Below are 230686 nucleotides of genomic sequence, written 5' to 3'. Positions count from 1 at the left end.
TCAATGCCGTCCAGCATAGGTTGCAGAGCTTGTCCGAGCGGTCTTCTTACGATTAATCGTATAATTCCGTAGAGAATCAAACCTACAATCAATGACCAGACTACCGTATTTAATTTGCGTCCGGCGTTAACTCCGTTCATCCAGGATGGCGTCTCAAGTAGAGGTTCCTTCATCCCAAGAAACGGTGTCATGCTCTCCACTTCACTCTGATAAGGTGCAAAAATTGGAGGCATGCGATAAATCACTTTCTCTATTGTACTATCTTCCTGTACCTCTGTGTCAATGCTGGCCGTTTTCTGGACGAAAACCGTCTCGTACCCCGTGGCACGAAAAGCAAATACGGTTCCAATAAACCCGATTACAACGACAATCGTAATGAGTGTGAACTCCACCCAGCCGCGCTCACGTCTGGACGATTTATCTTTCCCACTGAAATCGACGGTACGGAGCAAATACATGAAGCCTGCTGCAAAGCCAACCGCAAAGAATGCTTCTCCAAGGGCAGCAAGGGTTACATGGATTTTAAGCCAAATCGACTGCAATGCAGGGATTAAAGGCTGTACTTCCTGTGGGAATACGGCGGCATATGCCATAATAATAATGGTAAGCGGTAATGCAAACAGTCCAAGCAATGATTTTCGATAGATGGCATATACCACAATAAATGCGACCATGATCATCATGGATAAAAAAGTCATGAATTCATACATGTTACTGACCGGGATGTGACCTGCTCCAGCCCAGCGTGTAAAAAAGAACACTAAATGTGCGGCGAGTGCAACGATCGAAGCGATAAATGCTCTTTTCCCCCATCTGTCTACATGAGCCTGAGGATCCCGATTACTCCACTTCTTGCCCATAACAGCAACAGCGTATAACAAAAATGCAGCACAATAGAGAAAAAAAGATACAATAAATGCGTCGCTGCTGAAATCCAATAAACTCATCCTTGGTTCCCCCCGTTATCCAACGACTTCTCATCCACTTCCAGATTCATCTGTTTTAACACCGCTGATACTTCACGCCTGAAGCCAAACCAGTTTTTGTTAGTATGTCCTCCCAACGTGAGCTGACCATCATCGATTCGGATCCAGATACGACGGTGATGCCAGTAAAAGCCCATAACTAACCCCAGCATAACAATTCCAGCTCCAATCCAGACAAAAGGCATTGCCTTATCTACACGTATATTCAGATAACTTACGGATTGGATGATATCAACTTTATCCATACTGTCGACTTCAAGCTGCAGAGGAATATCTCCTCCTACCAGCTGCTGGTTAATTGAATCCTGTCTAAAACGCTCTTTATCCACCTGCTTTGCAAAATAAAGATATTGAATTCCTTCTTCAGGCAACTCCGGTCCTTTGATGACGAATAAAAAGGCTGGTGCATTAGGTGAAGGCGACAAGGATTTAGGCTGACCGTTTTCATCAAGTCCGAAATCCATAAACTTGTCTTTTACAGTAAGCGAATATGGACCTGCCTCGAAGGAGCGCTCTGTATCGACCATGTCAATCTGAATTGAACCGTACTTCTCACCCGTTCTGGCATCAACCAAATCAGGAGTTACAGAGCGAATGGTAGGTGTAAGGTCGTAATCAAACTGATACGCTTTCAACCCATGATAGTTCAATGGATGATTCACCCTTACATCATGCCGGGCAACCTCATTTAATTGAGGTTTCTTCGACAGATCCGAGCAATCGGCGGTGCATTCATACAACACGACTTTGGTTTCGAACAGTTTTGGAACAATTTTGTTCAAATTTCGAAACTGTTCGGGTACTTCCTCTTCACTATAAAATTCAACATTAAACTGTTCGTTTTTCAAATACATAGAGGTATTTGGGATCTTCTTAATCTCACCTTCCGGAAAGGCAACATGTTCGTCCAGATTCAGTCCGGGAAGGCCACGGGCCAACACAGCCAGAAGAAAGATAATTAAACCAATGTGGATAACATAGGGTCCCCACCGGGCGAATCGTTGCTTCTCGGCCAGCAGCGCATCTCCCTCTGTATGCACTCGATATCCTTTCTTCTTAAGCGGCGTAACCGCTTTCGTAATCCAGTCTTTTGTCCCCTCTTCAATGGGACCTTGGTATACCAGACGCTGCCTCGTTAGAAACTGCATATGTTTACGGATTTTCTGCTTGTTGAGTGCCTTGTAGAGCGGAAGCACCCTGTCTAAACTGCATATGACGAGTGAAGCCCCGATCATGACGAGCAATAGGATGAACCACCAGGATTCGTATGTATGGGACAGACCCAACAGGTAATAGATATGGCCCAACTGTCCATAGGTTTCTTTGTAATACACAGATGGATCAATGTTGAGAAACGTACTCTCTTGAGGATAAATGGTTCCCAACATGGACCCTACAAGGGTAAATACAATCAGATAGACCGCAATCTTCACGGATGAAAAAAAGTTCCACACACGATCAATGATATTCGGGTTGCTGCGCTGCGAGCGACGGGCCCTGCCATCATAGCGCATTTCCAAAACTTCTTCGGATTTAGCCTCAGCTTCCAACAGCGGCTTACCGCATGCTTCACAGAGTACGGTACCGACCGGGTTCTGATGTCCACATTCACATTTGGTATTCTGGAACACGACTAGACCTCCTGTCAGGGCTGCTTCGCCAGTTGTGAAATTTGAGCGTCAAGCGTATCCAAATCAAGTTGGCCGATATGAATAGTAGAGATTTTGCCCGTATTCGATACGAAGAATGTGGTAGGCATCGGAGAGATTCCGAAATCCCGAATCGAAGTTTTGTCCCGGTCGAGCATAATCGGAAAATTAACTCCCACCGAACGAACAAAATTATCCACGGTCATTTGATCTTCTCCAGCATTAATGCCGATAAATTGAACACCCTGATCTTTCCACTTGTCTGCTTGAGCTTGAAGCGCTGGCATCTCTTTTACACAGGGCTCACACCATGTGCCCCAAAAATTGATCACCATGGCCTTACCTTCGTATTCTTCAGACGTATGCACTTGACCATCCAGGCCCAGCAATTCAAAAGAAGGAGCCTTGTCCCCTTCTTTCGGCTTGCCGTTCGAGCCGGATACCGATGTGGTGATCGCATATCCGCCCAACACCAGGATCAATAACAAAATGACGATTTGCACCGTTCTTCTTGATTTCCCCATGTGCTGCTCCCCTTTGCAGTGACTGACTCTTAATTGTTCATGGTCTCTCCCAACTGTGAACATCCTATGAACAATTATAGCGAATTTCGTCACAAAACTGCGGCGGTTTTATGAAAATTATGTGTCCTCAGATTACCTTTTTTTCATTTTTTTGGCGGGTTCCGATTTGGCGAGTGTAATCAGGTTGTTGACTTCCTCTTTGGTCAGATTACGAGTCAGTCCCCGTTTCAGGTTTTGCAGCAAAATGCCGCCAAACGAAATCCGTTTCAAGCGCGTTACCGGATGGTTAATCGCTTCAAACATACGTCTTACCTGGCGGTTACGACCTTCGTAAATGGTAATGGAAATGACAGCTTCATTGTTAGCTGTGTCCACATCCTTGTACTCCACCTCTGCCGGAGCTGTCATCCCGTCATCCAGCATAATGCCTGTCTTTAATTTCTCCAGAGCAGTACCATGCGGAACGCCCTTGACCGTTGCCAAGTACGTTTTGGGTACATGGTGTTTCGGGTGCGTCAGCAAGTGAGCGAACTCACCATCATTGGTCAAAATGAGCAGCCCCTCCGTGTCATAGTCCAGTCGTCCCACCGGATATACACGTTCTTTGACACCTTTAAGATAGTCGGATACAATTTTCCGTCCTTCCGGGTCAGATGCACTCGTGATAACACCTTTGGGCTTGTTCAACATCAAATACACTTTCTTTTCACTGCGAATCGGTTTTCCATTAACCGTAATCATATCCTCTTCGGGGTTCGCTTTTGTACCCAGTTCGGTTACGACCTCCCCGTTAACTTCCACTTTGCCGGACAGGATCAGTTCCTCGCTCTTACGGCGAGATGCAATACCTGCCTGTGCGATAATTTTTTGTAATCTTTCCATGTTTGTCATGTCACCTCACACTAATGATACCCATCAAGGCGGGAAATCACAAGGATAATCCAAGGAAAATGTAAACAGGGAGCGATAATACCCTTTTTCAGCCGCTATCTCGTGCATTTTCAAGTAAAAAAAGCCCATCTTCCCATTTCCTGCACCGTGACAGGAACTACGAAGATGAGCATGTTTAGTTTTGTGAATATGTATATTCACTTGACGATAACGACACGGATTAACTGGTTACCTTGCCTGCGACAGCGACCTGTTCCTTGGCAGGTGATGAGGTGTCTTTGATAAAAGACTGCAATGTTTTCGACGTAATATAATAGGTTTTCCCACCATATACAAACGTCATCATACCAATAACCCGATTATTCTGATCGAGAACAGGACCCCCGGAGTTGCCTTGTGCCATGGCTTTCACAATACTCCCAATACCCTTTTTACCTGGCACATCCGAAGCTTGATTGCTGTATACCCGGCTTTTGGCAATCGTATTATAGGTTGAAGGAAACTCTTCATCCAGCAGCACTAAATCACCAGCAGGATTTTTCGGAAATCCAATCGTATATACAATCTGGTTATCCCTCGCGCTTGCAAACGTAACCGGCTCTGCATCCAATTCTTTGTCCAGCTTCAGCAAAGCCATATCTGTTACGGGATCTGTCTTGATGATCTTTGCTTTAATAGGACGTTCCAAGTGACCTGGACTCGCTACGGTTAACGTACCTTCATCGCCATCCTTCAGTTCAGCAAACTCCTGAACGACATGGTAGTTGGTAAGGACCTCATCCTTGGAGATCAGTATGGACGTTCCCACGTCATAGTACACCATATCCGGCTCATCCTGCTTGACCAGACGGACGTTCACCACAGGAAATGAATCCGCAGTAACCGCCATTTGTGCACGAAGTTGTTTGTCAAAGTAACCTGTAAAATGAATCGTATTGACCGACTGAGCAGCCGCCATGCCAGTCTGTCCAGCAAGCAAAGAAACGGCAATGATGCTTGACATACCTAAGCGGAGCAATTGTTTTATCCTTTTATGCATGTGTCACTCTCCTCCTCCGCTACCATTCTAGCATATCTAGTATATCGGAAGGAGAGTCGTTATATTTTAACCAAAAACAATCAAACAAATAGCCAGAGCAGCGATAAAGCCGACCAGGTCAGAAAACAATCCAACTTTGAGTGCATATCGGCCATTTCGTATGCCAACGGCTCCAAAATATACGGTCAGTACATATAATGTTGTATCTGTGCTCCCTTGAATCGTGGAAGCCATACGTCCGATCATGGAATCCGGCCCATACGTTTTGATCAGATCGGTTGTAAAAGCAAGAGAGCCTGTCCCGGTTAACGGACGTAATATGCCGAGTGGCAGCACTTCTCCGGGAACGCCCATCCAGGATACAAGCGGAGCGAACAGACTGATTACATAATCCAGTGCGCCCGAAGCCCGGAAAACACTGATTGCTACCATCATTCCCACCAAATGCGGAATAATGCTGATTGCCGTGGAAAATCCATCTTTTGCTCCATCAACAAAGGATTCATATACCGGAACCTTTTTAGTAAACGCATATAATGGAACGAACGCGATAATAACCGGAATGGCCCAGACGGAAATCCAGTTGATGAAGGTTAACATGATGGACTCATCCTTTCATGCTGGAATTGCCGCTCTTTACTACACGTGGCGGTCTGTTTAAGGTCCTGTTCCTATACCAGCGATCTGCCATAATGGCGGCGAGTGTGGCGATGATTGTAGCCATCAGCGTGGTGCCAACAATCTCTGTAGCATTGGCTGAATGGTAGTTCAAACGAATGGCGATGAGGGTTGTCGGGATAATGGTTATACTTGCCGTATTTAGTGCGAGCAATGTACACATCGCAGGGGAAGCCGTTTGTTTATCAGGGTTAAGCTCCTGCAGCTGCTGCATGGCCTTGATTCCCATTGGAGTTGCTGCATTGCCGAGACCAAGTAGATTAGCGCTCATGTTGGACAGAATATATCCCATAGCCGGATGATTTCGGGGCACATCAGGAAACAAAAAGGCAACGACTGGACCCAGCAGTTTGGCTATTTTGCCAAGCAATCCAGCATCTTCTGCCATTTTCATCATCCCCATCCAGAACACAAGCACACTTATTAATCCAAAACACACGGTTACACCCGTTGCGGCCCCATCAAAAGCAGCCTGGGTAACGACTTCAATATTTCCTTTCGCGGCTGCAAAACCAAACCCGACAACAATCATCATAAGCCAGATTACGTTAATCAAGACGTTAAAACCTCCTCTGGAAGCACAGTACATCATGTTGTACCACCTGAATGACGTATTATGCTTCCTAATGATTATGGAGATAACAAATGACTTAGCACCGCCCGCCATGCTGTTGCCCATGTTGAAACTTCACCGATGCCACCAAAAGCTGCGTCCTCTGTCTTCGGCTCAGGAGGAATGTAACTTCCTTTGCGATACACTGGGATTGATCCAATGAATTCTCCTTTAAGCTCCAGATCAATGCGCCCAGCGAGGCCGAAGGACGGATCCATTTGCTCATTTTTTTCAATTCTGGTTTCTGTTTGATTATTCACTAACACCAGCTTTTTGCTTACGGCAGACTTCTCACCCTCCGCAAGTGGATAAGCAAATCCACGCCCCGTGATAACATCCGTGTTAACCACTGGCTGCTCTTTCTTGGCAATCTCCACCAAAGGGAAATGATCAAAACCAAAATCAAGCATGCGCGCATGATCATTCCAATCATTTCCATCATTTAACGTGACTGCAGCCAGCTGCTGACCATTCCGGGTTGCGGAGCTAACCAGGCACCTAAACGCCTTTTTGGTGTATCCGGTTTTCACCCCATCAGCACCCTCATACAATCGTAGCATTTTATTTTTGTTGTGCCAGGAGTACTCCCAACTTTCATTCGGATTAGGGGCAGACTTGTCCTCGGTAGCAACAATTCTTTTAAAAACAGGATTGTGCAGTGCATAAGCCGTTAAACGGGCCAAGTCATTGGCTGTGGAATAGTGTCCTTCTGCATCAAGACCGTGTGGATTCATAAAATGCGAATGCTTTAGTCCGATTTCCTCTGCCTTTTTATTCATTAACAGGACAAAGCCTTCTTCTGAACCTCCAACATGCTCTGCGATAGCAGAAGCCGCGTCATTGCCTGACCTCAGCATTAAACCGTATAACATGTTTTCCAATGTCATTTCTTCTCCCAATTTGAGATAAAGGGATGACCCTTCCTTGGCAAAAGCGGTTGAGGATACTTTCACCTTGTCATCAAGTTTCCCTTGCTCAATGGCGACAATGGCTGTCATGATTTTGGTCAAACTGGCTATGCGCAGTTCCTTATCCCCGTCCTTGCTGTATAGGATTCTTCCGGAAGTCACATCAATGAGCGCTGCACTCTGCGCATGGGTTGATGGACCAGGGATCGTTCCTTCTGCTTCCGCAACCTGTATGATAGGCAGAAGCAGCAACGGTACAAGCAAACCAATCATTACTTTCTTAAATATTCGCATCAATTCATTCCTCCGGGTCACTGGAATCTTGTACTAACTTATGTTCGGACAACCTAAAGTATGTCCCATCTTTCAAAACAGCAAAAATCCCTCTCACAAAAATCTGTGATAGGGATCCAGATAAAATTGCTTAGCTGTAAGTGGTATGATCCGGTGTATGCGGAACTTCATTCGCATTCTGTTGCGATGTATTACGCTGGAACATCCCCTGTATTCTGTCCAAAACATACGGTGTGGAATCAATGAGTTTCTCAAACAAATGCGTAGAATTATCCAGTGGCACAATGTGCACGCCTTGTTTTCCAACAACAAGGAAGGCAATCGGACGGATCGATACACCACCACCACTACCTCCACCGAATGGTGAAGCAACGTTAGCCGAATGAGCACTTTCAGTCTTTGCACCAGGTACAGAGCTGCCTTCTTTGCTCTTTCCATCATTTACATGAAAATCACTGCCTCCAGCGGCGAATCCAAAACCGACTTTACTGATCGGCAGAATAACCGTGCCATCTGGTGTTTCTACCGCATCGCCAACAATGGTATTAACATCCACCATGGCCTTGATATTCTCCATTGCGGTTTCCATTAAGCCTTGAATTGGATGATCTGACATTTGAATTCCCTCCAGTTTCATTTTGAACTAGGTTTGATCTAACCATATCATCCCCAAACCTGAACAGACTATGTAAGTCTCCGTGCAGAACAACCAAGAAAACAGCACCCAACATTCTTGGAGGACACCTCCGATTTCAGAGCCAGTGCAACCGAAATACGTAACGAATTGTAATTTTACCAATTAGCCTTGTTGTTCCTTCAATTTTTGCTTATGTCTGCGCCGTTGTTCCCGTAATATTTTCAGCCACATCCGCCATCCACCATCCACTTTTAGAACCCGGGTCATTAGCCTTACTCCTGCGAGCATAACCGCCGTAATACGAATTTTCATTTTGCATTCCAACTCCGTTTGGAACTCCATCTCATCTTCCCAAACAGGAACCACTTCAAGCATGGGCGTACGTTTAAATCGGATCTGATACGACAAAAAACCGATGATAATCGACTTGATGCTCCATACCCAGCCGGTAAGAATAGCCGTGTGTGCTGCATCTCCAATACCTATTCGGGTGGACCAGGACAGCTCGGTCATATGTACACGGCTCAGCGTTTGCCTAGCCCAGATTTTGAGTGCATCCGTAGCCCTCATCATGACCTTAACGTCTTTTGCCCACTTTTTGACTTTACGTTTGTTGACACGCTCGTGCCCCTCTGCTTCTCCATGCGTATGATTGACATTCTGTTCGGTTTTCACCAGGAAACCTTCTTTCATGTTACGAAAGACGATACTTGGTATTTCATAGTTAATTCGTACAATTCCGTAGAAAAGGCGGACGTTGATCCGCGCGAAATCATCGCTTTTATGTTTACGGAACGTAAAATGCACATGAACATTCGAGATGAGAACAGCGGCAAGCAGCAGTGCGGCAAACAAGCCGATTCCTCCAAGCCAAATCCACACAGGCCTTACCTCCAAGCCCTCAATTCTTTACACGTCTAGTATGACACTCTATATAGGAAAAAATTCACGGCTGACCTGAAAATTCCATTCAAGAATTCGAATTCCCCACGTTTGCTGAAGGTTCATGGCATGCAAAAAAACCGCCACCTTATCAGGTACCGGTTTATCACTGTTTCATATGAACGATTCAACCTTACGAGTCCAGATCCTCGTCATGAACGGCATGATTGTTATCCGTATTTTCGTTATCAAAATCATTCTGGTCCGTGCTTCCCAAGTCCACCTGTTGTCCATCCAGCTTGTTGAACAGCATCTGTGTCTCTTCTTCCAGATTCTCAGAATCTTCAAACAAGCCCGGTTCAGGAAGATCTTTGAGAGAAGCCAGGCCAAAATAATCGAGAAACGACTTGGTTGTTCCATACAGTATAGGTCGTCCAATTGCCTCGGCTCGTCCTACTTCTTCAATCAAATCCTTGTTAACCAACGTATGGATGGCCCGCTCCGATTTCACACCGCGAATCTCTTCGATCTCCACCCGTGTAATGGGCTGACGATAAGCCACAATGGCGAGTGTTTCAAGTGCAGCCTGAGATAACGAGGTCCGTGCAGGAGAGTAAGCCAGCTTTTCAAAGTAGGCAGCATGCTCCGGCAACGTCCCCAACTGGACCACTCCTGCAATTTTGAGGATTTGAACGCCTCGCCCCTGGTTCATGAAGTCAGCGATCATCTCCTCTACTGCATCTGACACCACTTCTATCCGCTGATCCACGATCTCGGCAATTTGTTTGATGCTTAGACCTTCCTCTCCGGACAAAAAGAGCAGCCCCTCAATAATCGACTTCAATTTCGGAAAATCCATGATTCCTTGCTTCCCCTCTCCACTCCATAACGATATCCTCAAACATCCGTTCCTGATAACAGACAATCTGTTTCATTTTCATCAGTTCCAGTACGGCCAAAAATGTGACTACAATTTCATGCCGGTAAATCTGATCATCCAGCAGTTTGGAAAATAACAACCTTCCTCCCGGCCCCATACTTTCCAGAGCTCCAACTACATCGCGTATACGATCTTTCACCGAGATCTCATCGCGCTGTATTCGTGTAACCGTTGTACGCTTCTCTGCCTTGCGCAGTGCCTTCTGAAAAGCGGCAATCAGATCCGAAGTATGCAAACCCTCTACCGGGTTCGATTGGGTCTCTACAGGCATATACGGCCTCAGGTCCTCTGGCTCTTTGGAGAAAATAAGGCTGCGTTCCCATTCCCGCTCATGCAGATGACGGGCTATTCCTTTGTATTTGCGATATTCTATCAGACGTGCAATCAACTCCGCACGTGGATCATAATCTTCTTCTTCCATATAATCATAATCCTCAAAGTCCTCAATCACCGGTGGTTTGGGCAGTAAAAGTTTGCTCTTGATGGACAGAAGCGTTGCTGCCATTACCAAAAACTCACTCGTAATATCCAGCTCCAATTCCTGCATCGAATGCAGATACGCCATATATTGATCGGTAATATCGCTGATGGGAATATCCTGGATATGAATTTCTGCCTTATCGATCAGATGAAGCAGCAGATCCAAAGGCCCTTCAAAAGTTTCCAGTTTATATGTAACTACCGTCACTAGACGAATCCTCCCGCCAGAAAAATACAAAACCCCGCTAAGCCGCCGAATCCGGTCTCCCGAATTCGTCTGCGCAGAGCAGGGCACTACATTAAATAAGCACTATTTTAGCTGTTTCGTCAAGTTTGCCATTTCAATTGCAGCCGTGGCAGCATCCCAACCTTTGTTACCAGCCTTCGTACCAGCACGTTCAATCGCCTGTTCAATATTCTCTGTTGTAACCAGACCAAAGATCGTAGGCACGCCCGTTTTGAGGTTAATGGCCGCCACGCCTTTGGCCATTTCATTGCACACATAATCATAATGAGTCGTTGAGCCACGAATAACGGTTCCCAGTGTAATGACAGCGTCATATTTGCCGCTCTCCGCCATTTTCTGCGCAATCAGTGGGATTTCGAACGCTCCTGGTACCCAGGCTACATCCACTTCACTGTCCTGCACCCCGTGACGTTTGAACGCATCGAGTGCTCCGCTGAGCAATTTGCTTGTGATAAATTCATTAAAACGTCCTACAACCACTCCATATTTTAAACCTTCCGAAACCAAATGTCCTTCAAAAAAGTTCGGCATTTAAGTCATCTCCTCGAATGTATAATGTAATGTAAATTAACTAATTTGCGAGCATTTATTTTCCATAAATTACATGAGCAAAAAGATTAGTTTTTCTCTTCGTTCTGTTCGATATCATCGAACTTCAACATATGCCCAAGCTTCGCCTGCTTGGTATGCAGATAAAGCGTATTATCCTCGTTCTCTTCCATCTGGATTGGAACACGCTCCACCACTTCAAGACCGTAACCTTCAAGGCCTTTGATTTTGCGGGGATTATTCGTTAATAGACGAATTTGGCGAACGCCAAGATCCTTCAGAATCTGTGCACCAATACCATAATCACGCAGATCAGCGGCAAACCCCAGTTTCAGGTTGGCATCCACGGTGTCCAGACCTTCTTCCTGCAGCTTATAGGCTTTGAGTTTGTTAATCAGTCCAATGCCTCGGCCTTCCTGTCTCATATAGAGCAGAACGCCATTGCCTTCTTCATGAATCTGTTTGAGTGCTGCATCGAATTGCGGTCCACAGTCACAGCGATGGGAGTGGAATACGTCGCCTGTAAGACATTCGGAGTGAACACGAACCAACACAGGCTTGGAAGAGTCGATTTCTCCTTTGACCAATGCCACATGTTCTTTGTTGTCTACCGCATTCGTATATGCCACTGCTTGAAACTCGCCAAAATCCGTTGGCATGCGGACAGCCACTTCACGTTGAACCAGCTGTTCCTTCTCATTACGGTAACGAATCATGTCCTGAATGCTAATCAGTTTCAGATCATGCTTGCGGGCAATTTCCTGCAGATCGGGCAGTCTCGCCATTGTGCCATCTTCCTTGATGACCTCACAGATCACACCAGCCGGATAGGAACCGCACATGATCGCCAGATCAACAGCAGCTTCCGTGTGTCCGGCGCGGCGGAGCACTCCACCGTCTTTGGCAATTAGCGGGAACATATGACCCGGCTTGCGGAAATCACTGCTTTTGGCTTCCGGATTAATTAGACCCTTCACTGTAATGGATCGTTCATGTGCAGATATGCCTGTAGTTGTATCTTTGTGATCCACGGAAACTGTAAATGCCGTTCCATGGAAGTCCGTATTTTGCTGAACCATCGGTTTCAGATTGAGTTCATCCGCACGCTGCTGCGTAATAGGAACACAGACCAGGCCTCTGCCCTCGGTAATCATGAAGTTGATCACTTCAGGTGTAGCCTTCTCTGCCAGCGCGATAAAGTCCCCTTCATTCTCCCGATCCTCATCATCCACAACAATGACGGGTTTGCCGCGCATCAAATCGTAAATCGCTTCCTCTATGGGATCTAGTATGGATTGATCTGACATAAGTTTCCCTCCAGTCTCTCTATTTAATGGTTACGTTCCTTATGCAAAGCCATGGTTGGCCAAAAACTCCTCACTGATGCTTTTCGGTTTGCCGGCACTTGTTTCGGGATGCCCTTTGCCGTACTGGAGCAGATGGTCCACATATTTCCCCAAAATATCACATTCAATGTTAATGGTATCTCCCGGCTTTTTCACTTGAAGCACCGTTTCCCCAATGGTATGAGGAATAATCGATACGGTAAACGAGGCTTGTGTCGTCTTCACCACGGTCAGACTAATGCCATCGAGGGTTACCGATCCTTTTGGAATCAAATATTTGAACAGTTCGTGGTCGTCTGGTTTGATCTCAAAAACAACCGCATTCTGATCACGTGTGATACCGCCAATGACTCCCGTACCATCCACGTGTCCTTGTACGATGTGTCCACCAAATCGCCCACCAGACTGCATTGCGCGTTCCAGGTTCACCTTGCTGCCTGATTGCAGCTGACTCAGATTGGTATGACGATAGGTTTCAGGCATGACATCTGCGGTAAATCCTCCGCTTTCCAGCGTCGTTGCCGTGAGACATACTCCGTTTACAGATACGCTATCACCAATCTTCAGATCGTCCATGATGGCGGAAGCTCCGATGTTCAGGACCAATGCTTCGCCTTTTCGACCGATACGCCGAATCTGACCGACCTCTTCCACCAAACCGGTAAACATGCTGCCGCCTCCTTATGCTTATATCTTGCCTTACACATTCGCTCCGTTATTCAGGCCAGACGGGGATTCCGCCAATACTAATATTATCTCCAACTTGCTCAATTTCCAGCTGATTCAATTGAATGGCCTGACTCATACGCTCTACACCTTCAAATCGGAAGCTTCCCGGTGTATCGTATCCGCCCACTATCTTAGGAGCGATAAACATCAACAGCCGATCGACCAATTTGGCTTCCAGCATGGCTCCATTCAACGTTCCTCCGCCTTCAAGCAGGATGGAGCCTATTTCCCGTTCTCCCAACTTGCTAAGCCCATTCAGCAAATCCACACGAGGTCCAGGACCACAGCGGATAATCTCTACACCATAGGCCTCCAGGCGCTCGGCGGCCTCAGGGCTCGCCTCATCCGTCGTAAGTACCCATGTCGGTGCTAGTCCATCCTTGACCATCTTGGCTCCAACAGGGAGACGAAGCTTCGAATCGACAACAATTCGTACAGGACTGATTCCTTCCACTTGAAGACGGGTGGTCAACTCTGGATTGTCTGCGATAACTGTATCCACACCAACCATGATGCCCTGATGACGATGGCGGAGTGCATGCACGATTTCGCGCGCGGGTTCGTTGGAGATCCATTTGCTGTCTCCGCTGCGGGTCGCAATTTTGCCATCCAGCGTGGATGCCGTTTTTAAGGTGACAAACGGCAAACCGGTGGTAATGTACTTAATGAATTTTTCATTCAGACGTCTTCCCCGATCGCGCAAAATGCCAACCTCAACCTCAATACCTTGTTGACGCAGCATGCTGATTCCTCTGCCGGATACCTGCGGATTCGGATCCTCACAACACACAACAACACGCTTCACTTTCTCGTGAATCAAACGCTCACTGCATGGCGGCGTTTTGCCATAGTGGCTGCAAGGCTCGAGCGTAACATACACTGTACTGCCTTCAGCATCACTGCCTGCCATATTCAAGGCGTGTACCTCCGCATGGCCCGTACCTCGCTTGAGGTGACTTCCCAGACCTACGACGCGGCCTTCTTTTACAACTACACAACCGACGACAGGGTTAATCCCTGTTTGCCCCTGTGCACGTTCTGCCATATCCAACGCAAGCCCCATATAAAATTCATCATTGATCATTTCCAAGTCCGGTCACCCCACGGTTAGAATCTTAAATTATAGGCCTCCCTTCGAGCAGAGAGGCGGTTATACCATATCCAAATTAAAAATCCCCACTCGAACAATCGTTCGGGTAGGGATGATGAGAGACATGTGTCACCAGCAGGATGTCGTTGATACGATTGCCAAAAGCACTCCGCCATAATTCCATTTCAGGCAAGTGAAAGCAAACACATACCTAATGAACATAATTACAGGTAAAGAGCTTCTATGGTGTGGCATATGTATGGAAACTGCCGGATAACCGACTTTCCCTGCACAGAAATAAACTTCGACCATTGCTGTGCAGCAACGCTTCTGCGGAGTGCAGTCCAATTAGGCTGCACCCTCTCCTTCTCCCATCCAGACTATACTGTCGGTTCTGGAATTGCACCAGATCAGCCATCTGCCACAGGCAGACAGGTCACGGACTTTGCAAAAGTGCTGGATAGATATCCTCACACACTGCATCACCGCCGGTAGGGAATTGCACCCTGCCCTGAAGGATCGCTTTCGTTATTAATTGGATGTTAGCACTTTAACGTCAAAAAATCAATTGTTTTTTGTTCCTTTTTGTCACATACTAACTTTTAATAAGCAAAAGCATATAAAAAAACCGCTTCGTTTTATAAACGAAACGGCCTTTTTTATTAATTAGGATAACGATTAAACTTCTACTACTTCAACAGTTTCCATTTTGTCGCGACCTTCGAAAGCATCTACGAACTCCATACCTTTGGTTACTTTACCGAATACGGTATGTTGTCCATCCAAATGTGGCTGTGGTTGGTAGCAGATGTAGAACTGGCTTCCACCTGTGTTACGGCCTGCGTGTGCCATTGCAAGAGTTCCGCGCTCATGTTTGTTCGGGTTGATCTCACAGTTGATTGTGTATCCTGGGCCACCTGCACCAGATCCGTTAGGGCATCCGCCTTGTGCTACGAAGCCTGGAATTACGCGGTGGAATACGAGACCGTTGTAGAAGCCGGAGTTAGCCAGTTTCTCAAAGTTTGCCACTGTATTTGGAGCTTCTTGATCGAACAGGTCGATAAGAACTTCTCCGCCGTTTGCCATTTTGATTTTCGCTTGTTTCGCCATATGTAAATGACTCCTTTCGTATTGACCATCGTTAGTGGTGCCATCCTGCATGACCCTGGGCCAAGCTCTATAGCACTTTTCTTAGTGTACACCGAAATGAGTCCAACCGCAAAATAAACAGCAAGTTTTTTCGAAAATGTTGGTCTTAGGAGCAAAAAAAGACAAAAAGGAGTCTTCCTTTTTGTCTTTTTTACTATTTGGTACTTTTTAATATTAACGGGTTACAGGCTGTTTAGCGATACGCTCAGGCACGAGGTCATTCTGAATGATGTCCTGATACGTTTCACGACGTACAACCACATCACCTTGGCCGTCTTTGACAAACACGACAGCCGGACGGCGAATCCGGTTATAGTTGCTTGCCATGGAGTAGTTGTACGCACCTGTGCAGGCAACGGCAAGCAGATCACCGCTCTGAACTTTAGGCAGGTCCAGATCCCAGATCAACATGTCGCCGCTCTCGCAGCATTTGCCGGCAACCGAAACGGTCTCCTGAGCAGACTCATTTGCACGGTTGGCGAGTACAGCTTCATATTTGGATTCATACAATGCTGGACGCGGGTTGTCCGTCATGCCGCCATCCACTGCGACATATTTGCGCACACCAGGGATATCTTTGCTCGTACCAACGGTGTACAGTGTTGTACCTGCTTCACCAACGATACTGCGGCCTGGTTCAACCCAGATTTCCGGAACGTCGTATCCGATTTGGGCAAAATGGTTTTTGACTGCATCCGTGATGGCTTTCACGTATTGTGCTACTTCAAGCGGTGTATCCCCTTCTGTATAGCGGATACCGAATCCGCCGCCCAAGTTAACCACTTTGAATGCTACATTAATACGCTCATATACGCTTGCAGCAAATTCAGCTACACGCTGAATCGCCATTTGGAAACCTTCGACCTCAAAGATTTGAGATCCGATGTGGGAGTGTACACCCAGCAATACGAGGTTGGACTGTTTGGAAGCCAGCTCAATCGCTTCAAACGCTGTTCCGTTACCGATATCGAATCCGAATTTCGAATCTGTTTGACCAGTGGAGATATATTCATGCGTATGCGCTTCAACACCAGGCGTCACACGAAGCAGGATGTTCACTTGACGGTTTTTCTCTGCGGCTACAGCCTGCAGCAAGTGCAATTCATTGAAGTTATCCACAACGAAGCAGCCGATCTCGGCATCAAGTGCCATTTCGATCTCTTCCAACGTTTTGTTGTTACCGTGGAAATGAATGCGTTCAGCCGGGAATCCTGCTTGCAGTGCTGTAAACAATTCGCCATCCGAAACCACGTCCAATGAAAGCCCCTCTTCCGCAGCAAGAGCACACATCGCCATAACGCAAAACGCTTTGCTTGCATATGCAACTTGGAAACCCAGCCCAGAAGCACGGAATGCATCCATGTATTCTCTGCAGCGATCGCGAACCAATTGCTCGTCCACAACATAGAGTGGTGTTCCAAATTGTTCTTTCAAGTCCGTTGTATCTACTCCGCCAATTTCGAGATGGCCTTGAGCATTTATTTTACTTGTACCATGTAAATACATAATCAGCATTCCTCACTTTTTTATATACTGGAATAGTTTCTTCTATTCCAATGATTTTACACCAGTATATCAAATTCGTCAGCGAGAAGAATGGATTTTTAGGCAGATCATTTGTGTTTTTTACTTTTTCGCTTTTCACCGTCCGGATCATCGGACATTTTTGTGTTGTCTCTTGTTTTATTGAATGATGGACGTTTTTTACTTTCAAGCAGAGGCATACGGAACAGGAAGTTCCCCAGAGCCTTTGCATTAAACGGTATAAACGGCCATAAGTAAGAGGAATTATAGGATCGGTGTATGGTCAGCGCGATAACAAGCAGTGTTGTACCTACCACAAACCCCGGCACCTTGAAAATGGCAACAGCGATCAGCAGGAACAGCCTCACCAGCCGATTCGCAAGCCCAAGCTCATAGCTTGGTGTGGCAAACATCCCGATGGCAGCAATAGCCATGTACAGAACGACCTCATTGACAAAATATCCTGTTTTCACAGCAATATCCCCGACCAATATTGCTGCAATCAACCCCATCGCCGATGCAAGAGGTGTAGGGGTATGAACTGCCGCCATTCGTAACAAATCGACACCAAGTTCAATCAGTAGGAACTGCAAAATAATCGGGAGCTTAACATTCTCTTGAGGACCTATAAACTCGAGCCCCATCGGTTTGAGCGCAGGATCAATCACCATCAGCATCCATAGCGGCAGCAAAAACAACGAGATTAAAATGCCGGCAAAGCGGACCCAACGCAAGTAAGTCCCCATAAACGCAGTCTGCCTATTTTCTTCTGCATGCTCACACAGATCGAAAAAGGTTGTAGGCAAAATCATCACACTTGGCGAGGTATCAACAAATATGACAACCCTGCCTTCAAGCAGGTGAGATGCCGTAACATCGGGCCGTTCCGAGTAGCGAACCAGAGGGAAAGGATTCCATCCCTTATTGATAATTGCTTCCTCCAGCTGTTTATCTGCTGCAGGTATGCCATCGATATCTACCCGTTTGATTTTTTCGCGGACCGAATCCACCTGCACTTTATCGACGATATCATCGATGTACACCACGCAAACATCGGTTTGAGTTCTCCGCCCCACCTGCATGATCTCGAACTTCAATCCAGGGTCGCGAATCCTGCGTCTCACCAAGGTCACATTGGTCAGAAGTGTTTCTGTAAATCCATCCCTTGACCCCCGAACAACTCGTTCAAGAGAAGGTTCTTCGGGTGAGCGCACCGGATAACTTCGTGTATCCATCACTAATACAGAGCGGTCTCCTTCAACAAACAATGCACTCATACCCGTAAGAACCTTGTTGATGACCGCGCTCATTTTATCTACTTTCTCTACCTGGATATGTGGAATGTAGCAATCAAAATAGGCCTTAAGCGCATGACCCGAAATTTGATCAGGGGTAAGGTAGGTCAGCCTTTTCAACACTTCCAGCAAGATTTCGTCTTTTGCAAATCCTGTCAGCATCAGCAATCCAACCTTTTTGCCTCCCAGGATCATCTCCCTCATATTGACATCAAAGGACTCCCCGAGGCCCAAAACCTGCTTCAATGTATATTTGTTGTCACTCATGCGAGCGGAAATATCATCACTGTCCTGCCAGTACTGCACGGATTCTTCAACACTGTCGGACATTTCATCCTGCTTCTTTTTTTCGTACGCTCTGCGCTCCTCTTCCTTTTGAATTTCATAAGGCGTTTTGTGCAGCAGCTCTTCGGGTACTCCCTCACCTGAACCATGCCCAGCATTGTCAGATCTCACATCCATTTTCCTTCCTCCTTCGATTCCTTGACCTAACGTTGGTATACAAAAAAGTCAAATAAGGAACCTGTCATTTTGCCCAAAATCATGGCCAGCAGCAGTCCAAACAAATACGATTTCATGCCCAGACGTTTAGCAAGTACAGGCAGTACATTCAGTACCTCGGTCAGTGCCGCGGCAAGCAGGCCAATAAACACACCGCAAAAACACCCAATAATCGGACTCAGGATCAGTATTCCATGTACCTTCCAATGCCAGAAATCAGCGACGGTTCCGACGAGCGACCCTCCGATCAATGCCCCTTCATACCAATGCGTCTTGTCATAAGAACGAGTCAGCTGTGCCAATCTGGGGATCATGTCCAGCACGAGAATGAGGGCAATTACGCCACTTCCTACGGCAACTCCTCCCGCAATCCCAAGTACAATACTGATTACTCCATTAAGAACGCTCATCGGCATTCATCTCCCCGCGTTCCTGCTCATGCATTCGTTCGGTTTCTTCAATGACGACAAACTTGTCTACATTTTGCTGATATAAAAACATTTCCACTTCAAGAGGAGTAGGTTCTTCATTCCACTTTTTCTTGAATAAATGATTAAAGAATACAGCCATACCCAACCCGATTCCGATGGAGTACGCCACCTGAAACAAATAAGGATGTTCGTCCCGGCGACCCGTAATCATCTCCACGATCCGAATCTGAACTTCCTGCATGTTTACATCTGCATGAAAATTCATGATGGTCAGTGCCGATCCAAAGAACAACAGCAGCCAGACCAGGATGAACAGGGATTTGGAAGGTTTGCCAGTTCCCGCAACGACCTCAACCAGCGTGTGCCCCGAACCAATGAGTTCGACGGTGACTTCCGGCAGCATACGCCGTATCTGAGGAATGATCTGCAAGATGTCAATCAGGATCAGATTGCCGTCCTCCGGTCCCGGGCGCAGCAGTTCAAGCTCAAGCAGCCTTCTTTCCCCATCTTCCGGAGAGGTTAACACGTGAGCGATATCACCAAGCTTGACTCCTCTGCCCCTCTGGATGCGGATACGGCTGCGCAGACGAATGTAGACCGTTGGAGTGGGTGTCAGAGACATCCGAAACACTCCTTTACTGCGTAATTTAGGTTAGTATTTGAAGAATGTGCAAATTTATTACATTCGGGTTGGAAAAGGTTTTGGGGACCGGCAGATGCTCCGAGATGGATCGGTCACTGGCCGCTGTTCTTCGAATGTTAAAGCATAGAACTTACACCCGGGCACTTGGCGGCAGGCCAACCTTCCGATCGCTGTTGTCTCCAAATTCCCCCAATTCAATCTTCTGTTGTAAAAATTCGGAGTCAAAGACGAACGCTACGCTTCTTCAGGTTTATTCTGCCGCCTGCGTTGCTAGTGTAAGCAGGAAGCTAACTTCCTGCGCTTCGCTCCCTTGACCGATTCCATCCCTCTGCTGCACATGTCCCCGCTTTCCAAAAGACTGAAAAAATATGCTGGAGGGTGGGTAGTCGAGAGGAAAACTGTTTTACATTGATCAACACTTATAAGCTAGCCTATTCCACAACAAAAAAAGCCGCCATGTGGCGACTTGACTTGATAACCTGACAGAAAGATGGTTAATCGTTTCGTTCCTCTTGTTTCTTCTCGGCGATCTCTCTCCTGAATCGTAAAGGCGTCTTTTTCATGCTTTTCCGAAACTGGTGAATGTAGTAACTCGTGCTGTTAAAACCGACCTCATACGCGATTTCGGTGATGCTGCGGTCGGAGAGCCGCAGTAGTTCAATGCTTTTCCGGATGCGGTAATCCATAACATATTGCATGGGTGTAGTTCGCAGGATTTGTTTAAAATAGCGACATGTCTCCGATCGGCTTAACTGTCCCGTTCTTGCAATATCCTCCAACCTGACTGGATCGGCATAGTTCAGATGAATCCACTGCAGCATATCCTTTATTCTTCTGCTCCTGGTCATCTCGGATGCATCATGCTCCAACGCATATCCGTTCTTAATGAGAAGTGTCCACATATCCAGCAGCGCTGAAGCAACTTTCAATTCGTAATAGGGCGCTTGACTCACAAGCTCCGTTCTGATTAGCCTGATGGCCTCCAAAATCTGCGCTCCCCAGGTTATACCCCCATCTATATAGAGAAAAGGTAAATTGGTAGCCGTTATATAAGGGTGCACATACTTTACGTACAGATCTGAAGGCGCTGCAAGTTGGGGTGTCAAATTTATACATAGATAGATACAGTTGTTGTCGCCTCCATTATCTTCGGCCATATGCATGGCTCCACTGTTAATAAAAATGCCATCACCTTTGGAGACACTAATTTTCTGATCATTGATATGGAACAACGCTGTACCCTGGAGTACCGCAACAAACTGCAATTCATCATGCCAGTGCAGCGGGATGTGTCCATGTACATTATGCACAATGGTTGTTTCATAACAGGCAACAGATAACGTATCGGTCCGGTGCTCCGTCATTTCCTTCAGATTTTGATCAATGATAAATCCAGTCTTTTTCATAAGCCTCATCTCAATATATTTATATTTTCACGCGCAATACTGATATTAATATATCGCATTTCTCCTTAATATAGCACTATTCTTATATTTAAGGTGAGGCGATCAAGAGTGACAACATCTGCAAGTACCAAGCTATCAGGTATCCTGCTTGTTCTAACAGGAGCCATCTGCTGGGGGATCGGAGGAACCGTATCCCAAAAACTGTTTCAACTGGATGGTATTGAAGTCAATTGGTATGTAACCGTTCGATTGCTGAGCGCGGGTATTCTGCTTCTGGTGATTCAATCCTGTACACACGGTAGATCTCAAATTATCGATGTATGGAGACATAAAAAGACAGCTATACAACTGATCATATTTGGATTAGCAGGTATGCTCGCCGTACAGTATACGTACATGGCTTCCATTAAACATGGCAACTCCGCCGTTGCCACTCTGCTTCAGTACCTTTCCCCAATCATGATTATGATTTACCTCGCGCTGCGGAAGCAGTCTGTACTCACGCACAGGGACCTTGCATGTGGCATCCTCGCTCTCGTGGGCTGTTTTCTACTGCTGACGAATGGCTCGGTTACACAGTTATCTGTCTCCTGGCTTGCGGTGATATGGGGGTTATTATCCGGGGTAGCTGCTGCATTTTATACACTTTATGCCGTACAGCTGGTTAAGAAATTCGATTCACTTGTTATCGTTGGCTGGGCCATGATCATCGGTGGTCTGGGACTAAGTTTAATCCACCCGCCATGGAAAGCGGACTTTGCCAGCATCTCGACTGAAACGTACGGGTACTTGATATTTACAATTATCTTTGGGACGATGATTGCTTTTTGGTTCTACATTGCGAGTTTAAAAAGTCTTACACCGAAGGAGACCAGCCTGCTTGGAAGTGCTGAACCTCTGGCTGCCGTTGGTACAACCGTCGTTTGGCTCCATGAACCTTTTGGTTTCTATCAATGGATGGGCACGGCCTGTATTATCGGGTTGATTCTGATCATGCAATTCAATCGCTCAGGATCATCTAAACGGTTGAACGACAAACAACCTCACTCGCGTTAATCGCGCGATGAAAGGTTGTTAGTTGTCGTATATTGGCGATTCAACACCCATGTTGGAGACTGAACTCCATAATCTACTGCGCGATCTGATCGCGAATTGATTGAAGTATTTTTTTCTCCAGCCGGGAAACCTGAACCTGGGAAATCCCCAGCCTTGTAGCAACCTCCGACTGTGTCTGATCCCGGTAATACCGTAGATAAACGATCAGCCGTTCCCGCTCACTAAGGCCGCCGATCGCTTCATTGAGCGCCAGCTTGTCAAACCAGCGTTCCTGGGATTCGTCGGCAATCTGATCCATTAATGTAATCGGATCCCCGTCGTTCTCAAACACAGTCTCATGAATAGACGTCGGCGGTTTGTTTGCTTCCTGGGCGAAGACAACCTCCTCTGGGGTAACCCCCAGCTGTTCAGCCACTTCCTTGATCGTTGGCAGACGATCAAGGTGTTTGGACAGCTCGTCCCTCTTTTTGCGGACCTTATTCGCCATTTCCTTCAGGGAACGACTAACCTTAAGGGTTCCGTCATCCCGCAGGAAACGTTGAATCTCTCCGATAATCATCGGTACCGCATAGGTAGAGAACTTCACATCATAACTAAGGTCGAATTTGTCCACCGATTTGAGCAGGCCGATACAACCAATCTGGAACAGATCCTCCGGTTCATATCCCCTGTTCATAAAGCGCTGAACGACAGACCAGACAAGCCTGATGTTGCAGTTCACCAGCGTATCCCGCGCGACATGGTCACCCGACTGACTGAGCGCAATCAGCCGTTTGACCTCGGCATCATCCAAATAGGTCTGTGAAGACTGTTTCACTTCAGCATCCATTAGACCAACCCCTAATTATACATTGCTTTCTTGGATTCAATCCTCTTCTTCATCTTGATGGAGGTGCCTCTGCCGGGCTCGCTGCTGACTTCGAATTCATCCATGAAGTTTTCCATAATGGTGAAGCCCATGCCCGACCGCTCAAGTTCGGGTTTGGACGTATATAGCGGTTGTTTGGCCAGTTCCAAATCTTCAATTCCTTCTCCGCGATCTTCCACAATAATCGTAATCATGTCTTCGCGAATTTGCGCCTGAATGGACACGACACCTTCGGGATTGTTGTTATACCCGTGGATGATACTATTCGTCACCGCTTCTGAGACAACCGTCTTCAGATCGCTGAGCTCGTCCATTGTGGGATCAAGCTGGGAGATAAACGCCGCGACAGTCACCCTTGCGAACGATTCGTTCTCCGACTTGGCCGCAAATTGCAGATTCATGAAATTTGTTCCCGTACCTTCACTCATGAGACGACCTCCAGACCCGAGAGAGCTGTTCCCTCATTTTCGTAAATCGGCATGATCTTGAACAAACCCGACATTTCCAGCAAACGATAGACCGGCGGATTAACATCACATACAACCATCTTGCCGCCTTTATTTTTAATGAGTTTGTATCTGCCCAAAATGACACCAAGACCCGAACTATCCATGAATTGAAGATCTTTCAGGCTAAGCACCAGATGTTCACACTGTCTGCGCTGGATGGCCTCATCCATTTGCATTCGAACCATATCGGCTGTATGGTGATCCAGCTCCCCGGATAATCGCACAATCAGAATCCCACGGTGATGTTCCATTTCCACATGCAAGTTCACGTTTGCTCACTCTCCTCCCAGTCTTGAACAAGGATTTCTACGTTTCGGAAGGCTTTTCCTGCCCCCCGACAAAACTAGAAGAAAACCCCTATTTAACTACAAAATACGTTCAAGGAATGTATGCAGAACGCGCAAAATCGGCGTTTAATCAAATAGGTTCGATGTTGTCCGTTTAAACAGTTTCCACCAACCAGCCTTATTTACATCCTGAGGCGCCTGGATATCGAATTCCTTGATAACCTCGTTTCCTTGATATACGACAAGCTTACCTACGCTCTGACCAGCCTTGACGGGTGCTTTCACTTCTTTTGCCATTAACAGCTCATGGCGGAACTCATCGGATTTGGCGCCTTTGCGCATCAGCACACTATAATTTTGCGTAGCCGTCAGCGGCAGCTCAGCGACTTCCCCTTTTTCAATTTTCAAACTGCCGAGCTGATCCCCTGCCTTATACAAAGGTTTCATTGTGTATTGCCCGAATGCATAGTCAAACATCGAAGACACTTCAGCATTCCGTGTTTTCGTGTTCGGTTCACCCAGCACTACAGCAACCGTACGCAGTCCATCCTTCATAGCGGTAGCCGACAAGCAGAATTTGGCTTCTGATGTATAACCCGTTTTCAGACCGTCTGCACCTGAGTAGAAACGGACCAGTTTATTCGTGTTCACCAGCCAGAAGGGTTTTTCCGTATCTTTACGAAGGTAGTCCTGGTATGCTCCCGTGTATTTTGTAATGCCTGAATGTTTCAGCAGTTCACGACTCATTAGCGCGATGTCATGTGCGGAGGAATAGTGATTCTCCACAGGTAGTCCGTTACAATTCGCAAAGTGAGTATCTTTCATGCCAAGCTCTTTGGCCCGTTCATTCATCAGCTGTACAAAAGCTTCTTCCGATCCGGCAATTTTCTCTGCCATCGCAACAGATGCATCATTACCGGAAGCCATGGCGATTCCTTTCAACATGTCATCGACAGTCATCTCTTCACCAGGTTCGAGGAAAATCTGTGAACCGCCCATAGATGCAGCATATTCACTCGTTCTCACCTTATCCGTCAGCTTCAGCTTGCCGGAATCAATGGCTTCAATCGTTAGCAGCATGGTCATAATCTTTGTAATACTCGCCGGAGGCAGCTGGTCATGACTGTTTTTCTCAAAAATAACCGTTCCCGTATCTGCATCCATCAATATGGCAGAACGAGCTGACGGGGCAAGATCTGTCCCCCCTGTCGCTTTGGGTGCTTCTTCAGCCAGCGCTGTTGATGCCATAAGGGGTAGCAAAATACATAGGGTCATGAACGATGCCATTATTCGTTTCTTCACTAGGGTTAACCTCCTCAAATGACTTGCTTACTGCATGCTCCATGCATGTACTGCTAATCATTGTCGGCGCGTTTACAGTAAATTATTCCATCCCATGAATGATTTCCCGAACTTTTTCTATTCTCCAACAAATGCACAAAAAACGTGCCCCCCTAATGAAGGGAAAACACGTCCGTTACCCGCTATAATGAAAAGAGGGGAGTCATCCCCCTAAATCCCATGAATAGATATTCCAGAAGATAAGAAATGAAGTTAATACGACAGATATACGAATGTTCCACTTAGTCGGAGAGGTATAGGTTTGATACACCATGATCAAAACGATAATGATACTGGCAGCCAAAAACGCGATATTTGTTTTAACAAAGAAAAGCAGCAACAGCACTCCAATATGTATGACTCCTATGACACGGTCAATATTCATATCAAACCTCCGAACATGACATGTAGATCCTTATAGATACACTAAATAATTTTCTTTAAGCAGAACATTTCCATGTTATCCTTTCTTTATTTTCTGAATTTCACTTTTTTGTAATATAAATAAAAAAAGACAACCTTTGAATGATCCCAAGGATCACCATAGGTTGTCTTACTAAAGTTACGATTTACATTTGCGGAATAACGGCCAGAACAAGCTCAAGGAACGACTCACGAACACGCTCGGTCGTTTCCATTACCTCATCATGGGATAACGGCTGATCCAGGATTCCAGCTGCCATATTACTGATACAGGAAATACCGAGCACTTCCAGACCAGCATGACGTGCCACGATAACCTCGGATACAGTAGACATACCAACTGCGTCTGCACCCAATGTACGCAGCATCACGATCTCAGCAGGTGTCTCATAGTTAGGACCCAGCAAGCCTGCGTATACGCCTTCACGCACGTTAAAACCTTGTGAAGCCGCTGTATCCTTCGCTAGCGCGCGCAGACGGCGGCTGTAGGCTTCAGACAAGTCAGGGAAGCGCACGCCCATAGCCGGGTCATTAGGCCCGATCAACGGATTTTTGCCCGTCATATTCAAGTGATCCGAGATCAGCATCAGATCGCCTGGCTTGTACGAAGTGTTCACACCGCCAGCTGCGTTGGTTACGAGCAGTGAAGATACCCCCAGTTCTTTCATGACACGTACAGGGAACGCTGTAAGCTCAGGGCCATATCCTTCGTACATGTGGAAACGGCCTTTCATCATAACAACTGGACGTCCTTTAATGGTGCCGACCAGCAATTCTCCTTCATGCCCTTCTACAGTGGAGACCGGGAAGTGAGGGATATCCTGATAGGCAATGCTTACTCCATCTTCAATAAGGTCGGCCAGAATACCAAGACCAGAACCCAAAATCAAACCGACTTCCGGCTTGATGGAGCTTTTGCTTTGAATGTAAGCTGCAGCTTCCTGAATCATCTGTTGATTTAATGCTGTCATTTCAAATGTTCCCCCTTGAGTTGAAACTTCCGTCTATGTCAGCTAGATGCATCGATCAGTAAATTCATCCCGACTGATGCACTCGCTTATGTATAACGGCGTTTAAATGTGTACAGTTTATTTTATCCTAAATCAGCTATATGTTCCGCATCTATTATTGAATTTTTAGCGTTATATCCAACTATTTTGCTCGCGGATGATGAGTTTCATAGATTTCCTTCATCGTTTTGCGGCCGTGATGCCCATATTGTTGTCCTGCCTGCTCCACATGGCCCAGCATGTCCTGCACTGCACGAGTGTCTGCCCCGCTTGCAATCAGGTGGGCCGCAAAGGAATGGCGCAGCGTATGCGGCGTGATCTCTTCCGAAATCCCTGCATCCATCGCCGCTTTTTTGAGCAGCTTCCAGAAGCCCTGGCGGGTTAAACGTCTTCCGGACACATTGACGAACAGTGCCTGCTCGTCCGAGTCTGTTTTGAGCAGCTGATTACGAAAATCGTTAACATACACACTTGCCCAATGTGCTGCTGGTGCGCCAATCGGCAGAATCCGTTCTTTGCCGGCACCTCCGCAGCGAATAAACCGCATGCCAGGTTGGACATCCCGTATATCCAGTGCAATCAATTCCGAGACCCGAATACCGGTAGCATACAAAAGCTCAAGCATCGCACGATCACGCACTCCTTGGGCAGAGTGAGTATCGGGCGAGGCCAGAAGAAGTTCAATCTCATCCACGGTTAATACCTGTGGCGGCGTCTTGTCAGCTTTTGGAGCCTCGACATCAAACGTTGGGTCCTGCAGAATCTCGCCACGGCGCATCAAAAAATGAAAATAGGAACGCAAGGATACCACACTGCGAGCAATGGTCGCATTGGCACGCCCGGCCTGCTTCTGTTTGCCTATAAACAAGATAACATGAGTACGACGCACCTGCTCTGCCTCACGAATACCGTATTCCTTATCTGCAAATTCGATGAACTTGTCCACGTCCCGAAGATACGACTCCAGCGTACTGCTTGACATCCCTTTATCTTCTTCCAAGTATAAGGCATAGGCGTGTATCGTCTGTCTCATGCACAACGCTCCTCATCTGACAGAATTGCCCAACTGGCAACCTGCTTCCGTATTTGCATCCCTGGCTGTCCGGGCTACTCCCCATACCAATAAAACAAACGGAGTCTCTCCGCCAGCGTAAGACGTGCTTCTCCATTGCCTGGCCAATCCGTCTCCTGAAATACTTTAACTGCATTTCCTGTTGGCATCTGATACTGATCCACAGGTGAGATCCAGCCGTTGAACAGATCGAGAACATGATAAAACAGATAAACCAATCCTGCAAAAACTATAATAAATCGTATAAAACGAAGCCCTCGGCGCAGTGAGATAATCATGGGTTGTCCCCCTCCTGGTCTGAATCCAATTCATCTAGAATCAGGATATGACGACAAACGCAGGAATATGACATCTTAGATGACATCAGAGATAACCTCACATCATGTACTGGACCAAAAAAGCTCTCCCGTCAAAACCGCCGGTGAGAGCTTGAAGATATGCTATGTTATTCTTCATCTTTGGGCTTCTGGTCATTTTTAGCTTTGCAACGATAACAAATCCCATGAAAATCCAGCCGGTGATCTACTACCGAAAAGTTAAATTCCCGCTCCAGACGCTCTTCAAGCGGTCCAAGCCAGTCTTCACGTATTTCATCCATACTTCCGCATTGAACGCAAATTAAGTGATGATGGTGATGCTTGGATGTATCTCCGCGCAGATCATAACGCGCTACACCGTCGCCGAAGTTGATTTTCTCTACAACATGCAGCTCACTCAGCAGTTCGAGGGTACGGTACACGGTTGCCAGACCGATTTCGGGAGCTTTTTCTTTAACGAGCATGAATACGTCTTCCGCGCTCAGATGATCTTCTTCATTCTCAAGAAGTACTCTTACGGTGGCTTCCCGCTGGGGCGTTAATTTATAACCTTGGGACTGTAGTTGCTGCTTAATTTTATCGATCCGTGCTTCCATTTTCTCCCTCCCCCTAGGAAATCACTGCACACTGCAACTTAACCCACTTCTTTCATTATAGGGGGAGTGCGTAATTAAAGTCAACATTTTACACTATCAGATGCAGCGCTACGCCGGGAGCAGCATTGGCGTGACCCAGCGCATCATCGCAGGTGTTACCCAAGTTTCAAATGACGCGACGCCTAACAGCAGTCCAGCCATAACCAATGTCAGCAGCACATAAGAAGCAAATGGCCTTTGTCCACCTGGCGCCCGCTGCATGAGAACGCGATTCCGAATGATATATAAGGAAAAGGTCATGGCCGACACACTGCAGATCAGCAATACCGGAATGACGAACAAATTATGCGGCGCGACGGATACCAGGGCAAACAGCAGCCCTTTCCAGGAATATTGTCCGACCAGATATCCAACGGTAAATCCGATCAGCACTCCTTTTAGAAAATCCAGTACCAATATACCCGGCAATCCGATGACGGATAGGCCCAGAATCCAGATAAGGCCAACCCATTTCAAATGTAGTATCGCTATATCCCAGTAAGTTCCGGATTCGACGATCTGCCCACTGTGCTGGACCGTCATGAAAAAATTGCCCAAATACCCCTCCAGGTCCTGACGTTGTTCAAGAGACAGGGCATTAACCATCAAGGCTCCAAAAATGACACCGACCAGAAACAAGACAGCTACAAATACATATAACGAGGTTTGACCTTTGAACGTGAAGTAGGAAGAACGCATACAGGTACGGGTCCCCTTTCCGGTTATCATGCTGCAGGATCTCTAAGAAATCCACACAGTCATTCTATGAACCGAAGTACGTGGGTATGACTCCTTGTCCAGATACGCGTCCTTTACTTCCTTGCCGTTTGTCTAGTCCGTTTCTTTACCGGAGACCTTGCCATAGGTTCCCCCGCCTCCGGATGACAGCTCCAGTCGACCATTTCGAGCAGCAACGATAAGACTGGCCAGAACCGGTCCCACAACACTCGCAAGCTCTTCTTCACTTGTCCGATGAAGCACATTCATCTCCGTGCCGAAGTGTTCCAACAGCTGTCGCAGCTTGGCTTTGCCCAGTCCCGGGATAAACTCAAGCGGTACCTGATAGTGGTACGGTGGTCTGAATTCAGGAACGTGGGGGCTCTCCCGATCTGCTATGGCCAGTATTCGATCCAGAACGCCCTGCACCAGCTTCGTACTGCCGCAATAGGGGCAGCGTTCCGCTGACATCGCCTGTTCATCCATGATACTGCCACAGGCTGCGCAATACGTGCGGTGATATTTGCCAAGCCTCGGGTTCAAGCCGTAATTGGCTTTGATATTTCTTCCTGCCTCACCCTTCAGTGCCATGCTGAATTCGTCAAAAGAAGGATGAGCAATCTGCAGCTCATTATACTCGCGTCCGATTTTGCCAAGAGAGTGTGCATCCGAATTGGTCAGAAAGGGGAGCTGGTCGAGCTCCTGAATGTAGCTGGCCATCGATGAATCTGAGCTTAATCCCAGCTCCACGGCATCAATCAGGCTTGTATCCAGCACATCCGCCATACGCGGAGCCGTGCTGCCATAGATGCCTTTGTGAGGTGTAAAGGCATGTGCGGGCACGATGAGTCCGCCACGGGCTTTTATCTCCGCCTGCATTTCTAGGGAGGAGACATATACCCGTTGTGAACTGAGATTCACATTTTTCATATAACGCTCCATCCACTCCGTGAATGATTTCATCGTTTTCAAATCACGGAAGTAGGCAAGCATGTGATATTCCCGCATCTCCGGTTCTCGCAGCTCGATTTCGGTGCCGAGCAGAATCGTGGTGTCCTGGTAAGCAATACCTCCATCCTCCAGTTCGGACATCGTGCCATTCTCGAGCAACTGCTCAATATCCATCTGTACCACAGGTGAATGGCAATCGATGACGCCGAGCAGCTGGATTCCCTTCCGCTCTGAAGCTTCACGAGCAATATTTTCGAAGGTCAGATCCCGGCTACCACTGATTTTAACGGCTTCACCACGGGACGTACGCCCAATGTGGATATGCAGGTCTGCGTAACAGGAATCCCACGTGTTAGACGTTGTCTGCTGATCTGCCATCGTTAAAACCGTCCTGTCGTTCTGTACAGATCCCATGCATACACAGCCATCATCGTTTTGGCATCACTGATCCGGTTCTGATCCATGAGCTGATACGCTTCCTCAAGCGTGATTTCAGATACTTCGAGAAATTCATCTTCATCCGGCGCCATCTCTCCGGCTTCCAGCTCCTCGGCAATGTACAAGTGAATGATCTCGTCTGCGAAGCCAGGTGACGTGTAGAACGAACGCAGATGACGCAGCGACTTGGCTGCATAGCCGGTTTCTTCCCGTAATTCACGAGCGGCCGCAACCTCAGGCTCTTCTCCTGGATCGAGTTTGCCTGCAGGTATCTCCACTTCAGTACGCCCCATCGCCTGACGATACTGATCAACCACCAGCATGCGATCCCCATTCAATGCAAGTACAGCAACGGCTCCTGGGTGACGGATAATCTCACGTGAAGCTGTCTGTCCATTAGGCAGCTTTACGGTATCGACCTGAAGAGAAATGACTTTTCCTTCGAAGATTGGCTGCGTAGAGACCGTTACTTCATCCAACTTGGGATTAGATGGGTGGTTAGAGCCCGTTTGGTTGGTAGGATTCATATATGATCAACTCCACTTTTTTTAAGATTTTATATTCACAATACGTATAATCCCCAGTTTTTTGGCATATCGTGAGCCTATAACCTATTCGAGAAATATAAAACAAAATCAGGGGGATATCCAATGAACAGTTATGTGACACCTCAATCGGTACATGTGGTCGGACAAGCAAGGCAAGTCCAGCTCATACTCAAACAATGGCTGCGTGAATGGGGTCCTGATGCCAAAATAAGTGAACTGATTGCGGGACGAAAGTAATCCATATTTACTTTCATTTCTCCCATGAAATATAACATGAATTCGCAAAAAGTCCGAATCCGCTGCAAACCGGTTTCGGACTTTTACGTAGAGAGATGCTTATTTCCAAGTACTCTATATATTTTTACTTGCTGGCAGAAGCCGTTTCCTGAATGATGGCTACGACAACCTGGGACAGCTTAACGATATCTTCCGCACGAATGCGCTCTTTCGTCGTATGAATGTCTTCATAGCCTACCGCCAGATTAACGGTCGGAATGTTGAAGCCATTAAAGATGTTGGCATCACTGCCTCCACCCGAAGCAAAAGTACTTGTTTCCAGACCCAGACCGCGAATAGCACGCTGCGCAAGCTGTACAACCTCATGCTCATCATGGAACCCGAAGGCAGGATACAAAATCTCGCTGCGGAATTCAGCTGTGGCTCCGTATTTGCGGCAGGTTGTTTCGAGCGCTTCACGCATCTGAGCAATTTGTTTTTCCACTTTTTCCTGCACGATACTCCGTGCTTCCGCTTCGATCTGTACAAAATCACAAACAACGTTCAGTGCAGATCCGCCTTGAAACTTGCCAATATTGGCCGTAGTCTCATCATCGATCCGTCCCAGTGTCATTGCTGCAATGGCCTTCGCTGCCACTTGGATGGCACTGATGCCGTCCTCGGGGTTAACGCCCGCATGTGCAGATTTCCCATAAATGTTCATCTGAATCTCGGCTCTCGCCGGGGCAGCAACGCAAATCGTTCCCACTGCTCCATTGGAATCGAGTGCATAACCGAATTCAGCCTCAATATCTTTTGGATCCATCGCACGGGCACCGACCAGACCGGATTCTTCGCCAACGGTAATGACGAACTGAATTTTCCCGTGTGGAACCTTGTTCTCCTGGATAGCCCGAATCGCTTCAAGCAGTGCAGCAATGCCTGCTTTGTCATCTGCTCCGAGGATCGTTGTGCCATCACTGCGAATCCAACCATCTTCTCCAAGCTCGGGTTTGATTCCCTGTCCAGGAGTTACGGTATCCATGTGGCAGGTAAAAAAGATCGGTGCTGCCTCCGGAGCACCATCCGCTTCCCAGGTAACAATCAGGTTACCTGCGCCATGCCCGGTTTTCTCCATGGTGTCGTCCTCATATATGCTGAGACCCAGCTGGGTAAACTGTTCCTTCAATACGTTGGAGATGTTATGTTCATTCTTCGTTTCACTGTCGATCTGCACCAGTTCCATAAACTGATGTATGACACGTTCCTGTTTAATCATAGGACTTTCCTCCCTCTCGTGGATACGGTACAATACAATTAATATGCTTGTTTATTTCTCATTTGTTGAAAGGAGTTCTCTCTTCATGCAAAAAAAGAAATGGTTCAAAATCGTGATCTATCTCATGCTGATTGCCATGATCGGGTCTACCCTTTTCATCGCTCTTGAACCTCTACTATTTGGATAGAATCTGAAGCCCTTGACTGTCTGAACTAGAGACGGACAACGGCTTCTTTTTCGGTTCGCCAAGTCATCTCATATGGAAAAATGCGTCCGAAATAGGGGACAATCTGCTGGGCAACTTGCTCCACGGTGTAGGTTCTGCCGGTGATGTCCTCCAGAGAGGTAACGCCGAACTGCTCTATGCCACAAGGGATTATCCCCTGGAATCCTTCATGCTGAATACCTGAAGTAATGTTAAAAGCAAAACCATGACTCGTCACGAATCCTCGCCGATGTTTACAACGGTTGAACTTTACCCCAATGGCAGCGATCTTCATATCTCCGATCCATACTCCGGTGTATGCCTCTTTCCGACCTGCCTCAATTCCCTCATCTGCCAGGTAATCAATGATGACCTGCTCCAGATTGCGCAAATATCCATGTAAATCGAGAGCTTCATCACGGCCAAGAACGAGCAGCGGATAACCAACAAGCTGGCCTGGACCATGATATGTAATATCACCGCCACGATCAATTTGAAACAAGGTAATCCCCTTTGCCTCAAGCTCCTCCTTGCTGAGAAGCAGATGCTCCGGATGATTCTGAGATCCGATGGTATACGTGGGAGGATGCTGCAGCAGAATCATCTGCTCGATTCCCTCACCTTCGTCCAGCTGCTGTACAATTGCTTTTTGGCGGTTCCAAGCCTGTTCATAATCAAGCATCGGTATGTACGTAACATCCAGCGGCTTGTTCATGATTTCCCCACACCCTTCTGCTTCATTGTCCATACCATTTCTGAGCGTTTAACCGCAGACAGCGGGAAAAGTGCACGGCCTGCGGCACATACACTTTCCCTTGAGAACCCTATTTCATTAATACACCTTTGTTTCCATATTATAACCTTCAAGGTTTTCTTTGACCCGCTGCAAGAACCGGCCGCAGATGACACCATCCAGAATACGATGATCGAGAGACAGACACAAGTTGGCCATTGAACGAACGGCAATCATGTCATTAATGACCACAGGCTTCTTCACGATAGACTCAAACGTGAGAATCGCCGCTTGTGGATAATTAATAATCGGTTGCGAAAGAATTGAACCAAACGAACCGGTGTTATTGACCGTAAACGTACCACCTTGCATATGATCCAGTTTCAGGGTACCTTCACGGGTTTTGCGTGCCAAATCATCGATTTCCCGGGCCAGACCTGCAATATTACGCTGATCCGCATGCTTGATCACAGGTGTCAGTACAGAGTCTTCTGTACCTACCGCCATAGACAGGTTAATATCCCGTTTAACGATAATTTTGTCGACAGCCCAAACCGAGTTCATGATCGGGTAATCCTTAATCGCATTTACAACACCCTTCATCATGAAGGAGAGGTACGTCAGATTAATGCCTTCCTTACGCTTGAACTCATCCTTGAGCTTATTGCGCAGCATGACCAGGTTGGTAACATCCACTTCAATCATAGTCCATGCATGAGGAATTTCCGATACGCTTTGACGCATATTCCGGGCAATTGCATTACGCACTGGAGTAACATCGATAAAATATTCCGATCTTCCCTGGCCGCCACCTTCTACTTCAATCTGCGGGATTTTCGGAGATTCCGTCAAATGAATCCCTGAATGTCTCACTGGAACGCCTGCATCTGCCGCAGAAACCGCTTCTCTTGCGGAGATTCCCGTTTCTGCACCGCTTTTGTTCAAACCGCTAAACGGTGAAGCAGATTGTGCTGATGGTGTAGCTGTTTGGCCACCTTGAGCGATAACAGCGAGCACGTCCTTGCGTGTGATGCGTCCGCCTGCTCCTGAGCCTTGAATGGCCTGCAAGTTGAGACCATGCTCTGCTGCAAGTGACTGTACCGCAGGAGAGTAGCGATTACGCATAGGCTGATTGGGATCATGACCTGCTGGAGTCACTGATCCTTGCTGTGCATTATTCTGCTGGGATACTTGTGTCACTTGCTCTGGCACTTGCTCATCATCCGCAGCTGCTACCTGCATACGGCAGATGGCTTCGCCAACAGCAATCGTCGTACCTTCTTCCACCAAAAGGTCGCCCATAATTCCATCAACGGTCGATGGAATCTCTGCATTGACCTTATCGGTGATTACTTCACAGATTGGCTCGTATTGTTCAACCCGGTCGCCCGGTTTTTTTAACCATTTTCCAATGGTAGCCGAGACCAGCGATTCTGCCAGCTGCGGCATAATGACCTCGATCCATTTCATACGTTCAGCCATTTGTTATATCACTCCAAACTTTGCTTTTACCTTTTTTTCAAATAGGTTGTCGAATCTTATGATCAACCGAATTAATACTCCGCAAGTGTGCGCATGGCTTCCTTCGCTTTGTCCTTGCTAAGCATGTAGAATTTCTCCAGTGTTGGGCTGATTGGCATTGCTGGTACGTCCGGTCCGCAAAGACGCTGAATGGGTGCATCCAGATCGAACAGGCACTCTTCGCTGATAATAGCCGCAACTTCGGCACCAACACCACCTGTTTTGTTGTCCTCGTGAACAATAAGCACCTTGCCTGTCTGACGAGCGGAAGCAATGATCGCTTCACGATCAAGCGGCTGCAGTGTACGCAGATCCAGAACGTGGGAAGTAATGCCTTCTTCACGCTCCAGTTCTTCCGCAGCCTGCATGACAAAATGCAACGGCTGGCTATATCCGATAACCGTGATATCCGCACCTTCGCGAAGCAGATTTGCTTTGCCGATCGGAACGATGTAATCATCTTCTGGTACGTCTTCCTTAATCAGCTTGTAACACTTCTTATTTTCGAAGAACAGTACCGGATCCGGGTCACGGACGGCAGCTTTGAGCAAACCTTTGGCGTCATATGCCGAGTAAGGAGCGATGATTTTCAAACCAGGTGTACCAAAGAAAATAGATTCCGGACATTGTGAATGATACAATCCTCCGAAGATCCCTCCGCCAATCGGTGCACGGATAACAATTGGACAGCTCCAGTCATTATTGGAACGATAGCGGATTTTGGCCGCTTCACTAATGATCTGATTGGTTGCCGGCAGCATAAAGTCTGAATATTGCATCTCCGCAATTGGCTTCATGCCATACATAGCCGCCCCAATGGCTACCCCTGCAATGGCTGATTCGGACAAAGGTGTATCCATCACACGCATCTCCCCGAATTGCTCTTGCAAACCTTTGGTTGTGGTAAACACGCCGCCTTTGACACCGACGTCTTCACCCAGTACAAAGACATTCTCGTCTCGCTCCATCTCTTCTTTCATCGCAAGACGGATCGCATCAATATATTCCATAACCGCCATGATTACCGTCCCCCTTCTTCGCTGTCCGCGTAAACGTGCGTCAGAGTGTCCTCAGGTTTCGGATATGGCGCGTTGTCTGCATATTCAGTCGCTTCTTTCATTTCCAGCGCAAGCTGGGAAGCCAGATCCGCATCCCGGGCTTCGTCCCAGATGCCGCAATCAATCAAATAATTTTTCATCCGAAGAACGCCGTCCTTCTTCCAGTTCTCGTCAACCTCTTCCTTGGTCCGGTATGCCAGATCATTGTCGGAAGTGGAGTGAGGGGATAAACGGTACATCATGGCTTCAATCAGGGTAGGGCCTTCACCGGCAACCGCACGGAGGCGCGCTTCTTTGACAGCAGCATATACTTCAAGCGCATCATTGCCATCAACCCGTAGTCCAGGGAAGCCGTACCCCAGTGCACGATCCGATATCTTGCCGCTAAGCTGCTTATGGACCGGAACCGAGATGGCGTACTGGTTATTCTCACACATAATAATGACAGGCAGCTTATGAACTCCAGCGAAGTTAGCTCCTTCGTGGAAGTCTCCCTGGTTGCTTGAGCCTTCACCAAACGTAACAAAAGAAACAAATTCTTTTTTCTGCATTTTTGCTGCCAGTGCAAAACCTACGGCATGCGGTACTTGAGTAGTTACCGGGCTTGAACCCGTAACAATTCTCAGCTTTTTATGACCAAAATGCCCCGGCATCTGACGGCCGCCGCTATTCGGATCTTCTGCCTTGGCAAATGCAGAGAGCATCAGCTCACGAGGCGTCATGCCTACGGCCATGACGAAGCCGTAATCGCGGTAATAAGGTAAGTAATAATCGTGATCCCGGTCAAGCCCAAAAGCAGCACCCACTTGCGCAGCTTCCTGCCCTACACCGGATACGTGAAAGTTAATTTTGCCGGCCCGCTGCAAGAGCAAGCAACGTTCATCGAACTTGCGTGCAAGCAGCATGTATTTGTACATGTCCAATACTTCTCCATCGCTAAGTCCCAGCTGTTCATGCCGGTGGACCGCATCTGCAGTACCTTGTGAACTCATATGAGGTACCTCCTTTTAATCAGAGCCTGTGCCCGTCTTACAACCCGATCTTATAACCTGGTACTAAGACTTGGCTTAACCTTATTATAATCCCTTTTGCCCAAAAAAGGAAAGGACCTTTCTCATAAGTCTGTCCAGACTTACATTCCAATGGCCTTTCCGTCTACGGCCAGCATGGCTTCACCCATAATTTCGGACAATGAAGGATGCGGATGAATCGTCTGCCCTACTTCCCATGGCGTCGCATCCAGCATTTGTGCCAGCGAAGCCTCAGCAATCAGTTCCGTTACGTGGGTACCGATCATATGTACACCCAATATATCATTCGTCTTGGCATCGGCGATTACCTTCACAAAACCGTCCCGGTTTCCATGAACGAGCGATTTGCCAATCGCCTGAAACGGAAACTTGCTGGTTTTGACATCGAAGCCGCGCTCTTTCGCTTCACGCTCCGTGAAACCAATACTTGCTGCTTCAGGACGAGTGTACACACACCGCGGAATGCGGTGGGATTCGACGGCATGGACCGTTTCGCCTGCCAAGTGATTCACAGCCAGAATACCTTCATGACTCGCAGCATGTGCAAGCTGTAATCCACCAATACAATCCCCAATTGCATAGATATGTCCTTCACCAGTCTGTAAATATTTGTTTACCGCGATGAACCCACGGTCCAGTTTGATATCGGTGTTTTCGAGACCAATATTTTCGACATTAGCCTGCCGTCCGACTGATATCAGCATTTTGTCCGCGCTCAGCGTCTCCTGCTCATCGTCACTGATCTGAACATTGATTCGAACGCCTTCTTTACCAGCTTCATATGTTTCTGGCATGATTTTAGCCTTTGTCAGGAAGCGTACTCCGCGTTTGCCAAGCAGCCGCTGCATCTCCCTTGCCACGTCTTCGTCTTCTGCAGGTAATACATGATCGGCAGCCTCGACAACCGTAATGTCCACCCCGAAGTCATTCAGCATGGATGCCCATTCCAGCCCAATCACACCACCACCCACGATGATGAGTGATGCGGGCAATTCATCCATCCGCAGAGCTTCGTCACTGCTCATGATATACCGGCCATCCGGCTCCAGGCCTGGAAGTACGCGCGGACGTGACCCGGTAGCAATGATGAGATTGGTTGGCACAACCGTATCCATCTCCCCATCTTCAAACTCCACAGCTACCGCTCCGCTCTGAGGTGAGAATATGGATGGTCCGATTACACGGCCTTTGGCGTATACAACCTGGATCTTATTTTTTTTCATCAAATATTGAACACCTTGATGCAGCTGCTCCACAATGGCATCCTTGCGGGCCTGTACCTTGGGAAATACCAGCGTTGTTCCAGCTGTTTCGATTCCGTACGATTCGCTCTCTTGAATCTCAGCATACACTTCGGCACTTCTCAATAGCGACTTGCTAGGAATGCACCCGCGATGCAAGCAGGTACCCCCAAGCTTGTCCTTCTCAATAATGACGACCTGTTTGCCCAACTGGGCAGCACGAATTGCGGCAACGTAACCTCCGGTCCCTCCTCCGAGAATGGCAACATCACATGTAATTGGCATCTTTTATGTTCTCCTCTATCAATATGATTAGTTATGAATGGAACGATGTTGATGATGATGAAAAGCCTTTTGCAGAACTTTACTATATTCCATTGTACTCCCCTTGGGCAGTCAACTCAAAGTTTGTCCTAACACATGGACAGCGTGCACAAACCAAGCTATGATGGAATCAGGCATGACCTGTAAGCGCAACCTTTATTTTACGTCGACATTTGGCAGAAGGGGTTAAATGGTGATGAATACTAGACTGGTCTTTGCACGGTTTTTGGCGATTTTGGTCTTGGTTATTCCTGGACTAATGGCCATGAAAGGTTTTTTGATGATGAAAGACGCCCTTTTCCTATATTATGCTGAGCACGGGAATGATCAGATCTCACCAGGATTCCAGTGGCTTTCCTTTGGAGGCGGGCTTCTCCTGTTTGCTGCAGGCATGAGTTTCTTGGGGGGCTGGATTTTGTTCCGTGACCGTAAACGCAATTATGTGGGTCCCCGTTTCCGTTCCAAAAACACAACCGAACAGGCAGAGACACCCGGCAAGCTTTCATAAGTCCGGGCTTTTTGCTGTTCTCCCTAGCTTTATCATTCAATCAGGATCAGGTATAATGCTTATTTATTCACATGTATATCTCTGCATCATCCCGCACGTGACTAAAAGAAAATGATACGAATGATCGACTTCAAAAAAGACAGGATGGTTTAACATGATATCGTTTCTCATGACGCTGAAAAGATTGCTCAAGGGCATTTTCCACGCGTTAAAGGACCCCAAGTTTCTCGCACTCTTTATCTTGACTGCAGCAACACTGCTGTCAGGAACGTTATTCTATACCCGTGTGGAAGGGCTGCACTGGATCGATGCGCTTTATTTCTGCGCCGTGACTCTGACAACTGTGGGGCATCCTGAATTTGTGCCTACCACCGGATTCAGCAAAGCATTTACCGTGATCTACATGTATGCCGGCATTGGCCTTACCTTTGCCATGATTTCCAGAATTACAGCAGGTATTCTATTTCCTCGCAAATTGCAGACAGAAGAGAACCCGGAGTAATCTCCGGGTTATTCGTATAATGCATCCCTCAGCTTCGTTGACATGCGGGATTCTTTGGAAGAAGACTTCAGAATGGTTCTACGCAGGGTTAAATTGCTGGCCTGCAGCCGCTCTATTTCTGCAAACAGATCGGCAATCAGCGCCTCTGCGCCTTCATGAAGGACAGCTTGTCCCTTTAATTCCTCATACCGCTGCTGCATTTCATTTATCGCTTCATTCACTTGTAAAACACCTCTTTTCCAATACTACAGCTTCACATCTGCCGTTACCAACAGTGTAATAATCCATATAGTAACACAAAGCAGCTTGGATTAGTTCTAGCTCTGAACGGAGATTTTGTGGTACTCTGTAATGGTCGCTTTTTTTGTTGAATCCGTATGTGAGAGGAGTAGCAGCACCGTGCAAACAGGACGCATTACCGTAATTACTGGACCGATGTTCAGTGAAAAATCCGGTGAACTCATTCGCCGTTGTCAGAAATTAATTCAATTTGGCCGTAAAAAGGTCGTTGCTTACAAACCAGCCGAAGATGATCGGTTTGCTCAGGACGAGATTGTCAGCCGAATCGGATATCGTCTTCCTGCCCATTCCATCCCCCGGCAATTAACTCCGGAATCCGTGGAGATGATTCTTGCTCAGACCAAAGATGCTGATGTGGTTGCTTTTGATGAAGTGCAATTTTTCAGCAGTGCCATAATGGACCTGGTCTCCGAGCTTGCCTATTGCGGCAAACACGTGATTGTAGATGGTCTTAATATGGATTATCGAGGCAAGGAATTCGGATATATTGGGGGTCTGCTCGCCATGGCAGATGACATTGAGAAACTCTCCGCATTCTGTGCGGTTTGCGGAAGCCCTGACGCTGCCTTCACTCAACGTATTGTGAACGGAGAGCCAGTCACTCTTGGTCCGGTTGTCATGATTGGCGATTCGGAAGCCTACGAACCACGCTGCCGCTGCTGTTTCATTCCTCCTCACAAAGTAGAATGCTAGTTTAGCTTTTATTATATATTCGGCAAGTTCTCTGAAGCAGAATTCTGAGTCAGACCTGCCTGTTCTCAAAAAGCCCTTGAAGGGCTTTTTTTGCTTAACCAAGGCATTCGCTCTACCCGGTTCAACATTCATTACAAAAAAGCACCGCTTCAAAGCGATGCTCTAATTCGTAGTCTCCCACTAGTCGCGGGAAACAAAATATTTGTTGGTCATGTAGTATGCGTCACCGCGGGACGTTTCTACCATTCCTTTTTTGGCGTCCAGAAATACGATCTCTTTACACTTCGTACAATACCATTTGGTTCGCTTATATGGAGATTCCGTTACATATGCCGTACCGCACTTGCAATCAATTTTCATCAATAGCTCGGTTGATTTATATGCACTGGATAAGCGTTCCAGACTATCCTGCTGCTGTGTGGGCATGATGGTCTGTTGATAATCGGATAAATGATTTTGAACTTTGAAGTCGGCCACGAGGCCTGCATTCAATCCAAAGAACTCTTTCCCAATCTCGGTCACGAAGCGTTTCTCATTTCTGTAGCAATCCAGCCACTCAACAATCTGCTTATTAGACAGTGGAACCGTACCCTTGATACCGCTGTTTAAGGTGTAGGTCATGATGTATAAAGTATCGTCTTGTCTACCTGAGTACATTAGAATCCTCCTTCGAATACATTTGCTAATGTACTACAAAAATGCTCATAAATCAAAGCAATGTTATTTCCTGAGCATGATTCTTCCTATTAAATGGGGTACATTCCACGTTCATCCGCCAATAGCTTACAGGAACTGCATACACCTGCAACATTTCCCTGAGGCGCTGCGTAATGAACGACCGATTCAACTTTTTTCTTGCAAATGGAGCAGTAGTGCCTCCTTTCTTTTTTGGGGGTGTAGTCCGATAGCTTCACTACGTTTTGTTTGCGTCTGAATCCGCGTAAGAAGCCCAGCCATTTCATCTCACTCTCACTCTTTCTCTAGACTAGATTGCAGCCATTTTCGTAGTTCTCCGGTCAAATTGAACTTGCCGGTATTATGTATACTCTTCCCAGTTGTGCACGTCTATCTCATAATCTATTCGACGTTTTAGAGCCTTTTCCTGTCTTTAATCGGTACACATATCAAAAAAAACCGACAAAAGCTATCCTCCCTAAGAAGGCCAAGGACAGCCGTGTCAGTGTTGATTCTTTATTTATAAAAGGTACCCAGCACTTCCAGCGCCGGTGAACGCTCAATTCGGAACGGGTAGATGTACCCTTGATTGAACCGGGTAAACCTTCTGCTCCACAGATCCAGCCCCGAGGTAAATTGATAGGCCTGATATACAAATTTGGAGCAATAATTTCGCTCAATGCTTCGCAAATTGGTCTGCAATCGATAAAACTTAACCTGTTTATAGTGTTCCTGCACCCACTCGGCCGCACGCTGCCCAGCCTGGTTTAAACGTGAACGAAATACAATGAAACGATCTCCTTCATAGAACCTTGTAAGATACCACTCCAGGGAATCGGCGAACACGGGTCCATAAGGATGAACATGATACACTTTGCCGTCCAGCCCAATAATCCCCATATGTCCTGCATAATAGGTCGATTCCGAACTTGGCGTATAAACGATATCTCCCGGTTTTAGCTTCATTTGACCAAGTTCTGCGACAGGAAGATCCTGCTGCAGCCGTTTGGCTGCGGATCGCTCACGCCTACTCTCAACCAGTAATCGATGTAAAGCACCGGCAACAGCAAGATAAATGGCTGCGTATTTGATTCGTTTCTTTCCTTTGGTAACCCTGAGGACAGAGGAAATGAAACTCCGAAACATTTTAGACATACCCCACCCCGTATTCTCCACTCTGTCAGATTTATTCGTCTATTTACATATTATAATTTTCACTTTGGAACTGATCAAACTGCCATACAATTTTAGCTACTGCATGTTTCAGTGTCCCTTAACAGAATAACCCAAAATTCCGATATTATAATAAGTATGATAAAAAAATCATGCGACTATCACACCAGGGAGGAATCTCTTATGTTATCCGTTTCATCAACGAACAAAAGCACCGGAACAAACCAGAGTAGCAGTAATACAACTTCCAAAACGGACAAGATTATTCAGGACCTAATGAAACAAAAGGCAAGACTAAGCGAAGAAATGCAAACAGTGAGATCCAATGAAAAACTGGACACAAAAACGAAAATGCAGCGCATTCAAACCTTGACATCCAGTATCCAGGAAATTGACGCTCAAATTGCTCAAATTAAAGCAGAAGAGATTCAGGAAAAGACCCGTCAAAAAGAGACTGAAAAGCCCAAAAGTTCTGAATCTCAATCAGAAGATACGGTCTCACTTGGTTCTGTAATCAAGAATAGCAATACATACGATCAATTGGGAAAGCTGGTTGGATCCCGCGAGAAAATGCAAGGTTCAATCAACACGCTTGAAGGCGGTGTTCGATTTGATCGCACCTTATTAGACAGTAATCCTCATGCAGATAACGGAAAATCGGTAATGCTTGAAAATGCAGAGCATACCGTTTTTCAAATGAAGCGAGAAATGGTTCAGGAAATTAAATCCCACATTAGAAGTACGGATAAGAAAATAGGAGAATTACTCAAAGATATAAACGATACAACTCCACGCAATGAACAGACTATTGAGAAACCTTCTACAGAAGAGGTAAAAGCGGAAAAGGACAATAAAGACGATATACTTTCAGATAACAACGAGGTTATGGACAACAACAAACAATCGAATTCTTCGACATTGATACATCTAAATACATCGATTGACATTTTAGTTTAATAATTTTAGAAACACTCAAAATAAAACCACAACCCTAATACCTCGTATTCAGTCAAGGTAATTAAGGTTATGGTTTTTTTTATTTGCTATCTTACTCTTCTACAACACCTAGAGCTTTGTTTTTCTCTTTGAATCGGCTGTTATGAGAGGATACGTAGGCAACTTTTGCCGCCTCAGGATCCATGTATAGTTTGGCGCTGTTGACAGCTAGGGCAGCATCCGTAAATGTTCCTGCAATGAGATATAGCTTGCTGCCATAATCCACAAAGTCGCCTGCTGCGAATACACCAGGAATATTGGTTTGCAGCTTCTCTGTTGTGGTTACATGCCACTCTCCAAGATCTAATCCCCAGTCCCGAATTGGGCCAAAGTCACTCTTCATGCCGTGATTAACGATAATTGCATCGACTTCCAGCAGTTCACTTTCACCTGTTTCCACGTGGGATATCGTCACTTGTTCAATCACTTCGCCACTAACACTGTGCAGTGTATTCACTGCATAAGGTGTACGAACATCCACCGAGGATTCTCTCATACGAATTACATTTCGCTCCAGCCCGCCGAAGTGATCGCGTCGATGTACAACCGTAACTTGTTCTGCCAGAGCTTCAAGCTCGTTGGCCCAATCGACTGCAGAATCGCCTCCCCCAGAGATAAGCACACGTTTGCCCCGGAAAGGTTCCAATTCCTGCACCGTGTAGTGCAGATTCGTTACCTCGTAACGGTCAGCTCCTTCAAGTTCCAGCTTCGCCATTTTGTATATTCCGTAACCGATTGCCATAATGACGGTCCGAGTCCAGTGTTTCTCACCAGTAGCAGCAGTCAGAATAATGGTACCGTCCGGCTGACGTTCAAAACCTTCAATTTGCTGTTCAAAGACAATGGTAGGGTCAAACGTTCTCGCCTGTTCTTCCAGCTGCTTAATCAAATTCTCGCATAAAATCGGTGTTACACCACCCACGTCCCAGATCATCTTCTCCGGATAAAAGAGCATGCGTCCGCCGAGTCTGTCCCGCGCTTCAATCAATTTCGTTTTCATATCCCGCATACCGCTATAAAAGGCAGAGTACATCCCGGCAGGACCTCCGCCGATAATGGTTACATCATATAGTTCCAACTGCTGATCCATATTAAAGTTACCTCCGTTAATTCGATCCATAACATCGAGTATTTGATATCGATTCTCATTATCACTTAATCCTTAGTTTAATGGGAATCTTATCAAAATACAATGGATAAAAATAAAACAATTTTTATAGATATCTTTTACATTTCCAAAGGTTTATTCGGCTTTGACCGAACTTAATAAATGTTCGACCACAAAATCAAGCTGCTTGTCCAATGAGTACACGTCGGAATAATAGAAGAAATTAAAATCAATCTCGATTAGACGACCTTCTTTCACCGCTGGAATGCTGTTCCATACCGGATTATCCATCAGGTTGTCTGCACCGTCATATACGGAACGAAATATGTAGTCACCCACGTATTCGGGGAGAACTTCCATAGATACCGTAGATCCAGATGCTTCGGTAGACACATCAATCTTCTGTTGAACAACGTCAGGTGCTTTCATACCCAAGTACTCGTATATAATCTGAGAGCCACGGCCAAATTGCTTGCTTTCCACAACTGCCATACCTTTGAGTCCGCCTTCAATGATGGAAACCGTTTTATCCAGAATGCCTGCATCCGCTAATTTCTTCTTGCTCTCATCTACCTTACTATTCAGATTATTAAGTAAAGTCTCAGCTTCTTTCTCTTTTCCAAATATACCTGCGATATATTGCAGTCTTTCCTCCGTTGACATTTTTTCATATGGAACATACACGGTAGGAGCAACATCTTTTAACAAGGTATAAGTATCTTCAGAAGGGACGATGATCAGATCCGGATTCAAATCAATCACTGCCTCAGGGTTCGGTTCAAACCAGGTGCCGAGTGAATTTACCCCTTCAAGTTCACTTTTGTATGCGGCTCCATCGAACACTTCCGAGGTACCCACTGGTTTCACACCAAGTGCAACCACATCTCCCTGGAGGTAAAGCACAACAACCCGTTTGGGATTGGCGGGTACTACGACATCGCCTTTAACCGTTGAAATTGTACGTGTTTCGTTACCATTATTCGTCAATGCACCAGCATCTGTTGAGGTGGAGACGGTAGTCCTATTCGAACTGTTACTCGTTCCATCGCTGGCTGCCGGCGTTGGTGTTGATCCGGCACCACATGCAGATAACAACATGGTCAAACTTAATATGGCAATAAATAACATGCTGGAGCTAGCTTTTCTTTTTTTCATTGGTGTAGACCCTCCGTCAATATATTGATAATGATTATCATAATCAATATATCTTTGCTTCCGTCTATTGCCAATGGATAATTCAGAGACATGTAATGGACGATCCTCTATTACTCCATGTTCCCTTACTTTTTGCTGATAACGAATCGGCGGCATTCCTACATGTTTTTTGAATAGACGACTAAAATAATATACATCGGAGTATCCGACCTCAGCCGCAATTTCCCTCAACGTGATGTTCGAATACCGCAGTAATTTTTGAGCTTCATTCAGGCGGATCTGGATTAAATAGTCGATTGGGCTATAGCTTGTCTTTCGTTTAAACTGCATGGACAGATGACGAGAGCTGTAATTGAATTGTTCTGCCAGCGAATCAAGGGTCATGTGTTCCCTATACTGGGTGTGTATGTATCGGAGCACCTGTTTCACGGGATCTGGACGAGTTGTATGTATTTCCTGCTCTGCCAGTTGAAACATAAGTTCGTGCACAAATTGATAAAACAGGCTTTTCACCTGAAGATGATCCAGATGATTTGCTTGTATCCAGGCCTTCTCCATATCATTTAAATAACGCAGCAATACAAGAGGACTGTCCGGCATAAATGCATACTGAAGCGAGAATGGTGTAACTGAATCCTGTTCCAAACGCCATGCGTACCTTGGTTTTGGGAAGGCTTGAAATGCCCTGTAAAACAGCATTACATACTCGAATTCATCCCTAGCTTCGATATCAAGTCTCGACCCTTTACTACCATGCAGCAATTTAAATGGCTTCGTCTCATGCTGTTGTCCATCCATTTCAACGAAAGCTTTTCCCCTCAAAGCGTACATAAAACTGTTCGCCGGGAGGTAATAAGCTTGAATTCGCTCTCCTGCTTCCAGAACAACCCGGCGAACATCCAGAATCTTGACAGCCGCCTGATTCCATAGTTGTGTCTGTTCATTTGATTGCATGCTTCTCTCCCCAATCTTATCTTCCAACTAAAACTTCTATCTAATTTCTCTATTATAAAAGATAATAATTTTCATTATCAACAATAACATGGATTTAAAAGGCATACTTTCTATTCAGAGAGCGTCCTCATTCCCGCATATAACGCTGCCTGCGATGGATTTGCACACTTTCTTAATTCGGGTGGCTTCTTTAACAATCTGATCGATTCCTTCATACTCCTGACTGGCATTAGTAACTACGGCTATGGAGACCGAGACCAGTGGAATTGGTCGATGAATTCCTGAACGACCTTCTCCCAAAACAAATTGGTTATCCAAATCTTCCTGATTGTAAAACGTTCTCTTAATTTTCTCGAATCCAGCGATGACCTCTTCACTTACCTGCCTGAAGTCATGATGGTTTAGTATTGCAATAAAATCATCACCACCAATATGTCCAAGAAAGGATTCAGGAAAAACAAAATACTGACGCAAAAGATTTGCCGTTGCCTGAATAAGCTGATCTCCCATTTTGAACCCATAGCTATCGTTATAGGATTTAAAATAATCCAAATCGATATATAGGACACTGAACTGTCCCAATTGAAGAGTTTGATAAAGCCGATCATCAATGATTCGGTTGCCTGGAAGCCCTGTTAACGGGTTCATAAAAATGGCCATTTCGGCCCGAACGTCTGCTACCGCAAGAAGTAAACGTCGAATGCTTACAGCTCCAACCAAACGGTTTTCTGAAGTAATCAGCACAAGGTCATATAATTCTTCTTCTGCACGATTCATCGCTTGAACACTTACATCGGTAATCAATTCCGAATAGTCAACAACCAGTGCACGAACATTGACCACGAGTTCAACCGGCCGACCCATATACAAATTATAGCCGTATTGCGTACCAATTTGCTGAAAGAAACGCGCTCGCATCATTAGTGACACCGTGTCTTCCCCAACAACAGCCAAACCTTCCAGATTGGGATTTGATTTAAAAATATGATAGACGATATCGCACTTTGTCCCAGCTGTCACGACAGGAATGGTCTCTGCTATTTCACCTATTTGCGTAAATATATCATTCTCCCCCTATGTTCATGGTCAACCTATGGTAAGCAATTTCTCTCCGTTACTAAACGATCTTAGAAGTAGCTAGTAGAGGACATTTTAGTTCAACATCAGGTCTTCCAATGGCATATCCCTGCCCATACTCGATACTTGCACTTCGAAGAAAATGGATTTCTTCTTCACGCTCGATTCCTTCAGCTATGATGTGTGTATCGGACTCCGCCGCATACTGTTTCAGAATGCGTACAATGTTCTGCTGATCCGACCGTGTATCCACATGATTAATTAGTGCCCTGTCCAGTTTAATAAAATCAGGTTTTAAACTGACAATGGCCTTAAGACTGCTGTATCCAGAGCCCGCATCATCAATGGCAATTCTAAAACCTTGTGATCGGTAGTTGGAAAGTATTCGTTCAAACTCCACATAATCCTGAACAGCCTGCTTTTCAGTTAACTCAAAAACAACTTGTTCAGGTGATAAACCGTAGCTATTCAGAAGCGTAATCGTTTCGCCGTTACGGTAGGTGGAGTCAGCTAAAACTTGAGGATGGATATTTAGAAAGATCACGGTATTGTTGGGATACTGTTCTTTTATCAGTGATGACTTGAATCGTTCAATTGAAATCTCACGGCAAAACCGTTCAAAGGCAAAAACTTGGTCCGTGTCACCGATAAACTCATAAAAAGATTCCGTATTGGGGAAAAGTGGGGATGCTGGCGGACGGTTGAGGATTTCGTAACCTAAACAATTTCCGTCCTGTAAATTTATAATCGGTTGAAAATACGTAGTAAGCATTTTATGACGGATGATTTGCTGTAATCCAGAGAACTGCTTGTAATGCAGAAGTGATTTTCGAAAGGATTTATGAAAATACCTGATAAGATAATACAAATCATGTTTGTATGTATTGGGTGAATCTGTGCTTTTCATTATAAATTCCATCCTTTATACCTATGATTGAGCTTGTCAGTGGTCACATCGTACCATTTTCCAACTCAAAAAGCGTAAACTGTAGGTAAAATGTGAATAATCTAGTCGGTTCAAAGAATGAATACACATCGTATTTTTGTTACATATAATTCCAATCTTTAAAAAAACAAAAAAATAATGCCACAATCTACAGGGCGCTAATCGACCCGTAAATCGCGGCATTTAGTATGCTGTTGCTTTCATAATTACCTAACTACTCCCGGTCCTTTCAAGACACCTTATGCTCAATTCTCAGCTTGTCGGCAACCATCGCGATAAACTCGGAGTTCGTCGGTTTCGACTTGCTGATGTTGATCGTGTAACCAAACAGGTGGCTGATGCTGTCGATGTTTCCACGTGTCCATGCCACTTCAATCGCATGCCGGATGGCACGTTCAACGCGGGACGGCGTCGTTTTGAATTTTTCGGCAATGGCAGGGTACAGCGTTTTGGTAATTGCACCCAAAATTTCGATATTGTTATATACCATAGTGATGGCTTCACGCAAATACTGATATCCTTTAATATGCGCAGGAACGCCGATTTCATGTATGATGGACGTGATGCTGGCATCCAAATTTTTGTGTTTGCCCATTGGCACCACATTGGATTTATTAGTCATAAACATGGATGAACCGCTGTTCGTGCTTGAAGAGACCGTTGTCTGGGATCCTACAAGCTGGCGAACCCGGTTAGCCAGTACTTCCATGTCAAAAGGTTTGAGGATGTAATAAGAAGCACCGAGCTGCACGGCACGCTGTGTGATGTTCTCTTGACCGAATGCCGTAAGCATGATCACTTTCGGTTGTGGATTCAGGTTCAGGTTGCGCAGACGCTCCAATACACCCAGCCCATCCAGATGAGGCATAATAATATCCAGAATCAATACATCCGGCACATCACGGCTTTGCTCCAACAACTGCAGTACTTCTTCCCCGTTGTAGGCAATCCCGGTAACTTCCATATCTTCCTGTTCGGATATATATTCGGCAAGCAAATTCGTAAATTCACGATTATCATCAGCCAGCAATACCTCAATTTTTTGCAAAACGGTATCCTCCTTTGGTTTAACCACTGTTTCGTACATTTCCTTACAGGTTAAATTTTCGACACAGGCGAGGAAATTCCTTCTGTCGAAAATTATTTTTCTTTATTTTTTTTTCGCATTACTATATAATAAATAATTTATTTCATTATGTGATAATTATCTTTTCCATTCGACAAAAAAATCTTAAGGCGGTTTACCCAGCCTTAAGATTTTTTGCTTTTTCCTTTTTGATCATAACGCCGGCATCCTGTAACATCCACTCGATGAAACACCCGTAACCTGATTTAGGGTCATTTACAAACACATGTGTAACAGCTCCAATAAGCTTGCCATTCTGAACGATTGGGCTGCCGCTCATTCCCTGAACGATCCCGCCTGTTTTATCAAGCAGCTTAGGATCTGTAATGCGAAGCACAAGACCTTTGGTTGCAGGCTCCGATTGATCGGCCACATGTACGATATCGATGGCGAAACGTTCAACCTGTTGACCATCGACAACAGTCAGGATTTCTGCCGGTCCTTCCTTCACTTCATGTGAGAAAGCGACAGGAATTCCTTTGGTGTATAAACTGTGATCGGGATTGTCGGACATCTTACCGAATATGCCAAAAGCCGTATTACGCTCAATATTGCCTAATATTTTGCTTTCTTTAAGAAAATGTGCACGTTTTTCACCCGGATCCCCGGATTCACTTTTGGATATAGACGTTACGTTTGACTGGACAATCTGTCCACTACCTACGACAATGGATGTTTGAGTATTCATATCCGTGATCACATGCCCCAAAGCTCCATACACGCCTTGGTCTGGTGCATAGAACGTTAGCGTGCCTACACCAGCTGCAGAATCACGAATGTACAACCCAAGCCTCCAGGCTTGATCTTCGGCATCATATGCTGGTGTGAGTCGTGTTTTAACCGTTTCCTTCCCACGTTGCAGCACGACATCGATCCCTTTTTTGCTTTTCCCCGCTTGCTCTACAGCTTCAGCAACGCCTGCAACGCCATCCAGACGTTTGCCATTCATATGGGTTATCAGATCCCCAAGTTTAATGCCTGCTGTTTCTCCTGGAGAGACTCTTTGGTCTCCTTCAGCACGGACCAAGTGATGACCTACAACCAAAATTCCAGCCGACTTTACTTTTACGCCAATGGTTTGACCCCCGGGTACAACTCGCAAATCCGGAATAACGTTCACATTAACCGTTTTGACCGGGATTTTGCCCCACAGCTTCAAGGTTAATTTCGCTTGCCCTGTCTGCTGAGGATGAAGATGCAATGGTTGCTGCTTCGTGACATGCACTGCTTGCTCCTGTCCATCCAAACCAACAATATCCGGTCGGTCTACAACGGCGCTGGAAGCAGCCGGTACAGCGAGTCGTACATCTGCTTGCCTGCCTGCAAATACCTGTAATTCGTCAGGTAAAGAGGCATAACTCTGCACAGGCTGAATGGCCTGGCTGATCACACATAGAAAGAAGGCAAATAAAAGACCTAGCAATTTCTTCCTGAGGGGGGAATTCAATGGCTGTCACACTCCCTTTGCTTCTTTCGCTTGACGAAAGGTGGTCGCCAATTGCGTACCTATAAGATAACCTTGCCCCCAGGCTTTTATTACTGTCAATCATTACGCCGGCCGCTCGTTTCCTCCTTTTTTGGCTTCCGCCAAATTCAGCATTTCCTGTGCATGATGCAGCGTTTTTTCTGTAATTTCAACACCGCCAAGCATACGTGCCAATTCCTTCACTCTGCCTTCGTTTGACAGCGATTCCACCTGCGTCATCGTACGCCCGTCCACGACATGTTTTTCGATAAGGTACTGGTGATCTGCCATACAGGCGACTTGTGGCAAGTGTGTAATCGAAAATACTTGGCAGGTAGAGGATAAACGGAACAGTTTCTCTGCAATGGATTGAGCCGCGCGTCCGCTTACCCCCGTGTCAACCTCGTCAAATATGAGGACGGGAATTCGGTCGTGACGTGCGAAAATGCTCTTCATGGCGAGCATCATTCTTGATAACTCACCACCTGATGCAATTTTACCTAATGGACGCAGCGGTTCGCCCGGATTCGGCGAGATGAGAAATTCCGCATTGTCCGCTCCCTGACGGCTCAGGCGAAGCCTGCGCCCGTTCCATTCAATCCCCTTCGGATCTTCTGATGGCGATATTTGCACACGCAGCGTTGTACGCTCCATTTGAAGATCCTTCAGTTCACTCTCCACCTGAGCAGCGAGTTCATCAGCACACTGCTTACGTACACGGCTCAGGTCCTCTGCAGAATCCATCACCAGAACCAGGAGCTTATCACGCTCTGCACGCAGTTTCTCCAGGCGCTCGTCCTTGTTTTCCAGCTGGTCTGTTTCATGGCTAATCTGTTCATAATAATTCAAAATAAGTTCAACACTGTCTCCGTACTTGCGTCTTAGACCAGAAATCAAGTTTAAGCGCTGCTCAACCTCCTCCAGTCGCCCAGGGTTGAACTCTATTTTTTCACGGTAATCCCTTAATTGAAATGTAGCATCCTCCAATTGATAAAAGGCCGACTGGAGCTGTTCCACGATAGGCTGTAGTCCTTTGCTATCGTAACCAGAGATATCTTCTATCCGAGAGAGGGCAATGCTTACTGCCTCGAGTCCACGCTGACCACTAAGCAGATCATATGCACCGACAACGCTGTCCATCATTTTCTCACTATGGGATAGTTTGACCCTTTCTTCACCGAGCAATTCATCTTCCCCACTTGTTAACCCGGCAGCAGCGATCTCCTCCAGTTGAAAACGATACATGTCCAGCAGCTGATAGGCACGCTGGCTCGACTCCTGAAGGGCACGCAGTTCTTTTTCAGCAGTAATGAACCGGCTGTATCTTTCCTGATATTCCGATTTTACTGGTCCAATGACAGCTGCTCCGTAGGTATCCAGTAACCCCAAATGGCTTTCTGCACGCAGCAAACTTTGATGCTCATGCTGACCATGAATATTAATCAGTTTTTCTCCCACTTCGCGCAGCATCGTCAGATTGACCAACTGACCATTGATGCGGGATGTGCTCTTACCCTGAGTATTGAGCTCCCGTCTAATAACGAGGTGTTCTTCAGGTTCACAATGAATCCCGAGCTTCTCCAGTGTTTCCCACACGGGATGACCCTGTTCCATCTCAAAAAGAGCTTCCATCTCCGCCTTCTCACAACCGTAACGGATCAGATCAGCCGAACTCCGACCACCTGCGATCAGACCAAGCGCATCAATAATGATTGATTTACCTGCACCTGTTTCCCCTGATAACACATGAAATCCCGCGTGAAATACTACATCCACTTCTTCTACAACAGCCAGATTACGAATCGATAATGTAACTAGCATCGGCCAAAGCACCTCCGGATGACAAACTCAGCAATTATGTTTAGATTCGGATATTAAGAAATGTAACCCATAATTCGATCGATAACCGTCACGCTATTATCTTCTGTACGGCAGATGATGAGAATCGTATCATCACCACAGATCGTACCCATAACTTCAGTCCATTCAATATTATCCAGCAAGGCCGCAATGGAGTTTGCCGTTCCTGGAAGACATTTCATTACTACCAAATTGTTGGTATGGTCAATATGAAGAAAGTTATCCACTAATGCCCGTTTCAACTTCTGGATTGGATTATAACGTTGGTCTGTTGGCAGTGAGTACTTATAACGCCCATCATCCATCGGAATTTTGATCAACAGCAGTTCCTTAATATCACGGGATACCGTGGCCTGTGTCACTTGGAAACCGGCTTGACGCAGCGCTTCAACCAGATCATCCTGGGTTTCTATTTCATTTTGACTAATAATTTCACGTATCTTAATGTGTCGTTGTCCTTTCATACATGCCTCCAGTTTAAATAGTTACCATTAATCTTCTAGCTCAGATCATCCCCATCATATACATCTTCCTCATAATCCATCAACCGGATGATCTTAATGCTTGATTCTTCCGTATCCACGTACAATATACCTTCACAACCTGGATACAACAATAAATAGTACAAAAAGCGATCACGTATGGCCGGACCTGTGAATTCCACTGGCTGTCTACGCCTTGACGTCTTGACCAAATATCTGATCTCATCACGCTCAGCAACATAATCAACGAACAAGCGACTATAAAAAACGGACTCGTTAACCTCAAAGGCGAGCGGTATCTTCATTTTGCCTCCGATAACTTCATACCCCTCTGCTTCAAGCAGATCAACAACTGGGGAATGTGGTATGTCGGAATTCAGCTGCATGCCTGACAAACTTACTGGTACCGGTCGATTCAGCCAATTTCGCAAACCGTAAAAGAGCCATATGATTAAAATGACAGCAAGCACACCAATAACGATTGTGTCGGATTGCCCATTCATCATTGTTCACCTCGAAGACTTATTCGAGGTCCGGCAGTCGATCTCCTGTTATTAGGATCACCTTTCCAGCGAAAAGAAACTCATCCTATGATGAGTTTCCCGTAAAAGTATGAGCGGCTTCCATAGCAACTTGATGGGCAAGTGCATTGAGTGAAGCCAGATCCTTCTCTTGTTGTGAGGCACCCGGTTCTTCCAGACGCCAATGAGCGAGAAATTCGATATTGCCTTCCCCACCCGTAATAGGCGAGAATGTTAAGCCCTGCAAATTTAGACCCAGTTCATTCGCAAAGTGAAGCATGGTTTCCAGTACTTCCTTGTGCACTTTTGGATCCCGAACAACACCAGACTTACCTACCTTCTCACGTCCTGCCTCAAATTGAGGCTTGATCAATGCTACAATATCTGCCGGCTGCTTCAGGAGAGCAAGCAAGGGAGGCAGAATAATGCGCAGCGATATGAAGGATACATCGATACTGGCAAAGTTCGGCTCAGGTCCGATTAAATCCTCAGGTGTCACATAACGAAAATTGGTTCTTTCCATCACGGTAACCCGGTCATCATTACGTAATGACCAGTCCAGCTGGTTGTATCCTACATCAATGGCATATACATGCGATGCACCGTGTTGTAATGCACAATCCGTAAATCCACCCGTTGACGAACCAATATCAAGCATGACCAGACCATTCATGTCAAGACCGAAGTGTTTAATCGCTTTTTCAAGCTTCAATCCACCCCGGCCCACATAAGGATGCACCGAGCCTTTAACCTTTAGTTCAGCTTCCCGTGGTATTTTCATGCCTGCCTTTTCAATTCGTTCATTGTTGGCATACACCAGTCCAGCCATGATCGCCGCTTTTGCCTTCTCACGACTTTCATAATAACCCTGCTCGACCAGCAGAACATCAATTCGTTCTTTCGGGAGTGACATGTCTTTCTCCTATCATATAGTTAATTCATTTATTTAGATGAAGCTTTTCTTTTATCTTTTATCAAGAAGGAAAGCGGGTTCTGGACATGCCGTAAGATGTTTGAGCTGCCAAACTGCGCAGGTGCACACATACGTTTTCCACCGTAAGCCCAACTTCAGCCCGTTGTTCATTAATGCTACCATGTTCAATGAAGCGATCCGGAATCCCCATAAGATCAACATGTACATCATGCAGACCCTGTTCGGCATAAAATTCAAGCACAGCGCTACCCATACTGCCTGCTTGAGAAGCTTCTTCAAGCACAATCAGTTTAGTACCACGAATCGCGAGATCACGGAGCATTTGTTCATCCAGCGGCTTGAGGAAACGTGCATTGATCACTCCAGCTGTAATGCCTTCTTTTTTCACGGTTTCAGCTGCTTCTTCAGCCACTTGAACCATGGAACCCGAAGCGATGATGGCATAGCCTTCAGATGGTCGCAGCTGTTCCCAAGTACCGATTGGAATCGGTACGAGCTGTTCATCCATTGAAACGCCTACCACATTGTTTCGAGGGTACCGGTAAGCAATAGGTCCTTCATTATAATCAAGTGCCGTTTTCATCATGTGACGCAGCTCATTCTCATCCTTCGGCATCATAAGTACGATGTTAGGGATATGTCTCATAAACGCCACATCATACACACCTTGATGTGTCTCACCATCAGGTCCAACAAATCCGGCACGGTCGATGGCAAAAATCACATTGGCATTATGACGGCAGATATCATGCACGATCTGATCATAGGCACGCTGCATAAACGTCGAATATACGGCAAAGACAGGCTTCAGGCCTTCCATGGCCAGTGCCGCACACATGGTTGCCGCATGCTGCTCAGCAATCCCTACATCAATCATACGGTTCGGGAATTCCTTGCTAAATGGAATAAGCCCCGATCCTGTCGGCATAGCAGGCGTTACGGCAACAATACGCTGATCTTCCTTCGCGAGTTCAACCAGTGTCTGCCCAAATATTTCGGTATACATTGGTTTACCTACTGCCTTGAGCACCTGACCAGATTCTATTTTGTACGGGGAGATACCATGCCATTTGTGTGAGTCCGCCTCAGCTGGCTGGTATCCTTTGCCCTTGGTTGTGAGCACATGAACGAGAACTGGTCCTTCCACGTTATCCGCTTGTTTGAACGTTTCAATTAATTTGGGAATATCATGTCCGTCGATGGGACCCAAATAAGTGAAGCCGAGTTCTTCAAACAAGACGCCCGGAACCATCATATATTTGACGCTATCCTTAATCCAGCTCGCCGATTTGGCCAAACGGTCTCCAATGGCAGGAATCTTTTTGAGCATTCCTTCCACATCATCCTTGGCTTTTAGATAATGGCGATCGGAACGGATTTTGCTTAGATATTTATGCATCGCCCCAACATTGGGTGCAATGGACATTTCATTATCATTGAGAATGACCATCAGTTTTTTCTGCTCATGACCAATGTGATTGAGTGCCTCGAAGGCCATACCACCTGTAAGGGCCCCATCACCAATCATGGCGATAACCTGATTATCTTCACCCTTCAGATCACGTGCAAGTGCCATACCCATGGCAGCAGATAAGGATGTACTGCTGTGTCCAGCCTCCCATACATCATGCTCGCTCTCATTACGCTTGACGAAACCGCACAATCCATTGTGCTGACGCAACGTATCAAAACGGTCCATGCGTCCAGTAAGAATTTTATGCACATACGCTTGATGCCCTACATCGTAAATCATTTTGTCTACCGGACTGTTATAACAGTAGTGCAGGGCTACCGTGAGCTCAACCACGCCTAAATTCGGTGCCAGATGCCCCCCCGTTACGGACAATTTCTCAATCAGAAATTGCCGAATCTCTGCGGATAATAGAACAAGATCATCCGGAGACATCGATTTTAGATCACTGGGTTGTTTAATTTGTGGAAGCAGCACGAGAATCTCCCCGCTTTCCTAGATTGTTTGATTAATTGGATAACGCTTTTTAAACTAAATCTTATTAAATATCATTAAATCATTATAACATAAAAGAACAGGAATCATAATTTACGGCTTCATACTCCAGATTGCGAGCTTTTTCGCCAGCAAGATAAATGGATTGGCCCATCATTATGTATCCGTTATGTCACACGCAATCATCGTGCAAAAAGCACATTAACATTATTACACCGATCTGAATCTTACGAAACAGCCCCATAAGAGTTTCATTTACATTTTACACTAATGATCTCTGCCCATTAAATAATCAGCAATCTCCATCAACCGCGATGAATCTGACAACTCAGCTCTCCCAAGGGCCTCTTTTGCTGATTGAGTCAAGGACTTCACCTGTTCCTGAGACGCTTCCATACCTATGAAAAATGGATAAGTCACCTTTTGCTGATTTACATCACTTTGGGTTTTTTTGCCCATTCTCTGCTCATCCCCAGTCAGGTCAAGGATATCGTCCTGAATCTGAAAAGCAAGACCAAGATCACGTCCGAATACACGCAGTGCGTCAAGCTGTCCTTCTGTTGCACCACCAATGCGGGCACCAGCCAGCAATGAGAACACGATCAAGTCACCGGTTTTGTGCAAATGAATATATTGCAGTTGTTCCAGATCCGTCATCCCCTGCTCACCTTCCATATCGGCCACCTGCCCACCAACCATGCCACGGGCACCAGCCAGTTCGGAAAGGTCCTCCACAATAGAAATCAAAGCTTCGGCAGGCACACCGTTTTTGCGACCTGCTTGCACCACACTGTAGAAAGCATGAGTCAACAAAGCATCCCCTGCAAGAATAGCTGTCGCTTCACCATAAACCTTGTGATTCGTTAATTTTCCCCGACGATAGTCATCGTTATCCATTGCAGGCAGGTCATCGTGGATAAGAGAATAGGTGTGTACCATTTCCACGGCGCAGGCTACCGGAAGCGCAGCTGCACGCTGTGCTCCGAGGGCTTCCGCCGCAGCGACGACCAGAAGAGGACGGAGGCGCTTGCCTCCAGCCATAAGTGAATACTGCATCGCATCACGCAGGGACTGAGGCACATCCCAGTGAACTGGGAGAATCTCTTTTAATGCTTCCGTAACCTGATCTGTTGTCTGTTGGAGATATTGTTCAAAGGAAAGACGACTACTCATTGCCTTCACCGCTCTCAACTTCCGAAGCTCCGAACGGCTTCTTCCGAAGTTCCCCATCTTCTTCTACGATCATTTCAATCTTGCGTTCCACTTGTTCCAGCTTGATTCCGCATAACTGTGAGAGTTTCATTCCTCGCTGAAACAGATCAATGGCCTGTTCTAATGGAACATCCCCATGTTCCAGCTGAGCTACGATATCTTCAAGTGCCGCCATTGCTTCTTCAAAATTCAGTTCCGGTTCATTCGCCATGGATGTTGTCATCCTCCTTCATTCCCCAAACCTGACAGTCCAGCTGTCCGTCTGTTAATTTAATCTTAATTGAATCTCCAGGCTGCACTTCCTTCAACGACTTGATCAGTCTTTGCTCCTGCTCGTCATACACCAGACTATATCCGCGAGACATGACTTTTAGCGGGCTTAGAGCATCGAGATGGCGCACGGAAGATTTCCATTGCTGCTGCTTCGATCTGACGATAGACCTCATCGCAAGTTCAAGCTGACGCCTCGCTGCAGCATTTTCTCGTTGAGCCGTATTCACCTGTTCGCGTGGATTAAACCGCTGCAGAGCAGCGCGAAGACGCTCCTGTTTCTCCGCGGTCCATTTCATTCTTGTGTCCACAGTCCTCAAAAGCCGCTGATGCAGCATGTCCAAACGCTCTGCGTGCTGCATTAATGTCCGTCTTGGGTGAACGAGCACCGGCGAACGCTGTAACCTTGCAAGTCGTTCACGGTTATGTACAGCCCGTTGACGTAGACTATGTTGGAGCTGACGCTGTCTTAGCGCAATCTGGTCAAGCAGCTCTGCACGATTTGGCACAGCCAGTTCAGCAGCTGCTGTTGGCGTTGCAGCCCGCAGGTCTGCAGCAAAGTCTGCGATGGTAAAATCGGTTTCGTGTCCGACCGCAGAGATCACAGGGATGTCTGAATCAACAATGGCTCTTGCGACCATCTCTTCATTAAATGCCCACAGTTCCTCCAGTGATCCCCCGCCTCGGCCTACAATCAGGACGTCCGCTTCACCAAGAAGATTCAGGTTGCGTATGGCTTTTACGATTGAAGGTGCAGCGCCTTTCCCCTGAACCAAAACAGGGTACAGAAGCACTTTCGCAGTAGGGTATCTACGCTGCAATGTAATCATGATATCCCGTACCGCAGCTCCCGTAGGAGACGTAACAACACCTATCGTTTTAGGATACCGCGGAATAGCACGTTTCCTGGACGAAGAGAAGAGCCCCTCATCCTCCAGCTTCTTTTTCAATTGCTCATAGGCCAAATAGAGGCTTCCAATACCGTCAGGCTGCATCTGGGTAGCGTAGAATTGGTATTGACCGTCCCGCTCATAAACCGATACATTACCACGAGCAATAACCCTTGCACCCTCCTTTGGCACAAAAGGCAATCGCTGATTATGGGACGCAAACATAATAGCCTTGATCCGGCTGTCCTTATCCTTCAATGTAAAATACATATGGCCGCTGGAGTGATGTGTAAAGTTGGAAATCTCCCCACGCAGCCAGACGTCCGACAGGACCTGATCGGATTCCAATTTCATCCGGATATACCGATTCAGGTCTTTGATGGAGTAGATCTGCCGCTCTGCCACAGTTGTACCTAAGCCAATCCGTGAGCGCGTTTAGCAGCGATCAGTGTATTTTGCATCAGCATGGTGATTGTCATTGGTCCAACGCCACCCGGAACTGGGGTAATAGGACCGGAAACTTCCTTCACACTTTCAAAATCCACGTCACCAGCCAATTTACCATTGTCCAAACGGTTCATGCCCACATCGATGACTACAGCACCCGGTTTCACATAATCGGCATCCACGAAGTTTGCACGACCAATTGCTACAACCAATATGTCTGCTTGACGTGTAATTTCTTTCATGTTTGCCGTACGTGAATGACACATTGTTACGGTTGCATTCTCACGTTGAAGCAGCAAGGATACCGGTTTGCCCACAATATTGCTGCGTCCGATAACAACAGCATGCTTACCCGACATTTCCAAGCCCGTCCGCTTGATCAGTTCAATCACTCCAGCAGGTGTACATGGCAGCAAACTGCCATCGCCGATCACCAGGTTACCCACATTGACCGGATGGAAACCATCCACATCTTTCTCGACCGCTATTGCATCAATAACAGCCTTCTCCTCAATATGCTTCGGTAATGGGAGCTGAACGAGAATTCCGTTGATCGAGCTCTGATTGTTCAGCTTGTCCACCAGAGCCAGCAAGTCCTCTTGGGACGTACCTGCATCCAGACGATGTACTTCGGAATAAAAACCGAGGTCGTGACAAGCTTTTTCCTTATTTCGCACATATACTTGGGATGCCGGATCTTCCCCGACGAGCACAACAGCCAGACCAGGCACAACCCCCTGTTCGCTAAGCTGCTTTACTTCTTCAGTTATGCCTGCGCGGATCTCCTGGGACACTTCTTTACCGTTAATAATAGATGCTGTCATTGTACTCTCTCCCTTATGTGAACATTTAATAAGTAACCGCTATTTAGGACATTTTCGCTTTGATCGTGTCAACTTCCTGGATCATGCGTCCAAGTACACCGTTAACGAACTTCCCGGATTCTTCTGTGCCAAAATGCTTGGACAGTTCAATCGCTTCGTTGACCGATACTTTGGCTGGAACATCATCCCGAAATACCATTTCATAAGCAGCCAGCCGCAAGATCTGACGGTCTACCCGAGACAGACGGCTAATTTGCCAGCCCTTGAGATAATCCACCAGCAGTCCATCGATGGCTTCCTTGTGATTCCATGCTCCTTGAACAATCTCAGTTACATAACTGCGCATTACATCTGCATCATGAATAACGACTTCTGTTTCATTTTCCTCTGCAGCTTCGTTAATCAACATATTTACAGCTTCAGCTGCGCCCACTTCATTCATTTCCATCTGATACAGACTTTGTACTGCAATTTCCCTTGCCAAACGTCTTTTCATGTCCTGCCTCCTGCAGCGCTCATCAGAGCGTCATCATGCTTATTTTAAAATAAAAGAACCATCCACACATCATGTTTGTGATGCGAGTTGAAGTGGCCTTTACGATATGGTTATTGTTATCCCTTTTCACAAAAAAACCTGCAGTACGTTTCCTCCAAAAAACGGGCATATTAAACTAAGCTCTTTTCGGAAGAAACATATTGCAGGGTTCAGGTGGCTCACTTAAACGGACGCCAACGCTCTCCAAGCCATTGTCCCCATTCCCTCCAAGGAATGAACAAGCCCAGCTTAGAATCGCTTCGTCTGCCTAATGTATAACCGATGAACACCAAAAGTGCAAAGAACAACATATCCCAAAACCCGGTAAACAAATAAAGAAATCCAAAAAAGATGCCGCCCACAATTCCGGTTATCCGGCCTCTGTGACTATCCCAAATCTCTCTCCACAGCATCAGTGAAACTCACCTCATTCCACTCGACTCTTGTAGTTAGGCGACTGGGTAACATTGGCAACATACACGGTAACATTCGAAACAGGGATACCCGTAATCTCGTGTACATGATCATGTATGGCCTTTTGCAAATCCGAAGTCAGCGTTGGAATTGGCGTTTCGCCATCTACCACTGCACGGATCATGATCTCCAATCCCGACTCAACCACACGAATACGTGCCTTGACATCGCGTACACCCCGGAAGCGGGAAGTCGCTTTCAGGCAGAGATTTTCAATGGTCTCCATTGAGATCTGCACATCACCGTATTCCGTACGCTGATCTACAGATGGCAACGAAGCCCGCCCACGCCGTACCGAGATGTAAAAAAAGCGCAAACTCAGGATAAACAAGATCGCAGCTGCAACAACGGCTGCAACAATGACGTTCTGTTCCTGCTGGTAATTCAATTCGTATGGCAGTACTCCACTAATCAGTAGAATGACAACTGCCGATATTGCTCCAACGCTTATGCTGTATATAAACAACAGAAGCCGATCCAGTATTTTCGCCACGAACTGCACAGCCTCCCTTGCTCACTAACGTTGCTGTAACCTGTACATATGCATAATAAGGTCAACACTTTCATCCATATGTCCCAATGAAAGATGAAGACATGTCCAAGACGGGATAACCCCCGGCAGTCATGCCGGGGGAATCTGTCTTCTTTTATTTTACACGCTGACTGTTCAGGTCAATCTCTTCAACCTTTTCAGTGCTTTTGAACTGAACGTCATGAATATGCACATTCACTTCGTTCACATTCAATCCAGTCATATTCTCAATGGAGCGTTTAACATTTTGTTGAATTTCAGTAGCTACTTGGGGAAGACGATAACCATACTCGATGATAACCGATACATCCACTGCAGCCTCGCGTTGGCCCACTTCCACTTTAACGCCTTTGGAGAGGTTTTTGCGACCAAGCAATTCAGCAAATCCACCAGCGAAACCGCCGCTCATGCCAGCTACTCCTTTAACTTCTACCGTAGCAAGCCCAGCGATCACTTCAATAACTTCAGGTGCGATCTGGATTTCACCGATATCCGTTCGTTCAAATTCTGTCGGCAGTGTACTCATAACTGTTCAACACACCTTTCGCGTAATAAGTTTGCGGCCATCCGTCAGGGCGCTGTCCTACAGGCTTGATGGCTTTGGACACCCTGCCGGTCCGGGCTATTCCGGAACTCCTGCAAACAAACTTCACCACAAACACTGTGGGCTTATCCCTTGCAGGAGACATGCGCTCTTATTATTACATACTATATCATTTGGGCTAGATTATGACAAACAAGCCCAATATGCCTGTTAAATCTCGTTTTCCTCGAGGAATTTAATATCAAAATCGCCCCGGATAAACGTTGGATGTTCCAGCAATTTCTGATGGAAAGGAATCGTCGTTGAAATACCCTCAATGGCAAACTCAGCGAGCGCACGCTTCATCTTGGCAATCGCCTCTTCCCTGTTCGCACCCCATACAATCAATTTAGCGATCATGGAGTCGTAAAACGGAGAGATCGTGTAGCCTGGATAAGCTGCGCTATCAACGCGGACACCTGGACCACCTGGTGCAAGATAAAAACCAATTTTACCTGGTGAAGGCATAAAATTGCGATCCGGATCTTCAGCATTGATACGGCATTCGATTGACCATCCGTTGATAACAACGTCTTCCTGACGGAATGACAGCGGGTTGCCCTCAGCAACCGAAATCATTTCACGAATCAGATCCACGCCAGTCACCATTTCGGTAACAGGATGTTCCACTTGAATACGCGTATTCATTTCCATGAAATAGAATTCACCGTTAGGGCTGAGCAAAAACTCAAGTGTCCCTGCTCCGGAGTAATTCACAGCCAGTGCTGCACGGACTGCAGCATCGCCCATCAGCGTACGGACTTCCTCATTCAGTACTGGGCAAGGTGCTTCTTCCACCAGTTTCTGACGACGGCGTTGAACAGAACAATCACGTTCACCAAGGTGTACTGCATTCCCATGCTTGTCGGCAATGATCTGAATCTCGACGTGTTTCATGCCTGTCAGGAATTTCTCCAGATAGACCCCGCCGTTGCCAAAAGCTTTTTGCGCTTCCTGCTGAGCAGCCGTAATCTGTTTGATAAGGGCTTCTTCATCTTCGGCGATACGAATACCCTTACCTCCGCCACCTGCAGTAGCTTTGATAATGACAGGGTAGCCGATATCCCGGCCAAGCATAATCGCTTCTTCCATGCTCTCGACGAGACCATCGGATCCCGGAATAACAGGAACGCCCGCGTCTTTCATCGTTTGCTTGGCGACAGCTTTGTCCCCCATCTTGGTTATCGCTTCAGGGGAAGGACCGATAAAGGTGATGTTGCAGGAATCACAAATTTCCGCAAAATCGGCATTCTCCGCAAGGAATCCATAACCAGGGTGTATTGCGTCACATTCCGTCAATGTCGCCACACTCATCAGGTTGGTGAAATTCAGATAGCTGTCTTTGGACAACGTAGGTCCAATACAATAGGCTTCGTCTGCAAGACGTACATGCAGCGAGTCCTTGTCCGCTTCCGAATAAACCGCCACTGTCGAAATACCGAGCTCACGACAGGCACGAATAATGCGTACCGCGATCTCGCCACGGTTTGCAATCAGTATTTTTTGAAATTTCATTTCGTTATTGTCCTCCTTCGAAGCTCATGCGGTTGCCGCTCTCCGGCGATTTACCGTTATTCCGGTTTAACCAGGAACAGGGGCTGTCCATACTCGACCAGCTGTCCGTTCTCAACCAGCACTTCAACGATTTCTCCCTTGATGTCGGCATCAAGCTCGTTCATCAGCTTCATCGCTTCAATGATACATACCGTTGTTTTATCAACAACCTTATCACCAACGCTTACAAAAGGACCCGCTTCCGGTGAGGAAGCTCTGTAAAAAGTACCCACCATCGGAGATACAATTTTATGTAAATGGCTTGTAGTATCCACTTGCGGAGCAGCTTCTGTTACGACTGCAGCAGGTTGTTGTACCTGCGGAGCAGCAATGACTTGCGGTTGAACCGCAGCTGCCTGAACGATTTCGGTTTTACCTGGTTTGCGGATCGACAGACGTGATCCTTCATTTTCAATTTCCAACTCCTGAACGGAACTTTCATCCACCAGTTTGATCAGTTCTTTGATCTCACTCAATTTAAACATTTCCATTATTCACTCCTTCGGCATCATGCCAGTCTCACTAGGACGGTCATATGGCTTTATGTATTATATCATAATCGTTAAAAATGGAAAGAGCCCGAGACTTTAACAAGCTCCCGGGGCACTTCTCCATGGATCAGATTACTGTTCTGTCACGTATTGCACGCTAATTCTGTTTTGCGTAACGGCGAGCTCTTTCATCACCAAGTCCACGATAGAAACAGCCTGCTTAACATCCAGTTTATCACTAAGCACCACTACTTTATACTTGTCAGCATCTTCTTGTACGATCGCATTGGCGAACTGTTGGGACAGCGTTTCTTCAATGCCGTTAATTTTGGCTTCTTTTTCCTCCAGTGTACGGAGCTCTTCAGTCGCTTTAGCATTTTCCTCTGGCGTTTTACTGAGATCGCCGGCAATGGTCATCAGTTCCTCATACTTGCGATTGTTGCTCTCTTCGCGCTGCCATTGATAATTTTGGAACTGGCTGCTTGCGGATGCTGCCGTATTTTGTTCCTCCATCTCCTTCAGTACTTCCTCATCCGTTTTGGTTGCATCTCCCTCTGTTTGACTACTGGCATCAGGTGTTGTGGCCGTTCCTTTATCTGTTTCTTCATTCGTTGCATCCTTGTTCTCACCTGGCTCTGTTGCTGGAGCTTGTTCCGTTTCAGCAGCCTGCTGTCCTTCAGCCGCCGCAGGATTTTCCGTTCCCTCGGAAGCGGGCTGACCTGCAGGATCAGAACCTGTTACTTCGCCTTCGTTCACAACTTCGTTGATAACCAAACCTTCTGTAGGATCAAGGATACCGGCTGTCTCTTTGACTTCCCCCTGATTGATACCATCCACTTGCTGGCTCTCCGCCACTGGGGCATTAACTGGACCAGAATCTTCTGTGAACAGATAATAGGCGGACAAAATGACCATCAGACTCAGCATAGAAACGAGCCATACCGTTTGGCGTTTGTTATTCATTAGAACTTCCTCCTCAAATTAGCTTGATTCGCATAATAACTGGGGCATTCAATTGAATTACACTTGACTAGTCCTGCTTACGGGGCACGACCGATATACGGTACGCAGCGACATTCAGTCCTTTTTCCACGGCATCGGTTATCAAATCCTTCACAACCTTGTTCTCGGCACCTTTGGCAACGACGAGCACCCCCCTGATCTGTGGTTTGAGCTTTTTCGTAACAATCGGTGTCTGATCCCCTGAAATTTCATAAGTAATGATCTCGCCATCGCGGGTATATTGGGTCATGTGTCTCTTGCCTCCGTTTGCATCCGTCTCCTCGGTTAGCTGCTGCGAATCTTTTACGTTGCGTTGTACGACCAATTCCTCGGTTGAGTCGACCGTGACCATGACATCCACAGTTCCTACACCAACGATGTTTTCAAGTACACCCTTGATCTTGTCTTCAAATGCGAATTCTATGGCCTGAAACGGATTTTGATCTGCCGAATCAGTTGGTAAAGAAGCCATCGATGCTACCGGATCCGGGGGTTCTCTTCCGATGTTTTCGGAATCAATCTTTTTCACATTGACGAAGGAGTTAAACAGCATAATTCCTACTCCGATCAGGCCCAGAATGATCAGCCAGCGGAACGTCTGGCTTCGTCTTGCTCCGCCTTCCCCTCCACCCAGCAGGCCTTCAATCTTTTTAAGCCATTGCTTCATCGGATACCCTCCTTTTTCTACAACGCCTGAGCGCTTTTCTGTTCCTTCACCTGTACGTTGGTGGCATCAATATCCCACTTTTCGGTGAGCAGTGTAATAATTTGAACAGCTCGCTCGGAGCGGGACATCCCTTGCTCTTCTTGATCACTGCCTCCAGAAGCTCCGTTCACAGGTTCGGATTCGGTCCCATTCGCTTCATCTTGACCCGGAGAACCTTCGTTGGCTGTACGTTGATTAACATGATCTTTTCCCACCTCAATCTGTACTTCAGGCACCTGCACCTGGCCAATCTCGATTGGCTTCGGAGACGGAGCAGCTTCAGAAGAATCCCTAGCTTGTTCAGATCCAAATACCGGGCTGGAGTTTACCGCTCCACCTTGCTGTTCAGCATCATTTCGCTTCCCGCTACCAGAAGGTGACATTTGCACCACCACATTTTCAATCACGGGCAGATCCCCCGCGGAAGAAGCATTTGTGCCAGGTTGAAGATTGGACATGATCAACTGGACTTCAACGGATTGAACCCGCTCTCCCGTCGCTTCCTCGATCTGCCCTTTCATCACATTCGCAAGTTCCCGTGCCGTCCACTGCAAGGATTGTTCCTGCTCATTCGATTGCAGCTGTCTGCCTTGAGCCAGGATCTGTTCCAATGTGACATTCCCATCCGATGGCGATTCCATGGCTGTCATGGCCCGCTTCAATTCACCAACCGGATCACTCCGCAGCAGCTTGGTTATGGGTGACAGGAGCGTAAGAAGGATAAGGAGGCTCAGCACAAGCTTGACGTAACGCTCCATCGAGCGGTTGGGTAACAGCATATCCACGAATGTTGCCAGCAGTACGATCATGATCAATTCCCGGAGCCAAGTGCTCAGCCACCCCATCCTTCCAGCTCCTTTCCCGAGATCACCTGCTCATCTCATCATGATTGTCAGGTTGCCCGCAGTAAGCAGAATCGTAATCGCCAGAAAAAACATCAGTCCCACGGCCGCCAGAGCTGCGAATACATAAATCATCGATTTCCCTATAGCTTGCAAGCAACCAACGATCGGCGTATCTCCTAGCGGCTGCATGATAGCTCCCGTTATGTTGTAGATAAGGGCAAGTGTCAATATCTTCAGCGCAGGGAACGCGCATAAAAACAGGATGATGATAACACCCGTTAGGCCAATGGCATTTTTGACCAACATGGAAGCCGTGATAACCGTATCTGTTGCATCTGCAAATGTTCTTCCCACAATCGGGACAAAATTGCCTGCGATATACTTGGCTGCTTTGAGACTTACGCCATCTGCAACGGAGCTTGAAGCCCCCTGTACTGAGATAACCCCGAGAAACATCGTCAGCAGTATGCCGAGTAATGCGATGCTTATGTTGCGCAGCAGATCTGCCAGTTGAGTCAGCTTATACTTATCTGATATCGAACTGACAAGGTGCAGTACAGCCGAGAAAAATAATAGCGGAAATACCACGATGTGAATCAGAGTACTGACCAGATGTATCATAAAAATGATCAGCGGATGCGTAACAGAAACGGTAATGATGTTTCCCATGGAAGCCAGGAGCGTGAACAGCAAGGGCACCATCGCCATCATAAAGTTGACCATGCCTTCAATGGCTTCCTTGGCATACCCAATGGCTACGCTGAAGCTATTAATCGCAATCACGATGATGACCATGTAACAGATGGAGTAGGCGATTTTACTAATGTTGTTTTTTTCAAATGCGGTCTGCAGTGTTTCTAAAATCATGCTCAGCACACTCAGCATCACGATGGTGACGAGCAGTTTGCCGTTATATAAAATCTCATGCAGCATGAAGCTGCCAATGGCCACAAACACTGATTTCAGGCTGAACCCCTCATTGCCCGGGACAAGCATATCCATAAAAGAAGGGGTCTTCCCATCCGGAAAAAAGCCTCCATATTGCTGCATGAGCTGATCCCAATATTTCTCCACCTGATCCTTGGGAAGCTGGTCTGCCTGCTGCTGCAGCCAGTCATCCGAAGGTGAGCCTGTGCCTGCTGCAACCTGTCCCATTATGGCAAACAGAAAACACAGCACCAGCACGATCGTTAGGCGCCATCGCTGCTTGTCTTGCATCATGTTCATTTGCTGTATGCACGCCTCCTTCTAGACCGGCATCAGCTTCATGACGGTTTCAATAATAATGCTGATGATCGGAATAGCGAGTACGAGGATCAATACCTTACCAGCAAGTTCAATTTTGGAAGCGATGCTCTCCTGCCCGGCATCTCTTACAATCTGAGCACCGAATTCGGCAATGTATGCTATACCAATAATTTTCAACACCGTTTTCAGATAGATGTTTTCCATGCCTGAATTTTCGGCCAGCCGCTTCAGCACCTCAATCACTGCACCAATCTTGCCAATGAGCAGCATGAAAATCACAATGCCCGTCGCAGCTGCAATCAGAAAGGCAAACATCGGCTTCTGTTCCTTAACGATGAGAATAAGAACTGTTGCAATCAGGGCTAGACCCACGACTTGGATAATTTCCACAGGTCACCACCATCCCGGCTTCATGACCGTTTTCATTGAAAGAGAAAGATCGATTTGATCTCTTGCAGCAGGCTGTCCAGCATGCGAACAACCATGAACAATACAACGACAAATCCGATCACGGTCACCCAGTGCGCCATATCTTCCTTTCCCATTTGTTTCAGCACCGTATGAATCATCGCAATGATGATTCCGATGCCCGCAATTTGGAAAATTGCGTTCACTTCTAAATTCATGACCTTGGCACCTCACTATCGCGGCAATTTCAAAAGATCAGAATGACGATTAACGCTCCGACAAGCATCCCCAGACTGCGGCTCATCCGTTCGTATTTCATTTGATCGGCCTGAGCCCGGGATTCCTCATGCATAAGTTGTTGAATGGCTAGCGAAATGTGTTTGGTCTGATCCTGACGGTCGCTGGTGCCAAGGCTGTAGCTTAATTGCAGCATGACTTCCCTCTCATCTGCTTTCATCGCTGATTTTCCCCATGCTTGTTCGATTCCGGACTGTAGACTCTCTCGTGCTGTGTGACCCAGAGGAGGCTCCATTTGCTTAGCTGCATGAAGAAACAGGGTTTTGACAGGCTCTCTGGTCTGAACTCCCATTTTCCCCATCGCATCGGGAAGCGGGGTCAGTCCGTAGTTGATCTCCGTCATCAATCGCTGCAGGGCAGCAATCAATTCTCGCAGCTGTCTAGGCCTGAGTGCATACTGTTTGGCACGGTAGAAACCTGCGAGTGTACTGGCCAGCAGAATAATCACGGCACCCAGCATGTTAACCAAAGGCTTCACCCCCTGCCTCGGCCTGCTGAAGACCTCGCATTTTGCCATCAGCCACCTTGAAGCTCATGCCTCGGCTCGTCCGCTGCAACTGAACATAACGTTGAAACATCTGTGCTGCGATTAAGGTACGCAATGCAGGTCTGGAAGACAGCTCAGACAGATCCCGACCGTGGGCAGTTGCAATAACCGAAACACCGGAATGCAGTGCCTCCATCACAGCTTCTGCATCTTCCGGACGGCCGATCTCGTCCACAATAAGCACGTCTGGCGACATGGAGCGAAGCATCATCATCATGCCTTCCGCCTTGGGACAACCGTCCATGACATCTGTTCGGGGTCCTATGTCAAACCCGGGTACACCTTTATAACTTCCGGCGATCTCGGATCGCTCATCCACAATGCCAACCTTAAGACGTGGCCTTAACCCCTGAATCAGCTCACTGACACCGGTTAGCTTGGTTCCACTACTGATTTGCCTGGCCAAATCTCTCAGCAACGTCGTTTTCCCTTGCTGAGGTGGTGAAAGTATCAAGGTGTGGAATACCTGTCCGCTCTTCAGATCCAACAGGTGAGGCAGGATTCGATCAGCTACCCCATGTACTTCCCGGGCTACCCTGACGTTGAAACCATTAATATCACGCAAGTATTCCACTCGGCCGCCGCTTAGCACCGTTCTGCCTGCCAATCCAATACGATGGCCTCCCGGAATGGTAATGAACCCTTTGCGCAGCTCCTCTTCCAGCGTATAGAGTGAATGATTGCTAATCAGATCCAGAAGCCTGTGTGTTACCTCTTTTAGAGGAATATAAGCTTCTTCAGGCTTCGCTGTCGGGCTGCCTTGTGCGGTAAGGAAGTGATAGGAGTTCCCTGCATTAATCTCGAGCGGCCTTCCTTCGCGGATTCGTACTTCCTCCACTTGCTCCAATATAGCGGGCGGCATCCTTCCCAGAATGGTTCGAATCGGTTCCGGAAAGAGATCCTTCCAGTTCACCTTCATGAATAGGCCCCTCCAACCCTCAAATCGTATTTACCGCGTATCTGGTGCTTGTTCCTATCTCAAGTCTATGCCTGTACATTCAATTTATGACGCTGAAATCTAGCATTTCTTTCAGAACAGGCCTGAGAGTTAAATATCATAGATCCATTCCTCTTCTAGGCACCCGTCTATATCATCATGCATATAGTGCTTGCAGACAGGTGAAATCCATTCCGGAGGGAAGACAGTACCATCTATCCCCAAATGAAGAGAGGAGTTGTGGGGAGTGCAAGTCGACGTGGTAGGCAATGTGAATGAAGTTCGAAGAATTGATATCGCAGGGCGGAGTGCCGTTGTGATCGACGTGCTGCGTACTACAAGTACTATCGTTACAGCCTTGGCATATGATGCTGCGGGTGTCATCGCGGTGGAGACCGTTCCTCAAGCCAAACAAATGACCGTTATGAATTCGATTCGCGGAGGGGAGCGTTTTAACAAAAAAATTGCTGGATTCGAGGTGGGCAATTCCCCCTATGAATATATGACGCAGGAGATCGCGGGCAAAACCGTAATCCTGACCACTACCGACGGGACACGTGCGCTGATTAAAGCTTCCGGGGCACGACATGTGCTCGCGGGTTCATTTCTGAACGTGCAGGCTGTCGCAGCTGCTCTCTGTCTGCTCCGAAGAGATGTTCTTTTGTTATGCGCAGGAGATCAGGATGAATTCGCACTGGAGGATGGATTGTGTGCAGGATGCATTATTGAGGAGCTATACCGACAGTCCCATTACCCTATCAGGCTGAACGATCTTGGCAGGGTACTGCATCAGGCTGTTACCCAGTGCGAGGACACATTACCGGACCTGGTCCGTGTATCTACCGGTGCGAGGCGGCTTGACAAACTGGGCAGAATGCATGATGTCACCTACTGTTCCCAATTAAATTTGTTGGACTGTGTACCAGAGATGAAGGAAGATCACCGAATGGAATTGTTTCGGGGCTTGGAGGGAGAAAGGATATCCAAATTGCTGTAAAGCATAGAAAAAAGGTGTTCTGTCGCCTGGATGGCGATACAGAACACCTTTTGTTCATTTATATATAGACATCGAATTATCTGCGAACTTGTGGACCGCCAATGACAGCCTGCTCTGCCGTGTCGAGATCATACGCTGTATGCAATGCTTTGATAACATCATGAAGTTTGTCACCATCGATGACGCAAGATACCTTAATTTCGGACGTGCTGACCATTTTGATGCTCACGCCTTGAGAAGAGATCACTTGGAACATTTTGGCTGCAACTCCTGGATGGCTGACCATGCCAGCACCCACGATTGATACTTTAACCAGATTATCTTCCGATGTGACTTCACGATACGGCAAACGGCTGTGAAGGCCCTCTAGAACACGCAGTGCGTTCTCGCGATCAGACAATGCCACCGAGAATGAAAAGTCTGCTTTACCGTCCATAACACCACTTTGTACGATAATATCGACATCAATCTGTTCTGATGCAAGTGCACCAAACACCTCGGCTAGAACTCCCGGTACGTCCGGAACTCCCAAAATACTGATACGAGCCACATTTTTGTCATAGGCAATTCCGCTAACCACGACGCCTTGTTCCATTGCTGCTTCCTCCTTCACAACCGTTCCTTCATTATGGTTAAAGCTGGATCTTACAATCAAAGGTACACCGGAATGCTTCGCGTATTCAACCGCACGCGGGTGCAGTACTGCGGCCCCCAGATTTGCAAGTTCCAACATTTCGTCATACGAAATTTCTTTCAGCTTGCGTGCAACTTTGACAATCCGGGGATCTGTCGAATAGATTCCGTCCACATCCGTATAGATCTCACACGCGTCCGCCTTGATGGCTGCTGCCAGCGCTACTGCCGTTGTATCCGATCCACCGCGACCAAGTGTTGTAATTTCTCCATCTTCGGTCATGCCCTGGAATCCTGCAACGATTACAATATTGCCGCCCGCAAGCGCTTCATTCACACGTTCCGGATGGATATCATTAATTCTTGCTTTTCCATGTACCGGTTCAGTGCGGAAGCCCGCTTGCCATCCGGTAAATGAAATTGCCTTACGTCCAAGTGCCTGAATAGCCATGGATAATAGCGAAATTGAGATCTGCTCTCCTGTGGTCAACAGCATATCCATTTCCCGTGCAGGCAGTTCACTATTCAGCATCTTCGCCTGATCAATCAAATCATCTGTCGTGTCTCCCATAGCCGAAACCACAACTACACACTGATGTCCTTCATCAGCTTTCTCTACAACACGTCCGGCTACACGCTTCATGCGTTCCGTATCTCCGACCGAGCTGCCCCCAAACTTCATGACGTACAATGACAACGCAAATCCACTCCCTACCTTGTGCAGTATGCATAATTATGTCCATCGCCATTATTCTCTCCGAAAAATGACTTTAACCCAGTATATTACGAAAGTGTCTGATAGGCTAATCTTTTTTCGAAAAAACCCTCTGCCAAATCATTGGCAAAGGGTTGAAATCATTGTGTATTTTACTTACACCCCGTGAAAGTTACGCGCGGGAAGAGTATTTACCTTCACGTGTATCGATCAACAGCACATCGCCTTCGTTAATGAACAATGGCACTTGTACGTTCAGACCAGTTTCCACTTTAGCGTTTTTGGTAGCACCTTGAGCAGTATTACCTTTTACGCTTGGCTCAGTCTCGATAACTTTCAACTCTACGCTTGTAGGCAGGTCAATACCGAGAATTTCACCTTGGTAGCTAACGATTTTTACGTTCATGTTTTCTTTCAGGAAGTTCAATTCCCATTCCAGTTGGTCACTTGTCAGTGTGAACTGGTCATATGTTTCGTTATCCATGAACGTGTGCTCTGTACCACTTGCATACAGGTAAGATACACCGCGGTTTTCGATGATCGCACGGCCAATCGTTTCACCCGCACGGAATGTTTTTTCAACTGTGTTACCGTTACGCAGGTTTTTCAATTTGGAACGTACGAAGGCAGCACCTTTACCTGGTTTTACGTGTTGAAAATCCAACACTGTGTAGATGTCATTGTCTACTTGTACCGTCAAACCTGTTTTAAAATCGTTTACTGAAATCACGAAAAATCCCTCCTGATATGGTTGAAAAGTAGGCGATATAAGGCGATGGTTAATTTATAGGTGGGTTCATTGCTGAATTGCTAACCATGTGCTACGTGGCCGTTACGGGTTCGGATCGTTCCTCTGATCGCTGTTGTCTCCTCATTTTCTTATTTAGACTTTACTAAGGTTGAAAATGAGGAGACAAACGCGAACGCTTCGCTTCTTCAGAATCGATTCCGCCCCTTCACTACTTTTGCAATGATCCAGAACAATTAGCAATAATCTGTACCTACAAAATAAAAATCGGCTTATATCGCTAGTGGCTAGAATGTTAGCCGATAACGGTAAACTTCTTGTCCGACTTCGTTAAGATATGAATGCCTGTTTCCGTGATAACCACGTCATCCTCGATACGTACGCCGCCAAGTCCGTCAATGTAGATTCCCGGTTCAACGGTTACAACCATGCCCGGTTTCAACACATCATCACTTAGTTTGGACAGGCGCGGAGCTTCGTGGACTTCCATACCCAGGCCGTGGCCTGTGCTGTGCCCGAATTGATCTCCATACCCGTATCCTGCAATGATGTCACGTGCCAGCGCATCTGCTTCCCGTCCGGTCATGCCCGGTTTCAGGTTTTCAAGCGTATGTAACTGGGCTTCCAGTACAATATCATAAATTTTACGCAGCTCTGGTACAGGTGTACCCGTTGCAATCGTGCGTGTCAGATCTGAACAGTATCCGTCAAGCAATGCACCGAAGTCAAATGTAATTAGTTCATTTTGTCCGATCACCTTGCTGCTCGCTACGCCATGCGGCATTGCGGAACGTTCACCTGAAGCTACGATGGTGTCGAAGGAAGAGGATGTCGCTCCATGCTTGCGCATGAAAAACTCCATTTCCAAATCCACTTCACGCTCAGTCATGCCCGGTTTGGCAAACTGCAAAACGTGGCTAAACGTAGCATCCGCCAGATCAGCAGCTTTTTGCATTACAGCGATTTCATCCTCATCCTTGAAGATACGAAGTTGTTCCACGATTCCGGATACAGCTTTCAGTTCAATGGATTGAAGTGCTTCAGCATAAGCGGAGTGCGTGCCAAATGTGACCGTATCCTGCTCGAAGCCAACTTCCTTGATGTTTGCTGATGCAAGCAGTTCCCGCACCGATTCCATCGGTTTTGGTCCATGCTCCACAACGGTAAATCCTTTTGCTTGCTGCGGTGCCTGTGTCATATAACGGAAATCAGTCAGCAGATAGGCTTCCTGCTCCGTAATCAGCACATATCCCGCTGACCCTGTAAAGCCCGTCATATAACGACGGTTGATCGGGTTCGTAATCAGCATTGCTGTGAGTTCGCGCTCACGCATGGCCTCACGCAACTTATTTACTCGTTTGTTTTCCATCGGTAACCCTTCTTTCTCTCACATTCCCGGGTCCCCGGCTCAGGTTTGTTTGTCCAGATGACGCACGAGAGCCAGCAGCCCCAGTTCATAGCTTACTTCGCCAAATCCGGCAATCTGCCCGATTGTTTCTGCAGCAATCACTGAATGATGTCTGAAAGCTTCACGTGCATGAATGTTGGATAGATGTACTTCCACGGTAGGCACTTTTACTGCATTAATCGCATCACGTACTGCATAGCTGTAATGGGTTAGCGCGCCGGCATTCAGCATAATTCCGTCCGCATCGCTCATCGCTGCATGAATACGATCAATGATGTCTCCTTCGTGGTTGGATTGATAAAAAGCGATGGAGACGCCAAGCTCCTCAGCCTGTCTGCGAATCTTGTCTTCAATATCCTTCAGACTAAGCGTTCCATAGATGCCTGGTTCACGTATACCGAGCATGTTCAGGTTCGGGCCATTGATCACAACAATCCGTTTCATAGCTGCTCCATCCTTTCTGCAAATAACCATCTGCTATTTTAACACAGCCATTGCCGGATTGAGAAGCTTTTTTGCGGCTATGCTCCCGCTTTCTCGGGCTCGCGTTTCCGTTCGTCCGTGTACTCCATGGCTACGGTATAGCCGATGAACAGCCCCCACAGCAAAAAGAAGCATAATTCCGTGATTATTGAATCCCAAGTCAGACGGTTTATCGGTTTCACCATGTCCAGTTTGGGGCCAACCAGTACAAAGATGATAAGCCACCAAACGATCCCGTATCCAATACCGGGCAAGGGGCCTTTCCATTTTCTCAGTGTATACGTGTAGATTAGTGCAGCCAGAATGGAGAACACAATGAAAAACAGCCAGCCTGTCAGATGCCCTGCAGCCGTATAGATATACTCATGTTTAAAAAAAGGCTCTGCCAAAAAGCCTAACGGGACAATGCTGAAGTGAAGCAGATAGTTTAGCCAATGTATGCCTCCCCATATAAAACCTGCAAAGAAACCAAGCTCCACAGCAAAGGGGAATGGCTTGGTATAGTAATGATTTTGACCTTGTCGCTGTTTTGAGCTCCTGCCCTGATTCCTGTGATCATCCACATCTCCATGACTCGTATTCAGATGTGATGCATGTTTGTCTGTATATTCTGCCATTCGTATTCTCCTTTGCTCTCATTCTACTCGGCCGCTACAATACCGCTTATCTTTCATTCCTTACCGGGTAGTATGTTCAGAAGAGGGCAAACTTAACAACAACATCTCCAGGTTTGTCCCTGAAACTAGAAATCGGTCTCAAAATTCGATACAATAGGGATATCAAACTACCTTTGAACCAAAGGGTATAGAATAGAATAGGAAGGTGAATAATTTGCCTCAACAATCCAAGCCTGTCAGCTACGGGGGGCAAGCTGTCATTGAAGGCGTAATGTTTGGCGGTAAACATGTCAACGTTACGGCTGTTCGAAGAAAAGACGGCGAAATTACGTATCTGGAAGTTCCCAAGCAAGACAAGACCTGGGTCATGAAATTGCGGCGGATTCCGTTACTGCGCGGGATTGTCAGCATTATAGATTCAAGTGTCAAAGGAAGCAAACATCTTAATTATTCTGCTGACGCTTATGCTGATGATGAACTCGAACCTGAAGAGAAGGCGAAACAAAAAGAAAAAGAAGGTTCCGGCTGGAGCCTTAGCATGATTATTGGCGTTACCGCGGTAGCCATTCTTTCATTCCTTTTTGGTAAAATTGTGCTCACGCTGCTTCCTGTCGTCATTGAGAATTTTTTGTTTAAAAATGCATTCGACAATCAGTTTTTGCATAATTTACTGGAAGGCGGCATTAAGCTGATTCTGCTTCTTGCCTACCTGTGGCTGATCTCACAGACGCCAATGATTAAACGACTATTTCAATATCACGGAGCAGAGCATAAGGTAATTAGTGCTCATGAAGCCGGTGAGGAACTTACACCTGAGAATGTTCAGAAATACAGTCGACTGCACTACCGCTGTGGAAGCAGCTTTATCATGCTGACGGTGATTATCGGTGTATTCCTGTACTCGCTTTTCACCTATGACAACCTCTGGGAACGGATGGGACAGCGCTTGCTGTTACTGCCTGTTGTCCTCGGGATTTCATTCGAACTATTGAAGCTCACCAACTCGGTGCGTGACATTCCCGTACTGCGTTATCTCGGATATCCTGGACTTTGGCTGCAATTGCTCACTACCAAAGAGCCAACCAATGAACAGGTGGAAGTGTCCATCGCTTCATTTAACCGGATGCGTGAACTGGATGCCAAGCTTGCCAATGTATCAGCTACGTCGGAAGTACCTGTTGCAACACTCGATCCTGTGAAAGGGTGATTGATATGAACAAGCAGGCAGTCATGACTATCGTTTTTTGGGCAGCCATTGCTCTTGCTGCATTTGGAATAATAAGCACACTGGGGGACAAAGGCATATACGGATTGATTATTCCTGTTGTCGTTCTTGGGGCCATATTCCTGCTGTATAAGTTCCCACCGGGGCGTTGGGCACGTAAAGCCAAGCCCAAGATCAAACCTTCGGCACGCACCATGGCTAAAATGAAGGCTCAATCCGGGTCCGGAGCAAGAAAAAGCAGCGGTTCCTCCAAAAAACGTAAAGATTATCCCTTTCATGTCATTCAAGGAAATAAGGGAAAAAGCGATGATGATATTCCCAAGTTTCACTAGTTCTCATATGCTAAGTAAAAAGCACTGCTTCGTAACATGAAGCAGTGCTTTTATTTTGATTATACAGGCGTTAAAGGCGGTGTTTGAGACATCTTTTTCCGCTCTTCTCTTTTTTGTTTATCCAACTGCTCATCATAGAACTTTGTATTCCATCGACTGAAGAATTCCGTACCTGCTGCAACACCCGATAAGTACAATGCAGTACTGTCCTGCACGGACAGATTGAACTGTGTCGGCTTAATGCCCAAGGTTGGTATTTTAATCGTACGGAAACGGTTGATCTGCTCAATATATCGCTCATCATGTGCTGTAAGCATCGTCTCAACCAATGCCTGAAGCATACTTAGAGGACCTTTGATCCTGCTTGGTTCCCCTTCCGTTTTCCCCACCATCTTGAACCCGACCACAGGTATGATCTCTCCACTGCGCGCCGTACGTTCACCATCAAACAGCCATAAGGGAAAATTACTAAGTAATCCTCCATCGACTACATACACAAACTGATCGGGAAAACGCATGCCTTTGGACATCACAGGCGATCTGCGTATAGCCACAGGATCAAAAAAATATGGAATGCTGCAGCTCATTCGCACGGCCTTGGCCACTTCGAACTTATTAGGATCAATACCGAACCGCCGTATATCATCTGGAAGTACCAGAATTGTCCCATTGGAGATATCCGATGCGGTAATCAGAAGCTTACCTGGTGGCAGGTCTGCGAATGTTCGGATTCCTTTTTGTTTGAGCATATTGCCAATCCATGATTCCAGTGCTTCACCCGAATATAATCCCTTTTTCAAAAACAGCCTTGCCGCTGGTCCAATCCAGCGGATATCAAATATAGGTGAACGCCGCAGCAATGAGGCAAATGGCGTATTTTCAATGATGGATTTCATCTCTTCCGCCCGATATCCTGCGGCAATCAATGAAGCTACAATCGATCCGGAGGACGTCCCTGCAACACGATTGAACTGGACACCATAGTCCTGTGCACTCTGCACGGCACCTGCAAGCGAAATCCCCTTTACGCCCCCGCCTTCAAACACCCCATTGATTAACATATAAAAACCCCCGTTCTCCAGGCAGTCCATTCCTACTGCCACTCTATGAGAACGAGGGTTGGTCATATTACGCTAAAATAATCTAAAGTCCATAATATGCTTTTAATCTCGCGATCAAGCCCAGAGGATTCTTCGTCAAATATTGCGAACTAAAGTAAATATCGCCTTTGATTGTATCGTATTTCTCATTGTACACGAGCTGATCAATAATCTCTTGGGAAGTCTGCCAGCCTACTTCAGGCGTACCCAGCTTATAAGGGGAGTGCCCAATATACAATTTAACGTCCGTATTAGCGACTTCATTTGCCCACCAGTCCACCACTTTGTCATAGCGTGCTGCACTTAACGTCATGCTCCAGTATACTTGCGGTGCAACATAGTCAATCCACTCCTGTTTGATCCATGTACGCACGTCCGCATTCATGCTGTCATAGGCAGTGACTCCCGCTTTGGTATCGGAACCTGTGATATCGACAGCTTTATTGCGCCATACACCAAAAGGACTGATTCCATACTCTACGCCCGCTTTTACTTGGTGGATGCTCTCACCCAGCTGTTTAACAAACTGATTGATATTATCCCGTCTCCACTCGGCACGGTCTTTGGTATTCAATGTGTTATAAGCCTTGAAGGCAGCGTCATCGTTGAACGTTACGTTAGAAGGATAAAAGTAATCGTCCAGGTGAACACCATCAATATCATATTGATTGACCACTTCCATGATGGTGTCGATAATATGCTGTCTGGCTTCCGGAATTCCTGGATTAATGTACTGTTTGCCAGATGCATTTACAATCCAGTCCGGATGCAGTTTGGACACATGATTGGCTGCAAGTCCGGTTGTACTCGCCGAGTTGGTTGCACGGAACGGGTTAAACCAGGCATGGAACTCCAGACCTCTTTTGTGAGCTTCCTCAATCATGAAGGCAAGCGGATCATATCCTGGATCCTTGCCCTGGGTCCCTGTCAGCACACTATTCCATGGTACAAGACCGGAAGGATAGATGGCGTCTGCATTGGCCCGAACCTGAACAAATACGGCATTGATTCCCATGCCTTTGAGTGTATCGAGCTGTTGAGTGTACTCCAGCTTCTGCTTCTCCACATTTCCTTTGGCACTGGAGGAAGGCCAATCACCGTTCACTGTTGAGATCCATGCACCACGCATGTCATCCGTGCTTGGCGTACTGCCTGTTCCTCCTGGATTTGCCGGGGTAGCCGGGTCAGGTATAGGAGCATCTCCTGTCGTTAAACGAATCGTCTGTTCTGACTGATTCCAATTCACTGTAATTCCAAGGTTTTCACTCACGAATCGAATCGGAACCATAACACGGCCCTTCTTCAGTTCAACCGATGCATCCAAATCGACTGCGATACCATCCACCGTCGCTTGCTGGCGTCCACTGGTCATGGTGATCACCGATTCGGATTTCTTGATCGTTACGGTTCTCGAAGCTTGTGTCCAAAGGACGGATGCCCCCAATCCTTCACTAATTACCCGTAGCGGAACCATCGTCACATTCACTTTGGGCAGAATGTAGGGTGATACATCGGATTCCAGTCGTTGACCATCCAGATAAATATCAATCTCTTTTTGTGAAGCAGCCTGCGCACTCAACCCAGCTGTTTGTAAACCCAGCACGAAAATGAGCAGCAGGATCAAACCATTACGAAACTTCATCAGTGCAATCCTCCATCATCATTAAAATTCTCGGCAAATTCTGCTAGTTTAATAGACGCTTCAAAGGATTGGTTAGTTGCGATAATTCGCCAAATTATGGACAACAAAAAACAAAGGGTGTCTCTCTGCCATTTACAACGACAAAGATACACCCTCTGTTTTTTGAAAGTTTAAGCTGTTAAGGACCTCTGTGAATGGTCCTATGCTGCCTCAGGATTCGGTATTGCTCATGAGTTCCTGAATATTTTGCAAATCACGCAATCGGCTTTCGTCCTGACGGAAATATTCTACCAGAGACTCGATGCAGGTAATGGAGTCCCAGCTCAGATGATGCTCGATTCCTTCCACATCCTTGTAGATATTCTCTTCCTGAACACCGATCGTCGTTAAAAATTGTTCAAGCAGATGATGGCGTTCCATTAAACGTTTTCCCATCTTTTTCCCTTTTGGAGTAAGTACCAACCCACGGTACTTTTCGTAAATCAGGTACTCGTCTTTGTCCAGCTTTTGGATCATCTTGGTCACCGATGAAGGATGCACTTCCAATCCTTCAGCTATATCTGACACACGAGCATAGCCCTTTTCATCAATCAATTTGTATATACGCTCCAAATAATCTTCCATACTGGGCGTTGGCATCTGCTTCCCTCTCTTCTCTCTGACCGGCAATATTCTTGCCTGATCCCTATCTTATAATGATACATGTTATCAATACGCATTGGCAAGTCTTGTACGAATCAATCGCTATGTCGTTTATAACACATGGGCGCTTCTGATCCCGTACGCAAGTTTTGGCAAGGGTGACTTGTGCAGATGTGAGGCAAACTAAGCAAGGTCGTATTGAAAGGAGTGATTCCGTGAGTACAAGTGTTGCGCAGCCCCCGGTTCGCAAAGCAAAAGGTACTAAACCCTTTATTCCCGATTTGGTCTATTTTGAACCCGGTGCGCTGGAATATGAGAAGGGCAAACGAATTATGGAATGGGTCACTTCCAAAGAAATTCCATATCAGATGACTACTTCCCATAACCGGATCACCAATCTGCCTGGTGAAACAGAACAGGAAAAATACCGGATGGCGAAGCGAACCCTGGTCGTGGGTGTACGCAAAACACTCAAATTTGATCAGTCCAAACCTTCAGCTGAATATGCAATACCCATCTCAACAGGGTGCATGGGCCACTGTCATTATTGTTATCTTCAAACCACACTTGGAGCTAAGCCTTACGTAAGGGTGTATGTGAACACCGAAGAGATCATTCAGGCGGCCAAAGGCTATATCGATGAACGAGCACCTGAAATCACCCGGTTTGAAGCAGCGTGTACTTCCGATCCGGTAGGACTCGAGCATATTACCGAAAATTTGGGTGATCTGATCCGTTTTATGGCAGACGAGGAATACGGACGTTTGCGGTTTGTGACGAAATATCATCACGTGGATCCATTATTAAATATCAAACATAACGGTCATACCCGCATCCGGTTCAGTGTCAATTCGGACTATGTCATCAAGAACTTTGAACCTGCTACCTCAAGGTTTGAAGAACGAATTGAAGCCGCAGGCAAAATAGCCCATGCGGGGTACCCGTTAGGTTTTATCATCGCCCCCATCATGTGGTATGACGGATGGCAGGAAGGATACGCGGAGCTTTTACAGAAGCTTGCCGACACGCTCCCGGAAGATGCCACGAAGGATCTTACGTTTGAAATGATTCAGCATCGATTTACCAAAACGGCAAAAGCTACCATTGAGAAACGCTACCCCAAAACCAAACTCGAAATGGACATCGAGAAAAGAAAGATGAAATGGGGACGATGGGGACAATATAAATATGTGTACAAGGATGACCAGCAGGATGCACTGCGTGAATTCATCACGGAGCAAATTTTTGAACACTTCCCGTTAGCGAACATTGATTACTTCACCTAAGTACTGACGTCATATCCACGATGGTGGCGATCAAAAAAGCAGGTTACATGGGTCAGAATGTGCTCTGGCCTTCATGTAGCCTGCTTTATTTATTTACTTTAAATTAATAAGTAGCCTTAACTAATACTTGGCTCAAATAATCATCCAATCGGGTGTAATCTGCTGCAACCAAATAGTAATTTTCGTCATTTGATCCGTGAATAGCAGTACACCCAAAAACAGCATCAGCGCTCCCCCGACTTTCATCATCACATTGGAATATCGTAAGATCCAACGTGTTGAACCGATGAAAAAAGCAAGGATGAAGAAAGGTAATGCGAATCCAGCCGTATAGCCGGTGATTAAGGCCAGCCAGGTTGTCGGTTCACTCGCAGCCATCGCGATGATTGCTGTCAGGATGGGACCGATACACGGCGACCAGCCTGCGGAGAAACCAATTCCGAAAATAAAAGAGCCCAGGTAACCTGCTGGCTTCCACTTCAGGTCCATCTTGCGTTCTTTCATCAGAAACTGCGGTTTAAATACACCTAGCAGGAATAAACCCATGAGCATAATTAAAATGGCAGATAACTGACGGATCAAATCACGATTATCATTGAAAAATTGCCCAAACAATCCAGCTCCAAGTCCAAGCGAGTAAAAAACTGCCGAGAATCCCAAAATAAACGCCAGCGTGTGTGTTAATGTTTTAAACCGAACTTCACGCTGATTGCGATCGTCTTTCAACCTTTGCACTGTCATTCCTGTAATGTAGGATAAATACGAAGGGTACAGTGGAAGACAACACGGTGATATAAATGAAGCCAATCCTGCGACAAAAGCCAGCCACACATTAACATCAGGCATGAAGCGGTGGTCTCCCTTCCCTGGGGCTCACTTGCACGCTTATTTCTTCAGGCTCGGAACCCTTTTTTTCCAATCATCGTAAGAATCAGCATCATGATAAGCAATAATACAATCGTTGCTCCTGGAGCCAAATTCCAAATTCCCGCTACCACCAGACCAATGACTACTGCAATTTCCCCGATAACAACCGAGAGAATAATGGCCGACTTGAAACTGCGAGCCATAAGCAAACTTACGGCTACAGGTATAGTCAATAGTGCTGACACCAGCAGTGCCCCCACGATCTTAATCGCAGTACTAATTACCAGAGCCGTCATCACCGTAATCAGCATGTTAAGCACTCTAACAGGCAGTCCTGTAACTGCCGCAGCGTCTTCTTCAAAACTGAGCAGGAAAAACTCCTTATGTAGCAGCGCAACAACGATGACTACAATCAGCGTTACCACTCCAACCAACTTCAAGTCGGTAGAGTCCAGGGTATAAATACTTCCGAACAAGTAACTCATTACATCCGTATTGTACCCTTTGCCCAGTGTGAAGAACAACGAAGCAAGCGCAACTCCACCTGACATAATTATTGCAATGGATAACTCCGCATAAGTCTTATATGCCTTGCGCAGCTTCTCTATAGCAAAGGATGCGAGCACAGCAAAGACAAGCCCTACTGCAATCGGATAAACCTCAATCAAAAAACCGAGGGCAACCCCGGCAATCGTTACGTGAGATAGGGTGTCTCCGATCATGGACAAACGCCGCAGCACCAAAAACAGTCCAATCAGTGGAGCTGTAATGCCGATCAGCAATCCTCCTGCCAGTGCCCGCTGAAAAAAATCACTCATTAAAATCTCCAAAACACACGACTCCTTCAGCCTTGTCTAATCTAGTTGTACAATATCATTATCGTACCAGGGCAGTAGTATGCTGCAAATTGGTCTCGGCACAATCCTCCACCTCATGAGAATGACGCACATGAAAGTTGATTTTTCCGTTGGTTGCAGCCGCTTCTGAACCAAGATAATTCTCCATCCGGTCCATATCATGTGAAACCATCAGGAATGTCATTCGGTGGTGTTCATGCATGTGGGTAATGAGCTCAAAGAAACTTGCTTGAGACTCGGCATCAATCCCCACTGTAGGCTCATCCAAAATTAACAAATCCGGGTGATTGATGAGCGCACGTGCCAAAAACACACGCTGCTGCTGTCCTCCGGACAATTGTCCAATCCGTTTGTTCGCCAGATCCTCGATACGCATAACCTCAAGTGCATCGGTGCATTGCTGCTGCGATTTGCGCGTCATCCGGCGGAACATATTCTTATTGTTGTACAAGCCAGACATGACCACTTCCCGCACAGTTGCAGGGAACAATGGGTTAAATGCATTTTTTTGCGGAACATAGCCGATCCGTTCCCAATCCTTAAATCTGCGGATCGACTGTCCGAACAATTTGATATCCCCCTGCGCTGGAGGCAGAAGTCCCACCAACATGCGCAGCAGTGTCGTTTTTCCCGCTCCGTTCGAACCGATAATACCGACAAAATCCCGTTCCTTGACCATAAAATCAAGATTTTCGATCACCCGCTGGTCACCGTAAGAGAAAGATAACTTCTCAATCTCTATGATTGGATCATGACATAGTGGCATGATTTGCTGCATGGCAAAGCCGCCCTTCATTATATATAAGGATTGCAAAACGAATCCTTCAGTCTATCTTATTTTAATGCGATCAGCAGATTTTGCAAATTTTTCTCCATCAGGGTGAAATAATCATCCCCATTCGCTGCCTGTTCCTTGGTAAGCCCTTCAACCGGATTCAGCACCATCGTTTCTACACCTGCTTCGCCAGCGAGTGTTTTGGCCAATTTGTCAGAGACCAGCTCTTCGAAGAAAATGTACTTGATGCCCTCTTCCTTCACAAGCTTGGACAAATTCACAATGTCCTGACCTGTTGGTTCAGCATCCGGGGACAGTCCCATGATGGCATGCTGGGTCAAACCATAATCACGTGCAAGATATCCAAATGCTTGATGGGACACAACAATCTCCTTATTGGAGACTTTGGATAGTTCGTCTGTAAAGCGCTGATCGAGCGCCTCGAGTTTGGTACGAAGTTCCTCGTAGCGCTGTTCGTAACCATCCTGATGATCAGGATCTACTTCGACCAGACTGTTTTTAATATTTTCTGCCATCACCATAGCCGACTTGGGACTTACCCATGTGTGAGGGTCAACGTGATGGTCTGCAACGTCCTCTGTGCCTGCTTCTTCTTCCGCGTGTTCGTCTTCATGCTCTTCCCCATGGTTGTGTCCATCATCACCTTCAGCAGTCAGCAGGCTCACTCCATCACTTACAGCCACAGACTTCACTTGAGTATCGCTGTTAAGGGACTTGAGAAAGTTAGGTACCCATCCTTCAAGGCCTGCACCGTTGTATAGGAACAATTGTGCTTTGGAGGTGTTTACAATATCCTGGCTCTTTGGCGTCCAGTCATGGGGTTCAACGCCGGTTGGCAGCAAATTAATAACATTTGCATCTTCACCGCCGATGGCCGTTGTAAATGCATATACCGGATAAAAACTCGTAATAACATTCACTTTGCCTTCCTCGATCTTTGCACTTTCCGAATTACCTTGTCCGCACGCCGACAACATGAGCAAACCGAGAATAAGCAAGCTGCTCCATAACCATTTGGTGCTGATTTTGCCACTTTTGCTTGTATGCTGTATCCGGGTACCCCTGGTTTGAGTTGTTTCATTATACCATTTCACTATTGCTTCACTCCGCATCTCTTAATCGTAAATATTACTGAAAGAATTATAGGTAACCTGGACGTGGTTGTCAAGCTTTCGGGTCCTATTTATTCTCCCCCGGAGCGCAGAGTTCATAACATTATATGCTTGTTTTCCCCTGTTATTAGCAGGGCAATTAAGAGGAAAACTAAAAAGCGACCCGATTGAATCAGGTCGCCTTCATTTTTTATTCTATCCTGCATCAGACAAAATGCTTTGCTGACTTATTTTACTTGTGCACCATTAGGCATATTGTCCGGTACCGTAGCCAGTGTTAATTGATCTCCATGAGATGCCGCCAAAATCATACCTTGGGACAGCTCGCCGCGCAATTTCACCGGTTTGAGATTCGTTACACAAATGACTTTGCGTCCAACCATCTCTTCCGGGGAGTAGAACTTCGCGATCCCTGATACGACCTGACGCTGCTCATAACCGAGATCCAGCTGCAATTTCAGCAGCTTATCAGCTTTTTTGACTGGTTCACAGGCGATAACCTGTGCTACACGCAGTTCCACTTTGGCAAAATCGTCGATGCCGATTTCTTCCTTGCCCTCAGGTGCAGTCACGGGTTCGGAAGCTTGCGCAGAATCTCCAGCATTAACTTGTGTACCATCCGCTTGCGGTTTTTTACCTCCGGTCATGGCTTCAGCAATATACGCAACCTCCTGCTCCGAGTCGAGACGAGGGAAGATTGGATCACCCTTTTGCAGAGCATTACCCGCTGGAATTACACCCCACTGCTTAGACGTATCCCAAGCTGTAAGTTCCCCTTCCTGAATACCGAGCTGTTCCCAGATTTTATGCGGAGCACGAGTCAGGAACGGTTGCAGCAAGATAGAAGCAATACGCAGACTTTCGATCAGGTGAGACATAACGGATGCGAGTTCATCCCGTTTAGCTTCATCGCGTGCCAGAGCCCAAGGCTGTGTCTCATCAATATATTTGTTACTCCGGCTAACAAATTGGCTGATTGCAGTCAGCGCAACGGAAAATTGCAGATTTTCCATCGCCTGTTCCACTTTGTCCACCGCTGCAAGTCCAGCTTCTTCCAGTGAAGCATCGAATTCCGTTACACCCGAAGTAAATGCAGGTGCCTTGCCTTCAAAATACTTATCCACCATTGCAACGGTACGGTTAAGCAAGTTCCCCAGATCATTGGCCAGATCCGAGTTCACGCGCTCTACAAAGCTCTCTGGAGTGAATGTACCATCCGAACCGAATGGAACTTCACGCAGCAGATAATAACGCAGTGCATCCAGACCGTAACGGTCAATCAGGGTCACTGGATCAACGACATTGCCCTTCGATTTGGACATTTTGCCGTCTTTCATCAATAACCAGCCATGTGCAAATACTTTTTTCGGCAAAGGCAGGTCAAGCGCCATCAGCATGATTGGCCAGTAGATGGTATGGAAACGAACGATTTCCTTACCTACCAGATGAACATCTGCAGGCCAGAACTGGTCATACAGTGATGAATCGGATGATCCGTAGCCGAGAGCCGTAATATAGTTGGACAATGCATCAATCCAGACATATACGACGTGTTTTGGATCGCCTTTGACTTTAACGCCCCATTCAAACGTTGTACGGGAAACAGCCAAATCTTCCAGACCGGGCTTGATAAAGTTGTTGATCATCTCGTTCTTGCGGGATTCCGGCTGAATAAAACCAGGATTCTCTTCATAATATTTCAGCAAACGATCTGCATATTTGCTCATGCGGAAGAAATAGGATTCTTCTTTGACAAGCTCTACCGGGTGTCCGCTATCCGGACTCTTGGCAGCGACGATTTCACCCTTCTCGTTCTTCTCCACATCAACCAATTGGGTTTCCGTGTAGTAGGTCTCATCTGGAATACTGTACCAGCCCTCGTACTCACCTTTATAGATATCTCCCTGTTTAAGCAACCGATCGAAAATATCCTGTACAACCGTTTTGTGGCGTTCTTCCGTTGTACGAATGAAGTCGTCATTGGAGATATCCAGCTTGTTCCACAGCTCCTTGATACCTACAACGATATCGTCTACAAATGCTTGTGGTGTCTGACCCTTCTCCTGAGCCTTGCGTTCAATTTTCTGTCCGTGCTCATCGGTTCCTGTCAGGTAACGCACTGCATAACCGCGCAGACGTTTGTAACGAGCCATTGCATCTCCAGCTACTGTTGTGTACGCATGCCCAATATGCAATTTGTCACTTGGATAATAAATCGGCGTCGTCAGATAAAATGTTTTTTGATCAGTCATGAAAGACTTCTCCTCCTTCATATGTCATGCAACCTTGCGTGTTCTTTGACTAAAAAAGAACACAAAAAACTCCCGCCCCTATGGGACGAGAGTAGATCTCACGTGTTACCACCCAAATTCCCCGTGCTTTTTGCAAAACACAGGCTCTGCCGGTCCTTCGACCGCCCATTAACGCTGGATCACGCCCCAGCCTTACGACAGCGTCTACATACACGTCTGCACGCTCGGAAGAGGTTCCTCCGGGACCATATTCCATCCTCCTCCCAGACCGGTTCTCAGCTCATCCGGCTCTCTGCACTGGGGGTGTGTCTGTACTTATCCCTTCACTGGAAATCATTATACGAAAAATATACTGAAATGCTGCCCTCTTTGTCAAGTCGGCAGCTGCACAGTTGCTACCTTTTCAGTCCACCGAGACGTTAAATGGCTCTAACTTCATCCCTCATCAGGTACCATGACCGTTTTTTCTTCCTTTGGCGGAACCAGATCAACGCCTCCGGGATGAAACGGATGGCATTTTGCAATACGCTTGGCAGCCAGCAATGAACCTTTGAATGCACCATGGACCTCAATTGCTTCCATCGCGTAAGCCGAACAAGTCGGATAGAAGCGACATGTAGGTGGTTTCAAGGGAGAAATATAATTCCGGTATACCCGAATGGGTGCCTGTGCCACTCTGCGGGATAACTTCATGGTTAGTGTTTCCCGTGAGCGTGTGAATGACCAGTGGACACTTTCGCCGGAGCATGTTCCGCACAATCCTTGCAGTATCCGAACACTTCAAACTTATGGTCCACAACCTGAAACTGTTCTGGAGCGTCTGCCAGCTGCATCGGACAAAAAACGATCGGATAGGTCTTCTGACATTTCAGACAGATCATATGATGGTGATGGTGATCTTCGCTGCAATGCGCTCTGAATTTTACACCGTCTTCAAAAATGACCTGCTCCAGCACACCCAAATCCTGCATTACACGCAAGTTCCGGTATACCGTGTCAAAACTCAGTCCGCTGTAAGTCTTACCCATATATTCATAGACGTCCTTGGGTGTAAGATACCCAGGAGATTCGGCAAATAACCGGGCCAGTGTCTTCCGCTGATCCGTGATGCGAAGTCCCTGTGAGGACATGGTATTAATAATCTGTTCTGTCGACAGCATGACTTAAAGCACCTCCTGTCATACAAGCATTATGCATACATCCTAAGAGCAAATCCAAATCAGCAAAAGCTCGATTGCAATGGTTTTATTCGTCCAGATGCTACCCATTGGAATGAATGGGAATTACAATTATGCAACGCTGATACCATGCTTGTTATTATAATTCTAATAATGCCTCAAATTTGGATTAGAGTCAACGAACCGGCTAGCGCACTGTTCATTGTCAGTTTTATTAAGAGTTTCATTAAAAAGGACCCCATTCACATGGAGTCCTTCTCTGACGGTTCAGAAGATTATTTCTTCGGGCGACTTTTGGGGTGATCGGGTATATAAGATATAAGCTTTCACTCCAAACCGTCCGTTCCTCGTTGCCTGGTCAAGATTACTTCTCAGCTGGAAGCGGCGTGAACAACAGATTGACAGGAAGATTGCTTCCTGGGGCCGCTGAGAACAGAATGGTAACACTCTCACCATAAGAGCCTGTACGGTAGAGTACACTTTGCTCGTTAGGAGCACTCAAGGATTTACCCTCGGATATTTGCACAACCTGGCCATTAACAAGTGCCACACCGGAATATTTACCACCACGAGGGTTGAACGAGATCAGCGTACGCGGTGCTACGTTATTCAATGTAATTTTGTATAGCACACCAAAGTTACCGGCGTTGGAAGCATCTGTGTAGGCCATTGGGTCTGTTCCAACCAGGTTTGGATCACTTGCATTATCACCAAGTGGGAGACGAGAAGGCGTCGCGCCTACTTCTTGATCATACGTGATGACACGTGTTGCGTTCGGGTATGTTCCCCGGTTGTGAACACCGTCACGATCCAGTACAGGCAGCGTAGACCATACTTCCATCGGATCTTTATTTTCTTCAATCATAATAATGTTGTAATCCAGTCTGTAATCGCTGAATACATCGGAGTACAGGGAGATCACTTGGCCCTTCTTCATCGGCAGAGCACTGAGTTCCGTAAGGACCAGTTTGCTCTCTCCTGGCTGCAGGACAACGTCCAATTTGCCAGTGCCTTCCTGCATGGATTTGAACCAACGGTCAATCGACAGTTTCCCAGCAACGGTAGCAAACGGAGACGGACCCGCGAAGCCCATGTTTTGCTGCTCCAATGTTGCTGGATACATATTGTTGTTGGTAGCCACAACGTACATTTTTACGTTTTTGCCTGTGTTATTCACGTGGTGAATCATAAAACGTGTTTGTCCAATCGAAGATTCCTTGTAGACAATCCCTTCGCTGTTCACAGTTTCCGGACTGTTACTGCGAATCAAAATGCTCTGCTCATCATAGTAAGTGTATGGAACTTTCTCCATGGCAGGAACTTCTCCACCATTGAAGGTAAACTTCCCACCAACCGGTGTGAACAATTGATTGAAATCGGAAAGAGTGTACAACGTTTCGCCCGTGATATTAATGATTTTGGAATAGCTGTCACTCAGACCGTGTTTGTCTGTAACAGTAATCGTAATGGTCTTCGGTCCTGGGACAAAGAATGCCAGTGCGTTGTTATCCCACTCCGTTGTCTCAATGGCATTTTCGTCGTCTGTGCTTTGATCAATGTAGGTAATCTTTTCACCCATTTTGTACTCTTCCTTGTCTGTAGTGAACATCGCTACCGGAGGAAGATTCGGTTTTTGAACCTGGATTGTTAGAGAGTACGGATCACTCCATTGACCACTTGAATCCTGGACAGCATACGTTACCGTATATGTACCTGGTTGGTCGAACGAATCCTGACGGCCAGTCCAGCGCTCATCCACAATGTCCAGTCCTTTGGGAGAACTGTATTTCGTTGTGTATGTTACGTTGTCACCGGCAAAAACTTCTTTGGGTACCGTGAAACTGGCTACCGGTTTGGTGCTCAGCTTCAATACCACCGTTTTGGCGGATTGGTTCACTGTATAAGTAATGTTGAGTGCCTGCGTAATCGAAGTCAGCGGCACCATAAACGTATTCTTTTGTTGATAAGCAGCGCCCTTCATCGTTCTTGCTTCACCATTAACGGTATAGATTTTGCTGTTGGTCTTGAAACGCAGCTCATCTTCCCCGCTAATAATGATCGTTTCCTTGGTCGTGTTGTCGTACTTCACATCATAGCCAACTCGGTCAACCAGCGCGCGGATCGCTACATAGGATACACCATTTTTGACAGCCATCGGCTGTCCGGCAAGATATGACTTGCCATCTTGCACCATTTTATTGCTGTTCATGTACAGCGTCAGGTCTCCACCGACAGTTCCGGACTGACCACTAGTGGAAGGCTGCTCAACCTCTACAGGTGTAGGTGCTGGAACATCTTCCTCTGTACCTTCTGCATCTTCAGATTCAGTAGGAGCTGCAGGGTCAACCGGCGCAACATCCGTACCAGATGAATCTGTAGATTCAGGATTCGTCTCCTCAGTTGTATCATTATCGGATGTCTGTGTACCTGATTGATCTTTCACTTCGGATTCCGCTATGGTTTGTTCTTTCTTAACAACCTCAACGGATTTAACTTTGGCTGTATTCACTGGTGTCGAATCGCTCTGGTCAGCTGCCTGTGCATTCGCAGGAATGACTGCAAACGCTTGAAAAACAGCTAAAGCGGTAAGTATAGACAATTTCTTCTTCAAATTCATTCTTTTTCTTTGGCTCCTTCTGCTCCCATTTTATTAATATCCCCCTCAAAAAGTCATACTATTAGACGCTTGTCACCGGGAAAAGTTGCTAAAAATAATAGATTAGAAATGTAAAGTTTTAATAGAGAGAAAACACTATGAAAATAGTTAGTTATCATTTCATCAACATTCAAAGATTCAATTGGTGTATTCACCAAAAAACCTTACCATTATATGGATGAAGATCACCACATAATAGTAAGGCAGTCTTTATCAATTTAAAGTTAACTTAATCGGACGGGCAAGCTTCCTCTCGGATTCAATTTACCCGTAATCATCAAGGAGAGTGCACGTACCACGGCAGGTGTATTTTCGTATGTACATACGTAAGCTCCCGGTCTGGGAATTTCCAGCAGATCATAGGGATTACGTAAAGCTACGACAATTAATGAATGGTTTTCACTCAGTCGTTCAATCAAGTAACGCTGACCTTTGGGAATAACCCCGGCTGAGGTGTACGTGCATACAATGACTTGTTCTCCCTCCTTCACACTTTTCGTAATTCGTTCTGCCTCTTCATATGACGGCTGTGTTGTTATTTTATGCTCACGAACATGCTTTTTGTATTGCCCGAGCACCATCCCGAGTGAATCCGAATGGGACCAAGGTTCATCCACCTCTGTTCGCTGTACAACCTCAGGCCATATAACAAACACGTTTTGTTCGGGCTTTAATGGCAGCAACCCGTCATTATGCACTACGGTAATGCTCTTGCATGCAATTTCATCTAACAGTACATTCTCCGGAACGGATGAAAACGAACATGGCATACTTAAATGTTCACTTGATTGTTCACTTGATTGTTCACTCGATTGATCACTTGATTGATTACCGCAGCGTCTTTGCTTCCAATCCACGACACGCCCCAGCGCCAGGTCAATGATCTGCTCGTCAATGTCTCCATGGCGGACCGCTTCTACCACGGCATCTATAGCTGCAATCTGCTCCTCAAGGGTATGACTGACCAGAATCAAATCTGCTCCTGCCTTAACTGCACGAACAGCCGCATTCGCAACCCCATATGGTTTGGAGATTGCGTGCATCTCCAGGCAATCTGTAATGATAATTCCTTTGAACTCCATTTGTTCGCGCAGCAATCCATGTAATACATGACGGGATAATGTTGCGGGAATAGGCTCAGGTTCAATTGCCGGGAAAATCACATGTGCGGTCATGATGGCATCCACACCTGCCTCAATGGCCCGGCGAAAAGGCCGCAGTTCCACCTGCTCCAGCCTTTCCCATTCATGCGGAACCGTTACCATGCCAAGATGTGAATCTACGGCGGTATCTCCATGCCCCGGAAAATGCTTCGCAGTTGCAGCTATGCCACTGGACTGATATCCTGCAACGGCTGCCGCACCATGGGCGGCAACGGTCTCCGCATTTTCCCCATAGGATCGCACGCCTATCACTGGATTAAGAACGTTATTGTTCACGTCAACAACTGGCGCAAGGTTCATATCAATCCCAATCCCCTTCAGCTCAGCCCCAAGAATCCGTGCACATTGATACGTGTAGTCCGGATTACCCGTTGCGCCAAGAGCCATGCTTCCCGGTACTCTGGTGACCCCGTCTTTATCAATTCTCGCAACCATACCGCCTTCCTGATCTACCGAGATCATAAGCGGCAGCTCACTGTTTTTTGCGGCCAAACTCTGCAGCTCGGCAGACAAACGGGTCAATTGTTCCACACTTTTCACGTTTCGCCTGAAGTAAATAACACCCCCAACATGGTAGTCCTGTATTAACCGGGTGATCTGTTCATCCACTTGCTGTCCATGAAAACCGCACATAAACAACTGACCCACCTTTTGCTCCAGTGTGAAATGTCCCCATGAGTTCATGTCTGCATTTCCTCCTCCAATGAAGTGGCTATTCTATGGCTTTGCCTGTATTCCGACGGCTTCATCTGAAAATGTTTATGAAATACTTTGGAGAAATAACGCCGCTCTTTATAACCCGTGGCTTCCCCAATCGACGTAATGCTCCATTCCGTTGTACTCAATAATAGTGCTGCAGTTTCCATCCGTTTATGAGTCATATATTCAACAAACGTAACCCCGACATGGCTTTTGAACAGCTGACAAAAATAACTTGAACTGATTCCCAGCCAATCCGCTACCTCATCTATGCCAAGATCATGATCCAGATGTGTATCCATATACTCACATGCAGACTTGATCCATTCAGAAACCGAAGGACGCGACGCGCTTTGTTTCTGACAGTGTCGGTATCGCTCAGTGATCTGGTGGTCCAAACATACGGGCGTATCATCCAGAATAATCTTCACCTTCATTGCTGAGTCTGCAGCAAAGATGGCATTAAGCCTCTTTTGGATACACTGAGCTAATTGATCTGCTGTGGTCTCCCATCCATGTGAAGCCTTGAGCAGGATCCCCCATTCCCCCTTGCGGACGTTAGTTATCATGCTTCCTTCTATTACTTCTGTTAGACCTTTAAGAATGGTATGAATTTCATCATGCCACTGCTGATGCTGGTCAGCTGTCCAGCCCATGGAATGGCGGAAATAACCTTCTGCATCCACAAGAATCAGGACATAGCGATCAGCAGAGGGCAACGTTTCCGAAGATTGTACCGGGCATGCCAGATTTTCCTTTTCACCCCGCAGCAATTCGGTCACATGTTTATGTCTGATCCAGTTTTCCATCTCTATACTGCGATGACGTTCAGACTCACTTGTTAATCGCTTCTGAATAATTTGTTCAGTTAACTCACGTAATTTGTTCTCCAGATCCGAGTAATCAATAGGTTTGCATATGTATTCATGTACATTGTAACGGATGGCTGTTCGGGCATATTCGAACTGCTGATATCCGGTCAGTAAAATAATTTCACATGACTCACCCCGCTCACGCAGGATTCGAATAAGTTCCAAACCATCCATGGTAGGCATGCGAATATCGCACAGCATAATGTCGGGATGGCAATCAGCCACCTTATCCAGCGCTTCTATTCCACTTCTCGCCGTGCCCGTAATTTCAATCCCCATGTCCTCCCAAGGCAGGATCAGTCTCAAATTTTCCAAAATCGGCAGTTCATCATCAACAATCATTGCCGTCAGATTCATCTAGGCATCCCCCTGCTCATATCGTGGAATTATGCATTGAATCACTGTCCCATGGCCTGGAGCAGAACATATGAATATGCCATATCCCGCCCCATATCGAATTCGTATCCGATCTGCCACACTTCGTAAGCCAAGTCCCCGGCGTTCAGCCATCGAAGATAGGGACTGCTCCCCTTCTTTTGCATGCGAATGTTCCGGAGGATCCTCTGCCATGTACTCGAATCTACTCATTATTTCCTGGGGAATGCCAAGCCCGTTATCCTCTACTTGCAGTATCAGATTATGGTGCAGCTCAAATGCACTGATTCGAAGTACTCCCTTGTACTCAATACCCTCGAAGCCATGCTGGATGCTATTTTCTACTAACGGCTGCAAGGTCAGTTTAAGTACGGAGGATGCATATAAATGAGTAGGGATATCCACTTCGTACGTAAATAATTCACTGAATCTGTATTGCTGAATTTCAAGATAACTCTGGAGATGCCTTACTTCCTCGCCCAGTGGTATTTCCTCCTGATCCTGAATACTGATCCGAAGAATATTGCCAAGACGGTTTACCATTTCGCTGACTTTCCGTCCCTCTCCTCGCATGGCCAGCCCGTTGATGGATTCCAATGTATTGAACAAGAAGTGTGGTTTGATCTGAGCCTGCAGCACACGAAGTTCAGCCTTGGCCTTTTGCTGCTGCTCTGCCCGCACACGGCGAAACAGGCTACCAATCCTGTCCAGCAGTTCATTGAACCCATGGGCAAGAAGCTGCATCTCATCGAATCCTTTTCCCTCTACCCGCGCGTTGAAGTCCCCATCCTCGACTCGCCGCATGAAGCGGACCAGCACCGCAATATTGCCGGTAATACGATTCATGAAAAACAGGTTGAAGACCATCGCAGCAAGAAGACACACCAGAATAATAATCACGGACCAGCCTGCAAACACATTCGTTTCAGCAGACAACGCTTCCCACGATGTTACACTGATTAAACTCCAACCGTAGTTTTTCAGATGATACTGGGACAGGATACTCTCCGTGCCGTCGAATACCGTTCGGATGCTGCTGAAGCCAGGTCCATAACTGGCGGCATTGACACCGAGGTTATCCATCTTCTCCCCGCTGTACTGCCCGGATGGGTCATAGACTACCAAACCTTCTTCATTAATTAATAAAAAGGACGTGTTTTGTGCAGAATCGCTGATCTGCAAATGTCGGAAGATGCGGTCGATCTCCCCCTTTTTGATTTGTACCACCAGAATCCCGATATTTTGAAAATAACTGAGTTCCTTGACCAGCCTGATCTGCGTAAAGACAGGATCGTTGCCGGTAAGTTCGGGATACTCAAGCGGGGCAAGCCATTTGGGCACACCATTAAGCTGATGGATTTCCTGAAATAAAGGATGTACCTTGAATTCCTGAAAAGGAAGCGCTTCAAAATTTTCTTTCGTGAATATGGAGACGATCTGATTGTTCTCGGACGAACGCAGATCATATAAGAATGCATAGCTAATGAACGGATAGTTATATAGAAGAGATCGGAAATTGCGCTGGCTGGCATTGAGCGATAATTGATTACCGGTCCCGAGATCCTGCTTGGTCGGGTCTTTGGCGTTGAGGGCCATTTGAAATACCGACGTGGCGATCCCGTTATCCGTGACATTGTTTATCTGCTGAAAAACATTCTCGATATTGTAACTAATGGCCTGGAGGGCATATTCGGCCTGTTGGTTGTATTTCTTCTCAATCGTATGTGAGGTAACCAGAAACATCCCGATACCCAGTGCACACATCGGTACAATGATTAACAGCAGAAATGCCAAGGCCAGCTTCATGCGCAAGTTCATATCCGTTCTCCCCAATAACCGCGTAGACCATCAACCCTTGACACCGCCTGCGGTCACACCTTCAATAATTTTCTCCTGCAGTATGGCGTAAATAACAATGACAGGTACAACACTATATACAATTCCTGCGGACATCTGGGCATAGTTCATCTGGTACTGATCACGAAACTGGACCATGCCTACAGGCAGGGTACGCAGCTTATCTGTAGATAGGAAATAATTGGCGAGCAAAAATTCGTTCCAGTTGCCGAGGAAATTCACGATAAATACCGTAACGATGGCTGGAACCGTAAGAGGTATCACTATTTTAGCAAAGATCCCTGGGGCCCTCAAGCCATCCATTACCGCTGCTTCCTCTATCTCTCCGGGGAGTGATCTCATAAAAGCAGCCAGTATGATAATCGTAAAAGGAATCGCATTCGCTACATAGGGAACAATCAGAGCCAGATGGGTATCCAATATGCCCAGCTTGCGGACGAGCAAATAAATGGGCAGCATCAGTGCGTTATTCGGAATGAGCATGCCAGCCAGAATGAGACTGTAGAGAAACAGGCTCCACTTGCGGTGTCTCATCCGGGTTACAGCAAAAGCAAACATGGCGCCCAGTATAATGGTACCTGCCGAAGAGAGCACCGAAATGTACATGCTGTTCCAGAAATACGTACCGATCTTGGCGTTGACCCAGGCTTCCACGTAATTGCTGAACACCCAGTTCGTTGGCAAACCAAACGGATGAAGAGCAATCTCATTGTTATCCTGTTTGAATGAAGAGAAGATAACGAATAAAAAGGGAAATAAAATAGCGATCAAATATAACATCAACAACACATGAGGAATACTGGCTCGTATATTCTTTGCCATCAATACTCCACCCTTTCGTTGTGCCTTGCCACGAGCAGTTGGTACACAGCCGTCAGCACAAGTGTCAGAGCAAAGATCAGAACCGCTACCGTATTGCCGTACCCATATTTAAAATTGGTAATCGCATATTTGATCATATACGTAGCAAGTACCTCGGTGGAGCCGGCCGGTCCGCCTTTGGTCATTACAAGCACGATATCTGCTGCCTTCATCGCTCCGGCAATGGACAGCATGATGACAACCGAAATAATGGGCCTAATGAGAGGCAGCGTGATTCGGGTGGCCCGCTGCACTGCCGTCGCACCATCGATGGCTGCTGCTTCCTCCAGGTCACGGGGAATGGCGAGAATAGCCGCCAGCACCATGACAATATAAAATCCGGTCCACTGCCAGGCATTGGTCACAAGAATGGACAGCATCGCAAAACGATTGTCTGACAGCCAATATACTGGTGGAATGCCGAATGTATTCAGCAGCTGATTCAGCAGTCCGATATTGGGCTCATAGATAAATCCCCACAAAATACCGATGACCGCCGTCGACATAATGGAAGGTAAAAAAACAGCCGTTTTGTATACTCCCTTTAATCGTTTGACATTGGCAATCAGCAATGAGAATAATACAATCAGCGGAACCTGAATTAATACGGAAAATCCGATAAAAAAGCCATTATTCCGTGTGGATATCCAAAATCGTTCATCGGTTAAAGCCTTGGCGTAGTTCGACAAACCCACAAATCGTGGGTCTGTCGAAACGCCATTCCAGCTGGTCAAGCTATAATACAGCGAGCTGCCAATCGGATACAGGAAAAACATGACAAACAAAATCAAAGCCGGTAATACAAACAGCGTGTAAATGAGTGGGCTGCGGAGTGAAGTATTCATATTCAGCCTCCTTCAGTAACTTCAGTTGCAGCTTTGGTAGAGTTGATTCATTATTCCACAGAAGCGTTGGCTTCCTCCTGAACTTGCTGCAGCTCCTCCGCCATCTTCTCTGGTGTGGTCTGTCCGCCAATTAGTTTTTGAATCTGCAGATTGCTGATCTCGGTGGTTACATCCGCCTGTACCAGCGCATCAAAGGCTGGGAATGACGTCTGGGATGCATTCAGGACAGCAACGATTTCCTTCATCAGCTCGTCGGTAATGCTGTCCGTTAATACCTTCTCATCCAGCTTCATGGCAGGAAGGACTCCATCTTCCACAAGCCCACGCACCTGCATATCTTCATTGTAGAAGTTTTTGATGAATGCTTTTACTGCCTCCAGCTTCTGAGGATCTTCCGCTACAGATGCCGAGAAGCCATATCCATTATTGACGTCACGCATGAGGGAAGTCTGATCTCCCACGCCATTCTCTACCGGCGGCATATTGAAGAATCCAACTTTGCCGATCAGCGATTCCCCGCTCTGACCTTCCTTGAACACAGATGATTTCCATGTTCCGTCATACATTAATACCGCTTCACCACTCGTAAATTGAGTCGTATACTCTGCGTATTCGAAGCCGAGCTCGCCTTTTTTGAAATACCCCTTATCGACCCATTCCTTATGTTTCGCAAAACCTTGAATCACACCCGGATCGGTCCACTTGGCTTCACCTGTTGCAAACTTCGCAGTAATCTCAGGCCCGGCATAACGGGACCACAGATGGTTCGTTAACATCAGCGGGACCCAGCCCGCCTTGGAAGCAGAGGCGAGAGGCACTTTCCCATCCGCTTTGATCTCGGCCAGCATGTTATCAAGTTCAGCCATGGTCTTTGGTGCTTTCCAGCCCTTTTGTGCAAAATATTCTTTGTTGTAGAAAAAACCTTCGCCTGAACCACCTATCGGCAGTCCATATACTTTGCCTTCATACGTGAACGGTTCAAGAGATGTAAACTGATCCTGGATGCCCAGCTCTTGCAAAATCGGTGTGAGATCCAGCAGCATGCCTTCCTTGGCATACACTTTGGAATCCGGACTGCCGAACAGTTCGAAAATATCCGGTGGATTGCCGGCCGCCATCTCTCCGCGAAGCTTTTCCTTCCGGTTCACATCCGATTCAACTCCGTCCAGCGTAAAGGTCAGATTAGGCACCTCACTTTCCACTTTGTCGACGACGTCCTGCAGAATGGCCAGACGTTTTTGTTTATCCGCCCCTACTTGGGTATGACGAAGGAGCATTTCCACCGGTTCCTTGCTCGTCTCCGGTTCGGAGCCTGTGGCTCCCTGCGGATTTTCGTTCCCTGAGCCCGAACATGCAGCCAGCGTCCAGGACGTTACAAGCAGCAGTGAGAGCAGCATTATCATTCTTTTTTTCATCGTCGTTGACCCTCCTCGGCATATTGCGCATTTGGTTTTACACTCTGATTATAAAAAGCCGGAGCTACCATCGTAAGGATGACAATTCATCAATAAGGGGATAAAATCCTTCACTGAACAAGCCTTTTCGTAATCCTCATGTAAAATGCAACAAAAAACAGCCCTTGCGACGTCTGTCGCAAAGACTGTTTAAAGAGTGGGTCCATTTTTAAGGAATGTTCATTTTCTATCGGACCCATGGATATGGATCATTTTGCCCGAGAAAGTGTGTCTGTCGTTTCTTTCCGCCCCTGTTCAATCAAACGATAAGCCCGTTCCACTTCCTCTTCGGTAGGAGACGGAACGCCGTCCAGCGGATATACTTTTCCGAGTGCTTGCCATTTATATATGCCCATCTGGTGATAGGGTAAAATCTCAAACTTCTCCACACCATTCAATGTTCCTATATAACGCCCCAGGTTAAGCAGATCTTGTTCATCGTCATGAATGCCTGGCACGTATACGTGCCGGATCCACATTTTCCGGCCATGATCCGATAACCAGCGGGCCATCCGAAGTGTTCTCTCATTGGATTTCCCCGTAAGCTTGATATGCTTTTCATCATCGATGTGTTTCAGATCCAGCATAACCAGATCCGTATGATCCAATAAGTCAAGAATACGATCAGGTTCATTATAGCCGTTGCTGTCCAGGGTGGTGTGCAGTCCCCAGCGCCGCTTTACTTCTTTGAAAACCTGGCCTACGAAATGAGCCTGCAGCGTCGGTTCGCCTCCCGATACCGTAAGTCCGCCACCCGAACTGCGATAATAGGTCAAGTATGGCTCAATCTCTGCGAGAACTTCCTCCACGCTCATATCCCGGCCTCCATCAAGTGCCCATGTATCCGGGTTATGGCAATATTGGCATTTCAGGTGACATCCCTGCATAAAAAGCACGAAGCGGATGCCTGGGCCGTCAACCGTCCCGAAAGTTTCGAGTGAATGAATATGTCCGTTAACCATGCTGCCTCTTCCTTTCTGTATCCGCATCCGCTGTGCGTTTATGATGGTGATCTACTCCTGCTTGCCCTGTTTTTACATCGAACCGTGGAAGGTCCGGTTAATGACATCCAGCTGCTGCTCACGCGTCAATTTGATGAAGTTTACGGCATAACCGGATACCCGTACGGTCAATTGTGGATAGTTTTCCGGATGCTCCATGGCGTCAATCAACTGCTGACGATCGAACACGTTCACGTTCAGATGGTGAGCACCTTGACCGAAATAACCGTCCATCATGGCAACCAGATTAGATTTGCGGGTATCGGACTCTTTACCAAGCGCTTTAGGCACAATCGAGAATGTGTTGGAGATACCGTCCAGGCTGTGTTCGTAAGGCAATTTAGCTACAGAACCCAGAGATGCCAGTGCGCCTTTTTTGTCACGTCCATGCATCGGGTTGGCACCTGGAGCAAACGGTTCACCTGCTTTACGTCCATCCGGCGTTGTGCCGGTTTTTTTGCCGTACACCACATTGGATGTGATAGTCAATACAGACTGGGTTGGAACGGCATTGCGGTACGCTTTATGTTTGCGGATCATGCCCATGAAGCTCTCCACGAGTTCAACCGCGATGCTGTCGACGCTGTCTTCATTGTTACCGTAACAAGGGAAGTCTCCTTCAATTTCAAAATCAACGGCGATTCCTTGCTCGTTACGAATCGGTTTAACTTTTGCATATTTAATGGCACTCAAGGAGTCGGCTGCAACGGACAGACCGGCAATACCACAGGCCATGGTACGTACGATATCGCGGTCATGCAGAGCCATCTCGATCCGTTCATAACTGTATTTGTCATGCATGTAGTGGATTACGTTAAGAGTGTTCATGTACAGTTTAGCCAGCCATTCCATCATCGGTTTGAACCGTTTCATAACCTCATTGTAGTCCAGCACTTCACCTGTGATTGCGGGATACTCCGGTCCGACCTGTGCTCCGGATTTCTCATCACGTCCCCCATTGATCGCATACAGCAGAGCTTTCGCCAGATTGGCACGAGCGCCGAAGAACTGCATTTGTTTACCAATCTTCATGGCAGATACACAGCAGGCAATACCGTAATCGTCTCCGTAGATTGGACGCATCAGATCATCATTCTCATATTGGATGGAGCTGGTTTCTATGGACACTTTGCTGCAATACTCTTTGAATGCCTCCGGAAGTTTGGTAGACCAGAGAACGGTCAGGTTTGGTTCCGGTGCAGGTCCCAGATTGTGCAGCGTGTGCAGGAAACGGAAGCTGTTTTTCGTTACGCGTGTTTCCCCGTTCACGGACATCCCGCCGATGGACTCGGTTACCCACGTCGGGTCACCGCTGAAGAGCTCGTTATAGTCCGGTGTACGCAGGAATTTGACGATCCGCAGTTTCATGACGAAATGGTCAACCAGTTCCTGAGCCTGTTCTTCATTCAGGATGCCTTCCTGCAGATCACGTTCAATGTAGATATCCAGGAATGAAGATACACGTCCAAGGGACATCGCAGCACCGTTTTGCTCTTTGATGGCAGCAAGGTAGCCGAAGTACAGCCACTGGAACGCTTCTTTCGCTGTTGTAGCCGGCAGGGAAATATCGAAGCCGTGCATTTCGCCCAATTGCTTCAATTCCTGCAGAGCCCGGATCTGTTCGGATAATTCTTCACGCAGACGGATGACATCTTCATCAATGACATCCACTTCAAGTGCGTTCAATTCTCCTTTTTTGGCGCGGATCAGGAAGTCCACCCCGTACAGAGCAACCCGGCGGTAATCGCCGATGATCCGGCCGCGACCATAAGCATCAGGCAGACCCGTAATGATACCTGCTTTACGTGCTGCACGCATCTCGGATGTATACGCATCGAATACACCCTGATTATGTGTTTTGCGAATATTAGTAAATATATCAATGACTTCTTGAGGCATTTCGAAGCCGTAAGCTTGACATGCATCAATCATCATGCGAATTCCGCCAGTTGGCTGAATGGAACGTTTGAATGGAGCATCGGTTTGCACACCGACGATCTGTTCTTTGGATTGATCCAGATATCCTGGTTGGTGAGACACGATCGTTCCCGGAGTGTTTACGTCCACATCCAGTACGCCGCCGTTATCCCGTTCTTTTTTGGTCAGATCAGATACGATGTCCCACAGGTCTTTGGTGTTCTGTGTTGCCCCTGCGAGAAATGCTTCATCTCCGTAATATGGAGACAGGTTGTGTGCCAGAAAATCATTCACATCCACGGATTTGGTCCATGTGCCTTTCGTAAAGTTTCTCCAGCCTGTTTGTTGTTTTACGTCTTTTTCGATCACCGACATAGTAATCCCTCCACAAATTTGGATTTCCGGACACATGACAGGGTGCAAGCAAAATCGTCTCATCTGTGCCCAGAGCCGCGATTAATGTGAACTTTTTCACATATCAGCCGGAACACGTTCTCTCTACATGGGAACCGGAACCGCGGGATGGATGTTTTTCTTACATTTTCAGTATACGTCTTGCGAGTTTCTTCATCTGTGATTTTTATCACAAAGTCAGTGAACTTCCTCACTCCACCATTGCTGGATCATGGTGAAGGTAAAAGTTTACACCGGATCACTGCGTGGCAGAACAACCTTCCAATCGCTGTTATCCCCATATTTTTTCGTTCCCTTTTCAAAGGGAAAAATCCGGAGATAAACGCGAACGCTTCGCTTTTACAGGTTATTTCTTCCCCTCCGTTGTTGTGTAAAATGTTAACTTCAACGGATCCCCAAAGGATTCCGTCATCGACAAAAAGACGGCAATCGGGGCTCCCCTCCCGGGGAACCCTGAACCTATTGCCTAAAGTCTGCTGTTGCTATAATTATTTATTCAAACCGACCGTAGAAAGCATTGCGGTAGACTTCTGCCAGTTCAGTCACCAGCGGCAGTTTCGGATTGGCGGTTGTACATTGATCTTCGAAAGCACGATCGGCCAGATAATCCACGTGAGCTTCAAAGTCCTTGGCATCGAATCCGATTTCCTGGAACGATTCCTCAATACCGAGTGTTTTGTTCAGTTTGCGAATTGCATTGATGAGGCTGTTCACCCCTTCTTCTGTAGTACGTGCAGGCAATCCCAGAATCCGGGCAATTTCCGCGTACCGCTCATCTGCTACGAAGTGCGAATATTTCGGGAACGATGCAAATTTGGTTGGTTTTTTCGCGTTATAACGAATGACGTGCGGCATCAGGATTGCGTTGGTACGTCCATGTGCGGTGTGATACTGTCCGCCCCATTTGTGCGCCAAGCTGTGGTTAATCCCCAGGAACGCGTTAGCAAAAGCCATACCGGCAATCGTCGAAGCATTATGCATTTTTTCACGTGCCAGTTTGTCACCTTGCAGCGCCGATTGCTCCAGGTATTGGAATACCAGCTGGATGGCTTTGATCGCCAGACCATCGGTGTAATCATTTGCCATTACCGACACATACGCTTCGATGGCATGAGTCAGTACGTCCATACCTGTATCTGCAACGGCTGTTTTCGGCAGTGAATAGACGAATTCAGGGTCTACGATGGCTACATCCGGTGTAAGCTCGTAGTCAGCCAGTGGATATTTGGTGTTACCCAGATTTTTATCAGTGATTACGGCAAACGATGTTACTTCCGATCCTGTACCCGACGTTGTCGGAATCGCTACGAATTTTGCTTTTGATCCAAGACGTGGATACTTGTAGATCCGTTTACGGATATCCATGAATTTTTGCTTCAGATCGTTGAAGTCCGTGTCCGGATATTCGTAGAACAACCACATGGCTTTGGCAGCGTCCATTGGTGAACCACCACCAAGAGCGATAATGCAGTCAGGCTGGAAGCGGCGCATCATTTCCGTACCACGGTCTACCGTTGTTGTTGATGGATCGGGCTCCACATCCGAGAATACTTCGATCGCTACCGGCATTTGGCGTTGTCGCAGATAATGCTCCACTTTTTCCACATAGCCCAGTTTGACCATCATGGCATCCGTAACAATCGCTACGCGAGTAATATCAGGCATTTTGGCCAGATACTGTGTTGCTCCTTTTTCGAAGTACACTTTGTTCGGCACTTTGAACCATTGCATATTCACGGTACGGCGAGCCACCCTTTTCACATTGATTAAGTTGACGGCAGTGACATTCGATGAGGTTGAGTTACGGCCATATGAACCGCATCCCAGAGTCAATGACGGCATGTTGGTGTTGTAGATGTCCCCAATGGCGCCATGTGTGGATGGCGAATTCACGATAATCCGTCCTGTCTGCAGGCGATCCGCGAATTTGCTTATGACTTCTTCGTTATTCGAATGAATAACGGAGGAGTGACCCATGCCGCCAAAGGCAACCACTTCCGCAGCACGCTCAATCCCTTCTGCTGCTGTTTTTACTTTGTAACAAGCGAGTACCGGACTTAATTTCTCTGCAGACAGTGGGAACTTGGTGCCAACACCTTCAATCTCTGCTACGAGAATTTTGGTACCAGCCGGAACCTCGATACCACACATTTGCGCAATGTTTACTGCCGATTGACCGACAATCGCCGGGTTAACCGCACATTTCTCCGCATTGATGGCACCCGCGGTCAATTTCGCAGCTTCATCCTTATTGACGAAATAACAACCGTTTGCAATCATTTTCTTTTTCACCTGATCGAAAATCGGTTCTTCGATAATGACCGCTTGCTCGGAAGCGCAGATCATACCGTTGTCGAATGACTTGGACAAGATCAGATCCGTTACCGCTTGATTAACATCTGCTGTTTTCTCGATAAAGCAAGGTACGTTACCTGGTCCTACGCCGAGTGCCGGTTTACCACAGCTGTACGCTGCGCGTACCATCGCTGATCCACCTGTCGCCAGAATGAGCGCCACATCGTTATGATTCATCAGGGCATTCGTTCGGTCCATGGAAGGATCGTCAATCCACTGGATACAGTCGGCCGGAGCACCATGTTTCACGGCGGCCTCGAGCAGAATTTTAGCGGCTTCGCGGCTGCAGTTCTGAGCTGACGGGTGGAAACCAAAGATGATCGGGTTACGCGTTTTGATGGAGATCAACGCCTTGAACATCGTCGTGGATGTCGGATTGGTCACCGGGGTAATCCCCATGATAATGCCGACTGGCTCCGCTATTTTCTGGAAGCTCTCATACTCGTTATCTTCAATCACACCTACGGTTTTGTCATATTTGATGCTGTGGTATACATATTCTGTTGCAAATATATTTTTGGTGATTTTATCTTCATACACTCCGCGGCCGGTTTCTTCCACCGCCATTTTGGCAAGCATCATGTGTTTGTCCAGACCTGCCAGCGCCATGGCTTGCACGATGCGGTCAATTTGTTTTTGATCCATGGACATGAATGCTGCATGTGCTTTATTCGCTTTGTCAATTAACGTTTGAATATACTGACCTGCTGTCGGTTCTTTTGCTGGGGCGACTTCGTTCTTTACAGCCATCTCCCTCATCCTCCTAAAGGTTCGTATTGGTTTTGGTTTGTCTCTCTTCTTTACGTACACATCGTAACATGTCGAAAAGGTTAATTATGTGATTATTTTCACAAAGTATAACAAATTTAATTTAAGTTTTTTTGAGTTCCTTCCACAGGTCATTTTCACTTCTTATTTAAAATATATAGCTGTCAAATGTATCCTTCCCTCCCCAAAGTGAATTTAATCACAATGTTTGGAATTTCGCCATTTTTGCCCCCTTTCCATGCCCCTCAAACGGTAAGATTAGGTATATACTGAACTTAAAAATTGAACCACCGCAATTTGTACCGTCCTTCCCGGCGGGAGATGACTCTAATCAGGACGGCAACGGTTGCGGCGAACCACGGAGTGGGAACTGCATGACTGTAATCCCCTCCAGTGGATACAAAGGGGAGATAGACTTATGAGAGAACAACTGAGTGTAATGGAAAAACGCGGCAATACCAACTGTTTCTCGGAAGTGAATTTCAATCATCTGCTCGTAACCATGAAAGACCGTACCTTTCCTGAAGGGACCCACCTGTATTGGGAAGGTGATGTGTCCGACAAACTTTATTATATGAAAAGGGGTCGTGCCCAGATCACCAAATCCACGGATGAAGGCAAAGAGCTTATCATGTACATGTATCAGTCCGGTGATATGATTGGTCAGGCAGATCCGTTCTTTGGTTCCAAGCATACGTTTTCGGCTGAAGTGCTGGAAGACAGTGAAATCGGTGTACTGGAGCACAAAGACCTGGAGATGCTGATCTGTCAGCACTGTGACTTCGCCATTGACTTTATGAAGTGGATGGGTATTCACCACCGCTTAACCCAGACCAAATTCCGTGACCTAATGTTATACGGCAAACCTGGTGCTCTCTGTTCCACCTTGATTCGATTGTCCAATTCTTATGGCGAGCCCCACGGAGATCACGTGATTATTCATAAAAAAATTACCCACACGGATCTGTCCAACATGATTGGAGCTACCCGTGAAAGTGTGAACCGCATGCTTAGCGATCTGCGCAAAAAAGATGCTATTGAATATGATAACGGCATGATTGTTATCAAGGACCTTAAGATGCTCCAAGGCATCTGCCATTGTGAATTATGTCCCAATGAAATCTGCCGCATCTAAGCCTTAAGCGCTTGAAGCATAACCTTCCGCTACGGAGCTTCCTCTATAAGTGACATGAAAAAAGCCCGTCCTCTAATCAAGAGGCCCGGGCTTTATAATTATGTTTAAGATGCCGTTAACTGTAATTTAACCGCATCACGTGGATTCAACTTCATATCCAAACCATTCTCCATCAGTTCCTTATCGTTCACCATGATCACCCAACGCTGATTCATGCGTGGAACAACATTTTCAACCGAAACGACGTATTTGTTATTTTCCGACATTCTGACGATGCCGCTGGACTTAAGTACATCACGAACCGTGCACTCCTGGATATAGACACCCGCATATTGACGATTAAGGTCTGGCATAATATTGCCGCCGCTGATCTTGAGCAGGGTTGTCTGATATGCAACACCTTCTCCTGTACTGTCGGCGGCTTTTACGTAAATGATCACTTCATCCTTGGCATGAAGCTCCATGCCCCAATTTTCCGGATCAATATCCTTGCCGTTTAACTTAACAGCCCAGCTTAGCGAGGAATCAAGTGAAACTTCCCCTACGGATTGAATCCGTTTGCCGTCAGCCGTAAAATCAACCAGACCGCTGTTCAATAGCGCCTTCTTAAGCGTGAGTCCTTCACTAAAATCCCTCTTGATAGACTTCGTTGCATCAGGCAAAAAAGTGCTTCCATCAACAGCAACGGTAATGGTATTGGAAGTATCGGTCTCCTTCACCACCGGCTGTTCAGAAGGCTGTGTCTCTGTACATCCGGCTAGAATTGCCATGATAAGCAAACATAAACCGATGTAACCGGGGAACTTCTTCTTCATGTCGGTAACACCACCCTGCGTAAAATCTTCACCCTGTTGTCCATAACCTCTATTATGGCACATAAATCATGCAAAAAAAGTGTCAATGCCGTTACTTTTCTTCCATATTCCTTCCTGCAGCACAAAGAGCCCGCATGCGGGCTCCTTCGTTTGGGATCGTCCAACCCTTATATTTAGTTACCCTCTACTGGACACAAGCCTGCATATAAGTCCGGCCCCCATCCCCATTCTTCAGGTACGGATTGAGCCCATGAAACTGTTCCTCCGACACATATACCCCTGTCAAAAGCCGCCCTTCGAGCAGCTCTCCATCCATCTGTACACAGAATGTAGGAGCTGTTACGTATTCCTGATACAGCGGGATCTGACTGTACGGATGGTGAATCTTGAAGAGTTTGCCCTGTTCATGCAGGGGACGTTCTGAGAAGTATGTCGGTACAATGTACCGGGCGATGACATCCAGCTCTTGTGTAGTATAAAAAGCTTCATCACCAAGCCATGGAGCCAGCAGCCTGATTTTTTCATACTGGGACCATACAATGGCTTGAATTAGCATTTCGGGTTTTACATATCTTCGTTTCCCTGCAGCTCCAATAACCTGACCAGGTGAAAAATCATCATCCAGCTTATCCTGCACAGATCCCGGGTATCTTAACTCACAACCAATGCATTTCCAGCCTGACGAAGTCTGTATCCACTTTTGCAGGACGACCGGAGCCAGTTCTTGACCAGTACTGTTTCCGAGTGGAGTTGCTTCACCTGGATCCTGGTTACCCACGCGGGAATTAACATAATATTTAAACAGTTCCGCAGCTTTTTTGTAAATCAGGTGAACCTGAATGGATGCGTTCTCAAGTTCCGCAATATCTTGTTTGCCGTAGCGTACTTCACGGGATAAGCTTTCTTCTCTCATGACAAGTGGCCTCCTCGCTCCGGCCGCCTGCGGCCATTTTTCTTAAATTATACTACAACTCCTGTCAATATGTGCAAGACCTGCAGGAAAAAGGTGGCTTCATACGTTCGTGGATACTGGACTAACTAAGCATTTATGGCTGCTTGAGCGTATAAGACAAAAAACTCCTGATTTCAGCGAAATCAAGAGCTCTCTGTTGTCAGGTCACATCATTGAGCCTGAACATACGTATCGTTTAATCTACCCACTGCTCTGCCCAGTCCTGAATTTGGTTCATGACAGGCTGCAAAGCTTTCCCTTTTTCTGTTAGCTCGTATTCAATACGAACCGGCGTCTCGGGATAAACATGACGAATCAGAATACCTTCACTCTCCAGATCCTTCATCCGTTCAGATAACATCTTGTCACTCATTGACGGAATCAGGTTGGAAATATCCTTGAAACGCTTAGACCCACTCATCAACGTTTGAATAATCAGACCGTTCCAGCGTTTGCCCAAAAACGAGAATGCCGTCTCAAAACGCGGACACATCCGTAAATCTTGGCCTTCCACATTAATCACCTCTTTAGAGATCACTGAACTTACATTTAGTTAGTATATTTCATAATAACACATTTACGTCACAAAGAAAACGTCTGGCGTAAAAAAGTTAAAATTTAATAGGCATTATTCCACTTCGACTATACAACACAGTATACCTCAGGACGACTCGATCAACCATGGCAAATATCGTATAACGCCCATGTACCTATCTTACCCAAAAAGAACCCAACTGCCACAGTCATACTTGACTCGGAGAAGGGTTCTTAGGTATACCGTTTCATTTGTCCATCAGATAATACCTTTGCGGCCTAGACCAGCACGCCACCAAATGGTCTTACAGGTTCGCTCTTGCCAAATTGAGGCTTGAAGCTGCGGGCAGGATATGCCCATTTTACTGCATTGCTGATCACTCTAAGAATTTCCGGCTTGTAATACGTCGGATAGGTTTCATGGCCTGGACGGAAGTAAAAGATTTTGCCTTCACCCCGGCGGAACGTACAGCCGCTTCGGAATACTTCCCCACCCTGAAAGTTGCTTACGAACACGAGCTCATCGGGTACCGGAATATCGAAGAATTCACCGTACATTTCTTCTTTTTCAAGTACAATCTTGCCTTCAATGCCATCCGCAATGGGATGAGAAGGATTGACACACCATACGATCTCCTGCTCGTCAGCTACACGCCATTTCAGATCACAACTGGTGCCCATCAAGGCCTTGAACGGTTTGGAGAAATGCCCGGAATGCAGGACGATCAGTCCCATGCCATTCAATACTCGCTGTGCAACCTTTTGTGAGACCTCGTCGCTTACACGGTCATGTGCCATATGTCCCCACCATATCAGCACATCTGTCGAATTCAGCACCTCATCACTTAAGCCGTGTTCAGGCTGATCCAGTGTAGCTGTCCGAATTGCAAATCCTTCGCCGCCAAGTCCGTCTGCCAGCGCCCGGTGTAATCCGTCCGGATAGACTTCTCTGACTTCATCGTGAATTTTCTCATGGACAAATTCATTCCAAATGGTGACGTTAATCATATTCAATTTCCCCCTAGTGTAGCTCTAAACCCACCACATGTCGCCCAGCGGTTCCTCAATCAATACTTGCTGGAGATTTTGTACGGCTTTAGAGAATCCTTCTTCAACCGACATCAAACCGTCTTCGTGTTCAATACTTACAACATAATCGTAGCCTACGAGACGCAAGGCACTGATGATATCAGCCCAAGTCTTGTTATCATGACCGTAACCAACCGAGCGGAACTGCCAAGCGCGGTCAAGCATGTTTGTGTAATCCTGCATATCTGTCAAACCATGTTTGTTTACGTTTACCGGATCGATCGTTGTATCTTTTGCATGGAAGTGATGGATTGCGCCTTCACGTCCGAGAATGTGGATCGCTTGTACCGGATCAATTCCTTGCCACCACATGTGACTTGGATCCAGGTTCGCACCAATGACTTCCCCTGCAGCTTCACGCAGTCTCAACAAAGTAGCTGGAGTATGCACTGAGAACCCACCGTGCAATTCCAATCCTACTTTCACATTGTGATCTGCTGCATACTTGCCCCACTCTGTCCAGTACGGGATCACCTTGTTTTCCCACTGCCATTTCAACACTTCTTGGAAATCATTCGGCCAAGGTGCAACAGGCCAGTTCGGATATTTCGCATCTTCATGGTCTCCCGGACAACCGGAGAATGTGTTCACTACAGGAACTTCCAGCTTTTGTGCCAATTGAACTGTTTTCACGAAATCATCGTGGAAACCTTTGGCGATATCTTTTTGCGGATGAAGCGGATTACCGTGACAGCTCAAAGCGCTGATAGTCAGACCGCGTGATTCCACTGCATTTTTAAAGTTTTTCAGTGCTGCTTCATTGTTCAGAAGTTCCTCGGGATTGCAATGTGTATTGCCTGGATGGCCTCCAGTGCCGATCTCTACTGCTTTCAAACCCTTGGATGCTACGTAATCAAGTGCATCCTCCAATTTACGTCCTCCGAATAATACCAAAAATACGCCGAGTTTCAAGTGCGATTCCTCCCTGGATTAAATATCGTATAATTGCTGATTAAATGAACCAAGAACTGCATAAATGTACCGTTCAGATCACAAGTATGTCTTAATAGTGTGGAAAATCTAGAGCGTTTCTATCCTGAAATTAAACGTAACAATACTGGTTATTCCAGGTGGAAAAACCATCCTTGCAATGTTGCCCATACCTCAATTTAAATCAATGGAATAGCCTTAATTCGATTGTACGATTTCTGTCTGATCCTCATTTTCTTTGGTCGCTGCATTAGGATCGTAAGTACTCTCAAGCATAACGTGCTTGCCCTCCAAAGAAGAGCGCTGGAATGCATGCATCGCTTCAAGCACGTGATACGCGAGCTTGCCGCTGGCCTTGTGTTCCCGTCCGGCACGAATGGATTCGACCATCTCGGTAACACCAATTCCGCGTTCATTCTGACTGCTCTCGAAGACAGGAGTTACCATCTCCCACGTATCCTGTCCGAATCTGCGCAGCTTCACTTCCCCATTGAAATAGTTAGGATCCGGTACACTCAGCGTGCCTTCGGTTCCGTAAATCTCAATCCGCGGCAAGTCCGAAGCTCCACGAATATCGAAGCTGGTAATCATCGTTGCAATGGCTCCGTCGGTAAAATCGATGGTACCTGCCAGATGCGTCGGAGTTTGCACACGAAGAGGTGTTCCTTCCTTGGGTCCCGATCCTATAACACGATCGGTGATCTGAATACCGGCAGAAGAGCTGATTCTCCGAATGGGTCCAAGCAAAGTAACCAGCGCTGTCAGATAGTAAGGTCCCATGTCAAACATAGGCCCTCCTCCCGCAATGTAAAAGAACTCGGGATCGGGATGCCATGCTTCAGGTCCGCCACCCATGAAGAAGGAAGTCGCCGCAATCGGTTTCCCGATCAGACCGTCTACGATAGCCTGACGTGCAGTCTGAATGCCTGACCCAAGGAAGGTATCCGGTGCAGAACCGACATACAATCCCTTCTCTTCAGCAAGTTCAATGACCTTGCGGCCGTCTTCAAGCGAAATGGCGAGTGGCTTCTCGGCATAGACGTGCTTGCCTGACTCGAGCACAGCCAAATCGGTCATGGCATGACTGCCAGGCACCGTCAGGTTCAGCACAAGCTCGATTTCCTTATTTTGCAGCAACTCATCTACATTGTAAACGTTTGCGATATTAAATTCATCTGCCCGTTCCTGAGCACGTTCACGGATCAAGTCCGCTACGGCTATGATTTCAATGTGCGGGCTATTTTTCAGATTCTCCAGATAGATGGCGCTGATGTTACCGCACCCGATGATGCCTGCTTTTATTTTCTCCAATGTGACGTTCATCTCCTTACGCATGGTGAGAAGCAGTGATGAATGTGGTGCCTTGAATTTAATACTATGGTATTCCGTTTTGGGTTCAATTAAAATGAATAATATGATCGAAACATGAACTATCTGGTCATAATTTTCAAATTGCAAGGAGTATGCCAATGCCGACCGATTATTCCTGCCAGGTTCTTACAGCAGGCTTCTCATTTCATCGCAAACCCTATGCTGGTATTCATCCCGATGGGGTTAAGAACTACCTCCTGAGGCTGCAGACCGATGGTCGCTGCCGGGCACGAATAGACGGCGAGATGTCACTCGTGGATGCGGGCGATCTGCTTCTTTTCAGTCCGGACGAGCCTTATGAACTCAAAATAGACAATGAGCTTAATCCGATGGGAGAACGACTCGTAGAGAGCGGTGACTACCATATCTTTTTTAATGGTTCCTGGGTGGATGAATGGTGGGAACGCCACAAAAGGCCGAACCGGATTAAGGTCGAATTGACCGAAAGCCTGCTGACCCTGTTCCGTCAACTTGTGCTGGAGCAGCGCCGAATCTCCAATCCATATCCCGAGATCTCCAGTTACTACATGCGTATCTTGTGTCTGGAAGTGGATCGTCTTCTCTCCGAACATCCGACGATAACCAACACCAACTACGTGGCGTATGAAATAAAAAATTATATCGAGGAGAATGCTTCCTCCCTGTTCAAACTTGAAGATGTGGCAACCCATGTTGGTATTAGCGTGTCTCGAGGGGTTCATCTTTTCAAGGAGGCGTTTGGCAAAAGTATTATGCAGTATACCCTGGACGTACGGTTGAACATGGCCAGAGAACGGATCATCTTCAGTCCGATGACGCTGGAGCATGTCGCCGAATCGTCCGGGTTTAACAATTACACGTATTTCCACCGCGTATTCCGCTCCCGGTTCGGCATGTCACCTAAGGAATTCCGGCTCATACACCGAGAACAGATGTAAGGTATTATACGTACATTCTGCTTATTTGCGCGCGGCGATCGCCTCGGATACCACCATGGCCAAGTCTTCGTTGCCAAACATGGACAACACACCCAGCATCGTATCATCCGGAATCTCTCCGGCTTCCTCCTTCGGCACAACCAGCTGCAGCACTTGCTGCAGCCGTTCATTGCTCTGCTGATCCGGGTAAGCTTGCCGGTACATTTCTTCTGGGTCAAGTCCATGATTGGCACACCACTGGGCGAATACCAGAATCATCATTTCTTCTTCCTGTTTATAGGTCTCTACGACCGCTTCCTCGATCTGTTTTCTGCGTTCCTTTTCATATTCGTCCATTGTGTCATTCCTCCATATGAGTTATCTTCTTTATCCTGTTTACACAAAAAATCACTTGCGAATCAGCAGCTCTGCCAGCTCATGGCTGTCCATTACGTGGCTGGCGCTAATGATGCAATCGTCCGGTGTGTCGAGGTTAGCCAAGAAATGATCTACGGCTCCGCTAAATCCTCTGCGCGTTAATATGGAGTCCCAGCTGCCGAAGGCTTCCTTGTGTTCAAGCTCTCCGCGTTCGGTATATCTGGCCTCTTCCATATTCACAACTTCTACCGATCTGCCTCCGCCGTAGAGTTCGATCTTCTCCAGGTCAGCCCCCGCCTCGCGTACCATATCAAATCGGCCGATGGCCTTTCTTCCAAGCTTAGCTGATCCGGCAGCATGAAGAAGCTGGTCCATTTCATTCTTGCGGATCCATTGATGAACCAGCTCCACATTGTGATCCGAATACCATAACATCAGATCCAGCATATGAATCAGATCATCATAGATCGTTTTTGCTGCAGGAAGATTCTGAATATCTGTCCGATGTTTCGTTAACATCAAGGATTCAAATCCCTGCCCGCCTTGCATCCACGCTTTCGCTTTCTGGTACATGGGTGCAAATCTTCGGTTAAAGCCTACAGCAAGGAGCAATCCTTGTGCCTCGGCAAAAGCAGTCATTTCTTCGGATTCCCGCAAGGTGTAGGACAGCGGTTTGTCCACATATACAGCCAGTCCCCGTTCCAAACATTGCATGACAATGTCAAAATGTGCTTCCGTCGCTGTATGTACAAAAACGGCATCCAGATCCCAAGACAAGAGTTCTTTCAGATCCGTCGTTCCGTTATCTAATCTATAAGCATGCTGAGCAGCCGCTACCGGCTCTGGAGAGCGGTTCATAATACCGGCAATTTCCACTTCGGGATGCGCGGTTAACAGGGGCAAGTATACTTTGCGTGCAATCCCCCCAAGTCCGATGATCGCAGCTCGGGTTCGCTTCGTTGTTTCCATGATAAGCATTCCACCTTCAGATGAGTTCTAAGTTCCACGACCTATAGTGTAACCCTTCAGCCAGCAACATGCCAGTTGATCAGCACCGGAAAGGAGTGAATTATCCGGTTCCCGGTCGAACGTGGTACACTTGGATAGAAAGGCATGTAGGATCAGGGGTTTGGAGTATTGTCCTGACCTGAAAGGAGCGTTTGGGGATTTGCGGAAATGGTTATGGCTCCTCTTGTATGTTTTGCTCGCCGGAGTCACGTTTATTTACAGATATGAACTGCTGGCATGGACCGATCAGAATCAGTCCATTCCCCTTCTTATCATCATAGCAATGCTTTTTGCACTCGTACCTGTGATTCCCTACAAGTTTGTAATCGCAGCTTTGGGGTACAGTTATGGCACCACAACAGCAGCATGGGTATGCTGGGTGGGGACCACCCTCGCAGCGCTGCTCGTTTATGCGGGAGCCCGATATGCTTTTCGTAATCAGGCCAGAGCTTACCTGGATCGCATCCGTGGATTGAGTCGTTTTACCACCTGGATGGAGGCGCATCCCTTTATGGGTATTATGACGCTTCGCCTGCTTCCCGTTGTGCCTCAAACTGCGGTCAACATCTATGCCGGCATTACCTACACACCGTTTTGGGTGTTCATGGTCGCTACGGCCATCGGCAAAATGCCTGCCATTTTAATTTTTGCCTATGCGGGCGCGCAAGCGGAAACTTCCATCTGGACGAGTCTGCTCATTTTGGTGGGGTACTTTGCGATTATGGGTCTTGTCTTGCTGCTGTTTCGTGTTCGCTCGCGAAAAAAGACCTGATTATTATTCATCAACATGACTCATGAGCTTCATCGTTCCTGTCCGGCTTGGTTGGCTTGCCAATTCAGGATATAATAGAAGTGTAAGCCAAATTCATTGATCTTCATCAGAAATGGAGTGACTATAGCATGGAACAACATACAAGCGAAAAAGCAACATTTGCAGGCGGATGCTTCTGGTGTATGGTATCCCCCTTTGAGGAACTGCCCGGAATCCATAAGATCGTATCGGGTTATACAGGAGGACATACCGAGAATCCCACATATGAGGAAGTCTGTTCCGAAACGACCGGACATGTAGAGGCCGTTCAAATTACGTTCGACCCTGCCATCTTCCCTTATGAGAAGCTCGTCGAATTATTCTGGCAGCAGATCGATCCGACGGATACGGGTGGACAATTTCATGACCGCGGATCTTCTTACCAGACGGCTATCTTCTACCACAGCGAAGAACAACGTCAGATTGCAGAAGCTTCCAAGGCAGCTCTGGAGCAGAGCGGACGGTTTGACAAGCCAATCTTCACACCCATTTTGCCTGCCAAACCATTCTATGAGGCCGAAGAACATCATCAGGACTACCACCACAAAAATCCGGCCCACTATAAACGGTATCGTAAAGGTTCCGGGCGCGAAGATTTTATCGAGCGCAACTGGTCCGGCAATGTGGATAAAAGCAATCTGAAAGAGCGCCTGACTCCACTGCAATTCGAAGTGACCCAGAATAACGCAACGGAACCTGCGTTCCACAACGAGTTCTGGGATCATCACGGAGACGGAATCTATGTGGATATCGTCTCTGGCGAGCCTCTCTTCAGTTCAACGGACAAGTACGACTCCGGTTGCGGTTGGCCTAGCTTCACGCGTCCACTCCGTGATTACAACGTGAAGGAAAAAACGGATCTCAGCCATTTCATGATTCGTACCGAAGTCAGAAGCCGTGAAGGGGATTCCCATCTGGGTCACCTGTTTAACGACGGTCCTGTCGAAGCGGGTGGAATGCGTTACTGCATTAACTCCGCCGCTCTTCGCTTCGTACCGAAGGAAGACTTGCAAAAAGAGGGATACGGCGAGTATGCTGTCCTCTTCCAATAAATTGAATACGACTGCCTGATCACGGAACCAAAACACAATCAAAAAAAGCAGGAGCAGCGGGTTATCACCGTTGCTCCTGCTTTTTTCATGTTCCTATTCGAATCAGATACGACCTGTAAAGAGTTCTTGACACCTACACTTTTTTCCATTTACAATACAGCTGTAAAGAGTTCTTTACAACCTAAGGGCACGAAAAGAGGTTGATTCATGCAAAACCGCATTAAGCTGCTGCGTGAAGAGCTGGGCATATCCCAGGGCAAACTCGCCGAGTTGTGCGACGTCAGCAGACAAACCATTAACGCCATAGAGAATGACAAATACGACCCCAGCCTCCCGCTCGCCTTTGCCATTTCCGAGGCGCTTAAGGTCACAATCGAGCAGTTATTTCAGTACGAAAGGAAGATCTCAGAATGAAAATCAAGCATTGGAAAATGACCCTTACAGGTGCTGCAGCATTCATTGTGCTTGCTACCGTTATTTATCGTACTGCAACAGGAAAGGACATTGGATTGAATGATATTGCTTCACTTGGTGCGGTTACGATCCTTTTCCTGTCGGCCCTGACTTGGGGCACCAAAGAAGATCAGGATGGGGTGCGCGAGGACGAAGAGCTGGGCAGACGCATTACGGAGCAGAGCTCGAAGGTAGGATATTTTGTACTGACCCTGTTTATCCTGGTGGCAGTTGGCATAGATCAATGGGTCCATCAAGAGCCAAGCCTCCTGCTATTATCGTTGCTTGGACTTTCCATGATTACGCTGCCTTTTATCGAATGGGTTCACATGCGCAAATACAGGACAACAGAGGATTAACGTGTTCTGCGCAATGTTTCTCCCTGATGTCCTGTTTCATTTACTTCTTCACATCCAGCTGACGACCCAGCCGATCCAGTATGCAAATGGAATGAGCAGCAGCTGGGCCACAAGCGTGCCGAATAAACGGGATACCAGCATGCAGCCATAAATCTGATTCATTCGGTCCAAACGGATTTCGCCTCGCAGGGATTTGTCACTGAGCAGGGATATTCGCGGATCGATCAGGATTGTCAGCAAAATGGTCGCAATTCCGTTAATTAGCCCTGTCGATTGAGAGGCAGCAACTGCCTGCCCTGGATACAGGTACGCTGCGTACAAACTGGATAATACGCCAGTTGTATAAATGGCTGTCACCGCTACATTTAGCGTCATCAAACGTCTTGGCATTCCATGCTGCACTAATCGCTTAGCCATCTTCCAAGAAGGTGGCGTAATATAATAGGTTGCATTTCTGATTTTATTGCCGTTCAGCATCCCGCGTACCATCGCCGGAATGGACCCCGCTGCTTCAAAATGCACAACCATTCTCGACGCAAGCTTCACCATCGTTGGAAAACACAATATGGCGATTGCGGTTCCTGCTGTCGCTGCCCCCATTAGCCAGTGCAGCTGCACGGCAAAATGTGAGTTCCCTCCACTTGTTGCGGTATCCACGAGATTCCCTACCATCGGTCCTTGGGCCATGTTGGATGTACGCGATACCAGCAGCAGAATCCCCGACAAGGAAAGGGCCAGCGCAATTCTGCGGGTTCTTAGCCCGCCAAGACGAAGCGCATAAGACAGGCTGTCTGCAGCATGAATAAGCATGGTAAACAGCATCGGAATAGCCAGACTCAGACTGAACATTATGATTGTACTCCTTTATCTTCCTGTTATTGGACTTTTTTGTACATGTGACAGCATTATACCCCTCCAGCTTGCAAAAGTATAGGAAAGCCATCCCTATATAACAGATCATTCCCCCTTCACAGCCTGTCCATTTTGTCGTTTATCCCTTCTTCCACAGGGTAATATACAACTAACCATTATTACTAAACAGGAGGGATTCAGGCATGCCTTGGAATAAAAATGATTATCCGGTATCCATGAAAAATCTGGAGCCCCGTATCCGACATAAAGCGATTGAAATCGCTAATGCCCTGCTGGATGACGGGTATGAGGAAGGACGCGCAATAGCTATAGCCACTGCCAAAGCCGAAGAATGGGATGAGAATCACCCTGCAACGGGTCCAACGGATTCGGGCCAATCATCTGGTAATAGCGGCTCTACTTCTAAACGTCGCCATTCGGAACCCGTCTCTTCTTCCAAAAGCCATGACAATATTCACGTCGTACCCACGGATTCCGGCTGGGCCATTAAGGAAGAAGGCGAATCCCAATATGTATCCACGTTTGATACCAAATCTGAAGCGGTGGATGCCGCCAAGGAAATCAGCGACGAGCAGAATATTCGAGCCATAATTCATAACCAGGATGGACAGATCGCTTCTTCCATCAAACCCTGACAGATTTATGAATTGCTCTGATCTCGTATTGAAGAATAACTTTCCAACGTAGAAAAGCATCAAAAAAAGTCCTTTTCACCGCCGCTCAGGCAGTCAAAAGGACTTTTTGGTACATTTCATTTAATGTGTTACTCCTCTCGCCACCGAAGTCCGTGGTGCAGGGGTAGTCACCGCCTTGGCTGCCGAAGGCATGGATACCTTCACAGCTGAGGTCGTAACGGTCCGGCGTACCGGAACACTGACCACGTACGTAATGACTTTGCTGGCAATCCACACGGCCAGAATGGTATATAAAGTTTCTTTTACCGGAAGAAAGAAAAGGGATAAGCCCAGTACAAACGCATCGCTAACAAAGAAAACTGTTCCCAGTTTCCATCCCTTCCAGCGGCTAACGAGCACGGCGAGAATATCATCTCCGCCTGTCGCTCCGCCGAATCGGAGCACGATCCCAGCCCCGACACCCGTCAATACGCCGGATAGGACTGCCGGAATCCACAGGTTTCCGTTGAATGACATCTGCAATGTGGAGTATCGCTCAAAGCCGTCATAGAACAGGGAGAATGCGCCCACGCCAATCAGCGCCTGAATCATGAACTTCCAGCCCTTGATGAACCAAGCCAGGATCATGACCGGGATGTCGAGTAACAGCATGCCGATGGCAGGCGATAATCCCGTCGCGTATTTTCCCAGCAGGGCCAGACCGACAAATCCGCCCTCCGATAAATGATTCTGAAAATTAATGTGATAGTAGGCAAATGCCAAAATAAAAGTACCGAGCAGCATGATGGCGAGTTTTCCCGCCTCAGCCTTAATGTGTTGTTTCGTTAACGATGTTCTCTTCATTCAGGTTCCCTCGCAGTTTGTAGGTTGGTTTTTAGACCGACCGTACCCTGCAAAAGGCAAGCCTGGAAGAAATCATCGTATTTGTCCTTCGAATATTCATTCCAATCCCCTCTTTCGCAGAGTCAGCCGTTTTTTTGAATACGGTTGGTTTACTCTACAAGGGGCGCTAAGTGTATGAGAGATCGTAACGTTTCCAGATCGTCCTTGGGGAGATTGTCCTTCGGGAACTCATGGTATCCTGATCCTTTCTGTCTGTTTGTGGTTAGCTATTTCAATTAAACTGGTGAACATCACACGTTTGACTCATGAAATTTACACTTAAGCACTACGATTGCAGTACCCTCTTCCGATCGCTATTATTCCTGGATTTTTTGATTCCCTTCCAAAGGGAAAATCCAGTAATAAACGCGAGCGCTTCGCTTCTCCAGATGGGTTCTGCACTCTTCGTTCCGTGTAAATGACCGTCTGATAAAACCATGTAAATTCTTTTATCCAGTCTAAACTCCTATAGCTAACTTGCTTGTTCTTCTATTATATAACACCGACGTGGACGGGTCTAAACAGCAGACCCTTCAAAAATGCGCATAAAGCATGCTCTGGGCGGCTCCAGCAGTCAAACAGCCACACCAGGACAATCAATGCTTACTAATGGTGCAACCTGCTCCTTCATTCTATGACCGATGACTGCGAATATAACTGTCCAGTCACCCAACTGTGACAATTTGGGGCCATTTTTTATTTTTGTGCGAATTTTGAAGGAATCATCGGGAGCTTTCACATACACTATAGCAAACGAAAATCGGCTTATTCTTCACCGGCGTGTACGTTTTCCAGACTTACTCTGCTGTTTATGGTATAATATAACAATTGATTCCCACTACCGTTTAAGCGAGGCGGATTGATGAAAACGTTGAAGCCAAGAGTCTTTATTGGCTGCTCGCTGGAAGCGAAGCCGATTGCAGCCGCAGTACACGAAAATTTGCGTTTCTCAGCCGAAGTTACTCCTTGGTACTCCGGTGTTTTCAATCCAAGCAGCTATACGATGGACGATCTGGAAACAGAGGTGCGCACGACGGACTTTGCCATTTTTATTTTTCATCCAGATGATATATCCAAAATTCGCGGGAAGTACTATGCATCTGTCCGGGATAATACAATGCTGGAAATGGGTTTGTTTATGGGCCGTCTGGGACGAAAGCGTATTTTTTTCATTCTTCCGGAGGATATTACGGACATCAAGGATGCTGCAAAAATCGAGGGATTGCGTATGCCTACCGATCTGCTTGGTTTGAACCCACTGGTCTATGAGATTCGTTCTGATGGCAAGTGGGCGCCAGCTGTCTCGGTTGCATGTTCCAAAATCGCTGACAGTATAGAAGAACAAGGACGATGGGTAGATCCTGAATTGGAGAAAATCATCAATCAGCATAAAGTGACTGAAGGAGAGGCACGGTTGCAACTGCTCAAGCTTCTGAGGTTCTTCAGAGAGTTGCTTCGGGTTCGCAAAGCCGATGCCCTCATGCTCGACCGAATGAGTGATGCCCTCCGTACGGCATTTGTGTCCCATCCTCCATTCGCAGTACGTGGAACAGCCATATACCGTACAGATGACAGTGGTTATATCGAGCAATTATGTGGTAATGTAGGGGAACCGGGGAGAAAATATGAGTTGTCTGCCAATGACGACAAAGAGCCGGATGACCCAAAGCGCATCCTGGTCATTGATTCTTACCGTGAAAATAAAATCAAGATTAACCTGTATGACGATTACCTTGAGAAAGAATATCTGCTATGCTATCCTGTAGCCAAGAGGTATGTGATTACGGTTCATATTATTGGACATATAGAAGCGGATGAGGCGGTATTTCAACAGATTGACCTACAGAATCGTCAACTGTTTAACGCCATCAACGATTTGTTAGGAGGCGAACCGGAATGAAACCGGAAATGAAAAAAATAAGCAAGCGCTGGGGCAGCGAAAAAAAGGTACGCCTCAGTTCTGCGCCTGAATCATCACGACCGGTTCCGGAACCTAAGGAAGAAGATCGTTTCCACAAACCGGCCGTCCCGCTAATTACGATCGGCCCCTCGCTTAAGGGAAAGGAACGACCTTATAAGGTCATCCTGGAAAAAGAAGCTTTGTACGAGAAACCTCAATATTTAGCTTAACTTTCTATGCAATGTTCTCGATCTGCCGCTGAACCGGCAGTACTTCACAGGCCCCGCCGCCCAAGGCAGGGGCTTTTTTGTTGACCATACTCCCGCAAGAAAACCAATCGACTTCCCTCTCCCCACTAACCTCGGAAAGCTTAAGAATCCAGTCCTGCAATTGCATTAGGCCATTTCTTACGCTCTTAGGTTTCCTGCAAAACCCAGAAATTATACCAAAAATTTGGAATATGCTTGTCCTGATCATCTATCCCTTAATTGATGTACATGGTCCTGCTGAATAGCCCAATCCCAATTTTTTCTTGTTGTATTCCGTATCATCATTGCATATATTGATTATAATATAGGAACACTTGTTCTGTAAATATATATGTTCGAATTCAAGGTTAAGGAAGTGAATGTATGCCATCCTCCTCTTCCGCCCCATCCCCTACGGATGAAGACCACCGATTGGTTAAAAGCCTTGTTGTACGTACCCTGCTGCTGGATGTGCTTGAACGGGATATTCACACCCTGGATACACTTCTGCTGAAAATGCCTGAGGTATACGTCCTGTCCCTGACCCGCATTCAAAATGAGATACTTCAAGAAATGCTGGCAGTTCGGCAGCAGATGCGAAAACGTGGTGTCAAAATTCTTGAGGAGAAACGTGAACAGGAAGGCATCGAAACGCTCTACCTGTGCAGGGGGTATTGGCAGCGGTTCTACATGCTCTGGACGTTCGCACGTAATGAAGTCAAGCAAGAACTCAGTCGACATCTGCATATTGATCTGACGCAGCGCTTGTAGCTTGAACTGGAATACAGGTTGACCCTGAGTAGCCGGGTTCATTAAGATGGAATGGAACGTTAACGTTATCAACGATGAACTTATATTAGACGTGAAATGAATTTCCCCTAAAACAAAAAAGCCTGCCGTCTATATAAGGCGAACAGACTCTATGATTAGAAATTCCCTCAGACGTCTCATTACTCAAGGAGTTGTACTTCATGAATTCAAATTCGGGTAACCAACCATCCACCAGATATACAGGCATTGCCGCAGATGTCACCGAGTTGATCGGACAGACGCCGGCTGTAAGGCTCAACAGGCTTACAGGCAGCGACTCTGCTGACGTATATGTCAAACTGGAGTATTTCAATCCAAGCGGCAGTGTCAAGGACCGTGCTGCTTACAATCTGATCGTGCAGGCTGAACGAGCTGGGCTGCTGCTTCCCGGAGCAACCATCATTGAGCCGACCAGCGGCAATACCGGCATCGGTCTGGCCATGAATGCAGCCGCCAAAGGATATAAGGCCATTCTCGTCATGCCGGACAATATGTCCAAGGAGCGCATCAACATTCTGAAAGCCTATGGCGCAGACGTCGTGCTCACTCCTGCGGCTGAACGGATGCCCGGGGCCATCCGCAAAGCGAAAGAGCTTCATGCTGACATTCCGGGAAGCTTCATTCCTCAGCAATTCGAAAATCAGGCCAATCCGGACATTCACCGGGTTACCACTGCTCCCGAGATTATGCAGCAGATGGAGGGCAAGCTGGATGCCTTCATTGCAACCGCGGGCACAGGCGGCACCATTACCGGTACGGGGGAAGAGCTGCGCAAGCATCTGCCGGATATCCGGATCTATGCGGTGGAGCCCAAAGGTTCACCCGTGCTATCCGGCGGCGAGCCCGGTCCCCACAAGCTCGTCGGTACAAGTCCGGGGTTCATACCGGACATTCTGAATACCGACGTGTGGGATTCCATTATCCAGGTGTCCGATGAGGATGCACTGGATACCATGCGGCAGCTTGCTGCCCGGGAAGGGCTGCTGCTCGGCCCTTCATCTGGTGCTTCGGCCTGGGCCGCACTGCGCATTGCGCGGGAATTGGGACCGGGCCACCGAGTGCTCTGTATTGCGCCGGATACCGGGGAACGGTATTTGAGCATGGGTATTTTTTAACACTTCTAGAACTGTACTCCCAAAAAAGGCTGCCCCTTAAGTCATCATGTTGACCGAGGGCAGCCTACTCGCGTTCACTTGCTCCACGAACCTTGATACACGCTTAGCTAGGAGTAAGGGAAACTCCACTTCAGGCACCCTCAATATCATATCAAAAACAAAATAAGCTCTTGCTCACCTACAGATAATTCATCCGCAGAAAACAAGAACTTAATTCGTTAAGAAACTATTCTAAAACATCTAACGTAAACCAATCAGTGTGTCAACGTGGTCCATTCCACACCTTTGGGAAGCAGAGCCGCAATGCGGTCTTTGGCTTCCTTTTTGGTATACAGCGATTCATCGAGAATGACTGCAGAACCCGAGTCACTGCTTGTGCGAATCAAACGCCCCAGGCCTTGCTTCACGCGCAGCAGCATGTATGGAAGATCAATCTCTTCGTATGGTGCTGCCGATGCACTGCGTTTAGCATTAAATACAGGATCCTGCGGAGGATACGGAAGCGACCAGATCATGACATTGGATAATGAAGGGCCCGGAACGTCCAGTCCCTCCCACAGATTGACGGAGCACAGCACACTCTCCTCATCCTGCTGGAACGCAGCAATCAGATCACTGATCTCCCGGTCACCTTCGTACATGAATCGCAGTCCCTGCGCTTCCGGAACATGAATGATGTCCTGTTTAAACGTTCGCAGCTCTTCCATGGTACGGAACAGAATAAGTGCACGGCCGCCACTTTCCTGAAGCATCGACACAGCATCTCGCATCCGATTTTCGTTCTCCGGGTGACCTGGTACAGCTTGATCTGTAATCTTCATCTGCATTTTATCCGCATAGTCATATGGAGAAGCAACCGAGAATGATACAAAATCATCAATCCCCAGACTGTCTGCCACATAACGGAAGGAATTGTCCACAGACAAGGTTGCAGACGAAAATACAATTGGAATCCCGGTATTGAATACGCGCTCGTTCAGGATTTCTTTTACCGTGCGAGGCATGATGGACAGCGTCGTCTCGTCCTCATTCTCTTCCGCCCAGCAGATGTAGCCATCTTCCTTGCGGAACAGAGACAATGCCGTCTGGATCATATCCAGATGTTCTTCCACTACCCGCATCTGATACCCATCCAGCGAGAACAATCCGCTCTCGAATACCAGCTCTTCCCCAATTGCATCCAGCACACTGGTCAGACGTTCAATTTCACGCAGCAGCGGCGCTTCAACCCGAACTTCCTTCCGTTCTGAGCCTGGAATCGCCACCGTATACGTATCCAGCAGTCTAAACAGTCGCTCACTGCTCTCAATGGCTTCGTCCACACGTTCTGCAAGGGTTTCGCGAATCTCCCCTTCCAAAAGCCGGGTTACAAGTTCCTCGAAGATGCGGTGTTTCAGTTTGTAGCTGAGTGCGTTCAGCGCGGCCTCTTCCAGCAAATGCCCTTCATCAAAGACAACCGAGCTGTGATCAGGCAGCAGCGGCAGCTGTCCCTCGCGTTTGCGGGCCTCATAGGTCCACACATGCTCCATGTAGTAGTCATGGGAACAGATGATGATATCCTTGGAGCGGCGATAGTGATCACGCGATAGCGTCAGGCCGCAGCGCTGTCTTTTTGGACAAACAAAGCAGTCCTGGAATGGGTCCCAGTTGATTTTGTTCCACTGGCGATCGTTCAAATGCGGATACTGTTTGCGGTCACCATAGGGATGGAAAGCCTGAAGCGTTCCGGGTGTATTCACGAAATCGGGCAGGCTCTCATGCACTTCTTCAATGACAGGTGCATCCTCATCCGCGAATCGCACCGCACTTAATTTGTTCAAACAAATGTATTGATCTGGTGATTTACCAAGGCGAGCGTCCACCTGAAGATCCAGATGTTCAGCCAGCTTCGCAATATCTCCGCCCGGCTTCACCAATTGTTCAATCAATGACTCATCGGCGCAGGCAATCACTGCCGGTTTGCCCGTATAACGTGCATAACAGACCGCATAGAGCAGGTAGACTAACGTCTTGCCTGTCCCCACACCGGCCTCAGCCATAATGGTCTTTTTATCTCCATAGGCCCGTTCGAGCTGGTACGCCATAAAAATCTGTTCATCCCGTACCTCGAAGCCGGACTCAGGCAAAATATCGTAAAAAACATCGGCCACCCATTCCCCCAAACGGGATACAAAGGGTTCTGCCGGGTCATATGCAAAAGGATAACGTTGTGTAGACAATCCTTGGTCAGCCTCCATTCTTATACAAGCGGTCCTTAACATTTTCCGTTCAAAAAAGGCCGCTGGGCAAAAGTTAATTATCTCACGCCATGAGGTAAGTGACAAGCTTTTTTTACCACAAGGAATGTATAGAACAAGGATCCAGGGAAAATATATATTCGAATCCATCAAAAGGAAAGGCGGTGCTCCATGAATCATCATTCTTCACACTCAGAGCATTCCCCAGACACGTCTCCAGAGACTTTAACGGATCGTCAGGGCCATCCCATCACGGACAATCAGAATGTCCGAACCGTCGGCAGCCGGGGACCGACTACGCTGGAGAATTATCATTTTCTCGAAAAGATTACGCATTTTGACCGCGAACGTATTCCTGAGCGGGTTGTGCATGCACGCGGTGCTGGTGCTCATGGCATATTCGAAGCATACGGAACAGCCGGTGATGAGCCTGTATCCAAATATACACGTGCTCGTCTGTTTCAGGAGAAAGGCAAAGAAACCCCTGTGTTCGTCCGTTTCTCCACGGTAATCCATGGTGGGCATTCACCAGAGACCCTCCGTGACCCGCGCGGCTTCGCTGTAAAATTTTATACCGAAGACGGCAACTGGGATCTCGTTGGCAACAACCTGAAAATCTTTTTTATTCGTGACCCGCTGAAATTCCCGGATATGGTACATGCCTTCAAACCGGATCCGTTGACCAACGCACAGGACATGGAGCGGTTTTTCGACTTCGTTTCGCTTAGTCCTGAAGCTACCCATATGATTACGTTCCTCTTCTCTCCATGGGGAATACCGGCCAATTATCGTCAAATGCAGGGATCGGGCGTCAATACATACAAATGGGTAAACCAAGAAGGCACGGGCGTGCTCATTAAATATCACTGGGAACCCCTGAAGCAAGGCATACGGAACCTGCTGCAAAAAGACGCGAGCGAGATTCAGGGACAGGAATTCAACCATGCCACCCTGGATCTGTATCATGCGATTGAACAAGGCGATTACCCGGAATGGGAACTGTGTGTTCAGATCATGGAAGACGGCGAACATCCAGAGCTGGACTTCGATCCACTCGATCCGACCAAGCTGTGGCCGCCAGAGCAATTTCCGTTTTTGCCTGTTGGAAAAATGACCTTGAACCGCAATCCTGAGGATTACTTTAACGAAGTGGAACAAGCTGCTTTTGGCACAGGGGTTCTCGTGGATGGGCTCGATTTCTCGGATGACAAATTGCTGCAAGGGCGTACCTTCTCCTACTCGGATACCCAACGTCACCGGGTTGGAGCGAACTATCTGCAGCTGCCTGTGAATGCTCCCAAAAATCGCGTAGCTACCAACCAAAGCGGTGGTCAGATGCAGTACAAGGTTGATCGTGCGCCAGGACAGAACCCGCATGTGAACTACGAGCCTTCTTCTCTGGGTGGTCTGTCCGAAGCGGCTCCACGCGGCAAGGAGCATGAACCTCTTATTGAAGGTCGTCTGGTTCGGGAGAAAATTCCTCGTCCTAACGACTTCGGTCAAGCCGGTGATACATACCGGGCGTTTGAAGATTGGGAGCGAGAGGAACTGGTCAGCAACCTGGTTGGTGCACTCTCCAAATGTAAACCGGACATTCGTGAACGCATGATCTCACACTTCACTCAGGCCGATGCCGACTACGGTCGTCGTGTAGCTGAAGGACTGGCGTCTGTGCCGACGGATGACAGTGCCACGGTTCAGCCGAAACATGAACCAAGCGCGGAAGAAGCATCCCGTCGCAGTCATGAAGCTGATCCCTACTAAAAGTCGAAACAAGGACAGCTGGTAAAAGAAGAGATTAACACGTAGTACCGTATCGAGTTTTAACTTCGATCTTGACGCGATATAGCCAGTGCCCCAATAGTCCATCTGCCTAAAGCAGCTGCTATCGGGGCTTTTTGAGTTATACCCATGGACAAATATTTTTCCAATCATGTCTCACCTTTCCAAGTTTAATGTAGTCGAGGTTCATTGCGGTGGATCAACCTTGTTTTCATGCCATTTTGTCATCCTGTTGACCCCTCCCCCGCGTTCATTTCAGACGATTGCTCGTTAAATGAAGGCGATCAGCCAATGTAAGGATTATGCATCACTTTTTAAATAGCAGCACTTGTGACCTCGACATCTGACATACCGGCTTGTACAGGTGACCCAATGAAATGATTATTGTTGATAACGCTTACACGTTTTACGATGAACCTGTGCCTTACCGAAATGACAATCCCATTAACCAAGGAGGTTTCACAATGAAATGGTTCCCTTCTGTTTCTACTTATCCATCTGTACGCTCTGAACGTTCATGGAAATCGAAAATGGCTTATCTGTGTTTGAGTACCGCTTTTCCTCTAATGCTATTAGGTGGTGGATTAGCAGGTGCGGTGGAACTTACGGAGAGCAGTGTGCAAAATTCGTCTGAACAGTCAGCCGCAACAACTCCTGCTGCACTCGCTGCTGGTGATTTATATGTCGCTCCTAACGGATCAGCAAACAATCCAGGAACGCTGGCAAGTCCAACTACACTTACGAATGCACTAACCCAAATCGCTCCGGGAAAAACCATTTTTCTGCGCGGCGGAACCTATAATTTCTCCGAAACCGTTACGATTGAGCGAGGCAACAGCGGCACATCTGGACAGCGCAAAAATCTGGTCGCTTACGGAACGGAAAAGCCTGTCTTCGATTTCTCCGCCCAAGCTTTCTCATCCACCAATCGGGGTTTGCAGATGTTCGGGGATTATTGGTTGGTTAAAGGGCTTGAAGTGAAAGGCGCAGGCGATAACGGAATATTTATCGGTGGTAGCTACAATCGCCTGGAACAGATTGAAGCTCATCATAATCGCGATACCGGCATTCAGCTGGGTCGTTATGCCTCCACTGCTGCCAAGAGTGAATGGCCAGCCTACAATGAAATCATTCGCTCCTATTCCCATAACAACTATGATCCGGACGATGGCGAGGATGCAGACGGCTTTGCTGCTAAATTAACGGTGGGCCCCGGCAACCTGTTCGACGCATGTATCGCTGCCTATAATGTGGACGATGGCTGGGATCTCTACAGCAAAACGGATACGGGGGCTATTGGCGCCGTAACGATCCGTAACAGCATAGCTTATGCCAACGGCGCAACATCAGATGGTACCTCCACCTCCAACAGTGATGGCAACGGCTTCAAGCTGGGCGGCGAGAAAATTGCCGTGAATCATATTGTGGAAAACAGCATTGCCTTTAATAATAAAAAACATGGCTTCACGTACAACAGTAATCCCGGTTCCATTCAGATGAAAAACAACACGTCCTGGAACAACGGCCAAAGCAATTTTGCCTTCGATGTAGGCACCCATCTTTTCACCAACAACCTGTCCTTCCAAGGCGGGGCAAGTGACAAAACAAGCGGAACGGACGTCAGCAGCACCAACGTCTGGTGGAAAAACAAAAAGAGCGTAAATGACAAAGGCCTGTTCGCGAGTGCAGACGACTTTGTCTCCCTTGTACCATCTGTAACTCGCAGCAGCGATGGGACGCCAGTACTGGGTAATTTCCTGAAACTTGCTGCAGGCAGTGATCTGATTGGCTCAGGTACCCCATCAGGTACAAATATTGGCGCGAGATAGGTGGTAACGTAGTTTTAAGTTAGAGTACAACATGTGTGTGAAGTGCCCATTCAAGTAAAATGTAACGGTTTAAAGACGAACCCCTTCACTATGCCAGCCGAATTGCTGGTGTTGGTGAAGGGGATTTTTGAGTTACTGTGCACACTATGCCACAGCTGTGATTCTGAAATCAATATCAAAACAAAACCAGCCCATAAGAAGAGCTGGCTTGCTAACTAGCACTTATTTTAATAATAAGTTTGAATTCCCCTATTTCCCTTGTGGATATATAAATACATAATTACTCTCATCCGACTTCTCTTTGGAGAAAACAAAATCTAACCGATCAAAGTTTCTAATCTCCTGCACATCTGTAATCTTACGCTCTGCCATATATCGCACCATCTCACCTCTAGCCATTTTCGCCCGGGTTGCCTTCTCAACCATCTTCCCATTGACCATTTGTCCAAATACACAATTGATAAATCGGGTTTCCTCGTTAAGAAAAGGAGTGATGTTTTTGCTGTACTCTTTGGAAGCCAAATTTAGAATACAATTGCTCTCTGATTGAAGCTGATCTGCGAGCTTGCTGCCCCAGAATTGATAGAGCGAGCTGTAACCCGGACCTTGCAGCTTGCCTTGCATCTCCAACCGATAAGGTGTAACCCCATCTAAAGGCCGCAACATGCCATAAAAACCGGATAGTATACGCAAATGCTGCTCCAGATACGCCAGTTCTTCCTCCTGAAAAACACCCGCTGCCATATACTGATACTGTATGCCCTCATAGGCATAGATGGCTGGCGTAAGATTGGCTTTTACATTCATTTTACGGATCCGTTCCATGTTCTGTTCGGCGATTGCATCGTTACACTTCCATAACGCTTTGAGCTCCTCATAGGATAACTTTTGAAGTACACTCAACAGCTGTTCTGATTCGTTTATAAAACGCGGCAACTGCGCGCTGGTCATCAGATCGGTATCGACCTTCATCTTTTTGGCTGGTGATATGATAATTCTCATCGTGCTGACCCATCCTTAATGTACCGTTGTTTTTATCGTTATTCATTGTACAGGATTGGACAGGTGAATCCAATGGTGAAGCATATTTTCCTCTCTTACCTTTGAAAAACTTGGAATAAACAGACTGTTGTCTAGGATACATTTCGAAATGAACAATCGATCGAACCCGCTTTGTCTGGCATAGGCCCCTGCTACTAGACCAAAGAAAGGACTTATCAATATACTATTAGCTGAAGTTGGGCCCATATTCTCATGGTCACCATGAGCTGTTTTGTTATGATTATATACGATATATTTGAATTGCTATTTTCCTAAGAGAAAGGGTGCCGCTTTTTATGTTTGTATTTCATTTACTGCTCGCTCTCGCACTTTTGGGCGGTTCAGGCAGCTCCAATGATGCCACATCTACACAACTGGAAATCGAAATCCCCCCTTTACAGCCAAAGACTTCTTCCACTGAACTCGTCCTAAAATCCGGTGTAAAGCCTTTCCGCGCTGAAGAAACATACAAAGGACTTAAGCCAGATTATAATCAATTCGAACAAGCTGCCAGCGATCTTCAGGACAAGCTTTTTGAAAGTGTACCATCTCCGCTTCTGTCCGAACCCGGAGATACAGGCACATTTGATTACGGCGGACAACTCCAATTGTTAAAAGCTGTGCCTCTGAAACAAAGTATTGAATTCGGGCCATTAACGATTCATATGATGGATGTTCAACTATTAGAGGCTCGTGAGATTCCCGAGGATTCCCGAGAAAACATTTCTATTCTGAATCAAGAAGATATCGGTCCTGATATGACTTATATCAAAATCATCTACAGTGTAGAAAATACAACGGATCAAAATATCGGATTTTACGGTTTGAATTCCATTCATCCCAATACAGGTAAACCCATCTCAGCAGATCGTAATTTCATGAGGAAACCTTATGTTTATCATCAATATGACGGCGTAGTCATGGATAATATGGGCTATGGTTTCGTATACACAGATGACCCTGACAAGCTGGAATCCATTGAATTGGTTTTCAACAGAATCTATGACTATGACACCGGAGAGACCATTGTAGAGCCTACTTCGTTGAGTATTCCTTTCACGGTCCAACCATAAAAACAAACTCATATTTACTTCAATGCCAAGATATCATTTGTCCGCGATAACATCATTGTTAAACCCCAGCCACGTACCTGCAGAAGAGCAGAATACACAGCTGGGGTTCCTTGTTTTTATTAAGAAAATGTATTTGCTCTAGCTACTGCCTCAAGCTGTCTCATCTCGTAAAATCATGCTGCCCAATCGTCAAAAGAGTCGGCCTGCTTTTGCTCCACAGCGAAGTAGCGATCTTCGGATTGTAATAATAGAGCGCACCGTTCGTCGGATCAGCACCATTCAAAGCTTTACGTGCTGCCTTATAAGAGGTAGCTGTCGGCTTTGTATTGAACTGACCATCATCGATCGCAGTGAACTGCCCCTTCTGGAAAATCACCTTCGGGATGGATGACGGGAAGGCGTTTGAATGCACCCGATTCAAGACGACCGCCCCTACAGCAACCTGTCCTTCAAAGGATTCCCCGCGCGCTTCCCCGTGAATTAGTTTCGCCAACTGACGCAGCGTCTCACCTTCAGCTTTGGCTTTTTTGTTCAGCCTGTTCAATGTTACCGGACCTGCAATCCCATCCGCACTCAGCCCCTGAGCCTGCTGAAATTTGCGTACAGAGCTTTTCGTAATGGAACCGTAATATCCAGTTAATCCGGCTTTGAAGTATCCCAGATCGCGTAATTGTTCCTGCAATTGCAGCACATGCTCACTTTGAACGCCCTGCTCCAGCTTCTGTGCCCCCGCAGATGGAGCTGCCATCGTGAGACCAAGAGCAATCGCAAAGGCACTGAGTAGTAAACTGACTCGTCCTGCTCTTTTGCCAGCCTTTTTCCCCCTCCGATGAGTTACTGCCCGACTCACCGTGATCGGTTCCATGTTGCCGGCAATTTTGCTTAATTCTAACCTATAGGCCCTGATCAGTTCATTGGCACTTTTCGTTCCACTCACCTTATTCTTTTCAGACATTTTATTCGTTTGATCCATTTTAATATTATTTTTCATGATTCAATTAACCTCCATTATTCTGAGTCCAGACCCCACTTCTTCCCCTGAACCCTCCCTTATGGACATCCCGAGTGTCATTATAGGATATCGCCAAAGTGCCGTCTATCGGACCGATGGAGCATGAAAAACAGGGCCTTGAATATAGCAAAAAGAGGCATGAGCCCATGGTCATATCAGGGCTATGCCTCTTCTTGTATCAACCTTATGCCGCTTGTCCAGCCTCCATTTCCGTAGGCAGGCAGACCCGCACAAAAGTTGCGCTTGAATTTATTTACATCTACTCTGCCAGTTCCTGACCCTTCGTTTCCCGGCCGAGGAACAGTACAGCCGCTGCTCCAATCAGGATCGTCACGAAGAAAATCGTGAAAATCAGGCTGATGGCCACCTCACGCTGAACCAGCATACCGACCATCAATGGAGCAAGGACGCCCCCGATGCGGCCTACCGATGTAGCAAGACCCACACCTGTCGAACGAACCGAATCTGGATACAATTCCGGACTATACGCGTACAGACCGCCCCATGCCCCCAGATTGAAGAAAGAAAGACAGATGCCTGCGGTGAGAATCGCCGCTTCGGTTGTTGCCAAACCAAAAGCAATCGCACTCACTGCCGTCAGTGTAAGATAAACAACGAGGACGAATTTGCGTCCGTACCGCTCGATAAAATAAGCCGCTGTAAAGTAACCTGGCAGCTGTGCCAAGGTCATAATCAGCACGTACTGAAAGCTTTTGACCAGGGTGAAGCCTTTGGCCATCACGACGGAAGGCAGCCACAGGAACATGCCATAGTAGGAGAAAATCACCGTAAACCACAAGATCCAGAGCATGATGGTTGTCCGGCGATGCGGAGCAGACCAGACAGCAGCCACTTTCTCCCGGAACGTCGTCTTCCGGATGCTTTTGTTTTGTTTGTAACGCGGCGGGTCCTGAATGACACGTCGCAGATACAGCGCGTAGAATGCCGGAACGGCACCAATGGCAAATGCAATTCTCCAGCCGTATTCCGGGATGACAAAGTTGGCAATGAGTGCCGATACAATCCAGCCTCCAGCCCAGAAACTCTCCAGCAGCACGACGGCACGGCCGCGTTCTGCCGTCGGCATGGACTCTGATACCAGTGTGGAGGCTACAGGCAGCTCTCCACCAAGTCCAATTCCAGCAACCAGGCGCAGTACGCACAGTACGGCAAAGCCGGTCGCCAGTGCAGACAAACCGCTCGCAATCGTGAAGATTAACAGGGTCCACATCAAAATGGCCTTACGGCCAAAACGGTCAGCGAGTGCACCCGCAAGTAATGCACCCAGCGCCATACCGATGGAGTTGATACTGGTCAGCACACCGACTTGTCCGGGACTGAGGCTCCATTCCTTGGCAAGAGCTGCCACGATGAAGGAAATCATGCCGACTTCCATTGCATCAAACAGCCAGCTCATCCCGGCACTGAACAGCAGCTTGCGCTGCTTGGGATTCCGCAACACTTCCAGTTTAGTCATAACGATAGCTCCTTGATCTCTATGTAGTCATTCTGACACTAAACCATTATTATGCAGAATGATCCAGAAATCAATGAAAAATACGCTCTTCTTCACGTCACCTTCCAATAGCTCACCCCTTGAGTGAACCCGCTGTCAGACCTGCAACAAAATAACGCTGGAGCAAAATGAACAGCACAATCATCGGAATGGCTGTCACCAGTACTCCTGTCAGCATCATCGGATAGTTCGTCACATACTCCCCGCGGAACTGCATAAGTGCCAGCGGTAACGTCAGTTTGGACTTGCTGCTGAGCATGAGCATCGGAATGAGCAGATCATTCCAAACCATGACAAGCAGGAACGTAGCTGTAGCTGCAAGTGAAGGCGCAGCCAGCGGAAGCGCAATCCGTGTGTAGAGCCGCCACTCGCTTGCCCCATCCATGCTTCCCGCCTCCAGAATCTCGGCATTCAGCATGCGCATGAAACCCGTCAGCATGAATACGGAGACAGGCATCAGCATGGCGGCCGATACAACGATCAGTCCCGTCAGACTGTCCGACCATCCCAACGTACGTGTAAGGGAGTAGATCGGCAGCATGCTGACCTGGGAAGGAACAATAAGCCCAGCCACAAACAGCCCAAACACAATCTTACCCACACTTCCGCCCCAGCGAACAATGGCGTAGGCAATCATGCTGCTCAGCAGCAGCTCAATCACCACCGTACCTAGTGTTACGACAAGACTGTTGCCGAAATATTGCCACATCGGCTGATTGCGAAACATGCCCGTAACGTTATCCCAGGTAAACGGATCAGGCCAGCTGAATGGACTGGTGAAGAAATTGCTGCTTGTTTTGAATGAGGATACAAATACGAAGTACAGCGGCACGATAATCAGCAGCGCGTACACCAACAATATCAGGCGATTGAACCATTTTAGAAACATGTGAACTCCCTTCTGCCTCTTGTGCGAGCACGTTCCGGCATCAATAGCTTACCCGATCAGCACGCAGTGCCTTGAACTGCACAAACGTCAGCAAAGCCAGCAGAACCAGGAAGATCATTGAACCCGCAGAAGCGAGGCCAAATGAATAGCTGCCAAAGGCGGTATGATAAATATACGTCGTCAAAATTTCAGTCGCGTAGTTCGGACCTCCGTCCGTCATGGTGAAAATAAGATCAAAAGCTTTAAACGATTGGATCGTTGTATAGGCAACGACAATCGTAGCCGAAGGGGCAAGCAGCGGCCAGGTCACCGTACGGAATACCTGCCATTTGCTGCCGCCGTCCATTCGAGCGGCCTCATAGAGTTCAGCCGGAATGCCTTGCAAGCCTGCGATAAACACAATCATCATTTGTCCGGCGTGAGCCCAGACCTGTACGGCTGCAATGGAGTAGATTGCAATTTTGGGATCACCGATCCAGTTGCGTGCAAGACTCTCCATCCCTGCCCCGTTCAATCCATAGTTAATCAATCCAATGGATGGGTCATACATGAAAGCCCAGATCAGTCCAACCGATACAGAGGACAAAATGGCCGGGAGAAAATACAGGGCGCGAAGCACGATCCGCGTTTTGGTGTTTCGGACGAGCAGTAAGGCCAAAACAAGTGAAATAAAGGTTTGGGCAATAACCACCGTGAGCATGAATTCAACGTTATTGCCAAAAGCCTTGCGAAAGACGATGCTGCTGAGACTGTCTTTATAATTATCCAGCCCTACAAACGCATACGACGGGGATACCCCGTCCCAATCCGTAAAGGAGTAGAACAGCCCCGTCAATGTAGGAAATACGAACAGTCCCACGTACAGCAGCAACCCGGGTAACAGAAACAGGGATAGCTGAATACGATTCTTCATGACTTATTTCCCGATATGCTGATCAATGATCGCTTGTGCCTGCTGCGCGGCTTCTTCAGGGGAAGTCCCGCTAAGCACGGCCTGAATGGAGTTGGTGATAGCCTTCTGATTATCTCCATTCAGAATGGTGAACCGCGGCTGGAACACGGTCTTTTTGTTTGCCCACTCCCCTGCAACCTGAAGTTCGGCAGAATCATACTTCACGTCATTTACAGTTACGTTCTGACCCGTCTGGTTGGCATACTCCCCAGCCACTTCGGGTTTGCTCAGAAACTCGATAAACTTCTTGGCTTCTTCCGGATGTTTGGACTTGCTGTTTACCGCAAGCATAAACGTCGTGGTATGAACCCCTTCATACTTTGCCTGATCTGCACTTACTGTGATGGGTGCAAGCAGCTTTTGCTCCAAATTCGGATTTTGCAGCTTGTTCTGAGCCAGCTGATAGGAACCACTTGCAAGCATGGCTGCCTTCTCCTGAATGAACAGCGCTCCCGCCGCCGGGTCCTTGGTACCCAGTGCATCCTGCTGGAAGTAGCCTTTATCGTTCAGTTCCTTCATTTGCGTGAGTGTTTTTACCCAGAACTCATCTGTGAGTTTCGCCTCTCCTGCTTCCACTTTGGTAAAAATGTCGTCACTTGGTGCATTATTCATCACCATGGTGTTCATGAACTGCCCTGGACCAATGTCCGCTCCGGCAAATGCGATCGGGATAATTCCGTTGTCTTTCAGTGTCTGGCAGAGCGCCAGAAAACTGTCCCAGTCCTTCGGCGGTGTCAGACCGTATTTTTCAAACAGCTTCACATTATAAATTGGATCGTTGTATACGAGCTGATACGGAATGGCATATTGCTTGCCATCCAGCTGGCCTGCCTCGATCAGCTTGGAGTTATAGGCAGAGAGAAAAGATGATCCTGTCAGGTCCGTGAACAATCCGGCTTTGGTAAAAGCATCGAATTGTGCACCCGGGAAGGAAGCAAATACATCCCCTACCGAACCATCACTGATCTTGGATTGAACTGTGGATTGATACTGGTCAGAAGGAAGCGTCTGCATCTCCACATGAATGTTCGGGTTTTCCTTTTCAAATGCATCAATGGTCTTGTTCAGTGCTTCAGCATCTTCACCGCGCCAGTGCATGAAGCTGATGGTGACTTTGCCTGAACCGGAGGCACCGTTATCGCCTGCTGCAGAGTTACCCCCGCCCCCACAAGCGGACAGCAGCAATGACAAGACCAGCATACTGACCAGGGGAAGGATGAATTTTTTATTTTTTCTCATGAAAGACGACCTCCTAAGAGTAATGATGAATTAGATGATAATTTGAATTAAGTGTTGCTTAGCTGATGCTTCACATTTCTCGTACTCCACTTGCTGCGAATGATTGGCATCACTTTATCGCCAAATATTTCGGCTTCTTCCAGATGCGGATACCCCGACAATATGAATGTGGTTACGCCGAGATCCGCGTATTCCATCAGACGCTCTGCAACTTGTTCTGCCGTACCGACGATGAGGATTGCCCCGCCTGAACGAACAACGGATAAACCTGTCCACAAGTTGGGCCCTACAACGAATTGCTGTTTCTCGGACAATTCACGGAGTTCATTCTGTCTGCGCTGGTTGGTAGCGTCAGTCTCAGCGAAAGCCACTTTTGCTTTTTCGATGGCTTCAGGTGGAACTTTGCTAATAATCTCCCACGCTGCTGCCCAAGCTTCTTCCTCGGTATCCCGAATGAGCACCTGTGCCCGCATCCCATAACGCAGCTGGCGATCCTGTCCTGTTTCCTGTTTCACCTGTTCGCGGATCATTTCAATTTCCTCAATCTGTTCCTGGATCCAGTCGTGCGGTTCACCCCACATAAGGAACGTGTCGGCATGCTCTACAGCCACTCTTTTGGCAATAGGTGAACTTCCGCCCAGATAAAATGGCGGGTAAGGCTTCTGTACCGTTTCCGGCATGCCTACAGGGCCTTTGAAGTTGTAATATTGTCCATTAAACTCCAGATTCTCATTACTGGATGCTTCCGCATTCGATTTGGAACTACTGCCAGCAAACTCGGTCAGATTGAGTCCAGTCGACTGTGTCCACGAACGCTTCATCACTTCCATATACTCGCTCGCCCGTACATAACGTTCGTCATGGGCATGCGCCAGCGGATCTCCCAGTTCCTCCAAATCTCGGACCGAGCTGCCTGTCACGACATTAATCATGGCACGTCCGCCAGAGAGCTGATCCAGTGCAGCACCCATCCGTGCGGCGAGCACCGGTGTAACCAGGCCTGGTCGAATGGCCACCAGAGGACGAAGTGTTTGAGTATGACTCATCACTGCCGAACCGACGACCCAAGCATCCAGACATGCCCCACCGGTCGGGATCAATACAAATTCAAATCCTGCCGTTTCGGCCGATTGTGCTACCTGTATCAAATAATCCAGGCTCGGCTCCCGTTCAGGGGCGACCCCAACATATTTTCCGTCTCCAGCCGTTGGCAAAAACCATCCGAATTTCAGTTCTTCGTGTTCACTCATATAAGTTCATTCCTCTCTGTTGATAAATTGGACTACTGAATTGTTACTCTCCCACTACGGTTACAGAAAACCTTTCGCTCCCTCTTATCCCCAGATTTCTTTGGAATTCCCTTTCCAAGGGAAAATCCAGTGATAAAGACGTAGGCTTCGCTTCTCCAGGTCTTGTCTGTCCCCTTCGTTATCGTTTCATTCTTACATTTATAAAACACAAAACCGATTAATTAACTTGGTTTAATAGGTATGGACATCATATCAATTGATTTGTCTGTGATCAATGTCATTTTACGACAACTTATTTTTGTCATTTTGTGGTCATCTTACAGGAATAAGTCATACTCTTCTTGAATATGCACAAAACCCACCTGTATAATAGGTTATAATAATAACAACTAGCAAACATTAGAAATCAAACTTATTTTAAAGAGGTGTTCCTGATGACGGACAGCATGAAGGAGGACCACCACGAGTTTTTGGATATTATTTTTTTTACTCCTTCCGAATTCGAGAAAGCTGGTGGAGCCTGGCCTATACGAATTGGACGTAATATCGCCAAGAACAATTATCATATCGGCCCTCGTACAACGCCCTATCATTACCTGCTGTTTGTCCTCGAGGGAGAAGGGACATTTATACAGAACGGAAAACAGTATCCTCTCAGGGCACGGGATGCTTTCTGTCTGTTTCCACATGTCACCCATGAGTATTGGACTGAACCCAAGGAGCCGCTGCAGAAGATTTTTATCGCCTTTGACGGTAGGCATGCAACCGAACTTCTCTCGCGAGTTGGTCTTACGCCAGATGCTCCTCACCGTCCAGGTATACTGACCCCAGAGACGGCAAGTGGAATGCGTGCTTTTATGGAGGAAGTTCGCAGACCTCAGGGGGGAGCAAGTGACCTGGGACGCCTCACCCGGTTTCTCGGTCTATTCGATCGAGTTTCCCGTACCTCTGCCGCCAAGGGGCTGCAGCCGGATGCGGCTATCCCCTGGCTGCAAAAAGGCAAGGAATACATGGACATTCATTTTGCCGGAGGGATCACGGTAGAAGGCGTGTCTGCTCACGCGGGGGTGGACCGAACTCATTTTGCCAAACAATTTCGCAAAGCGTACGGGTTATCTCCGGTGCAATACATCCAGCAGCTCAAAATGGACCAGGCCAAACGCCTGCTCGTCCAAACCCCTTTAACCTTGACGGAGGTAGCTCATTCGGTAGGTTATCCGGATTTATTTTCCTTCTCCAAAGCGTTCAAAAAGCAGGTAGGTCTGCCACCCAATCGGTACCGGACAAGTGAAAACGGTAAAAGTTGATTATCGTGTCAGACGCGTCAAAAAGCGAATAGCAAAAGAAAAAGGCAAGTTTCCTTTAACCGGAAACTTGCCTTTTTGGTGTCTGCTTTTCCATGCTACCCGCTACTTCTCCTCATCACTTTTGCGAGCCAGGGGAAGACCGTTTTCCTTCGCATACCACGCTTCATAATGATGCACAGCGACTCCGGCAAAGGAGGAATGAGATGCGGCCAGGTCAAACACCTTGGCGATCTCTTCATCCATATTGCTTATGGATTTCCGGAAAAAGGTCAGATGCTCGCCCTCATGCGTATCGGCCAGCTCCGCTCCGATCCATACGTCCTTGTCCAATTCATCCGCTTCATCCAGCTCTTCCTTCGACAGGTCATACATCTGCTGACCACTATCCCGATAGGCCATGATCGCAACGGCATCAAACTGGTCAATGACCCACCTGCTGAACGTTCCTCCGCCTTCGGATGCCCGACGGGCATCCAGCCAGAACGGTATGGCTGCGCTCATATAGAGTCCCGCATCCTTACCCGCTTTTGTCCAGGCCTTCATATTCTCACTCCACTCTGCAATGACGCTGTCCTGCTCATTCTCCCAGCGCTGCAGTTGGTAGGGCTCCACATCCAGCTGAATGCCTTCGAAACGCTCGTTTTTGGCCGAAGCGGCATTATACGCACGGATGCGCTCAATGAAAGCGAGTCCCTCTTCCTGTTTGTCCTTGTAGGCCCAGTCCGCATGACCATTCAGGGCATGTACCTGGATCTCTGCCTGCCGGGCAGACGCAATGAATTTGCGATACGTATCATCAGATACTTCATCCTGCATCTGCAGGAAAATGACATCTACACCCTGCTCCTTGGAGAAGGAGATAATATCCGGGGTCTGTTCTGCGATGATGGAAGCATCCCACAGCCAGGTCGCTTTTTTCTCCTCTGCCGAAAACCATTTGAACAGCCAGGGCAGCAGCAGCAAACAAAAGGTCAGAGCGAGCAAAGCCCATTTTGTCCTCGCCGACATCCTGCCCCAGCGAATCATGTTGTTTCTCAGACGAGCAACGCTTCACTTGGTTCCAGCACAGGATGCTGAACCGAGTGTCCAATTTTGTAAATGTGCGGCTGTGTGTATGTCCGGAACGCATTGCGTGTATCCAGAATCGGCACACCCAAATCGGCAATATCGCTGTATGGCAGATCTCTATGGTTGGTAATCAGCACGATGCAGTCATATTTCTTGAATTGCTCCAGGTTGAATGCTTCGCTGTACACCGTATCGTCATGCTTGTCACGGAAGGAATCAGCATACGGATCGTAGTAGCTGACATTCGCTCCGCTTTCCTTGAACAGTTCATATACTTCAAGTCCTGGTGACTCACGCAGGTCTGCAATATTCGGCTTGTACGACATGCCGAGCAGCAGGATGTTGGAGTTCCGAACAGATTTCGCGTATTCGTTCAAAATCGTTGATGTTTTGTTCAGAACATAGTATGGCATGTTGTCATTGGTCGATTGTGCCAGCTCGATAAATTTGCTGTAGAAGCGGAACCCTTTCGCTTTCCAAGACAGATACATTGGATCAAGCGGAATGCAGTGACCGCCGATGCCTGGGCCTGGGTAGAATGGCATGAATCCGAAAGGCTTCGTCGCCGCTGCATCAATGACTTCCCAGATGTCGATACCCATGCGGTCACACATCATTGCCATTTCATTCACGAACGCAATGTTTACACTGCGGAACGTATTTTCCAACAGTTTGGACATCTCCGCCACTTTTGGTGAAGATACCGGTACAACCGTTTGTACATACTTGCTATACAGCGCCGTTCCGAGTTTCAGGCAGGCTTCCGTTGTCCCGCCGATCACTTTCGGCGTATTATACGTGGTGAAACGTCCGTTGGACGGGTCCACCCGTTCAGGCGAGAAGCAGAGGAAATAGTCCTTGCCGGCTTCATGTCCGATTTTGTCCAGCTTTTGCTGAATCAGCTCTTCCGTTGTACCCGGGTAGGTTGTGCTCTCCAGGGTAATCAGCATGCCCGGTTTCATGTGCAGTTTGATCTGATCCACCACTGTCTCGATGTAGGATGTATCCGGATCCTGATTCTCACTGAGCGGAGTTGGCACGCAAATGCTCAATGCATCAATGACACGCAGCATGCTGTAATCCGTTGTAGGCTGAAAACGGCCTGTTTGCATCACTTTTTTCAATTCCTCGGACGAGATATCGTGAATATAGGAATCCCCATTATAGATACTGTCGACCTTGGACGCGTCCAGGTCAATACCGATTACCGTAAAGCCTTGATTCACCATTTCCACGGCAAGTGGAAGTCCTACGTACCCGAGCCCGACCACGCCGAGCACCGCTTCTTTGTTTTCAATGGCATTCAGTAATGTATGGAATTGTTGATTCTCCATGATATTCCCTCCAGGTTAATGTATTTGTAGTGTTCCGTAAATCCGTTCGGTTGAACATCTTATTAGTGCAAGCAGCGACGAATACGCGCATCCAGCTCCACAGGGGAGAAGGGTTTGGTCATATAATCGTCCACACCGCTGCGGAAGCATTGGCTGATTGTCTGTTCAACACGCTGCTCGGTCAGCACAACGATTTTCGGCGGCTGCTCGACCTCCAGGTTCTGTATATGGTGAATGAACGGCAGGCCGTCAATCCCATACAGATTCAATTCGGTCAGCACCAGGTCAGGTGACACCTTCTCAATCAATTCAAGTGCAGCCAGGCCATCTACAGCTTCATACGTCTCATAGCCTTGCATTTTCAGGCGCAGCTGCAGAAACTCACGAACCGTCGGATCGTTATCCACGATCAAAATTCTGCCCGGCTCGTCCGCCGTCTTGTCCAGCGTATAGATATGAATCTCCGACGGGTCAACCAGCTTCGCAGATTCAGCCATATGTTGAATCGTCGCCTGAGAAGGACGCTCACTATCCTTGAAGCTCGCAAGTGTAATCTGTGGCTCGGCTCCAGGAACCGTCTCCTGCAGCTCATGCTTGATGCGAAGCCCTTCATAGTGAACTTCGTTCAGCGTCAAACCAGGCAGCAGGACCGCAAGCGTCTGAGTTGCCCCATCCTTCCACAGCTGGAAGGCAAACTCGCTCGTTTGCTCCAGATAATTCCTGACCTGCTGCTCCGGCTGGGCCTGTACGCCTCCGCAATGGATGAACATTAAGCCGCATGTTCCGGCACCCGTATCCTTCAATCCCTGTTCCACACTTCGGTACACATTAACGGCAGCTTCACGCTGCAATGTTGCCGTATTAGGCATGTTCTTTTCCACCCTTCTCCCTTGGTTATCTATTCTGTTACTGCTGTATTGCCATTAGTACCAATTCGATGTTGCCCAATGTCCTGCACCTCTCGATGCAGGCTGCGAATCAGGCAGCTTCGCTTCCCTTTTGTTCCTCGGACCAACTCTGACGTGTCATGGTTCCCCATGAATTGTTGTTTTGCATGAACTGAATGTGTCCCTGCAATCTCCACAGAACGCCAAGCTGGTGATAGCCCACAAATTTCAGAGCCGAGTAAACCAGCATTTTGACCAGATCAGACAACTTGTTATATCTCCGGAACGCAATTTCTTCCAGAATCAATGCCCCTACACTCAGCAGATAACCGCTCACGAAGTTCAGCAATCCGAACAGAACAAGAATCGGCCACTGCGTCATATCGAGCAGCACATAACCAGCAAGAGCGATAAGACCAGTAATTCGGAAATAAGGGTTGAGCGCTTCAAAAATGACGTTGTATGGCATGGTCAGCATGCCCATCACCTTGTATTTCGGGTTGAACAGCATGCCGCGGTTCTCAAGCATGTTCTTCAGGTTACCGCGTCCCCAGCGCTTGCGCTGACTGGACAAGATGCGGTAGGAATCCGGTGCCTGTGTCCAGCAAACGGCTTCAGGACAGAAGGCAACGCGGTATTTCAATTTGTTTTCCAGCATATAGCGATGAAGCTTGATGATAATGTTCATGTCTTCCCCCGGATAACCATCCCGGTACCCGCCAACGGCTATAACAGCATCCTTGCGGAACATGCCGAAGGCACCCGACACGATGATCAGTCCATTCATATGGCTCCAGCCAATCCGTCCGCCCAGAAAGGCTTTGAGATACTCAATGGATTGGAACATCGGCCACATTTTGCGCGGCAGGGAGACATCCTGTACAGCTCCGTTTTCGATTTTGCACCCATTCGCTATGCGAACATCTCCGCCAATCGCCACAGTCTCTTCGGGATTCTCCATGTACATGCGTGCCATGCGGATCAAGGCATCCTTTTCCAGCAAAGAGTCTGCATCAATGGAGGAAATCAGCGGATAGTGGGACAGATTAATCCCCGCATTAAGCGAGTCTGCCTTTCCGCCATTTTCCTTGTCGATTACGTACAGATCCGGAAACTCCGGATTGTGGTATATCCCTCGAATGGTTTGACAAGGAATTTTGCCACGGATCTTTGTATCCGTTACAGGTTTCAGACGGTATTCCTTCAGCAGCACCTTCAAGGTACTGTCACTAGAACCGTCATTCACCACGATGACTTCGTACGTTGGGTAATTCAGGGTCATCAGACAGTTCACATTTTCAATAATCGTCAATTCTTCATTGTAAGCGGGCACCAGCAGGGATACTGAAGGCACCAGCTCCGATCCTGACAATGTGTTGTATTTGGAATAATGGGACCGTCTGAAAATGGTCCAGATGTTACGGAATGAAAGCGCCAGAATGGAAAAATACAGCGCATTTACAGCAACGACATAGTAGATGGCTACCATGCCATAAATCAATAACAGATCCCTAAGCAGTGTAATCCCCTCCTACCGCAGCCACACCGGTGCGTCTCTTCGTTGTTCGGTTACCCGGTACAGGGGCAAAATATTGATCATAGAGCAGTCTTCTCTTGTTGTGCACAATCATCTGGTCTACCGCTTTGTGATCGGCTCCGGATTGCTTCATCGTGCTCTCAATTTGCTGCATGGCAATCTCACGCTCAACACCGGTACCTTGTACCGCTGCCTGACACAAAGCTTCGAAACCGGGTTCACCCAGCTTGCTCAAGCTCTCAGCACTGTTATAGCGCACTCGCCAGTCTTCATCACGAAGCGCTTTGCGCAGCAGTGGAATGCTGCCTGCCGCATGCTTCGAACCGAGCGCCTGAACGACCTCTGCCCGCACTTCCGGGTCAGCATCCTTCATCAGCTTCAGAATCGTCTCATCCTGAAGTGCCGGACTTGCGCTCAGATACAGCTTCACCGCCTCTGCCCGTACATCCTGATGCTCTGCACCGACCAAGCGGTCAAGTGCCGGCATGACCTCCGGTACGGCTTGCCCCCACATGGCGACAAGTCCAACCTTTACAAAATCAGGATTGCGATCTTCCAGCAGCTCAATCAGAAGTCTGCTCGTATCCAGACTGGTCTCAAGCAAAATATCTGCAGCCAGATGATGAATCGACTTCCCTTTGGTCATTAACACTTCAAGCATGTCCTTCAATTCGCCCTGACGAGTCGTGCTTCTCGCAATGGAACGTCCAATCACGAATGCCATAGGTCCAGGCTTCTCATCCTTGAGCAATTCCATTAAGCCAGGAACGGCTTCGGGACAGCGCATGCCGCCCAATCGAAAAGCTGCATCGATCTGTCGGCCATAACGCAGCCGGCCAAGTTCTTTCAGATCATGCTCTATGAATCCTGCCTCGCGGCAGAGTGCTATCAATTTGTCCCGGTACTCTCCTTTGAATTGATCAATCCACTCAATAAGTTTGCTCTGGATCACTTGGCGTTCAACCGGAGCCAGCTTGCCGGGAGGCAATCTCAGCGGACGACCTTCAGTCAGTGCCGTTTGCAGATATGTGAAGTAATCCCGCTGCTTTTGTTTGTAAAAATCAATCTTGCGTCGTTTGCCGTTATGGGACACTTTCATGGCAAACAGCAGGATCACACCCAGAGCGACAAGCGCTATACAGATGTATAGGAATATATAGGCCAAAACCAAACTCGAAAACATGTGAAAAGGTCCTCCTTTATACTCATTTAATTCATCTGAGAACTTGGAATTTGTTCAAAGACTTTCTTCATTTCTTCGTAACTCAGCTTCATTCGTTCACTGTATTTCACCTGTTCCCACGGCTGCCAGCTATACACAGGCAAGGTTTTCAAATCGAGAATGTTCTGATCGCCTGCAGGCCAGGCTACACTGCCCGTCGATCGGTCTATTAACCATGGAACCAGCGTTATGCCTTCAGTCGTTACCGTTTTAAACTCCCGTCCCTCCTGCAGTGGTCCATAATCGATCACTTGCAGTGAACTTGGGTCACCAAACCCAAGCAGCATCCAGGGAATCCGCATCTCCACCTGATTACCGTCATACTGCCAGGTGGTCAATGAATCCGTATCGGACTGTCCGGGGGCGGTTGTTCCCCTCTTCAGGATACCCACCTTTTCATTCATAAACGGATGAGCGGACCGGGTATCCGGAGGCGTCATCCTCAAGCTGACTGCCAAATTCCACGGATGGAAGGGATCAGCAGCATCAGCTTGCTTGTCCGGCAGCATATCGTATCCTTCCTTACCGTACAGACGCTGGTTAAAATCATAATCCTTGGCGATTTCTACCTGGGATTCATCATCCTGCCCCAGCGTGATGACCGTTTCGAGACCGTCACTTAGCGTTCTTTCCGGAAGGCGCTCGCCAGGTTGATTGCCACCTGCCAGTGTATCCGTCCCTATGTGAAGTATCGTTTTATCTGGATCAAACGGCTGATCCAGCGTCATCCCAATATACAGATAGGCCTCGTCGTGGGTCAGCTTCATTTCCTGAATGCCGTTCACTTTTCCCTGCCACACTGTAACCTCTTCTTCGTCCAGCGCAGCCCAGTCATCCAGTTTCCCGTCGATGGTCAGCTGTTCCTGTTTGCCAGGATCCATGGCGAGCAGACCGAACATTTTCTCGTTGGTCAGCACGTTTAGCCAGTAGGCCCGCCGATCAGCAGGAATTTCGAAAGGCATCGTGTTCCAGGTTTTCTTGAACCATTCATCCTGCCACATGAACAAAATTGCTCCCGCATACCCTTCATCATAGATATCCTGAGTCAATGAAGCGTCAATGGCTCCTTGTTCAGCCTCGTTATGTCCACCCTGATCCCTTCCTCCCATGCCTAGATGAGAGATCCCCAGGGAAGAAGGTACACCATACTCTGTAACCATTACAGGCATATCGGAATACTCGGCTTTAAGCTTGCGTAAATAGCTTTTGTACGTGTTGTACTCGCCGTTTGCATCCTTGATTGTTTGAAGCGTCTGGTCCGTATGGAATAAGTCCGGATAGTAGGGATACACATGATATGCTGCGAAGTATCCTCCCTGCCATTCCTCCGGCTGAATATGACGGGCGTCCACACTGACGAGGTCCTCCTCATACAATGGTTCGCCTGGATGTTCCAGCACATCGGTTGTCACCCAATTGGTGAACGTCATCGGATGTTCCCAACCATACTTTTTCTCCAGAACGGCTGTGTAGTCCAGCAGCTCGGCTAACCAGTTCTCGAAAGGAGAAGCATCTGCTGTCCCGGAAAAATGAACGCCCTTGTATTGCGGAACATCGGGATGTTTTTCATTCGTGTTGTCTACCATCGTGGGATCCCACTCGGTGCCAACATGCCAGGCCATCAGATATTTACCGGCATTCTTCTTGTACTTGCCGCTGGAGGCTCCGGCCTTCTCGGGAATATCCGCATCCCCGTATACCGCGGTTACCGCTTTTTCAATCTCCTGCTTGAACGTCTGTTCAATGTGATCAGCAAAAGCGTCCTGCTTCTCAATCAACTCTTCTTCCGGCGACCATATACCCTGTATAAAATATAACGGTTGCTCCCGGCCACGGTTATAATCGACCAATGCAGAGTAAAAAATCGGTTCGTGGACCGTATAGACCCGTATGACATTGGCCCCCATTTCCTGAATCTGCTGGAACCACCTTAGGTAATCCTCTTCGGTCAGGGGAAATTCTCCTGGATAATATCCCGGTGAAGTTGCACCCAGGTTGACGCCCTTAACGAACATCTCCCTCCATGTTCCATCCGGCCCATATTCCATGAACCGGTCTCCCTCGGTCTTGAATTTCATCTCCGTGCCATTCTCTGCTGTGTAAGTTACGAGCTGGGGCTGCATGTAGTGCCAGCCGGCCAATATTCCACCGGTCAGTACAACCGCTCCCGTCAGCATCGTCAACATCCAGCGCTTTCGTCTTCGTCTGCTCATGGCTCCTGATTGCTCACCTCTCTATTATGCATCCTGCCTGTTTTCTTCTGAATCTGAATAAAGCTAACAGGCATGCAGCCATTCATACTGCTTGGATGTCCGCTCCGGGTAGAGATGCCAGCGGTGTGTTCTCACTATAGCGCCAAGTCTCCGCATTTGTAACTAGGCTGATGGAAGCAAACGTGAAATGCAACATTCTGCCCATAATCCGTAAAAACGGCCATCAACTTGCATTAAAAGTCTGTCTGACTTCTCAACTTCATGAATACCATTTGTGATGGTTAAAACCTAATTGTAAACGCCTTGACCTGTTGCAGTTCTCTACCCGTTAAAGTTATATGCAACGCGGTATGCAGCAGCTGTTTCTGCTTGAACACTTACCCCTTTAAACGCAAGTCATATGTTAAAGTTGCGGACGTTTTTACAGTATTAACCATAAAGATTACAAAATTGATACTATAGTCCGATAACGCATCAGTGAAAACCCGCGGCCTGTCAAGGTTTTCTGAAAAGTGCAGAAAAGCAAAAAAGGACATCAGTCCCCCCTTATAGGACTGTGCCCATTTATATTACTTTTACAAAAAACGAAATGAACACCGGGTCATCACCCTGAAGTCACGAATCTCTTACATCAAATGTAAAAAAGCACATCTTATTTCCTAAATTCTGACTCTATTATTCGTATTCCATAATTGTGTCCAATTTGCAAAAAAATTCCGGTTGCCGCTTTTGATCATTCGGGATATGCTTATAAAACAGGAACACTTGTTCCAATATGTAAATAAAATGTAAAAAACACGGCTGAATAGCTCGGTCTGTTCGTGAACAGCCGAATCATGGAACAAAGGAGAGACCCGTTATGTCCCGCAAAGATGGACGCGTCATTATGCTCGCAGACTGCCAGTCATTCTATGCCAGTGTGGAGAAATCGGCACATCCCGAATACAAAGACCGTCCCCTTGTCGTAGCGGGAGATCCGGCACGCCGTTCGGGTATCATCCTTGCGGCCTGCCCTCTCGCCAAATCTTATGGAATTACTACGGCTGAGCGACTGGGTGATGCCCTCGCCAAATGTCCGGACGTTGTCGTTGTTCGCCCCCGGATGGCGGAATACATTCGCGTATCGCTTCACATCACCCGGATTCTTCAGTCCTTCACTGACCTTGTTGAGCCATACAGTATTGATGAGCAGTTTCTCGATGTCACCGGAAGCCTGGATCTGTTCGGCAGCCCGGAGACGATTGCCCGCAGCATTCAATCCAGGGTCATGGAGGAGACCGGGGTATATATTCGGATCGGTATCAGTGATACCAAAGTGGTGAGCAAAATGGCCTGTGACTTATATGCCAAAAAAATCCCCGGAGGCATCTGTGTACTGAATCGTAAGGACATGGAGAAAACAATCTGGACCAAACCTGTCCGGGAGATGTTCATGGTCGGTTCACGGATGGGGAGACATCTCTATAACATGGGAATTCACACCATTGGTGATCTGGCACAGACGCCTCTGTCCAGACTGAGGGAACGCTGGGGAGTTAATGGTGAAGTAATATGGCGCATTGCCCGCGGCATGGATGAATCACCCGTGAAACCCGGGACATACACGCATCAGCAGCAGGGCATCGGACATCAGATGACGCTTCCCAGAGATTATGAGTCCTGGGAAGAGATCAAGGTTGTCCTGCTTGAGCTGGCAGAGCTCGTCTGTCGACGTTCACGGGACAAATCACTGATGGGCAACGTTGTCTCCGTGGGATGCCGTGGGCAGGACTACGACCGCCCAACTGGCTTCTCGCGCCAGATGAAGGTAAACGAGCCAACCAACATTACAGATGAAGTCTACGATGCGGCCGCGGCGCTCTTCCTTCGTCATTGGGACGGATTACCCATCCGCCGCATCAGCATTTCCTTGACCGGGCTGGTGCCTGATTCCGAAGTGCAGCTGTCCTGGTTCGATGATCGTGAACGCAAAAGAGAACTGGAACGTGCGACAGATGACATCAAGCGCAAGTTCGGAGACACCGCCATCATGCGGGCTTCCTCGCTCTGCTCGTCTGCACAGGCACAAGACCGTTCCCATAAAATCGGAGGTCATTACAAATGAGTAAAAAACTACAGCAAAACGGACTCTTTGAGTCTTCACGCATGATGCTTCCCGAGCACCGGGAAGCTTACATTCTCCATCAGGAAAAGCTTGCTCCCCGTACCCGTCCATCACTGGATGCTCAGGCAGCGGAAGAAATGTCTCGTTTGCTCAGTAATTCAATGATGCTTGGAGATGCCGTGAGCATAACACTGTACCATGAACATGACGATATCCGGTTTACAGGACAAGTACTGAAGCTGGACCCTTCTGTCCGTACTCTCAGACTGCTAACACAAAGTGGGACCCGGGACATCCAGATGAATCTGATTACCAATGTGATACTGGCGAACGAATAACGTGGAAGGAAAAAATCCAACAGTCTGATCCTGCATCGTCAATATGAACTATGCACTTTACCAACTCTCATTAGCGAATATTCCGCGATAGATGCAGCCGAATTTATGCAAGCAGGACCGTTTTCCTACACTTTCAATAACGCTCTCTCAGGCATCCAAACACCCATTTTCGCCGGAGCTGACTTCGGCCCAAAGAAGCAAAATGACCGATATGTGATTCATCGGCCATTTTGGTGGGTATATGGGGAAATCTTCAGAAAAGACTCCAGTCAAACTCTTTGGAGAGACGCTCCAGCAAATGCACACCCGCAATGCTGTTCCCTTTACGATTCAGAGCTGGTCCTACAAGACCAATACCAAATTGGCCAGGAACAAGGGTGATAATTCCGCCGGATACACCACTTTTGGCAGGCAGTCCGACTTCAATGGCAAATTCGCCCGATGCATTATACATACCGCAGGTCGTCATGAAGGTTTTGGCAATCTGTACATAGCGACGGGGAATGAGCTCATTTCCGGTGATCGGATCTGTTCCGTCATGGGCAAGCACTAGAGCCATACGGGCCAGATCCGCACAAGTCACCTCGATCGAGCAGTGACGGAAATAGACACAGAGCACATCTTCCACATCTTCCTTGATTACACCATTATGCTTCAAAAAATAAGCCAGCGAACGATTCAAGTGACCTGTCTCCGATTCGGACCGGAAGACCTCTTCGTTATAATCCAGCCGATCATTATTCGCGAGCTTGCGGAAAAACTCCAGAATTCGCCGTGACTTCTCTTCCTTGCAGTCTCCCGCGACCAGGGAGGAGACCGTTATGGCTCCCGCGTTAATCAGCGGATTAAACGGGATACCCGGTTCAACCAGTTCAAGCTTGATCATCGAATTGTAATCATCACCCGTAGGTTCTTTTCCTACATTAAAGAAAACCGCTTCTTCCCCATGATCCATCAGGGCCAGAATAAGCGTGAACACTTTGGAGATGCTCTGCATCGTAAAGGGGACACCGCAATCTCCGGCAGACACATGATTGCCTTCGGCGTCCATAATATGTATGCCCAGCTCATCCTGTGAAGCCTTGACCAGTTCCGGGATATACGAAGCAACCTTTCCCTGCCCTGTATGCAGACGACTGGTCTCCAGCCATTCAGGCAGCAATTCGTTCAGACGCTCCATTACCGTATTGCTCATCTCCATCTCCTCCATATCTCTGTGCAGCATCCTGCATCATGCCCGGCCGGGTATGAGCTCCCATGCCAGGTATAAGCAGAATGTGTATATATCATTACCCTCCTGGCGTGATCGGTTACCGACGCACTTGAAGGTTTAATTCCAGAATTTCGCCGGGGAGTCCTTCCATATCGCCTGTCCATGTGGATACGAAGTTCTGTCTGATCAATATTCGACGGGATGCCAGGTTGGATGGGTCAATGATCGCGTAAAGCACACCAATACCCGCCGCCTGTGCCTTTAAAATGAGACGTGCCATGACCTTGGCCCCAGTACTCAGGCAAAACCATGTAGCCCATCTCCGCTCGGGATGAATCGGATTCATCCGGAATGAGTTTGGCGTATGCCAACCCAGCTCCATCTGCACCTGATACCCGGTAATATCCGCAGCTGGATTCCAGATTATAATCAAGCATGGATCGGAATTGTGTCTTCGCCTCATCCTCCGGGAGAGTACGTTCCGTAATTTGTTTCATCACTTCCATATTGGAAACCAGAGCATAATAGTCTGCAAAATCAGGTTCAGCATATTTAACGAAGTTCATTGAAATCCTCCTCCAGATCCGAACAGATGTTGTGGTCATTCAATTCACCTAGAGTATAGCAGAAGCACAGGATACAATGCACGTTGCCCCCGAGCCGTCCAGTACGAGCCAGCAGTTTTTGCCTATCCCTATTGGAAAAAGCGGCCTCCGCAGAGACCGCCATTCATTTATTTAATATAGAACATTACATTATAACGATATTCAAAATTCGGATTCACTCAGCTTGCCCGGGATGAAGGTTTGAGACTCATTTGACCTTCATGCTGACGTGTACGACGATTTTGACCCGGAGGTGTAATCATCAAGGCAAGCAGCAGGGAAACAGCACAGAGTATGGCAATAACGATAAACGTCAGATGGAATCCGCCCAGCAGGGCACTGATAAAGGAACCAGCCAGGGCTCCAATTCCAAATCCCTGATAGATGACGCCATAGTTTTTGCTCTGATTTTTCAGTCCGAAGTAATCCGCGACAATCGCCGGAAATACGGTAATGTTACCACCGAAACAGAACGCAACTGCAGCCACGCAGGCGAAGAACACGCCATAGGTCAGCGGAACGAGGCTTAGTGTCATGACAGCAGCTGCCGTAACCAGCAGTGCACCGGCAATCACTTTCATTCGGCCTACTTTGTCCGACAAGGCTCCCAAGATGATTCGCCCTGCCGTATTGAAGATCGCAACCATCGCTACGGCATTCGCAGCGGTAGCCACGTCAAGACCTGCCAGCTGCACGCCAATGTCTTTGACGATACCGATCAGATACAATCCACTCATACAAGCCGTGAAGAAAATAACGAACAGCATATACGCTTCTTTGGTTCGAAGCATTTCTTTTACCGTGTACTGATGACGAGTAACTTCCTGCTTCGCCCCTTCGGCCTTGCTAACGGGAGCCTGCTCACGAACAACGGCTTCACGAATCAGGAAAGATCCGGCCACAATCAGGACCAGGACAATGATGCCCCAATACATAAATGCCTGAGCAGGTCCTACAGCGCCAATCAATGCCGAGTTGACATATTTAAACAACAGACTGCCTGTACCAAAAGCACCAACGGAAATACCCGAGATGAGACCTTTGCGTTCCGGGAACCATTTGATCAAGTTGGATAACGACGTAATATAAGCGGTCCCGTCTGCGAATCCAACCACGAATCCTGCCAAAATGTAGAGCAGTGTGAGTGAAGTAACTTGAGAACTGAGCACCAGTCCCAGACCAAGAACAACCCCCGCAACACGGATCAGGCGCTGAAGTCCCCAACGTTCCTGCAGCCGGCCTGCAAACAGCGTAGCAAATGCGAGTGCAAAACTCGTGATGGAAAAAGTTATCGCGACCGAGCTGACGTCCCATCCGAAACGATCAGACAGCGGTTGATTAAATAAACTCCAGGTGTAGATGGTTCCAAGGCCCATTTGTACAATGATCGTTCCCAGTACAATAAGCCAACGATTCATTTTTATGGATGTCGTTGCTGAATTAGGTGCTGATGAAATAGCTGCTTTCATCGTGATCTCCCCTTTGCCGATGTCATGTCTGAGCACACTGTCCATCATTGGATGAATGACAATGCTGCTTTGAATGCGTTCACAAGCTAATCATACATGAAAGGGGATTCATAACACCGATTTAAGCATGAGTTGCATCAGATACGGAATGAAATGCCTCTATATGCGCATGAGCTGCCTGAATTCCTTGACCTTGCCCCGGCTTACTGGCACTTCCGCTTCCAGATCGCGCAGACGAAGCAGATAGGTATTGTTAAACCAGGGTACAATTTCACGAATTTGAGACAGATTGACCAGGTAAGAACGATGGCAGCGGAAGAAGGACTCCTGGGGCAGTCGGGAATGAAAATCCGTAATACTCACTGGCATCGTAAACTCACCATTTTTGGTATACACCTTCGTTACTTTCTCTTGTGCTTCCGCATAATAAATGTCGGCTGTATCCGTTACGATAATGTTATCGTTTCGCAGCAGATTAATTCGTATTCCACTTCCGGCAACAGATGCTTTGGGCGGTGATCCTTGCACAGAAATCTCATCCATCACTTGGGCCTGCCCGTGTTCACCCATTCCTTCTCCCGCATGATCGCGTTTGAAGGTATTCTCCAGTTTAAGCAGCATGGCTGCAATCCGTTTCTCATCGTAAGGCTTCAGAATGTAGTCAAAGGCTTCCAGCTCGAATGCTTCAGCCGCATGCTCCTTATAAGCTGTCGTAAAGACGATATAAGGCTTACTGGCGAACTTCCCAATATGATGGGCCAGCATCATGCCGTCCAGGGATGGAATGTTAATATCGAGAAAAATAACGTCGACTTCCTGCTCCTGCAGAAACTTCAGCACATCCAGTCCATCTTCCAGGCAGGCAACCACTTCAATCTGACTATGTTCCTGGATCAAATAATTCAATTCTTCACTTGCTGGAATTTCATCTTCCACGATAAGGGCTCTCATAGACCAATCACCTTGTTACGACATCTCCTTTGGGTACATCAAAAATAATATCGGTTCCTTGCTCCAGCCGCGTAATGGTTACACCTTGCCCATAAATGAGCTTCACTCGCCGATGAACATTATATAAACCAATCTGATTCCCCGGCATCCGGTCATGATAGACCTTATCAATGATATCGGGGTTAATACCAGCACCGGTATCACTGACTCCTATTCGTACAAAATCAGGGTAATCCTGTACCCGAATCCGCACCGTTCCAGGACCTTTGACCTTGAGGACACCATGAATAATAGCATTCTCAACCAGCGGCTGAATAACCAGACTTGGAATATGCACCGCCACTTCATCAATCTCATAGATCACGTTAAGCCTGCTGCCATAACGAGCCTTCTCAATCTCTACATAATTGCGGACCTGCTCCAACTCCTTATGGATATCGATCAGCTCATCCGACAGCTCCAGATTGTAGCGCATATATCCAGACAAATTCACGATTAGCTCCCGCGCCCGGTCAGGCTTCGTTCGAATCGAAGAAGCAATCGCGTTCAGCGCATTGAAGAGAAAATGAGGATGAATGGTTGTCTGCAACGCCCGCAGTTCCGCTTTGTTGGCGGTTGCCTTAATCTCTTCGACCCGGGATACTTCCATCTGAGTGGAAATAATCTGGGATAGTCCCACAGCCATCGTTTGCAGCGGATAAGTAATTTTATAGGCTTTACGGTAATAAATCTTCAAGGCTCCTGTGACCTCGCTCCGTTCCTTGAGCGGAATAATCAGCAGGGAATGAATATCCGGTGTTTTCTCATCGGTCACATCGTTACTGATCGTAATCTCTCCGCTGGAGATCGTCTGCTTCGTCATCTCGCTAATGATCTCATTGCCAATATGATATCGTTCTTCTCCAAACCCAACATAGGCCAGTACATTCCGTGTATTCGTAATGGCAACAGCGTCAGCCTGGATATCCTCTTGAATAATGCGACAGATGGTTCGCAGGGAATCCTCATCAATAGAGCGGAAGTAGGGCAGGGTTTTGTTCGCAATTTCCAAGGCCAGCTTGGCCTGGCGTGCTGCGATCATTTCCTTTTCCCCTTCCACACTCTGAACCAGCAGCACGATCAGTCCAATATTGACCTCACCTAAAATCATGGGCAATGCAATCTTGGATACAATGTCAGCACCGAGCGGGTCTGGATAGGAATATAGCAGGATCAGCAGCATCGTAAGTGCTTCACAGATCATCCCGGCCGCAATACCAATCATCCATCGCTTCGACTTGGGCGTATATTTATGAATGTAACCCGACACCAGACCGGCAATGATACTCGTAATGAGACACGGAATGGCTGTAACCCCATCCATATCAATTAAATAACGGTGCACTCCCGATACAATCCCCGTAATAATCCCTACAGGTGCTCCAAACAAAATTCCACCAGACAAAATGGCGATAATCCGTACATTCACCAGTGAACCTTCCACATTGATCCCGGTATAGGTGCCAAAGATCGCAAAAGCACAGAACAACAGCGTCACCGCCACATATTCCTGTGGCCTTAGTTTCCCCTTCTGCAAAATCTGTCTAAAACGAGGTACCCTTGATAAAAAGAATAAAAAGATAATTAGCAGCGCCGCCCGCTCAAACAAACCCAGCAGCATCGTAAACATTTCCATGAAGCCCGCTTCCTCCAAATTCATCAAAATCCAGCGTTATGCGTTATGCCTTACACCTTAATATTGCGTCTCCGGTTTTCGTTCCATTTTACTTGATCCTATGAATGCTCATTTTGCGTTCATCCCTTTTGCTCGTATGCACCAGTTTACCGCTCTGCCAAGGAGAAAGCAAAGTCATCAGGTGGAAATGAGAAGTAAAAGGATGCAGTGGAGAGTCGATTGCTCCATTCAGACCAGACTTTAAGGAATCCGTTACACCTTATTACGAGAATTCGTGTGGAATGAAAAATCTAACGAACCTGAGCCACGCTATTTCAGTAAAAAACTGCAACACCCTCTCGAAATGACGAAATAATAGCTCTACGATTCGTTACGACACCGAACCTGAAGAAATTACCCGGATAGCGTGCGCTCAGTTCGTTACAACTATTTTCACTTTTCTTGAAACACGTCCTTATCATGCATCACTCACGCTTTGCCTAATGTCTAACATCAAAAAGGCAGTCCATAAGTCATTTTCATGACTTATGGACTGCCCCACTTTTTAACCAACCTACACCCTCGATGTATGTTGAGTTTTATAAAATAAACAGATCATTCACACAAAACGAAGAGGACAGAATAAACCTGAAGAAGCGAAGCGCTCGCCTTTATCCCCGGATTTTCCCCTTTGAGAAAGGGACTCCAAAAAAATCCGGGGATAACAGCGATCGGAAGGTTGTTCTGGCATCGTAGTGCTCCATGTGAATGTGCAGTTCATTTTATTACCCTCAACCTACATCCAAACTCACCGAAACATCCCCCATAGCTTAATCAAATGAAACGTATTGTTGGGATCAATCTTCTGGGCGATGACGAAGGCAACGAACTGCTCCTCCTGAGCTGAAGAGAAGTTTTCATTCAAGATGACAGCAGATGACTTGACCAATCTTCTAACCTTGGTCCGGTCCTGAAGATCGGACTTGGTAATTCCATCAATCAGTTTTTTGATGCGATCTTTGACAGCAGGATTTTTCATCTTTAATTTGATCCGCTCCACCAGCTGCGGACTAATTCCATATTGTTGATAACCCAAAACGTACAGCACCTCCCAAAAATGAACTCACTTTCTATTCATATGATGGAAGGGCTTGTTCACTTGACTTTTTTCGCACGAATTGCAGGAAAGCCATGCATCCAGGCGAAAATCAATCGATCAGATCACCCTGGAATACCTGCTGCTGCTGTAGATACTCTCGCAAAGCCGTATAGTCCACAGACGTCCAGAAGGTCGCATCGGCGATTAGACCAGTCACATCATCCCTTGCTTGCTCCAATACGGCAAAGTCTGCAACCATATCCGCCAGGCGGAATTCCGGCAACCCGCTCTGTTTGGTACCGAAGAAGTCACCCGGGCCTCGCAAATCGAGATCACGGCGGGAAACTTCAAACCCATCCTCCGTTTCAGTCATGACCTTCATGCGCTCCTGCCCAACCTCTGTCTTGGGATCGGCGATAAGCACACAATAGGACGCATGGGCTCCCCGGCCCACACGGCCGCGAAGCTGATGCAGCTGAGACAGGCCGAAACGGTCGGCATCCATAATAACCATTAATGTAGCGTTCGGTACATCGACGCCCACTTCTACCACCGTGGTGGAGACGAGAAGCTGAATATCATTGCTGTAGAACGCACGCATCATCTCCTCTTTCTCCCCAGCGGTCATCCGTCCATGCAGCAGGCCCACACGATAATTCGGAAAATTCTGCTGCATCTGTACGTGCAGATCAATCGCATTCTGGACATCCAGCTTCTCGGATTCCTCAATTAGGGGGCATATGAGATAAGCCTGACGGCCCTGATCCACTTCGCGGGAGATGAATCCGAGCACACGCTCCATCATGTCATGTTTAACCCAATAGGTGGAGATTGGAATTCGTCCCTTCGGCCGTTCCGAGATCGTCGATACTTCAATATCCCCAAATGCCGTAATGGCCAGCGTCCGCGGAATCGGGGTCGCCGTCATGGTTAACACATCGGGATTATATCCTTTTCGCCGCAAAATGCTGCGCTGGTTCACACCGAAGCGATGCTGCTCGTCCGTCACGACGAGACCAAGATCACGGAAGAATACATCTTCCTGAATCAACGCATGGGTACCCACCACGATATCAATCATCCCCATTTGCAGCGAAGCGATCAGATCTTTGCGTTTCCGTCCATTCACGCTGCCGGTTAGAAGGCCTACCGTTACGCCAAAAGGTTCAAACAGCTTTTGCAATGATCGCATATGCTGCTCGGCCAGAATCTCGGTTGGAACCATTAGAGCACCCTGGAAACCGGAACGAACCGAGGTGTACAGTGCTATTGCTGCAATCACCGTTTTACCCGAACCCACATCGCCTTGGAGCAAGCGATTCATGGAATAAGGTGAACGCATATCATGAAGGATCTCCAGCTCCACCTTCTTCTGTGCATCTGTCAGTTCAAATGGCAGACTGCGCACAAACTCGCGAATGGTGGCATTATCCGTTGTATGCACAACCCCATCCATCCGGTTTCGGTTCAATGCACGGTAGGCCTGCATCTTAAGCTGGAACAAAAACAATTCTTCATAGACCATGCGCTGTCTGGCCTGCTGGCCTTCCCGATTATCCTGTGGACGGTGAATCCCCGCGATCGCCTGTTTACGAGGCATCAATCCATATTTCTTCATAAGAGATGGAGGTAAAATCTCGGGAATCATGTCTCCAAATTGAATTAACCCCTGATTAATCGTCTTGCGCATCCAGGATTGCGTCAGCTTGCCCGTTACCGAATAGACCGGCTGCAGCGTACCTGAACGGCCATCTCCCTTATCCGGAAACTCCGAATCCGAGACGGTCATCTGCATACGCTTTTGTTCCCACTTCCCGGTAAGCACAATTTCGCGGTTCGGCGTAAGCTGGTCTTTTAGAAAATGACGATTAAACCAGGTTGCCGTAATCATCCACTCTTCTGTCATCACCTTGCAGGTGAGACGGGACTTTTTACCATAGCGCTGCAACACCGGAATACCCATGATCTTACCCTGGACCGTAATCTTGTCCCCGTCTTTCACTTCACTAAGAGAGCGCAGACGATAATCCTCATAACGGAACGGATAGTACTCAAGCAGGTCTTTAACACTAGAGATGCCAAAGGCGTGAAGCTCTCCCTCTTTGAGAGCACTCACGCCGTTAATTTGCTTAACCGATATTTCTTCCAATTTCATGTCTAATCCCTCATTCCGGAACAGGCCACATAAAGATGGCAATAACGCCAGGCCCAACATGGCTGCCAATAACAGCTCCAATATTGGTGTACACCACTTCATTCAGTGTAAAATGCCCACGCAACTGCTCTGCACAAGCAATCGCTGATCCCGGATCTGCGGTATGGCCTACGGCCACGTTCACACGCTTACCCGCAAGGTCCTGCTGAAACAGCTCAATGATGCGTGCCATTGCTTTTTTGTGTCCTCTGACTTTTTCAACAGCGTATATGACACCTTCCTCATCAATGGACAAGATGGGCTTAATATTCAGTAAGGTGCCCAGGATAGCCGCTGCCTTCCCGATCCGCCCACCTTTTTGCAGGTACTCCAGTGTATCCACAAGGAAAAACAGCTTGCGGCTCTTCTGCATGGCTTCCACAGCTGCCGCAATCTCGGCTGCCGACTTGCCTTGACTCGCAAGTTCAGCTGCCTGAACGACCATCAACCCATATCCATAAGATGCCGACTTGGAGTCCAGCACCGTAATGTCACCCTCGCGCTCCAGCAGGGATTTGCCCAGTAGTGCCGATTGATAGGTTCCACTCATGCCTGATGACAGGTGAATCGAGACAATCGGACGTTCCGGGTCTTCATCCAGCAGAGTCTGGTAGATGTTCATGAATTCGGTTGGAGAAGGCTGTGACGTTGTAGGTAACGCCGAAGCCTTCTCCAATTTGGCATAAAACTGTTCCGAAGTCAGATCAACGCCGTCTGCATAACTTTCTTCACCAAACAGAACGCGCAGTGGAACCACATGAATTCCGTATTTACGGACAAGCTCTTCCGGTATATCTGCGGTACTGTCTGTTACAATTGCAATCTTATGGCTCAAGCGAGATTCCTCCTTGCGTGAGTGTACTATCAGGACTCCACAGAGAACAAATAATAATAAACTGGCTGTCCTCCGGAATGTACCTCCACCTCAGCATCAGGATATTGCGACTCCAGCCATGCCGCAAGCGCAGCAGTAACCTCAGAGTCAGCTTCTTCCCCTTCGAGGATGGTAACCACTTCATCTCCACTCTCCATCATCTGCTGCAGCAACCCTTCACACGCCCGCAGCATGCTTTCATCTGTCGCAACGATTTTGGAATTATGGATACCAATGTAATGGCCTGCCTTGATATCCAGCTCATCGTACTGAGTGTCTCTTACGGCATGAGTAACCTGACCCGACTGCACTCGGCCAATGGCTTCCAGCATCTGATCACGGTTGGTTTCAGCAGATTCATCCTCCTGAAAAGCAAACGCAGCTGCCATTCCTTGTGGAATGGTTTTGCTCGGGATCACCGTGATCCGGCGTTCGTCTTCAAGCAGTTCGCGTGCCTGTTCCGCAGCAAGAACAATATTTGAATTGTTCGGCAAAATAAATACCTGTTCCGCAGCGATCGAGCGAACTGCATTCACAAAGTCCTCGGTACTCGGATTCATCGTCTGTCCGCCGGACAGAACGACGTCCACTCCGAGACTTTGGAAGATTTCCGCAATACCCTCGCCTGAAGATACAGCGATAAAACCATACGGAGCCATCTCATCTGCCGGAGGCACTGCTTCTTCATGACTGCGTGTCGTTTCAGGCGGAATCTCTGCAAACAATTCAGGAGAAGGCGCAATGTCCATACCCGCCGTCAGCAGATCCCGGTGCTGTTCACGCATATTCAAAATGTGAATCTGAGTAATTTCGCCGTAACGGAGTGCCAGATTCAGTACATCTCCAGGTGTCTTGGAGTGCACATGCACCTTGATCACTTCGTCGTCAGCAATAATGATGATGGAATCACCATTAACTGACAACGCTTTCCGGAATGCCTCGTCATCGAATGCCACTCCTGCATTATCTCCCAGCTGGCGGTTAATGAAGAATTCCATATCATACAGGAATTCGATATCTTCCGTTTCCAGTCTAGCCTGTGCAGATAATGGCATCTCTGGAGCAATAACCTGCTGCGCAGGCTTGGCAGGCACCTCTTCTACCGGTACAGCCGGTTTCAATGCGGACGATGCCACAGATGGTTGTACTTCTTTTTGCAGGGATGCACGGCTAACACCGTCGGTCTGCAGCAGAACTTCCATAAAACCTTCGTAAATATATACAAGCCCCTGTCCACCCGAATCCACGACGCCGACCTGTTTTAATACAGGCAGCAATTCCGGAGTCGTTGCCAGTGCCTCTTTTGCTTTTAACAATACTTCATTCATTAATTCGGTAATATCATTCGTCCGTCTTGCATAGTAGCTGGCATGTTTCGCAGCTTCCTTAGCCACGGTAAGAATGGTTCCTTCAACAGGCTTCACGACAGCTTTGTACGCTGCGTCCACGCCGTTTTGGAGGGCCGCTGCAAATTGGATTGTATTCAGTTCCTCATAAGGGGCAGCTGAACGACTAAACCCACGGAACAACTGCGATAAAATAACGCCTGAGTTCCCCCGTGCGCCCATGAGCAGGCCTTTGGATAAAATACCGGCAGCTTCTCCGATGGAGGCAGAACTCTTGCGTTTAATCTCTGCAACTCCCGCACTCATTGTCAAATTCATGTTCGTTCCCGTGTCGCCATCCGGCACAGGGAAAACATTCAGGGAATTGACGTGCTCTGCATGCTGTCCAAGTTGTTCCGCGCCGGCAAGTACCATTGCGGTGAAATCTGTTCCATTTAAAGAACGTATACTCAAGTGAGAATTCCCCTTCCTAGCTTGATACACGAACATCTTGCACCAAGATGTTATCTGGTCTGTTCATGCGTTGACGCTTACTGCGTCATTCTTCGTCCACACCTTGTCCGGCAAAGGCATACAAATCAACATGTCATCCGGATCTACGGTCTGGGCGGCCGGGCCACCGATATCTTGCAACCGCTGAAGCCCGAGTTCGGGGCATACGGATATGCACCGGTATCGAGAGCCGGCATGAATGCCGCATGGAGACTGGTGCCAGTGATGGAAATGTCACAGCGCACAGCGTTGCCAAATTGCAGACCACCGCCCCCTAGGGACGGTCAAATCTCCAGCTTTCTCGCGGCAACAGCCTGTTCACCGCTGTATTATGGACTATTCAACATTGTACTATATTAGGCAGGAGAAATAAATAAAGTTTTTGGATCAGTTGACGAAGCTTTTTTGGGTATGATATTATATTCAAGTATTGTTTTATGCAGGTTAAGTAATGGAAATGATCCGGCCATGCCGGCTTGAACAACGCCATTAGCTACTGGAGCCTGACCATTATGGTCAGGAAGAACAATTTAGCCTTTAAGGAATGACTTTCGTCTCTCCGAAGGCAACTGGTTATTTTAGGATAGGAGGTGTAATCTATGTCTCGCAAATGTTATGTGACAGGTAAGAAACCGGGCACCGGTAACCACGTATCCCACGCTAACAACCGTAACCGTCGTTCTTGGGGCGTAAACGTTCAGAAGGTCCGCATTCTCGTGAACGGTAAACCAAAACGTGTATACGTAAGCACCCGTGCACTGAAAGCCGGTAAAGTGACTCGCGTATAATCACGCAAAGCTACTATAAATCGGATAAGCAAAAAGCACCTTGTTCCTTGCAGGTGCTTTTTTGGTATTCAAAAAAGTACATAAACACCTGCGCAAGCATGTGAATACCCGCCGCATGGCGCTTCTCAGGTCGGATTCCCCAATCGTCCTGAAGCCATAGCGGCGGTATTCGCCTTTTGAGCCTGCTCTCGATCTTATCAGTTCTTTTGAAACGTATTAAGGATCGCCTTTACAAACCCTCCCAAAAACTTCGGCAGTTTGAATGTGTAAAATTTCATACTTCACCCTCCCCATCATGCTCATGCATCCGCCGTATCCTATGCTTCAGGGCCTTCTTCACCTTAAACACGACAAAAAAGGCTACATGAGAAACCTGCTCATGTAACCATATTTATGCGGAACCACCTGTCCCTATTCCAACATGACGAGCCCGAAGAACAGCTCATTTACGTTTGGGCAGGAACGTATTGATAAACAGCGATCATGAATACGCTCAGCAAGTAATACAGTATGCTGAATACAACGAACGTAACACGCGATCGTGTACGATCAAACTTTCGAAAATACATAATGACAACGCCCACGCCAATTAGTGAGGTAAGCGCATTGTATGGGGATTGAATGACTGCAAATAACGCAAGCACCAGTCCCGTTACAAGGCTCGCAGCCATTGTCCACAGCGTCTCCTTAAGGCCCATAGATCAGCCTCCGTAGCTGCTACGAATTTCGGCAATAGCGGCTGCACGGTCCTCACGTCCGAATACTGCACTACCTGCAACGAGAACATCCGCGCCAGCTTCTACAACGAGTGGTGCAGTATCGGCTGCAATTCCCCCGTCCACTTCGATGTGCACGTCATGACGTCCTTTTTCATTCAGCCAGCTGCGAATTTGTCTGATTTTGTTCATGGTTCCCGAGATGAACGCTTGTCCGCCAAAACCAGGGTTCACGGTCATGACCAGAACCATGTCCACGTCATCAAGCACTTCCTGAATGGCACTGGCCGGCGTCCCTGGATTCAGAGCAACTCCCGCCTTGACTCCCTGTTCCTTAATCAGGTGGATCACACGGTGCAAATGCACACAGGCCTCGGCGTGAACAGTAATAACAGCCGCTCCCGCTTTGGCAAATTCCTCAACATACCGTTCCGGATTTTCAATCATCAGATGTACATCCAGTGGCAGGTTGGTATGTGGTGCAATAGCTTTCACAATGGCAGGACCCAGCGTAATATTCGGAACGAAATGGCCGTCCATGACATCAACATGAATCCAGTCACCGCCAGCAGCTTGCGCTTCAGCTACTTCAGCACCAAGACGTGCAAAATCTGCAGATAAGATGGATGGAGCAATTTTAATCATAATTAGTACCTCCGCTTCTTGTCTTTCATTTCTGTAAGGAACTGCTCATAATGCTTGTAACGGCTGTCGGAGATTAGACCTTCCTCCTTGGCTGCAAGTACTCGGCATTGAGGCTCATGTGTATGGGTACAGCCTCGGAACTTGCACTGATCCGCATACTGGGCAAATTCACGGAAACAGGTGGATAGTTCCTCCACACCAATCTCCAGAAAGTCCAGCTGGCTGAATCCGGGTGTATCTGCTACAAATCCGCCATTATCCAGCGGGATTAGTTCAACGTGTCTGGTCGTATGTCTGCCGCGGCCAAGACGCATACTGATTTCACTCGTTTCGAGTGTCAGCCCCGGCATGAGGGCATTAAGCATGGAAGACTTACCTACACCGGACTGACCCGAGAACACACTAATCTTGCCCGCGAGGCGTTCTTTGAGCAGTTCATTGCCCTCTCCGGTTCGCGAGCTGGTCGAGATGACTTCATATCCAATCTGTTCATAGAGAGCCTTAACCTCGGCCACAGTGTCCCTAGTATCCTTCTCTGGATCTACGAGGTCCTGCTTCGTTAATACAATTAGAGCATCCAGTCCTGCCTGCTCAATATGTACGAGAAATTTGTCCAGCAGATTGAGGTTCATGTCCGGTTCTTTAACGGAGAACAGAAGAACAGCCAGACTGACATTCGCCACAGGAGGACGGATTAATTCCGTCTCCCGTTCCCGAATCTCATCTACTGTTCCTTCGCCATTCTCTGTCAGCATATAGCTAACGCGGTCACCGACAAGCGGAGAAACACCTCTCTTTTTGAATATGCCTCTCGCTCGGCATTGAACGGCGGAGCCTTCAACCGAAGGCACCCCGTTTTCTAACAATGGCATGACATAATAGTAACCGCTTAGCGCTTTTACGATGATCCCTTCCGGCATAGCTCCGTCGCCCTCCTTTGATTTGCGGTGCATTCAACCCAACGTCAGCAATAAGCCGTCCTCACGGACGGCTTGATGCGTTTACGACTTCACTCTTCTTATCTTTTCCATGACCTTTATCCTTACCATTATTCATGGCAGACGTATCTTCACTTTCATTGTCTTCTTCTCCGTCGGCAGGTGTCGATTCAGGTTCACCTTCCTGGTTGCCGTCCACGCTGCCCTCGTCACCACCGCCGCCTTCTTCAGGCTCATTCGCTGGTGGTGCTGGCTGATTACTAATCTCAGGCTCAATGGTTGGCACGATTACGGTACCATTCTTCGCCTCAGCGTAGGTAACCACGTACGTGTCCAGGAATTGACCATCACGATATACGGATACAGCACCATTCTCATTCGGAGCCAGAACAAGCGGAATGGTCAGGGCCTGATTGGACTGTTTAATGGTCCGGGTTCCCCATTCCTGATTCTTGCCGCGGGCATCTTCGAATGTAATTCGAATCTTGCTGTTTTTGCCTTCTTCTTTTGGTGAAACATTGATATTGAAGGAGTACTCCAATGCCTCAGGAGGATAACCCGTGCTGACGAAAATGGTGATTTTGTCACCAGGTTTCACATCGGCTCCAGCTTCCACAGGCCATTGCTGGGTCACTTTCCCCTTCTCCATCGTATAGCTTGACTCTTCCTGAACCTGAGCCAAAACCAGGCCGGCGGACTTGATCAACTGCTCAGCTTCGTTGCGGGTACGATTTTTCAGCTCAGGCATCTTCACCGTCTCCGCACCTTTGCTAACCGTTAAGACAATTTCGGTTTGTTCCGGATCAAATTCTTGATCGGCCCCAGGTGTCTGGGAAATAACCATGCCTGAAGCAACGTCATTAGAATAGTCATCTTTGCGCTTAATCCGATCCTCACTGATTCCCAGATTCGTCAGATCCTTGACTGCATCCTCATAGGAATCACCTTCAACGCTGATCATTTTGGTCAGCTCCTTTTCAGCTCCAACACTAAGTTGAATTTCCGAACCTTCCTTGACCACATCACCTTCGTTTCGGCTTTGTTCGAATACGATACCGGGATCGACACCTTCCTTATACTGCCGGATGACATCATCGCTCACAACCAAACCTTCATCCTGAAGCATCTGGCGCGCCTTCTCTTCAGTCTGATTAACGACATTAGGCACTTTCACTTCAGGCACAACAAGCATGCCTTTGACGTACCACACAACACCCACCATGGCGATTAGAATTAGGACAGTCAATGAGATCAAAAGTGTGGGTTTTTTCCAGTTCTTTGTCTTGGGCTTGCCTTTATGGTTCTCCTCGTCCGCTTCCATAACCGGAGCCGCGCCCGTAGAAGTAATCCCACGTGGTTCCGGTTTGATGGCAGGCATGACACGAGTCTGATCCACATCATCCTCATCCGGGAAGTCGATCTTGTTTTCATTACGCCGTTCCGGCATCAAACAGGTTTCCAGATCGTTCTGCATTTCCTTAGCCGACTGATAGCGCTCCTGCGGATTTTTTCGCATGGATTTCAAAATCACATTTTCCACACTTTGCGGAATCAGCGGGTTGAATTTGCGAGGTTCATCAAATTCTTCCTGCAGATGCTTCAAGGCAACACTGATCGGACTCTCGCCGAGGAACGGAAGCTGCCCAGTCAGCATTTGATAGAGTACGATACCGAGAGAATATAAATCTGACTTCTCGCCAGTAACAATACCTTTGGCATGCTCTGGTGAGAAATAATGCACCGAACCGACTACGGAACCCGTCTGTGTAATCGTTGTGGAGGTAACCGCTCGGGCAATCCCGAAATCGGTAACCTTCACACGTCCATTCCGGCCAATCAATATATTATGCGGTTTGATATCCCGATGAATAATCTGATTATGATGTGCATGATCCAAGGCGTCTGCAATTTGAGAAGCAATTCGAACAGCTTCATCCACCTGCAGCGGGGCCCGCTCTTTAATAATCTCATTCAGGTTTTTGCCTTCTACATATTCCATGACAATATAATGAACGTCATCTTCCTGGCCTACATCATAGATGCTGACGACATTGGGGTGAGACAAGGATGCAGCAGACTGCGCTTCTCGACGGAAACGTCGGATGAATTCCTCATCATGTACAAATTGCTGTCTTAGCACCTTGATCGCCACATTCCGGTTCAGAAGCAGATCCTGTGCCTTGTACACAAGTGCCATGCCGCCACCGCCAACACGCTCAATGACTTCATAGCGTCCACCTAGCTGGTGCCCTATCATGATTCACACCCCGTTTCCGTCACCACGGAACCTTCCTGCTGCGCTTCAAACAGCGCAACCGTGATATTATCATCTCCACCAGCCAGCAGAGCCAGCTGAAGCAGTCGATCCGCACGCTCTTCCAGCGGTAGATCCTGATTCCCTGCCACTTGAACGAGCTGTTCATTGCTGACCAGATTGCTAAGTCCGTCACTGCACAACAGCAGGACTTCACCTGTTTCCAGCTTGATGGGATCCAGATCCACTTTTACTTCTGCATCTGTTCCAAGAGCACGAGTCAGCACGTTGCGACGCGGATGATGTGATACGTCTTCCTTGCTGATCTGACCATTTTTAAACAATTCATTCACCAGGGTATGGTCTTCCGTTAACTGGATCACTTGTTTGTTTGCAATTTTGTAAGCACGGCTGTCCCCGATATGACCGATAACACCTTCTGCATCATTCAACAGGGCAGCAACCACGGTCGTACCCATGTTGTGGTATTTGTCATCTCCGGATGCAGTCCGATATATCACTTCATTGGCATGCAAAATAGCATCGCTGAGGGCAGCAGACAAGGATGCGTGTGACAGCCCCGGTTCCAATGTCCCCAGGTCATGCACCAATGTCTCAACTGCCAAACGGCTGGCGGTATCTCCAGCGAGATGCCCGCCCATGCCATCGGCGACAATACCCAGTATATACCCTGTCTCCAGATTGCGGATCCAGGCTGAATCTTCATTAACCGAACGCACGCGTCCGATATGGCTCACATGAACTGTTTTGATCAAAACGTTCTCACCTCAACTCCATATGCTTTGCACGAAGCTGACCGCAAGCGGCAGCAATATCATGTCCCTGTTCACGACGAATGGTTACATTAACACCCTGCTCCGAAAGAATCTTCTGAAAATTGAAAATGTCGCTTCTCGATGTTCTTACATACTTGCGTTCAGGTACGTGATTGACCGGGATCAGGTTCACGTGGCAGAGCATGTTCTTGAGCACACTCGCGAGTTCCGCTGCATGTTCCGGCTGATCGTTCACGCCACCGATAAGTGCATATTCAAATGTGATTCTCCGGCCCGTTTTGGCCAGGTAATACCGAAGGGATTCCATCACATCGTCAAAAGGAAAACGACGGTTTACCGGCATCAATTTGGAACGCAGCGCATCATTCGGTGCATGGATGGAAATGGCCAGGTTAATCTGCGTATCTTCATCCGCAAACTTGTAGATGTTTGGCACAATTCCGCTTGTGGACACCGTGATGTGGCGCTGACCGATATTCAGGCCCTTTTCGTGAATCATGATGCGCAGGAAAGTCATTGTTGCTTCGTAGTTTTCAAACGGTTCGCCCGAACCCATGATAACGATACTGCTAACACGTTCGCCGCGCTCATCCAGAATCTTCTGAGCCTGTACGACCTGAGCAACAATCTCGCCTGCTGTCAGGTTACGCTTCAGCCCGCCCAGTGTAGACGCGCAGAATGTACAACCGATCCGGCAGCCCACCTGTGTCGTTACACAGATGCTGTTACCATAGTTGTGTTTCATGATAACTGTTTCGATTGCATGATCATCATGAAGGCCGAACAGGAACTTCACTGTTCCATCCTTGGATTCAAACTTTGTAATTTCGGTAAGGGTTACAAATTCAAATTGCTCTGTCAGCTTCTCGCGCAATGCCTTGGACAGATTCGTCATCTCACTGAAATCATTTACTCGTTTCACATAAATCCAGTCGAAAATCTGACCACCGCGAAAAGCGGGTTCCCCATTCTCAACAGCCCATTGCTGCAGCTCTTCGAGGGAAAAATCATATATAAAAGGTTTCATTTTGTTGTCAACACCTATTCCTTCTTTTCTTTTCATTCTTCCTATTCTATCACAAAGACCACTTTACATCCATGTATGCCCTAGAGTCTTGCACTTCATGCATTATAACACCTCGGCCCACAAGCCGCACCCCATTACAAAAGAAATCCGCCGAAGTTCCCCCCGGCGGCCTTCCTTGCGTGCTATGGATTTATTCATCGGCTGCACGTGTCAGCCTCGCAATAAAGAAGCCGTCACTGTGTGCATACTGGGGCAGAATCTGCACTCCCCCGTTCACCCGATTCCACTTTTCCAACTCGGTTCCGGTCCAGGCAGAATCCACGGCCTGGTACTCAGAATGGCGCTTCAGGAAGTCAGCGACCATAAGTTCGTTCTCTGCGGGCTCAATCGTACATGTGCTGTACACCAGAACGCCGCCCGGCTTCAACAGCGGTGCAACCCGGTCCAGCAGTTCTCGCTGCAGTCCCGAGATATCTTCGATATCTTCAGGTGATTTGGTCCATTTGACATCCGGCTTCCGGCGAATGACACCGAGACCTGAGCAAGGTGCATCCAGAAGGATGCGGTCGAACGAAGCATGAGGATAACGCTCATCCAGATCCAGTGCATCTCCGGTTACTGCATCGATACAGCTCAGACCCAACCGGTCTGCCTGATCCATGATAAGCTGACGCTTATGTGCATGCACGTCATTGGCAATAATCCGTCCACGGTCCTGCATTTTCTCGGCCATATGAGCTGTCTTACCGCCAGGAGCTGCACAGCAGTCCAGCACGGTTTGGCCTTCTTCAGGTGCGACCGCTTCTGCCACAAGCATGGAACTTTCGTCCTGCACCGAGAACAGACCATCCCGGTACCATGACGTTAGTGCCATATTCCCGCCGCTGCGTACAAGAATGCCGTCAGGACTTAACCGTGAAGGTTCCACCACTGCACCCGTGCTCTCCATCTCTTGCATAAGTTTCTCACGTGAGGTCATGGTCGTATTTACCCGGACACTCACTGCTGGCGGTTCATTATTGGCTTTGCAGATCGCTTCTGCTGTCTCTTCACCGTATCGGCCCATCCAGCGTTTAACCATCCACAGCGGATGAGAGTGCTCCAGTGCAATGCGTTCAGCAGCTGGCAGATCATTCGGAATCCGCAATTCATCCCGGTTACGGATCATGTTGCGCAGAACGCCATTGACCATGCCCGAAATTCCTTGGTGACCCAGTTTCTTCGCCAGATTGACGGCTTCACTGACAACAGCATGTTCCGGAATCCGATCCAGATACAGCATCTGGTAGACGCTGATCCGAAGGAGACTTCGTACCCATGGCTGGAGCTTGGCCATTCCTTTGGCCACAAAACGTTCCAAGAAATAATCAAGTGTGTTTAGTCTTGCGATGGTACCGTATACCAGCTCAGTTGCCAGCCCTGCATCTGCCGGACTAAGATCAGCCTCTTTCAGACGACGATTGAGCTCCAGGTTACTGTAGGCTCCATCCTGCTCCACAGCACTTAACACCTTCACTGCAAGGGCGCGAGGAGAAGTTTTGGGTCGTTGGGAACGCGAAGCTTCTCCCGAGGTTCGGGAGCCCACAGTGTTACTGGAACCACCCGGTTTCCCTGGATTCGGGCGACGGTTCTGCTTACCTTTACCTCTGCTCGAACTGTCTACGGATCTGCCGGATCTATTCTCACTCATCGTAACACCGTGCCCGGTTTCAGCGTACCGCCGCGGCCAAAGTCAGCCGCCTTCATCGCTTTCTTGCCGGCCGGCTGTACTTCTGTCAGCCAGAGTGAACCGTCGCCCGTCTGCACCTCGATACCGGATGCATTTAACTGCAGCACCGTACCAGGCTCAGCTTGTCCTTTGGCTCCAGTCTCTGAAGTTCCCATTGGATTGGGATTCGCAGCAGCCCATACCTTAAACACCTGCTCGTCCCACATCGTAAATGCACCAGAGAACGGAACAAGACCACGGATCTGGTTATAGAGTTCACGGGATGTTCGATTCCAGTCTATTTTCTCGTCTTCCCTAGTCAAGTTGCGGGCATACGAAGCTTCGGCTTCATCCTGAGGGACAGCCGTGGTTTCCCCTGCAATAAGACGGGGCATTTCTGCCTGCAGCAGCTTGGAGCCTGCATCACTGAGCTTCACAAACATGCTGCCAGAGGTATCCTCATCCGTAATTGGCACTTCCACACGAGAGATCATATCCCCTGTATCCAAACCTTCTGCCATAAACATCAGGGTAACTCCCGTTACAGACTCTCCATTAATAATGGAGCGCTGAATTGGAGCACCACCACGATATTTAGGCAAAAGAGAACCGTGCACATTTACACAGCCCCGTACAGGCATATCCAATACCGCCTTCGGTAAAATCTGCCCAAATGCTGCAGTGACAATCAGATCAGGCTTCCATTCAGCCAATCTGGCTACTGATTCAGGATCACGCAGCTTTACCGGTTGAAATACAGGCAGGCCGTGGCGCTCAGCCGCAGCCTTAACAGGCGTTGGCGTGAGCACTTTTTTGCGACCTTGCGGTTTATCGGGCTGGGTTACTACACCCACCACGTTATAACCCTCAGCGATGAGCATATCCAGAGAAGGAACAGCAAATTCCGGGGTTCCCATAAAAACAATATTCAAATCCATCACTCCTTAATTACGTCGCGGTCCAGTCTGATCGGCTGCAATTTCGTACACCTTCTCGGCGATATCCGTGAAGAGCACACCATCCAGATGATCAATCTCGTGCTGGAATGCTCGGGACAATAGACCACTGCCCGTAATAATCAGTTCATTGCCTTCGCGGTCCAAGCCTTTAACAGTAACTGTCTCAAAACGGCGAACGTCGCCATTAATCCCAGGAATACTCAGACAGCCTTCCGGTCCAAATTGTTCGCCTTCACTTGCGATGATTTCAGGATTGATCATTTTGATGAGACCCTGTTCATCCCCGGCATCGATGACAATCAAGCGTTTCAAAATGCCTACTTGAGGAGCTGCAAGGCCTACACCTTCAGCGTCATACATTGTATCTGCCATATCATCCAGCAGTTTTTGTACATTAGGTGTTACTTTTGTAACTTCCTTGGCTCTTTTGTGAAGCACCTCATCTGGTTCTTTAACAATAATACGAATCGACATGTTGTAAGCACCTTCCTAACCCAAAACTCATGTTGGGTATCATTCTTTTGATTATCGTTTGCTTTGTTTTTAATCTATGTTTATACCGCTTGTTTACATCCACATTTTGCTCTAATCATTTTCCCAACTTTATCACACGAAGTGTCCCTGGAAAACGATGCATCATGCTTACATTAACATTTGCGGGTCTACATCCAAACTTATGAGCAGTTTTTGCGCCTGAACATCATCGTCCATGCGCCGGGCCGTCTCCAGAGCGATTCCGATGGCGTCTACATCCCCCCGCCATTTTATCATACATTGGAATCGGTATCTATTCTTGATCCGGGGAATGGGCGAGGCTACAGGCCCAAGCACGTCGAAGGCATCGTTACTGAAACGGTCGAGGCTTCCCAGCCAGCCCGCTGCATTGGCACGTTCTTTCAACAGACGTGTGTAATTTTCAGCCAGCCGGATCAGTACAGGCAATTGCTCATGCGAAAAGGTCACCAGAATCAGGCGGCAATACGGCGGGTATTGCAGATTGCGGCGATGAAGCAGTTCCTCACGCACAAATGAAACATAATCATGCTGGCTTGCATGTCCAATGGAATAGTGCTCCGGCGTATAGGACTGCACAAATACCTCACCAGGCAATTGATGGCGCCCCGCGCGGCCTGCCACCTGGGTCAACAGCTGAAAGGTTTTCTCGGCAGCCCGGAAATCGGGCAGGTTCAGTGCCGAGTCTGCCGTTATGACACCAACAAGGGTGACATCCGGAAAATCCAACCCTTTCGCAACCATCTGGGTACCGAGCAGCACGTCGGCTTTTTTCTCCCGGAACTGCTTCAGAAGTTTCTCATGTGACCCCTTCTCCGTCGTTGTGTCCACATCCATGCGGATAACGCGGATTCCCGGGAACAACTTGGCCAGTTCTTCCTCCACTCGCTGCGTACCTGTACCAAAGTAACGGATATGTTCACTGCCACATTCCGGGCATACCTCGGGAGCAGCTTCCGCATACCCGCAATAGTGACACCGAAGATTGTTTGAACGCTGGTGATAGGTCAGTGAAATATCACACTCGGGACAACCAGCCACATAGCCGCAGCTGCGGCACATGACAAACGTGGAATAGCCTCGGCGGTTCAACAGTAAAACCGTCTGCTCCCCACGCTCCAATCGTTCCTCCAGTCCCTTGTGCAGAGCCCGGCTGAACATCGAGCGGTTGCCATCCTTCAACTCTTCGCGCATATCAATGATCCGCACATCCGGCAGATTGTTGCCGAGTGCCCGAGTAGGCATCTCCAGCAGCAGCGGAGCAAAATCATCATTGCTCTGCGAACGTGCGGCATAATAACTTTCCAGTGAAGGCGTCGCGGAGCCCAAAACCACGACAGCCTGATGCTGCTGTGCTCTTTTTACAGCTACATCACGGGCATGGTATTTCGGCGTTTCTTCCTGTTTGTAAGAGGTCTCATGCTCCTCATCCATAATGATCAGACCTAATCGGTCAAATGGAGCAAAGACAGCGGAACGTGCGCCAATGGCAACCTTTACTTGGCCTTCCCGAATTTTGCGCCATTCATCATAACGCTCTCCACCCGAAAGACGGCTGTGCATGACGGCAACCTGGTCTCCAAATCGTCCTTTAAACCGCTCAACCATTTGTGGTGTGAGTGCAATCTCTGGAACAAGAACAATCGCCTGCCGATCCTGTTCAATACATTGCTGGATCGTCTGCAGATATACTTCGGTCTTACCGCTGCCTGTTACACCATGTAACAAAAAGACGCCATGGCGCCTTTCCTGTAATCGGCCATTAATTTTATCGTACACGTTCTGCTGCTCTGCAGTGAGAGAAAGCGGTTCAGTGGCGCGAAACTTCCTGCCCTGGTAAGGGTCACGAAAGACTTCCACGTCTTCGGTTACAAGAAGTCCTTTCTCCTCAAGCCCTTTGACGGTAGCCGCAGACACTTGAAGCGTAGCCAGCAATTCTTTCATCGGCATCGGCAGCAACTCTTTCATTTCCAGCAGAAAGGCGAGAACCTCCTTCTGCCGCTGTGCCTTCGCCGGGAAAGACGCAAGTGCCTCCTGCGCAGCAGAAGCATCTACCGCCAAATCCACAGCCTTCATTGTTTTTTTGTTCAGCTTGTCCTTGATTGCCTGGCTCTCCAGCAACACACCACTAAGCAGAAGCTTTTTGATCAACGCGGCATGATTGGGGTATTTCCGGCTCAATTGCTGCAGAGGCACCTGCCCCCGACTTTGAACAAAACGTATAATGTCCTGCTGCACCTTTTCGGATGTGGACTCCTCTCCCCACACGAAGAGAACATCTTCATCCGACTGCGTTCCTGCCTGCTGTCCATCCAGTGCATCCCCAATGGAAATATATCGTTCCGCTTTACCTTTCAGTGCAGTCGGCACCATGACCTGCAACGACAAAATGCGGTTGCTGGCATATCGCTCACTCATCCACTCCGCGAGCTGCACCAGATCTTCTGACAAGGGCGGAACGATGTCCAACAATTCCTGAATGGGCTTCAGCTTGAAGGATTCTGTTCCGGTACGAGGTACAAGATTAACCACAAATCCCTGCACGGTTCGATGTCCGAATGGTACGCCTACCCGACTGCCAATCTCAATCCAATCACGCATCGATTCCGGCACCAGATAATCAAAGGGCCGATCGGTCTGTTTCACCGGAACATCGACAATAACCTTGGCGATCTCCATATTTAATTCCTCCCGGCAATGCGCTCCGCCGCAATCGCAAGCAATCGGTGAGCTATGTCCTCCTTAGACATCACCTGAAGCTCTTCCACCAACCCTTCACGGTCATATATATGAACCGCATTGGTATCTGCTCCAAATCCGATACCCGGACGGGCAACGTCATTGGCTACGATCAGATCACAGTTTTTCCGTTCCAGCTTCTCCCTTGCGTACATCTCTACAGAATGGGTCTCTGCGGCAAAACCAATTAGAAATTGATGACTCTTTTGCTTCCCTAGTGTTTCAAGAATATCTATATTTTTAACAAGCTCCAGCGATAACGTATCGCCTTTCTTTTTAATTTTCTCCTCATGTACTTCCTTGGGACGGTAATCGGCAACCGCCGCAGCTTTAACGACGATATCAGCATGATCCCAGTGACTCGAAACGGCTGCGTACATATCCTGGGCGGACTGCACCCGAATCACTTCCACATTCGTTGGCGGCTGAACTTGTGTACTGCCCATAACGAGCGTAACCTCTGCCCCCAAATCACGTGCTGCAGCAGCAATGGCAAATCCCATTTTACCGGAAGAGTCATTGGTAATATATCTGACAGGATCAATACGCTCTATCGTACCTCCGGCCGTCACAACCACTTTTTTGCCTTTTAACAATGCGGCCTGTTGTTTCAAGCCCGGTTTGGCTGACTCCTGATCTTCAAAAAAACGTTCAACAACCTCGACAATCGTCTCCGGTTCTTCCAGTCGCCCTTTACCCACGTATCCACATGCGAGCTGTCCTTCACTTGGTTCAATCATCAGTGTTCCTCGCTCGGAAAGCAGACGCATATTGTGCTGTACAGCAGGGTGGTCATACATATGAACATTCATGGCAGGTGCGATCATCACCGGAGCGGTCGTTGCCAGCAGTGTTGTGGAGAGCATGTCATCGGCCATGCCATGCGCCATTTTGGCAATAACGTTAGCTGTTGCCGGGGCAACCAGAACCAGATCCGCCATATCGGCCAAATGAATATGTGATACAACCGATGGCTCACGCTCATCAAATGTATCACTGTAGACTACATTTCGGGTCAACGTTTGCAGCGTTAATTCGGTAATAAACTGTTTGGCAGAGTCCGTCATAATGACGTGTACATCCGCCCCTTTTTGCACCAGTCTACTGCATAATGTAGCCGCCTTGTATGCGGCTATGCCGCCAGTCACGCCAAGTACGATTTTTTTACCGTTCAACATGGTTATTTCCCCCGATATATACGACGTTTAAACGATGAATAGAGAAAAAAATAACAACCTCGCGGTTGTCAAATAAGTCCGGCTTGCGCCGTATGCAGTTGAAGAGCAGCCGCAGGCGGCTTACTCTTCTTCCTCTTCGTCCTGTCCTTTGATGACAACGAGATGATCACCATAAATTTCTTCGAGTGCAACGCCAACCTGTTTATGGGATCTCGCATTTCTCAGATCCGTTTTCTCGCCTTCACGAAGCTGTCTGGCCCGGCGGGAAGCAGCAACAACAAGAGAATACTTGCTGTCGACTTTGTTCATCATTTCATCAATAGAAGGATACAGCATGTTTACAAAACACCTCTTTGCATTAGTATAATTCCTTTGACCCGCCTAACAGGATGCAACCATTCAGTCCGTTCACATGAACCGAACTTCGTGGACCATCTATAGATATATGTCAGCAGTTCTCTGAATTATTGCATCCTGCGGCAGCCAAAAAGAATTATTTATTGATCTTACAATGTTCGGCGATAATAATGCTTTCTATTCGTTTGCACGCCAAATCAATCTCGTCATTAACGACAGCGTAATCGTACTGCTCCAGCAGACTAATCTCATCCACGGCTACGGACATCCGGTGATCAATTGTCGCCTGACTCTCCGTACCACGTCCCTGGATGCGATCTTTAAGCTCGTCCAATGAAGGAGGCAGCAGAAATACAAAGATCCCTTCCGGGAACTTCTCTTTCACTTTTAACGCGCCTTGAACTTCAATCTCAAGAATGATGTCGCGGCCTTCGTTAATGGTTTTCTCCACAAAATCACGTGGTGTTCCGTAATAGTTACCTACATATTCTGCATGCTCCAACAGCTGGTCTTCAGCAATCATGTTCAGGAATTCTTCATGACTTCTGAAGAAGTAGTTCACACCATGCTCTTCACCCAGACGAGGCTGGCGAGTCGTTGCAGACACAGAATAGATCAACTCCGGCACACGCTTGCGCAAAGCGCTGCATACTGTACCCTTCCCGACCCCAGATGGGCCGGACAACACTATCAGTAATCCCTTAGACATATTACACTCCATTTTATTCGTCGTTGTCATCATCTTTCGAAGAAAGACGATGGGCGACCGTCTCAGGCTGAACCGCCGACAGAATGACATGATCGCTATCCGTAATAATCACGGCACGAGTACGTCTTCCGTACGTTGCGTCTATCAGCATATGACGATCTCTTGCCTCTTGTATAATTCTCTTGATCGGCGCCGATTCCGGACTTACGATGGATATAATCCGGTTCGCCGATACGATGTTACCGAATCCAATGTTAATGAGTTTGATTGCCATAATCAGGTTCTTCCCCCTATACATGCGACTCTCTTGCCGAAATATAGCCGTTCATTCGATATTCGCCGCCTGCTCGCGAATTTTCTCCAGTTCCGCCTTCATCTCGACAACACGGTTCACCAGAGCCAAATGGTTGGCTTTTGATCCAATCGTATTGACTTCCCGATTCATCTCTTGAATAAGAAAGTCCAACTTGCGGCCTACCGGCTCTTCACTCTTCAGCAGTTCCCTGCTCTGTCCGAAGTGGCTGAGTAGACGCGTAAGTTCCTCCTCTATGTTAGAACGATCGGCAAACACAGCAATTTCCATACCCAATTTATGCTCGTCAAAAGGGAAAGAGCCTTCCTCCTGCATTTCCGTAAGCCTTTGTCTTAACTTGTTGCGGTAATCTGTTACCACAGTAGGTGCAAGAGCAAGCATCTCGGTATGCAACGACTCCAGACGACTAATCCGTCGTTCCAGATCACTGGCCAGATGAAGACCCTCACGCGCGCGCATTTGCTCCAGACTGGACAAGGCCTCTTCCAAGCTTTGCTGCAGCACACGCTCCCATTCGTTCTTCTCTTCCTCGGGGATTGAACTCATTCCATCGGAATGAACCATGACATCTGGCAACGCAAGCATGTCCATAATGCTCGGTTTGCCCTGCATCCCAAAGCGGGATTCCAGCTGTTCTGCCGCCTGCAGATAGGCCCTGACTGCCTGCTCATTAAGCACGGCAGGAAGAGCCTGGTCTTCATCTTTTTCTTTCATTACATAAACATCAATCCGCCCGCGCTTCAGCCGGCTCTGTACTCTTTTCCTCAATCCGTCTTCATAACATGTCCACTCTTTGGGCATGCGCATCATCACTTCACAGTAACGATGATTGACGGATTTGATCTCCAATTGTACCTTGTAGCCTCCAAAATGAAAGGCGGATTGACCGTATCCGGTCATACTGAATGACATCGGCATCACATCCGTTACACTATTGTAATTGATTATTAGGGTTGAAACAAGTAGGACATTGGTGCTCGGACTTCTCCCATACATATTGGGTCAGTTCGGCAGTCATCCCGTAGAACATAAACGGAGTCATTAGGTAGATCCCCTTGAAATGGGCTGTTGCCACATCCAATAGCTCTTTGGCAATTTTTACTCCCATGGCCCGACCTTCTTCTCCTTCGAGACCAGCCATGCGAGAACGAACTTCATCCGACAGCTGAATTCCTGGAACTTCGTTGTGCAGATATTCTGCATTTCGTCCACTTGCCAGCGGCATTACACCGACGAAAATAGGCACTTCCAAATGTTTGGTCGCTTCATGCATGGCTACAATCAGTTGAGGGTCATAGACAGGCTGCGTCATAATATAATCGGCACCGGAGGCAATCTTTTTCTCCAGTCTCTGAACCGCCTTATCCAGATGTTTCACATTCGGGTTAAACGCTGCTCCGATGACAAAACCAGCCTTCTGCTTGAGCGGTTTTCCGGAGAAAGCTACACCGTCGTTTAATTGCTTGATCATACGTATAATTTCAAATGAAGTCAGATCATATACAGAACTGGATCCGGGAAGATCACCGAAACGCGCTGGATCACCTGTAACGGCAAGCACGTGGTTGATACCGAGAGCGTCAAAACCCATCATGTGTGACTGGGTCCCAATCAGATTTCGGTCACGGCAAGCAATATGCACAAGCGGTCGTAAGCCAGTACGATCCTGAACGAGATGTCCCAGTGCCATATTACTCATGCGGGTAACCGCCAAAGAGTTGTCAGCCAGTGTCAGCGCATCCGCACCAGCCGCTTTGAGCGTTTCGGCGCCTTTCATGAATTTGGCAATATCCAGGTCACGAGGCGGGTCGAGTTCAACGATAACCGTGTGGCGCTGCTTGACCAGATCCACTATGGTCGGCTGTCCACCACGACCGGAACGTTCATCCACATTTTCATGCAGTACAATACGTGGTTTTGCTTCTGTCGGGTCAGGCAGGACAATTGGTGCTGCAGTATATTCGGAAAGAGCCTGTGCGATTGCTGCTATATGATCCGGTGTCGTGCCGCAGCATCCACCGATAATACGAGCGCCCAGATCGGCGAATTGCACCGCGGTCTGACCGAAATATTCCGGTGTGGCCCCATAACGGAACTGGCCATCGACATAGTCTGCCGCTCCCGCGTTAGGGTACACAGACATCGGAACTCCGATTCGCCCGGATACGGTTTCCATGGCACGCATAATTCCATTTGGACCGGAGCGGCAGTTAAATCCAATCACGTCCGCACCCTGCTCACGCATGATCCGGAACGCTTCCGGCATCGTGTATCCATCCAGGGTATGTCCTACATCCTCAACGGCAAACTGCCCAATCACCGGCAGATCACTCAGCTTACGAGCCTGCAGCAGGGCGATATCCATCTCTTCGATATCATAGAAGGTTTCGAGCAGAATTCCGTCAACCCCTTCTTCAAGCAAGGCAAAAATCTGTTGCTCGTAGAAACGTTTCAGTTCGCTTGTTGATACGTTGGTCCGCTTGCCTCCACGAATGGAGCCCACAGCCCCTAAAACGTATCCGTTTGAACCGGCGACATCCTTGGCAATGCGCACACCTGCACGATTGACTTCAGCCACCTTTGATTCCAGTCCGAACTTGGACAATTTGTCAAAGTTTGCAGAGTACGTATTGGTCTCAAATATTTCAGTACCCGCTTCCAAATAACGACGATGTACATCTGCTACCACTTCAGGTGAAACCAAATTTAACTCTTCGTATGAAATTCCAACCGGGAAACCCATTTGGTACAGATATGTTCCCATCGCCCCATCTCCAATGAGAACTCGTTCCTGCAAGACACTCCGCAAATCCGCCTTCATCCCTTTTCCCCCCGCCTAGCTGATCATTTCATACTAATGTAACACAAAAGCCGATCAATAACGTAGAAAAACACAGGTTTCCCGTGAAATTCAGTCAAAAAAAGAGGCCCAAAGGCCTCTTGGCTTAAACTGTCATCTTTATGAGGTGACTCCCTTGAAAACAACCTCTGCCGGTCCAGTCATATACACATGATTGTCAGCTTCGTTCCACTCAATATGCAGGTCTCCGCCTTTGAGGCTAATGACTGCTGTACGATCGGTGTGTCCGTTCAATACTGAGGAGACAAGCGTTGCACAAGCTCCGGTCCCACAAGCCAGTGTTGGACCCGCACCGCGTTCCCATACACGCATATCGACGAATCCACGATCACGTACAGTGGCAAACTCAACGTTGATCTTCTTCGGGAACATCGGATGTACTTCCAGCACTGGCCCCCAAGTCGAGAGATCAAAGTTCACTGCATCATCTACATAAATGACAGCGTGGGGATTCCCCATCGAAACTGCCGTGAATTTGAACTCCTGTCCGTTCGCTTCAATTGTATGATCAACCACAGGGTTGGCATCCACCGTTGTCGGAACCTGAAGCCCGTCCAAAATAGGCTCGCCCATATCCACACGAACGGTTGCCACCTTGCCGTCAAGTACATTAAGGGTTACCGGTTGAACACCGGCGCCGATGGTTTCAATTGTAATGTGCTCCGATGTCACATGGCCATGGTCATAAACATACTTCGCTACACAGCGAATCGCGTTCCCGCATTGTTCCGCTTCCGAACCATCAGAGTTCATAATGCGCATCTGAAAATCCGCCTTCTCCGAAGGCAGTATATAAACGAGTCCATCCGCACCGATGCCGAAGAAACGGTTGCACCATTTCACAGCAAGCTCTGCTGCATCAGCCGGAAGTTGTTTTTCTCCAAATACAACGATAAAATCGTTGCCAAGTCCGTGCATTTTCGTAAATTCCATATCCTTGCCCACTCCTTTTGGCAGTCTGCTGCCAAAGCGTTATTCTTGCCTGTTTACACAAAAAAGCTATCCTTCAAAATGTCGAAGGCTTTCGCCCCGAATCATTTTGAGGATAGCATAACGAAAACGATAAGGAAAAGCTATTGATTTTATGCCGAAAACTTTGTACTTTTCGGTACGAAGCTTCCAGGCCCCATCCGGCGACGATTACGACGGCCACCCCAGACACTGCCTGCTCCCATCAGGAACGTTGGGATACCTGCGGCAACAATGGAAATGGCCCATTCACGCATGCCCAGTGGTACAGTTTTGAAGATCGGCTGCAGCGGTTCCACGTACATCACAACCAGCATCAGCACTACGGACGAGACAACCGCAAGAACCAGATATTTGTTCTGGAGCGGATTCCGGTGGAAGATGGAGCGCGAACTACGGCAGTCAAATACATGAATAAGCTGAGCCAAAACAAGTGTCGCAAAAGCTACGGACTGCGCTTTGATAAGCTGACCCGGTTGATCCGGAGCTGCTTGAAGGGTAAGCCAGAACGCACCTAATGTACACAATCCAATCAATACACCGCGGCTGATGATTTTCCAGCCCAGTCTCCGGGCAAAAATGTTTTCTTTCGCGCCACGTGGCTTGTGCTCCATCAGGTCTTTCTCCGGCTGATCGACACCCAGTGCCATGGCCGGCAGGCCATCTGTCACAAGGTTCACCCATAGGATCTGGATAGGCACGAGCGGCAGCGGCAATCCCATCATCATCGCGAAGAACATCGTCAGGATCTCGCCTACGTTTGAAGCAAGCAAATACCGAATAAACTTCCGAATATTCTCATAAATATTACGCCCTTCTTCAATCGCCGCTACAATAGTAGAGAAATTATCATCACTGAGAATTAAAGCCGACGCCTCTTTCGTCACATCCGTACCTGTAATGCCCATCGCAATACCGATGTCCGCCGCTTTGATCGCTGGTGCATCGTTGACACCGTCCCCTGTCATCGCTACGACATGGCCTTTGCGCTGCAGTGATTTTACAATCCGGAGCTTGTGCTCGGGTGACACCCGGGAGAAGACATAGATGCCTTCCACCTGTTTGTCCAGCTCATCGTCCGTCAATCCTGCCAGCTGCTGCCCGCTTAACGAACCTCCGCCCCGCGGAAGAATGCCCAGCTGCTGGGCTATCGCCTCTGCAGTAGTTCCGTGATCACCTGTAATCATGACCGTCCGGATACCGGCTCTGCGGCAAGTTGCAATCGCATCTCTGACTTCTCTCCGAGGTGGGTCGATCATGCCTGCAAGCCCAACGAACACAAGCTGATTTTCGGCAGCATGTTCGTCATCCACTTTTTCCTCAGGGCGTACTTCACGATAAGCCATTCCCAAGACACGCAGGGCTGCTCCGGCCATCTTCTCGTTTGCAGCCATCACTTTCTGTCTCAACGTTCCGGTGAAGGGTACAACTTTGCCTTCCCATAAAATATAGCTGCATTGTCCGATCAACACATCAGGGGCACCCTTGGTGTAGACCATGCGGCCTCCCTGATGCTGGATGAGGACAGACATCCGTTTGCGGTCCGAATCGAACGGGAACTCCTGTTGACGTGCATATAACTCTTTGAGGCCGGCAGGAGTAAGGCCCATTTTGGAAGCCAGGGTGACGAGCGCTCCTTCGGTTGGATCGCCTTTCAGCTCCCATATGCCCCCCTCTTCCTTGATTGCCTCTTTCTTGCCATCCTTACCCTTTTTCTTATTACGGTCCTCCGAGAAACTTTCCACAATACTCGCATTATTACATAACGCACTGATCTGAAGCAGTCTTCGCAGCGTCTGGTCACTCTTCAGCTCTACCGCACGGCCGTCCTCCAGCATCTGTCCTTCCGGTGCATACCCATCCCCGGTGACTTTGATACTGCGTCCTTCCAGCCACACATCGGTCACTGTCATCTTGTTCTGGGTTAATGTCCCCGTCTTGTCCGAACAGATCACGGATGCACAACCAAGGGTCTCGACAGAAGGCAATTTTCGTACAATGGCTTTGCGCTTAATCATTCGCTGTACACCCAGCGCAAGTGCAATCGTGACGATCGCCGGCAAACCTTCAGGTATGGCAGCTACCGCCAGACTGACGCCAGCAAGGAACATCCCAACGGCCGGTTGTCCATGCAAAATACCAGCCACAACAACCATCACGGTAAGCCCCAGCGCGACAAAAATGAGTATTTTGCCCAGTTGCTCCAAACGATGCTGAAGCGGCGTCTCCTGTTCCTCGGTATTTTGGATGAGATCAGCAATTTTGCCCATCTCGGTATCCATGCCTGTCCGAATGACAACGCCTCTGGCCGTCCCGCGGGTAACCATGGTACCCATAAATCCAATGTTTTTCTGATCACCGAGCGGTACAGCATCGTCTGCAATGGGGTTGCAATGCTTGCTTACCGGAACCGATTCTCCGGTGAGTGCCGATTCCTCCACATCCAGACTGTTCGTCTCCAGCCACCGTACATCCGCCGGGATGCGATCCCCACTCTCAACAAGGATGATATCCCCAGGCACCAGCTGTTTGGCAGCAAGCTGCACTTCCTGACCGGCGCGAAGGACTTTGGCTAGAGGCGCGGACAGCTGCTTCAATGCGCGGAGGGAACGCTCAGCCCGGAATTCCTGTACGAAGCCCAGAATGGCATTTAACACAATAATTGCCACAATCGTAACGGCATCCAAATATTCTCCGAGCAATCCGGACACCAATGTCGCCCCCATCAAGACGAGCACCATAAAGTCCTTAAATTGGTTAAGCAGCAAGGTAATTGGCGATATTCGTTTTCCTTCACTCAGCTCATTTGAACCGGTGACCTTCCTCTTCTGCGCAACAGCTTCATCCGTCAACCCTTCCTCCAGACTGACGTCTAGCGTGCTGCGAAGCTCTTCTACGCTTAGTTGATGCCACTTGGTCTGTTCCATGCTTCAAGGTTCCCCTCCCAGTCTATATTTCCTGTAAAAGACGTTCATACAGCGACCCGTGATCGCTAACGAGCAGCTGTATGTTACGCCGGACAAACTACCTGCTCTATATGTATTCGGACAGGACCCCAATTAGCACCCGGATGGTGAATCCTTTCCCTGATGGACAGAATAGGCTAAAATAAAAGTCTGCGATCATAACGCAGTGGAAGCCGAGTTATCTTATGCATTAAAGCAAGTGACAAACGAACTGCAACCGGTTCTAATTTCTACATATCCCAGTTGTGTGTTTCAGTTATAGATAGAGAGGAAGTTGAAAAATATGGCATTGGACGGCATTGTTACACGAGCCATCGTACACGAACTCCAGGGCTGCAAAGGCGGCCGCATTAGCAAAATCCATCAGCCTAACGGCCATGATGTCGTACTGACCCTTCGTGCACAACGCGGGAACAGCAAATTGCTGATATCGGCCAGTCCGACGTATCCCCGTGTGCATTTTACGGAGAAGACATTCTTGAACCCTACAGAAGCACCAATGTTCTGCATGCTTCTGCGCAAGCACTGCGAGGGAGCCATTATAGAGGAGATTCGTCAGATCGGCATGGAGCGTATCATCCACATCGACGTTCGTCAGCGCGACGAACTCGGCGACGTATCCGTAAAACGAATCATCATTGAGCTCATGGGGCGTCACAGCAATATCGTATTGCTCGACCCGGTCACGGGAACGATTCTGGACGGTATACATCACGTTACCCCTTCCATCAGCAGCTATCGGGTCATCATGCCTGGCTTTTCGTATACAGCACCGCCAGAGCAGCACAAAGTCAATCCACTGGAAGTGAACAGCGCTGAATTCCTCAAGGCTTACTCTGAAACGGAAGAAGAGGCTGCCCGCTGGCTTGTGAATTCATTCAGTGGCCTGAGTCCGCTGATCGCAGGAGAGATTGCTGCTCGTGCATCCGATACAGACAATGGAGAGGCATCAGCGGAGGCGAACGCCCTCTGGAATGCCTTTGATTCTGTGATGGGACCTGTGAGAGACAACAACTACACCCCTATCACAGGACTGAATGCCAAAGGGAAGATGATCTTCTCTGCTGTCCGCCTTCAGAGTATTCAGGATGCAGAGAAGACCTACGACACGATGAGCAAATGCATGGAGGATTATTACGGGGATAAAGCCGAACGGGATACGGTAAAGCAAAAGGTAAGTGATCTGCTGCGTTTTCTGCAAAATGAACGAAGCAAAAACGTCAAAAAACTCGACAATCTGAACAAGGATCTGCTTGAAGCCGATGACGCGGAAAAATACAGATTATGGGGCGAATTGTTATTTGCTTCTCTTCACCAGATTAGCAAGGGAGACAAAAGCGTGGAGCTTGTAAACTTCTATGATGAAGATCAGGCAACCATTACCATCGGACTCGATCCCCTGCTTACACCATCGGACAATGCACAGCGTTACTTCAAGCGGTACAACAAATATAAGAACAGTCTGGCTGTCATTCATGAACAGCTCGGCAAAACCAACGACGAGATCGTCTACCTGGACAACCTGCTGCAGCAGCTGTCCATCGCCTCCATGAACGATATTGAGGAGATCCGTGAAGAACTGGTTCAGCAGGGATATCTTCGCGACCGCAACAAAAAAGGCAAGAAGAAAAAGAAAAACGATCGTCCAACCGTACATCAATTTACCTCGACAGAGGGGATTGATATTCTGGTGGGCAAAAACAACTTGCAAAATGAATATGTTACTAACCGCCTGGCTTCGGCCAATGATACGTGGCTGCACACCAAAGACATCCCAGGCTCACACGTTGTCATTCGCAGCACGGACTTCGGGGAAGCTACGCTGGAGGAAGCAGCACAGCTCGCAGCTTATTTCAGTCAGGCCAAGGAATCAAGCAGTGTTCCTGTGGACTATACCTTTATTCGTCACGTACGGAAACCAAGCGGTGCCAAGCCCGGTTTCGTCATCTACGATCATCAAAAAACACTGTTTGTAACGCCGAATGAAGAGTTGGTCAAAAGCTTGCCATCCACCATCAAAAACGGATAGGCGGCAGGTGTCTTCACAAACAAAATGACAAACAAAAAGCCCCAGAACAGAGAATATCGTGTTCTGGGGCTTTTCAATTTATGTTAAATTTTGCGGTTTGCCGCTGCCCGCAGTTGTTCAAGCACATCCAATGCTACCGTCTTGCTCCCCAGATCCCCGTGAAAAACAACCCCCTGTCTCACACCATGGTAATCTGAGCCACCTGTCACAATTAAATCAAATTCACGTGCCAATTCGGCATACCTGTGTTCCTCTTCAGGCCCATGGTCGGAATGAAATACTTCAATTCCGTCCGGACGGGACTGCTCAATGATCCGGCGAACCAGTTCATCATCTCCATAGAGACCCGGATGTGCAATAACTGCGGCTCCCCCTGCCTCTCTAATCCACTGACAGGCATCTTCAGGAGCGACACGCGGAACCGACACGAAGCCTGGCTTACCTTCAGCCAGATAACGATCAAAGGCATCCCGCATATCGACAGCATAGCCTTTGCTGACCAGGACATCGGCCATATGCGGTCTGCCAATGCTTTCATCCGGCTCCAGAGGACGTCCCAGCCCCTCAATGACTTCCTCCCAGCTGATATCAAGGCCAAGTTCCTGCAGTTTGGCAATAATGCGATGATTTCGTTCCTCACGCGCATCACGGAGTCCATGCAGCCGCTCCAGAAAGAGTTCATCCTTTGTATTCACATAATAACCCAGCACATGGATGTCTTTGCCTCCTGCGCGGGTACTGATCTCAACGCCGGCCACAACATCGATACCACATTCCAGTCCTGTCTGCTGTGCCTCTGCCACACCTGCTACCGTATCATGATCCGTAATTGCAACGGCTGACAGTCCCTTTTGTTTGGCCAGCCTTACATTTTCGGCAGGTGACTGCATACCGTCGGAAGCCTGGCTATGCGTATGAAGATCACAGCGTCCGTTAGGTTGATCCATTAACAACATCTCCTTGCTACATGGTTGTGTTCACGATTACTTACTTCCTTTTTCCATGATTTCTTCCGCTCCTGTGTGCTCCTGCTGTCTCAAGTAGTTCAAGAAAGCTACTGCAGATAGTGGGAGCAGGGAAGATTTCAGATGAATGGCATAGAATTGTCGTTTGAATGCAAGTCCACGGATATCAACAATATGCACAAGACCAAGTGCTAATTCATGCTGAACGGATGAAGGAGACAGCATGGTTATCCCTACACCAGCTTCAACCGCCGATTTCACTGCACCCGTACTTCCAAGCTCCATCACGACATTCATGTCCTGCGGATCAATGTTTTTCTTTTGCAGTTGGTCTTCCATGACCTGTCTTGTACCGGAGCCCTTCTCTCGCAGTACAAACGGATAAGCCATAACCTCCTCCAGTTCCACTTCCCCGCGATCGGCGAGCGGGTGACCAGCCGGAACAACCAGCTTCAATTCGTCCTGCATTACCGGTTCCACAATCATGTCGGGATGATGGATCGGGGCTTCGATCAGGCCAAAGTTCAACTGGTGTTTCAAAATATCGTCCATAATTTGCGTTGTATTCATCACTTTCATTACGATCGAGATATCAGGATATTGACGTGCAAAGGGACCCAGCATTCTCGGTAAAACATATTCGCCAATGGTCAAACTGGCACCAAGCTGTAACCTTCCCTGTAGCATCTGGGTGAAGGCCGACATGGCTTCATCGGTCTGTCTGACCAGTTCCACGCTCCGCTTGGCATGCGGCAGCAGGGTTCGCCCAGCTTCGGATAATTCTATCTTCTTGGTTGAACGATGCAGGAGTTTGGTGCCAAAGTAGTCTTCCAGTGATTGAATCTGCATCGTCACCGCAGGTTGGGTCATATGTAAGGCTTGCGCAGCTGCTGAAAAACTCCCCTTTTCTGCCACGGTGTAAAAAATATGCAACTGATGAAAATTCATATCTTCGCCCCTCTTCTGTACGCTTACCTCATTGTAGCCGATTTCTTGAATTCCAACAAAAAAAGCATGCAGCTTGTCTGCATGCGATGTAGCTTGAATATATCATTGCAAAAATCTTGACTGTTTCCTGTGAATTACCTGTGCTTCCGACTGTTCTTCACCAGAGTCATTCGTCTGGAATGCCTCAACCAGGAGTAATATGATTTCAGGTCACGAAGCTCAATGGTCTCTGACATTCGCCCCAAAAAGGTAACTACAATCATCTTGTGAAGAGGATTGCCGGCGATATCATATTCACCCTCAAGCTCGGAAAATTCCGCAACCACTACCACATCTTCGTCGATGAGGTAAACGTCCTGCTCATTACGGTAGTATGGCGTAATACGGTCCTGCTTCAGACACTCCCATAACCAAGCCGCAATATGGTCATCATCATTACGTGTGGGCTCAATACGGTCTGCATACCGCATTTTGGCATGATGGGTAATGACGATGTCGGCCACTTTTTTGTCTCCAAGAGCTACGAAAAACGGCTCGTAGGTGCTCCAACGTTGCATCACCTTATCACGCATGGGAATCACTCTCCACCAGATAGGACTTTCTATCTATTTATTACCAAATATATTACAACATAAGTCCCGCAAGCTCAAGGCGTAAGTTCAGATTTTTTCACAAAATCCGTTTTGTGCCTAATTCTTTAAAAGGTGAGCGAAAACCTATGATAACCAATGACCTTCTCTCTATTTTAATCTCTTTTTAAAAGAAAAGGAACCCGCGATATGCCGGATTCCACTGAAGGTATTCTGTTTTCTCACACCTACAATGCATGTCGTCCTGCGCCGAGCTCGTCATCCATCGTTTTCAGCAGCTCATGTGACGCATCGCATTTGTATTCCCAGAACATTACGCCCGCAAGATTTTGCTCCATGATATACTGGCATTTTGCTCTGATCGATTCCGGATCGTCGTAAGAGATGAGCGTGTGACCATTAAACAAATAAGGTGCCTTCGCTTCATCATCCCAATAGCGGATATATCCGTTAAGGTCAATATACTTCTCGCTTAACTCCGTATACTCCGGACCGTAGCCTCCAGTCGTCTCAGCCATCTGATGCAATCCGTTGTTACGGCCGGGCACACCCTTCCACATGCGGGAGTAAAACGCCGCACCAATGACGATTTTATTTCGGGGTACACCTGCCTTTAGAAACATGCGTACGGACGCATCCGTGCTAATCCGGAATAAATCACCTGTCGCAGTATAGAGGTTGGTATGGTGTCCAGTCAGCACCTGAAAACCTCCACGCATGTCATATGTCATCAGCTGCACATAATCAAGATACTGCTGTATCTGATCCATTTCCGTGCCATCAATGTAGTACTGGTCAGCACCAGCTGCAATGGTTAGCATGTAATACCTGTCATCTTGCTCACCTTGCTTCGTCAGAGCCGCCCTCATCGTTTTTAACAGAAGTGTAAAGTTAACTCTATCATCGGCAGAGGCAGCAATTCCCGCCTCCCCATAGCACGGGTATTCCCAATCCAGATCAATTCCGTCCAGTCCGTAGGTATTCACTGCCAGAACAGCTGATTCTGCCAGCTTCTGCCTTCCTTGCTCGGTCGCAGCTGCCTCCGAGAATCCGCCTGCACTCCAGCCTCCCACAGACAAAAGCATTTTCAAATCTGGGAAAGCTTTCTTGATCATCGGAACCCGATCCATATGCTGCAGATGGCTGGTCTGAATGATGCCTTCCTGAATATGAGCAAATGCGATATTGATATGTGTCATCCGGCTCAGGTCTACCTCCAGCACATTATTCAAATCACGATGACCGACATATCCAACAATCCAATTTGAGTTCATATCCCGCCTCCATCATGTTCGGTTGTATCACTGTGCTCTCCGGTGAGCTGCGAACTTACCTGAATGGCTTCCTTCACGGCACCAATCCGATATCCCGATGAGACATACCGAATCTGATAAGCCTCATCCAGGACAACCAAATGGGGGTATCCTGACTCTGTCGCTCCAGAGCTACGGAACACCTCAGGCAATGAGGCAGCTGATGCCTCGCCTAACCGGACTTGTGATGGCAGCATCTCGAGCTGCTCCGTCTTCAAGGATTTTCCTGTAGCCGCAGAGTCAGTAATGAGAACAACCGATATATTCCGTTCCACCAGTTCTCGCCTCAAGTCAGCAAGTTCCTTCAGCAAATGCATGGTCGGTTCTCGGTCCGGTTCAATCCAGGAAAGAAGTATGCCTACGGCCGTTCCACTTACGCTATGCTCGAGTGTAGTTACGTTCTCGTCCTGCCATCGCAGTTCCACGTGCTTATCCACCGTTCCAAGGACAGGAATTTCTTCATCGGCGCTGCGGAAGGTTACGGCAACACCAGACTCTTCCCCTTCGTTCAAATCAAAATAAGTGAATCGAGCTCTCACCGTGCCGTTTTTCAAACGTATACCTGTCGTCATACGATAGGCCCCCTCCTCTGCTGACAGCGGCTCGGCAAACAGCTTCGTCTCTTTATAAGGAAAATGCAGAGTCACGTATTTCCCCTGAACAAGCCTGGCAATGGAGATATTCTCATAGTAGGAAGCCTCCGGCACGTTTCCTCCTGACCCGTTTTGCACCAGACGAATGGTTCCCATTCGCTGCTTCCCCTTTTCTTTATTGCCAAGATCCGCGAAGATCCAGGATCCTTTCAGCCAATATTGCGGCTTGCGTTCACTTGGATGCAAACGGGATGGGATACCAAGGCTGCGACAGATGGAAACAAACAAGATAGCCAGCGATTCCTCATCACCGGCCATGATCCGAAAGGTTCCTGCCGCTGTACCCTTTCCTTTCAGATTAGGCATATCCTCCAAGTGAATAAACTTTTCCTTGAGTGCTTCAGCAAGAAGTGAAGGCTCCCTCACCATTGCGTCCCTCTCATCTGATGCAAACGCTGATTGGAATTGTTTCCTGTACGACCCAAGCATTTCAAAGGCAACGCGCGGACATAACAAATAGGGAATAAACAAGGTATCCGGGAGCATACCTCGCAGCGGAAGCGAATAAGCCAAATGCTCATGCAGTACCGGACGGAATGTATCAATCAAATCTTTACTATTCAGCGACTCCAGTAGCAATAACGGCCATTCCCCGTGCTCCGGAGAGCTTTCCCTGAGAAACGCGGCAATTTCATGGCCATTCCCGCGCGCCTTCTGCAAGACGTCCCATACCCTCGCCTCGGGAAGGCTTAGCTCTCGAGATAGATCGATGCTCTCCTTATGGGTGATAAACGTTGCTTCAAACGCAGTGCGGATGTCCGTCCCTTCCGACAAACGCCGCTGATGGAGCGACTCCGCTTCCTCTGTCAATGCCGGGAGTTCCTCGCCCTCCGTCTCACGCGGAGGAACCATATCGAAATCAATTACTCCGCTCTCCTGCTCAGGTTGATTTTGCAGATCCAGCACGAGTTCCAATCGGTCTATTTGGTCAACCGTGACCTTATGCTCCTGCCACCGTCCATGATATACGGCTCGTATGAGCAGATCACCATATCCCGTCTTGAAGACCACTTCCCCTGCTTCATTCGTTAGTAACTCTGCAATCGGATAGAATTCGGCCATGTTATACAGCTCAAATCTCACGGAAGCACCCTTCACTGCAACTCCGGCCAGATCCTTGACCGATACGGTCAGTTCCTTCGTTGGAGCGTAGTTCTCCAAAAGATTTAGCTCCGTGTACCAATCGGTTGCCAGAGTCACATCCTCCGGACCACGATAGCCGCCAAGTACTCTCGTATTCATCAGCATCGACCGACGGGCAGGAGGTGTAAACCATCCCTGGTTCAGTCTGGCCTCCGGTTCACAGGCGCCGATATAATGCCAGGTTCCGTCAGCCCACGCTTCCACCCAGGCATGATTGTCGTCACAATGCGCCCAGCGAGGAGTGTATACCTGACGAGCAGGGATCCCGATACTTCGCAGTGCGGTCACTGCCAGCGTTGATTCTTCCCCGCAGCGTCCCCTTGCACTCCGAATCATGGTGAGCGGCGAAACCGTCCTAAGGTCGCTGCCGGTATAGACGGCCTTTTCATGGCACCAGTAGTTGGTTTCCAGAATCGCTTCTGACATCGTGAGCGACATGACGCGATCAGCCAGTTCAGCATAGAAGATTGCTCGGCAATCCTCAATATTCTCCGTATTCACCCTGCATGGAAGTACAAAGTGAAGGAACAAATCATCCGGAACCCGTTGCCCCCACGGAATCTCCCGCCGCATTCGCAGAGTTGATCTTACGTGGCTTAGAAACAGTGCGCCCGGAATATCTGCCAGATCCTGAAGAGGACTGTATGCATACACAAACTTGAGCGCCCACTCTTCTTCTACGGATAGCGGTTCCCTAAATACCGAAAAGATCTCGTCAGTCTGTGACTGTACAAGCTCCTTTTTGATACGCAGTTTATCTTCAATCGATTTCATCTCTTCTGGGGTAAGCGAAAACGCCGACGTTTGCACACTCATTTCGTATCCCTCTCTTCCCACAGGTTCCCGTCTTCGCGAATGATCCATCTTCCGGTCCCATCCGCAGTCGCAGCTGAAATCTGAAATAGGTTTGGAGCAGCGTAGACCTCGGGATAAACACCCACATCAGAAGTCCAGCCAAGCAATGACAGATCTTCCGTAAACGTCCCCTTCATTTCTCTGTAATTACGCTGCAGATAATATAGCTTTCTTAGTTCCCATTTGATCCGTTCATCCTGTGGAAGCACAAAATCGTGTTGAGCATGCTCACCCGCAAACACAACATAACCCCACAGTTCGGGATAATGCATATTCACTAGTCCCATCGGCGACCAGACCCAGTTGTCCTCAGGATATGGCTTACCGGTTCCCGGATCCATTACTTTGCGGTAATTTCCATCTACCACTTCAGTCTGCCACTCCACCCGTGAGAAATTGACTCTCCAAAATTCACCCGGCAGGGGTGCCCGCTTTTCCTTGGCGCATTCTTTCAGACTGGTCCACGGGATCGCAACCTCAACAGTCCATTTCCGGTTAACCCCTTCGGGACGATTCAGCTCGCCGTCAATATGCACGGCTGTCTTCAACCCTTTCATATCCCAGCTGTCCAGCGGTGGCCCTCCGTCCCGGTATGGCTTGATCAGGAGCAGGTCCCATACCGTATTTAGCGCATTGATCTCGAATTCGTAATATCCGTGGCTGTCCCCATCAGGATCAATAAAAATTTCAAAATCATTATCATAAAAAATGACGGAATCCCGCTCAGTCAGCGTTGCCCAGATCTGATCTTCCCAAAGCTCGGCACCGAAATAAAAATATTCATCATCCCATAGCATTTTCACCCTTGTTTCCTTCGCCGGAGCAGGACGAAGATCCCCTTCAATATCCACGAACTTGTCCGTCCATTCCGCTTGATCCCAGAAAGACTTATCCAGCCTTCCGTCAAGCTCCAAATCACCTACTGCACGGTGGCAAATATAGTGTTTCGGTTGATAAATATCGATGTTTGGTATAGGCACGCCACTTAGCATCATGTTGATCCCTCCATTCAGTTATGAGTAACGACTGCCCCGGAGCCGCCATACATGTCAATCTTCTCATCGAACTCCAGCTTCACTACAGTTGTCAGTTCATGGGTGTCTTCACCGGTCATGTGAATCCAGGTTGTACCCGGAATTTGGAACCACGGAACCCCGCCGTGAATGTCATACGTCAGTTCTTTGCCTGAGTGCAGCACGGATACCTTCTTGATCTCATTGCACAGTCCCTTCACACAAATACTTTCCTTGGGATCGCCATGTACAAAGAGATAGAGTGTTTTTTCATCTGCCGAGAGAGTGCTTCCATCTCCATAATATCGACTCATAATCCCATCTCTTGTCCCGTATACAGCTTCTTCATGTGCTCTAATCCAATCACCCAGTCCAAGCAGGATGGCTTCCTGCCTCTCATCGATTGTTCCGTCTTCTCTTGGGCCAATATCGAGCAGCATGTTGCCACCCATGGAGATGCAGTCGCAGAACATACGAACAATCTGCGACAGTGATTTGTAATGCTGATCCGTAGGAACGTACCCCCAAGAGGAATTGATCGTTGTACAAAACTCCCACGGTCCGTCTGGTCTCGTAATTGGCAGCCCTTGTTCGGGCGTTTTGTAATCCCCATGTCCTTGCAGACGTGAATTGATCATGAGATCAGGCTGCATTGATTTCAAATACCGCTTGAATTCAGGCAGGTTCCACTGCTTCTCGCTTCGTTCCCAGTCCCCGTCAAACCACAGCAGATCAACTTTACCAAACCCGGTAAGCAATTCTTTCAGTTGATGGTTGTTAAACTCCAAAAACTTCTGCCATTTGGTTTCGTCCTGAATCCCATCCAAGGGATTGGAGAACGGATTGGAGGAACCAGGGTCATCCGGCACCTTGCCACCTTCATATACACTTGGGTAATCCGGGTGGGACCAGTCGATCAACGAGTAGTAGAGTCCGAGCCGAAGTCCCTTCGCCGTGATCGCATCTGCATATTCTTTGACAATGTCCCGTGCAGCCTGAGTTTTCTTTACCGTGTTCAAGTCACTGTACTGTGTATCCCACAGCGCGACTCCGTCATGATGCTTGGTTGTCAGCACAGCATACTTGGCACCCGATCTCTCAATCAGATCCGCCCATGCCGCGGCATCGAATCTGGAGGCCGTGAATCCCTCCATTTGCTTCATGTAGTCGTCATAAGTCATACGTCCATTGTAAAAAGACCACGACTCCGCAACACCGTCCACTGCATATATTCCATAGTGAATAAAAATCCCCAGCTTCGCATCCTCAAACCATTTCTGCATGATCATCTACACCTTTTTCTCTGCAATATTTGGAAACCGTGTACACACGTGCGAAAAAGCTATGTCCAAACCGTTTTTTTATTGATATCATCTATAAGAAAAGAAATGGCACTTCTCCATATGGAAAGGAGGCAGCATTTCACTTGCGAATGGACTACTTCAAATCCAAACTGTTCCTGAAATACATTTGGTCCTACCTGTTCATTCTGCTAATTCCTCTCGTGTTCATGACCGTATTTCTCTATGAAAATGCAGTAACAACCCTCCGTACTGAGATTGAAAGCTCGCGTCTGGCCCAGTTATCACAAACCAACGTAACCATTGACAGCCGTATGAAAGAGCTCAGCGAGATTGCATCCCGGATTTCTTACGATAATCGGCTCTCTTCCTATCGGGTCACCAATACGCAGACCAGCCCGGAAGCCATTCGAGCCTTGGATCAGTACAAAGCCACCAGTTCCATGATTGATGAAATCTATCTTTATTTCCACGATGACAAACGTATTTATTCCAGCAAAGGTCTGACCGATTTTGAGGTGTTTGCCGACAATCTCAGCTTCGAGAGATGGGACAAACAATCCCTGTATAACGATCTCAATGAAACCAAACATCCTACCGTAAGACCTGCCGATGTGGTAACCAAAACTGGTGGAGTACAGGACCGCAAGCTTGCTTACCTTATTCCTATTACTCCAAACAGTCTGAACCCCCATGCCACGGTCATGGTTTTTATCAAAGAGTCGCAGATTACCGATCTGATTGATTCCATACTCGGAAACTATCAAGGCCTGACCTACGTCCTCGATGCAGAAGGACAGGTGCTGACGGCCAACCATCAGGGAGATACCCTAAGCACTGATGCATCCGCTACCTTGTTTAATACCATTACTCCAGGAATCCAGGAGCGAACGCTGGACGGCAAAGATCATTCCATCGTATCTGTGCAATCGGAAACCAACGGCTGGACCTACATGACTGTCATGCCAAGCTCCCAGTTCTTCAGCAGTGTACTGGATGTCCGCAGTTTCATGATAATGATCATAGGTATCGTGCTGCTGGTCGGAGTCGCAATTGCTCTCGTTCTTGCCAAAATGCAGTATCAGCCCATCTCAACCCTGGTCGAATTTGCCGCTTCCCGCTTTCCGGAAAAGAAACATGAAGGAGAGCCTCGAAATGAAAATGCCAATGAACTGGAACGGATTCGTTCTGCCTTGCAGAATTACAGCTCCCGTTTTGATTTACAGGAACCGTATGCCCGGAACCAGTACTTGTCGACCTTAATTAAGTCTGGAGATCCAGATCCATTGTCTTCTGAACTGGTGCAGTTGTTCGACCTGAAACTGAACAAGGATTATTTGTTTGTCATGGTTATTGGCTGGAATGATTCCAAGCATGCCGATATGGAACTCCGCCGCCGTATTGCAAGCAGTCTTGCACAAATTGAATTGCTCGATCTGCAGGCAACTGGTTATGGCGTTGAGCTGCCCCAGCTGGACCGATTTGGTTTAATCATGAGTTTTGATTCCGCTGAAGGGATCGATCAGATATCCCGTATAAAACAAATTATGGAGCAGATCAGAGAGTTACTTCTGGACACATTGTCCATAACTCCGTTGATTGGTGCCGGAAGTGCTTATTCACAGCTTCATGAGCTGACCCAATCTTACGTTGAAGCCTGTTCTGCTTTTGATTTGCTCGTACCAGGTGAGTATGGGTCATCGGCTTTATTTGAAGAAATGTCCAAGACACCAAGCCATTCCTACTGGATTCCAAACCATATGCAGCTGAAGCTGGTTCAGAGTCTGAAACAGGGAAATACTGATATCGCTTCCCAGATGATTCGCTCATCCGTGACCAGTTTGCAGTCTTCCATGCTGCCTGCACTGCTTGTGCGCTGCATCAGCTTCGATCTGCTTAACACGATCCTTAAGACAGCTTCAGAACTTGGAGAACATCAAATGCTGCAGCAGATTGCTCCAAACATGGTGTTTAGCAGCTCACTGGAAGAGCTTGAATCTGTTCTGCTCTCGCTTGCCTCCCAGTTATGCAACGAGGTAAAAAAAGATACGCAGCAGGAAGAGCAGACGTTAATAGACCGCATTATTGAATATATCGATGCCCATTTTACAGATCACAATCTTAGCCTGGATACGCTTGCGTTTGAATTCGAAGTTTCACCTTCCCATGTGAGCCGTTCTTTCAAGGAGAAGACCGGAATCAACTTCCTTCAGTACATTTGGCAAAAACGACTCGACAGGGTCTTTCATCAGCTGAAAACAACGGATACCCCTCTGAAAGACCTCATTCAGGAAGTCGGATATCTGGATACACCGAATTTTATCCGTAAATTCAAGAAGGAGACCGGGCTTACACCAGGACAATATCGCAAGCTTCATCGCACAACGACTAGTGATGCAGGGACTGAATCAGCCAGCTAATAACAGGAAAGCCAACAGACGAACAATCAGGATTGCCGTCGATGTTGGCTTTTTTCTGTTATTTCAGAATGCAGCAAACGGGAATTCACATCCGATTACTTGCCTGCGGAATTCCACGTATCATACACTTCCTGATAGATTTCCTGAATCCGGTCTCCACCCATTTTCTTCATCTGTTCAACATAGCCGTCCCAGTTGGACAATGGCTCTTCCCCGGTTACAAACTTCGCTTCCATCTGCTTCACGTACGTATTAAGATCAGATAACAATGCGGAGGCTTCATCCTGCTGTTCGTTGGTCAGATACGCATTCGGAAACGGCGCTTTACCGATCGGTATCAGCTTCTCTTCGTTCTCTTTCGCAATCCACTCGTCAAAATCGGTCGTCAGACCATTTGTGAGCTCCGGTGAGTTATGCCCCGGAGTCAGCATGCCGAAGTTAGGCGTAATGGTGCCTCTGTACTCTTCACGATCACCGCCTCCCGGAACAGGCAGCCATTCTTTTTCATACGTATCTTTGTTGGTATACTGCCACAGTGTGCCTTCAGGACCTTGATTGAAGAGCGTTTGTCCCTCGATGGAATACAAGTAATCGATCCAGCGCATGGTTGCTTCAGGATGCTCATTCACACTTGTGATGGCAAATGTTCCGTTCGCAGAGAGTCCTGGATGCATACCGTAAACAGGAGTTCCTGCAATATCGCTCGCCACGGGTGTCATAAGCGGATTTTTCATTGCCGCATCCGGATCGCCACCCAGCGTAAAGTAGGAGAAGTAGTCATTAAAGAGGGCGATCTGATTGTTTTCCCCTTTGGCTTTTTTCTGCTCAGGGGTTTGCGAGAAGGTTTCGTGATCCAGCAGATCTTCCTTCCACAAACGATTCATAAATTCCAAATATCCCTTGTATCCTTCCTGCATCGGGCTGTAAAACACTTTATCTTGCTTATCCACGTAAACGACAGGGTCATATATGCCCCAGAAACCCAGAAAATACATGCGCAGGTCGTCCAGCTTGACGGAAGTCAGCGGTATTTCATCGGCCTTGCCGTTGCCATTTGGATCTTCTGTCTTCACTCGCTTCAGTAACGCGTACAACTCCTCTGTTGTCTTCGGCAGTTCCTTCACACCAAGTGCTTCCAGCATACTGCCGTTATACCACATAGGGCTGCGATACCAGACTGCGGCACTGTCGATGAATGGCAGGGCGTAAATATGTCCTTCGGGCGTTGTAAACGATTTGCGAATATCCGGATTCTCATCGAACAGTTTTTTAATGTTCGGAGCATATCCTCCATCAATGTAAGATTCAAGCGGGGTAAGTGAGCCTTGGGTGCCATAGGTCACCTGCTCTGCTGGCGTAAGATCGGCCCCGTACAGTACATCAGGCAAATCTCCACTAGCAAAGACAAGGTTCTTCTTGGTTGCAAAGCTGTCAATCGGAGTGAGCTGAAATTCAAACTTGATGTTGGTAAGCTTCTCTGCTTCCTGAATAACCGGCATGGTATTCCAATCTGCCACGCCTACATCCTGGGACATCATAGTCAATGTGATCGGTTCCTCCACAATAGGAAAGCCCTCTTGCTTCACCCCTGTCTCTTCCGGTGTACCCGGTTCAGCGGTTGAACCGCCATCAGGAGATGCTCCGCATGCCGCAAGCATGCTTGCAGCAAGGATCAAACTTAACAGAACCGTTGATTTCTTGTGAGCTCTCTTCATGACAACAACTCCCTTTTTGATGATTTATTGGTATAGATCAGCCCTTGACGGAACCGATCATGACACCCTGAACGAAGTACCGCTGCAAAAACGGATAGATAATAATGACCGGAAGTGTTGATACAATAATGACTGCATAACGGACGAGTGCCGCCACTTCGGCTTTGTTATTTAGCGCCGAGGCTGATGAACCATCCATCATACCGGAGCCTTGAGCTGACATTTCCTGCAGGACAAGAATCTGTCTTAACACGAGCTGAAGTGGATATTTGGCCGAATCATTCAAATAAATCATTGCTGAGAAATAACTGTTCCAGTGACCTACACCGTAGAAGAGCGCCATAACGGCTATGATCGGCATGGACAGTGGCAGTACGATTTTGAAAAACAGCTTGAAATTAGAACAACCGTCGATCTGTGCAGCTTCCTGAAGCTCGCTCGGGATCGTTCCCTGGAAGAAGGTGCGAGAGACGATGATATTCCATACCGATGCTGCGGAAGGTAAAATCAGTGCCCACATGCTGTTAATCATGCCGAGCTCCTTAATCAGCAGATAACTCGGTACCAGCCCACCACCGAAGAACATCGTGAACATAAAGATGCCCATAAAGAACCCCCTGCCGACCAGGTCTCTTCTGCTCAGAGCATAGGCCGCAGGAATCGTGACCGCCAGGTTCACGGCAGTACCGACAACCGTATACAGAATAGTGTTCGCGTAGCCTGACCAGATCCGTTGATCCTGAAGCACGCGCTCATAGCCTTCAAACGTGATATCTTTCGGAAATAGCCACATTGCACCTGAAGCCACTTCCTTCGGATTGCTGATGGAGGCGCTAATCATATATACCAGCGGGTACGCCACAAGAAGGAAAGCAATCGTAACGTAGATATAATTCAAGGTTAGAAAAATTTTGTCTTGTCTCGTTTCCCGAATACCAGTTAACATTCAGCCTCCTCCTTTACCACAGACTGTTCTCACTCGTCTTGCGTACAATTTGGTTGACGGTAACGAGCAAAAACGCATTAATTACTGAGTTAAACAAGCCGACAGCAGTAGAGAAGCTGTACTGGGCATTTTCAAGACCTGAACGGTACACGAAAGTAGATATGACATCGGAAGATTCCATGTTCAGCGGATTCTGCATCAGGAGGATCTTCTCAAAGCCGACCCCCAGCAGACTCCCCATATTCAGAATGAGCAGGATGGTCATGGTTGGCACCAGCACGGGAATGTTAATGTGCCGAATACGCTGCAGCCTGTTTGCCCCGTCTATAATTGCTGCTTCATGCAAGCCAGGATCCACTCCAGACAACGCAGCAAGGTAAATGATCGTTCCCCAGCCCGCACTTTGCCATACCCCAGAGAGTACGTATACCGTCTTAAACCATGCAGGGCTTGTCAGAAAGGAGGGTGCATCTATTCCCATCCATTCGACGAAACGGATCAGGATTCCGGTTGATGGAGACAGGAAAGCAATCACCATACCAACCATAACGACAACCGAGATGAAATGAGGCGCATACGTGACGGTCTGGACCAGCTTTTTGAAACGTTTATGCTTCAGTTCATTAAACGCCAGAGCCAGAATAATCGGAATCGGAAACCCAACAGCCAGCTCATACAAACTGATCGCCAGTGTGTTCCACATCAAATCCCAGAAATAATAGGATTCAAAGAACCTTACAAAATGATCAAAACCTACCCAAGGACTCCCAAATACTCCGCGTACCGGATTGTAATTTTTGAACGCAATCTGGATACCGTACATGGGTCCGTAGTGAAAGATGAGAAAATACAGAAATGCGGGTGCGATAAACAAATACAGTTGCCAGTTTCTCCAGACCTTTTGCCATCGCTTTCTACTGATGTTCGGCTTGTATAATGTCTGCTGCCGATTGGCCGTTTTTACTTCCTGCACACAGGATCGCCTCCTTCTGTCGCTTCTCATGTTTGGGTCATACGCCGCAGGAAAACGTTGGAGCATTCATGTTGCATGTTAGTTTTGTTGGCGCAGCTGTAGTTTAACAATAGGGTATCACGCATTTTTTCGTAAATATGTCATTTTGTCAGGCTCCATAAATGTTGATACAACAAGGTTTTTTAACATTTCCCCTCCGTTTTAACAAATCAAAAATATGTTGTTTCCACCCAAAAGAAAGCGATTACAATTGAAAAAGTGGAAAATTACCAATTGAAAGTTTCGTGTGTACACGATTTTTTTTACAACGCGTTTACTTTTTTTAAGTGAATTCAACCCTTTAATGTCACTTTAATTGACACTTTAATAACAAAAACTTGCCTTCAACTCGTGTTTCCATCATTTTTTCATGGTCGGTATTTACCTACTGTTCATATGTATCACTGTCCTCAGGCTGGATCGAAACATGATCCCCAAAAGAAAAAGTCGCCATGAAGGCGACCTTTGATCAAATATGTTTTTATTATTCCACGCTTATGTCCAGTTCCACCAAATCACTAACGTTAAAGAGTGTATATTTTAAATTCCGTAAAAACTTGTTTTGTCCAACGTTTTGCTGGCATACTCTGTCTTGATTTCGTTGCGATAAGATCTTTCAATCTTGCGCACATAGGACAGCCGCTTCACATTTTTCATCGTATCTTCAGCCCGCTCTGCATTAACGTACATGACGACATAATGCATACGGCGGGAAATGTAATGTACGGTACCATACTTTTCGAGATTGCGGGCAGCTTTTAGATCACTAACCCAAATAATAAATCCTGTCCTTTCCGCAAACATCATTCTCCCCGCCCTTCTTATAATGGAGACCGGACGCTTCGAAGAGAAGGCCCGGTCTATATGGATTTTAATTCATTCGAAATTCAGTTAACCGCAGCTGCACTTGCCGCCACTTCCACAACCGCCACCTTTGGGGTTCGGGTCATTGCTCGGAACCTTGATTGTGGTAGAGACTGCATAAGCAATGGTCTCGGACATCTGGTGCAACATTTCATCGAGCGCTCTCTCCGCCTGCTTAAAGCGGACTACCGCTTCAATTTGTTCCAGTTCCTGTTCCAGAGCCTTTACCTGGTCTTTTGCAGCATGATAATCCGGGTGGAAGTGTCCAAAACGCTGTGTTTCTTCAAACAGTTCCTTTTTGGCATCCAGCTTGCGTATTCCCGCTTGAACCTCCGGATTGCTCTCAACTTGCTGCTTCCAATATAAATAATCCGATACTTCGGCAGATTGGTTAATCATGTCGCCCAGTTCATATGCGCCCGTCAACACTTGGGCCATATCGACCGTGTTCAATTCCGCTACGCTCATGAAATTCATCCTATCTATATATAAAGTTCTACGTAAGGTAGACTACTTTATCATAGCATATCCCCCGGTAGTTAAGAAGAGTTTTTCCTGCAAATAGAAAATAGGGGAACATAAGCTCTTCCTTCTTCAGATCTGCTCTGGAACGAGTAATCTGATCTGGTCCCAATCCATGGGAGAAATGGTGCACCGCTCTATTGTCCTCTCATCTAGCCCAGGTACAATCCAGCCTGTCAGTGTCCAATCGTCCTGGCCCTGAATTTGATCCGGAATAATGGTTACCTCGGACTGCTCGTTCCTCAGTCCCAGCTTGGTCTGCCATTCTATCGCTTTTGCTGTAATCTGACGTGTCGTGGACATGTGATATCGCCGCCAATCGTTATACCACATGTCGGGAATGGTGCCGAATGCGGGTAAACCATCCAACTGCTCCGCTATTGGCTGTCCGTGTTTATACGAAGATGCCCTATCCGGTTCATTTTGAATCAAGCCCTCCCGGCCATGCACATAAAAGCTTTCTCGCAGACCGCGAAGCCCAACTCTTGGCTCATGCTTGTGAATCACAGTACTTTTATCCTCCCATGACCCCTCGCGGCGTATATCGCTCAGCTGTATACTTTGTATCTCCTCTGCATTTCCCCCACTCTGTGCCTTCAATCGCTCCCATTCTTTTCCCCACTGTTGAATTGCGAGGTACACATGCTCCGGGACTCCCGCAGCAGCATGGCGGCGCAGAAATTCCACCACCTTGTCAGACGTAAACCCGTGATGTGATGCATTTACAATTTGTTCTTTGGTCACCCGGTAGATGCTCATGCGATCACAGATCAGCAGTTCGGCGCAGTTCTCTATTTTCCAGCGTACCTGAGGGACTACCTCTGCCGGGACCATAATTTCGAAGTCAGGCTGCACAAAGAAAACATTCTTATCGCTTTCCAGTTCCTGCTGTACTTTCAAGGCTAACAGTTCATGAGGCTCAACCAACCAGCGAAAAAACAAATCACCCGAAGCATTTTCACCACTCTCTCCGTACCCCCACCCAGCCAGTGCGTTTAGCCAGCTCTGAATATATCCAGGCAGGCCGCCCGGCATTGCTGTCACTGTCCTTGAAATGTGGAATCAGTTCTGAAATATTCAACCAGGTCTCCTTTCCTTTACCAAGCAAGACCAGGCGATAGCGAAAATGTTGTTCTGCAGGATTGGTTACACCATATCGTTCCATGCATACCTTGAATATTTCACGATGCATGCACGACCACGACTGCTCTAACCAGTGACCCAGAGTTTCATCATGTATGCTTATTTTCTCTTGATTCTTATGGAGAAGCCCCAAAGCAAGCAGCATGTCCAGCACAATGGCAACATGAACAGGGTAGATATCCGGATGTTCGTAGTCTAGATTCAATGCGGCAAAATCATCAGGACATAAATGAGTCAAAGCGGTCAATCGCTGCAGCATTCTCTTGTGAATTGTACCTTTATTTGTCAGTGTGAGCCCTTCTCTTGCGATCCAGGCCAATATATGAATGATTTCAGTAGCGATATCAGGCCTGGCTTCACGAATAACGTGAATCTGATCACTACTGACCATCTGGGTACCAGATTCCTTCTGATCCTCTTTCTGTCTTACCAATGGAAGTTTCCCAACTCTATGAGCGTAGGCTACGGTTAATGCAGGAATATAACGCAGCGGAATGTAGTACAGGTTCTCTCCCCAAGTTTTACGAACCGCCTCGATCCACCCTTTTTGTCTCAGATGTATAAAACCTAATCTGGCTTCTGCCCCACTCAATCCTTCTTCCGCAGACTCAGTGGTGGTCATCATCACGGAAAAGGGTTGACACGCATGTTTGTGAAAAAGAGCACCAAGTACTGAAAGTTCTGTGGCTGACAGTTCCATTATTTCATCGATATCCACTGCTTCATGTCCAAGCACTACTTTGCTCCCACCTTTCCTTCTCCCACGCTAACACTTAATGGTGACTTAAGTATGTTCATGTATTATGGAGTATTCATATCCCTGCTCGACCAAAAACATCTGACGGCGCAATGCAAACTCCTGTTCCTTGCTATCCTCTGATACCAGCGCATAGAAATATGCTCTATTGTCACCAGGCTTAGGTCTCAATATCCTGCCCAGTCGCTGAGCCTCTTCCTGCCTGGAACCATAACTTCCCGATATCTCAAGCGCAACAGCAGCGTCAGGAAGATCGACAGCAAAATTCGCCACCTTGGAAACTACAATCGTTTTAATTTCGCCCCGCCGAAAGGATTCGAACCACTTGACTCTTTCGTGTTGTGACATCGTACCCGAGATCAGCGGAGCGTCAATTTCCCGGGCAATGGTTTCGAGCTGGTCCAGATACTGACCGATCACAAGTGCAGGCAAACCATCATGTTGATGTAGTAATCGTCTGATCACTTGTAACTTTGCCGGATTTTCCGCTGCAAGACGAAACTGATGTTTTCCTTCTGCCTCCAGATAGGTCGTTCTCAGATCTGTTGAAAAAGGAACTCGTATCTCCTGACACTGCACATTAGCAATCCATCCCTGCCGCTCGAGGTCTTTCCATGGCATATCGTACAGTTTAGGACCAATGAGCGAGAATACATCCTGTTCACATCCATCTTCCCTCACCAACGTTGCAGTCAATCCCAGTCTTCGCGTAGCTTGAATATCCGCAGTTGCCCGAAAGACAGGAGCAGGTAACAAATGCACCTCATCATAAATGATAAGCCCCCATTCCCGCTCACTCAGCAATTTAATGTGAGTAAAATCGGAATCTTTGGATTTTCGGTGTGTAAGAATCTGATACGTAGCCACCGTGACAGGCCGAACCTGTTTTTTCTGACCGGAGTACTCCCCGATTTGATCCGAAGTAAGGGTAGTTTTGTCCTGTAATTCCTGAATCCACTGCCTCACAGAGGTCGTATTGGAAGTCAGGATGAGGCATTCACATTGAAGACGTTCAAGCACAGCCATGCCAATCACTGTTTTTCCAGCTCCACAAGGCAGCACGAGCAGCCCGCTCCCTCCCATGCCCTCACTTCCCTCAAATGCGTCTACAGCTTCCTTCTGATAAGAACGCAGTTCAAAGGCTTTCTGTTCCACATCGGTTTCATGATGTGTATTCTTTTCATTTTTCCAACCAAACGACAGACGTGTTCCGGGGCGATAGCCTGCATAATCAAGCACAGGGTAGCCCAGACGCGTCAATTCTTGCTTGAGCAACCCCCGCTGTTCTCCGCGAACGACAAGCTCATCCCAGGCAACACGCTCCATCCGAAAGGCCGCAATGGTTTTGAGCCCGCTTAATTCATCTAACAGTTGTTCACTATCTCCAACCAGGCGCAGGTGCTGGCGATCCTGCTCCCAATGAAGCTTCAATTTTCCGTATTGTTCTACGATTCTCCGAATATCCTGCACAAGTGCCGCGGGTACATTCCAGCGAGAAACGGACTCGAGATTGCTAACGACTTGTTCCGCACTCCATCCCAGTGCTGCAGCATTCCACAGGGATAATGATGTCATCCGATAGGTATGGAATCCCTCCGGCGTCTTTACAAGTTCGGCGAATACGGTTAGTCGTGCCCGTGCCTGCTCAAATCGCGGATGACCCACTTCCAGCAAAATCGTAAAATCCCGTTGAACAATACAGGCATCCGTCTTCTCCATGTCTGCTCCTCCGATCCGCTACCGATTACGTTGTGCTTCAAGATAGATTCTCATGACAAAAAGTTCAGTTCCGGCACACCCAGAAATGAACCTTTACAGCCGACACCTACCCAGTAAATTTGTAAAAAAAGAGCACCCTACTTCTAAGAGTAGGATGCCCAACTATACCCAAATCATTCTATTTACCACCCATATAATCGGTAGCCATGGCAATAAAGAGCTTAACCGCATGCTGCATGGCATCTTCATCAAAATCAAACTTTGGATGATGATGCGGATAGATGGCGTCTTTGTCCGGATTCCCTGCCCCGACAAACATGAAGCAGCCTGGAACCTGCTGCAAATAATAAGCGAAATCTTCTGCTGGCATCAGCATCGGAGACGTGTGCACTTGTTCATCTCCGAACACCTGAACAGCATTGCGGAAGAAGCGGTCCGTTTCTTGCTTATCATTGACAACAGGCGGATAACCCATGATGTAGTTCACTTCCGTCTGTGCCCCGTATGCACCGCCTGTCTGGGAAACGATGCGATGTACACGTTCCTTCATTTCGGCTCTCGTTTCTTCATCAAACGTCCGGACTGTTCCGCTCATTTTACAGGACTCGGCAATGACATTCTGGGCAGAACCTGCCTGCATTGTACCAATCGTCAGCACCGCTGGTCGCAGCGGATCCACGGAACGGCTGACCACCGTCTGCAGCTGCATGACCAGTGCAGAGCCTGCAACCAGACTATCCACGGTCGACTGCGGCATACCGCCATGGCCACCCTTTCCTTTGATCTCGATATAAAAGTCGTCAGCAGCCGCCATCAACGGTCCTTCCTTGCTGGCTGCCACTCCGACCGGAAGAGGTGTCCACAGATGGATGCCATAGATCACATCCACGCCTTCAAGTGCACCATCCGCAATGACTTTCACAGCCCCGCCAGGAAGCAGTTCTTCCGCAGGCTGAAACAAAAAGCGAATCTCGCCTTGGATACCAGCCTTGTGCTTGCTGAAATACAATGCCGTTCCAAGTAAAATGGAAACATGACCGTCATGACCGCAAGCATGCATTGCTCCTGCCTTCTGTGAAGCATACTCTACGTCCTTCTCATCCTGGATTGGCAGTGCATCCATATCAGCCCGAAGCATGACGACAGGACCAGGCTTGTCTCCTCTAATCGTACCGATTACACCATGACCACCTACATGACGTTTCACTTCAACTCCAAAGCTCTCCAGCATATCCGCTACAAAAGAAGATGTCTTTTCCTCATGAAAGGAAACCTCGGGATTGCGATGAAGATGACGCCGCCATTCCACCATATGGATTTGCAGATCGTCCCACCATATATTATTTGTCATTTTCTCCCCATCCTTTCGATCTTGAACGGAACTTTCATCAAGTCCGAACCATCCTCTTCAAACCTATTGCTGTATATTGTAGCAGAATTGGAAGAAAACCGATACGAAACGCCTTGGGAAAGCTTGCACGGGAAGGGGAAACATACTATCATGAACTAGAGAAATGCACGAGAATTATACTCGGAAGCTATGAGGAGGATCAGACGCTTATGATTTTTGAGAATACAGGCTTGGATGGCTTGAAAAGCGACTTGGCATACCTGGATGAGAGCGCCGAGAAAGTCGGATTTGTCCGGTGGCAATGGGAGTATTACCGTGCTACATATGACTACAAAATTGAAGATGACAACACCAACTCAGAATACTTTGTACGTATTAATACCCGTGTAGTAGATGGCAAACTTGAAAAACCAGATACCGTGCTCTCTGTCGAGGCTGTTTACCTTGGCAAAGCAACCTTTCCGCACGGTCTCGATTATGACTCTACCGTTCCGCAGCCAGTCGTGAAGCTGGCAGCCCAAAAATTGCAGCAGCTCAAAGAACTGCTGGAAGCATAGGCTGGGCCAAACCATGAAACAACAATCGGCCCAAACGAAAACGAAGAGAGGCACGCCGGATTTCCAACTGCTAATCCTCACTTTATTGTTAGTGGGCTTTGGACTGCTGATGGTATTCAGCTCCAGTTCCAGCATTGCAATTGCAAACAGTAGCTTTAACAATGATCCCCTATACTTCACGAAAAAACAACTCATGTGGGCGGTTATCGGTTTAGTTGGTATGTTCTTTGCCATGAACATTCGTTTTAATAAATACAAGAAGCTTTATGCACCTTTTTTCCTGTTTACCACGGTATTGCTAGTGCTTGTACTTGTTACAGGCGCAATGTTGAACGGTGCACGAAGCTGGATCCGCATCTTTGGCTTTAGTCTTCAGCCTGCGGAGTTCGCCAAAATTGCCATAATACTATACCTTTCTGCACTGATCACCAAAAAAGGAGAGCGCTTCAGGGACCTCAAGACAGGTTATATCCCGGTTCTTGTTATTGTTGGATTCATTGCAGGATTGATCATGCTGCAGCCGGACTTCGGTACCTGCTTCATTCTGGTTTCCACCTGTGGTCTCGTCATCTATGCAGGCGGAGCAAGCATGAAGCATATTATGGGTTCGATCCTGCTAGTTGTTCTGGGAGGGGCACTTGCACTCGGCGCGAATGCCCTCTTCTCCTCCATGTCTCCTTCAGACGCTGTTGACAGTACTACTGCAGCCTCTGCCGAGCAGAATTACAAGATCGGGCGTATTCAGGCATTCCTTGATCCGTTATCGGACACTAGTGGTGGAAGTCTCAACCTTTTCCGCTCCCTTGTGGCTATCGGCGATGGCGGAATGACCGGTTCGGGTATTGGACAAGGTACGATGAAGCTTCACTATCTGCCGAATGCGTATAATGACTTCATTTTCTCTGTAATCGGTGAAGAGCTTGGTTTCCTGGGGAGTACACTATTCCTTTTGGTTTATCTGTACTTTATCTGGCGAGGCATTATTGTTTCTCTGCGCTGTCCCGATCCGTTCGGAACGCTGGTGGGTATCGGAATCATGGGATTGATCGCCATTCAGGCGTTCATTAACATTGGAGGTGTGACCCAGACCATACCTGTGACGGGGGTTACCCTTCCGTTTATCAGTTATGGAGGTACATCACTCTTTGTGATGATGGTGGCCATGGGTATTCTGCTCAGTATCTCGCGCACCAATAACCAGGACGTCATTAAAGAAGAGCGAACCAAGTCCGTAACGGTACAAACACAAACACGTACTTCTCCGGCTCTTCGTTCACGGGATTCCAAATCCATTCGGCGCATTCGTTAACAGGTGTACCGGAATAAAAAAAGACTTCGCATCCTAGGGATGTGAAGTCTTTTTTGGGTTAACTGGAGCTCAAAGAACACCAACGATCATCTGCTCTCCAGTTAAATTGGAGGTTAATACCTTACAGGTCGTCGCCTTTGAAGGATACGCCTTCTACCTTCACGTTCACTTCGACAACGCGCAATCCGGTCATGGTCTCTACCGCTTCTCTCACATTCTGTTGAAGCATACGGGATACTTCATGAATCGGTGTCTCGTACAGGACGATGATGCGCAGATCAATGGCTGCTTCCAGTTGGCCGACCTCAACGCCTACGCCTTTCTGTACGTTTTTACCGCTGAGACGTTTGGCCCAGCCCTCTGACAATCCTCCAGACATTGCGGCAATCCCGGGTGTCTCCATCGCAGCCATTCCGGCAATTTTCGCCACCACGTCATCGGCAATCCGGATGTTACCGCCTTCTAGTTGAAGTTGTTCTGCCATGCCACATCCTCCTTCACTTCGTTACTCGTATTTTAAATCCTTTCCACCCCAAAAAGCAAATTAAACTCGAAAACATGCGTTTACAACCTACCACCATTTGGTTATATTGAAATATGAAAATAATCTCATAAGGCTTTCATTGTCATTTAAAACAAAATAATTTTAACCGAGGTGTTTGTTGTGAGAAACCGGATTTCATCCATTTTGCTGATTGTCACCTTTGCCCTCAGCGCCATTGCCCACTATCTGCATTGGAATCCGATCCTGCAGTTTGTGATTTCAGCCATTTCGGTTATTTTTGTGGCCGGTTTTTTAGGGAAAGCCACCGAAAATGTTGCGCATTATGCCGGACAGCGGCTTGGCGGATTCTTGAATGCAACGTTCGGCAACGCTGCCGAATTGATCATTGCCATTTTCCTGGTCAAAGAAGGATTATTCGACATGGTCAAAGCCAGCCTGACCGGTTCCATTATCGGAAACCTGCTGCTGGTGCTCGGGCTAAGCATCTTTGCCGGAGGACTCAAGTTTAAAATTCAAAATTACAACGTCTCCCTTGCGGGACTAAACGGCTCTCTGATGATCGTGGCGATTATTGCCCTCTTCATTCCGGCTGTTTTTCTCAATACCCACTCCATTACTCAAAAGGACACAGATACGCTCAGCCTGATTGTCGCAGGGCTGTTGATTATTGCCTATATCGCTTGGCTCTTATTCTCGATGGTAACACACAAGAATTATCTTGCAGATGTCACTGTCGATGAAGACGAAGAATTGCCGCATGAACATGCGCCGGCATGGTCCAAGAAAAAATCAATCCTTTACCTGGTTATCGCCACGGTTATGGTAGCTTTTGTCAGTGAATGGCTCGTAGGTACTCTCGAGGTATTTACCGAAGAATTTGGTCTGAGCGAATTGTTCGTTGGTGCATTTTTGGTTGCGATTATCGGTAATGCGGCCGAACACAGTGCAGCCATTATGCTTGCCATGAAAAACAAGATCGGTGCCGCTGTAGAGATTGCAGTCGGCAGCAGCTTGCAAATCGCACTTTTTGTTGCACCTGTGCTGATTTTTGTGAGTTACTTCATGGGCAGAACCATGGATATCGTCTTCACAACGATTGAGCTCGTTGCCATTGGAGTATCCGTTTTTATCGCCAAGTCGATTACCCAGGATGGTTCAACGAACTGGTATGAGGGACTGCTCCTGCTGGTTGTGTACATTATTCTGGGGGTATCCTTCTTCCTGGTATAACCTTAAAAGCAATATAAATTCAGACATAATAGCGAATATCAAAAGCAGCCCGGAGACTCGTTTCCGGACTGCTTTTTTGATGCTCGGCTTATAGAGCCCTTCTATCATTGTCACACGTTAAAACACACAAAAAAAGCATGCAAAACTCCTGCATGCCTTCTATTCTGACCCGCACGATAGCAGGCTATTGCTCATTCTTTTTGTTCAAAGCTTCATATAGAATTGCCAGATTCCGCTCAAGCGCGCTTACCAGCTGCTTACCAGCACCTTCCGGAAGAAGCCCTGCACGAACAGCAAAATCGACTTCCTTGGAGAACCCATACATCTGTGTATCCAATACTTCCTCATAGAGAGGGCAGTAGCGGGTAGCCAGATTCTCCATCTGTACTTCAATAAGCTTCTGTATTTTATCTGCATCTTCTTGAAGAAGACTGATCGCTTTCATGTTCAGCTGGTCCTGCAGATCAGATGAAGTCATGCATTTTTCCCCCCTATGTCCCAAAAATCGCGTAAAGACGTTCTACCTCTAATATTAGACGAAATCAGGAGCTAATACAAGAACCTGACCAAAATAACCACTTAAAACGAAGGGTTGGACAGCACGTATTTTAACTCCTTGGCAACGGACTCACAGAACCTGTACATTTGTGTACACGAAAAAGCACCCCCGCCAATACAGGCGGAGATGCTTCCTGGAATGATTACTCGGATGCGATGCTTACATTCAGGCCATGTTTGGCAAATACTTCTGACATGGCTGCTTTGGCTTCGTCTGCATCTGGTCCATGAACGTGAAGTTCATAGCTGTGTGTGCTGATCAGCGTGGTAAACAAACCGAGAATACTTTTCACATCAATATACTTGTTCTCCGAATGAAGCACGATTGAAGAAGTAAACTTGCCTGCTGTTTGAGCAATTTCCACTACAGCCGCGTTATTACTCGACATAGGAATCCCTCCGTCTTTTCACATTTGGTATCATCTATTAATTACCACTACATGATACCGTGAATCCGCTTTCCTAGCAACAGCAAAATCCCGCTGTTACTTCAATTGGTCCGGATTCAGGCATTCCAGCTCTGGAATCACGAAGATGCCGTCTTTGCGAATCAGCACATCGTCGAAGTAAATTTCCCCACCGCCGTAGTCTGGGCGCTGAATCAACACAAGATCCCAGTGAATGGAGGAACGGTTTCCATTGTCCGTTTCTTCGTATGCCTGCCCAGGAGTAAAGTGCAGACTGCCTGCAATTTTCTCATCAAACAGAATATCCTTCATTGGATGCAGAATATGCGGATTGAAGCCAATTGCGAATTCACCAATATGACGTGCACCTTCATCAGAATTCAGAATCTCATTCAGGCGTTCTGTATCGTTGCTTGTCGCTTCAACAATCTTGCCATCCTTGAAAGTGAACTTGATGTTTTCAAATGTTACGCCGTTATACAGGGTTGCTGCATTATAGCTGATTGTTCCGTTTACAGAATCACGCACAGGCGCACTGTAAACTTCGCCATCAGGAATATTTTTTTGACCGGAGCATTTCACTGCACCGATATCTTTAATGGAGAAGCTCAGATCCGTTCCTGGTCCTGTAATACGAACTTTGTCCGTACGGTTCATCAGGTTAGCCAGGGAATCCTGTGCTTTGTCCATTTTGGCATAATCCAGGTTGCACACATCGAAATAGAAATCTTCGAAAGCTTCCGTGCTGGTATTCGCAAGCTGCGCCATGCTGGCATTCGGGTAACGAAGCACAACCCATTTCGTATGTTTAACCCGCTGCTCGCTATGTACCGGATGGGAATACAGGGAGTTATACATTTTCATTTTTTCTTCCGGCACGTCGGACAGGTCGTTCACATTTTCGCCTGCACGGATACCAATATAACAATCCATTTGTTTCATGCGGTTCAGGTCAATCTCTGCCCAGGTTTTCATCATCTCTTCTGTAGCATTTTTCAACATGGCACGTTGTACTGTCTTGTCGGTCAGCTGTACAAAAACATTGCCGCCTTTTTTGCCTACTTCTTCAATAATAGCGTTGATCAGATCACGTTCCGATCCAATCATCTCAACCAGCACGTTCTCGCCAGGCTGTACATCTACAGAGTAGCCAACCAGGTTAGCTGCAAGTTTCTGAATTCGTGGGTCCTTCATCTCGTAAATCCTCCTGTCATCTGCCATTCAAAAATTGAACAACGGTAAATTACGATACTATTGTAGCACGCTACAGCAATCCCGTCAGCAGGCAGACCCCACCGTCTAATCATATGTTTTAAAATTAACATCCATCACCAGAGCTTCTTTATTGCTTTTGTTGCTTGCATCTTGGTACGTCACCTGGCTTTCCGAAGAGAGGCGCAATGGCAAACTGGTCTTGCGATCCACGGTAAGATGATATACCGTTTGCACTTTGGCCTGTTTCATCATCTGCTCCATACTGGCTTCACCCTGCTGCCAAACCCGGCTCAATTCCTTCTCAAGCTTCGCCTTGCTTGTCCCTTTGAAATTACTCGCCCTATGCATATATTCTGCCCTAATCGCGTTCATCTCGTCATTCAACTGGGTCGTGGCCCAGACCTTGGCATCTTCAGGTGCCAGTTCAATCCGCAGGATCCGTGTTCTTCGACCAGAACCGTATTCGGATTTTATCGTTTTGTTCATCCGGTCAATATTCTCCAATTGGGCAATGGGGTTGTAACGGGACAGCGAGCCACGGAGTGGTTCTTGCTCTGAAGTCAACGCCTCCCATTGTCCCTTTTTTCGCTGAAAAGAAGCGCTGAAGCCGCTTGGTTGGGCAGCCCGATTAGTGGAAGCGGTACTCATGCCGTCTGGCTTACCTGATCCTGCTGCAGTGACGGCTCCTGGAAGTCGTGTCTGCAACGTTAACTGATCATGGTTCTCCAGCTTCCCTTCGAATTTGAATTGATTTTCAAAAAGTCCGCTGCTCTCTCGTCTCAACCCTGCTTCCCCTACAAAATCCAGCTTCTCCTTACCTGCAATTCCGGATAAGGCCATGGAGAAAACTTCTTCCGGAGTGCGTTCACGTTGTATCAGCGTGCAGCCTGGTGCAGAAATGATAACAATACTCAAAAGCAGCATTAATGTACGCATACGCTGTCTTGTAATCATGTACAATCCATCCTTCCGTCCAAGGTTCTCCATAGCCTGCCCCTCCTGTATACCCTTATACTTCACAGCAACGCAAACTTTGCTGCAAAAGAAAAAGAGAGAACGACTCCAATCCATGGAATTGTTCTCTCTTAGCGTGTAACTTCCTGGTCTTCCAGCACAATCCGGTTGCGTCCGTTATGTTTGGCCTCGTACAGCGCCATATCCGCCCGGTAAAATAATGATTCCACACTGACCTTGTCATCCATCCAGTTCCACTCGGCTATACCACTGGATACGGTTACGGGTGGCCTGGTTTCCTCCGCTACTCGACTGCGTATGACCTCTGCAAACTCCAGTGCTTGGCGGATCCCCAGCTGCGGCACATAAATGGCCAGCTCTTCGCCACCCCACCGGGCACAGATATCATCGGAACGAACGGCGGATTTAACAATATCACTAACCTGTTTCAACACCTGGTCCCCGGTTTGATGGCCAAATGTGTCGTTCACCTGTTTAAACTGATCGATATCAACCACAATTAATGAACCACAGAATTCATGGGCCTGCTTTTCGTGAATGACACTATCTAGATAATGTCTGACGTACAATCCAGTCAACATATCAAGGTTAGCCAAACGGCGAACCTCCGCATGCAGCGTTGCATTCGATAGAGCCAGTCCTACGTGAATGGACAGCATCTGCAGCAGACGATAATTATCGTATGAGAAATATTGCTGTTTGGGATGGCCCAGCAAAATGGTTCCCTTCACTTGACCATTCACTCGAATCGGTGAAGCCATAAGTGACATGGAGCTGGTAATCTCCATAAATACGGAAGACACTTTGGTATACTGTGCATAATTGGACAGAATGAGCGGTTCTTCGGTCTGATACAGCAGACCCGCGATACCGTAATCCAGCGAAAAGGATTTATGACGCAGTTCTCCAATGCTGGATGACATCACCTCGAAACGATTCGTGGTGTCATTCAATTGAAGAATACAACAGGATTCAGCTTGAAAAATGTCCTTTAATTCCAACTCGGCAATTTGATAGATCTCTTTTAGCTGCAGACTTTTATTTAGACGTTGTGTCAAATCATTGATTAGACGAAGTTCCTGAATCAGCATGTTCGATTGCTCATGCAATTTGGCATTCTCAAAAGCGGTTCCTGCCATATCCGCCATCATGGTGATGAGTTGCAAGTCGGGCTCTTCCATGAGCTCGTCATTCATCTCGATGTGAAATACACCATAGATGCCCTGCTTCCCCTTGAGCGGAAGTCCAACCTCCACAATACGATTCTCCCCCTGATCGGACCGGATTACTATCGTTTGTCCATCTTTAAATGAACGGAGACAGATATCTTCCCCATGTTCATGGACAAGCAAGGGTCTGATTCTCGGATTGGAACTGTTGCGATCTTGGGACATGTACAGATTCATGTGTGTGGTCGGATACAAATAATCGATACTGTCAAATACCTCGTCCAATATGGCATCCACGTCCATTTTGTCATGCATCCGCTGGACAATCTGAAAAAGAATGGACCTCCGATGCTCTTCACGCGCCGTTTGCTCATGAGCTTTTAGCAGATCCGCCATAAATATGTATTCAAATCTTCGGTAAAAGCAAGTACGATAATGCGCTGCCTCAGATCGAACAATCTCTTCAGACGTTTCATATCGATTAGGCTCGTAAAAAAAGGCAGTAAACACGGCGAACATATCCTTGTTGAGTCTGGAAAACAAAGGCTCGGCAATGTATAGGAAATCCCCGTATTCATCTGAACCCCGCAATGATTGCGCCTTTCCAGTTTCAAGACACTTCATTACCGTCTGACCTGATACAGGCCTGTCCATAGACTCATCGGCGGTCGTCGCTACACAATTACCTTCTGTATTCCACACGCTGTAGATCGCAGATGATCCGTTCCAGTTTGAATCATGCTGAGTCAGCCAATCCGTATAGGCTTGCTGCAGCAAGTTTTTCAAATATGAAAAATCAAAAGGTGTGATATCCATTTGCTGCATCCAGAACGCATGCTCATTACGCTGAGCTGCAGAAGATGCGGAATCGCCCGAACTTGGCGAATGCATGCTGGCCGGTAAACTTCCTAGATGTTCTAACATGTCAGGCGCTCCTTTGCACCGTTTTTGCACCCTTTAAAGGGATGCATTAATCTGCAGACTTTATCGCAAACCTGCAAAAACCTTATGATAACCTTAATGTACATGATCATTTAAAGTTAAGATACATTCTATTTTACTCTCTTTAAATCTTTTTTGCATCCATATTTCAGAAAATCGTCCCATTTTTTTGGGCCTAATGACCTATCGACAAATTTAGACTTTTTTTTGCCTTTCTCCTACTCTTGACTTTGTCTCATTTAAACTGTAATATAAATTGTTGATGAAGACTACTAATGGGTCTTTAAATTTGGGCATTACCGGTTGTGTCACCCTCATTCTTTTTGTTGCTTTCAGGACAGCGGCTGAACTTTCCTGATTGACGTATGTGTGGCCTTGCCCGCATCAACAAATTGGAGCGCAAACAGAGCCCTATATGAACTTTAACTAAAAAGGAGCTACTATAAACATGGCACGTTACACTGGTCCTAAATTTAAATTGAGCCGTCGCCTCGGCATTTCCCTGAGCGGAACAGGCAAAGAATTGAAACGTCCTTTCCCTCCAGGTCAGCACGGAGCTAACCAACGCAGAAAAATGAGCAACTACGGTATGCAGTTGCAAGAAAAACAAAAACTTCGCCACATGTACGGTTTGGGCGAAAAACAATTCCGCACTCTGTTTGCTAGAGCGCAAAAAATGCAAGGTATCGCGGGTGAAAACTTCATGTTCTTGCTTGAGTGCCGCCTTGACAACCTCGTATACCGTCTTGGATTTGCTAACTCCCGTGCAGGAGCACGTCAGTTGGTATCCCACGGTCACGTAACAGTAAACGGTAAAAAAGTCGATATCGCTTCTTACCAAGTAAGCACTGGCGATGTAATCGGCTTGCGCGAAAGAAGCCGCGGTCTTTCTTCCATTAAGGAAGCTTTGGAAAACCGTTCGCATCTTCCAGCATACCTTGAATTCAATGACACTGCTGTAGAAGGTAAATACATCCGTCTGCCTGAGCGTTCGGAGTTGTCCCAAGATATCGACGAAAAACAAATCGTCGAGTTCTACAACCGTTAATCGTTGGATTGACATTAAAGCTTCAGATCAAACAGCTGTCGAGATTTTCTCGGCAGCTGTTTTTTTTAATGTTTTAGTCAGAAAAACATAACAGATATGTGATGATCTTAATACTTTAGGAACTTATAGACAAAGTACGTCAGAGATGAAAAAATACCACTCATCATGATAATGATTGCTGATTCAAACACCTCTATTCTGATTCCGAACTGATATATTACCAGAATTGTGATTATCACTAATATCATGACTATAAATCCGAGTGAAAATGAAGATTTACAATGTGAAATTACTCTTTCGTCACTTTCGGAGTGCCTAGCCTGACCAGTCCCTTTTTTGTCCGTTGTCAAAATGATAAAGTTTAGAATGGAACACCCCAGTAAACCAAATCCCAACGGCATGGCGAACGACAAATCAGGATTATTCAACGCAAACTTCTGATAAAGAGCAATCGAAAAAACAAGCAAGCCGATGATACACATAGCAATAGAAACTAGAGTCCATTTCCTCACTGTCCATTCCCCTCTTCCTCAAAAATAAAAACTTGTTCAATATTTTTTTGAAATACCCGGGCAATATGATGAGCCAGCAAGATCGACGGATTATATCGCCCTTTCTCCAGCGAAATAATGGTCTGACGTGATACTTTAACTTTCTCTGCCAAATCCTGTTGCGTCATGTTAAGCTCACGACGGTAGATCTCAATTTTATTCTTCACCAGTATCATTACCTCACTCTAATTTGTAAAGCTTGCTTTACACAAAGCATACATTCTATTTCCAAAAATGTAAAGCAAACTTTACACTTGGATCAATATAATAAATCAGACTGCCGGAAAGCACCTCCACTTTATACCGAACATCTTCTTGTATCCTCATGATATGGTACTCAACCAGGCATAATAAATAACATAAACCAAAATAATGGCAATTTTCGACCATTGCTTGTATTTCTCAGGCATGCAAACCCGCCTTTTTATGCTATAATAAGTGCTGTTAAAAGGAGGAAGACACTGAATGGTTGATGTTAATAAGAAAAAGCCCGATGAACAGCCTGCCCGCAAGCGCAGCTTCGCCCGCAGACTGGGCAGTGTCGTCAAATGGATGGTTGTCCTGGGATTCATGGGGGCGCTATTTGTAGGCGGTGCTCTGATGGGATACGTCAGTTCCATTGTAAAAGACGAGCCCGTCCGCTCCAGGGCCCTGATTGAGCAAAAAGTCAGCGAAAACTCCATCACAGGCTTTGCTTACTTTGCCGACGGTAGCCCGATCGGTCAATTACGTACGGAAGAAGACAGGCGTCCGGTCACCTTCGACCAGATACCACAGAAAGTTATTGATGCTGTCATATCGATTGAAGACAATCATTTTTACGAACATAAAGGTGTAGATATGAGCGGTACGCTCCGAGCCGTGAAACAGAAGGTGCTGAAAGAGTCTGTGCAAACAGGCGGAAGTACGCTGACTCAGCAATTGGCACGGCGTGTGTTCTTGAATCTGGATCGTACCGAAGACCGCAAAGTGAAAGAGATCTTGCTCTCCTTGCGACTTGAACGATTCCTGACCAAAAACGAGATCATGACCGCGTATCTGAATAAAGTTCCTTTTGGTAATGGCTCCAGTGGATACAATGTGTATGGGATTAAGGCAGCTGCCAAAGGATTGTTCAACATTAATGATCTGGAGAAAATAAATACGGCTCAGGCTGCCTATCTTGCCGGTTTGCCTCAGCTCCCCTCCTCTTACTCTGCCTTTAACGGAAAAGGCGACTTTGTGGAGGATAATTTTGAGCGTGCAATCAACCGCCAGCATCTGGTTTTACGCCGTATGCTTGAACTTGGCAAAATCAATCAAACTGAGTATGACGAAGCTCTTGCTTTTGATATTAAGAGTTCACTGGCACCGAAGACCGTCAAGGCTTACAACACTTATCCATATCTTATGATGGAAACCGAACGCCAGGCTGCACAAATTTTGATGAAACAAATGAATACAGACACAGCCGCTGAAGGAACTTCCGAGGGTTCAGATTCTACCGAGGATGGGACTCAAAAGGAAAGCAGTGCGCTGCTCGAAGAAGCTCAGCAGCAATTGCGTACAGGTGGATATCGCATATACACAACGATTAACAAAAGTGTGTACAAAACCATGCGTACCATTGCCGAGAATGACAGCAATTTTGCTGCGGATGATCCCAAAAAAGGAAAAGAACAGACTGCAGCCATCATGATTGATCACAAAACCGGAGCTATTCTGGGCATGATTGAAGGCCGGAGCTTCCAGGATGAACAGATGAACTACGCAACCCAGATGGTTCGTCAGCCAGGTTCAACGATGAAGCCTATTGCCGCCTATCTGCCTGCTCTGGAAGAAGGATTGGTTCAACCAGCGTCCATCATTGATGATTCACCGATCATCCTTAAGGATGGAGGCTCTAACGGGTTCCATATTCCGAAGAATGCGAACAATCGTTATCAGGGACTTGTAACCGCTCGTAGAGCACTGAACTATTCCCTGAACGTTCCTGCGCTAAAACTCTTTAATGAAGACGTCGGGATCGAAAAAGCCTGGGCATTTTCCAAGAAGCTTGGCATAACGACCATTCAGCAGCAAGACTATCAGGCTCAGACTGGTGTTCTGGGGGGACTCCAGTACGGTGTAACCGTGGAAGAACTTACGAATGCTTACGGAGCTATTGCGAACAATGGGGTATATAACGACTCATACATGATTAGCAAAATTGTGGACTCCAAAGGAAATATCGTTTATAAGCATGAATCCGAGCCTGTCCAGGCATTCTCCGAACAGACGGCGTACCTCATGACAGATATGTTAAGAACCGTAATTACCGAAGGTACTGCGGATAAGGTACGCGAAACGTATAAGTATACGAAAAGTGCACCTGTCGTAGGAAAAACCGGTTCAACGCAAAACTATGCGGATGTCTGGTTTGAAGGCTATACACCTGATGTTACGCTTGGTGTATGGGTTGGATACAAACAGCCTGTTAACACCCTTGAAACCAAATCTCAGCGTAAACGTGCCCAGCAGCTCTGGTCTCAGATTATGAATGAAGTCGTTGCAACCGACAAGGAACTGTTCGTGACAGACTCATTCAAGAAACCATCAGGCATTGAAACACGCACGGTATCTGCTTATAGCGGCAAATTGCCAACATCACTGACTGATAAATTTGTAACCGATATTTTCAACAGCAAATTTATTCCCAAAGATAGTGATGATGGTGTCGCCAAAGCGAAATACATTACCTACAATGGTGTAAACTACATCCCGCGTGATGAAACACCTAGCGATATGCTGAAGGAGAAGACGGTTATTAAACGGAAGAAACCGATCTCCGATCTGATCAAGGAATTGCAAAACGCTTTCTCACGGATGAGCCGCCACGAATCTCTTGCCTATTACTTGCCAGAAGATGCGGATGAAGATATGCCAACACAAGTCGATCCGAGATCAGACAATGGCAAGGCACCAGATGCACCAGGGAATGTGAGGATCTCCGTTGCCAATGGCAAAGCTGTAATTACATTTAACGCAACACCTGAAAATGACGTTGTCGGATATCGCTTGTATCGCTCCGTAAATGGTGCCGGCTTCCAGAACCAGGGCCAGGTTGTCCTGACAGGTGAGTCCAGATCATTTACAGCATACGCACAAGGCGGGAACTTCTCCTTCTATGTCACTGCTGTCGATGTAGCCGGCAAAGAGTCCTCTCCTAGTGCTACGGTTAGCAGTGCAGGAATGGCAGATCCACTCCCGGATGAAGAAGTAAAAGAACCGATCAACGTTCCCGGAACCATCGTTGAGCCGGAAGAGAATGAGAACGATAACGCCGCGACCACTGTTCCAGGTACCCCTGGACAGGTTAGCGTAGCAGCTCTCTCCCAGGGATTGCGCATTCAATGGGCATCCAATCCGGAGAGCGATGGTGTACAGAGCTATGCCGTGTATTACAGTGAAACAGGCTCTGCCCCTTATACCAAGATCGGAACAACATCAGGTACCTCGATGGATTACGGCGTACCTGCCTCTACAAGCGGATGGTTCAAAGTATCCGCCAGCAACAGTGTAGGAGAATCCGAACCTTCCGTTGCCGTTCCTTATCAACCGTAAGGATTGCCGTAACGCTCGTTTTTCAAGCCCCCACCCTCATCATTAGAGGATGGGGGCTTTTCTTCATATTATAAAAAGCCTGATCTGCATCTTACGCAAATCAGGCTTGGTCTTAAAATACAGGTGCCGCGTGTTCGGTTATTAATCTTCAATGGTGGACAGATCACCTGTCGGCAAATCGAGCTCCCAAGCCTTCAGCACACGTCGCATGATTTTACCGGAGCGAGTCTTGGGCAATTTCTCCTTAAACTCGATCTCTCGCGGAGCTGCATGAGCAGACAAGCCCTCTTTTACAAATCGATAGATCTCTTCCTTCAACTCAGGAGTCGCTTCATAACCCTCACGCAGCGCTACAAACGCCTTAATAATCTCACCGCGCGTTACATCCGGCTTACCGATGACTCCGGCCTCTGCAACGGCAGGATGTTCTACGAGCTTGCTCTCCACCTCAAACGGACCAATACGTTCCCCGGAAGAATTGATTACATCATCAATCCGGCCCTGGAACCAGAAATACCCTTCTTCGTCCATATACGCCGAATCCCCGGATACATACCAGCCAGACAGCCTGAAATATTCATCGTATTTGGCCGGGTTGTTCCAAATCTTCGCCATCATGGATGGCCAAGGCGTACGTATGGCGAGGTTTCCCATGCTATATGGAGGGAGCTCCTGTCCCCGATCATCAATAATGGCTGCTTCAATTCCGGGCAGCGGCCGCCCCATGGAGCCAGGCTTAATCGGCATCTCAGGATAGTTACAAATCAGCTGGGCTCCGGTCTCTGTCATCCACCAGGTATCATGAATTCGCTGACCATAGGCTTTCCATCCCCAACGTACCACTTCCGGATTGAGCGGTTCTCCAACCGACATTACATGCCGCAAGCTGCTGAGATCATGTTGTGCGATAGTCTCGTCCCCTGCACCCATCAGCATGCGGAACGCGGTCGGGGCACTGTACCAGACGCTGACTTTATTTTTCTCAATGGTGCTGTACCAATCTTGCGGGCTGAACCGGCCCCCACGAATAACATTGGTCACTCCATTCAGCCACGGAGCAAAAATTCCGTAAGAGGTACCTGTTACCCATCCGGGGTCAGCCGTACACCAGTACACGTCATTTTCCCGTAAATCAAGAACGACCTTGCCTGTATAATAATGCTGAATCATGGCATTTTGGACGTGATAGACACCCTTAGGCTTGCCCGTAGAGCCCGATGTATAGTGAATAAGCAAACCATCCTCACGATTCAGCCATTCCACTTCCATTTCGTCCGAGGCTGCAGACATCTCTGCGTCAAAGTCGATTAAACCCTCCTCGGTCTGGGTACCTCCACCGACAACAAAGATATGCTTCAGTTCCGGCAGTTCCGCACGTTTAATGCGTCCTAGCAGTTCTGGAGTTGTGACGAGGGCTACGGCCCCGCTATCTTCCAACCGATCCTTGACTGCCGTCTCCATAAAAGCCTCAAAAAGAGGTCCAGCTATGGCTCCTGCTTTTAACACACCGAGCAGGCTGAAATATAACTCAGGACTTCTCGGCATGAAAATAAATACCCGGTCTCCCCGGACAATGCCATATTTGCGCAGGACATTCCCAAAACGATTCGATTGCTCGCTCAAATCAGCAAAAGTATACGCTTCTTCACGCGAGGCATCACTGTATAACAGTGCCGTTCTCCCGCCTCTTCCTTCCAGTACATGACGATCGATCGCTTCATGCGCCATGTTGACTTTTCCGCTGGCGTGCCACGTAAAGTGCCTCTCCACCGATTCCCAATCAAACCGGCTTCGGGCCTCTGTGTAATCGCCCAGGTTAGATTCAGACACAACCGTTTGCAGCATCTCACCATGTGCTTGACTCATGCTTGCCAGCCTCCTTCAACTCGACATTTCGATTTCCCGTAATGGGTTACTTCTCATTGCCTTTGTGTTGACTGAACTTCCAGTTAGCGCTTACATTAATAGAGAGAAATTCTCATCATGTACCTGTCTGGCCAAACCAATGAACTCAAATCTGCTTGAATTGTGAACGTTTTTTGTCTACGCAATTATAGCAAATCTACACAATCATCGTCTATGGGTTTTCAATTTTTTGATTTTTTGCTATAAGTAGGGGGAGAGAGGAGCATGAACCATGGAGCATATCAAGGAGTATCATATGCGTTCCATCTTCAAGTCCAGCCACCGAGTCACGGTAGAAGGCCCTGTGCCTCCCGAGGCAATCACCAAGCTTGCGTTCCATCCTGATCTGGATGCCTTTCGTCGTCCTTCTGAACAGCAGGAAGCACTTGCAGAAATTGCGGCACTGCCTGAAGGAAGAATTATCATCGCACGTGAAAATGAGACGATTATCGGATATGTTACATTCCACTATGCGGATGATTGTGAGCGCTGGTCCGAAGGTAACATGATGGATCTCATTGAGCTCGGAGCTATTGAAGTAGCCGACGAATACCGTTCACTGGGAGTAGGACGCGAGATGCTGCTCACCGCATTTGAAAATGGACAGATGGAAAGATATATTGTTTTCACAACGGAATATTACTGGCATTGGGATCTGAAGGGCAGCGGCCTCTCCGTCTGGGATTATCGCAAAATGATGGAGCGACTGATGCAGACTGTGGACATGACCTGGTACGCCACGGATGATCCCGAGATTTGCTCTCATCCGGCGAACTGTCTCATGGTGCGCATCGGCAGTGAAGTACCCATGTCTTCCGAGGAACAATTCGACCGTGTACGGTTTCGTCATCGTTTCATGTACTAATACATTTATTGAAATATATGTACCAAAAAACCGCCTCTCTAGGCAGCTCCAGATGACAAAATGGAACTACCCACGAAAGGCGGTTTTAGTTTGTAAACTCATGCTTTTATTGCAGCTTCTGAACGAGACTCCAATTACATATTTTCAAGCATATGCTCGACAATCCGATGGGAACGCTGAGAAGATTGCACGGTAAATTCAGCAAAGTTCACATGAGCCGACCCGTCCGCTTTATCAGACATGCCACGCAGCACAACAAAAGGAACACGATTCATGAAACTAACCTGAGCGACGGCAGCGCCCTCCATCTCCGCACATGCTCCATCCATTTCGGTATACAGCATGTTCACGGTCTCCTTGCTCGCAATAAACTGATCTCCGGACAATACTTTACCAATCTGATATTTAGCCCCCTGCGCCTTACAGGCTTCCTCTGCTAACGCAATCAGAGCAGGTTCCGCCGGGAATGCAGACGTTTCCTGATACGGGATCACTCCTCGTTCAAAGCCGAGAGGAGTCACATCCATGTCATGCTGAACGCACACGGAGGAGATTACGATATCTCCAATGTTCAGTTCAGGGTTCACTGCGCCCGCAACACCCGTAAATATAATCCGGTCCACTTGGAAACGATCGATCAGAATTTGCGTGGTCACCGCCGCGTTCACTTTGCCGACACCCGATTTGCACACCACGATCTGTTTGCCCAGCCATTCACCCGCCACATACGTAATACCGGTTTGCTTCACCGTCTCCAGCTGCTTCATGCCAGCCAGCAGAAGTTCCACTTCTTCATCCATAGCTCCAATGATCCCAATCGTTTCCTTCATCCTCGCTACCTCCTATTCACTTCCGGACCTATCCGGTTCGCCTGATTCATCCTCATGAAGCACAAAAGCTCCGTCTCCGGAGCTTCCGTATATCCATTATGTAGAGAGAATTCCTTCTCCCTTTTCTAATTGCTTTTGCTTAGCCAGCATGACTTACTGACAGACGAAGAATTGTTTCATGCGGCAAAATAACCCGTGGGTTCTCCACATTTTCCTTCTTCATCAACTTGGTGAGCAAACGCATAGCTACTGCGCCAAGGTCATACATCGGCTGTGCCACAGTTGTCAATTGAGGACGAACCATGGAAGCCATGCGAATGTTATCCACACTAATGATGGAGAAGTCGTCAGGTACCTTCAAGCCTTCATCCTGAATGGAGTGAATGGCACCAATGGCCATTTCGTCTGTTGCAGCGAAGATAGCGGATGGTCTCTTCTTCAGTCCGAGGAAATATTTCATTGCTTCCACACCGGACTCGTAACGATAGTTACCGATCCGTACCAGATCCTCCTGATATTCCATTCCCGCCGCTTCAAGTGCCTTTTTGTAGCCTTGGAAACGAGCATAACCGTTCGCAGGATCTTGCAGTGTACCACTGATCATCGCAATTTCCTTATGTCCATGACGAATCAATGTGTTCACCGCATCAAAAGCTGCAGCTTCGTGGTCGATATCCACGGAAGGATATGTTCCCTTCTCGTCACTCGTTGCACAGAGCACGATTGGCACAGCCGCAGACTGAAACGCCTGAATATGTTCATCCGTTACCGTTCCACCCATGAAGAGTAGGCCATCTACCTGTTTCTCCAGCAGCGTGTTGATGACACGGATTTCTTTTTCCTTCTTCTTGTCCGCATTACACAAAATAATGTTGTAGTGATACATATTCGCAATATCCTCGATCCCGCGGGCAATCTCTGCGAAAGTCGAGTTTGAAATATCCGGAATAACGACCCCGACCGTGGTTGTCTTCTTGCTCGCCAAACCTCTGGCTACCGCATTCGGACGATATCCCAACCGCTCGATGGCTTCATATACTTTTTTGCGCGTTTGTGGCTTAACATTCGGGTTGTTATTTACCACCCGCGATACCGTTGCCATGGACACACCAGCTTCACGTGCCACATCATAAATGGTTACCGTCACAGTACTTCTCTCCATTACCAGTAAATTTTCATACCATTTTCATTAAGATTTATATTACGACAAATTTTTGCATTAATCAATTAAAATAGGCTTTAGGACTCACTTAGAGCATTCGTGAGTGTGGACGAAGTAATATCCGAATGGGAAGTATGCCATACAGGAATTCCTTTTTTGACCAGAATCGCCTGCGGAGATTCGTGCTTAACTCCCAGCTTGTCGGCTGCTTCATTAGACACAGGTCGATCTTCCACTACGTAAATGATGCCATAGTTTACATTTTCATTAGGATTATTTTGCAAATAATTGTTCATCTCCTGATAAGCATTCGCGCTGATCGGGCAGCGTGTGCTGTGCTTAAACAGAAGCAAGGGTTGGTCTTCAGTAGCCTCCACTGCGGAGTTTAGCTGTTCAATACTTGTCATTTTAGTCATGTCAGCCATTTGATATACATCCCCCTTTTTCAGGAATACCGCTATGTTGAGCGTTTTCACTCTAGGATATCTTAACAAAAAGCGCATGAAAAAGCCAATTTTCATGAAAACAAGCATTTTACACGTCAAAATTAGACAGCATTCGAGAAATGTGCCTGCCACACAAAACCGGACAACTGGCTTAACCTGCGCTCTGTGGTTTCCATCCATTCTTCGTCGCCCGACTTCTGAGCATATCCCATAATATCAAGCAGCAGGTTAATGCGTTCGTTCACAGCTTGCTGCATGTGATGTTCCATCTCGCGATCAGTGGCATCTGGCCTGGCCAGCAGTTGTTCATGAAAGAGATCTGCAAGTTCATTTTGCTTGCCAAAGGATAGATCCTGTTTCACGGGTTGTTCACCTAACTTGCTGATACATTCTTTCAAATCCGGCTTAACCGGCTGTAATACTTCGTAGGAAACACAATCCGTGCATGCGAAAACAGGCACATTCCGAATCTCCACTTTCTTCGCATAAACTACGGTTCTCAATTCCAATTCCATTATATGTCCGCATTTGCACGTTTTGCGCACATTCATCACCTCATTCGTTCTGTACTCGTATACGTTACCATTCGACCTTTTTCCGCTTAAATCCTGCCGCAAACCATAGGTTGTACAAATTACCACTCCCCCCAAATGCAGGTTGTCGAAAATAAGCTTTCATATATGTGTAACCGTTATCTAAAGACGGAAAATGCACAATCATGAAGTGTCGTACAGAATCTGTTACAATATAAGTTGCAGCATCCTAACCACGGCAAAAGGAGAGATGGTTGTGAGATTAACAGGAAAAAAAGTCATCGCACTGGTCGATGAAGAATTTGAAGATCTGGAGTTGTGGTACCCGGTACATCGTGTTCGTGAAGAAGGTGCCGAGGTACATCTGGCCGGAGAGAAAAAAGGTAAAGTCTACATCGGAAAATACGGTGTTCCCGCAGAAGCGGAATACAGCTTCGATGAACTGGACAGTTCACAATATGATGGCATTCTCGTGCCAGGCGGCTGGGCACCTGACAAGCTCCGCCGTTATCCGAAAGTCCTTGAACTGGTGAAGGAAATGCATGCCGATCGCAAGCCGATTGGGCAGATCTGTCACGCTGGCTGGGTGCTGATCTCAGCCAAAATTTTGGATGGGGTTACCGTAACTTCCACACCAGGTATCCGAGA

At 47.6% G+C, this 230686-nt stretch carries 218 protein-coding genes and 1 riboswitch (2 of these 219 running past the window's edge); of the genes, 40 read left to right on the top strand and 178 right to left on the bottom strand.

Annotated features, from left to right (window positions below; genetic code table 11):
* The 22 genes from ccsA to MH144_RS13445 form a co-directional block, all read right to left on the bottom strand.
* Positions 1-947, bottom strand: the 5' portion of a protein-coding gene (gene ccsA, locus MH144_RS13550; protein WP_239300519.1) for a cytochrome c biogenesis protein CcsA. It extends 316 nt beyond the left edge of the window; 947 of the gene's 1263 nt are visible here — the first part of the coding sequence; it begins with the start codon at positions 945-947; its stop codon lies off the left edge, out of view.
* Positions 944-2617, bottom strand: coding sequence for a cytochrome c biogenesis protein ResB (gene resB / locus MH144_RS13545; RefSeq protein WP_239300517.1), 1674 nt, complete (start codon positions 2615-2617; stop codon positions 944-946). The genes ccsA and resB overlap by 4 nt, the downstream gene beginning before the upstream one ends.
* Before the next feature lie 14 nt (positions 2618-2631).
* Entirely contained in the window at positions 2632-3159 is a 528-nt protein-coding gene (locus MH144_RS13540) for a redoxin domain-containing protein (protein WP_239300515.1), read from the bottom strand.
* A 132-nt stretch (positions 3160-3291) separates the two neighbouring features.
* A complete protein-coding gene (locus MH144_RS13535; RefSeq protein ID WP_095290531.1) occupies positions 3292-4041 on the bottom strand; it encodes a pseudouridine synthase in 750 nt (249 codons plus the stop codon).
* A 229-nt stretch (positions 4042-4270) separates the two neighbouring features.
* Positions 4271-5089: a S1 family peptidase gene (locus tag MH144_RS13530; protein ID WP_239300513.1), complete on the bottom strand. Its 819-nt coding sequence runs from the start codon at positions 5087-5089 to the stop codon at positions 4271-4273.
* A 66-nt stretch (positions 5090-5155) separates the two neighbouring features.
* The gene (locus tag MH144_RS13525) at positions 5156-5689 is read right to left on the bottom strand and encodes a spore maturation protein (protein ID WP_095290528.1); all 534 of its coding nucleotides are present in this window, start codon (positions 5687-5689) and stop codon (positions 5156-5158) included.
* 7 nt (positions 5690-5696) lie between these two features.
* Complete coding sequence (locus tag MH144_RS13520) at positions 5697-6302, bottom strand: nucleoside recognition domain-containing protein (protein ID WP_431523696.1); 606 nt, start codon at positions 6300-6302, stop codon at positions 5697-5699.
* Between the two features lie 95 nt (positions 6303-6397).
* Positions 6398-7582 carry a D-alanyl-D-alanine carboxypeptidase family protein gene (locus MH144_RS13515; RefSeq protein WP_239300509.1) on the bottom strand — a complete coding sequence of 395 codons (1185 nt, stop codon included), beginning with the start codon at positions 7580-7582 and terminating at the stop codon, positions 6398-6400.
* A 130-nt stretch (positions 7583-7712) separates the two neighbouring features.
* Complete coding sequence (gene ytfJ / locus MH144_RS13510; protein WP_239300753.1) at positions 7713-8198, bottom strand: GerW family sporulation protein; 486 nt, start codon at positions 8196-8198, stop codon at positions 7713-7715.
* A gap of 183 nt (positions 8199-8381) precedes the next feature.
* The gene (locus MH144_RS30985) at positions 8382-9101 is read right to left on the bottom strand and encodes a DUF2953 domain-containing protein (RefSeq protein WP_239300507.1); all 720 of its coding nucleotides are present in this window, start codon (positions 9099-9101) and stop codon (positions 8382-8384) included.
* Positions 9102-9294: 193 nt separating this feature from the next.
* Positions 9295-9960: an SMC-Scp complex subunit ScpB gene (gene scpB / locus MH144_RS13500; RefSeq protein WP_239300505.1), complete on the bottom strand. Its 666-nt coding sequence runs from the start codon at positions 9958-9960 to the stop codon at positions 9295-9297.
* Complete coding sequence (locus MH144_RS13495) at positions 9929-10729, bottom strand: segregation and condensation protein A (RefSeq protein WP_095290518.1); 801 nt, start codon at positions 10727-10729, stop codon at positions 9929-9931. The genes scpB and MH144_RS13495 overlap by 32 nt, the downstream gene beginning before the upstream one ends.
* 102 nt (positions 10730-10831) lie before the next feature.
* Complete coding sequence (gene ribH / locus MH144_RS13490; protein ID WP_095290516.1) at positions 10832-11299, bottom strand: 6,7-dimethyl-8-ribityllumazine synthase; 468 nt, start codon at positions 11297-11299, stop codon at positions 10832-10834.
* Between the two features lie 86 nt (positions 11300-11385).
* Positions 11386-12624 (bottom strand): bifunctional 3,4-dihydroxy-2-butanone-4-phosphate synthase/GTP cyclohydrolase II, encoded by a 1239-nt coding sequence (locus MH144_RS13485; RefSeq protein WP_275440076.1) that lies wholly within the window; start codon positions 12622-12624, stop codon positions 11386-11388.
* Between the two features lie 39 nt (positions 12625-12663).
* Complete coding sequence (gene ribE / locus MH144_RS13480) at positions 12664-13332, bottom strand: riboflavin synthase (RefSeq protein WP_239300503.1); 669 nt, start codon at positions 13330-13332, stop codon at positions 12664-12666.
* 46 nt (positions 13333-13378) lie between these two features.
* Positions 13379-14482 carry a bifunctional diaminohydroxyphosphoribosylaminopyrimidine deaminase/5-amino-6-(5-phosphoribosylamino)uracil reductase RibD gene (gene ribD / locus MH144_RS13475; protein ID WP_239300501.1) on the bottom strand — a complete coding sequence of 368 codons (1104 nt, stop codon included), beginning with the start codon at positions 14480-14482 and terminating at the stop codon, positions 13379-13381.
* A gap of 359 nt (positions 14483-14841) precedes the next feature.
* A riboswitch (FMN riboswitch) is annotated at positions 14842-15005 on the bottom strand.
* Positions 15006-15160: 155 nt separating this feature from the next.
* A complete protein-coding gene (locus MH144_RS13470; RefSeq protein WP_175395555.1) occupies positions 15161-15592 on the bottom strand; it encodes a peptidylprolyl isomerase in 432 nt (143 codons plus the stop codon).
* A 213-nt stretch (positions 15593-15805) separates the two neighbouring features.
* The gene (gene lysA, locus MH144_RS13465; RefSeq protein ID WP_239300738.1) at positions 15806-17137 is read right to left on the bottom strand and encodes a diaminopimelate decarboxylase; all 1332 of its coding nucleotides are present in this window, start codon (positions 17135-17137) and stop codon (positions 15806-15808) included.
* Between the two features lie 107 nt (positions 17138-17244).
* Positions 17245-18912, bottom strand: a complete 1668-nt coding sequence (locus MH144_RS13460; protein WP_239300499.1) for a spore germination protein — start codon at positions 18910-18912, stop codon at positions 17245-17247.
* Between the two features lie 26 nt (positions 18913-18938).
* On the bottom strand, positions 18939-19361 hold the full coding sequence (locus tag MH144_RS13455) for a stage V sporulation protein AB (protein WP_481857351.1): 423 nt from the start codon (positions 19359-19361) through the stop codon (positions 18939-18941).
* Positions 19348-20004 (bottom strand): stage V sporulation protein AA, encoded by a 657-nt coding sequence (locus MH144_RS13450; RefSeq protein WP_239300495.1) that lies wholly within the window; start codon positions 20002-20004, stop codon positions 19348-19350. Before MH144_RS13450 ends, MH144_RS13455 begins: the two co-directional genes overlap by 14 nt.
* A gap of 515 nt (positions 20005-20519) precedes the next feature.
* A complete protein-coding gene (locus MH144_RS13445) occupies positions 20520-21431 on the bottom strand; it encodes an AraC family transcriptional regulator (RefSeq protein ID WP_239300493.1) in 912 nt (303 codons plus the stop codon).
* Between the two features lie 108 nt (positions 21432-21539).
* On the opposite strand from MH144_RS13445, the gene MH144_RS13440 reads away from it, so the two are divergent.
* The gene (locus tag MH144_RS13440) at positions 21540-22487 is read left to right on the top strand and encodes an EamA family transporter (RefSeq protein WP_239300491.1); all 948 of its coding nucleotides are present in this window, start codon (positions 21540-21542) and stop codon (positions 22485-22487) included.
* 73 nt (positions 22488-22560) lie between these two features.
* Here MH144_RS13440 and sigF read toward each other — a convergent pair whose 3' ends face one another.
* The 12 genes from sigF to MH144_RS13380 all read right to left on the bottom strand — a co-directional run bounded on the left by sigF (position 22561) and on the right by MH144_RS13380 (position 31582).
* A complete protein-coding gene (gene sigF / locus MH144_RS13435; protein ID WP_095290500.1) occupies positions 22561-23316 on the bottom strand; it encodes an RNA polymerase sporulation sigma factor SigF in 756 nt (251 codons plus the stop codon).
* A gap of 11 nt (positions 23317-23327) precedes the next feature.
* Positions 23328-23783: an anti-sigma F factor gene (gene spoIIAB, locus MH144_RS13430; protein WP_095290499.1), complete on the bottom strand. Its 456-nt coding sequence runs from the start codon at positions 23781-23783 to the stop codon at positions 23328-23330.
* The gene (gene spoIIAA, locus MH144_RS13425; protein WP_036663380.1) at positions 23780-24133 is read right to left on the bottom strand and encodes an anti-sigma F factor antagonist; all 354 of its coding nucleotides are present in this window, start codon (positions 24131-24133) and stop codon (positions 23780-23782) included. Before spoIIAA ends, spoIIAB begins: the two co-directional genes overlap by 4 nt.
* A gap of 144 nt (positions 24134-24277) precedes the next feature.
* The gene (locus MH144_RS13420; protein WP_239300736.1) at positions 24278-25399 is read right to left on the bottom strand and encodes a D-alanyl-D-alanine carboxypeptidase family protein; all 1122 of its coding nucleotides are present in this window, start codon (positions 25397-25399) and stop codon (positions 24278-24280) included.
* Between the two features lie 256 nt (positions 25400-25655).
* Positions 25656-25877, bottom strand: coding sequence for a hypothetical protein (locus MH144_RS13415; protein WP_239300489.1), 222 nt, complete (start codon positions 25875-25877; stop codon positions 25656-25658).
* A 184-nt stretch (positions 25878-26061) separates the two neighbouring features.
* Positions 26062-26886, bottom strand: a complete 825-nt coding sequence (locus MH144_RS13410) for a purine-nucleoside phosphorylase (RefSeq protein ID WP_239300486.1) — start codon at positions 26884-26886, stop codon at positions 26062-26064.
* A gap of 181 nt (positions 26887-27067) precedes the next feature.
* Positions 27068-27958, bottom strand: a complete 891-nt coding sequence (locus tag MH144_RS13405) for a tyrosine recombinase (protein ID WP_239300484.1) — start codon at positions 27956-27958, stop codon at positions 27068-27070.
* Positions 27959-28032: 74 nt separating this feature from the next.
* A complete protein-coding gene (locus MH144_RS13400; protein WP_153979227.1) occupies positions 28033-28275 on the bottom strand; it encodes a DUF4227 family protein in 243 nt (80 codons plus the stop codon).
* A gap of 167 nt (positions 28276-28442) precedes the next feature.
* Positions 28443-28910, bottom strand: coding sequence for a ferric iron uptake transcriptional regulator (gene fur / locus MH144_RS13395; RefSeq protein ID WP_024630961.1), 468 nt, complete (start codon positions 28908-28910; stop codon positions 28443-28445).
* Between the two features lie 108 nt (positions 28911-29018).
* Entirely contained in the window at positions 29019-29648 is a 630-nt protein-coding gene (gene spoIIM, locus MH144_RS13390; RefSeq protein ID WP_127537951.1) for a stage II sporulation protein M, read from the bottom strand.
* 132 nt (positions 29649-29780) lie between these two features.
* A complete protein-coding gene (locus MH144_RS13385) occupies positions 29781-30995 on the bottom strand; it encodes an endonuclease Q family protein (RefSeq protein ID WP_239300482.1) in 1215 nt (404 codons plus the stop codon).
* Between the two features lie 2 nt (positions 30996-30997).
* Positions 30998-31582 (bottom strand): NUDIX hydrolase, encoded by a 585-nt coding sequence (locus MH144_RS13380; RefSeq protein WP_239300480.1) that lies wholly within the window; start codon positions 31580-31582, stop codon positions 30998-31000.
* Between the two features lie 123 nt (positions 31583-31705).
* Between MH144_RS13380 and mciZ the strand changes: the two genes are divergently transcribed.
* Positions 31706-31840 (top strand): Z-ring formation inhibitor MciZ, encoded by a 135-nt coding sequence (gene mciZ, locus MH144_RS13375; protein WP_239300478.1) that lies wholly within the window; start codon positions 31706-31708, stop codon positions 31838-31840.
* 124 nt (positions 31841-31964) lie between these two features.
* On the opposite strand, the gene MH144_RS13370 is transcribed toward mciZ, so the two are convergent.
* Positions 31965-33098: a M20/M25/M40 family metallo-hydrolase gene (locus MH144_RS13370; protein WP_239300476.1), complete on the bottom strand. Its 1134-nt coding sequence runs from the start codon at positions 33096-33098 to the stop codon at positions 31965-31967.
* 85 nt (positions 33099-33183) lie between these two features.
* On the opposite strand from MH144_RS13370, the gene prli42 reads away from it, so the two are divergent.
* A complete protein-coding gene (gene prli42, locus MH144_RS13365; RefSeq protein WP_095290480.1) occupies positions 33184-33285 on the top strand; it encodes a stressosome-associated protein Prli42 in 102 nt (33 codons plus the stop codon).
* Between the two features lie 25 nt (positions 33286-33310).
* On the opposite strand, the gene lipB is transcribed toward prli42, so the two are convergent.
* The 5 genes from lipB to lpdA form a co-directional block, all read right to left on the bottom strand.
* Positions 33311-34018, bottom strand: a complete 708-nt coding sequence (gene lipB, locus MH144_RS13360; protein ID WP_239300474.1) for a lipoyl(octanoyl) transferase LipB — start codon at positions 34016-34018, stop codon at positions 33311-33313.
* Between the two features lie 117 nt (positions 34019-34135).
* Positions 34136-35518: a dihydrolipoamide acetyltransferase family protein gene (locus tag MH144_RS13355; protein WP_275440075.1), complete on the bottom strand. Its 1383-nt coding sequence runs from the start codon at positions 35516-35518 to the stop codon at positions 34136-34138.
* 71 nt (positions 35519-35589) lie between these two features.
* On the bottom strand, positions 35590-36576 hold the full coding sequence (locus MH144_RS13350; RefSeq protein ID WP_239300472.1) for an alpha-ketoacid dehydrogenase subunit beta: 987 nt from the start codon (positions 36574-36576) through the stop codon (positions 35590-35592).
* Positions 36577-36578: 2 nt separating this feature from the next.
* On the bottom strand, positions 36579-37607 hold the full coding sequence (locus tag MH144_RS13345; protein WP_239300470.1) for a thiamine pyrophosphate-dependent dehydrogenase E1 component subunit alpha: 1029 nt from the start codon (positions 37605-37607) through the stop codon (positions 36579-36581).
* A 140-nt stretch (positions 37608-37747) separates the two neighbouring features.
* Positions 37748-39172, bottom strand: coding sequence for a dihydrolipoyl dehydrogenase (gene lpdA, locus MH144_RS13340; protein ID WP_239300468.1), 1425 nt, complete (start codon positions 39170-39172; stop codon positions 37748-37750).
* 229 nt (positions 39173-39401) lie between these two features.
* Here lpdA and MH144_RS13335 point away from each other — a divergent pair, with 229 nt between their 5' ends.
* Both MH144_RS13335 and MH144_RS13330 read left to right on the top strand, forming a co-directional pair.
* The gene (locus tag MH144_RS13335) at positions 39402-39719 is read left to right on the top strand and encodes a DUF2627 domain-containing protein (protein WP_095290469.1); all 318 of its coding nucleotides are present in this window, start codon (positions 39402-39404) and stop codon (positions 39717-39719) included.
* Between the two features lie 154 nt (positions 39720-39873).
* Entirely contained in the window at positions 39874-40221 is a 348-nt protein-coding gene (locus tag MH144_RS13330) for a potassium channel family protein (protein WP_239300466.1), read from the top strand.
* 8 nt (positions 40222-40229) lie between these two features.
* Here MH144_RS13330 and MH144_RS13325 read toward each other — a convergent pair whose 3' ends face one another.
* The gene (locus MH144_RS13325; protein ID WP_095290465.1) at positions 40230-40442 is read right to left on the bottom strand and encodes a hypothetical protein; all 213 of its coding nucleotides are present in this window, start codon (positions 40440-40442) and stop codon (positions 40230-40232) included.
* A gap of 178 nt (positions 40443-40620) precedes the next feature.
* On the opposite strand from MH144_RS13325, the gene MH144_RS13320 reads away from it, so the two are divergent.
* Positions 40621-41214 carry a thymidine kinase gene (locus tag MH144_RS13320; protein ID WP_095290464.1) on the top strand — a complete coding sequence of 198 codons (594 nt, stop codon included), beginning with the start codon at positions 40621-40623 and terminating at the stop codon, positions 41212-41214.
* Between the two features lie 180 nt (positions 41215-41394).
* Here MH144_RS13320 and MH144_RS13315 read toward each other — a convergent pair whose 3' ends face one another.
* Both MH144_RS13315 and MH144_RS13310 read right to left on the bottom strand, forming a co-directional pair.
* A complete protein-coding gene (locus MH144_RS13315) occupies positions 41395-41871 on the bottom strand; it encodes a hypothetical protein (protein ID WP_153979236.1) in 477 nt (158 codons plus the stop codon).
* A gap of 534 nt (positions 41872-42405) precedes the next feature.
* Positions 42406-43044: a hypothetical protein gene (locus MH144_RS13310; protein ID WP_239300464.1), complete on the bottom strand. Its 639-nt coding sequence runs from the start codon at positions 43042-43044 to the stop codon at positions 42406-42408.
* Positions 43045-43245: 201 nt separating this feature from the next.
* On the opposite strand from MH144_RS13310, the gene MH144_RS13305 reads away from it, so the two are divergent.
* Entirely contained in the window at positions 43246-44019 is a 774-nt protein-coding gene (locus MH144_RS13305; RefSeq protein ID WP_239300462.1) for a FlxA-like family protein, read from the top strand.
* Between the two features lie 91 nt (positions 44020-44110).
* Here the strand turns inward: MH144_RS13305 and MH144_RS13300 are convergent, their stop codons facing one another.
* The 29 genes from MH144_RS13300 to spoIIIAA form a co-directional block, all read right to left on the bottom strand.
* Entirely contained in the window at positions 44111-45148 is a 1038-nt protein-coding gene (locus MH144_RS13300; RefSeq protein WP_239300713.1) for an NAD(P)/FAD-dependent oxidoreductase, read from the bottom strand.
* Between the two features lie 153 nt (positions 45149-45301).
* Complete coding sequence (locus MH144_RS13295) at positions 45302-47275, bottom strand: AraC family transcriptional regulator (protein ID WP_239300460.1); 1974 nt, start codon at positions 47273-47275, stop codon at positions 45302-45304.
* A gap of 114 nt (positions 47276-47389) precedes the next feature.
* Positions 47390-48295: a diguanylate cyclase domain-containing protein gene (locus tag MH144_RS13290; RefSeq protein WP_239300457.1), complete on the bottom strand. Its 906-nt coding sequence runs from the start codon at positions 48293-48295 to the stop codon at positions 47390-47392.
* A 97-nt stretch (positions 48296-48392) separates the two neighbouring features.
* Positions 48393-49259, bottom strand: a complete 867-nt coding sequence (locus MH144_RS13285; protein WP_239300455.1) for an EAL domain-containing protein — start codon at positions 49257-49259, stop codon at positions 48393-48395.
* Positions 49260-49527: 268 nt separating this feature from the next.
* Positions 49528-50346: a sporulation transcription factor Spo0A gene (spo0A, locus tag MH144_RS13280; RefSeq protein ID WP_095290453.1), complete on the bottom strand. Its 819-nt coding sequence runs from the start codon at positions 50344-50346 to the stop codon at positions 49528-49530.
* A gap of 193 nt (positions 50347-50539) precedes the next feature.
* Positions 50540-51871, bottom strand: coding sequence for a SpoIVB peptidase (gene spoIVB / locus MH144_RS13275; RefSeq protein ID WP_239300453.1), 1332 nt, complete (start codon positions 51869-51871; stop codon positions 50540-50542).
* A gap of 102 nt (positions 51872-51973) precedes the next feature.
* Positions 51974-53710 (bottom strand): DNA repair protein RecN, encoded by a 1737-nt coding sequence (gene recN, locus MH144_RS13270; RefSeq protein ID WP_239300450.1) that lies wholly within the window; start codon positions 53708-53710, stop codon positions 51974-51976.
* Between the two features lie 53 nt (positions 53711-53763).
* Complete coding sequence (gene ahrC, locus MH144_RS13265) at positions 53764-54213, bottom strand: transcriptional regulator AhrC/ArgR (RefSeq protein ID WP_095290448.1); 450 nt, start codon at positions 54211-54213, stop codon at positions 53764-53766.
* A gap of 35 nt (positions 54214-54248) precedes the next feature.
* Complete coding sequence (locus MH144_RS13260; RefSeq protein WP_239300448.1) at positions 54249-54734, bottom strand: hypothetical protein; 486 nt, start codon at positions 54732-54734, stop codon at positions 54249-54251.
* Between the two features lie 85 nt (positions 54735-54819).
* Positions 54820-55665, bottom strand: coding sequence for a TlyA family RNA methyltransferase (locus MH144_RS13255; RefSeq protein ID WP_239300446.1), 846 nt, complete (start codon positions 55663-55665; stop codon positions 54820-54822).
* Positions 55666-55726: 61 nt separating this feature from the next.
* Positions 55727-57634: a 1-deoxy-D-xylulose-5-phosphate synthase gene (gene dxs, locus MH144_RS13250; RefSeq protein WP_239300444.1), complete on the bottom strand. Its 1908-nt coding sequence runs from the start codon at positions 57632-57634 to the stop codon at positions 55727-55729.
* Between the two features lie 285 nt (positions 57635-57919).
* A complete protein-coding gene (locus tag MH144_RS13245) occupies positions 57920-58825 on the bottom strand; it encodes a polyprenyl synthetase family protein (protein ID WP_239300442.1) in 906 nt (301 codons plus the stop codon).
* Positions 58818-59075 (bottom strand): exodeoxyribonuclease VII small subunit, encoded by a 258-nt coding sequence (gene xseB, locus MH144_RS13240; RefSeq protein ID WP_095290439.1) that lies wholly within the window; start codon positions 59073-59075, stop codon positions 58818-58820. Before xseB ends, MH144_RS13245 begins: the two co-directional genes overlap by 8 nt.
* Positions 59065-60429 carry an exodeoxyribonuclease VII large subunit gene (gene xseA / locus MH144_RS13235; RefSeq protein WP_343226054.1) on the bottom strand — a complete coding sequence of 455 codons (1365 nt, stop codon included), beginning with the start codon at positions 60427-60429 and terminating at the stop codon, positions 59065-59067. Before xseA ends, xseB begins: the two co-directional genes overlap by 11 nt.
* Before the next feature lie 8 nt (positions 60430-60437).
* Complete coding sequence (gene folD, locus MH144_RS13230; RefSeq protein WP_239300440.1) at positions 60438-61295, bottom strand: bifunctional methylenetetrahydrofolate dehydrogenase/methenyltetrahydrofolate cyclohydrolase FolD; 858 nt, start codon at positions 61293-61295, stop codon at positions 60438-60440.
* 43 nt (positions 61296-61338) lie between these two features.
* Positions 61339-61791: a transcription antitermination factor NusB gene (gene nusB / locus MH144_RS13225; protein WP_239300438.1), complete on the bottom strand. Its 453-nt coding sequence runs from the start codon at positions 61789-61791 to the stop codon at positions 61339-61341.
* A gap of 218 nt (positions 61792-62009) precedes the next feature.
* Positions 62010-62243, bottom strand: a complete 234-nt coding sequence (locus MH144_RS13220) for a DUF2273 domain-containing protein (protein WP_095290432.1) — start codon at positions 62241-62243, stop codon at positions 62010-62012.
* Between the two features lie 14 nt (positions 62244-62257).
* Positions 62258-62797 carry an alkaline shock response membrane anchor protein AmaP gene (gene amaP / locus MH144_RS13215; protein ID WP_239300436.1) on the bottom strand — a complete coding sequence of 180 codons (540 nt, stop codon included), beginning with the start codon at positions 62795-62797 and terminating at the stop codon, positions 62258-62260.
* Between the two features lie 154 nt (positions 62798-62951).
* On the bottom strand, positions 62952-63362 hold the full coding sequence (locus MH144_RS13210; RefSeq protein ID WP_024630996.1) for an Asp23/Gls24 family envelope stress response protein: 411 nt from the start codon (positions 63360-63362) through the stop codon (positions 62952-62954).
* 228 nt (positions 63363-63590) lie between these two features.
* On the bottom strand, positions 63591-64934 hold the full coding sequence (gene accC, locus MH144_RS13205) for an acetyl-CoA carboxylase biotin carboxylase subunit (protein WP_239300434.1): 1344 nt from the start codon (positions 64932-64934) through the stop codon (positions 63591-63593).
* A 56-nt stretch (positions 64935-64990) separates the two neighbouring features.
* A complete protein-coding gene (gene accB / locus MH144_RS13200) occupies positions 64991-65458 on the bottom strand; it encodes an acetyl-CoA carboxylase biotin carboxyl carrier protein (protein ID WP_239300432.1) in 468 nt (155 codons plus the stop codon).
* Positions 65459-65596: 138 nt separating this feature from the next.
* The gene (locus MH144_RS13195; protein WP_239300430.1) at positions 65597-66427 is read right to left on the bottom strand and encodes a SpoIIIAH-like family protein; all 831 of its coding nucleotides are present in this window, start codon (positions 66425-66427) and stop codon (positions 65597-65599) included.
* Positions 66428-66494: 67 nt separating this feature from the next.
* Positions 66495-67133, bottom strand: a complete 639-nt coding sequence (gene spoIIIAG / locus MH144_RS13190; protein ID WP_239300428.1) for a stage III sporulation protein AG — start codon at positions 67131-67133, stop codon at positions 66495-66497.
* A 17-nt stretch (positions 67134-67150) separates the two neighbouring features.
* Entirely contained in the window at positions 67151-68017 is an 867-nt protein-coding gene (spoIIIAF, locus tag MH144_RS13185) for a stage III sporulation protein AF (RefSeq protein WP_239300426.1), read from the bottom strand.
* A gap of 30 nt (positions 68018-68047) precedes the next feature.
* Entirely contained in the window at positions 68048-69244 is a 1197-nt protein-coding gene (spoIIIAE, locus tag MH144_RS13180) for a stage III sporulation protein AE (protein ID WP_239300424.1), read from the bottom strand.
* A 21-nt stretch (positions 69245-69265) separates the two neighbouring features.
* Positions 69266-69655, bottom strand: coding sequence for a stage III sporulation protein AD (gene spoIIIAD, locus MH144_RS13175; RefSeq protein ID WP_095359283.1), 390 nt, complete (start codon positions 69653-69655; stop codon positions 69266-69268).
* 32 nt (positions 69656-69687) lie between these two features.
* Positions 69688-69891 carry a stage III sporulation protein AC gene (spoIIIAC, locus tag MH144_RS13170; protein WP_017687585.1) on the bottom strand — a complete coding sequence of 68 codons (204 nt, stop codon included), beginning with the start codon at positions 69889-69891 and terminating at the stop codon, positions 69688-69690.
* Positions 69892-69920: 29 nt separating this feature from the next.
* The gene (gene spoIIIAB / locus MH144_RS13165; RefSeq protein ID WP_239300422.1) at positions 69921-70439 is read right to left on the bottom strand and encodes a stage III sporulation protein SpoIIIAB; all 519 of its coding nucleotides are present in this window, start codon (positions 70437-70439) and stop codon (positions 69921-69923) included.
* On the bottom strand, positions 70432-71436 hold the full coding sequence (gene spoIIIAA / locus MH144_RS13160) for a stage III sporulation protein AA (RefSeq protein WP_239300420.1): 1005 nt from the start codon (positions 71434-71436) through the stop codon (positions 70432-70434). Before spoIIIAA ends, spoIIIAB begins: the two co-directional genes overlap by 8 nt.
* 265 nt (positions 71437-71701) lie before the next feature.
* Between spoIIIAA and MH144_RS13155 the strand changes: the two genes are divergently transcribed.
* Positions 71702-72451 carry a 2-phosphosulfolactate phosphatase gene (locus MH144_RS13155; RefSeq protein WP_239300418.1) on the top strand — a complete coding sequence of 250 codons (750 nt, stop codon included), beginning with the start codon at positions 71702-71704 and terminating at the stop codon, positions 72449-72451.
* A gap of 76 nt (positions 72452-72527) precedes the next feature.
* Here the strand turns inward: MH144_RS13155 and MH144_RS13150 are convergent, their stop codons facing one another.
* The 5 genes from MH144_RS13150 to MH144_RS13130 all read right to left on the bottom strand — a co-directional run bounded on the left by MH144_RS13150 (position 72528) and on the right by MH144_RS13130 (position 77055).
* Positions 72528-73781 carry an aspartate kinase gene (locus tag MH144_RS13150; RefSeq protein ID WP_239300416.1) on the bottom strand — a complete coding sequence of 418 codons (1254 nt, stop codon included), beginning with the start codon at positions 73779-73781 and terminating at the stop codon, positions 72528-72530.
* 190 nt (positions 73782-73971) lie between these two features.
* Positions 73972-74529 carry an elongation factor P gene (gene efp, locus MH144_RS13145; RefSeq protein WP_024631007.1) on the bottom strand — a complete coding sequence of 186 codons (558 nt, stop codon included), beginning with the start codon at positions 74527-74529 and terminating at the stop codon, positions 73972-73974.
* A 313-nt stretch (positions 74530-74842) separates the two neighbouring features.
* On the bottom strand, positions 74843-75916 hold the full coding sequence (locus MH144_RS13140) for a M24 family metallopeptidase (RefSeq protein WP_127537928.1): 1074 nt from the start codon (positions 75914-75916) through the stop codon (positions 74843-74845).
* Between the two features lie 39 nt (positions 75917-75955).
* Positions 75956-76399 carry a type II 3-dehydroquinate dehydratase gene (aroQ, locus tag MH144_RS13135; protein WP_239300414.1) on the bottom strand — a complete coding sequence of 148 codons (444 nt, stop codon included), beginning with the start codon at positions 76397-76399 and terminating at the stop codon, positions 75956-75958.
* A gap of 77 nt (positions 76400-76476) precedes the next feature.
* Positions 76477-77055, bottom strand: coding sequence for a YqhR family membrane protein (locus tag MH144_RS13130; RefSeq protein ID WP_239300412.1), 579 nt, complete (start codon positions 77053-77055; stop codon positions 76477-76479).
* Positions 77056-77269: 214 nt separating this feature from the next.
* Between MH144_RS13130 and MH144_RS13125 the strand changes: the two genes are divergently transcribed.
* Entirely contained in the window at positions 77270-78262 is a 993-nt protein-coding gene (locus MH144_RS13125) for a DUF1385 domain-containing protein (protein WP_095290407.1), read from the top strand.
* A 5-nt stretch (positions 78263-78267) separates the two neighbouring features.
* Positions 78268-78612, top strand: coding sequence for a hypothetical protein (locus MH144_RS13120; RefSeq protein WP_239300410.1), 345 nt, complete (start codon positions 78268-78270; stop codon positions 78610-78612).
* 59 nt (positions 78613-78671) lie between these two features.
* Here MH144_RS13120 and MH144_RS13115 read toward each other — a convergent pair whose 3' ends face one another.
* From MH144_RS13115 to mntR, 3 genes are all read right to left on the bottom strand, one after another.
* Entirely contained in the window at positions 78672-79673 is a 1002-nt protein-coding gene (locus MH144_RS13115) for a patatin-like phospholipase family protein (RefSeq protein ID WP_239300408.1), read from the bottom strand.
* 82 nt (positions 79674-79755) lie between these two features.
* Positions 79756-81354, bottom strand: a complete 1599-nt coding sequence (locus MH144_RS13110; RefSeq protein ID WP_239300406.1) for a family 10 glycosylhydrolase — start codon at positions 81352-81354, stop codon at positions 79756-79758.
* Positions 81355-81564: 210 nt separating this feature from the next.
* Positions 81565-81993 carry a transcriptional regulator MntR gene (mntR, locus tag MH144_RS13105; protein WP_095290400.1) on the bottom strand — a complete coding sequence of 143 codons (429 nt, stop codon included), beginning with the start codon at positions 81991-81993 and terminating at the stop codon, positions 81565-81567.
* Between the two features lie 218 nt (positions 81994-82211).
* Here mntR and splB point away from each other — a divergent pair, with 218 nt between their 5' ends.
* Entirely contained in the window at positions 82212-83282 is a 1071-nt protein-coding gene (gene splB / locus MH144_RS13100; protein ID WP_095359293.1) for a spore photoproduct lyase, read from the top strand.
* A 132-nt stretch (positions 83283-83414) separates the two neighbouring features.
* On the opposite strand, the gene MH144_RS13095 is transcribed toward splB, so the two are convergent.
* From MH144_RS13095 to adhE, 17 genes are all read right to left on the bottom strand, one after another.
* On the bottom strand, positions 83415-84128 hold the full coding sequence (locus MH144_RS13095; RefSeq protein WP_239300404.1) for a cytochrome c biogenesis CcdA family protein: 714 nt from the start codon (positions 84126-84128) through the stop codon (positions 83415-83417).
* A 47-nt stretch (positions 84129-84175) separates the two neighbouring features.
* Positions 84176-84979, bottom strand: coding sequence for a metal ABC transporter permease (locus tag MH144_RS13090; protein WP_239300402.1), 804 nt, complete (start codon positions 84977-84979; stop codon positions 84176-84178).
* A 46-nt stretch (positions 84980-85025) separates the two neighbouring features.
* Complete coding sequence (locus tag MH144_RS13085; RefSeq protein ID WP_239300400.1) at positions 85026-85802, bottom strand: metal ABC transporter ATP-binding protein; 777 nt, start codon at positions 85800-85802, stop codon at positions 85026-85028.
* 38 nt (positions 85803-85840) lie between these two features.
* Positions 85841-86779 (bottom strand): metal ABC transporter solute-binding protein, Zn/Mn family, encoded by a 939-nt coding sequence (locus MH144_RS13080; RefSeq protein WP_239300701.1) that lies wholly within the window; start codon positions 86777-86779, stop codon positions 85841-85843.
* Between the two features lie 362 nt (positions 86780-87141).
* Entirely contained in the window at positions 87142-89166 is a 2025-nt protein-coding gene (gene metG / locus MH144_RS13075; protein ID WP_239300398.1) for a methionine--tRNA ligase, read from the bottom strand.
* Positions 89167-89601: 435 nt separating this feature from the next.
* Entirely contained in the window at positions 89602-89859 is a 258-nt protein-coding gene (gene yidD, locus MH144_RS13070) for a membrane protein insertion efficiency factor YidD (protein ID WP_239300396.1), read from the bottom strand.
* A gap of 2 nt (positions 89860-89861) precedes the next feature.
* Positions 89862-90326: a Fur family transcriptional regulator gene (locus tag MH144_RS13065; protein ID WP_239300395.1), complete on the bottom strand. Its 465-nt coding sequence runs from the start codon at positions 90324-90326 to the stop codon at positions 89862-89864.
* 382 nt (positions 90327-90708) lie between these two features.
* Positions 90709-92961, bottom strand: a complete 2253-nt coding sequence (locus MH144_RS13060) for a stalk domain-containing protein (protein ID WP_239300394.1) — start codon at positions 92959-92961, stop codon at positions 90709-90711.
* 263 nt (positions 92962-93224) lie between these two features.
* Positions 93225-94847, bottom strand: a complete 1623-nt coding sequence (gene nagZ, locus MH144_RS13055; RefSeq protein WP_239300393.1) for a beta-N-acetylhexosaminidase — start codon at positions 94845-94847, stop codon at positions 93225-93227.
* Entirely contained in the window at positions 94844-96091 is a 1248-nt protein-coding gene (locus tag MH144_RS13050; RefSeq protein WP_239300392.1) for a response regulator, read from the bottom strand. Before MH144_RS13050 ends, nagZ begins: the two co-directional genes overlap by 4 nt.
* Positions 96092-97927, bottom strand: a complete 1836-nt coding sequence (locus MH144_RS13045) for a cache domain-containing sensor histidine kinase (RefSeq protein ID WP_239300391.1) — start codon at positions 97925-97927, stop codon at positions 96092-96094.
* A 30-nt stretch (positions 97928-97957) separates the two neighbouring features.
* Complete coding sequence (locus MH144_RS13040; protein WP_095290376.1) at positions 97958-98788, bottom strand: carbohydrate ABC transporter permease; 831 nt, start codon at positions 98786-98788, stop codon at positions 97958-97960.
* On the bottom strand, positions 98788-99672 hold the full coding sequence (locus MH144_RS13035) for a carbohydrate ABC transporter permease (RefSeq protein ID WP_239300390.1): 885 nt from the start codon (positions 99670-99672) through the stop codon (positions 98788-98790). The genes MH144_RS13040 and MH144_RS13035 overlap by 1 nt, the downstream gene beginning before the upstream one ends.
* Before the next feature lie 50 nt (positions 99673-99722).
* Positions 99723-101087: an ABC transporter substrate-binding protein gene (locus MH144_RS13030; RefSeq protein WP_239300389.1), complete on the bottom strand. Its 1365-nt coding sequence runs from the start codon at positions 101085-101087 to the stop codon at positions 99723-99725.
* Positions 101088-101335: 248 nt separating this feature from the next.
* Positions 101336-102088, bottom strand: coding sequence for a pyruvate formate-lyase-activating protein (gene pflA / locus MH144_RS13025; RefSeq protein WP_239300689.1), 753 nt, complete (start codon positions 102086-102088; stop codon positions 101336-101338).
* Between the two features lie 72 nt (positions 102089-102160).
* Positions 102161-104419 (bottom strand): formate C-acetyltransferase, encoded by a 2259-nt coding sequence (pflB, locus tag MH144_RS13020; protein ID WP_239300388.1) that lies wholly within the window; start codon positions 104417-104419, stop codon positions 102161-102163.
* A gap of 531 nt (positions 104420-104950) precedes the next feature.
* On the bottom strand, positions 104951-107563 hold the full coding sequence (adhE, locus tag MH144_RS13015; RefSeq protein WP_239300387.1) for a bifunctional acetaldehyde-CoA/alcohol dehydrogenase: 2613 nt from the start codon (positions 107561-107563) through the stop codon (positions 104951-104953).
* 436 nt (positions 107564-107999) lie between these two features.
* Here adhE and MH144_RS13010 point away from each other — a divergent pair, with 436 nt between their 5' ends.
* A complete protein-coding gene (locus MH144_RS13010; protein ID WP_095359308.1) occupies positions 108000-108716 on the top strand; it encodes a Crp/Fnr family transcriptional regulator in 717 nt (238 codons plus the stop codon).
* Positions 108717-108820: 104 nt separating this feature from the next.
* Here the strand turns inward: MH144_RS13010 and MH144_RS13005 are convergent, their stop codons facing one another.
* From MH144_RS13005 to MH144_RS12980, 6 genes are all read right to left on the bottom strand, one after another.
* A complete protein-coding gene (locus tag MH144_RS13005) occupies positions 108821-109531 on the bottom strand; it encodes a hypothetical protein (protein ID WP_239300386.1) in 711 nt (236 codons plus the stop codon).
* 184 nt (positions 109532-109715) lie between these two features.
* On the bottom strand, positions 109716-110444 hold the full coding sequence (locus MH144_RS13000; protein WP_239300384.1) for a hypothetical protein: 729 nt from the start codon (positions 110442-110444) through the stop codon (positions 109716-109718).
* 235 nt (positions 110445-110679) lie between these two features.
* Entirely contained in the window at positions 110680-110976 is a 297-nt protein-coding gene (locus tag MH144_RS12995; protein ID WP_148565210.1) for a winged helix-turn-helix transcriptional regulator, read from the bottom strand.
* Positions 110977-111296: 320 nt separating this feature from the next.
* A complete protein-coding gene (locus tag MH144_RS12990; RefSeq protein ID WP_127537906.1) occupies positions 111297-112025 on the bottom strand; it encodes a ThuA domain-containing protein in 729 nt (242 codons plus the stop codon).
* A 24-nt stretch (positions 112026-112049) separates the two neighbouring features.
* Positions 112050-113018 carry a sugar phosphate isomerase/epimerase family protein gene (locus MH144_RS12985; protein ID WP_239300382.1) on the bottom strand — a complete coding sequence of 323 codons (969 nt, stop codon included), beginning with the start codon at positions 113016-113018 and terminating at the stop codon, positions 112050-112052.
* Between the two features lie 216 nt (positions 113019-113234).
* The gene (locus MH144_RS12980) at positions 113235-114347 is read right to left on the bottom strand and encodes a Gfo/Idh/MocA family protein (RefSeq protein WP_239300380.1); all 1113 of its coding nucleotides are present in this window, start codon (positions 114345-114347) and stop codon (positions 113235-113237) included.
* A gap of 158 nt (positions 114348-114505) precedes the next feature.
* Between MH144_RS12980 and MH144_RS12975 the strand changes: the two genes are divergently transcribed.
* Positions 114506-115324 carry an AraC family transcriptional regulator gene (locus MH144_RS12975; RefSeq protein WP_239300378.1) on the top strand — a complete coding sequence of 273 codons (819 nt, stop codon included), beginning with the start codon at positions 114506-114508 and terminating at the stop codon, positions 115322-115324.
* A 21-nt stretch (positions 115325-115345) separates the two neighbouring features.
* Here MH144_RS12975 and MH144_RS12970 read toward each other — a convergent pair whose 3' ends face one another.
* Positions 115346-115660 carry a hypothetical protein gene (locus tag MH144_RS12970; protein ID WP_239300376.1) on the bottom strand — a complete coding sequence of 105 codons (315 nt, stop codon included), beginning with the start codon at positions 115658-115660 and terminating at the stop codon, positions 115346-115348.
* 51 nt (positions 115661-115711) lie between these two features.
* Positions 115712-116650 carry a Gfo/Idh/MocA family protein gene (locus MH144_RS12965; RefSeq protein ID WP_239300374.1) on the bottom strand — a complete coding sequence of 313 codons (939 nt, stop codon included), beginning with the start codon at positions 116648-116650 and terminating at the stop codon, positions 115712-115714.
* Positions 116651-116849: 199 nt separating this feature from the next.
* On the opposite strand from MH144_RS12965, the gene MH144_RS12960 reads away from it, so the two are divergent.
* From MH144_RS12960 to MH144_RS12945, 4 genes are all read left to right on the top strand, one after another.
* Positions 116850-117461 (top strand): TVP38/TMEM64 family protein, encoded by a 612-nt coding sequence (locus MH144_RS12960; protein ID WP_239300372.1) that lies wholly within the window; start codon positions 116850-116852, stop codon positions 117459-117461.
* 128 nt (positions 117462-117589) lie between these two features.
* A complete protein-coding gene (gene msrA / locus MH144_RS12955) occupies positions 117590-118552 on the top strand; it encodes a peptide-methionine (S)-S-oxide reductase MsrA (RefSeq protein WP_239300370.1) in 963 nt (320 codons plus the stop codon).
* Positions 118553-118759: 207 nt separating this feature from the next.
* Positions 118760-118966: a helix-turn-helix transcriptional regulator gene (locus MH144_RS12950; RefSeq protein ID WP_239300368.1), complete on the top strand. Its 207-nt coding sequence runs from the start codon at positions 118760-118762 to the stop codon at positions 118964-118966.
* The gene (locus tag MH144_RS12945) at positions 118963-119364 is read left to right on the top strand and encodes a hypothetical protein (RefSeq protein WP_239300366.1); all 402 of its coding nucleotides are present in this window, start codon (positions 118963-118965) and stop codon (positions 119362-119364) included. The genes MH144_RS12950 and MH144_RS12945 overlap by 4 nt, the downstream gene beginning before the upstream one ends.
* A 48-nt stretch (positions 119365-119412) precedes the next feature.
* On the opposite strand, the gene MH144_RS12940 is transcribed toward MH144_RS12945, so the two are convergent.
* A complete protein-coding gene (locus MH144_RS12940; protein ID WP_239300364.1) occupies positions 119413-120213 on the bottom strand; it encodes a lipid II flippase family protein in 801 nt (266 codons plus the stop codon).
* Positions 120214-120419: 206 nt separating this feature from the next.
* Between MH144_RS12940 and MH144_RS12935 the strand changes: the two genes are divergently transcribed.
* Positions 120420-120872 carry a DUF2188 domain-containing protein gene (locus tag MH144_RS12935; RefSeq protein WP_239300362.1) on the top strand — a complete coding sequence of 151 codons (453 nt, stop codon included), beginning with the start codon at positions 120420-120422 and terminating at the stop codon, positions 120870-120872.
* A gap of 120 nt (positions 120873-120992) precedes the next feature.
* Here the strand turns inward: MH144_RS12935 and MH144_RS12930 are convergent, their stop codons facing one another.
* Positions 120993-121715: a YitT family protein gene (locus MH144_RS12930; RefSeq protein WP_239300360.1), complete on the bottom strand. Its 723-nt coding sequence runs from the start codon at positions 121713-121715 to the stop codon at positions 120993-120995.
* Between the two features lie 901 nt (positions 121716-122616).
* Here MH144_RS12930 and MH144_RS12925 point away from each other — a divergent pair.
* Positions 122617-123654, top strand: a complete 1038-nt coding sequence (locus MH144_RS12925; RefSeq protein ID WP_239300358.1) for a nucleotide-binding protein — start codon at positions 122617-122619, stop codon at positions 123652-123654.
* Positions 123651-123884, top strand: a complete 234-nt coding sequence (locus MH144_RS12920) for a hypothetical protein (protein WP_095290332.1) — start codon at positions 123651-123653, stop codon at positions 123882-123884. The genes MH144_RS12925 and MH144_RS12920 overlap by 4 nt, the downstream gene beginning before the upstream one ends.
* Before the next feature lie 4 nt (positions 123885-123888).
* On the opposite strand, the gene MH144_RS12915 is transcribed toward MH144_RS12920, so the two are convergent.
* Complete coding sequence (locus tag MH144_RS12915) at positions 123889-124044, bottom strand: hypothetical protein (RefSeq protein WP_239300356.1); 156 nt, start codon at positions 124042-124044, stop codon at positions 123889-123891.
* Positions 124045-124286: 242 nt separating this feature from the next.
* Between MH144_RS12915 and MH144_RS12910 the strand changes: the two genes are divergently transcribed.
* Complete coding sequence (locus MH144_RS12910; RefSeq protein ID WP_239300354.1) at positions 124287-124673, top strand: YhjD family protein; 387 nt, start codon at positions 124287-124289, stop codon at positions 124671-124673.
* A 200-nt stretch (positions 124674-124873) separates the two neighbouring features.
* A complete protein-coding gene (cysK, locus tag MH144_RS12905; RefSeq protein WP_239300352.1) occupies positions 124874-125827 on the top strand; it encodes a cysteine synthase A in 954 nt (317 codons plus the stop codon).
* Positions 125828-126081: 254 nt separating this feature from the next.
* Here the strand turns inward: cysK and MH144_RS12900 are convergent, their stop codons facing one another.
* Positions 126082-128064 (bottom strand): ATP-dependent DNA helicase, encoded by a 1983-nt coding sequence (locus MH144_RS12900; RefSeq protein ID WP_239300350.1) that lies wholly within the window; start codon positions 128062-128064, stop codon positions 126082-126084.
* Positions 128065-128235: 171 nt separating this feature from the next.
* On the opposite strand from MH144_RS12900, the gene MH144_RS12895 reads away from it, so the two are divergent.
* Together MH144_RS12895 and MH144_RS12890 are read left to right on the top strand one after the other, a co-directional pair.
* Positions 128236-129828 carry a catalase gene (locus tag MH144_RS12895; protein WP_239300348.1) on the top strand — a complete coding sequence of 531 codons (1593 nt, stop codon included), beginning with the start codon at positions 128236-128238 and terminating at the stop codon, positions 129826-129828.
* Between the two features lie 584 nt (positions 129829-130412).
* Entirely contained in the window at positions 130413-131675 is a 1263-nt protein-coding gene (locus MH144_RS12890) for a right-handed parallel beta-helix repeat-containing protein (RefSeq protein ID WP_239300686.1), read from the top strand.
* 249 nt (positions 131676-131924) lie between these two features.
* On the opposite strand, the gene yaaA is transcribed toward MH144_RS12890, so the two are convergent.
* Positions 131925-132677 carry a peroxide stress protein YaaA gene (gene yaaA, locus MH144_RS12885; protein ID WP_239300346.1) on the bottom strand — a complete coding sequence of 251 codons (753 nt, stop codon included), beginning with the start codon at positions 132675-132677 and terminating at the stop codon, positions 131925-131927.
* Positions 132678-133012: 335 nt separating this feature from the next.
* On the opposite strand from yaaA, the gene MH144_RS12880 reads away from it, so the two are divergent.
* Positions 133013-133789: a hypothetical protein gene (locus MH144_RS12880; protein WP_239300344.1), complete on the top strand. Its 777-nt coding sequence runs from the start codon at positions 133013-133015 to the stop codon at positions 133787-133789.
* A 160-nt stretch (positions 133790-133949) separates the two neighbouring features.
* On the opposite strand, the gene MH144_RS12875 is transcribed toward MH144_RS12880, so the two are convergent.
* A complete protein-coding gene (locus tag MH144_RS12875) occupies positions 133950-134780 on the bottom strand; it encodes a cell wall hydrolase (RefSeq protein WP_239300342.1) in 831 nt (276 codons plus the stop codon).
* Between MH144_RS12875 and MH144_RS30765 the strand changes: the two genes are divergently transcribed.
* The gene (locus MH144_RS30765; RefSeq protein ID WP_275440071.1) at positions 134779-134907 is read left to right on the top strand and encodes a hypothetical protein; all 129 of its coding nucleotides are present in this window, start codon (positions 134779-134781) and stop codon (positions 134905-134907) included. The genes MH144_RS12875 and MH144_RS30765 overlap by 2 nt on opposite strands.
* A 153-nt stretch (positions 134908-135060) precedes the next feature.
* On the opposite strand, the gene MH144_RS12870 is transcribed toward MH144_RS30765, so the two are convergent.
* From MH144_RS12870 to MH144_RS12850, 5 genes are all read right to left on the bottom strand, one after another.
* Positions 135061-136278 carry an MFS transporter gene (locus MH144_RS12870; protein ID WP_239300340.1) on the bottom strand — a complete coding sequence of 406 codons (1218 nt, stop codon included), beginning with the start codon at positions 136276-136278 and terminating at the stop codon, positions 135061-135063.
* 112 nt (positions 136279-136390) lie between these two features.
* Entirely contained in the window at positions 136391-137206 is an 816-nt protein-coding gene (locus tag MH144_RS12865; protein WP_127537890.1) for a carbohydrate ABC transporter permease, read from the bottom strand.
* Between the two features lie 40 nt (positions 137207-137246).
* Positions 137247-138119 (bottom strand): carbohydrate ABC transporter permease, encoded by an 873-nt coding sequence (locus MH144_RS12860; protein ID WP_174818694.1) that lies wholly within the window; start codon positions 138117-138119, stop codon positions 137247-137249.
* 3 nt (positions 138120-138122) lie between these two features.
* Positions 138123-139397, bottom strand: coding sequence for an ABC transporter substrate-binding protein (locus MH144_RS12855; protein ID WP_239300339.1), 1275 nt, complete (start codon positions 139395-139397; stop codon positions 138123-138125).
* A 47-nt stretch (positions 139398-139444) separates the two neighbouring features.
* Positions 139445-140647, bottom strand: a complete 1203-nt coding sequence (locus MH144_RS12850) for an LLM class flavin-dependent oxidoreductase (RefSeq protein ID WP_239300337.1) — start codon at positions 140645-140647, stop codon at positions 139445-139447.
* 434 nt (positions 140648-141081) lie between these two features.
* Here MH144_RS12850 and MH144_RS12845 point away from each other — a divergent pair, with 434 nt between their 5' ends.
* On the top strand, positions 141082-141954 hold the full coding sequence (locus MH144_RS12845) for a helix-turn-helix transcriptional regulator (RefSeq protein ID WP_239300335.1): 873 nt from the start codon (positions 141082-141084) through the stop codon (positions 141952-141954).
* A gap of 102 nt (positions 141955-142056) precedes the next feature.
* Here the strand turns inward: MH144_RS12845 and MH144_RS12840 are convergent, their stop codons facing one another.
* The 6 genes from MH144_RS12840 to MH144_RS12815 form a co-directional block, all read right to left on the bottom strand.
* Complete coding sequence (locus MH144_RS12840) at positions 142057-142980, bottom strand: hypothetical protein (protein ID WP_239300333.1); 924 nt, start codon at positions 142978-142980, stop codon at positions 142057-142059.
* Positions 142981-142988: 8 nt separating this feature from the next.
* A complete protein-coding gene (locus MH144_RS12835) occupies positions 142989-144356 on the bottom strand; it encodes a nucleotide sugar dehydrogenase (RefSeq protein WP_239300331.1) in 1368 nt (455 codons plus the stop codon).
* A 62-nt stretch (positions 144357-144418) separates the two neighbouring features.
* Complete coding sequence (locus MH144_RS12830) at positions 144419-145225, bottom strand: response regulator (protein ID WP_221805408.1); 807 nt, start codon at positions 145223-145225, stop codon at positions 144419-144421.
* Between the two features lie 109 nt (positions 145226-145334).
* Entirely contained in the window at positions 145335-146732 is a 1398-nt protein-coding gene (locus MH144_RS12825; RefSeq protein ID WP_239300329.1) for a glycosyltransferase family 2 protein, read from the bottom strand.
* A 22-nt stretch (positions 146733-146754) separates the two neighbouring features.
* Positions 146755-147963 carry a HEAT repeat domain-containing protein gene (locus tag MH144_RS12820; protein ID WP_239300327.1) on the bottom strand — a complete coding sequence of 403 codons (1209 nt, stop codon included), beginning with the start codon at positions 147961-147963 and terminating at the stop codon, positions 146755-146757.
* Between the two features lie 26 nt (positions 147964-147989).
* Positions 147990-150215, bottom strand: a complete 2226-nt coding sequence (locus MH144_RS12815) for a hypothetical protein (protein WP_239300325.1) — start codon at positions 150213-150215, stop codon at positions 147990-147992.
* A gap of 859 nt (positions 150216-151074) precedes the next feature.
* On the opposite strand from MH144_RS12815, the gene MH144_RS12810 reads away from it, so the two are divergent.
* A complete protein-coding gene (locus MH144_RS12810) occupies positions 151075-152319 on the top strand; it encodes a DNA polymerase IV (protein ID WP_239300323.1) in 1245 nt (414 codons plus the stop codon).
* A complete protein-coding gene (locus tag MH144_RS12805; RefSeq protein ID WP_239300321.1) occupies positions 152316-152657 on the top strand; it encodes a YolD-like family protein in 342 nt (113 codons plus the stop codon). Before MH144_RS12810 ends, MH144_RS12805 begins: the two co-directional genes overlap by 4 nt.
* 253 nt (positions 152658-152910) lie before the next feature.
* Here MH144_RS12805 and glsA read toward each other — a convergent pair whose 3' ends face one another.
* From glsA to MH144_RS12760, 9 genes are all read right to left on the bottom strand, one after another.
* Positions 152911-153852, bottom strand: coding sequence for a glutaminase A (gene glsA, locus MH144_RS12800; RefSeq protein WP_110759196.1), 942 nt, complete (start codon positions 153850-153852; stop codon positions 152911-152913).
* A 236-nt stretch (positions 153853-154088) separates the two neighbouring features.
* Positions 154089-154436, bottom strand: a complete 348-nt coding sequence (locus MH144_RS12795) for a GNAT family N-acetyltransferase (RefSeq protein ID WP_239300319.1) — start codon at positions 154434-154436, stop codon at positions 154089-154091.
* A gap of 218 nt (positions 154437-154654) precedes the next feature.
* The gene (locus tag MH144_RS12790; RefSeq protein ID WP_481857359.1) at positions 154655-155893 is read right to left on the bottom strand and encodes an L-lactate MFS transporter; all 1239 of its coding nucleotides are present in this window, start codon (positions 155891-155893) and stop codon (positions 154655-154657) included.
* A gap of 210 nt (positions 155894-156103) precedes the next feature.
* Positions 156104-156895 carry a LytR/AlgR family response regulator transcription factor gene (locus MH144_RS12785; protein ID WP_239300317.1) on the bottom strand — a complete coding sequence of 264 codons (792 nt, stop codon included), beginning with the start codon at positions 156893-156895 and terminating at the stop codon, positions 156104-156106.
* Positions 156896-156902: 7 nt separating this feature from the next.
* Positions 156903-158570 carry a sensor histidine kinase gene (locus MH144_RS12780; protein WP_239300315.1) on the bottom strand — a complete coding sequence of 556 codons (1668 nt, stop codon included), beginning with the start codon at positions 158568-158570 and terminating at the stop codon, positions 156903-156905.
* 787 nt (positions 158571-159357) lie between these two features.
* Complete coding sequence (locus MH144_RS12775) at positions 159358-159645, bottom strand: stage VI sporulation protein F (RefSeq protein WP_239300313.1); 288 nt, start codon at positions 159643-159645, stop codon at positions 159358-159360.
* A 112-nt stretch (positions 159646-159757) separates the two neighbouring features.
* On the bottom strand, positions 159758-161803 hold the full coding sequence (recG, locus tag MH144_RS12770; protein ID WP_239300311.1) for an ATP-dependent DNA helicase RecG: 2046 nt from the start codon (positions 161801-161803) through the stop codon (positions 159758-159760).
* A 10-nt stretch (positions 161804-161813) separates the two neighbouring features.
* A complete protein-coding gene (locus MH144_RS12765; RefSeq protein ID WP_239300309.1) occupies positions 161814-162677 on the bottom strand; it encodes a DegV family protein in 864 nt (287 codons plus the stop codon).
* Positions 162678-162706: 29 nt separating this feature from the next.
* On the bottom strand, positions 162707-164515 hold the full coding sequence (locus MH144_RS12760; protein ID WP_239300307.1) for a DAK2 domain-containing protein: 1809 nt from the start codon (positions 164513-164515) through the stop codon (positions 162707-162709).
* A 21-nt stretch (positions 164516-164536) separates the two neighbouring features.
* Here MH144_RS12760 and MH144_RS12755 point away from each other — a divergent pair, with 21 nt between their 5' ends.
* Positions 164537-164914 (top strand): hypothetical protein, encoded by a 378-nt coding sequence (locus MH144_RS12755; RefSeq protein ID WP_239300305.1) that lies wholly within the window; start codon positions 164537-164539, stop codon positions 164912-164914.
* Between the two features lie 239 nt (positions 164915-165153).
* Positions 165154-165342: a 50S ribosomal protein L28 gene (rpmB, locus tag MH144_RS12750; protein WP_024631107.1), complete on the top strand. Its 189-nt coding sequence runs from the start codon at positions 165154-165156 to the stop codon at positions 165340-165342.
* Positions 165343-165539: 197 nt separating this feature from the next.
* Here rpmB and spoVM read toward each other — a convergent pair whose 3' ends face one another.
* The 19 genes from spoVM to MH144_RS12655 form a co-directional block, all read right to left on the bottom strand.
* On the bottom strand, positions 165540-165620 hold the full coding sequence (spoVM, locus tag MH144_RS12745) for a stage V sporulation protein SpoVM (RefSeq protein WP_019424875.1): 81 nt from the start codon (positions 165618-165620) through the stop codon (positions 165540-165542).
* Between the two features lie 168 nt (positions 165621-165788).
* Complete coding sequence (locus tag MH144_RS12740) at positions 165789-166040, bottom strand: hypothetical protein (RefSeq protein WP_239300303.1); 252 nt, start codon at positions 166038-166040, stop codon at positions 165789-165791.
* A gap of 3 nt (positions 166041-166043) precedes the next feature.
* Positions 166044-166703, bottom strand: a complete 660-nt coding sequence (gene rpe / locus MH144_RS12735) for a ribulose-phosphate 3-epimerase (protein WP_095290279.1) — start codon at positions 166701-166703, stop codon at positions 166044-166046.
* 2 nt (positions 166704-166705) lie between these two features.
* A complete protein-coding gene (gene rsgA, locus MH144_RS12730; RefSeq protein ID WP_095290277.1) occupies positions 166706-167623 on the bottom strand; it encodes a ribosome small subunit-dependent GTPase A in 918 nt (305 codons plus the stop codon).
* Positions 167624-167684: 61 nt separating this feature from the next.
* Positions 167685-169898: a Stk1 family PASTA domain-containing Ser/Thr kinase gene (pknB, locus tag MH144_RS12725; protein ID WP_239300301.1), complete on the bottom strand. Its 2214-nt coding sequence runs from the start codon at positions 169896-169898 to the stop codon at positions 167685-167687.
* Entirely contained in the window at positions 169895-170671 is a 777-nt protein-coding gene (locus MH144_RS12720) for a Stp1/IreP family PP2C-type Ser/Thr phosphatase (protein WP_239300299.1), read from the bottom strand. Before MH144_RS12720 ends, pknB begins: the two co-directional genes overlap by 4 nt.
* 7 nt (positions 170672-170678) lie before the next feature.
* Positions 170679-171719, bottom strand: a complete 1041-nt coding sequence (gene rlmN, locus MH144_RS12715) for a dual-specificity RNA methyltransferase RlmN (RefSeq protein WP_239300297.1) — start codon at positions 171717-171719, stop codon at positions 170679-170681.
* 190 nt (positions 171720-171909) lie between these two features.
* Complete coding sequence (rsmB, locus tag MH144_RS12710; protein ID WP_239300295.1) at positions 171910-173409, bottom strand: 16S rRNA (cytosine(967)-C(5))-methyltransferase RsmB; 1500 nt, start codon at positions 173407-173409, stop codon at positions 171910-171912.
* Positions 173406-174365 carry a methionyl-tRNA formyltransferase gene (gene fmt / locus MH144_RS12705; protein WP_239300293.1) on the bottom strand — a complete coding sequence of 320 codons (960 nt, stop codon included), beginning with the start codon at positions 174363-174365 and terminating at the stop codon, positions 173406-173408. Before fmt ends, rsmB begins: the two co-directional genes overlap by 4 nt.
* 6 nt (positions 174366-174371) lie before the next feature.
* Complete coding sequence (def, locus tag MH144_RS12700; RefSeq protein WP_095290270.1) at positions 174372-174860, bottom strand: peptide deformylase; 489 nt, start codon at positions 174858-174860, stop codon at positions 174372-174374.
* 168 nt (positions 174861-175028) lie between these two features.
* On the bottom strand, positions 175029-177578 hold the full coding sequence (priA, locus tag MH144_RS12695) for a primosomal protein N' (RefSeq protein WP_239300291.1): 2550 nt from the start codon (positions 177576-177578) through the stop codon (positions 175029-175031).
* A 2-nt stretch (positions 177579-177580) separates the two neighbouring features.
* Positions 177581-178816: a bifunctional phosphopantothenoylcysteine decarboxylase/phosphopantothenate--cysteine ligase CoaBC gene (coaBC, locus tag MH144_RS12690; RefSeq protein WP_239300289.1), complete on the bottom strand. Its 1236-nt coding sequence runs from the start codon at positions 178814-178816 to the stop codon at positions 177581-177583.
* 120 nt (positions 178817-178936) lie between these two features.
* A complete protein-coding gene (gene rpoZ / locus MH144_RS12685; RefSeq protein WP_095290265.1) occupies positions 178937-179152 on the bottom strand; it encodes a DNA-directed RNA polymerase subunit omega in 216 nt (71 codons plus the stop codon).
* A 157-nt stretch (positions 179153-179309) separates the two neighbouring features.
* On the bottom strand, positions 179310-179882 hold the full coding sequence (gmk, locus tag MH144_RS12680; protein ID WP_090901057.1) for a guanylate kinase: 573 nt from the start codon (positions 179880-179882) through the stop codon (positions 179310-179312).
* 13 nt (positions 179883-179895) lie between these two features.
* Positions 179896-180156, bottom strand: a complete 261-nt coding sequence (gene remA / locus MH144_RS12675; RefSeq protein ID WP_006209218.1) for an extracellular matrix/biofilm regulator RemA — start codon at positions 180154-180156, stop codon at positions 179896-179898.
* Between the two features lie 51 nt (positions 180157-180207).
* Positions 180208-181107, bottom strand: a complete 900-nt coding sequence (locus MH144_RS12670) for a YicC/YloC family endoribonuclease (protein WP_239300287.1) — start codon at positions 181105-181107, stop codon at positions 180208-180210.
* Between the two features lie 19 nt (positions 181108-181126).
* Positions 181127-183016 carry a bifunctional homocysteine S-methyltransferase/methylenetetrahydrofolate reductase gene (locus MH144_RS12665; protein ID WP_239300285.1) on the bottom strand — a complete coding sequence of 630 codons (1890 nt, stop codon included), beginning with the start codon at positions 183014-183016 and terminating at the stop codon, positions 181127-181129.
* A gap of 138 nt (positions 183017-183154) precedes the next feature.
* Positions 183155-183988 (bottom strand): diaminopimelate epimerase, encoded by an 834-nt coding sequence (dapF, locus tag MH144_RS12660; protein ID WP_127537865.1) that lies wholly within the window; start codon positions 183986-183988, stop codon positions 183155-183157.
* A gap of 149 nt (positions 183989-184137) precedes the next feature.
* Positions 184138-186951 carry a calcium-translocating P-type ATPase, SERCA-type gene (locus tag MH144_RS12655; RefSeq protein WP_239300283.1) on the bottom strand — a complete coding sequence of 938 codons (2814 nt, stop codon included), beginning with the start codon at positions 186949-186951 and terminating at the stop codon, positions 184138-184140.
* Positions 186952-187273: 322 nt separating this feature from the next.
* Here MH144_RS12655 and MH144_RS12650 point away from each other — a divergent pair, with 322 nt between their 5' ends.
* Positions 187274-189019 (top strand): Rqc2 family fibronectin-binding protein, encoded by a 1746-nt coding sequence (locus MH144_RS12650; protein ID WP_239300281.1) that lies wholly within the window; start codon positions 187274-187276, stop codon positions 189017-189019.
* 83 nt (positions 189020-189102) lie between these two features.
* Here the strand turns inward: MH144_RS12650 and MH144_RS12645 are convergent, their stop codons facing one another.
* The 7 genes from MH144_RS12645 to MH144_RS12615 all read right to left on the bottom strand — a co-directional run bounded on the left by MH144_RS12645 (position 189103) and on the right by MH144_RS12615 (position 197782).
* Entirely contained in the window at positions 189103-189966 is an 864-nt protein-coding gene (locus MH144_RS12645; protein ID WP_239300279.1) for a PHP domain-containing protein, read from the bottom strand.
* Positions 189967-190002: 36 nt separating this feature from the next.
* A complete protein-coding gene (locus tag MH144_RS12640; RefSeq protein ID WP_239300277.1) occupies positions 190003-190932 on the bottom strand; it encodes a selenium metabolism-associated LysR family transcriptional regulator in 930 nt (309 codons plus the stop codon).
* Positions 190933-191066: 134 nt separating this feature from the next.
* Positions 191067-191504, bottom strand: a complete 438-nt coding sequence (locus MH144_RS12635) for a hypothetical protein (RefSeq protein WP_095290252.1) — start codon at positions 191502-191504, stop codon at positions 191067-191069.
* Positions 191505-191749: 245 nt separating this feature from the next.
* Positions 191750-192796 (bottom strand): glycoside hydrolase family 18 protein, encoded by a 1047-nt coding sequence (locus tag MH144_RS12630; protein ID WP_239300275.1) that lies wholly within the window; start codon positions 192794-192796, stop codon positions 191750-191752.
* Positions 192793-195447, bottom strand: coding sequence for a transglutaminase domain-containing protein (locus MH144_RS12625; RefSeq protein ID WP_239300273.1), 2655 nt, complete (start codon positions 195445-195447; stop codon positions 192793-192795). Before MH144_RS12625 ends, MH144_RS12630 begins: the two co-directional genes overlap by 4 nt.
* Positions 195444-196481: a carbohydrate-binding family 9-like protein gene (locus MH144_RS12620; protein WP_239300271.1), complete on the bottom strand. Its 1038-nt coding sequence runs from the start codon at positions 196479-196481 to the stop codon at positions 195444-195446. Before MH144_RS12620 ends, MH144_RS12625 begins: the two co-directional genes overlap by 4 nt.
* A gap of 14 nt (positions 196482-196495) precedes the next feature.
* A complete protein-coding gene (locus MH144_RS12615) occupies positions 196496-197782 on the bottom strand; it encodes an alpha-L-fucosidase (RefSeq protein WP_239300269.1) in 1287 nt (428 codons plus the stop codon).
* A 149-nt stretch (positions 197783-197931) separates the two neighbouring features.
* Here MH144_RS12615 and MH144_RS12610 point away from each other — a divergent pair, with 149 nt between their 5' ends.
* Entirely contained in the window at positions 197932-200220 is a 2289-nt protein-coding gene (locus tag MH144_RS12610; RefSeq protein WP_239300673.1) for a helix-turn-helix domain-containing protein, read from the top strand.
* A 95-nt stretch (positions 200221-200315) separates the two neighbouring features.
* Here MH144_RS12610 and MH144_RS12605 read toward each other — a convergent pair whose 3' ends face one another.
* The 9 genes from MH144_RS12605 to MH144_RS12565 form a co-directional block, all read right to left on the bottom strand.
* Positions 200316-201935, bottom strand: coding sequence for an extracellular solute-binding protein (locus MH144_RS12605; RefSeq protein WP_239300267.1), 1620 nt, complete (start codon positions 201933-201935; stop codon positions 200316-200318).
* A 37-nt stretch (positions 201936-201972) separates the two neighbouring features.
* Complete coding sequence (locus tag MH144_RS12600; RefSeq protein WP_239300246.1) at positions 201973-202881, bottom strand: carbohydrate ABC transporter permease; 909 nt, start codon at positions 202879-202881, stop codon at positions 201973-201975.
* A gap of 13 nt (positions 202882-202894) precedes the next feature.
* Positions 202895-203884: an ABC transporter permease gene (locus tag MH144_RS12595; protein ID WP_095290239.1), complete on the bottom strand. Its 990-nt coding sequence runs from the start codon at positions 203882-203884 to the stop codon at positions 202895-202897.
* Between the two features lie 549 nt (positions 203885-204433).
* Positions 204434-204697, bottom strand: coding sequence for a YlbG family protein (locus MH144_RS12590; RefSeq protein WP_239300671.1), 264 nt, complete (start codon positions 204695-204697; stop codon positions 204434-204436).
* A gap of 87 nt (positions 204698-204784) precedes the next feature.
* The gene (locus MH144_RS12585; protein WP_239300242.1) at positions 204785-205225 is read right to left on the bottom strand and encodes a YlbF/YmcA family competence regulator; all 441 of its coding nucleotides are present in this window, start codon (positions 205223-205225) and stop codon (positions 204785-204787) included.
* A 126-nt stretch (positions 205226-205351) separates the two neighbouring features.
* Positions 205352-206314 carry a helicase-associated domain-containing protein gene (locus tag MH144_RS12580; RefSeq protein ID WP_239300669.1) on the bottom strand — a complete coding sequence of 321 codons (963 nt, stop codon included), beginning with the start codon at positions 206312-206314 and terminating at the stop codon, positions 205352-205354.
* Positions 206238-207158 carry a hypothetical protein gene (locus tag MH144_RS12575; protein ID WP_239300240.1) on the bottom strand — a complete coding sequence of 307 codons (921 nt, stop codon included), beginning with the start codon at positions 207156-207158 and terminating at the stop codon, positions 206238-206240. Before MH144_RS12575 ends, MH144_RS12580 begins: the two co-directional genes overlap by 77 nt.
* Before the next feature lie 48 nt (positions 207159-207206).
* Entirely contained in the window at positions 207207-208898 is a 1692-nt protein-coding gene (locus tag MH144_RS12570) for a DNA repair helicase XPB (RefSeq protein WP_239300238.1), read from the bottom strand.
* 178 nt (positions 208899-209076) lie between these two features.
* Positions 209077-210249 (bottom strand): M20 metallopeptidase family protein, encoded by a 1173-nt coding sequence (locus tag MH144_RS12565; protein ID WP_239300236.1) that lies wholly within the window; start codon positions 210247-210249, stop codon positions 209077-209079.
* A gap of 209 nt (positions 210250-210458) precedes the next feature.
* Between MH144_RS12565 and MH144_RS12560 the strand changes: the two genes are divergently transcribed.
* Together MH144_RS12560 and ftsW are read left to right on the top strand one after the other, a co-directional pair.
* A complete protein-coding gene (locus MH144_RS12560; RefSeq protein WP_095359371.1) occupies positions 210459-210806 on the top strand; it encodes a YugN family protein in 348 nt (115 codons plus the stop codon).
* A 13-nt stretch (positions 210807-210819) separates the two neighbouring features.
* Positions 210820-212115, top strand: coding sequence for a putative lipid II flippase FtsW (ftsW, locus tag MH144_RS12555; protein ID WP_110759251.1), 1296 nt, complete (start codon positions 210820-210822; stop codon positions 212113-212115).
* Positions 212116-212236: 121 nt separating this feature from the next.
* On the opposite strand, the gene MH144_RS12550 is transcribed toward ftsW, so the two are convergent.
* Positions 212237-212599 carry an Asp23/Gls24 family envelope stress response protein gene (locus MH144_RS12550; RefSeq protein WP_095290227.1) on the bottom strand — a complete coding sequence of 121 codons (363 nt, stop codon included), beginning with the start codon at positions 212597-212599 and terminating at the stop codon, positions 212237-212239.
* 180 nt (positions 212600-212779) lie between these two features.
* Here MH144_RS12550 and cax point away from each other — a divergent pair, with 180 nt between their 5' ends.
* On the top strand, positions 212780-213850 hold the full coding sequence (gene cax / locus MH144_RS12545; RefSeq protein WP_239300234.1) for a calcium/proton exchanger: 1071 nt from the start codon (positions 212780-212782) through the stop codon (positions 213848-213850).
* Between the two features lie 184 nt (positions 213851-214034).
* Here cax and MH144_RS12540 read toward each other — a convergent pair whose 3' ends face one another.
* The 5 genes from MH144_RS12540 to MH144_RS12520 all read right to left on the bottom strand — a co-directional run bounded on the left by MH144_RS12540 (position 214035) and on the right by MH144_RS12520 (position 219098).
* Positions 214035-214328, bottom strand: coding sequence for an Fpa/YlaN family protein (locus tag MH144_RS12540; protein ID WP_095290224.1), 294 nt, complete (start codon positions 214326-214328; stop codon positions 214035-214037).
* 223 nt (positions 214329-214551) lie between these two features.
* Positions 214552-214797, bottom strand: coding sequence for an HPr family phosphocarrier protein (locus MH144_RS12535; protein ID WP_095290222.1), 246 nt, complete (start codon positions 214795-214797; stop codon positions 214552-214554).
* Between the two features lie 96 nt (positions 214798-214893).
* Positions 214894-216009, bottom strand: coding sequence for an aminopeptidase (locus tag MH144_RS12530; RefSeq protein WP_239300232.1), 1116 nt, complete (start codon positions 216007-216009; stop codon positions 214894-214896).
* 105 nt (positions 216010-216114) lie between these two features.
* Complete coding sequence (locus MH144_RS12525) at positions 216115-217017, bottom strand: hypothetical protein (RefSeq protein WP_239300230.1); 903 nt, start codon at positions 217015-217017, stop codon at positions 216115-216117.
* Between the two features lie 98 nt (positions 217018-217115).
* Positions 217116-219098 (bottom strand): sensor domain-containing diguanylate cyclase, encoded by a 1983-nt coding sequence (locus MH144_RS12520; RefSeq protein ID WP_239300228.1) that lies wholly within the window; start codon positions 219096-219098, stop codon positions 217116-217118.
* Between the two features lie 466 nt (positions 219099-219564).
* On the opposite strand from MH144_RS12520, the gene rpsD reads away from it, so the two are divergent.
* The gene (gene rpsD / locus MH144_RS12515; protein ID WP_239300226.1) at positions 219565-220164 is read left to right on the top strand and encodes a 30S ribosomal protein S4; all 600 of its coding nucleotides are present in this window, start codon (positions 219565-219567) and stop codon (positions 220162-220164) included.
* A gap of 508 nt (positions 220165-220672) precedes the next feature.
* Here the strand turns inward: rpsD and MH144_RS12510 are convergent.
* Complete coding sequence (locus MH144_RS12510) at positions 220673-220882, bottom strand: helix-turn-helix transcriptional regulator (protein ID WP_095359399.1); 210 nt, start codon at positions 220880-220882, stop codon at positions 220673-220675.
* Between the two features lie 298 nt (positions 220883-221180).
* Here MH144_RS12510 and MH144_RS12505 point away from each other — a divergent pair, with 298 nt between their 5' ends.
* Complete coding sequence (locus tag MH144_RS12505) at positions 221181-224297, top strand: penicillin-binding protein 1A (RefSeq protein ID WP_239300224.1); 3117 nt, start codon at positions 221181-221183, stop codon at positions 224295-224297.
* 141 nt (positions 224298-224438) lie between these two features.
* On the opposite strand, the gene acsA is transcribed toward MH144_RS12505, so the two are convergent.
* Positions 224439-226163: an acetate--CoA ligase gene (gene acsA, locus MH144_RS12500; RefSeq protein ID WP_239300222.1), complete on the bottom strand. Its 1725-nt coding sequence runs from the start codon at positions 226161-226163 to the stop codon at positions 224439-224441.
* 271 nt (positions 226164-226434) lie between these two features.
* Between acsA and MH144_RS12495 the strand changes: the two genes are divergently transcribed.
* Positions 226435-227067, top strand: a complete 633-nt coding sequence (locus MH144_RS12495) for a GNAT family N-acetyltransferase (protein ID WP_239300220.1) — start codon at positions 226435-226437, stop codon at positions 227065-227067.
* A gap of 134 nt (positions 227068-227201) precedes the next feature.
* On the opposite strand, the gene MH144_RS12490 is transcribed toward MH144_RS12495, so the two are convergent.
* From MH144_RS12490 to MH144_RS12475, 4 genes are all read right to left on the bottom strand, one after another.
* Positions 227202-227897 (bottom strand): 5'-methylthioadenosine/adenosylhomocysteine nucleosidase, encoded by a 696-nt coding sequence (locus MH144_RS12490; protein WP_239300218.1) that lies wholly within the window; start codon positions 227895-227897, stop codon positions 227202-227204.
* 139 nt (positions 227898-228036) lie between these two features.
* On the bottom strand, positions 228037-229044 hold the full coding sequence (gene ccpA / locus MH144_RS12485; RefSeq protein WP_095290204.1) for a catabolite control protein A: 1008 nt from the start codon (positions 229042-229044) through the stop codon (positions 228037-228039).
* A 92-nt stretch (positions 229045-229136) separates the two neighbouring features.
* The gene (ytxJ, locus tag MH144_RS12480; RefSeq protein ID WP_127537844.1) at positions 229137-229484 is read right to left on the bottom strand and encodes a bacillithiol system redox-active protein YtxJ; all 348 of its coding nucleotides are present in this window, start codon (positions 229482-229484) and stop codon (positions 229137-229139) included.
* Positions 229485-229606: 122 nt separating this feature from the next.
* Positions 229607-230020: a hypothetical protein gene (locus MH144_RS12475; protein WP_239300216.1), complete on the bottom strand. Its 414-nt coding sequence runs from the start codon at positions 230018-230020 to the stop codon at positions 229607-229609.
* 268 nt (positions 230021-230288) lie between these two features.
* Here MH144_RS12475 and MH144_RS12470 point away from each other — a divergent pair, with 268 nt between their 5' ends.
* Positions 230289-230686: the 5' portion of a type 1 glutamine amidotransferase domain-containing protein gene (locus MH144_RS12470; protein WP_239300214.1), read on the top strand. 133 nt of this gene lie beyond the right edge of the window; 398 of the gene's 531 nt are visible here — the first part of the coding sequence; the start codon lies at positions 230289-230291; its stop codon lies beyond the right edge, outside the window.

Origin of the sequence: Paenibacillus sp. ACRRY (assembly GCF_022346995.1) — a bacterium.
GTDB lineage: Bacteria > Bacillota > Bacilli > Paenibacillales > Paenibacillaceae > Paenibacillus.
This window is presented reverse-complemented; position numbering and strand designations above follow the sequence as displayed.

What these genes read in the sequence shown, in the direction of transcription:
- MH144_RS13540 (WP_239300515.1), bottom strand. Translation starts at nt 3,159, where the DNA reads ATGGGGAAATCAAGAAGAACGGTGCAAATCGTCATTTTGTTATTGATC.
- MH144_RS13535 (WP_095290531.1), bottom strand. Translation starts at nt 4,041, where the DNA reads ATGGAAAGATTACAAAAAATTATCGCACAGGCAGGTATTGCATCTCGC.
- MH144_RS13530 (WP_239300513.1), bottom strand. Translation starts at nt 5,089, where the DNA reads ATGCATAAAAGGATAAAACAATTGCTCCGCTTAGGTATGTCAAGCATC.
- MH144_RS13525 (WP_095290528.1), bottom strand. Translation starts at nt 5,689, where the DNA reads ATGTTAACCTTCATCAACTGGATTTCCGTCTGGGCCATTCCGGTTATT.
- MH144_RS13520 (WP_431523696.1), bottom strand. Translation starts at nt 6,302, where the DNA reads ATGATGATTGTTGTCGGGTTTGGTTTTGCAGCCGCGAAAGGAAATATT.
- MH144_RS13515 (WP_239300509.1), bottom strand. Translation starts at nt 7,582, where the DNA reads ATGCGAATATTTAAGAAAGTAATGATTGGTTTGCTTGTACCGTTGCTG.
- ytfJ (WP_239300753.1), bottom strand. Translation starts at nt 8,198, where the DNA reads ATGTCAGATCATCCAATTCAAGGCTTAATGGAAACCGCAATGGAGAAT.
- scpB (WP_239300505.1), bottom strand. Translation starts at nt 9,960, where the DNA reads ATGGATTTTCCGAAATTGAAGTCGATTATTGAGGGGCTGCTCTTTTTG.
- ribH (WP_095290516.1), bottom strand. Translation starts at nt 11,299, where the DNA reads ATGCCGAACTTTTTTGAAGGACATTTGGTTTCGGAAGGTTTAAAATAT.
- MH144_RS13485 (WP_275440076.1), bottom strand. Translation starts at nt 12,624, where the DNA reads ATGTCAGATCAATCCATACTAGATCCCATAGAGGAAGCGATTTACGAT.
- ribE (WP_239300503.1), bottom strand. Translation starts at nt 13,332, where the DNA reads ATGTTTACCGGTTTGGTGGAAGAGGTCGGTCAGATTCGGCGTATCGGT.
- MH144_RS13470 (WP_175395555.1), bottom strand. Translation starts at nt 15,592, where the DNA reads ATGGCGAAACAAGCGAAAATCAAAATGGCAAACGGCGGAGAAGTTCTT.
- lysA (WP_239300738.1), bottom strand. Translation starts at nt 17,137, where the DNA reads ATGTATTTACATGGTACAAGTAAAATAAATGCTCAAGGCCATCTCGAA.
- MH144_RS13460 (WP_239300499.1), bottom strand. Translation starts at nt 18,912, where the DNA reads ATGGATGTGAGATCTGACAATGCTGGGCATGGTTCAGGTGAGGGAGTA.
- MH144_RS13455 (WP_481857351.1), bottom strand. Translation starts at nt 19,361, where the DNA reads ATGAGCGTTCTTAATGGAGTAATCAGTATTGTACTTGGGATTGCGGGA.
- MH144_RS13450 (WP_239300495.1), bottom strand. Translation starts at nt 20,004, where the DNA reads ATGTCTCTGACACCCACTCCAACGGTCTACATTCGTCTGCGCAGCCGT.
- MH144_RS13445 (WP_239300493.1), bottom strand. Translation starts at nt 21,431, where the DNA reads ATGAAAAAGACTGGATTTATCATTGATCAAAATCTGAAGGAAATGACG.
- sigF (WP_095290500.1), bottom strand. Translation starts at nt 23,316, where the DNA reads ATGGATGCTGAAGTGAAACAGTCTTCACAGACCTATTTGGATGATGCC.
- spoIIAB (WP_095290499.1), bottom strand. Translation starts at nt 23,783, where the DNA reads ATGAGTGAAGGTACGGGAACAAATTTCATGAATCTGCAATTTGCGGCC.
- MH144_RS13420 (WP_239300736.1), bottom strand. Translation starts at nt 25,399, where the DNA reads ATGGCATCAACAGCGCTGGCTGAAGAAGCACCCAAAGCGACAGGGGGG.
- MH144_RS13415 (WP_239300489.1), bottom strand. Translation starts at nt 25,877, where the DNA reads ATGAATATTGACCGTGTCATAGGAGTCATACATATTGGAGTGCTGTTG.
- MH144_RS13410 (WP_239300486.1), bottom strand. Translation starts at nt 26,886, where the DNA reads ATGACAGCATTAAATCAACAGATGATTCAGGAAGCTGCAGCTTACATT.
- MH144_RS13405 (WP_239300484.1), bottom strand. Translation starts at nt 27,958, where the DNA reads ATGAGACAGACGATACACGCCTATGCCTTATACTTGGAAGAAGATAAA.
- MH144_RS13400 (WP_153979227.1), bottom strand. Translation starts at nt 28,275, where the DNA reads ATGATTATCTCACTGCGCCGAGGGCTTCGTTTTATACGATTTATTATA.
- fur (WP_024630961.1), bottom strand. Translation starts at nt 28,910, where the DNA reads ATGGAAGCACGGATCGATAAAATTAAGCAGCAACTACAGTCCCAAGGT.
- spoIIM (WP_127537951.1), bottom strand. Translation starts at nt 29,648, where the DNA reads ATGCGTTCTTCCTACTTCACGTTCAAAGGTCAAACCTCGTTATATGTA.
- MH144_RS13385 (WP_239300482.1), bottom strand. Translation starts at nt 30,995, where the DNA reads ATGGCAGATCAGCAGACAACGTCTAACACGTGGGATTCCTGTTACGCA.
- MH144_RS13380 (WP_239300480.1), bottom strand. Translation starts at nt 31,582, where the DNA reads ATGAATCCTACCAACCAAACGGGCTCTAACCACCCATCTAATCCCAAG.
- mciZ (WP_239300478.1), top strand. Translation starts at nt 31,706, where the DNA reads ATGAACAGTTATGTGACACCTCAATCGGTACATGTGGTCGGACAAGCA.
- MH144_RS13370 (WP_239300476.1), bottom strand. Translation starts at nt 33,098, where the DNA reads ATGATTAAACAGGAACGTGTCATACATCAGTTTATGGAACTGGTGCAG.
- prli42 (WP_095290480.1), top strand. Translation starts at nt 33,184, where the DNA reads ATGCAAAAAAAGAAATGGTTCAAAATCGTGATCTATCTCATGCTGATT.
- lipB (WP_239300474.1), bottom strand. Translation starts at nt 34,018, where the DNA reads ATGAACAAGCCGCTGGATGTTACGTACATACCGATGCTTGATTATGAA.
- MH144_RS13355 (WP_275440075.1), bottom strand. Translation starts at nt 35,518, where the DNA reads ATGGCTGAACGTATGAAATGGATCGAGGTCATTATGCCGCAGCTGGCA.
- MH144_RS13350 (WP_239300472.1), bottom strand. Translation starts at nt 36,576, where the DNA reads ATGGCGGTTATGGAATATATTGATGCGATCCGTCTTGCGATGAAAGAA.
- MH144_RS13345 (WP_239300470.1), bottom strand. Translation starts at nt 37,607, where the DNA reads ATGAGTTCACAAGGTACTGCAGATGCGGTCCACCGGCATGAACAGCTG.
- lpdA (WP_239300468.1), bottom strand. Translation starts at nt 39,172, where the DNA reads ATGCCAATTACATGTGATGTTGCCATTCTCGGAGGAGGGACCGGAGGT.
- MH144_RS13335 (WP_095290469.1), top strand. Translation starts at nt 39,402, where the DNA reads ATGGTGATGAATACTAGACTGGTCTTTGCACGGTTTTTGGCGATTTTG.
- MH144_RS13330 (WP_239300466.1), top strand. Translation starts at nt 39,874, where the DNA reads ATGATATCGTTTCTCATGACGCTGAAAAGATTGCTCAAGGGCATTTTC.
- MH144_RS13315 (WP_153979236.1), bottom strand. Translation starts at nt 41,871, where the DNA reads ATGTACTCAGGTAGACAAGACGATACTTTATACATCATGACCTACACC.
- MH144_RS13310 (WP_239300464.1), bottom strand. Translation starts at nt 43,044, where the DNA reads ATGTCTAAAATGTTTCGGAGTTTCATTTCCTCTGTCCTCAGGGTTACC.
- MH144_RS13305 (WP_239300462.1), top strand. Translation starts at nt 43,246, where the DNA reads ATGTTATCCGTTTCATCAACGAACAAAAGCACCGGAACAAACCAGAGT.
- MH144_RS13300 (WP_239300713.1), bottom strand. Translation starts at nt 45,148, where the DNA reads ATGGATCAGCAGTTGGAACTATATGATGTAACCATTATCGGCGGAGGT.
- MH144_RS13295 (WP_239300460.1), bottom strand. Translation starts at nt 47,275, where the DNA reads ATGCAATCAAATGAACAGACACAACTATGGAATCAGGCGGCTGTCAAG.
- MH144_RS13285 (WP_239300455.1), bottom strand. Translation starts at nt 49,259, where the DNA reads ATGAAAAGCACAGATTCACCCAATACATACAAACATGATTTGTATTAT.
- recN (WP_239300450.1), bottom strand. Translation starts at nt 53,710, where the DNA reads ATGCTAGTTACATTATCGATTCGTAATCTGGCTGTTGTAGAAGAAGTG.
- ahrC (WP_095290448.1), bottom strand. Translation starts at nt 54,213, where the DNA reads ATGAAAGGACAACGACACATTAAGATACGTGAAATTATTAGTCAAAAT.
- MH144_RS13260 (WP_239300448.1), bottom strand. Translation starts at nt 54,734, where the DNA reads ATGAATGGGCAATCCGACACAATCGTTATTGGTGTGCTTGCTGTCATT.
- MH144_RS13255 (WP_239300446.1), bottom strand. Translation starts at nt 55,665, where the DNA reads ATGTCACTCCCGAAAGAACGAATTGATGTTCTGCTGGTCGAGCAGGGT.
- MH144_RS13245 (WP_239300442.1), bottom strand. Translation starts at nt 58,825, where the DNA reads ATGAGTAGTCGTCTTTCCTTTGAACAATATCTCCAACAGACAACAGAT.
- xseB (WP_095290439.1), bottom strand. Translation starts at nt 59,075, where the DNA reads ATGGCGAATGAACCGGAACTGAATTTTGAAGAAGCAATGGCGGCACTT.
- folD (WP_239300440.1), bottom strand. Translation starts at nt 61,295, where the DNA reads ATGACAGCATCTATTATTAACGGTAAAGAAGTGTCCCAGGAGATCCGC.
- nusB (WP_239300438.1), bottom strand. Translation starts at nt 61,791, where the DNA reads ATGAAAAGACGTTTGGCAAGGGAAATTGCAGTACAAAGTCTGTATCAG.
- MH144_RS13220 (WP_095290432.1), bottom strand. Translation starts at nt 62,243, where the DNA reads ATGCTGTGGAGAGAGATTTGGGATAGTCACAGAGGCCGGATAACCGGA.
- MH144_RS13210 (WP_024630996.1), bottom strand. Translation starts at nt 63,362, where the DNA reads ATGAGTACACTGCCGACAGAATTTGAACGAACGGATATCGGTGAAATC.
- accC (WP_239300434.1), bottom strand. Translation starts at nt 64,934, where the DNA reads ATGAAATTTCAAAAAATACTGATTGCAAACCGTGGCGAGATCGCGGTA.
- accB (WP_239300432.1), bottom strand. Translation starts at nt 65,458, where the DNA reads ATGTTTAAATTGAGTGAGATCAAAGAACTGATCAAACTGGTGGATGAA.
- MH144_RS13195 (WP_239300430.1), bottom strand. Translation starts at nt 66,427, where the DNA reads ATGAATAACAAACGCCAAACGGTATGGCTCGTTTCTATGCTGAGTCTG.
- spoIIIAG (WP_239300428.1), bottom strand. Translation starts at nt 67,133, where the DNA reads ATGAAGCAATGGCTTAAAAAGATTGAAGGCCTGCTGGGTGGAGGGGAA.
- spoIIIAF (WP_239300426.1), bottom strand. Translation starts at nt 68,017, where the DNA reads ATGGGGTGGCTGAGCACTTGGCTCCGGGAATTGATCATGATCGTACTG.
- spoIIIAE (WP_239300424.1), bottom strand. Translation starts at nt 69,244, where the DNA reads ATGAACATGATGCAAGACAAGCAGCGATGGCGCCTAACGATCGTGCTG.
- spoIIIAC (WP_017687585.1), bottom strand. Translation starts at nt 69,891, where the DNA reads ATGAATTTAGAAGTGAACGCAATTTTCCAAATTGCGGGCATCGGAATC.
- spoIIIAA (WP_239300420.1), bottom strand. Translation starts at nt 71,436, where the DNA reads ATGAAGGTGAACTGGAAGGATCTCTTTCCGGAACCGATTCGAACCATT.
- MH144_RS13140 (WP_127537928.1), bottom strand. Translation starts at nt 75,916, where the DNA reads ATGGAAAACAAACGAGTAAATAAGTTGCGTGAGGCCATGCGTGAGCGC.
- aroQ (WP_239300414.1), bottom strand. Translation starts at nt 76,399, where the DNA reads ATGAAACGGATTGTTGTGATCAATGGCCCGAACCTGAACATGCTCGGT.
- MH144_RS13130 (WP_239300412.1), bottom strand. Translation starts at nt 77,055, where the DNA reads ATGGCAGAATATACAGACAAACATGCATCACATCTGAATACGAGTCAT.
- MH144_RS13120 (WP_239300410.1), top strand. Translation starts at nt 78,268, where the DNA reads ATGAACAAGCAGGCAGTCATGACTATCGTTTTTTGGGCAGCCATTGCT.
- MH144_RS13115 (WP_239300408.1), bottom strand. Translation starts at nt 79,673, where the DNA reads ATGTTAATCAATGGGGTGTTTGAAGGCGGGGGCGTAAAGGGGATTTCG.
- MH144_RS13110 (WP_239300406.1), bottom strand. Translation starts at nt 81,354, where the DNA reads ATGAAGTTTCGTAATGGTTTGATCCTGCTGCTCATTTTCGTGCTGGGT.
- mntR (WP_095290400.1), bottom strand. Translation starts at nt 81,993, where the DNA reads ATGCCAACGCCCAGTATGGAAGATTATTTGGAGCGTATATACAAATTG.
- MH144_RS13095 (WP_239300404.1), bottom strand. Translation starts at nt 84,128, where the DNA reads ATGCCTGATGTTAATGTGTGGCTGGCTTTTGTCGCAGGATTGGCTTCA.
- MH144_RS13085 (WP_239300400.1), bottom strand. Translation starts at nt 85,802, where the DNA reads ATGAAGGGCGGCTTTGCCATGCAGCAAATCATGCCACTATGTCATGAT.
- MH144_RS13080 (WP_239300701.1), bottom strand. Translation starts at nt 86,779, where the DNA reads ATGTTGTCGGCGTGCGGACAAGGTAATTCGGAAAGTGCAAAGATCGAG.
- metG (WP_239300398.1), bottom strand. Translation starts at nt 89,166, where the DNA reads ATGACTGATCAAAAAACATTTTATCTGACGACGCCGATTTATTATCCA.
- yidD (WP_239300396.1), bottom strand. Translation starts at nt 89,859, where the DNA reads ATGAAGTTATCCCGCAGAGTGGCACAGGCACCCATTCGGGTATACCGG.
- MH144_RS13065 (WP_239300395.1), bottom strand. Translation starts at nt 90,326, where the DNA reads ATGCTGTCGACAGAACAGATTATTAATACCATGTCCTCACAGGGACTT.
- MH144_RS13060 (WP_239300394.1), bottom strand. Translation starts at nt 92,961, where the DNA reads ATGAATTTGAAGAAGAAATTGTCTATACTTACCGCTTTAGCTGTTTTT.
- nagZ (WP_239300393.1), bottom strand. Translation starts at nt 94,847, where the DNA reads ATGAACTCATGGGGACATTTCACACTGGAGCAAAAGGTGGGTCAGTTG.
- MH144_RS13050 (WP_239300392.1), bottom strand. Translation starts at nt 96,091, where the DNA reads ATGAATCTGACGGCAATGATTGTTGATGATGAACTGCCGATTTTGGAA.
- MH144_RS13045 (WP_239300391.1), bottom strand. Translation starts at nt 97,927, where the DNA reads ATGAACTTGCGCATGAAGCTGGCCTTGGCATTTCTGCTGTTAATCATT.
- MH144_RS13040 (WP_095290376.1), bottom strand. Translation starts at nt 98,788, where the DNA reads ATGGCAAAGAATATACGAGCCAGTATTCCTCATGTGTTGTTGATGTTA.
- MH144_RS13035 (WP_239300390.1), bottom strand. Translation starts at nt 99,672, where the DNA reads ATGAATACTTCACTCCGCAGCCCACTCATTTACACGCTGTTTGTATTA.
- MH144_RS13030 (WP_239300389.1), bottom strand. Translation starts at nt 101,087, where the DNA reads ATGAAAAAAAGAATGATAATGCTGCTCTCACTGCTGCTTGTAACGTCC.
- pflA (WP_239300689.1), bottom strand. Translation starts at nt 102,088, where the DNA reads ATGGTTAACGGACATATTCATTCACTCGAAACTTTCGGGACGGTTGAC.
- pflB (WP_239300388.1), bottom strand. Translation starts at nt 104,419, where the DNA reads ATGTCGGTGATCGAAAAAGACGTAAAACAACAAACAGGCTGGAGAAAC.
- adhE (WP_239300387.1), bottom strand. Translation starts at nt 107,563, where the DNA reads ATGGCTGTAAAGAACGAAGTCGCCCCAGCAAAAGAACCGACAGCAGGT.
- MH144_RS13010 (WP_095359308.1), top strand. Translation starts at nt 108,000, where the DNA reads ATGAGAGAACAACTGAGTGTAATGGAAAAACGCGGCAATACCAACTGT.
- MH144_RS13005 (WP_239300386.1), bottom strand. Translation starts at nt 109,531, where the DNA reads ATGAAGAAGAAGTTCCCCGGTTACATCGGTTTATGTTTGCTTATCATG.
- MH144_RS13000 (WP_239300384.1), bottom strand. Translation starts at nt 110,444, where the DNA reads ATGAGAGAAGAAAGCTTATCCCGTGAAGTACGCTACGGCAAACAAGAT.
- MH144_RS12995 (WP_148565210.1), bottom strand. Translation starts at nt 110,976, where the DNA reads ATGTGTCCGCGTTTTGAGACGGCATTCTCGTTTTTGGGCAAACGCTGG.
- MH144_RS12990 (WP_127537906.1), bottom strand. Translation starts at nt 112,025, where the DNA reads ATGATTAACGTCACCATTTGGAATGAATTTGTCCATGAGAAAATTCAC.
- MH144_RS12975 (WP_239300378.1), top strand. Translation starts at nt 114,506, where the DNA reads ATGCCGACCGATTATTCCTGCCAGGTTCTTACAGCAGGCTTCTCATTT.
- MH144_RS12970 (WP_239300376.1), bottom strand. Translation starts at nt 115,660, where the DNA reads ATGGACGAATATGAAAAGGAACGCAGAAAACAGATCGAGGAAGCGGTC.
- MH144_RS12965 (WP_239300374.1), bottom strand. Translation starts at nt 116,650, where the DNA reads ATGGAAACAACGAAGCGAACCCGAGCTGCGATCATCGGACTTGGGGGG.
- msrA (WP_239300370.1), top strand. Translation starts at nt 117,590, where the DNA reads ATGGAACAACATACAAGCGAAAAAGCAACATTTGCAGGCGGATGCTTC.
- MH144_RS12950 (WP_239300368.1), top strand. Translation starts at nt 118,760, where the DNA reads ATGCAAAACCGCATTAAGCTGCTGCGTGAAGAGCTGGGCATATCCCAG.
- MH144_RS12945 (WP_239300366.1), top strand. Translation starts at nt 118,963, where the DNA reads ATGAAAATCAAGCATTGGAAAATGACCCTTACAGGTGCTGCAGCATTC.
- MH144_RS12940 (WP_239300364.1), bottom strand. Translation starts at nt 120,213, where the DNA reads ATGTTCAGTCTGAGTCTGGCTATTCCGATGCTGTTTACCATGCTTATT.
- MH144_RS12935 (WP_239300362.1), top strand. Translation starts at nt 120,420, where the DNA reads ATGCCTTGGAATAAAAATGATTATCCGGTATCCATGAAAAATCTGGAG.
- MH144_RS12930 (WP_239300360.1), bottom strand. Translation starts at nt 121,715, where the DNA reads ATGAAGAGAACATCGTTAACGAAACAACACATTAAGGCTGAGGCGGGA.
- MH144_RS12925 (WP_239300358.1), top strand. Translation starts at nt 122,617, where the DNA reads ATGAAAACGTTGAAGCCAAGAGTCTTTATTGGCTGCTCGCTGGAAGCG.
- MH144_RS12920 (WP_095290332.1), top strand. Translation starts at nt 123,651, where the DNA reads ATGAAACCGGAAATGAAAAAAATAAGCAAGCGCTGGGGCAGCGAAAAA.
- MH144_RS12910 (WP_239300354.1), top strand. Translation starts at nt 124,287, where the DNA reads ATGCCATCCTCCTCTTCCGCCCCATCCCCTACGGATGAAGACCACCGA.
- cysK (WP_239300352.1), top strand. Translation starts at nt 124,874, where the DNA reads ATGAATTCAAATTCGGGTAACCAACCATCCACCAGATATACAGGCATT.
- MH144_RS12900 (WP_239300350.1), bottom strand. Translation starts at nt 128,064, where the DNA reads ATGGAGGCTGACCAAGGATTGTCTACACAACGTTATCCTTTTGCATAT.
- MH144_RS12895 (WP_239300348.1), top strand. Translation starts at nt 128,236, where the DNA reads ATGAATCATCATTCTTCACACTCAGAGCATTCCCCAGACACGTCTCCA.
- MH144_RS12890 (WP_239300686.1), top strand. Translation starts at nt 130,413, where the DNA reads ATGCTATTAGGTGGTGGATTAGCAGGTGCGGTGGAACTTACGGAGAGC.
- yaaA (WP_239300346.1), bottom strand. Translation starts at nt 132,677, where the DNA reads ATGAGAATTATCATATCACCAGCCAAAAAGATGAAGGTCGATACCGAT.
- MH144_RS12880 (WP_239300344.1), top strand. Translation starts at nt 133,013, where the DNA reads ATGTTTGTATTTCATTTACTGCTCGCTCTCGCACTTTTGGGCGGTTCA.
- MH144_RS30765 (WP_275440071.1), top strand. Translation starts at nt 134,779, where the DNA reads ATGATTCAATTAACCTCCATTATTCTGAGTCCAGACCCCACTTCTTCC.
- MH144_RS12875 (WP_239300342.1), bottom strand. Translation starts at nt 134,780, where the DNA reads ATGAAAAATAATATTAAAATGGATCAAACGAATAAAATGTCTGAAAAG.
- MH144_RS12870 (WP_239300340.1), bottom strand. Translation starts at nt 136,278, where the DNA reads ATGACTAAACTGGAAGTGTTGCGGAATCCCAAGCAGCGCAAGCTGCTG.
- MH144_RS12865 (WP_127537890.1), bottom strand. Translation starts at nt 137,206, where the DNA reads ATGTTTCTAAAATGGTTCAATCGCCTGATATTGTTGGTGTACGCGCTG.
- MH144_RS12860 (WP_174818694.1), bottom strand. Translation starts at nt 138,119, where the DNA reads ATGAAGAATCGTATTCAGCTATCCCTGTTTCTGTTACCCGGGTTGCTG.
- MH144_RS12855 (WP_239300339.1), bottom strand. Translation starts at nt 139,397, where the DNA reads ATGAGAAAAAATAAAAAATTCATCCTTCCCCTGGTCAGTATGCTGGTC.
- MH144_RS12850 (WP_239300337.1), bottom strand. Translation starts at nt 140,647, where the DNA reads ATGAGTGAACACGAAGAACTGAAATTCGGATGGTTTTTGCCAACGGCT.
- MH144_RS12845 (WP_239300335.1), top strand. Translation starts at nt 141,082, where the DNA reads ATGACGGACAGCATGAAGGAGGACCACCACGAGTTTTTGGATATTATT.
- MH144_RS12840 (WP_239300333.1), bottom strand. Translation starts at nt 142,980, where the DNA reads ATGATTCGCTGGGGCAGGATGTCGGCGAGGACAAAATGGGCTTTGCTC.
- MH144_RS12835 (WP_239300331.1), bottom strand. Translation starts at nt 144,356, where the DNA reads ATGGAGAATCAACAATTCCATACATTACTGAATGCCATTGAAAACAAA.
- MH144_RS12830 (WP_221805408.1), bottom strand. Translation starts at nt 145,225, where the DNA reads ATGCCTAATACGGCAACATTGCAGCGTGAAGCTGCCGTTAATGTGTAC.
- MH144_RS12825 (WP_239300329.1), bottom strand. Translation starts at nt 146,732, where the DNA reads ATGGTAGCCATCTACTATGTCGTTGCTGTAAATGCGCTGTATTTTTCC.
- MH144_RS12820 (WP_239300327.1), bottom strand. Translation starts at nt 147,963, where the DNA reads ATGTTTTCGAGTTTGGTTTTGGCCTATATATTCCTATACATCTGTATA.
- MH144_RS12815 (WP_239300325.1), bottom strand. Translation starts at nt 150,215, where the DNA reads ATGAGCAGACGAAGACGAAAGCGCTGGATGTTGACGATGCTGACGGGA.
- MH144_RS12810 (WP_239300323.1), top strand. Translation starts at nt 151,075, where the DNA reads ATGTCCCGCAAAGATGGACGCGTCATTATGCTCGCAGACTGCCAGTCA.
- MH144_RS12805 (WP_239300321.1), top strand. Translation starts at nt 152,316, where the DNA reads ATGAGTAAAAAACTACAGCAAAACGGACTCTTTGAGTCTTCACGCATG.
- glsA (WP_110759196.1), bottom strand. Translation starts at nt 153,852, where the DNA reads ATGAGCAATACGGTAATGGAGCGTCTGAACGAATTGCTGCCTGAATGG.
- MH144_RS12795 (WP_239300319.1), bottom strand. Translation starts at nt 154,436, where the DNA reads ATGAACTTCGTTAAATATGCTGAACCTGATTTTGCAGACTATTATGCT.
- MH144_RS12790 (WP_481857359.1), bottom strand. Translation starts at nt 155,893, where the DNA reads ATGAATCGTTGGCTTATTGTACTGGGAACGATCATTGTACAAATGGGC.
- MH144_RS12785 (WP_239300317.1), bottom strand. Translation starts at nt 156,895, where the DNA reads ATGAGAGCCCTTATCGTGGAAGATGAAATTCCAGCAAGTGAAGAATTG.
- MH144_RS12780 (WP_239300315.1), bottom strand. Translation starts at nt 158,570, where the DNA reads ATGGAAATGTTTACGATGCTGCTGGGTTTGTTTGAGCGGGCGGCGCTG.
- recG (WP_239300311.1), bottom strand. Translation starts at nt 161,803, where the DNA reads ATGAAATTGGAAGAAATATCGGTTAAGCAAATTAACGGCGTGAGTGCT.
- rpmB (WP_024631107.1), top strand. Translation starts at nt 165,154, where the DNA reads ATGTCTCGCAAATGTTATGTGACAGGTAAGAAACCGGGCACCGGTAAC.
- spoVM (WP_019424875.1), bottom strand. Translation starts at nt 165,620, where the DNA reads ATGAAATTTTACACATTCAAACTGCCGAAGTTTTTGGGAGGGTTTGTA.
- MH144_RS12740 (WP_239300303.1), bottom strand. Translation starts at nt 166,040, where the DNA reads ATGGGCCTTAAGGAGACGCTGTGGACAATGGCTGCGAGCCTTGTAACG.
- rpe (WP_095290279.1), bottom strand. Translation starts at nt 166,703, where the DNA reads ATGATTAAAATTGCTCCATCCATCTTATCTGCAGATTTTGCACGTCTT.
- rsgA (WP_095290277.1), bottom strand. Translation starts at nt 167,623, where the DNA reads ATGCCGGAAGGGATCATCGTAAAAGCGCTAAGCGGTTACTATTATGTC.
- pknB (WP_239300301.1), bottom strand. Translation starts at nt 169,898, where the DNA reads ATGATAGGGCACCAGCTAGGTGGACGCTATGAAGTCATTGAGCGTGTT.
- rlmN (WP_239300297.1), bottom strand. Translation starts at nt 171,719, where the DNA reads ATGAAACCTTTTATATATGATTTTTCCCTCGAAGAGCTGCAGCAATGG.
- rsmB (WP_239300295.1), bottom strand. Translation starts at nt 173,409, where the DNA reads ATGAGTGAGAATAGATCCGGCAGATCCGTAGACAGTTCGAGCAGAGGT.
- fmt (WP_239300293.1), bottom strand. Translation starts at nt 174,365, where the DNA reads ATGGATTTGAATATTGTTTTTATGGGAACCCCGGAATTTGCTGTTCCT.
- def (WP_095290270.1), bottom strand. Translation starts at nt 174,860, where the DNA reads ATGTCGATTCGTATTATTGTTAAAGAACCAGATGAGGTGCTTCACAAA.
- priA (WP_239300291.1), bottom strand. Translation starts at nt 177,578, where the DNA reads ATGGAGATCGCCAAGGTTATTGTCGATGTTCCGGTGAAACAGACCGAT.
- coaBC (WP_239300289.1), bottom strand. Translation starts at nt 178,816, where the DNA reads ATGTTGAACGGTAAAAAAATCGTACTTGGCGTGACTGGCGGCATAGCC.
- rpoZ (WP_095290265.1), bottom strand. Translation starts at nt 179,152, where the DNA reads ATGCTGTATCCTTCTATTGATGAAATGATGAACAAAGTCGACAGCAAG.
- gmk (WP_090901057.1), bottom strand. Translation starts at nt 179,882, where the DNA reads ATGTCTAAGGGATTACTGATAGTGTTGTCCGGCCCATCTGGGGTCGGG.
- remA (WP_006209218.1), bottom strand. Translation starts at nt 180,156, where the DNA reads ATGGCAATCAAACTCATTAACATTGGATTCGGTAACATCGTATCGGCG.
- MH144_RS12670 (WP_239300287.1), bottom strand. Translation starts at nt 181,107, where the DNA reads ATGTCATTCAGTATGACCGGATACGGTCAATCCGCCTTTCATTTTGGA.
- MH144_RS12665 (WP_239300285.1), bottom strand. Translation starts at nt 183,016, where the DNA reads ATGAAGGCGGATTTGCGGAGTGTCTTGCAGGAACGAGTTCTCATTGGA.
- dapF (WP_127537865.1), bottom strand. Translation starts at nt 183,988, where the DNA reads ATGGAATTTACGAAAATGCACGGACTTGGCAACGATTTTATCGTTGTA.
- MH144_RS12655 (WP_239300283.1), bottom strand. Translation starts at nt 186,951, where the DNA reads ATGGAACAGACCAAGTGGCATCAACTAAGCGTAGAAGAGCTTCGCAGC.
- MH144_RS12650 (WP_239300281.1), top strand. Translation starts at nt 187,274, where the DNA reads ATGGCATTGGACGGCATTGTTACACGAGCCATCGTACACGAACTCCAG.
- MH144_RS12645 (WP_239300279.1), bottom strand. Translation starts at nt 189,966, where the DNA reads ATGGATCAACCTAACGGACGCTGTGATCTTCATACGCATAGCCAGGCT.
- MH144_RS12640 (WP_239300277.1), bottom strand. Translation starts at nt 190,932, where the DNA reads ATGAATTTTCATCAGTTGCATATTTTTTACACCGTGGCAGAAAAGGGG.
- MH144_RS12635 (WP_095290252.1), bottom strand. Translation starts at nt 191,504, where the DNA reads ATGCGTGATAAGGTGATGCAACGTTGGAGCACCTACGAGCCGTTTTTC.
- MH144_RS12630 (WP_239300275.1), bottom strand. Translation starts at nt 192,796, where the DNA reads ATGAACTCAAATTGGATTGTTGGATATGTCGGTCATCGTGATTTGAAT.
- MH144_RS12625 (WP_239300273.1), bottom strand. Translation starts at nt 195,447, where the DNA reads ATGAGTGTGCAAACGTCGGCGTTTTCGCTTACCCCAGAAGAGATGAAA.
- MH144_RS12620 (WP_239300271.1), bottom strand. Translation starts at nt 196,481, where the DNA reads ATGATGCTAAGTGGCGTGCCTATACCAAACATCGATATTTATCAACCG.
- MH144_RS12615 (WP_239300269.1), bottom strand. Translation starts at nt 197,782, where the DNA reads ATGCAGAAATGGTTTGAGGATGCGAAGCTGGGGATTTTTATTCACTAT.
- MH144_RS12610 (WP_239300673.1), top strand. Translation starts at nt 197,932, where the DNA reads ATGGACTACTTCAAATCCAAACTGTTCCTGAAATACATTTGGTCCTAC.
- MH144_RS12605 (WP_239300267.1), bottom strand. Translation starts at nt 201,935, where the DNA reads ATGAAGAGAGCTCACAAGAAATCAACGGTTCTGTTAAGTTTGATCCTT.
- MH144_RS12600 (WP_239300246.1), bottom strand. Translation starts at nt 202,881, where the DNA reads ATGTTAACTGGTATTCGGGAAACGAGACAAGACAAAATTTTTCTAACC.
- MH144_RS12595 (WP_095290239.1), bottom strand. Translation starts at nt 203,884, where the DNA reads ATGAGAAGCGACAGAAGGAGGCGATCCTGTGTGCAGGAAGTAAAAACG.
- MH144_RS12590 (WP_239300671.1), bottom strand. Translation starts at nt 204,697, where the DNA reads ATGTTTGCGGAAAGGACAGGATTTATTATTTGGGTTAGTGATCTAAAA.
- MH144_RS12585 (WP_239300242.1), bottom strand. Translation starts at nt 205,225, where the DNA reads ATGAGCGTAGCGGAATTGAACACGGTCGATATGGCCCAAGTGTTGACG.
- MH144_RS12580 (WP_239300669.1), bottom strand. Translation starts at nt 206,314, where the DNA reads ATGCCGGGCGGCCTGCCTGGATATATTCAGAGCTGGCTAAACGCACTG.
- MH144_RS12570 (WP_239300238.1), bottom strand. Translation starts at nt 208,898, where the DNA reads ATGGAGAAGACGGATGCCTGTATTGTTCAACGGGATTTTACGATTTTG.
- MH144_RS12565 (WP_239300236.1), bottom strand. Translation starts at nt 210,249, where the DNA reads ATGACAAATAATATATGGTGGGACGATCTGCAAATCCATATGGTGGAA.
- MH144_RS12560 (WP_095359371.1), top strand. Translation starts at nt 210,459, where the DNA reads ATGATTTTTGAGAATACAGGCTTGGATGGCTTGAAAAGCGACTTGGCA.
- ftsW (WP_110759251.1), top strand. Translation starts at nt 210,820, where the DNA reads ATGAAACAACAATCGGCCCAAACGAAAACGAAGAGAGGCACGCCGGAT.
- MH144_RS12550 (WP_095290227.1), bottom strand. Translation starts at nt 212,599, where the DNA reads ATGGCAGAACAACTTCAACTAGAAGGCGGTAACATCCGGATTGCCGAT.
- MH144_RS12540 (WP_095290224.1), bottom strand. Translation starts at nt 214,328, where the DNA reads ATGACTTCATCTGATCTGCAGGACCAGCTGAACATGAAAGCGATCAGT.
- MH144_RS12535 (WP_095290222.1), bottom strand. Translation starts at nt 214,797, where the DNA reads ATGTCGAGTAATAACGCGGCTGTAGTGGAAATTGCTCAAACAGCAGGC.
- MH144_RS12530 (WP_239300232.1), bottom strand. Translation starts at nt 216,009, where the DNA reads ATGAAGGACCCACGAATTCAGAAACTTGCAGCTAACCTGGTTGGCTAC.
- MH144_RS12525 (WP_239300230.1), bottom strand. Translation starts at nt 217,017, where the DNA reads ATGGAGAACCTTGGACGGAAGGATGGATTGTACATGATTACAAGACAG.
- MH144_RS12520 (WP_239300228.1), bottom strand. Translation starts at nt 219,098, where the DNA reads ATGTTAGAACATCTAGGAAGTTTACCGGCCAGCATGCATTCGCCAAGT.
- rpsD (WP_239300226.1), top strand. Translation starts at nt 219,565, where the DNA reads ATGGCACGTTACACTGGTCCTAAATTTAAATTGAGCCGTCGCCTCGGC.
- MH144_RS12505 (WP_239300224.1), top strand. Translation starts at nt 221,181, where the DNA reads ATGGTTGATGTTAATAAGAAAAAGCCCGATGAACAGCCTGCCCGCAAG.
- acsA (WP_239300222.1), bottom strand. Translation starts at nt 226,163, where the DNA reads ATGAGTCAAGCACATGGTGAGATGCTGCAAACGGTTGTGTCTGAATCT.
- MH144_RS12495 (WP_239300220.1), top strand. Translation starts at nt 226,435, where the DNA reads ATGGAGCATATCAAGGAGTATCATATGCGTTCCATCTTCAAGTCCAGC.
- MH144_RS12490 (WP_239300218.1), bottom strand. Translation starts at nt 227,897, where the DNA reads ATGAAGGAAACGATTGGGATCATTGGAGCTATGGATGAAGAAGTGGAA.
- ytxJ (WP_127537844.1), bottom strand. Translation starts at nt 229,484, where the DNA reads ATGGCTGACATGACTAAAATGACAAGTATTGAACAGCTAAACTCCGCA.
- MH144_RS12475 (WP_239300216.1), bottom strand. Translation starts at nt 230,020, where the DNA reads ATGGAATTGGAATTGAGAACCGTAGTTTATGCGAAGAAAGTGGAGATT.